The organism is Mesorhizobium sp. WSM4308 (assembly GCF_002294905.1).
In the GTDB taxonomy this organism is placed as follows: Bacteria; Pseudomonadota; Alphaproteobacteria; order Rhizobiales; family Rhizobiaceae; genus Mesorhizobium.
Window position 1 is genome coordinate 168844 of sequence record NZ_NSFW01000002.1, and the last position, 230686, is coordinate 399529.

Genomic DNA, 230686 nt, shown 5'->3' on the forward strand with positions numbered 1-230686 from the left:
GCGTGCCGATCATGTCGGAGCCGAGCATGCGGTCGAAACGCGCCCGCTCGACATTGAGGATCTTGCCGCGCAGGGGAAGGATGGCCTGGTTCTGGCGCGAACGGCCGCCCTTGGCCGAGCCGCCGGCCGAGTCACCCTCGACGATGAAGATTTCGGATTTCGCCGGATCGCGCTCCTGGCAGTCGGCCAGTTTGCCGGGCAAGGAGGTAACGCCGAGCGAGCTCTTGCGGGTGATGTCGCGCGCCTTGCGCGCGGCTTCGCGCGCCGCCGCGGCCTGGATCACCTTGTCGATGACCACCTTGCCTTCGGTCGGGTGCTCTTCCAGCCAGGTGCCGAGCGCCTCGTTGACCAGCCCCTCGACCACCGGGCGGACCTCGGAGGAAACCAGCTTGTCCTTGGTCTGCGACGAGAATTTCGGATCGGGAACCTTGACCGACAGCACCGCCGTCAGCCCTTCGCGGCAATCGTCGCCGATCAGCGAGACCTTTTCCTTCTTGGTCAGGCCCGAGGAATCGCCATAACCGGTGATCTGGCGCGTCAGCGCGCCACGGAAACCGGCCAGATGGGTGCCGCCATCGCGCTGAGGGATGTTGTTGGTGAAGGCCAGCACGTTCTCGTGGTAGCTGTCGTTCCACCACATCGCCACTTCGACGGTAATGCCGTCGCGCTCGGCCTTGATGGCGATCGGCTTCTCGATCAGCGGCTTCTTGACCCGGTCGAGATATTTGACGAACTCCTCGAGACCGCCATCATAGTGCAGTTCATGCCGCACGACGTCGGCGTGGCGGGCGTCGGTCAGTATGATGCGCACGCCCGAATTGAGGAAGGCAAGCTCGCGCAGGCGGTGCTCCAGCGTGCCGAAGTCGAACTCGACCATGGTGAAGGTTTCGGCCGACGGGAAGAAGGTGATCGAGCTGCCGCTGCGGCCCTCATAGGTGCCGGGCTGCCTGTCCTGCTCGTAGCTGCCCGTGGCCTTCAACGGCGCATCGGCATTGCCGTGCGTGAAGCTCATTTCGAAGATCTGGCCGTTGCGGCGGATCTTGAGCTTCAGCCATGCCGAAAGGGCGTTGACCACCGAGACGCCGACGCCATGCAGGCCGCCCGACACCTTGTAGGAATTCTGGTCGAATTTGCCGCCGGCATGCAACTGCGTCATGATCACTTCGGCCGCGGAAATGCCTTCGCCGGTGTGGATATCGGTCGGAATGCCGCGGCCATTGTCTATGACCGTTACCGAACCATCGGGGTTGAGCGTCACGGTGACGAGGTCGGCGTGCCCTGCCAGGGCCTCGTCGATGGCGTTATCGACCACCTCGTAGACCATGTGATGCAGGCCGGAACCGTCGTCGGTGTCGCCGATATACATGCCCGGGCGTTTGCGGACTGCGTCCAAGCCCTTCAAAACCTTGATGGAATCGGCGCCGTATTCGGCTTCGGCGCCGTTGGTGTTCTCGATCTGGTCGCTCATGAAAACCTATTGTCTAGATGCCGCTTGTACAGCGCGAAAAATCGGCCCCGAATCGCGCGTCTGATATAGCGTAGATATAGGCGCTAAAGGCGGTTTTTCCAAGGTTTGCGGGCATTTCCGGGCCGAATCCCGGGCTGGCAGCCGGCTATTTTTTCCGGGCGTTCAATTTGGCGAGAAGGCCGCGCAAATATTTGATCGTGGGTTTGTCTCTTGGAGCCAGCCGACCCGTGCGGTCGAGCTCCAGCGTCAGGTTCAGCGCCTTGGTCAGCACAGCCTTCGGATCCTTCGCCACATACGCATAGTTGATGCAGGCCTGTACCAGATCAAATTGCCAGATCGCATTGTTCGGATCGGACTGGGCCAGTTTCTGGCGGATGCCGAGGCTGGCCTCGAAGGCCTTCTCGGAGCCCTCGAAGTGGCGCTGCTTGGTCTCCAGCATGCCGATTTCCGAGAGCGTGATCGACAGGTCGCGTTGCCAGTCGGAATTGCCTGGATCGAGCTTGGTCAGCCGGTCGACAATGGCAAGACTATCCTGGTAGTTTTGCAATGCGCCGCCGACATTGCCCTGGGCATCAAGCACACCGGCAACTTTTTCCAGGCAGACCGACAGGTCGCGCTGCCAGTCGGTGTTGCCAGGGTCATCAGCGGCAAGTTCGCGCGCCACGGCCAGCGCTTGCTGATAGGAAGCCAGCGCGGCCGGCCAGTTCTCCTGGTCGTTGAGCGCGTTGCCGATCTTGGCGTAACTGATCGACAGGTCGCGCTTCAAGTCGGTGTCGTTAGGGTCACGGCGCACCAGTTCCTCGGCGATCGCCTGGCTCTTGCTGTAGGCCACGAGCGCACCGGCGGCGTCGCCGCGCTCGCGCAGTACATCCCCGATCCTCTCGTGGCTGACGGAAACCGCACGCTGGCGCTCAGGGTCATCGGGTTTGTTCTCAGCCAGCACAAGCCGAATTCTCAGGCTCTCTTCAAAGGCCGTCTGGGCGCCGTCCAACTGCCCGGCGGTCCGGGCAAGGTCGCCGATTTCATCATAGGTTATGGTCAGGTCGCGCAGCACGTAGGCGCTGTTCGGCTCGGCATCGGCCAATTGCTGCTTGATCGACAGGCTTTCCTGGTAGGCCTTGGCCGCCGCACCCACATCGCCCTGCGTTGCCAGCACGTTGCCGATCTTGTCATTGGCCATGGCAAGATCCCCGAGCCAGCCTTTCTCGTCCGGCACGCTTGCGGTCAGGTCCTGCAGCATGTCCCGTGCCGCTTCATAGTGCTCCAGAGAGGTTGGCAGGTCGCCTTGCACCATCTTCATGTTGGCGAGCTTGATGTGGCTGATGGCGAGATCGCGCTTGACGCTGGGGTCGGTTTCCTGACGCGACCGCTGTTCGAGGTTGGCCAACAGTGCGGTAAAGGCGCGGCCGGCGGCCTCGACATTGCCCACCGTCGCATAGAGAATTCCGAGTTCCTCCAGCGTGCGGCTCTGGCGATCGGCCTGTTCCAGGTTGAGCGAGGTCTGCCCGGCCTCGCCATAGAGCGCCAGCACCGATTCATAGTCACCGATGGCCGTGGCGTAGTCGAGGTCGGCGCGCGCCGCACCACCGGATAGGAAGCGCGTCGCGGCCTCCGACAGGGTGCGGCCGACGAAATTGACCTTCAGCGCCTGGCGCGAAACATTGTCGGTGTCGGCGGCCTTGGCGAGAAGAGCGCGGGCACCATCGAAGGCGCCGAGCGAAAGCTGTTCCTCGGCCTGCCGGCGCAATTCCGCCACCTGCGGATCGTCGGAGGCGAGCGTCTTCATTTCGCCGCGCACCTTGACGAAGGCGTCGGCGGCCTCGCGCAGCCGGGCGTTCAGGCTGTCGGCGGAGAGATGGCTGGCGTCGGAACTGATCAGCGCGCCATAAAGCGGCGCCAGCGGCATATCGGTGTCGCTGGCGATCTGTTCGACCTCGCCGCGCATTTCCGGGGTCACGTCGGCCATGGCGAGCAGCAGCCGTTCGCGCTCCGGCAGCTGTTCCTTGGCCGCAGCGGCAAAGAACAATTTCGGCAGACCGCTTTCGACATAGGGCAACTGCTTGCCGCGCGACAGGTCATAGACCTCCTGCTGCACCAGCGTCAGCACCGAGCGGATCTCCAATCCATCCGTGCCGAGATATTTGGTCAGCGCGGTCGTGAAGGGCGAGTTCTGGCCAGCGCCGTCGGCGGCGGTCTCGCCAGGCGCGGCCGAGAAGGCGAACAGGATGTTTTCGGCACGCCCGACGCGGCCGAGGCCCGGCTTGACCTTGTCGGCGACATCCTTCGTCAGCGAAGTCGCGCCACGCCCTTCGCCGCTCCTTGCCGAGAAGGGATCGCTGCGGCAGGCGTCGAGCACGATCAGCCCGACCTTGGCGGTCGCGGCGACGGCATCGCGCACCTCCTCCAGCGGCAGACTGGTCTTGTTCAGTTGATCGAGCGAAGACGCGTCGGCATCGACCGGCAGCAGCCGGTTGTCGCCTGAGGTTTCGACGCCATGGCCGGAGAAATAGACCAGTGCGACATCGGCGCCCTTGGCATCCTGGCGAAAGTCGTCGAGCGCGCGCCGCATGCGTCGAAGGTCGCGGTTGGTTTCCAGGGTGACCTCGAAGCCGAGCTTCTTAAGCGCGGCTTCCATAGCCTCGCCGTCATGGATGGGATTGGCCAGCGGCCGCACCAGCCGATAGTCGTCCTCTGCCATGACCAGCGCCACGCGCCGTTCCGCCACCGCGGTGGCGGTGGTCGCAATCGTCAGCAGCAAGGCAAACAGCAAGCGCAAGTCGAACCGCCCCCGGCTCAGTCACTTGCCGACCATTCCACCTCTTTACGGCGCGGGCAAGCCGGCGCGTTTGGCCAAACACCGGCCCTTTCAGGCAGCGCGCAGCGGCTTCAGCGCTTCGCTCCAGCGCAACAGCTCGTCCAGCATGGTCCTGGCGCCGCCGGTCACCTGTTCGCTGGCGCTGAAGGCGCCGTTCTCGTCGAGCAGCTTCTGATACATCGGCAGCGCGACGCCTTCCGGGATCGGCATGATCCCCACCGACGTCAAAAGGGGCTTCAGCGCCTGCGCAGCGCGCAGGCCGCCGGACACGCCGCCATAGCTGAAAATGGCGGCCGGCTTGTACTTCCATTCGCGCAGCAAGTAGTCGATCGCGTTGACGATCGCGGGCGCTGCGAAATAATTATACTCCGGCGCCACGAACACGAAGGCGTCCGCGGCGTCGATCGCCTTCGACCAGGCCTTGGTGTGGTCGTTCTGATAATTGCCAAGCCTTGGATGGTGCGGCTCGTCCAGCACCGGCAGGTGGAACGCGGCGATGTCGGTCAGCACCGGCTCGAATTTCCCGTGCTGGCGCGCGAATGTCTCCAGCCACTCGGCAAAAATCGGGCCGGCGCGGCCGGGCCGCGTGCTGCCGATGATGATGCTCAACTGGTGCTTCAAGGCGGGCTCCTTTGTCAGGCGGTATCTGTTGGTGACTGTCACTACGGCAGAGCGTGCCGGCGGACAAGGCGGGATGCCGGAGCGGGCGGTCACGATCGGATGAACGGAGCGTTTGCCGGGCGCCGCGAATTGCCTGCCGTCCGGTCACATGGACGTCGGGATCGCCAACCACTACATTGATGTGAGCAGCGGAGCACTTCATGGACATTCAGCCCGCCCCCTTCGTTCCTCCTGCGCCGAAGCCGCGCACCTCGCCGCCTTCGACGCTGAAGATGATCCGCATCGTCTATCGCAATCCGCTCGAACTCTGGGGCGAGCCGACCTACAACGAGCCGTGGATTTCCGCCAATGGCGTCGGTGGCCATCTGATCGTCGCCAACGATCCCGGCCTCATCCGCCATGTGCTGGTCGACAACGCCAAGAACTACAAGATGGCGACGGTGCGCCAGAAGATCCTGCGGCCAATCCTGCGCGATGGCCTGCTGACCGCCGAGGGCGAAGTGTGGAAACGGTCGCGCAAGGCGATGGCGCCGGTGTTCACGCCGCGCCATATCTTCGGCTTTGCCCAGCCCATGCTGAAACGCACCAAGGAGTTCGTCACCCGCTACGAGGCGGGCGGCACATCCGACATCGCCCACGACATGACATTGCTCACCTATGATATCCTGGCCGAGACGCTGTTTTCCGGCGAGATCGCGGGCGAGCCGGGCAGTTTCGCCAACGAGATCGACCGGCTGTTCGAGACCATGGGCCGTGTCGATCCGCTCGATCTGTTGCGCGCCCCCGACTGGCTGCCGCGTCTGACCCGCATTCGCGGCCGCAAGACCATGGCCTATTTCCGCAAGATCGTGACCGATACGGTCAAGATGCGCGAGGAGAAATTCAGGCGCGATCCCGACGCGGTGCCGCAGGATTTCCTGACGCTGTTGCTCAAGGCCGAAGGTCCCGACGGGCTGACGCGCTCGGAGGTCGAGGACAACATCATCACCTTCATCGGCGCCGGTCATGAGACCACCGCGCGGGCGTTGGGCTGGACGCTTTACTGCCTCGCCGAATCGCCATGGGAACGCAATCGGGTCGAGCAGGAGATCGATGAGGTGCTGGCGCGCGAACCCGATCCGACGAAGTGGCTCGACGCCATGCCGTTGACCCGCGCCGCCTTCGACGAGGCGCTCCGGCTCTATCCGCCGGCGCCCTCGATCAACCGCGAGCCGATCGAGCCGGAGATGTGGAAGGACCTTTATATCCCCAAGCACGCGGCCGTGCTGGTCATGCCCTGGGTCGTCCACCGCCACAGGAAGCTGTGGGACAGGCCCGATGCCTTCCTGCCCGAGCGCTTCCACCCGGGCAACCGTGAAAAGATCGATCGCTTCCAGTATCTGCCCTTCGGTGCGGGGCCGCGCGTCTGCATCGGTGCCAGCTTCGCCATGCAGGAGGCGATCATCGCGCTCGCCATCCTCTTGTCGCGCTTCCGCTTCGACACCACTGCCGAGACCAGGCCTTGGCCGGTGCAGAAGCTGACGACCCAACCGCAAGGTGGGCTACCTATGCAGGTCACGCCGCGCTAGGCGTGCCTTTCAGGCGGTTGCGGTGAATCAAGCCGCGGGCTTGCGCTGCTGGAACTGGCCGGCGGCGCGGAAGCGCCAGAGGTAGCTGGGCAGGATCGTCCCGATCGATTGCGGCTGGATGCCGAGCCCGGCGAGTGTCCTGTTGGCCTTGGCGGCGGCTTCCGAGACGATGTTGTGCTCGCGCAGCTGCATCACCTGGTCCTTGGTCAGCATCGGATTGGGCAACAGGCCGAGGATCGAGGCCTGGATGTTGGCCACCCACCACGGCACCGGCACCAGCAGGCGCTTGCGCTCGATCACGGTCAGCAGCTCTTCCATGCACTCCTTGAAGGTAAGCACGTTGGGGCCGCCGAGTTCGTAGATCTGGCCGCGATTGATCTTGCCGTCGACCGAGCGCGCCACCGCTTCGGCGACGTCGCCGACATAGACCGGCTGGAACTTGGTCTGGCCGCCGCCGATCAGTGGCAGCACCGGCGAATAGCGCGCCATGCTGGCAAAGCGGTTAAAGAAGCTGTCTTCCGGTCCGAAATTGATCGACGGCCGGAAGATCACGGCGTCGTTGATCGTCTCGAGCACGGCCTTCTCGCCAAGTGCCTTGGTGCGTGCGTAATCCGATTCGGAGTCCGCATCTGCGCCAAGCGCTGAAATATGGGTCAGCCCGGCACCGACCGAACGCGCCGCCTCGGCGACCGCGCGGGAGCCGAATTCGTGCACAGCGGGGAATTTCTGCCGGCCGGTCTCATGCAGGATGGCGACGAGATTGACGACATGGTCGGCTCCTTGCACGGCGCGGTCGACTGACCAGCGCACGCGCACATTGGCCTGCACCGGCTGGATCTGACCGACATTGCCGAGCGGCTGCAAATGGCCGGCAAGATCGGGCCGCCGGCAAGCAACCCGGATTCGATAGCCGCGCTTGGCCAGCGCGCGCACGACATGGCGGCCGACAAAGCCAGACCCGCCAAAGACGACGACGAGCTTTGGGGTCTGCAGGATTTCGGTCATGGCTGGCTCCGGCGCACTTTCCAGATGGCTTGGCTGAAGCCGTTTCATAGTCGGTTTTGCGCCAAAGGCAAAGGGTGACGCGTCGTCGCGTCACCCCTCTTGAAAGCTTGTCAGAGTGCCTTGCCGATGCGGGCCTCGACCGAGTGGCGTTTGCCGCCGCGAATGGCGAGGAACAACAGGATCGCGGCCTACAAAGGGGACTTTTCGGCACCCGAAAACCCCTGGCCCATGGTCACCCAGTGGAACCAGACGGTGACCAGCAATACGAAACGCAGAAAACCCCGCCGAAGCGGGGCTTTCCGGATGACATCCATGCGAAGCCAGGGGCCGACGGAGCGGCCTGACCTGAGACGGTATCAGGAGGGCGTGAAGCAAGTACGCCCACCCCAGCCCTGAACATCCGACATAGTGCCACCGACCTTCTTGCAGGCCGCGATGAAATCGGCGCTGCAATTGGCAAATTTGGCGTGGCCGTTCTTGCAATAATGGTCCTCGGTGGCGCCACCGCTCGGGGCGGTGATGACGCCGGGAGTGGACGGCTTGGCCGGAGCAGCCTTCAACGTGGCCGCCTGGGTTGCGCCCATGAACGAACCGAGAAGAAGGACGGCGGTGAGCATCGTGATCTTGGTGTTGGTCATGACAATTTTCCTTTGATGTCGGTTGAGGTTCCGAGGTGCGAAGGACTTCCCTCCGCATGAAGCAGGCTTTTGCTTTCGTTTGCTGTTTCCCTCGGTGTGGATCGGGCAAGCTCGCCTTGCCCTGGACAAAGCTGGGTGGTCGCAACGGGCAAAAAGGTTCAGCGGCGCGCAAAAAAATCGCACCGCCGCGCGCGCCGCGCCGACAGCCTTCAGGTAACTGTCTGAAATGATGGATTATTCAGGCCGAATAGCGCTCGGCGAATTCGGAAATCCGCTGCACCACCGCCTTGGGCGCGGTGATGCCGCGCGCCTGCGCCTTCTCGGCGGTTTCAGCCCGGGCGCGGCCCGGAACATGCACGCCGAAGCGGCGGCGCAGGCGGTCGAGCTGGTCCTTCATGCGCTGTTCGAAATCCGGATCGAGCAGCTTGGGCTCGACGGCCAGCACGAACAGGCCGGTTCCGGGGCTATCCGGGCCGCCTGTGAACCACGGCGCGTCGAGCGACCAGTTGGCGCCCGACAGGCCGGCAGCCAGCACTTCGACCATCAGCGCGATGTTGGCGCCGCGCTGGCCGCCAAAGGCAAGCATGGCGCCCTTCATGGCCGCCGCCGGGTCGGTGGTCGGGTTGCCGCTGGCGTCCAGCGCCCAGCCTTCGGGGATTTTCTTGCCGTCTTCGGCCGCCTTGCGGATGTTGACGAAGGCAGTGGCGCTCGACGACTGGTCGATGACCAGCGGCGCGCCGTCGGCGGCGGGCGCGGCAAACGACATCGGGTTGGTGCAATAGACCGGCTTGACCGAGCCCGAGCCGGCAAGAACCGCCGGGCCGTTGGTCGCGGCGAAGGACACCAGCCCCTGCGCAGCCAGCCTGCCGGTAAAGTAGCCGAGCGCGCCGCACGTATAGGCGTTCTTCTGCGAGAAGATGGCGACGCCGAACAGCTTTGCCGCCTTGGCAAGATCGTCGATCGTCCGGTCGAAGCCGGTATGCGCCAGTCCGCCGCGTGCATCGGAGAGATAGACGGCCAGCGCCGGCCTTGTGATCACCGGATCGGCATTGCCGTCGATGCGCCCGGCCTCCAGCGCTTCGAGATAATCGATGAAATGCGACAGGCCGACGGTCGAAAGCCCTTCCGCCTCGGCGGCGATGATCGAGGCGGTGAGCGACTGCGCCGCCTCCTCATTGGCGCCGGCGCCGAGTGCCGCCATCCGGCACAGTCCTCTTGCCTGGTCGAGACTGAGTTGCATAGTAGCTGCCTCTAAGGGAGTAGTGGGTAGGGAGTAGTGAATAGGGCATGAAGCGAGCCGCTTCTACTCACTATTCGCTACTCGCTCCTCACTAACCGACCTTGACCGGAATCCGCGCCTCGATCCGGCTGAGGGCAAGGACAAGAATGCCGGTGATCGCCATATAGATCAACGCCAGCAGCAGCAAGGGTTCATAAGTAAGGTAGGTGTCCTGCCGCACCTTGCCGGCGACGGCGAAGATATCGATCACGCTGATTGTCGCCACCAGCGGCGTCGACTTCAACTGCAGCACGGTCTCGCCGGTCAGCGTCGGCAGCGCCCGGTAGAAGGCCTGCGGCAGCCAGATGCGCCGGAGGATCTTCCAGCGGCTCATGCCGAAGGCGCGGGCGGCTTCCAGCTGCCCCTTGGGCACGCCGGCAAAGGCGCCGCGCATCACTTCGCCCTCGTAACCGGCGAAGGACAGCGTGAGAGCCAGAACGCCGTACGGCCATGCCTGCCTCAGATAGGGCCATATCCAGGAGTCGCGGATCCATGGATATTGCGGGAACAGCGAGCCCAGCCCGTAATAGAGCAGCCACAGCTGCAGAAGCAGCGGCGTGCCGCGGATGATGGTGCAGAAGACTTTCGCCGGCGCCGCGACCCAGATTGGGCCGGCGGCCTGTGCCAGCCCGACCGGCACTGCGATCAGGAAGCCGAGCGCGCAGGTGACGGCCAGGATCCACAGGGCCCGCCAGATGCCCATCAGGCCCATTTCCCAATATTGCGGCAGCCAGTTCCAGCGCATGAAATAGGCGGCCGACAGCACCAGCCCCAGCGCGATCAGGATGAGGACGATGCGATGCGGCTGCAGCCAGAGCGAGGCGCGCGCCGCCGTGTTGATGATGGCCGCTTCGCCCGCCATCAGCGTGCCTCCTTGACCGAAGGCATGCCCCGCCGCGCCCATTTCTCGGCGCGGCCAAGCAGGAAGTTCGAAAACAGCGTCACCGCGAGATAGAGAACGCCGGCGGCGAGATAGAATATCAGATAAGCCTTGGTGACGCCTGCCGCCTGCCGTGTCGCCAGCGTCAACTCGAAGAAGCCGACGACGGCCAGCAGCGCGGTGTCCTTCGTCGCGATCAGCCACAGATTGGCGAGACCTGGAATGGCAAAGGGCAGCATCGCCGGCAGCGTGATGCGCCGCAAGAGAAGGCCGGGAGACATGCCGAAGGCGCGGGCGGCTTCGATCTGGCCTTGCGGGATGGCCAGGATCGCGCCGCGCATGACCTCCGTCGAATAGGCGCCCTGGCAGAAGCCGAGCACGGCTATGCCTGCCACCAGCCCGCTAATATCGACACGCTGGTAACCGATAGCGGTCAGCACCTGGTTAATCAGGTCGGTGCCGGCATAGTAGAGCAGCAGGATCAGCACCAGTTCCGGCACGGCGCGCACCACGGTGGTGTAGACCGCGAGCAGGTCGCGCACGACAGGTCCGCCATAGAGTTTGCCATAGGCGCCGCAGATACCGATGAGCAGGCCGACGATCGTGGCGCCGACGGCAATCTCGAGCGAATGCAACAGCCCGAGCATGAGTGTGCCGCCCCAGCCGATGGGCGCGGGCGAGAGAAGTTCGATGATACCGGCCGCCGAGGCCGGAAGAAACGCGTCGATCAGCTTTGCCCCCGGATTGCTGGCTCTTTCCGCCGACGCCAGCGGCCGGCATGCGTGGGAAGGATAGGCGGGAGGGCACGACTATGGCGTCATGCCCTCCGGCTCATGCGCGGGGCGTCAGTTCGACTGCGTCGAGCCGCCGTAAATGTCGAAATCGAAATATTTCTTCGAGATCTCGTCATACTTGCCGTTGGAGCGGATCGCCTTGATGCCGGCGTTGATCTTTTCCTTCAGGTCGGTGTCTTCCTTGCGCACGCCGGCGCCGACGCCCGGCCCGAGCACCTCGTCGTCCGGAGCCACCATGCCCTTGAGGTCGCAGCAGGCTTTGCCCTGGTCGGACTTCAGGAATTCGCCAAGCGCGATGGAATCGGCCTGCACCGCATCGAGGCGGCCGGCGGCGAGATCCTGGTTGGCTTCGTCCTGGGTCTGGTATTCCTTGATTTCAGAGGCGGTCGCGCCGAAATGCTTCTTGGCGTAGACGGCGTGCACGGTCGACACCTGGACGCCGACCACCTTGCCCTTCAGGTCGTCAGGCGTGGCGCCGAACTTCTGGTCCTTCGGTCCGATGATCGCCGTCGGCGTGTTGTAGTACTTGTCCGAGAAGTCGATCGTCTTCTTGCGCTCGTCGGTGATCGACATCGACGAGACGATGAGGTCGATCTTCTTGGTGGTCAGCGCCGGGATGATGCCGTCCCAGGCGACAGGCGTGATGACGCAGTCGAGTTTCTCCTCGGCGCACACGGCATCGATGAAGTCGATCTCCCAGCCGACCCATTTGCCCGAAGCATCCGGTGAGGTGAAGGGCGGATAGGGCTCGGCGGCGACGCCGATCTTGACCGGATCGGCCTTGGCCACACCCATGGCGGCGACGCCGAGCAGCAGCGCCGCGGCGAATGTCTTCAGAACAGTCTTCATTTCAAACTCCCAGTTTGTTGTTGGTTCCCGGTTTTCGTCCGTCCCGGCCTGTCCCTAGCCGATGTTGCGGATGAACTGCTTGAGCCTTTCGGATTTCGGCGCGCCGAAGATCTGCTCCGGCGGCCCTTCTTCCTCGACCACCCCGTTGTAGAGATAGACGACATGGGTCGCGACCTCGCGGGCGAATTTCATCTCATGGGTGACCAGCACCATGGTGCGGCCTTCGCGCGCCAGATCGCCGATAACCTTCAGCACCTCGCCGACCAGTTCGGGGTCGAGCGCCGAGGTCGGCTCGTCGAACAGCATGACGCGCGGATTGATGGCGAGCGCGCGGGCGATCGCGGCGCGCTGCTGCTGCCCGCCAGAAAGATAGGCCGGATAGACGTCGCGCTTTTCGGCAAGTCCGACGCGCGCCAGCAGTTTTTCGGCCTGGGCGATCGCCTCGTCGCGCTTGACGCCGAGCACGTGCACGGGAACCTCGATGACGTTTTCGATCAGCGTCATGTGGCTCCACAGGTTGAAGTTCTGGAACACCATGCCGAGCTTGGAGCGGATGCGCTCAATCTGCTTGCGGTCGGCCGGAACGGTGTGGCCATGGCTGTCCGCCTTGAGCTTGATCTGCTCGCCGTTGACGCGGATGATGCCGCTGGTCGGATTTTCCAGGCAGTTGATGCAGCGCAGCAGCGTCGATTTGCCCGAACCCGAGCCGCCGATGATGGCGATCACCTCGCCGTCGCGCGCCGAGAGCGACACGCCCTTCAGCACATGCAACTGGCCGAATTTCTTGTGCAGGTTTTCGACATGGATGGCTTCGGCGGCGCCACTCTGCGCCTTGCCGGATGAGACTGCGGCAGCTTCCACAGCGCTCACCGGCTGACCTCTGCATCGTCGTCGGCAGTTCGTCGAACGTCTATCTGGCTAATCAACATATACGCTGTACTGCCCCGCTCCAGACTTCAGCATGGACCCAACGGCGCGAGCCCGTCAATCCCGCTCATTACGGCACTTGCGAGCTTGTTGTGCAAGTGTATAAATAGCCCTCCATGAAATTTTCTCGGTTTTTTTCAGCAAAAAAAGGGCTTCGATGAGCGCTTTCGGATCACAATCCATGGCAGCGCCGCTGCGACGCGTGCTGATGCGGTCGGCGGCCAACGCGATGCGCGACGCCGACAGGGCTGCCTGGCACTATGGCCCAGGATTCAATCCGGCGAAAGCAGCATCGCAGCACGCGGCGCTTGCCGAACTGGTGGCGGCCTCCGGCGCTGAAATCGAATGGATCGAGGACCAGGCCGATGGACTTTCGGACTCGGTGTTCACGCACGACCCATCGCTGATGACCGACCGCGGCGCACTGATTCTGTCCATGGGCAAGCCGTTGCGCGCCCGGGAGCCCTCGCTGCACGAGGAGACCTACAGAAGGCTGGGCATTCCGATCCTTGGCCGCGTCGAGGCCCCAGGCCAGGTCGAAGGCGGTGACTGTGTCTGGCTCGATGCGCGCACGCTGGTGATTGGACGCGGTGTCCGTTCCAACCAGGAAGGCATCCAGCAGATCTCCAACCTGCTGACGCCGCTGGGCGTTTCCGTCTACGGCTTTGACCTTCCGTTGTGGCAGGGCGAAGAGGCCTGCCTGCATCTGATGTCTGTGATCAGCCCGCTGGCCGACGACCTCGCTTTGGTCTATTCACCGCTTTTGCCGGCCCCTTTCTATCAGATGCTGAAGGCGCGCGGCATCCGTCTGGTCGAAGGCGATGCAGAAGAGTTCGCGGCTTCCAACGGCCTCAGCCTGAACGTGCTGCCGACCAACCCGCTCAAGGTCATTGCCGTCGCGGGCTTTCCAAAGACCAAAGCCGCGATGGAAGCCGCCGGCTGCACGGTCGAGATCTTCGAGGCCGACGCGCTCTGCATCGCCTGCGAAGGCGGGCCGACATGCCTGACGCGGCCAATCCTGCGCCAATGAATACGCCATCCCGCCGCAGGTTCCGTCGCGAGGGCGAGGAGCGGCGGCGGCAGGATCTGATCGAGGCAACTCTGGACAGCGTGGCGGAACATGGCCTGCAGGGCGCCACCTTGCGCACCATCGCATTGCGCGCCGGCGTCACCGCCGGCCTGATCCGGCACTATTTCCCCGGCAAGGAAGAACTGCTGCAGGAAGCCTATGCCGCCCTCATGGGCCGCATGACCGAGCAGGCGAAAGCGGCGTTGGTCATGGAAGATGCCTCGCCGCGCCAGCGCCTTGCCGCTTTCGTCACCGCCAACCTCAACGTGCCGATCATCGACGCGCGGGTGTTTTCACTCTGGGCAACCTTCATCGGCCGCGCCGGTGCGGACCCAAGCCTGGCTCGCGCCCACCGCGAGGGCTACCTCGGCTTTCGCAACGAGGTGGAAGCCGTTGTGGCCGAGGTGCTCGCCGCCGAACGGCGCGAGCCGGACGCAAGCCAGTTGCGCCACCATGCCATCGCGATCAATGCCATCATCGACGGGCTCTGGATGGAAGGCTGCCTGGCCGGCGACATGTTCTCGCCCGGCGAATTGGCGGCGATCGGCATCAAGACTGTAGAGGCCGAACTGGGCCTCGCGCCGGAAAGGGAAGACAATCAATGACAACACTCGGCGAAGCCCTGATCACGCTGCTCGAAGCGCATGGCGTCGATACCGTCTTCGGCATTCCGGGCGTCCACACGGTCGAGCTCTACCGTGGCCTGGCGCGCTCGAAGATTCGCCATGTCACGCCGCGCCATGAACAGGGCGCCGGCTTCATGGCCGACGGCTATGCCCGCGCCAGCGGCAGGCCAGGCGTCGCCTTCGTCATCACCGGGCCGGGGCTGACCAACACCATCACCGCCATGGGCCAGGCGCGCGCCGATTCGGTGCCGATGCTGGTCATATCGGGCGTCAACGCAATGCCGACGCTGGGCAAGGGGCTGGGCTTCCTGCATGAGCTGCCGGACCAGCGCGGCATGATGGAAAAGGTGGCGTTGCTGTCGCGGCGTGTCATCGGGGCCAGCGAATTGCCTGACGCGCTGGCACAGGCCTTCGCGCTGTTTTCATCCTCGCGGCCGGGCCCGGTGCATATCGAGATCCCGACCGATGTCATGGTCGAGCCGGCCGACGATATCGCGGCACTGTTGAGCAACGCGGCGCCTCCGGCGCCGGATGGCGCGGCCATTGCCAGGGCTGCCAAACTCATCGCCGCCGCGCGCCGGCCGCTGATCCTGGCCGGCGGCGGCGCCAAGCGAGCCGAGACGGCGCTGCGGCGCCTGGCCGAGACACTGCGCGCGCCGGTCGTCGAGACCACCAACGCGCGTGGCCTGCTGCACCGCCACCCGCTCTGCGTGCCGGCAAGCCCAAGCCTGAAAGCGGTTCGCTCCCTGATGGCCGAGGCCGATCTGGTGATTGCCGCCGGCACCGAATTCGGCCCGACCGACTATGACGGCTATGGCGACGGCGGCTTTGTGCTGCCTTCCAACCTGATTCGCATCGACATCGGCGCCGACCAGCTCGCACGCCGCCCGGTGACGGTCGGCATCCAGGCCGACTGCGCCGAGGCGATCGAAGCCTTGCTTGCCGCGATCGGTTCCGCTCACCCTGCCGCGCCGGACGGCGAGGTGCGCGCCGCCGCCGCACGGAGGGCGGCATCCGCCGAGCTGAGCCCGGCCTATTTGGCGCAGGTGCATGCCGTGGAAATGATCCGCGATGCCTTGCCGTGGGCCATCATCGTTGGCGATTCGACGCAGCCGGTCTACGCCGCCAACCTCTGCTATGATCACGACCGGCCAGGCGGCTGGTTCAACGCCGCCACCGGCTTCGGCGCGCTTGGCTACGGCCCGCCGGCGGCGATCGGCGCCGCACTTGCCGTGCCCGACGCGCCGGTTGTCTGCCTGACCGGCGATGGCGGCTTCCAGTTCACCTTGCCCGAACTTGGCGCGGCGCTCGATGCAAAGGCGCCGGTCATATTCGTGGTCTGGAACAACAGGGGCTATCGCGAGATCGAGACCTCGATGCTCGATGTCGGCGTCGAGCCCGTCGGGGTCTCGCCGGCGCCGCCGGATTTCTGCAAGCTGGCCGAAGCCTATGGCATCGGCGCCGAACGACTCGCCAATATCGGCGCCTTGCCGCAGGCCTTGAAGCGCGCCCGGGCAACCGGATTGCCTTGCGTCATCGAAATCACCGTCGATTGAAGGCTTCAGCCCAGCGTTGATTTTCTCGTCTGCATCGGACCATTCGTCGGCTCGCCTGTTGTACCGCAACGGCCGCATGACTGATGCCATTGCCATAATATGCGTTGTGACGCATGCAAAGACGCGACGGCTGCCATGTCGAGATATCAATTGAGTGATCGCCCGAAAGGCGCGACGCTTCGCGTCGGGGCGGCACAACAAGCGACACAATCATAAAAATACGACAGGAGCGGTCCAGGATGACGGAAACACTTCAAGGCAGGCATATCGTTGTGACCGGTGGGACCGGCGCGCTCGGCGGTGCGGTGGTTGGCCGGCTGCTGGAACAGGGCGCTATCTGCCACGTGCCGAACGCGCACGCCGCAGCACCCCAGCAATTTCCTTTCACCGCCCACGACAACGTCAAGCTGGCGCACAATGTCGACCTGTCGGACTCCGCCAAGGTCGAAGCCTTCTATGCCCAGGTTCCTGCCTTGTGGGGATCGATCCATCTCGCCGGCGGCTTCACGATGGCGCCGGTGGAAAAGATCGAATCGGCATCCTTTGCCGAGATGATGGACACCAACGCCCGCACCACCTTCCTGTGCAGCCGCGCGGCGATCCGCTCGATGCTGGCATCGGGCACATCAGGCCGCATCGTCAATGTCTCCGCGCGCGCCGGGCTCGATCCCAGGCGCGGCGCCGGCATGGTCGCCTACACCGCCAGCAAGGCGGCGGTCGCGGCCATGACTGTGGCGATGGCCGAAGAACTCAAGGCCAAGGGCATCCTGGTCAATGCCGTGGCGCCGTCGACGCTCGACACGCCGGCAAACCGCGCCGACATGCCGGATGCCGATTTCAGCAAATGGGTCAGCCTCGAGGCGGCGGCCGAAGCCATCGCCTATCTCGCCTCGCCGGCCAACCAGGCGATGAGCGGAACGCTGGTGCCGCTCTACGGCCGGGCCTGAGCGGCGAGCGTCGAAGTCGGGCACGCGGCATCCGATCCATCGGCGTTGCGATAGCTGTAGATGCGCAACGGCGATGAAGCTTTCGTCGGGCACTCCCGCAACCATGCCGGCGGCCGGCCTTCAATCAGGCCCGCCGCGAATGGATAGGCGGCTTCCAGTCCCGGCAATGGCGGGCCTCGCCCGGCGCAAATCGCCACATGCGTTGCCTTGGAGGCATCGAGTATCGCGCGTGGGTCGGCGGTCGCCGGATCCAGAAAACGATAGCTGCGCTCGATGCCCTTGGCCGATGGATGGTTGGGGATCGTCACCACCTTGGGACCTTCGGCAAGGGCGACGAAACGCGAGCCGATCAGCGGTGGAGAAAGAACGATTGCGCCGGACGGCCAACCCTGTTCCGGTTCAAAAGGGCTGGAATAGCAGCCGTCGGCAAGTTCCGCGGCGGGAACCGCCGCGTGTGCCGGTTTTACCGACAAATGGTACAGCACCATTGCTCCGGACAAAACGAGACCGGGCAGGATCAGTGCGTATCCGTGCGATGCCGCCGGCACCGGAGATTTCAGATAGCGACCCAAGCCCGCATTCGGCAGGAGGCTCGCCAGGGCGAAGATGAGGCCGATGCCGGAAAAGATCGGAAGGTAGCGGTAGTAGCGGACATAGCCGATCGCAAGCGCCAGCGAGACCAGCGCGAACAGCGCCAATATGACGAGAGGCCGGCTTCGGCCTTCCGGCCTGGCGCAGATCACGGCTGGCGCAAGCGCGCCGATAAACAGCAGCGCCATGCTGAGAAAACCTGTCGACAGGACGACATCGGGGCGCCGAAACAGGCTCAATTCCTGGAGAATTCTGTTGATCATATTGTCGCGGACATAGGCGTCGATCGAAGCATAGGGGCTGGCCAGGCATTGCGGGAACAACACCGCCAGCACCGCAGCGCTGGCCGCCGCGAACACCAGTAGAATTGCCGAGCGCATCGGCCACCCTCCACGCCGGCCGGCAAGCAAAGGCACGACGGCGAATGAAAGCCCGGCCGCGACCAGTGCCGTGACATGCGGCGTCGAATAGGTGTCGCATCTGACCGCGGTATAGGCAGAGGGTGGCACGATCGCCGCGAACAGGGCGATTGCGCCGACGGTCAAGGCAAGCCCGAAACCGACGATCCTGCTTTCACCGCCCTCGCGGTCGAAGATCCAGTCGAAGGCATAGACCGCCATCACCAGCGCGTAGAACGGCGCGAATTCGGCGCTGACGGCGATTGCCAGGGCGGTCAGCAGCCCGTTGACGAAGGCCGAAAAGCGGTTCTGCGACATCATCAAAACCAGCGCCGCCAGCAGAAGCAGGATTTGCAGATTGTGATAGTCGATCCGTCCCGGGGCGAATTCGAAAAAGCTGCGCGCGGCAAAGATCAAGGCCAACGGCAATGCCACGGCCGGGTAGGCAAAGCCGATGGCTGTCACCAGCCTATTGTAGAAATAGAGCGCGGGCGCCAGCAGCAGCAGCGGGACGGCAAAGCTTGCCAGCGTCAGAGCCGGCTCGAAGCCGGCAAACGGCGCGAACAGGCGCGCGAAGGCGGCGTAGGGCAGGTCCACGATCCACGGCCAGTGTGAGACATAAGGCTCTGGCTGGACGATACCGGGCAGCGTGCGGTCGAAGATGTTGCCCGTTTCAAGCAAAGTGCGGATTTCGTGCAGCTTGAGGAGATCGTCCGCGTCATTGTTGAGCTGGAAGCCCAGGCACCACAGAGCGGTCGTCAGGATCGCCATTGCGCAAAAGCAGAACAGGACAGGCATGCTGGTGTAAAGGCGCAGCAACCCCGAAGGCTGCGCAGCGGCACGAATGGCGCCAGTGCTCATGGAAGTGTTCCGTTGGACCACCGGCAAATACGCGATGAAGTTTATGTTCCCGTAAAGAAAAGACCCGCCGGATCGCTCCGGCGGGTCTTTTTGTAAGGCCGCACGCGAGGCGTGCTGGCTATGGCTGACGCCTTAGTTGCCCTGCTTCTTCAGCGCGGCACCCAGGATGTCGCCCAGCGAAGCGCCGGAGTCGGTCGAGCCGTACTGGGCGACCGCTTCCTTCTCTTCGGCGATTTCCAGCGCCTTGATCGAGACCTGCAGCTTGCGGGTCTTCTTGTCGAAGGCGATGACGCGGGCATCGACCTTCTGGCCGACGGTGAAGCGCTCGGGGCGCTGCTCGTCGCGGTCACGGCTGAGGTCCGAGCGCTTGATGAAGGTCTCGATGCCGCTGTCGACCAGCCGCACTTCGAGACCGCCATCCTTGACGCCGATGACTTCACAGGTGACCACGGCGTTCTTGCGCAGTTCGCCCGAAGTCGCCGCTTCGCCGACCGTGTCGCGGGCCAGCTGCTTGATGCCGAGCGAGATGCGCTCCTTGTCGATGTCGACGTCGAGCACCTGCGCCTTGACCATGTCGCCGCGATTGTACTCTTCGATGACTTGCTCGCCCGGACGAGTCCAGTCGAGGTCGGAGAGGTGCACCATGCCGTCCACGTCGCCTTCCAGGCCGATGAACAGGCCGAACTCGGTCTTGTTCTTGACCTCGCCCTCGACCTGGCTGCCGACCGGATGGCTGCGTGCGAAGGCTTCCCACGGATTCTCCAGCGTCTGCTTGAGGCCGAGCGAGATGCGGCGCTTGGCCGGATCGACCTCGAGCACCACCACGTCGACTTCCTGGGTCGTCGACAGGATCTTGCCGGGATGCACGTTCTTCTTGGTCCACGACATTTCCGAAACGTGGATGAGGCCCTCGATGCCCGGCTCCAGCTCGACGAACGCGCCGTAGTCGGTGATGTTGGTGACGGTGCCCTTGATCTTCTTGCCGATCGGGAACTTGGTGCCGATCTCGGACCACGGGTCGCTCTCGAGCTGCTTCATGCCGAGCGAGATACGGTGGGTTTCCTGGTTGATGCGGATGATCTGCACCTTGACCGTCTGACCGATGTTGAGGATTTCGGTCGGATGGTTGACGCGGCGCCAGGCCATGTCGGTGACATGCAGCAGGCCGTCGATGCCGCCGAGGTCGACGAACGCACCGTAATCGGTGATGTTCTTGACGACGCCTTCGACAACCTGGCCTTCTTCGAGGTTCTGCACGATTTCCGAACGCTGTTCGGCGCGGCTCTCCTCGAGCACGGTGCGGCGCGACACCACGATGTTGCCGCGGCGGCGATCCATCTTGAGGATCTCGAATGGCTGCGGGTTGTGCATCAGCGGGGAGACGTCGCGGATCGGGCGGATATCGACCTGGCTGCGCGGCAGGAAGGCCACGGCGCCGTCGAGGTCGACGGTGAAGCCGCCCTTGACCTGGTTGAAGATGACGCCTTCGACGCGCTCACCCTTGGTGAACTTCTCTTCGAGACGGACCCAGCTCTCTTCACGGCGGGCCTTTTCACGCGAAAGCATCGCTTCGCCAAGCGCGTTCTCGATGCGCTCGACATAGACTTCGACGGTGTCACCGACCTTGAGGGTGGTGTCCTTGCCCTTGACGCCGAATTCCTTCAGCGGCACGCGGCCTTCGACCTTGAGGCCGACGTCGATGATGGCCATGTCCTTTTCGATGGCGGTGATCGTGCCCTTGACGACCTGACCTTCGCCGGAGTGGCCGGTGGTGAATGATTCTTCGAGCAGGCTCGCGAAATCATCGCGAGTGGGATTTGCAACTGACATTGTTTCTCCTGGAGTGCCCCGCATCTTTGAGCGGGACGGGGCGCCGTGGGTTAGCGTTGCGTTGGCCTGCCGGCGTTCCGGGCTTAAAAAAGCCCTGGGCCGCATTTTAAGCGGCAATTCCGGCGCATGAAGAATGCTGGCAGGCTGGTTCGTGCCCGATATGGGTATTTTCTGCGCTTCCGGCAACGGAAACGCGGGAGAAAACCCGGATCAGGCCTTGTTTCTCCTGGCCAGCGCGTCGTCAACGATCGCCATGGCCGCGAGAAACGCGGCTTCTATAGCCATTTCGCTGGTATCAAGCAAGTGCGCGTCGGCGGCAGGCTTCAGCGGCGAGTCGGCACGGCCCATGTCGCGCTCGTCGCGGCGCACGATGTCGGCGAGGATTTCGGCGAAATTGGCGGTGCCGCCGATGCTTTCGATCTCGGCCAGCCGACGCTTGGCCCGCACCTCGGCGCTTGCCGTCACATAGAGTTTGATGTCGGCGTCGGGGCAGACGACCGTGCCGATGTCGCGCCCGTCCAGCACCGCGCCCGGCGGCGTCCTGGCGAAGGCACGCTGCTTTTCCACGAGAATGCGCCGCACGGTCGGATACACCGCAACTTTCGAGGCGGCCTCGCCGATGGCATGCGCCGACAGCACCGCCCGGTCGAGCTTGGCCATATCGACCTGGCGGGCCGCGGTTTCCGCCGCCGAGACATTGTCGAGCGGCAATGCGTGCTGGATGAGCGCGTAGGCAACGGCACGATAGGTGAGGCCGGTGTCGAGCAGGTTCAGCCGGTAATGGTCGGCGAGACGGCGGGCGAGGGTGCCTTTTCCGGCGCCGGCGGGGCCGTCTATGGCGATGGTAAAGGGCAATTCGCTACCTCGAAGACTCAATGCTCGTAAGTGCTAGGGTCGAAACTGGAAACCCGCATCTTTCAGCTTCAGAGCCTCATTTCCAGCGTAAAAGCCACTATGCAGATGATTTAGATTTTTCCGGACTAGGCGTAGCAGTGAGTCGCCTATCTTGTTGAACGTCGCATGCTTCTCTACCAATTGCCCAAGATCGTCGACGTAGCGCGCTTGAAAATAAAATCGACCCTGAAAAATTGAACTGCCTTCGATCCGGCACGGGTTGTACTGCACGACTGGTGAGCGGCCGAGGTCAGGATCATACGTGTCATTATGTTTGTTGTGATCCCAAACAATTTCCCCGCTAAGTGCCTTGGGGACGAGATGAAAACGCTCGACCTTGTGGTCTGGATGAATTCGTTCAAGTCTCTCCTTCATCAAAAGCTCCGGGGCCGACGAATGGCTGTTGAGCACCGCGAACGAACCCTTTGAAAGGACGATGGACTCAAGATCAGTTTGGTCTTTGACCGACAACCAGAAATTGACCTGCCTGCCCATCATTGTAGCGATTCCTACGCTGCGCTCTCAGAGGCGAAATTGCATGTCGTCGACGCAGGGAATCAGCTGATCTCCGCGCCCAGCCCCGTCATCAGCCCCATGAACTCCGGAAAGCTCGTCGCGATCATCGCCTGGTCGTCGATGGTGACAGGCTTTTCCGTTGCCAGCCCCATCACCAGAAAACTCATGGCGATGCGGTGGTCGAGATGCGTCTTCACGGTCGTATCCAGGCCGTTGGGATGGCCGCCCAGCCCCTTGCCACCCGGCTTGCCGCGAACAGCAAGGGAAGCCTCGCCTTCGGTGCAGTCGACGCCGTTGAGCTTCAGCCCGTTGGCGACGGCCGACAGCCGGTCGGACTCCTTCACCCGCAATTCTTCCAACCCCTGCATCAGCGTTTCGCCCTCGGCGAAGCTGGCGGCGACGGCCAGCACCGGGTACTCGTCGATCATCGACGGTGCCCGCTCGGGCGGAACGGTGACGCCCTTTAGCTCGGAATAACGCACGCGCAGATCGGCGACATCCTCGCCGCCGGCATTGCGCGGGTTCAAGATGTCGATCTTGCCGCCCATTTCCTGCAGCGTCAGCAGCAAGCCGGTGCGGGTCGGGTTCATCAGCACGTTTTCGATCACGATGTCCGAACCCGGCACGATCAGCGCGGCGACGAGCGGGAAGCCGGCAGAGGACGGGTCGCCGGGCACGGCGATCGTCTGGCCGGTCAGTCTGCCCTGACCCTCGATGAAGATGTGGCGCACGCCGCGCTCGTCGGTCTCGACCGAAAGATTGGCGCCGAAGCCTTTGAGCATCTTTTCGGTGTGGTCACGCGTCATCACCGGCTCGATGACGGTGGTGATGCCGGGCGTGTTGAGGCCGGCAAGCAGCACCGCCGACTTCACCTGTGCCGAGGCCATCGGCACGCGGTAGGTGACCGGGGCGGCGTGCTTGGGGCCATGCAGCGTGATCGGCATGCGGTCGCCGGGCGTCGCCTTCAGCACCTGCACGCCCATCTGGCGCAGCGGCTCCAGCACGCGGCCCATCGGCCGGCCCGACAGCGAGGCGTCGCCGATGAAGGTGGTTTCCATGTCATAGGTGCCGACGAGGCCCATGGTGAGCCGCGAGCCGGTGCCGGCATTGCCGAAGTCGAGCGGGCCTTCCGGCTGCAGCAGCGCACCGTTGCCGGTGCCGCGGATCACCCATTCGGCGCCGCGCTTCTCGATATGCGCGCCCATCGCTTTCATGGCCGCGCCCGTGCGCATCACGTCCTCGCCCTCGAGCAGGCCGGTGATGCGGGTTTCGCCGGAGGCGAGGCCGCCGAACATGAAGGAGCGATGCGAGATCGACTTGTCGCCCGGCACGCGCGCGGTGCCGGAAAGGGCTTGAGATTTGCGGGCGGTGGCCGGCTTGGCAGCGGCGGCGTGAGACATGGAATTTCCCTGGACGGAATGCCGGCGGGCCGGCGCTTTTCATTTGTTGCGGCGGTCTCGTATCACGGCGAGGCGAAATGGTCATCCCCATGGTCGTCACTTGCCGCGAGGCCTTTCAGGACTTGGTTTTGTGACGCCGGCTTTTGGCTTTGACAGCGCCGCAAACAGTGGTTAAGGGGACCACTCTTTTATTGACGAGGCTTGCCGTGGCAAAAACCGAACTTGGCACAAAGCGTATCGATCCTGAGACGGGTCGAAAATTCTACGACCTGAATAAGGACCCGATCGTCTCGCCCTACACCGGCAAGACCTATCCGCGTTCCTATTTCGAGGAAGGCAAGATCGCCGCCCTCGAGGAGGAAGAGGAAGTGGCCGAGAAGGAAGTGGACGCCGAGGACGAAGAGGGCGTTGAAGTCGTCTCGCTCGAAGAGGCCGACGACGACGCCAAGGGCGACGATCTGCCCGATCTCGGCGATGACGAGGACGTCGACCTCGGCGACGACGAGGATGATACTTTCCTTGCCGACGAAGAGGAAGAAGACGACGACGTTGCCGACATGATCGGCGTCGGCGACGACGACGACGAGGTCTGACAGGCCTAGACGTAAGCGTTTGCAAGCTTTCTCGGCCTGTGAACAAAAAGCCGCTCTTCAAGGCTTGATATCTGAGAAAGGCGGGGTTAGAAGCCGCCTGCACTAACGGCGCGGTGTTCCAACCCGCGCTGATCTCTTCGCCGGAAACGGCGCCGGCTGACTGCCGGGAGTGGGGCCATAGCTCAGTTGGGAGAGCGCTTGAATGGCATTCAAGAGGTCGTCGGTTCGATTCCGATTGGCTCCACCAAACAGTCTCCCAATGTTTTCAGGTTATTTGCCGTTTTTGTATCCGAGCCCGCCATTCGGAAACCTGCCGTGGCACGGCCAGGAGCATTTCGACCCGGAGCCAAGTTTGCGAGGGAGACTGACAGGAAAAAGCGGGAAAGCCGCGGCCGAGCCTCAAGTTTCGCCAGCACCGCAAGCCTTTAGGACTACTCTTGGTAGGGAAGCTTCACTTCGTCGTGCAAACCTCCGGCAAGCAAGCGTCGTCTACGGTCGGGATCGTTCGACAGACCTTGGGAGCGGCGCAAGCAGATGACGGCCAAATGGCTTTGGCGCTTGACGGGCGCTGGCCACTCCATCACTTCGCCCGTAGGCGGCGTCATGCTCACAGTAGGTTGCGGCCGGCCTGTCGGTCATCATCGGCCCGATGAGACGCTACCGTCTCGACGGATGGGCTGATGAGCAGTATCCGGTTTTGTGTCGGCGCTTTTCGTCGGGCGCTTGTAGAAAAGCCCAAATGCCAGCAGGAAATATCCAACCTGCAGCATCATCAGTGTGAGGACGGTCCAAGCGAGCGCTTTGCCGACAGATCCAGTTTCTATGCCGGCCCAGATCGCCACTACGGCCGACGTGGCGAACATCCCCACCAAGAATTGCGGAAAATACATGGCTGCCCGCCCCCCGTTGTTGATAGCCCGCCGCTCCATTCGCGAAGCGGCGGGGCCCCCCATCTGCCCCCCGATTGCTGGGTGAGAGATGTCGCCGGCATTGCCGACTGTGCAATGACGGTGCCAGACACGGTGACCCATTAAGGGACACCTATGCCGACGATGCAAGGCCGGATAGCTGATTCATATTACCTGTGGCTAATATGACACCTAGGAGTCGGAAGGACCGCCAAACAGTGTTCTCCAATTCGCCAGGGCCTGACGCCAGTGAGCAGCCGAGGATCAGGCGCCGATTCGATCGAACGAAGAGAATTTCCAATTTCAACGGCGGATTTGGAATAAACTAACTCTACAGAGTTTATAGAATAAGCAAAGTGCGGGCGATCTGTTTTCCTGGACAGGACTCCGCCATGCCCGCCTCTCTGCGTCCGCTCCCAACCCCGCCAGGCACACCCCGCCATCGCCGCCGGCTCGCGGGAGGCAGGTCATGACCCGCGACATTCCGGACCGCATCAAGGTTCTCTGGTTCCTGCCGACGCATGGCGACAGCCGTTATCTCGGCACCGCGGAGGGCGGCCGGTCGGTCGATCTGCCCTATCTGACGCAAGTGGCGAAGGCCGCCGACACGCTGGGTTACTACGGCGTGCTGCTGCCGACCGGCCGGTCGTGCGAGGATTCCTGGGTGATCGCCTCGGCGCTGGTGCCGCTGACCGAGCGGCTGCGTTTCCTGGTCGCCGTGCGGCCGGGCTTGCAGTCGCCGACGCTCGCCGCGCGCATGACGGCGACGCTCGACCGCATCTCCAATGGCCGCCTGCTGATCAATGTCGTAACGGGCGGCGATCCGCTTGAGAACAAGGGCGACGGCATTTTCCTGTCGCATGCCGAGCGCTACGAGGTGACGCAGGAATTCCTGCGGATCTACAAGCGCGTGCTGAGCGGTGAGACGGTCGAGCACCAGGGCAAGCATTTCCACATCGAGGACGGCAGGCTGCTGTTCCCGCCGGTGCAGACGCCCTATCCGCCGCTCTATTTCGGCGGCTCGTCCGATGCCGGGTCGACGGTTGCGGCGCAGGAGATCGACAAATATCTGACCTGGGGCGAACCGCCCGCCGATGTCGAGCGCAAGCTGGACGCCGTGCGAGAACTGGCCGAGAAGGCCGGCCGCAAGCTTTCCTTCGGCATTCGCCTGCATGTCATCGCGCGGGAAACCACCGAGGAGGCCTGGGCCGCCGCCGACCGGCTGATCAGCCGCCTCGACGACGCGACGATCGCTTCGGCCCAGACAGTCTTTGCCCGCATGGATTCGGTCGGCCAGGCGCGGATGAGCGCGCTGCATGGCGGCGACCGCGCCAAGCTCGAGATCGCGCCCAATCTGTGGGCCGGTGTCGGCCTGGTGCGCGGCGGCGCGGGGACAGCCCTGGTCGGCGACCCCGACACCATCGCCGAGCGCATCGACGAATATCGCCGCCTCGGCATCGACACCTTCATCCTGTCCGGCTACCCGCATCTGGAGGAAGCCTATCGTTTTGGCGAACTGGTGCTGCCGAAATTGCCGACTGATCATCCGGTCAAAGCCGCCGGCTCATCCGTCAACACCGGCCCGTTCGGCGAGACCATCGCCAGCGACCACCGGCCGAAGTCGCTCGCCAGCGCCTCGTGAACGCGCTGCCTCCGGCCCGCCGACTGCGCGTCGCCATCATCGGCGGCGGCTTTTCCGGCGCGGCGTTGGCCTGGCATCTTGCGCGGGCGCATCGGCCGGAGCGCCTGTCGATCTCGGTGATCGAGCCACGCCCAGCGCTCGGCGGCGGTCTGGCCTATTCCAGCGAAGAGCCGGCGCACCGGGTCAATGTGCCGGCCGTCAGAATGAGCATGGCTCCCGACGACCCGCAGCATTTTGCCCGCTGGTTGGCCGGCTCCGGCGAACTCGAACGTGACGCGGACGCGATCTGGAAGAATGACGACGCCTATCCGCGCCGGCGTGTGTTCGGCCGCTATGTCGCCGAGCACCTCGCGCCCTGTCTGGCTTCAGGCGCGGTCCGTCATGTCGGCGGTCTCGCCACCGGCGTGACACGCAAAGCCAATGGCGCGGGCTGGACCGTGCAAACCTCCGCCGGACCTGTCATCGCCGACATTGCGGTCCTCGCCGCGACGCATCCTGCCCCCGCAATCCCGGCAGCGCTTGCTTGCCTGGCCGAAGCGCCGGGTTTTGTCGCCGATCCCTACGCAGCGTCGGCACTTGCCAGGATCGAGCCGGACGCTTCCGTGCTGATCGTCGGCTCCGGGCTGACCTCGGCCGACATGGTCGCGGAGCTCGATCGCCGCGGCCATCGCGGCCGTATCCTGGCGCTGTCGCGCCGCGGACTGCGCTCGCGCGGCCATCCTGATGTCCGGGGCGAACCTTTCGGCGATTTCGCATCGGCGCCGGCCACATCGGCGCTCGGTCTGCTTCGCGACATTCGCGCGACGCTGGCGGCGGCGCGCCAGGCCAATGTCAACTGGCAGTCCGTCTTCGACCAGCTGCGCCTGCAGGGGCCGGTTCTGTGGGCCGCCCTTGCTCCATCGGAACGGGCAAGGTTGGTCCGCCAACTGCGTGTGTTCTGGGACGTGCATCGCTTCAGGATCGCCCCCCAAATTGCTTCCGTCCTTGACCGCCGCCAGGCTGCCGGCACGTTCGACACCATTGCCGCCAGGCTTGTCGCGTCGAACGACGAGGGCGAGAGCCTCGCGGTCAGTTTTCAGCGGCGCGGCCAGACACGGATAGAGACGGCGCGCTTCGATGCCGTCATCAACACGACAGGGCCTGCCCATGGGCAGGCGCTTCAGCTCAATCCGGCGCTGCGCTCCCTGGCCGAGACCGGGTTGATCAGGGTCGACGCCTACGGACTCGGCATCGAGACAAATCTCGACAGCCTCGCCATCGGCTGGGATGGCGAGGCGGTCGCCGGGCTCTTCGTCGCCGGTCCGCTGGCGCGGGGCACCTTTGGTGAACTCATGGGCCTGCCGGAGGTCGCCCGCCATGCCCAGATGGTCGCGGCCGAGATCGCAAGGCTGGTCGACAGGTTTCCGTCCGTCGAGGCGGTTGGCGCCAATGCCAGCGACGTTGCGGCCGCCCGCTGACAGGCCGAAGCCGGCCTGGCCGGCCAAAATTGGTATTTCCGTCCCAAGCGGCCGCCAAAAACGGAAAATCCTACTTTGTATATATAATCAGTAGACATAATAAATATCGGCGAGATCCGGCCACGCCGGACCGATCAACGACACGGCCTGAAGGGGAGACAGTTCATGGCACACACAGCAACCGACGCGGTCAAATTCGCCTATTGGGTGCCGAATGTTTCGGGCGGCCTGGTGATTTCCAATATCGAGCAGCGCACCAACCATTCGGCCGAATACAACCGCAAGCTGGCGCAGATTGCCGAGAAGGCCGGCTTCGACTATGCGCTGAGCCAGATCCGTTTCACCGCCGGCTACGGCGCCGACGAACAGCATGAATCGGTTGCCTTCAGCCATGATCTGCTTGCCGCCACCACGACGCTGAAGGTGATCGCCGCGATCCTGCCCGGGCCGTGGAATCCGGCGCTGGCTGCCAAGCAACTCGCCACCATCAGCTACTTGACCAATGGCCGCGTCGCCATCAACCTCGTCTCCGGCTGGTTCCGAGGCGAGTTCCACGCCATCGGCGAGCATTGGCTCGACCATGACGAGCGCTACCGCCGTTCGGAAGAATTCATCCGCGCCTTGCGTGGAATATGGACGCAGGACAGCTTCACCTTCCGCGGCGATTTCTACCGCTTCAACGAATATTCACTGAAGCCGAAGCCGCCGCAGCCTTTGCCGGAAATCTTCCAGGGCGGCTCGTCGCGAGCCGCGCGCGACATGGCCTCGCGTGTCTCGGACTGGTACTTCACCAACGGCAACACGCCGACCGAAATCGCCAGGCAGGTGGATGACATCAGGGCCAAGGCGAAGGCCAACAACCATTCGGTCAAGGTTGGCGTCAACGCCTTCGCCATCGTCCGCGAGACGGAGGACGAGGCCGAGGCGGTGCTCGCCGAAATCATCGCCAAGGCCAACCCCGAAGCGGTCAACGCCTTCGGCCACGAGGTCAAGAATGCCGGCAAGGCCTCGCCGGAAGGCGAGGGCAACTGGGCAAAATCCTCCTTCGACGATCTGGTCCAGTACAATGACGGCTTCCGTTCGAACCTGATCGGCACGCCAAGGCAGGTCGCCGAGCGCATCGTCGATCTCAAGCGCGCCGGCGCCGATCTCATCCTGCTCGGCTTCCTGCACTTCCAGGAAGAGGTCGAGTATTTCGGCAAGCATGTCATCCCCCTCGTCCGCGAACTGGAAAATGCCGAGCAGGCTGCATCGCTGGCAGCGGAATAACCCTTTTCAAAAAGCAGGCCGGTCAGTCCGGCCTGCACACCAATGAAAGTTCCCAAGCGCGCTCGATCGATCGGGAGGCGATGAGGATTCGTGCGCCTGTGAAGCAATCGAGGACGATTGGAATGCCCTTGGCCAGTTACGCCCTTGGAATGATGGACGCGTCGGTCTATGCGCCGGAAGTCTTTGCGCGCGGCCTGCCGTTAACGCCCCAGTCGTCCGTCGTCGGCGTCGTGCCGGCAGGGTCGATCGCGGATGCCGCCGCTCCGTTGCTCGTCCTGCAGGGCATCGGCCTGTCGTTCGGCGGCGTAGTCGCGCTGGCCGATATCGAGCTGTCGGTGCGCCCCGGCGAGATCCGCGCCATCATCGGCCCCAACGGCGCCGGCAAGAGCTCGCTGATCAACGTCATCAGCGGCGTCTACCGGCCGGATAGAGGCCATGTCCTGCTCGATGGCATCCGCTATGATCAGGTGCCGACACAGCGGCTGGCGCATCTCGGTGTTGCCAGGACGTTTCAGAACCTTGCTCTGTTCAAGGGCCTCAGCGTCCTCGACAATGTCGCCTCCGGCCTCGCCTACAAGGTCCGCTCCAATTTTGCCGGGCAGGTGCTCGGCATCGGCCGCTCGCCTGGCGAGCAGCGCGACTCCCTGAGCCGCGCCGACCACATCCTCGAATTCCTCGATCTCACCGCGGTCCGCGATCGTCTCGCCGGCACGCTGCCTTACGGGCTGCAGAAGCGGATGGAACTGGCCCGCGCCTTGGTCGCTGAGCCGCGCCTGCTTCTGCTCGACGAACCGATGGCCGGCATGACCGCCGGCGAGAAAAGCGAGATGGCAAGTTTCGTGCGCGCCGCGCGCGACCGCTTCGCCACCACGGTCGTGCTGATCGAGCATGATGTCGGCGTCGTCATGGGCCTGTCCGACCGCATCGCCGTTCTCGACTACGGCCGCAAGATCGCCGACGCCACGCCCGACGAGGTCAGGAACGACCAGCGCGTCATCGATGCCTATCTCGGCGTCGCCTCTGACAATGAGGACGGGGCAGGCATATGACCGCCGGTTTCGACTACCAGTTCTTCATCGAAGTGCTCGTCGGCGGCCTGCTCTCCGGCGTCATGTACTCGCTGGTGGCGATCGGCTTCGTGCTGATCTACAAGACATCAGGCGTGCTCAATTTCGCGCAAGGCGCGCTGCTGTTGTTCGCGGCACTGACCTTCGTCAGCCTGGTTGAGCGCGGTGTTCCCTTCGCCTTGGCGCTGGCGGCCACCTTCGCCATCATGGTGGCCATCGGCGTCGCCATCGAGCGCACCGTGCTGCGGCCGCTCACCAACAAGCCGCCGATCATGCTGTTCATGGCGACGCTCGGCCTGTCCTACATCATCGAGGGTGCCGCCCAGCTGATCTGGGGCACGCAGGTCCACGGCCTCGACCTCGGCATCGAGGATGTGCCGCTGGAAGTCGGTGGCGTGCTGATCAGCCAGTTCGACATCTTCGCCGCGGTGGTCGCCGCCGGCATGGTTCTGCTGCTGTCGCTGTTCTTCCGCTATACCCGCATCGGCCTCTCCTTCCGCGCCGTCGCCGACGACCAGTTCGCCGCCCTGGCGGTCGGCCTCAGGCTGCCGCTGATCTGGGCAACCGTCTGGGCCGCCGCCGGCCTGGTCGCGCTGGTTGCGGGGTTGCTCTGGGGCGCCCGCCTCGGCGTGCAGTTCTCCCTGTCTCTGGTGGTGCTCAAGGCGCTGCCGGTGCTGGTGCTTGGCGGCTTCGATTCGATTCTCGGCGCCATCGTCGGCGGCCTCTTGATCGGCGCCAGCGAGAAGCTCGCCGAGGTCTATATCGGCGACTATTTCGGCGGCGGCATCGAGAGCTGGTTCGCCTATGTCGTGGCGCTCGCCTTCCTGCTGATCCGTCCCTCGGGCCTGTTTGGCCAGAAGCTCGTGGAAAGGGTCTGAGCCATGGCCGTGATCACAAGCGATCTCACCTCCGCGCCGGTGCTGCCGAAATGGATCGCGCCCGTCCTGCTGCTCGCCTTCGCCTATGGCGTCGTGCCGCTGATCGGCTCGAGCTATCTGTTCGAGGCCATCCTGCTGCCGTTCCTGGCGCTCGGCCTTGCCGGCGTCGGGCTGAACATCCTCACCGGCTATGCCGGCCAGGTTTCGCTGGGCAGCGCCGCCTTCATGGCGGCGGGCGCCTTCGCCGCCTATAATTTCAACCTGAGGGTCGAAGGCCTGCCGCTGATCGGCAGCATTGTCCTCGCCGGTATCGTCGCCGCCGCGATCGGCATCGTCTTCGGCCTGCCAAGCCTGCGGCTGAAAGGCTTCTACCTCGCGGTCTCGACGCTCGCCGCGCAGTTCTTCGTGCAATGGGCGCTGACCAAGTTCAGCTGGTTCTCCAACGACTCGGCGTCCGGTGTCATCGACGCGCCGCGGCTGTCTATCGGCGGCGTTGCGTTGGATGGCGCCGTCGGCCGCTATCTCTTCGCGCTGACCATCGTCAGCATACTCACCTTCCTCGCCCACCGTCTGGTCACATCGCAGACCGGGCGCAACTTCATCGCCATCCGCGACAATGAAACCGCCGCCCGCATCATCGGCATCCCGGTGCTGAAGACCAAGCTGCTGGCCTTCGCCATCTCGTCCTTCATCATCGGCGTTGCCGGCGTCATCTGGGCCTTCGCCTATCTGCGGACCGTCGAGCCGGACGGCTTCGATCTCGACCGCTCGTTCCAGATCCTGTTCATCATCATCATAGGCGGCCTGGCCTCGATCCGTGGCGCCTTCTTCGGCGCCGCCCTGATCGTCGTCTTTCCGCTTGGCTTGTCGCGTCTCGGCGGCTTCCTGCTCGGCGATGTCTTCGACTCGGGCGTCCTCGACATGAGCCAGCGCATCGTGCTCGGCGCTCTCATCATCCTGTTTCTGATCCTCGAACCGGACGGGCTGGTGGCCCTGTGGGACAGGGTCCGAAGACGGCTCCTGCTCGCCTGGCAGTCGACATGAGCCTGCGGGGCAACCCGCATCGAACTGAATCGGAAAATGAACCAGAGGCCGAACCAAGACGGCCCATACCGGGAGTATCTCGACCATGACTTTCCTCAGCACAATCAAGGCGGCGGCGCTGTCCGCGGCGATGATCGTGTCGGTGGCCTTGCCATCGGCCCACGCCGACGAACAATACTTTCCGCTGCAGAGCTATCGCGTCGGTCCCTACGCGGCCGGCGGCACCGGCTTCTTCGGCGGCTTCATCGATTATCTCAACCTCATCAACATCCGCGACGGCGGCGTCAACGGCGTCAAGCTGACCTGGGACGAATGCGAAACCCAGTACGAGGTCGAGCGCGGCGTCGAATGCTATGAGCGGCAGAAGAGCCATGCCGGCGCCGCCGCCTGGAATCCGCTTTCGGTCGGCATCGCCTATGCCATGATCGACCGCATCACGGCCGACAAGGTGCCGCTGATCACCGTCAACCACGGCCGCACCGATTCCACCGACGGCCGCGTTTTCCCTTACGTCTTCCCGCTACTGCTCAACCCCTATAGCGAGACGTCCGGAATCGTGAACTACATCGCCGCAAAGGAAGGCGGCATCGACAAGCTCAAGGGCAAGAAGATCGCCGTGCTCTATCACGGCTCGCCTTACGGCAAGGAAACCATCCCGATCTACGAACTGCTGGCGCAGAAATACGGCTTCACCGTCCAGCAGATCGAAGTGCCGCATCCCGGCAACGAGCAGCAGTCGCAGTGGCTGACCATCCGCCGCGCCAAGCCCGACTTTGTCGTGCTGCGCGGCTGGGGCGTGATGAACCCGGTGGCGCTGAAGACGGCGGTCAAGGTCGGCTATCCCGTCGACCACATCGTCGGCAATGTCTGGTCGAATTCGGAAGAGGACGTCATCCCGGCCGGCGATGCCGCCAAGGGTTACACCGCCATCACCACCCAGGCCTCCGGCAACACCTATCCGGTGGTGCAGGAGATCGTGAAGACGGTCTACGGCGCCGGCAAGGGCAATCTGGAAGACAAGTCGCGCATCGGCTCGGTCTACCACAATCTCGGCATCGTCAACGGCATCCTCAATGTCGAGGCGATCCGCGTCGCGCAGGAGAAGTTCGGCCACCGCACGCTGACCGGCGACGAAGTCCGTTGGGGCTTCGAACATCTCAAGCTCGACCCGGCCAAGGTCGAGGCGCTCGGCGCCAAGGACCTGTTCCACTCGATCAACGTCAGCTGGGACAATCACGAGGGCGAGGGCTACGTGACCTTCCAGCAGTGGGACGGCCAGAAGTGGAACGTCGTCTCCGACTGGATCGCGCCGGACTGGGCGCTGCTGCGGCCAATCATCGAGAAGTCGGCCGAGGCCTATGCCGCCGAGAAGGGCATCAAGCTGCGCACCGCCGATGATGCCAACGCCTTGACCACCAACTGATCAGCCACTGCCGGGCGCCACGGACAGCTTCCGCGGCGCCCGCTCCTTACGGTTTTCGAACCGCGGAAGAAGAGCCCCATGCCGGACAATGACGTCATCCTTGCGGTCGACACGATCCATGCCACCTATAACCACGCCATCACGGCGCTGCATGGCGTCAGTTTCGAGATCAGGCGCGGCGAAATCCTGGCGCTGCTCGGCGCCAACGGCGCCGGCAAGACCACCACGCTGAAGGCCGTTTCCAACCTGCTGCCGGCCGAGCGTGGACAGGTCAACGCCGGCACCGTCCGCTATGACGGCGCCGATGTCTCACGCCGCAAGCCGGGCGGCCTGGTGCGCGATGGCCTGGTTCCGGTGCTGGAAGGCCGCCACTGCTTCAAGAGCCTCACCGTCGAAGAAAACCTGGTCGCCGGCGGCATCGGCCGCAGCGGCCGCCGTAGCGAGATCAGCGCGGATCTTGAGCGGATCTATTCCTATTTTCCCCGGCTGAAGGAAAAGCGCCGGACATTATCCGGCCTGACCTCGGGCGGCGAACAGCAGATGACCGCGATCGGCCGGGCGCTGATGTCGCGGCCGCGCCTGTTGGTCCTCGACGAACCGTCGATGGGGCTCGCCCCGCTCATCGTCCAGGACATCTTTCAGACGCTGAGGAAACTGAACCGCGAGAGCGGCCTGTCGATCCTGGTCGCCGAGCAGAACTCCGCTGTCGCGCTGCGCTATGCCGACCACGCCACGGTGCTCGAAAACGGCGTCTCCGTTCTCGCCGGCGCGGCCGCCGATCTTCGCCAGCGCGAGGATGTCCGCGCCTTCTATCTCGGCCAACAACCATCGCCGGCTGCGAAGCCAACCCATCTCCATGCCGTTGCCTGAAACGAAATCTCAAGGAGCAGCAATATGACCGTCTCTACCGTCAAGACAGACCACGCCTCCGCCGCCGTGCCGCCGGTCGCAAGGCCGTCGGCGCCGGCCCACATCATCCGGGATGACGCCGAAGCGATCGCGGTCGCCCGCGCCCTCGCGGCCGAATTCGTCAAGGACTCCTCCCGGCGCGACCGCGAACGGATCTGGCCGGTTGCCGAACTCGACGCATTCTCGCAGAGCGGCCTGTGGTCGATCAACGTACCCAAGGCATTCGGCGGACCGGAGGTGTCTTATGCGACGCTGGCCAAGGTGATCGAGATCATCTCGGCTGCGGATTCCTCGATCGGCCAGATCGCCCAGAACCATCTCGGCGTCGTCGCTGCGATCCGCACCGTTTCCGACGCGGACCAGCAGAAGCTGCTGTTCGCCGAGGTGCTGAAAGGCACGCGGTTCGGCAACGCCTTTTCCGAGTTCGGTTCCAAGCGCGCCGCCGATTTCGAGACCCGTTTCACCGATGCGGGCGACCATGTCGTCGTCAACGGCCGCAAATTCTATTCGTCCGGCGCGTTGCTTGCCCATCTGGTGCCGATCGTGGCGCTCGATGACGAGGGCCGCGCCTGGTATGCGATTGCCGACCGGGCAGCGCCAGGCCTAACCGTCATCGACGACTGGTCGAGCTTCGGCCAGCGCACGACCTTGTCCGGCACCGTCATCATCGACAACGTCAAGGTGCCGAAGACTTTTCTGGTGCCCGGCTACAAGGGCTACGACAGACCGACCGCCGACGGCGCCATCTTCCAGATCATCCAGGTGGCGGTCGACACCGGCATCGCCCAGGCGGCCATCGACGAAACGGTTCACTTCGTCAGGACCAGAAGCCGCGCCTGGATCGACAGCGGCGTCGACAATGCCTGGGACGACCCCTACACCATCCAGGCGGTCGGCGACCTGACATTGCGCCTGCACGCAGCGCAGGCACTGCTCGAAAAAGCGGGCCTGGCGATCGACAAGGCGGTGGCCGAGCCGACCGCCGAAACGGTGGCGCATGCGCAGATCGTCACGGCGGAAGCAAAAATCCTGTCGACCGAGATCGCCATTGCCGCCACCAACAAGCTGTTCGAACTGGCCGGCACCCGCTCGACGCTGGCCGAGCACAATCTCGACAGGCATTGGCGCAATGCCCGCACCCACACGCTGCACGATCCGGTACGCTGGAAGTATTCGATCCTCGGCAAATATTTCCTCAATGGCGAAAACCCGCCGCTGCACGCCTGGAGCTGATTTCCGTCGGCGGGCTAGGTGGCCCGCCATTTCAAACTTCGACATCCGAGAGGCCCACTGCCATGTCAAACCCCACAGTCGTCGGTTTTTCCGGCAACATCACCCGGCCGTCAAAGACGCGCTCCTTCGTCGAATTGGTCACCAGGGACATCGCCGCGCGCCATGGCCTGTCGGCTGTCACCTACGATATCGAGGATCTCGGTCCATCGCTCGGCACCGCACGGTGGGCGCGCGACCTCGACAGCCAGGCGCAGCCGATCCTGGCGCAGATCCTCGCCGCTGATGCGCTGGTGGTCGGTTCGCCGACCTACAAGGGCAGCTATACCGGCCTGTTCAAGCACTTCTTCGACCTGATCGACCCGGCAGCACTCCGCGGAAAGCCCGTCCTGTTGACAGCGACCGGTGGCGGCGAGCGCCATGCCCTGATCGTCGAGCATCAGCTGCGGCCGCTGTTCGGTTTCTTCGAGGCCTTTGCCTTGCCGACGGCCGTCTATGCCACCGACAAGGATTTCACCGACGGCGTCCTGCGCTCCGAGGCGATCCTGAAGCGCGCGGCGCAGGCGGTGGATGAGGTCGGCTTCGTGCTGGCCAATCGCTCGACAGGCAGGGTCGCCGCCGAATAGCGGCCCGACAGCGGATTTCACCGATTGAAATCGGCACCGGTGGTGCCGTCGCTTACGTGCAATTTACGACCGCCCGCTACAAAGTTCCTGTCTGATTCGCCTGGGACAGGAACACCATGAGCAAAGCCCTCACGACCTTCGCACTCGTCGCCGTGCTGGCCGCCCTGCTCATGGCGCTGAGCCTGGCGGTGGCCCGTCACGGCTATCCCTATGGCGCGATCGGCGTCAGGCGGCTCGACGGCATCGCCGATGCCGGAACCTTCATTCCGCTCGCCGCCGTCTTCTTCTTCAGCGCGCTGTTGATGATGATCCTGCCGATCCGCGCCGCCAGCATCGTCCTTACCCATGCGGCCGACGCGATCTTCTGGACGGTGATCGTGCTGTTTGCCACCATCGTCGGCGGCCTTCTCGCCCGATGGGCCTTCGGCCAGGGCAGCGCTCTCCTGGCCTTGCTGAACTGGCGGTTCCTGTTTGCCGTCGCCATCGTCGGCTGTCACTTCGTCATGAACGAACTGCGCCGCAACGTGCTGTTGCGCAGCCTGTTCTTCGTGGTCTTCGCCGCCGCGACGCTCGCCTGCTTGTTCTGGTCGTTCACCCTCTAGAAAGAGCGGAATATTCGTCAGCCTCCACCCTCTGTTGCCGGGTGGCGGAACGCCGCACCGCATACCTTTTCGTCGTGCGTCCCTCATGCCTCGACGGGCGCGAGAATGAGACCTGTCGCGTGCTCGTCTCGTCCGGATGAATTGCGCAAATTTACAATCCGCGCTGCCGCCGTTCCCATAGTTTGGCTCCATCGAAAAAGAACAAGGAGCTGCGAGAATGAACCGCCGCGAATTTGCCAAAAGCCTCATCGCGGCAGCCCTTCTCGGCGGTCTCGCCGATCGCAGCGCCTTCTCACAGGAGAACACGACAATGGCCAAGCCGACCCCGTTCAAGATTGCCGTTTCCGATGACCAGCTCGCCGATCTCACGACGCGCCTGAGCCACACCCGCTGGCCGGATGAGCCCGCCGGAGCGGGATGGATGACTGGCACAAATCTCGATTACATGAAGAAGCTGACCGACTACTGGCTCCATGACTATGATTGGCGAAAGGCCGAAGCGGGCCTGAACGCATTGCCGAATTACAAGGTCGATATCGAGGGCATCGACCTGCATTTCGTCCATCAGCCGTCGAGAAAGAAGGGCGCGACGGCAATCCTTCTGCTGCATGGCTGGCCGGACAGTTTTTACCGCTATCACAAGGTCGTGGATGCCCTGGCGGAGGAGTTTCACGTCGTCGTGCCGTCCATTCCGGGGACCGGCTTCTCCGGCAGAACGGCTCTGCCCGCCGACAAGGTGGCCGACATTTTTGCAAACCTCATGAATGACGTCCTGGGTTACGACAGCTTCATCGTGGCTGGCGGTGACCTGGGGTCGGTAATCGCCATGTCGCTGGCGCAGCGCCACCCGGACAAGCTTATCGGCTCCCACCTGAGCGATGTGGGCTACCCGGACCAGACCACGGATTTTGGCGCCCTCGGCGGGCCGGAGCAAGGTTACGCCGGCGCGATCCAGCAATGGTTCTTCATGCATGGCGCCTTTAATCTGGTCCAGGCGACGAAGCCGCAAAGCCTCGCCTTCGCCATGAACGATTCGCCCGTCGGACTTGCCGCATGGATCATGAGCTTCATGGCCGGGATGGGGGTCGGCGATGAGGCCGACGCCAGATTTGGTCGCGACGAGCTTTTGACCAACATCATGATCTACTGGCTGACGGAAACGGCGGCCTCGTCCTTCCGCATTTACAATCAGAACGCGATGCAGCAGCCGACCATCAAGGGAAACAACACGGGGGTGCCGGTGGCGGTGGCGACCGAAGTGCCGATCCCGGGCGGCGTTCGCTTGCCGCGCGAATGGGCGGACCGCCAGACCTCGGGAAATGTCGCGCAATTTCACGATATGGAGAAAGCGGGCCATTTCGCCGCGTGGGAAGATCCCGCATTCTATGTCGAAGACATCAAGCAATTCGCCGCGCTCGTCACGAAATAGCGCCGTGAATCCGCCGGGCGAAACCTTCGCCCGGCGTCAGATCTTGTGAACCGCATCGAGGTTTGAGGGCAGAGAACCCATGATCCTCTTTATGGATTTGATCATGTGCGGTTGATCCGTATAGCCAAGATCGAAAGCCACGGCTGTGGCACTATGGCCGGCTTTCAAACGCCGAACCGCTTCCTGGGCGCGGCGGATCAACTGGAAATCCTTCTGCGTAATGCCGGTGGTGTTTTTGAAATGCTGTTGCACGGAGCGTTTGGAGGCGGCCTTGGGCTTCTCGGTAAAGGCCCTCGCCACGACGTCGTCGGACGCAAGCAGCCCCGCGGCGATCATCTCGTCGACAAGGGCTTCGGCGTTCAGGAAAGTCGGTAACGGCAGTTCCACGCCATCCAACAGAAATTCGTCTTCTTCTACATCCAGAAAACGGACCGCCGCGCCGGTTCGCACCTCCATGTCGCGCGCAAGATAGACATGGGCGGCAAATGAGATGACAACCGAGTGCTCACCCTCGACATATGGCACGTCGACCGGCTCGGTTGCCTGGCCGCTCAAGAACACCACGGAAATCCCGTCCGGCGCGACGCTGCAGATCAGATCCCACGAACCGTCCGGTGTGGCTCTGTAAATCCCGTCGCTTAAACACACAGTTTGCCAGACAGTGTCGATCCAGGGATGGGGGGATGACCGGCTCGTATGCTTTTGGACCATGATCGGCAATTGCTCCGGCAAAACTGCGAATTCGATTCATGAATGGAGATCATACAGTCGAACCCTTGCGCGATGCTGGCTATGGGGGGTGGGCGTTCTACGGATCGCGTCTGGAAAACTGTCGGGTCAGGGCCGGCCGGCGACTGCGTCTATCGTTTGCCAGAAAGCGTCTTCTCGACGTATCGAGCGAAGTCCTCGACATCTTCCGCCGGAGGCTCCTGGCCGGTGAAGCTGCGCAGATAGGAGGCGACGTGCGCGAGACGGGTGCTCATCGGCTCATTGAGCTCAAGCGAGTAATAGCCGATCTGCATGAAATAGAGGACGCGAGCGCGCACGAAGGCGTCCTCGTCCTCATAGCCATGACGCTTGAACATGTCGCGTATGGCATTGACGCGCTCCTCGTCAGCCTCGTCGAGCGCGCGCCTGATGGTGGGTGAGCGCCGGGCCCAGGCCCTGATCGCGAAGTCCAGCCGGGGATCGAACAGCCTTTCGTCCACCCAGCATTCGAAAATGCTCATCACGCCGCGGATGACGGTCGCGGAAGGCCGCGAGGCGCGCTCGACGATGAACCTTGTGTTGGTCTGCCGCCAATAGTCCAGCAGCTGGTCGAGCAGATCCTGGCGGCTTTTGAAATACCAGTAGAAGCTGGATCGCGAGACATCGAGCTGCTGGCCAAGTGTCAGCACGCGGACGCGTTCGACACCATCCGAGATCAGTGTCTCAAGCGCCAACTTCAGCCAGTCTTCACGCGTGGCCTTGATGTTGCCGGTGGCGCCGGCGCGCTGGATCGTCGTTTCGAGTGCTGCCATCTGTACGACGCATGACACGCCGCATCAGCCAAATCAAGGCTATGGACATAGGTGTGCAGGGCAACTCGCCTGGTCGGAAACAACGCTCCGCGGATACCAGCCGGGCTGGCTGCAACGGCTGGCCCGGGGATTTTTGTCGCGGCTGTTCGACCAGTGCGTGCTTTCCCGCAGGGCATTTGTCTGGCAAATACCAGTTCACACAGATGCCGCCGCGCGGCCAACCAGCAGGAAAGACCAGATATGGCACAGTTTCGAAAGAACCTCATCGATGGCGAATGGGTCGGCGATGCCGGCTCCCGCAACATCAACCCTTCGGACACCGGCGACGTCGTCGGCGAATATGCCTCGGCTGGGGTCGACCAGGCCAAGCAGGCAATCGCGGCGGCCAAGGCGGCGTTTCCTTCATGGTCCCGCTCCGGTCCATTGGCCCGCCATGCGGTGCTGAAAAAGGCATCCGACGAGATCATGGCGCGCAAGGACGAGATCGGCCGCAATCTGGCGCGTGAGGAAGGCAAGACGCTGGCCGAAGGCATTGGCGAGACCATCCGCGCCGCCCAGATATTCGATTTCTTTGCCGGCGAAACATTGCGCCTGACCGGAGAGATGGTGCCGAGCGTGCGGCCGGGCGTCGGCGTCGAGATCACCCGCGAGGCTGTCGGCGTGGTCGGCATCATCACGCCGTGGAATTTCCCCATCGCCATCCCCGCCTGGAAGATCGCGCCGGCACTCGCCCATGGCAACACCATCGTCTTCAAGCCGGCCGAGCTGGTTCCGGAGAGCGCCTGGTCCATCGTCGATATCCTGCACCGCGCCGGCCTGCCCAAGGGTGTGCTCAACCTCGTGATGGGCAAGGGCTCGGTGGTCGGCCAGGCGATGCTCGATAGCCCCGATGTCAACGCCATCACCTTCACCGGTTCGGTCGGCACGGGAAAACGCGTCGCCGCGGCAAGTGTCGAGCATATGCGCAAGTTCCAGCTCGAAATGGGCGGCAAGAACCCGCTGGTCGTGCTCGACGACGCCGATCTCGCGGTCGCCGTTGATTGCGCGCTCAACGGCGCCTTCTTCTCGACCGGCCAGCGCTGCACCGCCTCGTCCAGGCTGATCGTGACCGAAGGTATCCATGACCGTTTCGTCGATGCGCTGAAGGAGCGGATGGGCAAGCTGGTGATCGGTGATGCGCTCGATGCGCAGACCCAGATTGGCCCGGTCGTCGACGCGACCCAGCTGAAGCAGGACGAGGATTATATCGCCATCGGCGTCAGGGAGGGCGCCACGCTCGCCTTCGGCGGCGAACGGCTCGACCGCAAGACGCCCGGCTTCTACCTCAGCCCGGCCCTGCTGACCGAAGCCACCAATGGCATGCGCAGCTCGCGCGAGGAGATTTTCGGCCCAGTCGCCAGCGTCATCCGCGTCAAGGATTTTGACGAGGCGCTTGCCGTCGCCAACGACACGCCTTTCGGGCTCACCTCGGGCATCTGCACCACGAGCCTGAAACATGCCACCCACTTCAAGCGCAATTCGGAGGCCGGCATGGTGATGGTCAACCTGCCGACGGCGGGCGTCGATTTCCATGTTCCCTTCGGCGGCCGCAAGGGCTCGAGCTACGGCCCGCGCGAACAGGGCCGCTATGCCATGGAGTTCTACACCACGGTAAAGACCGCCTATACATTCGCGGGCTGATCGGGCGCCGGCCTGTCGGGCCGGCGACCTTCACCACGGAACCGGCATGAGGCGATGACATTGCAGGACCTGACCTGGCTCAACCCGCCGCCGCATCACGCCATCGACGGCGATGCGGTGCGCGTGCGCACCGGCAAGGAGACCGATTTCTGGCGCGAGACCTTCTACGGTTTCTGGCGCGACAACGGCCATTTCCTGCATCGGCCGGTCGAGGGCGATTTCACCGCCGAAGTCACCGTCAAGGGCGACTACAAGGTGCTCTATGACCAGGCCGGACTGATGGTCCGGCTCGGCCAAACGCATTGGATCAAGGCCGGCATCGAATACACCGACGGCCTTGCCTATTTCTCCGTCGTCGTCACCAACGACACATCGGACTGGTCGCTGGTCGCCATTCATGCCGGTCCGAACGGCGTCAGCATCCGTCTGACCCGCCACGGCGAGGCGATCCGCGTCCAGTATCTCGACACTTCGGACGGTCGCTGGAAGCCGGTGCGGCTCGCCTATTTTCCGATCTCGAAGACGGTCGATGTCGGCATGATGTGCTGTTCGCCGCAGCGCGAGGGTTTCGAGGTCACATTCTCCGGATTTTCGGTCGGCCCGCCGATTTCCCGGGAACTCCACGGCTGACGTTCGGGCGGGAACTGGGACATTGCAGGCGCGACGGTGTCTGGGCTAAGCCTTGCCGATGGGCATGTCGCGTTGGCGGGCAAAACTCAAAAAGGCGGTGCGGTCCTGGGCGCTGAGATCTCTCGGCGTTCCGTCCGTGCTGTGGTCGCAAGGCATCGCTTGCTTCTGCGACTTCGCCGGACCCGAGTGGTATCGCAACGCGCCGACCGAATCGACGCAGAGCGAGGCCTTTTTCCGCGACCACTACAGTGGCGCGCACGGCATCGTCTGGGTGCGGCTGAGCACATTGGCCAGGGAGCGGCGAAACTGCGACCTCGATACGTTCACCCGGGTCGTCTTGCCGACCATCAAGGCTCCCTTCATCCTGCTGACGACAGACGGCGATGCCTCGGTGCCGTCGGACCTGGCGAAGGACACCGTCGAGCGGCTTCTCGCCAACCCCTATCTGGTGTCCTGGTACAGCCAGAACTGCGATGGCGTTCATCCCCGGATCAATCCGTTCCCGATCGGGCTGGACCTCCATACGCCACGCTCCCTTGCGACGCCTGCCGGACTGGTGCGGCAACTGCAAACCCTGCGCGGCCGGCAAGGCAATGCGGATCGTCGTCAGCCCAGGATATTCTGTGATTTCAGCGTCAGCAGCGGCTCGAGCGAGCGTCGGGAATTGCTTGATGTCCTGGACGGATGCCCGCATGTCGACTTCCTGAAAAGACGCGTTTCGCAGCGCGGCATCTGGCAGCTGTATTCGCAATATCCGCTCGTGCTTTCGACCACGGGAAACGGCCTCGACTGCCACCGCACATGGGAGCTGCTATATCTCGGGTGCATCGTGGTGACCAAGACCTCGCCGCTCGATCCTCTCTACGAAGGCTTGCCGGTCATCATTGTCGAGGATTGGCACGAGGTCAGGGATCCAGAAGCGCCACAGCGTTGGATCGGCAAGGCCGCGCATCTGACGGACCGGGAATATTTGTGGCGGCGCCTGCGGCCGCAGGCCTATCTGGAATCCCTCAGGCAGCAACTTCGGCAGGCTGCCGCTTCACCAGGGGACGTGTAGGATCTCCAGCTTCGGCAGGCCGACCGGCCGGATGCCGAGATCGTTGGCGAGTACCCCAAAGGCTTCGGTCTCGATCAGGTCGCGGTAGGGAATTTCAGGGAAGCGAAGGCCGCCGCGATGCAGAGCGGCATCGACCAGAAGCATGGTCCCGCCGACCGCATCGAGGCCAATGATGTCGAGATGCCTGACATCGCTCAGGTGATATCGATATGGTGTCTCCCTGGGAGGCTGGTGCAGACCGCCGCGTATCTCGCGGTAATAGCGATAATCCCTGGTCTGCCGTCGGATAACGAAACTGTTGAGGTCGAAGCTGCTGCCGCCGGCGATCTTCACGCAGTTGGGCACAGCGATGCGATGCCGCGTGGCGATCAGCCGGTTCAGCATATCGCCGGGAAAGCGCCAGACGTCGATATCGATCCACAGCGCCCAGTCGTCGTCTTCCTTCAGCCCGTGGTCGATGAGGTAATTTCGCACCTTGGCAATCGCGCCGCGCCTCACGCGTCGCATCCTCGGCTTGGCCCGTTTTGCCCTGTCCAGCCTGGTGCCGACATGTCGTTGCAGCAGCACGATATCGCGATATTTGCCGGCCAGTCCCGCCGTCGCGGCCTGCAGCCGTTCCCAGCTGCCATCCAGGCTGTCGCCTTCGCAGAAGACCAGCTTGAGCCTGTCCTTGGGGTAGTCGAGCCCGTCCAGCGCATCGAGAAAGGGTTGGATGAGGTCGGCGGCGTCGCGAAGCGGCACCAGAACGGCGATGTTCTGGCCCGAAGGCGGCGGCGCCGCCAGAACCGCCTTGTCGACGCCGGCTTTGGCCTCGGCCTCATCCAGATACGCGCCGCGCGTCAGCTGGTACCGGAGCCGATAGGCTTGATTGCGCAGCCTGGTCGTCCATCTCGGTGGCGGCTCCGGGATCCACCATGTGCCGGCCCAGTGATGGATCGAAAGTGCCGCAGTATCGTCGCCGGCCTCACGCTCCATGCTCCCCGCGGACGTCACCGGCGTGAACAGGCCGGAAGGGTGAATGGCCAAGGCTTCCTGATCGCCGTAGCTGCGCTGGGCGGAGGTCAAAAGGCAGGGACCGGTCGCGTCGAGCACGTCCTTGGCGCCGGCGAGCCCGGGCATCATGGCCAGGACATGCATCCAGAACGGATGCCTGGGCGGGCTGGCGATTGTTCCGTTGAACAGAAGATAGGGCAGGCCCCGGAAATCCGCCTGGACGGCCGCATGCGACGCCGGCTCCTTGCACAGCACGACACGGGTCTCATCCATGATCGGATCGAAGGCCGCGACGCATTCGCAGTCGATGTCGGCATAGACCCCGCCAAAATGATGCAGCAGCATGTAGCGGGCCGCATCCGAGCGCTGCACGCCCCTCGTGTAGCCGCAGAACATCGACAGGAAATCAGGGTAGTGCTCGGCCACGAATTCGAGCAGCATCCGGTCGCTCCAGAACATCACCGTCCAGTGCGGATTGTGCCGCTTCCAGCTGTCTGCATATGCCTGGAAGCGCGCGGGAATGGCGTCGCTCTTCCAGGTCTGGTGCAGGATTGCCGGAATCATCCAGCAGCGCCGTTTGGTCCAAGCCCGTCACGAACGGCATCGCGGATCGCTTGCGGGCCGAACCTTGCCCATACCGCCTGATGCGCCCGAAGGCGTTGCCGCGCCCTGCGTTCGGGATCGAGACAGAGCCCGATGGCCATCTCGGCAAGCGTTTCGTCGGATTGAGACAGCAACACCTCGTCATTTTCGACCAGATCCAGGCCTTCGGCCGCGATCGGCGTGGCGATCACCGGCACGCCCGCGGCCATTGCTTCCAGGATCTTGATGCGTGTGCCGCCACCCGCCGTCAGCGGGACGATGGTGAGATGCGCGCTGGACAACAGCGGCGCGACATCCGCGGGATCTTCGATGAGCTCCACACCAGGCAAGCTGGCCAATGCCTGCACTTCCGGTCGCGGGGTGCGTCCCGCCAGGACGAGCCTGGCATCCGGCAGGGCGTTTCGGATACGGGGCAATATGACACTGGCCAGCCGCTGGGCGGCATCGATGTTTGGCGGGTAGGCGAGATGGCCGATGAACACGATCACCGGAAAGCCGTTGTCAGTCGGCGGCTCGGCGGGCAGGCGCGCGCGACTGTCCCCGGGCTGCGGAATTCCGTTCGGAACAACGTCGATCGGGATCTTGTGCCGGGAAAGCGTCATCAGCTTCTGGCGATCGAGGTTCGAGCAGACCCATACCCTGTCGACAAGGGACAGTGCTTTTCTCTCGAGGAACCGGACGCCGAATGCTGCCGCGCTTCGCTTGGCACTAAGACGCCTGATCTGTCCGGCCAGGTCGGACTCGACATTGTGCATGTCGAGAATGAGCTGCTCCGCCAGCGGCCGCAGCGGCCGCAGCAGCTTGAACAGGCCGACCCCCTCGACAATGATGGTGTCAGGGCGGAATTCACGGACGAGTGCCTCAAGCCGGGTCAGCGCGGAACGCGGTATGCGATTCTCCGCCCTTGAGCGCCACCAACCGATCGAGGCCGTGCGAGGCTCCCCCTCGATCGACAGGGCCTCGACCCGGATCAATGGATCAGGCGCATTCCTTGCCTTGTTCGGCTTCACTGAAACCAGGCACACCGGTCCGAACCTGGCGGCCGCTTCGGCGTTGCGATAGTTTCTCAGATCCGCGCCTGAAGCCGGCGGAAAGCCCGGGTCGTGCGACACGACCAGCGTACGCTTCTGGGTCGCCCGCCCGGGCTGGCAGACAGCTGGTTGCGCGCCTGTGCCGTTCAATGCTGACGCCTGGGGCTTTGTGCCAGGCAGGGGGTCCAATTCGGATGGCATTCAGAACGATTCCGTGACTACAGGCATCAGCGCCACCTTGTTTAGCTGAACAAGGCTTTCGTCAAGCACTGGATATTTTGAGTCCGCCGCGCCCCCGAGTCCTCGGCGCGCGGCCAGGCTCATCGCCTCGACCAGGCCAGCCAGCGCGCCGCCAGACGCCTGCGCAAGGAGGTGAACCGGGTTCGCCTGTAGGCATCGCCCGCCATCTTGATGCCTTGTGCCTGCGTCGGGAAGGGATGGATGACGTCGGCCAGGGCTTGCAATCCCATGCCGGACCTTATGGCAAGCGTCACCGCATTGATCATCTCGCCGGCATGGGCCGCGACGACCGTCGCCCCCAGGATGCGGTCGGATCCCTCCCGGGCATGGATCTTGACGAACCCTTCCTCCTCGCCGTCCATCACGGCGCGGGCGACGTCATGCATCAGCACCGTATAGGTCTTGACCGGAATGCCGTTCTGCCGCGCCTCGATTGGATAGAGCCCGACATGGGCGATCTCCGGATCGGTATAGGTGCACCAGGGAACGACGAGGTCACTGAGCCTTTCGCGCCCGCGAAACAGGGCATTGCGCACGACAATACGTGCCGTTGCCTCGGCGGTATGGGTGAACTTGTACTCCAGGCACACATCGCCCGCCGCGTAGATGTGCGGATTGGTCGTCCTGAGGTGATCGTCCACCTTGATGCCGCTGGCGTCATACACCACCCCGGCCTCTTCCAGCCCGAGATCCCTGACATTGGGCGAACGGCCGACGCCGGTGATGATCTCGTCGACGGAGATCGTTGTCGTGTCGCCGTCCCGCAAAAGGTCGGCGTGCTTCTTGCCGCCTTCCTTGCGCACCGCCACCACCTCGGTGTTCAGGCGTACCTCCACCCCCTCGCGCGCCAGCGCGTCCGATAGGATCTGCGCGGCGTCGCGTTCCTCGCCGGGCAGGAACATCGGATCGCTCTGCGCCAGGATGACCTTCGCGCCGAGCAGGCAGAAGGCCTGCGCCGTCTCGCAGCCAAGCGGCCCGCCGCCGATGACCAGGAGCCGCTCGGGACGTCGCGTGAGGTTGAACATGCTCTCATTGTCGAGATAGCCGGCCTCGGCAAGTCCGGGGATCGCCGGCCCGCTGGGACGCGCGCCGGTCGCGACCAGGGCCTTCTTGAAATGCAGCGTCTTGCCGGCGACCAACACCGTATCGGGTCCGCCAAAGCGCGCTTCGCCGAAATAGAGGTCGATGCCTTCGGCTGTGATGGCAGCGGCCGAATCGGCACGGCTGAGCCGCTGCCGGATCTGCCGCATCCGCATCATGGCCCGTTCGAAGTCGACCGGAAGACGCGCCGGCGTGTCGCCGCCGAAATTCTCGGCATCGCGCATGTCGGCATAGAGCCGGGCCGTACGGATGATCGACTTCGACGGGATGCCGCCGACATTGATGCAGGCGCCGCCGATCAGCCCGCGCTCGATCAGCGCAACTTTCGCGCCAAGGCTTGCGGCGTCGCGCGCCGCGGTCAGCCCGGCTGGTCCGGCGCCGATGACGACGAGATTGTAGGGGCCGTCGGGCGTAGGGTTCTTCCAGTGAGGCGGATGCGCGCCTCGGACCAGGTCGACGTCGTTGCGGTCGACAGGGAAGGTGGCCGCCCTTGTCTGTTCACGCGCCATCGTAGACTCCCGATGCGGAGCCTGCCGGCTGTGCCAGCCAGCCGCCGGTGAAACCCGCTTTGTCCAGGCCGCGGCGGATGTGCCGATTGGAGCGCATCAGCTCCCAGATCAGGCGCGAGCGGTGGTTCTCGATCATCATCACCACAATGCCCTGGTCCAGCCCGTAATGGCCTTCCGACACCCAGCCGTTGCCGCCGAATTTTCGCCGGTTGGCCAAGGTCGGATTGAAGCCGCTCGGCAGGCGGAAATTGTCGATCACTTGCGGATAGCGCTCGCCGAGATGACGCATGGCTGCCAGGCAGATGTCAGGCGCGAAAGGCAGCGACGCTGGATAGGACCATGGCGCGATCGTCCCGTCATCCGGCCCGAACGGTGCACCGCGCGCGGCATAACCCGAAAACCGGTGCCTCCGTCGCTCCACACTGGCGCGGAAGCCGCCCGGCCCGTCTCCGGCCGAAAGGCCCCAAAGGTTCTCGCCATAGCCGTCGAAGCCATAGGGGTTGTGGCGGGCATAGTCGCGGTGGAGATAGGTCGAGCGGCGGCTGTTTTCGAAATAGTCCGAGTTCTTCTCGCGCATGAAAGCGTCGCGGATGCCGGCGAAATCGATCCAGGCATGCGAGAATTGATGCATGAACAGCGGACCGCCATAGAGCACGTCATGGCCGTAGATGTTTTCCCACTGGTAGGTTGCCGTCCAGGCTTCGTAACTGTCGTCCGAAGTCGGGCTGTCCGGCGAGGCCATCGACAGCACATAGAGGATGGTCGCCTCGTTATAGCCTTCCCAGCCATAGTGGAGAAAACCGCTCTTCGGCTTCCAGCCTTGCCGCAAGGTCGGGCTGCTGCCTTGCGCCCAGCGCCAGTCGACGCGCCGGTAGAGTGCTTCGGCCAGTCGCCGGATTTCGGCCTCCTTCTCATTCCCGCCGGAGAAATAGGCGCCGGCCACCAATATGCCGGCCATCAGCAAGGCGGTGTCCACCATCGACAGCTCGCAGCGCCAGACGCGCAGCCCGGTGCGCATGTCGAGGAAGTGGTAGTAGAAACCCTTGTGGCCGGTGACGCCATCACCACCGTTTTGCCGGCTGGCCGAGAAGAAACGCAGCGCCGCAAGCGTGAGCTCCACCGCCGCCGAGCGCGTCATCCAGCCGCGTTCGACGCCGATCGGATAGCAGGAGAGGGCGAAACCGACGACCGCGATGCTGGCCGGCGAATTCGGCCGCGATGTATCGGCGACCAGCCCGTTGTCGGGGTTCACATTCTCCAGGAAATAGCCGAAGGCCGCGCGCTGGTAGCGGTCCAGAAGTTCGTCATCGGACAGCGCTGCGGGCTCTGCTTCAGGCAAGCGATGCAATCTCCAGCCCGATGGCCGTGGGCCCTGTCGATCTCCCGGCGTCGGCACGGCGGCCATCGGTCATCGCCAAACTGTCTCGTCGTGTCATGGCTTTCCCTCAAACCCTGTTCTGTCGCCAATACAGACGTCAGCGACTATAAGCCTGTCCAGTTCCGATCGTTGCCTCGTCACGCGGATTTGTAGTTGCACCGGCCAATGTGGGGATGTTCCGGCCCGGATCAATACGTGGCGCGGCCACCGGAAACGTCGAAGACGGCGGCGGTCGTGAACGAGCATTCTTCCGAGGCGATCCAGCAGATCAGCGCCGCCACTTCCTCGACCTCGCCAAAGCGCGCCATCGGAATCTTGGACAGCATGAAGTCGATGTGCTCCTGTTTCATCTGCTTGAAGATCGCTGTGCGCACAGCCGCCGGCGTCACGCAATTCACCGTCACCTTGGTCTTGGCCAGTTCCTTGCCGAGCGACTTGGTCAGCCCGATCACGGCGGCTTTGGACGTGCTGTAGGCGGAAGCGTTGGGATTGCCTTCCTTGCCAGCGATCGAGGCGATGTTGACGATGCGGCCATAATTGCGTTCCAGCATGTGCGGCACCAGCGCCTTGTTGCAGTAGAAGACGCCGTTGATGTTGATGTCGATGACCTTCTGCCAATCCTCGGTCGAATAGGCCCAGGTTGTCATGTTCGGCCCGGTGATGGCCGCGCTGGTCACCAGAATGTCGACGCCGCCAAGCGCTTCGATCGTCCTTGCGGCGGCGCCTTCGACGCCGGCGGCATCGGCGACGTCAATGGCGACACCATGCAGGCCAGGGATGAGAGTTTTCGCCTGTTCGATCTGGGCCGGATCACGGTCCCAGACGCAGACGCGCCCGCCTTCCTCGACGATCCGTTGCGCGACCGCCAGGCCGATGCCCGAGGCTCCGCCGGTGATGACGGCTGCCCGGCCAGCGAAGCGTCCCGCGAAGTTCGGCATCTGGTCTTTCTCCCAATCGGTGGCGAATGTGAAGTCAACGGCAACCAAATTCAAGGCGGGATCGGGCTCGCCGAACGGGATATTGGTAGGCCAGCAGGGGTGCTATCGGTGCTGAAAGAACTGCAAAAACAGCTCCCGCTCGGTGGTGATGTCGAGCTTTTCATAGATGCGCCGGCGGTGGTTCTTGACGGTCCCGACGGTGATGCCGAGACGCTCGGCGATGTTGGCTGTCGGATGGCCGGCGAGGACCAGCTGCACCAGTTCCCGCTCGCGCAGCGAAAGTTCCGGCCACAGGCTTTCATTGACTTCGAGGGCACGCAGCCCTGGGGCTCCACTGGCGGTGTTCCTGTGCTCGGATCTGGCCACGGGCATCACCATGGAAAACATCCAGATCACCGGCGGAGCACTGTGGTAGCGTTCTCGTTGCTGATCCAGGCGGCTGTCGCGGGACGGACCACCGGCTGCTCTCTCGCCGTCCGCTAGAGTAATTCCAGGAAAAGTGTGAACGGTTTTCCGTCCGGAATAGCGTCAAAACAAAGAGTTAGAGCGGTTCGCGGTTTCCGTGAAACGGTGAACTGCTCTGATGTAAGACAAGGTGACCGGATTTGCCATTGAGCATGCGGTGCGATAGGTTATATTGCACTGCACAATGGAGATGCCGTTTATTGCACGCCCCTCTTTGCGGATATGCCGGCTGGCCTGCCGCCTGCCGGATTTGCTGGTCTTGGGCCGCGCCGACCGGACTCTGAGATGAAAATTCCAAAGTCCCTGCTGGTCGATCCCGAGAAGAACTCGGTCTACGGCGCTTTTGCCGTTGCCGTTTCGATCTGGGCGTTCTCCTATTCCGTCATTTTCGGCCAGGTGCTGATCCTGGCCTACTATGCCGTCTGGCTTCCGCTCATCCTGGTCGACTACCGGCGCTTCCTGCGCCAACTCTCCAGCGCCTGGCTGCCGCTGCTGTTCGCGGCCTATATCTGTTTTTCCATCTTCTGGTCGCAGGCGCCCGGCGTCACCGCCAGAACGGCGGTCCAGTATCTCTCCCACATCGCCTGCGCCTACGTCGCGGCGCGTACCGTCAGCGTGCGCACCCTGACCCTCGGCGCCCTGGTCGGGATTTTCTTCGTCATGCTCTATTCGCTCAAGGTCGGGGCCTATTCCGAGGACGTCCTTGACGGCACCTACAATTTCGTCGGCGCTTTTGCCTCCAAGAACCAGATCGGCTTCGTCGGCTCGCTCGGCATCTATTTCTCCGTGGTGTTCCTCGCTTTCCTGCGGCGTGGCCGGCTGAGTTTCATCCTGACCGTGCCTGTCGTGCTGTTGTCGGCCTACCTGCTGGTCATTTCGCATTCCGCCACGTCGATGGCCTCGATACCGGCGGTCCTGGCGCTGATCGCGCTTCTTGCCATGACCAAGCTTTTGTCACGACGCTATCGTCGGGTGATCTTCCTGGTCGGCGCCGGCCTGATCGTGGTGGTGGCCGTTGTAGCCCTCAATCTCGGGCTCATGGACTTCGTGCTTGGCCTCTTCGGCAAGGATTCGACGCTCACCGGGCGGACCTATCTGTGGGAGCAGGGCTGGAACGCCGCGCAGCGCTCGCCGATCCTCGGCGTCGGCTATGCCGCCTATTGGGTGCAGGGCTTTGCCGAGGCCGAGCGGCTGTGGAATGAATTCTACATCACCACCCGCACCGGCTTCCACTTCCACAACACCTATGTCGAGGCGCTTGTCGAACTCGGCTTTACCGGTGCGGTGATGATCTCGCTGATCATGCTGCGAACGCTCTACGGCCATGTCTCGACGGTGATTTTCAAGGCATGGCAGGCCGAATCGGTGGTGCTGTTCGGCGTGATGGTGTTGCTGCTCATCCGCTCCTTTGTCGAGGTCGAGGTCCTCAACCCCTACATTATGGGCTCCTTCCTGATGTATTTCAGCTACTTCAAGCTGGCACGGCTGCCGGTCACCCGCACGCGCTGGTCGCCGGCCTTCGAGCCGGCGGATGCGGCGGCAAGGGGCGAGCCGGCCTGGCCCCGGCATGTCGGCCGTCCGGCTGCAGCCGATCCATCATGAGCCCATCCACGTTGCCCAAAGACGCATAGCGCCTTGCGGCAACGAGACATTCCCGTCCTTCGAGGCGGCGCGCTCTGGAGCAATTCCAGGAAAAGTGTGAGCGGTTTTTCCGGGAAAAGAGCGTGGCGGTTTCCCTTGGGAATTGCGTCGGAACAAAGAGATGGAACGGCTCGCCGTTTCCGTGAAACGGTGAAACGCCCTATCATTTCGCGGCCTGGATCGCTCATCATGGCAAAACCTCCACCAGACGGGCCTGGTGGAGGTTTGGAACTCGTTGTGCGATGGATCGGAGCGGCTGGATCGCGCCGAAGTCCGCGACCTATTGGCTGGCCAGCGGTGCCAGCTTGACCTTGATCACGTCGCCGGGCAGCACCGGTGTTTCTTCTTTCGCCGCGATTTCGCTGGTCTTGCCGTCGACATTGCGCACCAGCGAATAAAGCAGGGTAGGCTGCTGGCCATTGGTGATGGCGGCCGTCGTCGCGGGATCGCTGGCCTGGGCTATCAGGCCTTTCTGCATGTTCACCTTCAGCGCGGCCTCGTTCAGGTCGGCTTCGGTCTGCTGCCGGTCGGCGGCGAGGCTCGAGCTCAACGTGTTCTGGGCATCGATGGCATCCTGCGTCGCCTTGCTGATCGACTGCTTGGCGGTGAGAATGGCCGTCTCGTAGTCGAGGATCTTGCCCTGCAGGTCGGTGACGGACTGCTGCGAATCCAGCAGTCGCGCATTGGCGACCAGTCCCTTCTGCGCCAGCGGACCGATGCTGGTGAGCTGCTGCTGCGCCAGGTCGACCTGCTTCTGCTGGTTGACGATCTTCTTCTGCAGTGATTCGATTTCGGACTGAAGGACACTCTTGAGATCGTCGAGCGCCTCGAGCTTCAGCTTCAGCGCCTTCTGATCTGCGGTCAGGATCGTCATTTCGTCGGCGACGATGGTCGGCAGCCGCGGATCGCCCTCGACCTCTTTGGGCGCTTCGAAACTTGCCTTGCCGGCCAGATCGGCATCGATGCGGGCGCGCCTGACGAGCAGCCGGACGCGCTGGTCGTCGGAGATATCGAAATTGCCCTTGGCGGTGACCAGGTCCTTGCCGAGCTGGGGACCGTAATCGGCGCTGCGCCTGATGCCGCCGGCGACGCTGATCGCTTTCAGCACCGTCAGTTCGGGCACAAAAGGAAACTGGCCGGGATTCTGCACTTCGCCCGAAATATAGAAGGGCCGGAACTGCGCCATCTCGACCGAGGCCTCGGGCTTGTCCGACAGAGCGAGCTTGTGCTGCAGTGCCTCGCCGATTGCCGCCGCGACCTCCGCCGTGGTCTTGCCGGCCGCCGGCAACTCGCCGACGAAAGGCACCGACAGCGTGCCGGCCGGGCCGATCGTGTATTCGCCGTTCACCGCCGACCAGTCACGGAACGTGCCTTCGACGGTCTGCCATTCGGCTATACGGATGTTGAGTTTGTCCTGCGAGCCGAGCTGGTATTCGCCTGAGATGGCGACCTGGGGAAGAAAAGCGAGCGACATCGCAAGGCAGGTGGCCATAAGCCGAGAGCGGCCGGAAAAGCGGCCGCTGCCAAAAGCTTCGAACATGTCTTTTTTCAACTGAACGTTCCGATCCGTTTTAGCCCCATCGCCCGATGAGCTTGCCGCCGGATGCCTGGTCCCGGCGTCCGGTCAGTAGGAGCCGCGTGACATCCAGACGGCCGGCACGGTCTTGATGATGATGCGCACGTCGCCGAACAGCGACCAGTTCTCGACATAGTGGCGGTCGAAGGCGACGCGGCTGTCGTAGGAGACGTCGTTGCGGCCGCTGACCTGCCACAGGCCGGTCAGGCCGGGCCGCGACTTCAGATAGTAGACCGCGGCGCTGCCGTAGATTTCCAGCTCGTCGCGCACCACCGGGCGAGGCCCGACAAGGCTCATATCGCCCTGCAGGATGTTGATGATCTGCGGCAATTCGTCGAGGCTGAGCTTCCGCAACACCGCGCCGACACGGGTGACGCGCGGATCGTTCTTCAGCTTGCGGGTCGCTATCCATTCCGCATTGGCCTCCGGATTGGTGGCGAGATAGGCGGCCAGCACCTTGTCACCGTCCGGAACCATGGTGCGGAATTTCAGGCACGGAAAAATCCGTCCGCCGCGCCCGATTCGCCGATGGCCGTAGAAAATCGATCCACCGTCGGAAAATTTGACCAGCAGCGCTACCATGATGAACAGCGGGCTGAGCGCGATCAGACCAACCAGTGAACCGACAATATCGAAGCTGCGCTTGATGAGGCCGCCGATAGGCGGCGGAAAATCGGTGTCAGCCTGCGAAAAGCCCGCCGTGGCCGACTTGGCAATATCCCTCATGCGGAAACTCCATGCGTTGAACGAATGGTTCACCACACGATACCAAAAAAATGTTGCAGCGCAACACACAATTTCCCGGGCCACTGAAATAGTCACGTCATGAATTGACTAAATAATAAGCTAGCGATGCACATTTTTCAGGATGTTTAGCACAATTGTGACAATAAATGGGCAAGCGTAAAAAAATGCAGCCCTTTTCGCGGCGAATCTGGGGCAAGGCGTTCTCGCAGGCCCGGAATGGTACATATTAGAGCTTTAGGAAGGCGCAAAGTTCCCGACTATTAACATAAAATACTACATAATATTGGGAATTGTACTGAAACGGGTCGGCGGCTGCAGGTTGAGTGAATTGCGGTGGTGTGCGTTGCAGCATGCCAGAGTCGATCGCGCAAGCTCAATCAAAAATATGTGCGGTTGCCCTTGCCGCCTTCTGCTCGCCTTAATAGAATTGCAAATTATACCTGTCAGAGTGGCGACAGGTTGAAAGGCCGGAAGCAACCGGCCGATAGCGGGCACCTCTACAAGCCCGCATGACAAGGGACGGCGCTCGGGTGGGGCTATCGTTTGATATAACCCGGGCCGGTTTATGGGCTGTTGGGTATGTCGCTTCCAAAATTCATCGTTGGGATGATTTTCGCTCTTGCAATCGTCGTCGCCTGGTCATGGCTTGGCGGCGCTTCGCTGGGCATGACGCTGATGCGCGTCATCATCTGTGCCGGTATCATCCAGGCCGGCTATTTCGTCCTCGTCTATGCCATGATCGCCAGGAGTGCGCCGACGCAAGCCGACAGGCTGCGCGAAGCTGAGAGAAAGCTGAGTGCGCCCGACGTGACCGAAGGCGAGAAGCTGGGCAACGCCCGGCGCAGCCTACATTAGCTCCTGCAAAGGTATCCGCGGCCTCAGGCCACATCGGCGGGTTCGGTTTCCGATTGTTCCCCCGACAGCATCCTCGACAGCCGGCTCGCCGGCTTGGCCTTCAGCCGCTGATACTGGCCGACCTCCACGATACGGCCGTCTTCCATCGCCACCACCCAGTCGGCGAAGGCGATCATCGATGGCCGGTGCGCGATGGTCAGGATGGTCATCGCGCCGCGCAAGCCGTCGATCGACCGGGCGATCAGCGACTGGTTCTGCCAGTCGAGCGCGCTGGTCGCCTCATCGAGGATGAGCAGCGACGGCTTGCGCAGCAGCGCACGCGCCAGCGCAATGCGTTGGCGCTCGCCGCCGGAGAGCCGCACGCCGCGGTCGCCGACCACCGTCTTGAGCTGCAGGTCGAGCCGTTCGACGAAGTCACCGGCATGAGCGGCGCGCAGCGCGATCCACAGATCGTCGTCGCTGGCCTGCGGCGCGGCAAGGCGCAGGTTCGCCGCGATCGTGTCATGCAGCAGGAACACGTCCTGCGGCACATAGGCCACCTGATCACGCCAGCGCCGGCGATTGCCGGCATCGATGTCGACGCCGTCGACCAGGATCTTGCCGGCGGTCGGCTCGAGCAGGCCGAGCAGCATGTCGGCGATCGTGCTCTTGCCCGATCCCGAGGGGCCGATCAGGGCGGTGACTTTTCCGGCAGGGAGACCGAAGGTGATGTCGCTCACCACTGCCTTGCCGGAGCCGTCGTCGTAGCCGAAGGAGACGCCGCGAATGTTCAGCCCGGTATCGAGCGACAGCTTGCCGGCATCCCCGGATTCGGCATGGCCGGGTTCGCGCTCGGCGTCGAAACGGGCCTGCAGGCTGCGCATGGCCGTATAGGCAGGCAGGTTGATCAGCACCTGCTGGGCCTGCGTCTGCATGTCCATGAAGCGCGGCGCGATGCGCATGAAGACGAGAAGCAGAACGACAATCTCGGCCAGCGACAGGTTGAAGCGGACCAGCGCCACATAGATGAACAGGCTGAGGCCTACCACGCTCGCCACCTGGAACACCGCGGTGCCGATCGAGCTGTTGCGCACATAGTCGATATTGTCGGCCTTCATCTTTTCCAACGTCGACCGCAACTGCGCGAAATAGCTGGCCTCGACATTCAGGCTCTTGGCCACCTTGATGCCGCCGAGGAACTCCGAGACCGTGCGGTACTGATCCTGGCGATTGCTGGTCAGGACACGCCCGAAAGCGGTGGCGCGCGCGCGAAACGGCTGCAGCGCCATGAACATCACGATGCCGATGACGATCGCAAACGCCGTCATCACCGGCGAGATGAACATCGAGATCACGAGATAGCCCACCAAAAGCACCGCGATCTGCACCAGCATCAAAAGCGAGAAGGCGGCGCCCTGGACGCGATCGATGTCGCCGGTCAGGGCATGGTCGAGATCGGAGCTTCGCATGCGCGAGAACACGCCCCAGCGCGCCTTGCCGATGCTCTCGAACAGGTTCATGCGCAAACGGTTGACGAAATCGAAGAGAAGCCTGGCCATGTAGACCGACTTGAAGCGGTTGAATGCTGCCTGCACGGCAACGAGCCCGACCAGCGCGCACAGCACCGTCGTCAGTTGCAGCGTTCCCTCGGGCACCAGCCAGCGCACGAAATCATTGTTCGGCAAGCGGACCGCGAAATCCTGGTCGGCGCGCCCGACCAGGTGCAGCAGCGGCACAAGCAGCAGGATCGAAATGCCTTCCGTCAGGCTGCCGAGGATCAGGAACAGCAGTGCCGTCCAGGTCCGCCGCCCGCCGATCTGGGCGATGACGGCGCCGAACGCGGCGACATCGCGAAACAGCGACAGGCGAAGGATCGAAGATTTCGACATGATTGCGCTCACCGCCGCCGACGGCCGGCCGCCAGCTCTCCGGTCGTGAGGTCCGGGGCCGCCAGATCCCCGGCCGCCAGGTCGCCTTCGATCAGCGCCACGGCCTCGCCAATCCTGTCGAGGCCGGTCGGAACTTCCAGCCGGAACACGCCGATATGGTTAGCGATTGCTGAACATTGGCGAAGATGCAGCGCCGCGAAATCGCCAGGGAGCGCCGCGCGGCCGAACCGCGTCACATAGGAGAACTTGATGATCGCCGGCAGGGCGGCAATGCCGGGCAAGGGCGTGATCGCGGCCTTCGCACCGCGCTCGAGGACATAGATCCTGGTCGCCGGCACCATGCCGCCGGAGAAGGCGCCATGCAGGCGGTGCTGCATCTTCTCGATCGCCGGATGCACTTGCGGCCGCACCTCCGCCTGGCCAAGCGAGATCGCGGCCGCGGCGTCCGCGGCAAGCTTGATCTGGGGAAAGCCCGGAACGATCATCGGCGCGTCCGGCCTGGCGAGATCGAGCGCCACGACATCGTCGGTAAGCAGATGATGACCGGCCCGGATCATGGCGCTTGCCGTGGTCGATTTGCCGGCACCCTTGTCGCCCATGAAGATGGCTCCCCTGCCGGCCACCGCGATGGCGCTGGCATGCAGGACGAGCAGGCTGCGCTGGTGCAGCAGCAGCGCCATCACCGGCCCAAGCAATGGAAAGGCAAGCAGGGCGTCATCCACGCCGGGTGCCGGCTCGATGTCGATGCGGCTGGCATCGCTGATCAGGAAGGCGCCGACGGCATGCCAAGCCAGATATTGCCGGTCCGGCTCAAAGCGGAAGATCGTCGCGGCCTCGGACGAAGGCTTCGGCATGTCGATCGTGCCGATGGCGATCAGTATATCCGCCGCAGCCGGCTCCGCCGGCTCCAGCTCGGGCAGCGCCACGTCGGACGCCACGGTCAGGCCGTAAGCCCGGTAGTAGCGACGCTCCCTCGTGGTCCGGCCATGGGGGGGATCGCCGACATATGTGGCGAGCGGCTGGTTGCGCGGCATCATGCGGGGCTCCCGCCGTGCTGGACCTGCCGCAGCCACAACGACAGCGAGGCCGAACGCCAGACATACTGGACATCCAGCGGCGCTGCCTGATCGGGCTGGCGCAGCAGCCGCGCATAGGCGGCGCTCACCTGCGGCAGGTTGACATAGGGCGCGATACGGCCGGCATCCGAAACCAGCAGCTGTTGCAGGAGGTCGCGGTGGTTGCGCACCATGCCGTTGACGAGATTGGCGGTGAAATCGATCTTGTCGCGCCGCCACTGCACCGCTGCCGGCAGGATGCCCTCCATCGCCCGGCGCAACACGTAGCGGCCAAAGCCGTGGTTGAGTTTCTCCTCGCCCGGCAGCGCCAGGCAGAATTCGACCAGCGGCTTGTCCCAGAACGGATAGCGCGGCTCGACGCCGAAATTGGCAGCGGCCTTGTCGAGCACTTCGAAAGAGTGCGGCACATAGCCGTTGGACAGGATCCAGCGATGGCTGAGCGCGTCGCTGGCCTGGACGCCGGGCGGCATGTAGCCGGCCCGATGGAAGCGGTCGATCAGTTCGGTCCGCCTGGCCAGGTCCGGATTGATCAGGTCGCGCCAGCTGCGGCCGCGCTGCATTTGCGTGGGCTTGCGTATCCTGTTCAGGGCACGGTTCGCCAGCTGTCTCGCCTTGGCGATGCGCCAGGCCGGTCCGTAAAGGGTCAGGAACTGGAAATAAAGGCCGAGCGTGCTGTCGCCATAGGTGTTGGAGGCGCTGCGAACCTCGCGCCAAAGGTCCAGCCACCTTCCGCCATTGGCAAGCTCGTGCAGATGGCCATGTCCCTGTGAGACGACCTCGTCGCCGCCATGGCCGTCGAGCAGCACCTTGACGCCTTTCGCGGCAGCCGTCCGGTAGATGCCTCGGGTCAGCGTCAGGCCCGGCGCCAGGAAGGTGCCCTCCTGTTCCTCCAGCACCCGTTCGAACTCGGCGAAGGGCGCATAATTGCCGACGGGGATCAATGTCGGATCGGTCTTCTGCTGATCGAGCACCGCATCGATGAAGACCCGTTCGTCCATCGACGAGCCCTTCTCGAAAACCAGCGAAAAGGTCGGCAGCCTGGGTTTCCGCTCGGCGGCGTTCTGCAGGCCGGCGACACAGGCGATCGAGGAGGAATCGAGGCCGCCGCTCAGCATCGCGCCGACCGACGGGCTTCCGCGCATGCGATTGCGCACCGATTGCGAAAACAGATGCGCGAATTCCTCCGCCGCATCCGACCGCGGCGGTCGTGCCGACGGCTCGATCTGCCAGTATCGGCGCAGCACCACTTGTTGCGCGGTGACCGTCAGGCTGTGACGCGCCGGCAGGCTGAAGATATCGCTGTAGGGGGTGGATTGCGGGTCGTCGGGAAGCCCGGCCAGGAATCCCGAAATCCGATGCTCGCTGATGCGCGCGCCGACCCCGTCAAGCCCAAGCATAGGCCCGATCTCGGAGGCAAAGGCAAAACGCCGGTCCGCCGCGTGGTAGTAGAATGGCTTGACCCCGAAATGGTCGCGCGCGCAGAACAGCAGCTGCCGCTCGGCGTCCCAGATGGCAAAGGCGAAATCGCCCTGCAGATGCACGGGGCAGGCTTCGCCCCAGCGCAGATAGGCCCGCATCAGCAATACGGCGTCCGCAACCGACCTGTCGCGTATGCCAAGCCTCGCCATCAGCTCGTCGCGATTGTCCAGCCGGCAATCGGCGGTGATGGCGAGCTTGCCGCCGGCCATCGTCAGCGGGCCGGGGCCGGCTTCATCCGTGGTGTTGAGCCAGGCGTGGCCAAGGGCGACGGCGCTGTCCAGCCACCATGAATTTCCGTCGGGACCGCGATGGCGCATGCGGGCCAGCATCCGCTGGATATCGGTCGCCGCGTCCGCCGGCGCGTGTCCCCGGACCGCTTCAGCGTGTCCCCGGACCGCTTCAGCGTGCCCTCGGACCGCTACCGCGTGTCCCTGTCGCAGCAGGATTCCGGCCACGCCGCTCATCGGCTGCCGTGGTCGACCAGATGCGCGAAACCATCGACGGAGCCGCCAAGCACGACATGGTTGTCGCTGACCAGCCAGGCATGCGCCTTCAACTGCTCGCCCGTGCCGCGTTCGATGCCGATGCGGATGTTGGAGGCATTGCCCTGGCGCGCGAGAATGTATTGGCCCGAAAGCGCCTGGGTAAGGCAGGTGGCGCGCGGCACGAACCGTGCGGCCGCGGCAACCCCCCAGGCGACGAGCCGCAGTTCGCCCATGCTGGCGCACTGGCGCGCGTCGAGCCGGGTCACCATGCCGCGAACACGGTTGTAGGAAAACAAGGTCAGCCCCAGCCGGACGGTCGCGACCACCAGCAGGCAGTGACAGAGGAAAAGCGCTTCCGAGCCGCTCAGGGACAGGATCCTGGCCAATCCCCGGCCGGGCCGGCGTTTGGCAGGCCTCGGTCTTTGGTCCATCGCAGGTCTCTGCCGCGAGATCATGGCCTTCTGCGGAGCCTGCCTAGACAAGTGCCTCATTGTGCAGCCTCGCAAGTCCGTTTTCGGCGAAGCCCTTAAGCAAGGCGTCGACGTCAGCCTTGCAGCGCTCGGCGTCGACATTGTAGCGCGCAAGCACGGCGCCGCGGATATCGGCGATCGACTTCGGCTCCTGGATCTGCTCCCAGATGAACGCACCGACGCTGTTGAGGCTGTAATAGATATTGGATTTCAGGTTGAGAAGCGCCAGGCCATCGCGGAATTCACAGGCCACCGCATCCCCGGTGGCACTTACGCAATCGTGCTCGGATGGGTTCCAGTTCATGCCAAAACCTCGTTAGCAACACACGGTCTACGCGTCGTCATTTCAAAAAGCGGAAAGTCGGGGATCTTCATCCCCGGCTCCATTTGCGGTCTTCAATCCTGGAGGCCCAACGTCACTCCTCCAGAACCAAGCTAGTCTCAGGAGAACGTCAGATCGCCAATCGGGGTGTGCGCCGGAAACGACGCGTCGATTGCCGTGCTGCCGCCACCGCCCTGGGTAATGGTTTCGATCGAACCATGGACCGTCAGGCTTGGCGTTTCGTACTCATGCTTTTCAACATTCTGTTCCATTTTACTCTCCACTGAGGACTGGAAACGGCCTGTCGAGTGCCGTCAGCACTTTCATGCTGCGATGCAATAGCTGCATAGCAACATTTATGAGTCAAGCCTGATTTACTTCTGGTTAATCAATTACGGGTTGCGGACGTCACCATGCGTGTGCGGAATGCTCAAGATTCCGCCTTTGTCGAGGTGAAGTTCGATGCAGTCTGCCTTCAGCACGGGCGATTCTTTAAGCAATTGAATTTGCTTGCATAAAAAGTTCATGGCGATGATGCTTTTTTAGGCTTGTCTAAAATAATGGATTCTTGTTAGCCAGCTGGGTGTCGATGATCAGCTGCAGCGCCACGATTGCGTCGGAATTTCAGCCGAATGTTGCGCCGCATCGAGGAAGCGCGGCAAACGCTCTGGTTGCAAAATTTCGCACTGCGAAAGGAAAGACTTTACGGCGTCCAGGTTTTTGAGGATGCTTTGTTTCGCACTTGCAGCATAAACGCCGTGCAAACCGCATTTTGGAGACCATGCGCTCAATGGCCTTGCCGGAAAGTTCCTATGAACGACTGCGCGCCGCCGACTGTGCCGACGAGATTGCCTATGTGCAGGCCTGCCTGCGGTTGTATTTCTCAGGCGCGGCGGCTCTGGCCGGCAATGTGTCGACGCCGAGCCTTTCCGCCGCCGCCGTCGCCGATATCGCCAGGCTGAACAAGGTCGCCACCTTCATTTTGAAAGCGCTGTCGCGCGCCCCGGCCACCGAAAGGCCCGCCGAACTTTTCCAATGGCTCGACACCTATCGCCGGCGGACGGTGTCGATGAACGCCGCCTGTCTCATGGATTCGATGGCGATCCATCGGGCGCTGCGCGACAGGCAGATCGATTTCGTCTTTCTCAAAGGTCCCTTCCAGCAGCATCTGCTCTATGACGACCATTTCATGAAGCCTTCGGGCGATGTCGACATCCTGGTTTCCCCGTCCGGATTCACGAAAGCACGCAATGCGCTGCGCTCGATCGGCTATGAGGTCTCAGGCAAGTCACGCTCCCTCTGGTGGGTCCGCTTCCTTGGCGAGCAGCACATGATCCGTGGCAACGGGCCGTCCACGGTCGACCTTCATTACCGCCTCCAGCAGCCCGGCTCGCCCAGTCCGCGCGATGCCGACGGTTTCCTGCGGCGCAAGCGGCTGGTCGAGATCACCGGCACCGAAGTGCCGTTCACGTCGGCCGCCGACACGTTGATGCTGTCCTGCATCAGCGTCGCCAAGGCACTGTTCAACCGCGAACCCTGTGCCGGCTATGTCTGCGATATCAGGGCCAGCGCCAACCGTCTTGGCGAGGCCGATCAGCAGCGTGTGCTGGATGCAGCGGTGAGCCAGGGGCTGGACGACACGTTGCTGCTCGGCCTGCGCGCCGCCGATGTGCTGCTGGGCGCCACCGGCACGCTTCTGTCGGAGCGGGCCAAGCCGGTCTTGTCGCGCATCGGCAACGAGGACCTGCTCAACATGGTCATCGCGCCATGGCTGTCATCCTTGCGGTGGCCGCAGCGGCGAACGGTGTTGTGGGAATTGTGCGGCAGGGCTCCCGTCCGCTACCTGGCCGAAGCCGGCTGGGCAGCGTCGGCGGATATCAGCCGCCGCATCTTCGAGCGGCCGGCCAGCCCGTGATGGCGGTGGTGTTGCAATACGTACAGGGCGAGGGCAAATCGGAACCTGTGCAAGAGGCTAACCCATGTCGATGACGAAATCAGAGGTCTGCGTGATCATCGCGGCCAAAAACGCGGCACGCACGATCGCGGTCGCCATCGCGTCCGCATTGCGCGAACCCGAGGTGGCGGAGGTCGTTGTCGTCGACGACGGCTCTACCGACAATACGGCCGAGGTCGCCCGCGCCGCCGACGACGGCAGCGGCCGGCTCAAGGTCATGCGCCTTGAGGTCAATCGTGGCCCCTCCTTCGCGCGCAATGCCGCGATCGCCGGTTCGAAAGCGCCGTTCATCAGTATTCTGGATGCCGACGACTTCTTCCTCGGGGGCCGGTTCCGCAATCTGTTTGCCGCCGCCGACTGGGATTTCGCGGCCGACAACATCATGCTCATCAGGGATGATGCGACTGATGACGCGACCAAGATCGTCGCTCCGGATTTTGCCGCCGATCCGGAATTCCTCGACTTCGAGCGCTTCGTCGACGGCAACATCTCCAGGCGCCGCGTGCAAAGAGGCGAGCTTGGCTTCTTGAAGCCGGTGATCAGCCGCGCCTTCCTCGATCGGCACCGATTGCGCTACGACGAAAGCCTGCGGCTGGGCGAGGACTACGAACTCTACGCCCGCGCGGTCGCCCACGGCGCGCGGTTCAAGGTCATCCGTTCCTGCGGCTACGGTGCCATCGTACGTGCTGATTCGCTCAGCGGCCGTCACAAGACGCAGGATCTGAAGCGGCTGGCCGATGCCGATCTGGCGCTGTTGGCGATAGACAGCCTGCCGGAAGGCTCCAAGGCGGTGCTGCGGCGGCACGAGCGGCATGTGCGCGACAAATACCGGCTGCGCAATTTCCTTGACGTGAAGGCCGAGCGCGGGCTGGCCTCGGCCGCGGCCTACGCCTTTGCAAGTCAATCCAACCTGGTCCCCATCGTCCAGGGCGTGGCCTCCGACAAGCTGGAGGCGCTGTTTCGGCGCGTTGGCCTTGTGTCCAGGCAAAAGCGCGTGCCGCCGTTGCGTTTCCTGATGGCCGGGACCAGTGCAGGCAAGGAGCGGTAAGGGGCGCCCGCGTCACCCCTCAAACAGCATTCGCATTGTGCAAACCATTTCCAGTGGATTTAAGAGTTTACGAATTGGGTGGTTGCCTCACGGCTCCGACGATGGCAGTCTATGTTGCGGTGCAGCAAATCGAACGACCAACCGAACTGGCCCCCGATCGGATTGGTCCGACGTCTCTCCCGTCAAAGGAGTTGGACGATGCGGTACGAGCTTTTCAGCCCTGCTTGCGGGGATCGGCCAGTGGTCGGCAGTAAGCCGGCGATGACAGGAATTTAAGCCCATGGCCTCGATATTTGGCTTCAGATCAAGGGATCCTGCCCGCGACCGGCAGGCCGACATCGCCCGCCTCGACCGGCTGGCGAAACTGTTCGAGCAGATCTCCGCCGAGATCGCAGCCGAGAAAACGGGCCTGGAGAGCCGCTACCGCAAGACGGCGACCAACGCGGCCTTTCTCGTCGAAGCCATGGAAAACGGCTCCGCTTCCGAGAAGCGCTCATCCGAAGTCAGCGCGCTGACGCAATCGATCCTGAATTGCGAGCGCCGCATCGCGGCACTGTCGCGCCAGCACAGTTTGATGAAGGAACTGCGTCATTCGCTCGATATGGTCTTCGACGCGGGTGGGGAGTCCAATTCGGCCGCCACGGCGGATTTCGCCAGGCCCGCGGGCGCGAGCCGGGCGTGAGACTACTTCAAAGGCATGATGCAAGCTTCAAAGCTATGATGCAGGACAGGAGAGGGATTTCTGGGGGCTCGAAAAGGAGGCCAAGGTTGGCCCGTTTGGAAGCGGTTCAAACGTCGACTTTGGGTTGGGGACGCACAGCACAAAGGTGAGTTTGGTATGAATTTAGATCCGAAAACCACGTCCACGACAGCAATTGCCGCAACCTCCGTCGCGCATGAGATCCGGCAAGGCGACCTGCGGCGGTTGGGCTTGATCGGCGGATTGCTGCTGGCTGCTCTCGGCAGCCTCTTTGCGACTCCATCCCATGCGCAGGATATCCAGTCCGCTCCCTCTTTCGTCGATGATTTCAAGAGCTTCGACAAGTCTCGCTGGTATGTCTCCGACGGCTGGAGCAACGGCAGCCACCAGAATTGCACTTGGTCGAAGGGGCTGGTCGAGCTTTCAGACGGTGTGCTGTCGCTCGGCTTCGGAAAACAGAAGCTGAAGGATCGCGAGTTCGCCTGCGGCGAGATCCAGACCAAGCAGCGCTTTGGTTATGGCACCTATGAGGCGCGGCTGAAGACCGACACCGGTTCCGGCCTCAACGCGGCCTTCTTCACCTATATCGGCCCGTCGGACAAGCAGCCCTGGGACGAGATCGACTTCGAGATCCTGACCAAGGACACCTCCAAGGTGCAGGTCAACGCCTATATCGACGGTAAGGGCAAGAACGAGAAGCTGGTCGAGGTGCCGGGCGGCACCGACAAGGCCTTCAACGACTACGCCTTCGTCTGGGAGAAGGACAGTTTGCGCTGGTACGTCAACGGCCAGCTGGTGAACACCATCACCGACCCGGCGAAGCTGCCCAGCCACGCGCAGAAGATCTTCTTCAGCCTTTGGGGCAGCGACACCATGAAGGGTTGGATGGGCGCCTTCGCGGATCCGGGCCGCAAGCTTTCGCTGCAGGTCGAACGCGTTGCCTTCACCGCGCTCGGCGAGCCATGCCAGTTTCCGGAATCGCTCGTATGCAGCGTAAAAGAGTTGGGAAAGACGAATTGAACCGGCCGGACCGAGAACGGGTCGCGGCCATGGATGGGAATGAAACCGAATGAACTTGACGGTGTTTGGAATTGGCTATGTCGGCCTCGTGCAGGCGGCGGTGCTTGCCGAGGTTGGCCACCAGGTGGTTTGCGTCGACATCGACGAAAGCAAGGTGGAGCGCCTCAACCAGGGCTTCGTCCCGATCTTCGAGCCAGGCCTCGAAAGCATCGTCAGGGAGAATCATGCCGCCGGCCGCATCAAATTCACCACCGATGCCGCCGCCGCCGTCCGGCACGGTGAAATCCAGATGATCGCGGTCGGCACGCCGCCCGGCGAGGACGGCTCGGCCGACCTCAAATACGTGCTGGCGGTCGCCGAGACCATCGGCCGCGAGATGGATAGCGCCAAGATCGTCGTCGGCAAGTCGACCGTGCCGGTCGGTACCTGCGAAAAGGTGAAAGCCAGGATCGCCGAGACGCTGAAGAAGAGAGGGCGTGAGGATCTTGCCTTCGACGTCGCCTCCAATCCCGAATTCCTCAAGGAAGGCTCGGCCGTCGCCGATTGCATGAAGCCCGACCGTATCATCGTCGGCACCTCGAGCGAGGAGACCGAGGTGGTGATGCGTGAGCTTTACGCGCCCTTCAACCGCAACCACGAAAAGATGATCGTGATGGACGTGCGCAGCGCCGAATTCACGAAATACGCCGCCAACTGCATGCTGGCCACCAAGATCAGCTTCATGAACGAGATGGCCAATCTGGCCGAGCAGCTCGGCGCCGACATCGAGGAGGTGCGCAAGGGCATCGGCAGCGATCCGCGCATCGGCTACCACTTCATTTATCCGGGTCTCGGCTATGGCGGCTCGTGCTTTCCCAAGGACGTCCGCGCCCTGATCAAGACCGCCGAGGGCGTCAAGTTCGACGCCAAGCTGCTGCGCGCCGTCGAGGAACGCAACAATGACCAGAAATCCGTGCTGTTCGACAAGGTGAACCGCTATTTCAAGGGCAGTCTCAAGGGCAAGACCTTTGCGCTGTGGGGCCTGGCCTTCAAGCCCAACACCGACGACATGCGCGAGGCGCCGGCACGCGTCCTGATGGAAGCGCTGTGGAAGGCCGGCGCGACCGTACAGGCTTATGATCCGGAGGCGATGCAGGAATGCCAGGCCATTTACGGCCTGCGCGACGACCTGCTGCTGTGCGGCACCAAGGAAGCGGCCTTGCGCGGCGCCGATGCGCTGCTCATCGCCACCGAATGGAAGAGCTTTCGCGCCCCGTCCTTCGACGCGTTGAAGGACGCGCTGACCACGCCGGTCATCTTCGACGGCCGCAATCTCTATGACCCCAAGGTCGTGGCGCGCCACGGCATCGAATATCACTCGATCGGCAGAATGGCGGCATGAGAGCGACCGCGGGAAGCAAGCGGAATTTGGCATACGCGCCCGGCGCGGAAAGGAGTTGCGGCTGATGGTGCTGGACGTAAAGCCAGAGCAAATCACCAAGGATCATTTCGATCTCATCGCGATCGGTTCCGGTTTCGGTTCGACCTTCTTCCTGCACGAATTCGCCATGCGGCGTAAGGCGCGCATCCTGATCCTGGAATGGGGTCGGCACAACACGCATGAATGGCAGCTCGCCCAGAACGCCAACACCGACATCGACGACGAGTCGACATACAAGACCAACTCCGACAAGCCGTGGAATTACACGATCGGACTGGGTGGCGGGACCAACTGCTGGTTCGCCCAGACGCCGAGGTTCCATCCCAATGACTTCAGGCTGAAAAGCACCTATGGCGTCGGCAATGACTGGCCGATCAGCTATGACGACGTCGAGCCATTCTACTGCGATGCCGAAGAGATCATGTCGATCTCCGGCGATCCCGACATGGCGGCGATGCTGCCGCGCTCGAAACCGTTTCCGCAGCCGCCGCATCGCATGTCGACGCCGGACAAGATGATGAAGGTGGCCCAGCCCGGCCAGCATTTCGTCATGCCGACCGCTCGCGCCCGGGTCCCGACCGCGCAGCGCACCTCGTGCTGTGCCAATCTGCGCTGCTGGCTGTGCCCGGTCGACGCGAAATTCACCGCCAACAATGGCCTGATGCATGTCTTCGAGCATCCCGACGTTTCGGTCTGCCTCGGTGCGGAAGTGCGCAGGCTCGATCAGGTCGGCGGCGCGGTCCGTTCGGTCACCTTCGTTCATGACGGCAAGGAGTATCAGGTCAGCGGCGACCTTTTCATTCTCGGCGCCAACGCCATCCAGAGCGCGGCGATCATGCTGCGCTCCGGCCTGGGAGACGAATTCGTCGGGCGCGGCCTGCATGAATCCTATGGCTGGAATTTCGAGGTCTATCTCGACGGCGTCGACAATTTCGACGGCAGCACCATCACCACCGGCCTGAATTTTGGCCTCTATGACGGTCCGCACCGGTCCGAGCATGCGGCGGCACTGGTCTATTTCGAAAACCGCTGGCAGCACGGGATGCGCGCCGAGCAGGGGCGGTTGCGCCAGACGCTGCCGCTGGTCGTGGTCACCGAAAACCTGCTCGATCACGAGAATTTCGTCACCCTCGACAAGGACGACAATGCCTTCGTCTCCTTCAAGGCACCGTCGGACTATGCGGTCAAGGGCATGGCCCGGGCGCTGGACAAATTGCCGGCGCTGCTTGCCCCGCTGCCGGTCGAGCGGCTCTTCGACCGCGGCATCCGGCCAACGGAATCGCATGTCCAGGGTACGCTGAGGATGGGTACCGGCCCGGCTGATTCGGTGATCGACAGCAACATGATCCATCACCGGTTGAGAAACCTGGTTGTCGTCGGAACCAGCACCTATCCGAGCTGCTCCTGCGCCAACCCAAGCCTGACCGCGGCGGCTTTGTCCCTGCGGGCGGCGAGCCGGATCGCGTGAGAGGAGCGGCCCGATGATCGAAGTCACACGGCGTTCCGCACTGGCCATCCTGGCGGGTGGCGTTGCCTCGACGGGCGTTGCCTACGCCGCCGTCTCCTCGTTTTCGGACGAGGATCTGGTTCGCGTCACGCTCGAAAAATATCTCGGCAGGCTGAATATGCGCATCGAGCACCTGCAGCAGTTCGTGCTGGAGTTCCGCAACCGCAATCCCTGGATCTTTCCGAGCGAGAAATTGAGCGACGCAGTCACTCTGGCCGAGGAGCTCAAACTGGGCGCCGTCCGCCGTCTGCTGCCCCATGAAAAGCGGGAAGATCTGGTACATTTCGACCGCTGGGTCATCGCCGAATTCCATATGCTGACGGACTACGCCTGGCGCAGTTCGCCTGACGATCCGATCCGGTTCACCGGATGGCACTCATGTACCAATCCGTTCGCGACGCTTGACCCGCCAAAGAGCGCGTGAGGCGCTTTCGACACGGCGAAAAGACAGGAGCCACGACCATGAAAGTTCTTTTTGCAGGCGGCAACGGCTACCCGCCGGAGTTCAGCGGCGGCGTTCAGTCGAGCACGCATCATCTGGCCGAACAGCTGATCGAGCACGGTCATGAGGCCGCGGTGCTTGCCGCCCTCTTCGGCGACGGCGTCTTCGGCTTGAAGGCGCGTGCCAAGATGAAGCTGTTGCGCCAGCCTGCGGTCGTCGACAGTTTTCCCGGCTACCCGGTGATCCGGGCGTGGTTTCCCTGGCAAGCAGCGGGTTTTGCCGTCAAGAAACTGAGGCCGGACGTGGCGGTGGTTCAGTGCCACAAATCGGTGCCCCTCGGCAAAGCGCTGAAGGCCGAGGGCGTGCCGCTGGTCGTCTATCTCAGAAATGTCGAGTTCCACGAGTTGGGCGGCGATTTGCGCGAACTGGGTTCCGCGCTCTACATCGCCAATTCGGAGTTCACCGCGCGCACCTACAAGCGGGAATTCGGCATCGAGGCGACAGTGATCCCGCCGACCATCAACCCGACGCAGTACAGCACGCCGACCACGGGCCAATTCGTCACGCTGATCAACCCCTATGAGGAAAAGGGCTTCGAACTGGCGGTCCGCATCGCCGGCGCCTGCCCGGAAATCCCGTTCCTGTTCGTCGAAAGCTGGAAGCTGGACGACGACCACCGCGCGCGCATCGAGGAGACGATCGCGCCGCTCGGCAACGTCACGCTGGAGAGCCGCACCAACGACATGAAGACGGTCTATGGCCGCACCAGGATCCTCCTTGCGCCCTCGAAATGGGAGGAGGCCTGGGGCCGAGTCGCGTCCGAGGCCCATTGCAGCGGCATCCCGGTCGTCGGTTCGCGGCGCGGTGGCCTGCCCGAAGCCATCGGCCCCGGCGGCACGGTACTCGACTACGATGCTCCGCTCATCGACTGGGTCGCGGCTGTCAGGCAGCTGTGGAACGATAACAAGGAATATGAACGGGTTTCAAACGTGGCGCGCGGCTTCGCGGCGCGTCCGGAGCTCGATCCGGACCGCCAGTTCGTCACCTTCTTCTCTATCCTGGATAGGGCGGTTCAGCAGCGGGCGCGCCAGGCGGCGTAGCCGGCGCTCAGAAAGCCAGCCGATCAGGCCGGGCGCTTGACCCGGCTTTTCAGCGTCTCGTAGCCGCGGGCGCCGAGCAGGGCGCGGGCCAGGGCCTTGGCGGCGCCCTTGCGGCCTTGCTGCGAGTTGATCTGCCGCAGCCTTGCCGGCAGATTGCGCGCGGCTTGGCCGAGCGCCGGCAGCGACAGCGCATCGGGGAAGCTCACCATATGGGTTTCGACGCACAGCACCGGCTTGCCCGACAGCTCCGTGATCTTCAGCGCCTGCGCATGCTCGCTTTCGATGAACAGGATAGCGTTGGATTTGCGGTAGAAATCAGCCTTGAAACTGCCATGCGCGCCGAGCCGCTGGCGCTCCGCCTTGCTCGGCAGGTCGAGCATGATCAGTTGGTCGTACACGATCCCATTCTTGGCCAGCCACGCCTCGGTCAGCGCACGGTATTTCTCCAGCCGGCTGGTGACCAGCCAGCCGATCCGGTGGGTCGGGGCATGAAGCGGGCGCGCTTCGCTGAGGAATTTCTCATAGGCCGGACCATCGTCGTTTTCCGCCTCGGTCGGATCGAGGCACAATACGCCGTCAATGTCGACGCAGCATTGCGCCAGGAATTTGTGATGCATGAAATTCCACTGGAACATGCGCGGATGCGGCACGACTTCGAAGACGACGTCGGTTTCCCGATGCTTCGGCTCCAGGCCGAATACCGCGGCATAGATGAAATCACCCTCTATGCCGGCAGCCTCGATACGGGCACGGGCATCGCGCATGGCGTTGCCGCCGGCGATGCTGTCGTCGATCACCAGCACCTTGCGCATGTCCGAGACCTTGCGGTCGAGCGCGGCGCGCCGCTTGGTGATGCCGGACGTATAGACCCGGCCGTCCAGGAAGGAATCCAGATCGGTCATCGGAATGTTCGCCGCAAGGCTGACCAGCGTCGCCGCCAGCACGCCGCTTCTGGGCACGCCGACCACCAGGTCGATGTCGCGCGGCAGCCGGTGAAGGTTGCCGACAATCGTGTCGTTCATGTCGGAGATCGATCGGTAGTGCATGCATCAGACCTGATGTTCGTGTGGATATTGGGTAGCTGGCAAAGGCGCCGAAATTATTGCGCCTCGCGCGGCGTTGCCGCCGGCTGTCGTGCCGGCAGCATCTTCAGGGCCTCGCGCAAGGCCTCGCGGCCGGATGCGAAGGCCAGCGCGACGACAATGGTGATGAGGTAGGCAAGCATGGCGCCGCTGGCCAGGGCGACGACATGCTGCTGCGGCAGCATCGGCTTGATCAGCCAGACCGCCGCCAGTGCCAGATGCGCGCCGAGCACGAATGGCGTTGCCGCGCGCAGCACATGGCTGGCCCGCAGCGGTCCGCTCTTGCCGACATAGAGCCACAGGAACGGCGTGCGCAGATATTCGCTGACCGCATAGGCTATCGCCACGCCGAGCGCGCCATAGGGCAGGCCGAGCGCGAAGGCGAGCACCGAGGTCACGGCGGTGATGATGCCCCAGCGCATGAAGTCGCCGGAGCGGCCCTGGCTGACGAAAAGCCAGCCCGCCGGGTTGTTGAGCGGCTGCAGCAGCCCGGCAAAGCCGAGCGCCAGGAAGATCGAGGCGCTTGCGCGCCACTGTTCGCCGAGCACGAAGGGGATCAGCACATCCGACATTGCGGTGGCGAAGGCGACGCCGGGCAGCGCCACCAAAAGGATCAGCGGCATGACGCGCAGATAGGCGCTGCGGTAGCGGTCCGGCTCGTCTTTCAGCCTGGACAGCGCCGGCACCATGACCTTCGACAGCGGATTGGTGATCTGGCTGAGCGGGAACAGAAGCAGCTTGTAGGCGCGGTCGTAGAGGCCGAGTTGCTGCTCGCCCCAGTATTTGCCGATCAGCACATTGTCGAGGTTGCGGGCGAAGAAATTGGCGAAGTTGAAGCCGGTGATGCCGGCGCCGAAATTGATCAACTCGCCGATGCCGGCGACCTTGCGCGGCAGGCCTGGCCGCCAGCGCGAGCTTGCCCAGTAGCACAGCGTCGGCAGCACCGCGCCGGTCAGCGTGCCGGCAAACAGCGCCCAGTAGGAGCGGTCGATGAAGGTCCAGGCGATCGACACCACCAGCCCGGCAACCGCGCTGGCGACGTCGATGACCGCCAGGCGCCCGAACTGCATGCGTCGTGTCAAAAGCGCCAGATGCTGGGCGCCGAGCCCATAGGCCATGATCTGCAGCCCGAACGCGGCGACCAGCCCGGCCACGCGCGGCTCACCGTAGAAGGCGGCGACCAGCGGTGCCGCACCCGCGAGCACGCAGGCCAGGATGGCACTGACCGCGACATTGATCCAGAAGAGGTAGTTCACCTCCTCATGGCGGATGCCCGATTTCTGGATCGTCGCCTGGGTCAGGCCGAAATCCTGGAACAGCGCGATGAAGGCCAGCACCGGCGCGCACATCGCCACGACGCCGAAATCCTGCGGCGACAAGAGCCGCGACAGCACGATGACGGATATGATCTGCGTCGCGACCCGCACCGATTGCGACATGGCGGTCACCACCGCGCCGCGCCCGACCGATTTACGCAGCGAGCCTTCCGGCGGATCGAATGGGTTGGCTTCCAAATTCAGGATTCCTGATTTTTTGCGCGGATTTCCGAACCCTGAAAATCCACGACCGCCGCCATCCCCAAACTACGGCAATAATTTTGCAGTGCAACAGAAAATGTCCATTGCCGCGCCAAAAATGTTGCGATGCAGCAAGAGCTGTACTAGCATCCTTGTGGGTGGGGTCAAACAGCGGTCGAGTTTTCATGCTGCATGTCTTGTACCTGGTGCACGATGTTTCCGATCCGGCGGTTCGCCGACGGATCACAATGCTCAGGACAGGCGGTGCCCGGGTCACTCTGGCGGGCTTTCGCCGCACCGCGACCCAGATCGCCGACATCGAAGGATTGCAGCCGGTCGACCTCGGCGCGACGCGCGACGGCCGATTCGCCCAGCGCCTGGCGGCGGTGGCGAAAGCGGCGGTTTCGATAGGCTCGAAGCTGAAGGGCGCGCCGCGGCCCGATCTCATCATCGCGCGTAATCTGGAAATGTTGGCGCTGGCGCGCCGCGCCAGGTCGGCCTTCGGCGCCACGGTGCCGATTGTCTATGAATGCCTCGACATCCACCGCCTGGTGCTTCGCGACGACATCTTCGGCAAGGCGCTGCGCGCCACCGAGCGCCATCTGGCGCGCGACGTGAAGCTGCTGGTGACCAGTTCGCCCGCCTTCATCGCCAATTATTTCAAGCCCTTCCGCCAGGTCGCCGCACCCGTCGAGCTGATCGAGAACAAATATTTCGAGGCAGCGGCGATCCTGCCCGGCGCGCGTGAAACGGTCGAAGCGCCCGCCACCCCGCCATGGCGGATCGGCTGGTTCGGAGCGCTGCGCTGCCGCCGCTCGCTCAAGCTTCTGGCTGATTTCACCCGCCGCATGGATGGACGTTTCGAAATCGTGCTGCGCGGCCGTCCGGCGCTTTCCGAATTCCCCGATTTCCACGCCTTCGTCGATGCCGAACCTTATCTGTCGTTTCGTGGACCCTACCGCAATCCAGAGGACATGGCGGCGATCTACCAGGACGTGCATTTCTCCTGGGCGATCGATTTCTTCGAGGAGGGACAGAATTCGGAATGGCTGCTGCCCAACCGCCTCTATGAAGGCTGCCGCTTCGGGGCGGTGCCGATCTCGATGGGCCATACGGAAACCGGACGGTTCCTCAGCCAGCAGGACATCGGCATCCTGCTGCCCCAGGCGACGCCCGAGGCGCTCGAAACCGCACTCGGCACGATGGAGGAGCAGCGCTTCGGCAGACTGAAGGCGCGCGTGCTTGCCCGCAATCCGAGGACGTGGAGCTACGATCGCAGCGACTGCAGCGCGCTGGTCGAAAAGCTGCGCCGCCTGACCACCGTGCGCGAGTCCCTCGCGACCGAAGCCCTGGCATAGGATGGACATCGCCCGATGACGCAAGCGCTTCCCTCCAGCCTGATCGTGATCCCTTGCCTGAACGAGGCAGCCCATATCAGCGCCCTGCTCGGCCAGCTTTGCCCGGCTGCGGCAAGGCTTGGCGCCCGGATCGTCGTTGCCGATGGCGGCAGCACCGACGGCACGCTGGCCATTGTCGAGCAGATCGCCGCGAAGGACCCGCGCGTTGTCCTGCTTCACAACAGGCGGCGCATCCAGAGCGCGGCGATCAATCTCGCCGTCGGCACTTTTGGCGAAGGCGCGGAATATCTCATCCGCATCGACGCGCATGGCGGCTATCCCGACGATTACTGCGACCGGCTGCTGGAGGAAGCGCTGGCCACATCAGCCGATTCGGTCGTGGTTTCGATGCTGACCAGCGGCAGCGGCGCCGTGCAGAAATCGGTTGCGGCGGCGCAGAATTCGAAACTCGGCACCGGTGGTTCCAAGCATCGTCACCTCTCGGCCGGAGAATGGGTCGACCACGGCCATCACGCGCTGATGCGGATATCGGCCTTCGGCGCTGTCGGCGGCTATGACGAGAGCTTCAGCCACAATGAGGATGCCGAGCTCGACTACCGGCTGCGGCAGGCCGGCTACAGGATCTGGATGAGCGGCAAGACGCAGATGGTCTACTATCCGCGCGCCTCGCTCAAAGGCCTCTATTTCCAGTATCTCGGCTATGGCCGCGGCCGCGCCAAGAATGTGTTGAAGCACCGCGTCATCCCGAAGGTCCGGCAGATGGTGCCACTGGCGGTCTTCCCGGTGGTTCTTCTGGCGGCCTTCTCCTTCGTGCACTGGATCGCGGCTGTGCCGCTGCTGATCTGGGCTTCGGTCTGCCTCGGCTATGGCCTGGTGACGGCCATTCGCCAGCGCAATGCCGACATCGCACTGGCCGGCGTTTCGGCCATGGTCATGCATTTCGGCTGGTCCGTCGGCTTCTGGCTGCAGCTTCTCGGCCTCGGCGCGCGACGCGGGGTGGCGTGATGGTGGCTCAGGCCAAGAACCGCAGCATCGACATCGGCGTGTGCACGTTCCGCCGGCCGGAGCTGGCCGACACGCTGCGTTCGCTTGCCGCCATGGAGATGCCCGAGGGCTTCGACATCGGCGTCATTGTCGCCGACAATGACGACACGCCGAGCGCGCAGGCATTGGTGACGGCGCTGTCGCAGGAATTGGCGCTGCCGGTCCGCTACCGGCATGCCCCGGCGCGCAACATCTCGGTCGCCCGCAATGCTTGCCTCGAAGCCAGCGAGGCGGATTTCCTCGCCTTCATCGACGACGATGAGACTGCCTCCGCCCGTTGGCTGGCCGAGTTGGTGGCGACGGCCGAGGACAGTGGTGCAACAGCCGTGCTCGGTCCGGTGCGGGCGCTCTACCGTCCGGATGCACCCGAATGGATGCGCCGGGGCGATTTCCATTCGACCTTGCCGGTCTGGGTGCGCGGCGAGATCCGCACCGGCTACACCTGCAACGTCCTGCTGCGCATGCGGTCGGACAGCCTGCGCGGCCGTCGCTTCAGCCTGGCGCGCGGCCAGACCGGCGGCGAGGACACCGAACTCTTCGATCAGATGGTCAAGGTCGGTGGCCGCATCGCCTTCGCTCGAGAGGCCTGGGTGGACGAGGTGGTGCCGCGCTCAAGGGCCGCGTTCGATTGGCTCGGCCGCCGCCGTTTTCGCGTCGGCCAGACGCATGGTCACCTCTTGGGCAGCAATGCGCGCGGCATCGGGCTGATCAAGCATGTCGGCCTTGCCGCCGCAAAGGCAGCCTTTTGTTTCGCCGCGGCCCTTCCCGTGGTCGCCAGCCCGGTGCGCAGGAACCGCAGCGTGCTGCGCGGCATCATGCATGTCGGCGTCGTCAGCGGCCTTGTCGGCGTCCGCGAACTCCGGCTCTACGGCCAATCGTCATCCCCGGAAGGAGGCAAGCGTGCAGCCTGACGTTTCCTTCGCTCCGGATGTTTCCTTTGTCATCGCCGCCTACAATGCAGAGGCGACGCTCGACCGCGCGATTGCCAGCGCCATGGCGCAGAAGGGTGTCAGCGTCGAGATCATCGTCGTCGACGACCAGTCGCGCGATGCCACGCTCGATGTGGCGCGGGCCTATCCGCAAGACATTGTGCGCGTCGTCGCGCTTGCCAGGAATCGCGGTCCCGGCGGCGCCCGAAATGCCGGACTCGACGTCGCCCGCGGCAGGTGGGTCGCGGTGCTCGATTCCGACGATGCCGTCTTCCCTGGCCGTATCGCCGCCATGATCGGCCGTGCCGAAAAAGCGGATGCCCAGATCGCCGTCGACAATCTCCAGGTCATCCGCGAGGACGGCGTCGTCGAGGATGCGATGTTCCCAAGGCGTTATCTGGAAGGCCTGCGCGAGATTTCGCTGGCCACCTACATCGCCGGCAACGTCGTCTTCGAATCGAAGTTCAACCTCGGCTACCTCAAGCCGATCTTCCAGCGCCGGTTCCTGGACGAAAACCGGCTTCGCTATGACGAGAAACTGAGGATCGGCGAAGACTACATCCTGTTTGCCGAGGCGCTCGCCAAGGGCGGCAGATGCGTGGTCGAGCCGGAGATCGGCTACGCCTACCATATTCGCAGTGGCTCCATCTCGCGTGTGCTCGAGCTTCACCATGTAGAAGCGATGCGCAAGGCGGATGCCGTATTCGCTCAAACCCATCGGATGGACGAGGCGGCCCAGGCGGCCTTTGCCCGGCGCGGCCGCAGCCTGCGCAAGGCAGCCTCCTTCCTGGCGATGGTCCAGCACATCAAGGCGCGGTCCCCGCTCAAAGCGATCCGGACGGCGCTCAGCGACCCGGCGGCGGTCAGGCATATGGGCATGCCGATCGCCGTGCGGTTGCGACGAGTAGCGGCACAATTTGCCGTGGGGGCGGGGAGGTGAAGATGCAGGCACATGGAGGGATTTTTCGTGGCCTGTGAATGGACTGAAGTCGATCTCCTCAGAAGGAATTTGCGATGAAGAAAATCAGGAAGGCCGTGATACCGGTGGCGGGGCTTGGAACACGGTTCCTGCCGGCGACCAAGTCGATGCCGAAGGAAATGCTTCCGGTGGTCGACAGGCCTGTCGTGCAATATGCGGTGGACGAGGCCTTCGAAGCCGGCATCGAGCACATCGTGTTCGTGACCGGCCGCAACAAGGCGGTCATCGAAGACTATTTCGACCTGCATCCGGAATTGATCGGAACCCTGGAGCAGACCGGCAAGAAGACCCAGCTGGAGGCGCTCGAAAGCATGCTGCCAGTGGCCGGCGCCACCTCCTTCATCCGCCAGCAGTCGCCGCAAGGTCTCGGTCACGCCGTCTGGTGCGCCCGCGAGGTCATCGGCAACGAGCCCTTCGCCCTGCTTTTGCCGGACATGGTCTCCTTCGGCGGGCGCGGTTGTCTTGCCGAAACCGTCGACCTCTATGAGCGCACCGGCGGCAATGTCATCGCCGTCGAACGCTGCGATCCGAGTGAGACCAACAAATACGGCATTGTCGGCCGCGGTGCCGAAATCGGCGGCGGCTTCGAAGTCACAGCGATGGTCGAAAAGCCGGCCCCGGCCAACGCGCCGTCAAATTTCTACATCAACGGCCGCTATATCCTGCAGCCCGAGATCTTCGCGCTGCTGGGCAATCAGCAGCGTGGCGCCGGCAACGAGATCCAGCTGACGGACGCCATGGTCCGCCTGTCGAAGGACCAGCCGTTCTTTGCCCAGCCTTTCCTGGGACGCATGTTCGACTGCGGGTCCAAGGAAGGCTTCATCCAGGCCAACATCGCTTTTGCGCTGGCGCGCAACGACATGAAGGGCCCGGTTTTCGAGATGCTTCAGGAGTTCGTCCGGTCGCATGAACGCCAGGAAGAAGCCGCATAATGCCCATCTTTCGGGAGTATTGCCGGATGGCTGGCGGCGAGGGGCCGACAGGCCCCGTCGTCTGGCATGAAGCTTGCGTTGCTTCTTGGCAATGCTCCCGACCGTTGGGGCGCCTGCAAGCCCAAGCATGATCCCGGAAAGTGGCTCCCGGTTTCCGCAAAGGTCATGCTTAAACTTAGACAGGTCATGATTCCCGAAGGTTTCGGAAAAGATCATGCCCAAACAAAGAGATAGAGCCTCAACCCGATTATCGGGAACGCAGCGGGCTCTGGGATTGGACCGACGATGAATTATGCCAACTTTCCTCTCGACAAGAGGATGCCATTGCCGAATTCGGACGCAGGAAACGGCGAAGACTTCATCGATATCGAGCGGCTGCTTGGCATGGCTGCGCGGCAGGCCAAGGTGGTTGCCGTGTGCGCCGTCATCGGTCTTTTCCTGGGCATGCTCTATCTGCAGACAACCCCGCCCAAATATGTGTCGGTCTCGAGCGTGCTGATCGACGAGGGCCTGAACAAGATCGTCGACGACATTTCAGCGGCGTCGACGACCATGCAGACCGATTCCGCCATTCTGAGCCAGATCGAGATACTGACCTCGACGCGGCTTGCCGCGGTGGTCGTCGACAAGCTCAAGCTCGACCAGAACGATGCGTTTATGAACCCGCCGCAGTCGGCGCTTGCCCAGGGCGTCGGCCTGATCCGCGGCCTTATCCAGTATGTCCGCCCCAGCCCGCCTATCCCGGGCATGGGTGACATCAGCAAGCTCGATCCTGCCACCCGCAATGCGCTGATCGCCACGTCAAGCCGCGACTATGCGATCCTCAAGCTGCAGAACGAGATCCAGGCGGATCGCGTCGGACGAAGCTACGTCATCGCGCTTGGCTATCAGGCGACCGATCCGGGCTTGGCGAAAGCGATCACCAAAGCCTATGCCGACGCCTACCTGGCCGATCAGCTCGATGCCAGCTTCGACGCCACCGAGCGCGCGGCGGTCTGGCTGCAGGGCCGCCTGACGGAACTGCGCGAGAGCTCGCAGCAGGCGTCGCTGGCGGTCGAAAAATTCAGGGCCGAACACGGCCTGTCCGCCAACAGCGATGGCCAGCTGTTGAGCGACAAGCAGCTTGCCGACCTCAACGCCCAGCTCATCGTGGCGCAGGCCGACACGGCGCGCGCCAGCGCCCGCTACCAGCAGTACAAGTCGATCGTCGACAGCGGCTCGGACAACGCTTTCAAGGATGCCGCCATTTCGAGCGATCAGCCGAGCAGCTCGGTCATTTCGGCGCTCAAGACCCGCTACCTCACCGTCTCCAAGCGTCAGCAGGATGTCGAGGCGAATTTCGGTCCTCAACATCCGCAGGCTGTGGCGCTTGCCAAGGAAAAGGCCGACATATCGGCGCAGATTTTCGGCGAGCTGAAGCAGCTCACGGAAAGTTATCGCAACGAGTATGAGGTGGCGCTGGCGCGCGAGACCGCGCTCAGGGCCAATGTTGCCGCCGCTCAGGGCAAGAGCTCCGTCGACAACCAGTCGCAGGTGCAGTTGCGCGACCTCGACCAGAAGGCGACGGCGCTCACCACGCTCTATCAGACGTTCCTCGGCCGCTACGAGGAAGCCGCGCAGCAGCAATCTTTCCCGGTCGGCAAGATCCGCATCATCTCGGATGCCTCGACGCCGCTCTCCGCCTCGAGCCCGCGCACCATCATCGTGCTCGGACTGTCTCTCGTGCTCGGCGTGCTGATGGGCGCCGGCTTCGGCGGCCTCAACGAGTTCAACGAGCGGTTCTTCCGGACCGGCGAGGAGGTCCGCGACCGCGTCGGCCTCAAATTCCTCGGCTATCTGCCGACCATCGGCAGCAGGCCCGCCAAGGACGACAAGCCGGCCGAGGCTCAGCCGGATGCCAAGGCAGCGAGGTCGCCGGCGGCCATCGAAAGGCGCGCGCGCATGCGGGTGAGCATCGACGCGCCGGCATCGATGTTCTCCGAAACGCTGCGCAGCGCCAAGATCGCCTTCGATGTCGTGATGGAAGGACAGGGCAGCCGCGTCGTCGGCGTCATCTCGGTGCTTCCCGGCGAAGGCAAGTCGACGGTCGCGGCCAATCTTGCCGGACTGCTGGCCGCCAATGGCGCCAGGACGCTGCTCATCGACGGTGACTTGCGCAATCCGGGGTTGAGCCGCAGCCTCGGCATGGAAGCCGAGCAGGGCCTGATGGAAGCGGTGATGAATGGCCAGACCTGGCAGTCGGTCGGCAAGATCGACCGGCAGACGAAACTCGCCATCATCCCGGCCGTGCTGCGCGGCCACTTCTCGCACACCAGCGAGCTGTTGTCCTCGGCTGGCATGCGGCGCTTCATCGAGAACGCCAAGGAGACGTTCGAATACATCGTCGTCGATCTGCCGCCGCTCGGGCCGGTGGTCGACGCCAAGGCTTTCGCGCCGTTGGTCGACGGCTTCGTGCTGGTCACCGAATGGGGCCGCACGCCGCGCGCCATGGTCAGGTCGATGCTGGAATCCGAACCCTATGTCGCCAACAAGATCGTCGGCGCGGTGCTGAACAAGGTCGACCTGAAGAAGCTCGCCAAATACGGATCGTTCGGCGCGTCGGAAAAATTCTTCGACAAATATTCGAGCTACTATCTCGACAAGTCCGAAGTGCGCAGCAAGGCGACGGTATAGAGCATTCCAGGAAAGCCGTTTCACGCTTTCCTGGAGCGGCTCCAAAATGAATATCTCAAGCGGCTACCTGGATTTCCGTCTTGACGGAATTGGCGATGAAGCACTGTTCATGCGCCAAGTGGTGCAACTCCGCTTGCGTTGCGGCATGTGGCAGCTGGAAATCGCCGCGATGTAGGCCTCCTCCGGATCGACATTGGCCTCGACGGAATAAGGAAGCGGAACGATATGCGGCGACGCCGACGCCGGCACGACCTGGCCGCCGTCAAAGCGCCAAATGTGCGCGCGGCTGTAACGTCAGTGAAGACCGCTCCTTCGCGCTCCCAATGTACTGGTTCTTCCGGTCGACGCCCGCCTCACGCCGGCATGGACGAACACCATTTCCTCAAACGGACGATCGCGGCTACGCTGCCTTGAGCCGATAACGGAAGACGGTGTGGTCGAGCAGCAGCCTTATGCGCGGTTCGGCTTCCGTCGCCACCAGCCAGCTTGCCGCGATCATGGTCGCGCCGACCACTGCCATCGACAGGAGATAAGGCATCCCTGCACGGACCATCGCCCCGAGCATCGCCGCGCCGACGACGTCGTGGATCAGGTAGAGCGGATAGGTCATCAGGCCGATCCGGCGCCAGCCGCTCCAGCTGAGGTCGAGCCGCAGCGACCACGCCATCAGCGCGATGGCGACGAGGAAGATCAGGATCGGCGGCGCATAGGGCATCACGGCATTGACCTTGATGCTGTGGACGTCGACTGAACTGGCGATCTGCAGCACGCCCCCGCCGAGGAACAGCAGGCAGAAGCCAAGGCGAGGCGCCGTCAGCGCCTTGAACCGGATCAGCCACAGCAGCACGCCGACGGCGAAGAAGCAGCCGTGATGCACCAAAGTGAGCTGGAGCAGCCGCGTCTCGGCGAAGTCGGCCCAGCCGAGCGGATAATAGAGGCACCAGAACAGCGTGCTGACCAGGCCGATGACGATGGCGACCGCCTCCATCAGATCGAAACGGCCAAGCCGCAGCAGGATCCAGACGATGGCGTAGAAGGCGATCTCGATGCCGAGTGTCCAGTAGACGCTGTCCACCCAGGGACCATAGGGCACGAACAGCCCGGTGCGAACCAGCCTGACCACCGCGTCGGTCGGCCAGCTCAGGCCGATGGCAAGAAGCAGTACGGCGGTGACCGGCGCGCAGATCCAGACCGCCGGCGCCAGCCGCTTCACCCTGGCCTCGAAGAACCGCAGCGGCGTCGACTTCTCGGCGCTGAAGGCGATGACGAAACCGCTGATGACGAAGAAGATCTCGACGCCGACCCATCCGGATCCGACCCAGGCGCCTATGTCAGGCTGCGCCGGCACGCCGCCCGTGGCCTGTGCCGAGATGCCATCGGGATAGGCCCACACCCAGAAGCCATAGTGGTAGACCATGACCAGAACGGCTGCGAGAAACCGCAGGATGTCGACGCCGCCAAAGGTAATTTTTTGCTGAGCCATACCGCACCGTCGGATGGCCCCCCAGGAGACACTGTAGGGTGGCTTGCTGCATTGCACAATAAGAGATTGGTGCTGAAGGGCAATCGCGTCAGGTTTCGGCTTCGCCGAGGCACCCTCCCACTCCGGGGGAGAGAACGGCGCGAGTTCGCCGGCCTTGGCGCGTGTCCGAACCGGATAGATAGGTAACAGAATGGACCGGTAGCATGGGTGACAGTTCTCTTGTCCGCCGGAGGACCGGCGATGGCCTAAAGCGCGTCGCGTCTGAACGGGTTCATACGACGCGCTTTAGGTCTTTGTTTTCATGCATGTCGTTCTCCCAAAACCGGGGCCACTTTTGGGCGGCATGCATTATGCGATTGGCTGCCCCTAAACCCCGATCCCCCGCGCCTTTATCGCCGCGGTGATCTCGTCGAGGATGGCCGGGTCGTCGATCGTCGCCGGCATCGTCCATTCTTCCTTGTCGGCGATCTTCTGCATGGTGCCGCGCAGGATCTTTCCGGACCGCGTCTTGGGCAGGCGCTTGATCGTCACCACGGTCTTGAAGGCGGCGACCGGCCCGATCCGCTCGCGCACCAGCGCCACGACCTCCTTCTCGATGGCGCCGCCGTCGCGCGCGACACCGGCGTTCAGCACCACGAAACCGAGCGGAACTTGCCCCTTCATCGCATCGGCAATGCCGACGACGGCGCATTCGGCGACATCGGGATGGGCGGCCAGCACCTCTTCCATGGCGCCGGTCGACAGCCGGTGGCCGGCGACATTGATGATGTCGTCGGTGCGCGCCATCACGTAGAGATAGCCGTCCTCGTCGATCATGCCGGCATCCGCGGTCTTGTAGTAGCCGGGAAACTCATCGAGATAGGCCTGGCGGAAGCGGGCGTCGGCGTTCCACAGCGTCGGCAGGCAGCCGGCCGGCAACGGCAGCTTGACCACGACATTGCCGAGCGTCCCGCGCGGCACCTCGTGGCCGGCATCGTCGAGCACGCGGATGTCATAGCCGGGCATCGGCACGCCGGGCGAACCGTATTTCACCGGCAGCAGGCCGAGCCCCGCCGGGTTGATGGTCATCGGCGAGCCGGTCTCGGTCTGCCACCAATGGTCGACCACTGGCAGGTTCAGCTTCTGCTCCGCCCATTTGATGGTTTCGGGGTCGGCGCGCTCGCCGGCGAGGAACAGCGTGCGGAATTTCGACAGATCGTATCTGGCAACGAACTCACCCCGCGGATCCTGGCCCTTGATCGCCCGGAACGCCGTGGGCGCGGTGAACAGCGCGACCACCCCATGGTCCGAGATGACCCGCCAGTAGGTGCCGGCATCCGGCGTCCCGATCGGCTTGCCTTCGAACAGGACGCTGGTGCTGCCATGCAGCAGCGGTCCGTAGACGATGTAGGAATGGCCGACGACCCAGCCGACATCGGACGCCGCCCAGAACACTTCGCCCGGTTTGACGCCGAACTCGTTTTCCATCGTCCATTTCAGCGCGACCATGTGGCCGCCATTGTCGCGCACGATCCCCTTGGGCTGGCCGGTCGTGCCTGACGTGTAGATGATGTAGAGCGGGTCGGTGGCCAGCACCGGCACGCAGTCGACATTGGCGCCGGCCGCCCGCTCACGGGCGACGGCGTCGGCATAGTCGATGTCGAAATGCTCCTTCAGATCGCAGCGCAACTGGTCGCGCTGCAGGATCAGGCAGGCATCCGGCTTGTGGTGGGACATCTCGATCGCCTTGTCGAGCAGCGGCTTGTAGGCGACGACCCGGCCCGGCTCCAGGCCGCAGGAGGCCGAGATGATCAGCTTCGGCTTGGCATCGTCGATGCGGGTGGCCAGTTCATGCGAGGCAAAGCCGCCGAACACGACCGAATGCACGGCGCCGATGCGGGCGCAGGCAAGCATGGCGATGGCCGCCTCCGCCACCATCGGCATGTAGATGATGACGCGGTCGCCCTTGCCGATGCCCCGGTTCTTCAGCACCGAGGTCAGCGCCACCACTTCGCGCTTGAGTTCGGCGTAGGTGAATTTTTTCACCGTTCCGGTGATGGCGCTGTCATAGATCAGTGCGATCTGGTCGGCGCGTCCGCCGGCGACATGCCGGTCGATGGCGTTGTAGCAGGTGTTGCAGGTCGCGCCGGTAAACCAGCGGCCATAGACGCCGGCGGTGGCGTCGAACACCTTGTCCCAGGGCGAATACCAGTCGATGGCGCCGGCCGCGTCCGCCCAGAATTGTTCCGGGTCGCGTTTCCAGCCGTCATAGACCTCATGATAGCGTGAAGCCATCCGTAACCTCCCCAGGAACCATTTGACGTCTTTGCCAACAGCCTATGCTGTTTTTTCCGGCGCTGTCTCCCCTGATTTTCGTATGAACCGGTCCCGGCTTGGATCGTGAAGTGAGGTCTTCTCGGGGGACGGGATCTCAGCGATGCGCCATCCGGCGTCGATCATGGCAAAACCGGAGTTTGCGCTGGCGATCGGCGCGGTGCTGGCGATCTCAACCGCCTTGGCCGGAGATGCCGCGGCCCATCATCGGCTTTTCGCCCGATGGCTCTATTTCGCCTTCGAGCAGTACGGCCAGCGCCTTCCGGCAAACCGGCGGTGATTGTCGTGCTGGGACTTTGAAGGGCGCGACCGCCGCTTCATCGCCGTGACCGGGCAGCCTTGCTGAGAGGCCAGCCGATAGCCGCCTAACAAACGCTATTCATGGGACGAAATGGTCTACCGCACTAGATCGGCAGGGCCACAAGCATGAGGCCCACGCCACCGAAGATCAAAATGGCCGCCGCTAGCGCTTTCCGATGACGTTCGAAAGTCGTCGGCGCCCGCTCCCAGTTGTAACGCATACGCTATCTCCCCAAAAATCCCGGGAGTCCTTACCTTACTTTGGGGAAGAAAGGCAACGGCCCGGCGAGTCAACGCACTTACCGGAGGATTCATGGTGACGACTATTTCTGGGGTGATTTCCGCTGAGAGCAGGTGATAGCGCTTAGATCGCCATTCCCAACGGAAGCGCTATGGCTCTTCCAGGGAAAATCGCCGCGCACTCGAATTGCTACATGCCCCAACGCAGCGCCGCCGTATGGACAGGCGCGTCCCACCAGCCGGTCATCTCTTCGTCGAGCATGGTGAGCGTGATCGAGCAGCCGGCCATGTCGAGCGAGGTGACATAGCTGCCGACCAGCGAGCGGATTACCGTCACGCCATGCGTCTCGAAGATCTTTCGCGCGCTGTTGTACATCAGATAGAGCTCCATCAGCGGCGTGCCGCCGAAGCCGTTGACGAACAGCAGCGCCGGTCCTTTCGCTTTGTCGCCGAGATCGCCGAGGATCGCTGTGCAGATCTCCCCGGCGATCGCGTCGGCGCTCTTTAAGGCGTCGCGCCGGCGGCCAGGCTCGCCATGGATGCCGACGCCGAATTCCATCTCGCCGTCGCCGATGTCGAAGGTCGGCTTGCCGGCGGCTGGCACGGTGCCGCTGGTCAGCGCCACGCCCATCGAGCGGGTCGCGGCGTTGACGCGCTCGCCCAACGTCTTCAGCACCGGCAGTGCCAGGCCGTGCTCGGCCGCCGCGCCGACGATCTTTTCCACCACCAGCGTACCCGCCACGCCGCGCCGGCCGGTCGTGTAGGACGAATTCTCGACGGCGACATCGTCATTGGTCACCACCTGCTGGACGCCATCGGACATTTCGGCAGCCATGTCGAAATTCATCACATCGCCCTCGTAGTTCTTGACGATGAACAGGCAGCCGGCGCCGGTGTCGACGGCCTGCGCCGCCGCCAGCATCTGGTCCGGCGTCGGGGAGGTGAACACCTGGCCGGGGCAGGCGGCGTCCAGCATGCCATGGCCGACAAAGCCGCCATGCAGTGGCTCGTGGCCCGAGCCGCCGCCGGAGATCAGCGCCACCTTGCCCGGCCGCAACGTCCTGCGGCGGACGAATTTGTGCTCCTCGCCAAGCACGAGGATATCGGCGTGGGCGGCCACGAAACCGTCGAGGCTCTCCGTCAGCACCGTGTCCACCGCATTCATAAATTTCTTCATGGCGTCCTCCCAAACAGCCCGGCAAGAATGGTCAGCTGCCACCCTTGCCGGCGATGCTGGTGATCTTCTGGATGAATTCATTGATCGCCCGATCGAGCGCCGCATTCTGCTTGTCGTCGCCGAAATCCGGCACGACGAGCGACACATGCCGCGTCTTGCGCATGCCCGCGGCGATCGACATTTTTCCCGGATGCGCCTGATGGTAGGCGGCAAGAAACTGATCCCGCTCGGCTGGACTGAAATGGCAGACGGAAAAAATAGCCGGCAAATGCTTCGACGGAATCGGCACCGTATAGGCAGGGCTTGAAATCTGCGTCACGAAGCTGCGGTGCTTGCCAAGCGCGTCGGCCAGGCGCTGGCGCATGCCGGACGGTCGCTGGTCGATGACCTGCGACAGGATCGTCTTGTAGGCGCGGATCGCCTCTTCGGAGCCGGGTTCGGGTTTGATGTCAACCATGCCGGCCGCGCCTAGACCGGGACATCGGATATGGCCGCCTTGGCCATAGCGAGTTGCGCCGGTGCAACGGACAGATCGCGCAAACCAGCCTTCAGCAGCGAAGGGATCGACGCGGGATCGCCGCCGGCATCGCCGCACAGGCTGACTGGAATGCCGTTTTCCCGTCCGAAGGCCGTGACCGAGCCGATCAACCGCAGCACAGCGGGATGACGGACCGAATTGAGATGGGCCACAGCAGCGTTATCCCGCGCGGCCGCCATCACATATTGCGTCAAGTCGTTGGAGCCGATCGAGAAGAAGGCGACGCCTGCGAATGCTTCCGGCGCGATGGCCACCGACGGCACCTCGACCATGATGCCCAGCGGCGGCATCCTGTGGGCGACGCCACGCGCGGCAAGGGCTGCCTGCTCTTCGGCGAACAGGGCGGCTGCGCGCTCATACTCATCGGCCATGGCGATCATCGGAAACATCACCTTGAGAGTGCCGTGTGGCGCGGCGCGCAGCAATGCCCTGATCTGTACGCGAAAAATATCGAGCCGCGCCAGCGACAGCCTGATGCCGCGCAGGCCAAGGAATGGATTGCCTTCCTCGACGGTGAAGCCCGGTACCGGCTTGTCGCCGCCGGCGTCGACAGTACGGATCGTCACTGGTTTTTTCCCAGCCCATTCCAGCACCTTGCGATAGGCGCGATATTGCGTCTCCTCATCCGGCAAATTCTTGCCGAACAGGAACTCAGTTCGCATCAGCCCGACACCGTCGCAGGTCGCGATGTCGATGCCGTCGACATCGGACGGATCGGCGATGTTGACCTGCACCCGCACCGCCGTGCCGGCCTTGGTCACCGCCGGCTGCGCCAGAAAACGCCGGGCCACGCCCTGGCGGGCGACGAAGGAAGCGGATGACTGCCGGAACGCGCCGATCTCCGCCGGCGAGGGCGCCAGCACGAGGCTGCCATGCTCGGCGTCGAGCAGTGCCATGCCGGCAAGATCGGCAAGCGGTTCGCGCAGCCCCACCACCATCGGCACGCCACGCGAGCGCGCCAGCATGGCGACATGGCTGGCGGTGCTGCCCGCCTTCAGCGCAATGCCGCCGCCATGGCTCCAGTCGGTTTCGAGGAAGCGCGTCGGCGCGATGTCCTCGCCGCAGAGGATGGCACCGGTAGGCGCTGTGCTGTCGACGTCCTCGGTCAAGGCACGCAGCACCTGGTCCCTGATATCGCGCAAATCCGTGGCGCGGGCGCGGAAATAGTCCTGGTCCGAGGCCTCGTAACCGGCGATCTCGGCATCAAGCGCCTCTCGCCATGCCGCGTCGGCGGTCTGTCCGGAAGCGATCGACGCGAAGGCCGGCCCGCTCAAGGCGTTGTCTTCCAGCATGGCAATGTGGAATTCGAGTATGCCGGCGGCGTCGCTGTCGGCGGTCTCCGCCATGGCGGCAAGCCGGCTCACTGCCGTGCCGATCGCGGCTTGCAGCGACGTCTTCTCTTCCGTAGCGGTGGCTTTGCCTGCGTAGACGGCCGGCGACCGATCGAGGTCGAACAGCGGCCCCTCGGCATAGCCGGCCGAGGCCGGAACGCCCTCAATCCGCATGGCCCGCATTCCCTGCGGGCCGGCGAAGAAGCGCGCCAGCCTCACGCCGAGCGGACATGACCGGCGTCCTCGTCGAAGTCGCGCTGCACCAGCTCGATCAGTGCGCGCACCGCATCATCGGCGCCGTTGCCCCTGGCCCTGATGTGCAGCACCGTGCCCTTCGGCGCCTTGGCTGCCATCACCTTGACGATGCTCTTGGCGTCGAACCACGGCCCGTTGGCGGCCAGCGCGATTTCCACGTCGGCGGCAAAGGTCTTGGCCAGCTTGGTGAACTTCACCGACGGGCGCGCGTGCAGCCCCACATCGTGGGTGATCAGGACGGTCGCTTCGGCGGCTGCGGACATTTTTCAGAAATCCCGTTTACTCACGACGGCGACAATTCGTGCGCCGTCGCCACCACTTCCTTCAGTGAGGCGCCGCCGGAGGATTCGGTCGCGGCCATCACCGCGCCCTCGACGATCGGCGCGTTGCACACGATGATCTTCTGCGCACGCGGCTCGCCGATCATCTCCACCGCCATTTCCGAGTTGGTCTCGGCGCCGCCGAGATCGACAAGGATGGCGACACCGGCTTCCGACCAGGCCTTGTCGATGGCGCCCATGATCGCCTCGACATTGGTGCCGAGCCCGCCATGGCCGTTTCCGCCGCACCATGCAAGCGGCACTTCGTCGCCCACCATCTGGCGTACCATGTCGGCCGTGCCCTCCGCGACCAGCGGCGAATGCGACACGATCACGATCCCGACATTGCTCATGCACTTTCCCCGATCGCTTGCCCCACCGAGCGCACCAGCAGCGCGGTTGAGCGCGCGCCGGCATCCATATGGCCGATCGAGCGCTCGCCAAGGAACGAGGCGCGACCGCGCAGCGCCTTCATCGGCACCGTCGCTTCGGCGGCGGCGTCGGCGATGTCGGCGATCTCAGCCGCCGTCTTGTCCCCGGCCAAGGCGTCATGCACCGGCTGCAGCACATCGAGCATGGTTTTTTGTCCGATCTGCGACTTGCCGCGAGCGGCCACGGCTTCGACAGCCTTGCCGAAGGCAGCGGCCAGGTTTTTGCGATCGGGGTCCGCCGCGATCTCCTTGCCCAAGGCCATGAACAGCGTGCCGAACAAGGGACCCGAAGCGCCGCCCACCGTCATCACCAGCTTGGTTCCGATCGCTTTCAGGGCGTCAGGCAACGGCTTGGCGGCGAACGCATCGGCCTCGGCTCGCACGGCCTCGAAGCCGCGCTTCATGTTCAGCCCATGGTCGCCGTCGCCGATCGCCTGGTCGAGCGCCGTCAATTCCTCGGCGTGAGCGGCAATCGTATCGGCGGCCACCGCGATCAGCCTGGCAAGGTGCAACGCCGCCATATCGCCCAAAATCCCGGTTTCCACTTTGCCGGCAGTAGCGAAAGAACGGTCATTCGACAACTGGTGCATGCGTCAGGCTGCGACGAGCAGCGTGGCGGCGGCCGAAAACACCTCGGCCACCGCATGGGCACCGGGGTCCACCACGCCTTGCAATTTGGTGCCGACATAGGCCGACCGTCCGGCCTTCGCCTTCTCCATGGCGGCCGTGGCCTCGGCACCACGCCTCGCCGCTGTTGCTGCCTCCTCCAGACCATCGGCATCAAGTGCCTTCAGCGCGGGCTCCAGCGCATCGACCATGGTGCGATCACCCGGTCTGGCGCCGCCGTAGAAGATCATCCGCTCAAGTCCGGCAAGCAGCGCCTTGGACAAACTGTCCCCGCCGCCGAGGGCCTGCGCCGCCGCCGTGAAGAAGATCGACAGCAGCACCCCGCTGGAACCACCCATCGACGCGCTCAATATGTCGCCTATCGCGCCAAGCGTCGCAGCGGGGTTGGCAAGCGGCAGCGTGTCGAGCCGATCGAGGACGCTGCGCGCGCCGGTCGCCACCGTCGAGCCGGTGTCGCCGTCGCCCGCCTTGGCGTCGAGCCCGTTCAATGACGCCTCGAGCGAGATCAGTCTTTCGCAGACCGTGACGATCAGGCGCCTGGTGCCAGCATGCTGGCTGGCCTTGTGCGCAGCGCTTTGTCCGGCTGCTTTCGCCATCGGCACGATGACAGGCGCCGCGACCGGCTTGGCCGGCATCCAGGCATGCGGACCGACCGGCGCCAGCAGGGCGGCTTCACGCGCCGTATCGAGCCGGATCAGCGACAGCGAGAAGCCGTTCATGTTGAGCGCCGTCATCAGCGGCCCCGGGCCGATCGTCAGCTTGACCGTCTTGGCCAGTGGCGAGGCCAGCACCGCATTGGCAATCAGCGACATTTCGAGCGGAGGCACCGCGCCGAGATTGTTGATCAGCAAGGCATGGCTCGCCTTCGGGTCGAGCCCAGCAGCGAGGCGCTCCGCCATGATCGCGACCAGCCTGTCGACGCTTTGCAAGGCAATCCGCTCGACGCCCGGCTCGCCATGAATGCCCAGGCCAAGTTCGCCGTCGTCCGCGCCAAACCTGTCTTCATGCGGCTGGCCGGGGATGGAACAGGAGGACAGCGACATTCCGAGCGATACGATATCCTTTGCCGCCGCCCGCGCCGCTGCCGCGATCTCGGAAAGATCATGGCCGGCCTCCGACAGATGGCCTGAAATCTTGTGCACGAACAGCGTGCCGGCGACGCCGCGCGGCTGGTTGATGTCAGGCAAGGCTATGTCGTCGGCAACAATCACCATCTCGACGCGAAAGCCCTCGGCGCGCGCCTTCTCCGCCGCCAGGCCGAAATTGAGCCGGTCGCCGGTATAGTTCTTGACGATCAGCAGGCAGCCGGCCGGGCCGGTGACCGCGCGGATCCCCGCCAGCACCGCCTCGACGCTCGGCGAGGCGAAGATCTCGCCGGAGACCGCCGCCGTCAGCATGCCCTTGCCGACAAAGCCTGCATGCGAAGGCTCATGCCCGGCGCCGCCGCCGGAGACGACGCTGACCTTCGACTTGTCCCAGTCGGCGCGCAGCACGACCTTGATCTCGGGATAGCCGTCGAGGCGCGCGAGATCGCCCGAGCCGATGGTGCGCAACAGGCCGTCCAGCGCCTCGGTGACGATCGTTTCCCTGCGGTTGAAAAAGTGCTTCATCGAATTCGTCCCGTATTCGCGATCGTCAATCGGAGGAGGCATTGTCCCTTTGGTGGGGAAACACCGAAACCATTCACATCAATCTTTGTCCATCGGCGCCGAAATAGAGTGGCGAGCGGTAGCGGATCACCACCTTGTCGCCTTGCGACAGATCGGTGTCCGGGTCGGTCAGCGTCACCAGCTTCTTCGGCCCGACCGTCACATGCAGATGGTTCTGGTCGCCGAGATGCTCGACCCAGTCGACGACGCCATCGGCATGGCCGTTCATCGCTTTCTCGATCGTCAGATGTTCGGTGCGCGCGCCGATCGTCCTGGTGCCGGCCGGCGCGCCGCCATCGGGCAGCAGGCCGGTCGGCAGAAGATTGATCGCCGGTTGGCCGAGCCTTGCCGCGACATGCAGGTTTGCCGGCTCCGAATAGATGGTTCGCGGCGAGCCGATCTGCACCAGCACGCCGTCGGCGAGGATGCCGATACGGTCGGCCATGGTCATCGCCTCGATCTGGTCATGGGTGACATAAAGCATGGTCGCGCCGAGTTCGGACTGGATGCGCTTCAGCTCCAGCCGCAGATCTGCCCGCAGCTTGGCGTCGAGCGACGACAGCGGCTCGTCCATCAGATAGATCGCCGGTTTGCGCACCAAGGCGCGGCCGATGGCGACGCGCTGCATTTCGCCGCCCGACAGCTTGGTCGAGCGGTTGGCGAGCTTGTGATGGATGCGCACCATCTTCGCCACGTCCTCGACCCGCCGACGGATCTGGTCCTCCGGGATCTTCCGCGCCGGCGAGCGCAGCGGGAAGGCGAGATTGTCGTAGACCGACAGATGTGGATAGAGCGAGTACTGCTGGAACACGAAGGCCGTGTCGCGCTCGGCCGGCGACAGCGTCGTCGCATTATGGCCGCCGATTTCGATCGTGCCGGCATCCGGCCGTTCCAGCCCGGCGATCAGCCGCAGCGTCGTCGTCTTGCCGGCCCCGGTCGGCCCGAGCAGCACGACGAATTCGCCGTCCGCTATGTGCAGGTCGAGACCGTTGACGGCGACATGCTCGCCAAAGCTCTTGGTCACGTTCTTAATGTGCACGTCAGCCATGCTGCGCTCTCCCCTGAGAGGCGGTGTCGTGGACCGCTGTTCTCACCGCGCGGCCCGATCCCTTGTCGAACAGCGACAGCCGGGCGCTGTTCAGGGCCAGGCCGACATGATCGCCGGCATTGAGCCGGATTTCGGCCGGCACCCGCGCCTTGATGATGCCGTCGGCCGTTTCCACCGCGACGATCTGCGTGGTGCCGAGATATTCGGTGCCGTAGATGGCGCCGCGCAGCTTGGAAGTGTCGTCGAAACGGATATGTTCGGGCCGGATGCCGAGCGCCATGTCGGCCGGCGCGATATCCTCGCGCACCTCCGGCACCGCGACCTTCGCGCCCTGGACGACGATTTCCTTCGCGCCTTTGGCGAGCCCGCCGCCGAAGCCCAGAAAATTCATCGGCGGCGAGCCGATGAAGTCGGCGACGAACATGGTCGCCGGGCGGTCGTAGATTTCGCGCGGTGTGCCGAACTGCTCGATGACGCCGTGGTTCATCACAGCGATCTTGTCGGCCATCGACATCGCCTCCATCTGGTCATGCGTGACATAGACGGTGGTGGCGTGGATGCGGTTGTGCAGTTCGCGCAGTTCATGGACCATGAGGTCGCGGAATTCGGTGTCCAAGGTGCCGAGCGGCTCGTCCATCAAAAAACATTTCGGCCGCCGCACGATGGCGCGCCCAAGCGCCACGCGCTGGCGGTCGCCGCCGGCAAGGCCGGAGACCGACTTGTTGAGCAGATGGTCGATGCGCAGGAGTTTTGCCGTCTCTTCGACGCGCGCGCGGATTTCGGCCGACGGCATGCCCTGCGCCAGCAGTGGAAAGCCGATGTTCTTGCGCACATTCATATGCGGATAGAGCGCGAACAGTTGGAAGACGAAAGCGATGTCGCGCTCGCGTGCCCGCAGCATGGTGACGTCCTCGCCGCCGAGCAGGATCTGGCCGCCGGTCGGCAGTTCGAGCCCGGCGATCATGCGCAGTGTCGTCGTCTTGCCGCAGCCCGACGGCCCGAGCATGACGAAGAACTCGCCATCCTCGACGAGGAAGTTGGAATCCTGCACGGCGACGAAATCGCCGAAGGCCTTTCTCAGGTGCTGAACACGGATCTCGGCCATGATTATTCCGGGAACTTCGAGACGATGATGAACATCACGGTGCCGGCGAGCATGGTGATGAAGGAATAGGTGTAGAGCGACAGCGCGAAAGGCTGGAACAGCATCAGGAAACCGATGGCGATCAGTGCGGTCGCGATGTTTTCCATCAGGCCGCGCCGCGCCCAGGCCGGCCAGCGCGATTTGCGTTTGACGGGATTGGTCATGCTCATTTGCGTACCGCGCCGAAGGTGATGCCGCGCAGCAATTGCTTGCGAAGCAGGATAGTGAAAACCAGGATCGGCACCAGGAAGATCGTCGTGCCGGCCGCCACAGCCGGCCAGTCCTGGCCGCCTTCGCCGATGATGGTCGGGATGAAGGGCGGCGCGGTCTGGGCCGTGCCCGAGGTCAAGAGTGCCGCGAAGGCATATTCGTTCCAGGCGAAGATCAGGCAGAAGATCGCGGTCGCGGCAATGCCGGTGGTCGCCTGCGGCAGCACGGTGCGCCAGAAGGCCTGCAGCCGCGTGTAGCCGTCGATCATCGCCGCTTCCTCATATTCGCGCGGGATCTCGTCGATGAAGCCTTTCAAGAGCCACACCGCCAGCGACACGTTGACCGCCGTGTAGAGCAGGATCATGCCGAGCGCGGTGTCCGACAGGCCGAGCTCGCGGTACATCAGGTAGATCGGAATGGCGACCGCGATCGGTGGCATGAAGCGGGTCGACAGGATGAAGAACAGAAGGTCGTCGGCGAGCGGAACCTTGAAGCGCGAGAAACCATAGGCCGACAGCGTGCCGAGAAAGACCGCGCAGAAGGTCGAGCCGAAGGCGATGATCAGCGAGTTGAGGAAGCGCGGCAGGAAGTTGGACGGGCCGGCGATCACCATGTTGCGCTTGCGCACGGTCTCGTCGCAGAAGCCGGTCGCCGGCCCCAGCGAGTTGATGTATTCCGGCGTCTGCCGCGTCCGCGTCGTGAACAGGTTGCAATAGCCTTCGATGCTCGGCTGGAACACGATTTTTGGCGGATAGGCGATCGAATCCGGCGGCGTCTTGAAGCTGGTGGCGAAGATCCACAACAGCGGCACGATCGAGATCAGCGCGTAGGCGATGATGATCGCGCCGGCGATGCGCTTCGAATTCGCTGACGGTGCGACGACCGAATGGGCAGTGGTCAGGCTCATCTCTGCTTCACCTTGTTGAGCGCCTTGACGTAGATGTTGGCCAGCCCGAACACCGCCACGAACAGGATGATGGCGAAGGCCGAGGAATAGCCGGTGCGCCAGCTCTCGAAAGCCTGCCGCTTCAGCGTGATCGAGGCGACCTCGGTGGTCGAGCCCGGCCCGCCGCCGGTCAGCAGGTTGACCATGTCGAACATCTTGAAGTTCTCGATGCCGCGAAACAGCACCGCCAGCATGATGAAGGGCAGCGCCATCGGCAGCGTGATCGACCAGAATTGCCGCCAGTTGGACGCGCGGTCGACCTCGGCCGCCTCATAGATGTATTCGGGGATGGAGCGCAGCCCGGCGAGGCAGATAAGCATCACGTAGGGCGTCCACATCCAGGTATCGACGATGATGATCGACCATGGCGCCAGCGACACGTTGGAAAGCATCTGGATGCTTGTCGGCGGGATGCCGCTGACGAACGAGATGACATAGGAGAACAGGCCGATCTGCGGCTCGTAGAGGAAGCGCCAGAAATTGCCGACCACCGCCGGCGACAGCATCATCGGCACCAGGATCAGCGTCGTCCAGAAGGCGTGGCCGCGGAATTTCCGGTCGATCAGCCAGGCCAGGGTGAAGCCGATCAGCGTCTGCAACAGGATGGTCCAGAACACGAAATGCGCCGTCGTCTGCATGGCGATCCAGATGTCCTGGTCGCCGAGGATGCGCTGATAGTTGGCAAAGCCGAGATTCTTCACCACTTCGTTCGGCCGGTTGGCCCGGAAGTTGGTGAAGGACAGGTAGATCGCCCAGAACAGCGGGAAGATGTTGATGGCCAGCAGCAACAGGATCGTCGGCGAAATGAACAGCCAGGCGAGGCCCTTGTCGCTGATGCCCCGGACCTTGCGAGCCAACGGTTCCGGGGTCGCCCGGGCAACGTTCTCCGCGGTCCGATTGAGCATGGTCAGTCCTGCTTCGGTCACTTGGTTCGTCTCTGTGATGGAATTTATCTGAACTGCGTCCCGTGCCAAGGGTGGCACGGGACGCGTCGGTCTGGCTCGGGAGGAGCCGGTTACATCTTGCCCCGGTTACATCTTGCCATCGTCCTGGAACACCTGGGTCCAGTCCTTGACCAGGCCGTCGAGTGCATCCTTGGCCGAACCCTGGCCGGCGACGACATAGTCATGGAAGCGCTTCTGCGAGGCCTGCAGCAAAGGCGCGTAGCTCGGCTCGGCCCAGAAGTCCTTCACGATGGCCATCGAGTCGAGGAAGGTCTGCGCATAGGGCTGGCTGGCCGGGAATTTCGGGTCCTTCACCACGGCGTTCAGGCAGGAATAGCCGCCGAGCGACCACCACTTCGCCTGCACGTCCTTGTTGGCGAACCACTTGATGTATTTCAGCGCCGATTCCTGCTTATCGGAATAGGACACCACCGAAATGCCCTGGCCGCCGAGCTGGGCGAACTGGTCGCCGTCGGGTCCCTTCGGGTTGACGAAGTAACCGATCTTGTCGCCGCCGACATTCTCGTCCTTCTGCAGGCCGGGCCAGGTAAAGGCGAAGTTCATGTGCATCGCCACCTGTCCGGATTTGAAGGCATCGACGCCTTCGCCCATATAGCTGTTGGAGGCGCCGGGCGGCGTGCAGCAATCATAGAGCGCCTTGTAGAATTCCAGCCCCTTCACCGATTTCTCGGAATTGACGAAGCCTTCCATCTCGTAGGGCTTCTTCGGGTTCTCATACTGGAAGCCGTAGCTGTAGAGCACGTCCATGGCGCCCATGGTGATGCCTTCCGAGCCGCGCTCGGTGTAGATCGAGGCGCCATAGACCGTCTTGCCGTCGATCTGCCGCTTCTGGAAGAATTCGGCGATCTGTTTCAGCTGGTCGAAAGTGGCCGGCGGGCCGAGGTCCCAGCCATACTTTTCCTTGAATTCCTTCTGCAACTCGGGCTTGGAGAACCAGTCCTTGCGATAGGTCCAGCCGACGACGTCGCCCATGGCCGGCAGCGCCCAGTAGTTCGGCGTGTTTTTCGGCCATTCCGAATAGCCGACGACGGTCGCCGGCACGAAGTCGTCCATGCTGATCTTCTCCTTGTCGAAGAAGTCGTTCAGCTTGACGTAGTGGCCGTTCTCGGCCGCGCCGCCGATCCACTGGCTGTCGCCGATGATCAGGTCGCACAATTTGCCGTGCGAGTTCAGTTCGTTGAGGAAGCGGTCGGCATAGTTGGTCCACGGCACGAACTCGAATTTCATGCCGATGCCGGTTTCCTTGGTAAAATCCTTGGACAGTTCGACGAGTGCGTTGGCCGGGTCCCACGCGGCCCAGCAAAGCGTCAGGTCTTCAGCGTGTGCGGCGTTTGAGACGGCTGTCGACGCTGCAATCGCCGAGGCCAGTCCCAACGCCAGTTTCAAGCTCGATTTCATGCCTTCCTCCCATTTGCGAAACGCGCCCGGATGACGGTTTCAAGAGCCTCAACCTCTCTCCTCAGAGGCCTAAACATGGCGGCGCCGGAGCGCGGCAGATGTTTAGTAATTTGTTTAGTGATGCAATTTTTACTAAACAACGCAAGCGAATTCGTTGCTGCGTCGCAACATGACGAAACGGATGATTGAAATTGTTGGGAAATGGTCGCCGGATGTTTCTCCGGCAGCGGCTCAGCCGGCCTCGCTGATGGCGTTCGTCTGTGGCGTCACCGGCCGGACCGGCGGCGCGGGCGGCAGCAAGGCGCGTATGTCGGCGAAGGGAAATGTAGGCTCGAAGCGAAAAGCCTCGGCCAGAGAACCGGGGAAGGCGTTGCATTGGCCGGCGCGAAATTCATTCTGGATGCGCGCCCGGTCGACATATTGCTCCGGCCGCTGTGACCGGTGCATGCGGATCGCCTGTATCTTGATATCCCGGTAGGCGGAAATATCGACATAGTGCGTCGGCGAGAACCCGGTGCCGCCCATCGTATCGGCATGCAGCACCGGAACCGCGAACGAGGCCGCGATGCGCACGCCGTCCGACAGCGCGCGGTGGTCGGCGTGATAGTCGTTGGACGCGTGCGTGATCACCAGCTCAGGCCCGGTCTCGCGGATCAGCGTTTTCAGCGCGCCGATGAGCGCGGCATCGGCCACCAGCTCGCCGTCGGGAAAGTCGAGGAAGCGCGGCGCCGCTCCAAGCAGTGCCGCGGCAGTCGTTGCTTCCGCACGACGGACACGAGCGAGAAACGTGGCATCACTCTTGCCGCCCTTGGCCCCATCCGTGGCCACGGCAAAAGTCAGTTCTGCGCCTTGCGCCGCGTAGGCGGCCAGAGTACCGAACATGAAGATCTCGATGTCGTCCGGATGCGCACCGAGCGCCAAAATTTTCAAGCTGCTCTCTCCCGGAAATGGAAAAACGTGCCGAACGGAATCCTGCTCGCTCTGCTCGCCTATGCAAGCTATTCGGGCAGCGATGCCGTTATCAAGAGCCTGGGCGGACAGTTCACCGTCTTCGAGATCGGCTTCTTCGCCACTTTGTTTGCCGGCTTTTTCCTGTTCTTCACCCGCCCGGCGGGCGAGCACTGGCGCGATTTCTGGCGCATGAAGCGGCCATGGGCGGTGCAGGCGCGCGCCTGGGCCGGCATCGCCTCCGGCGTGCTCAGCGTCTATGCCTTCACCCACATTCCGCTTGCCGAAGTCTACGCGCTGATCTTCCTGGCGCCCTTGCTTGTCACCATCCTGTCCACCGTCATCCTGAAGGAAAAGGTCGGCCCCTGGCGATGGCTGGCGGTGGTGGCCGGCTTTGCCGGGGTGATGCTGGTGGTGCGGCAGGGTTTTCGCGAATTGAACCTCGGCCACCTGGCCGCCTTCGTGAACGCCTTCCTCGCAGCGGCCAGTGTCATCCTGCTGCGTTCGCTCGCCCAGCAGGAAAAGCGCACCTCGATGCTCGGCGTGCTTGTCGGCTATGGTCTGCTGTTCAACGGTGCGGGCGCTGCGGCCACCTCCTTCACCTTGCCGAATGCCATGCAGCTCGTCTGGCTGGCGATGGCCGGCGCCTTCACCGCGGGTGGGCAATTCATGCAGCTGCTCGCCGCGAAATACGCTCCCGCCAACCGGATCGCGCCGACGCATTATTCGCAGATCGTCTGGGCGGTGATCCTCGGCGCGCTGTTCTTCCAGGAATACCCGGACTGGCTGTCGCTGGTGGGCCTTGTGGTCGTCGGCGGGGCGGGCCTGCTGACCATGGTGCGCGAGGAGGTGCGGCTGGGCACCGTGCGCTGGAACCCGTTTGCGCGCACCCGGCTTTGAGCCGACGCCGGTTGCACGGTGACCGTGACCGCTGATATGCGGACGCGATGACGACAAGATCCCTGCCGGAGCTTCCGGTATCCGCCGTGCTGCCGGCGCTGGGCGCGGCGCTGGCCGAACGCAACAGCGCCGTGCTGGTGGCGCCGCCCGGCGCCGGCAAGACGACGCTGGTGCCGCTGGCGCTGCTCGATGCGCCATGGCTGGGGACAGGCAAGATCGTCCTGCTCGAACCGCGCCGGCTCGCCGCCCGCGCCGCCGCGCGTCGCATGGCGCAATTGCTGGATGAGGAGCCCGGCGCGACAGTCGGCTATGCCATGCGCATGGAAAACCGCACCTCGGCCAAGACCAGGATACTGGTCGTCACCGAGGGCGTTCTGGCGCGCATGATCCTCGACGATCCCGAACTGCCCGGCGTCTCGGCGGTCCTCTTCGACGAATTCCACGAGCGCTCGCTCGACGGCGATTTCGGCCTGGCGCTGGCGCTCGACGTGCAGGGTGCGCTGCGGCCGGATCTGCGGCTGCTGGTGATGTCGGCGACACTGGATGGCGCGCGCGTGGCAAAACTCCTGTCGGGCGCGCCGGTGATCGAAAGCGAGGGCCGCGCCTTCCCCGTCGACATAGGCTACGACGAACGGCCGGCCGGCGTCCCGATCGAGGATGCGATGGCCAAGGGGATCCGCGCCGCCCTTGCCGACGAGAGCGGCAGCGTGCTTGCCTTCCTGCCCGGCCAGCGCGAGATCGAGCGCACCGCCGAACGGCTGGCCGGCAAAATCGGCGCCGACACCGACATCGTCCCGCTCTATGGCCAGCTCGACGGCAAGGCGCAGGACGCCGCGATCAAGCCGGCACCGCCGGGCCGCCGCAAGGTGGTGCTGGCGACGTCGATTGCCGAGACCTCCATCACCATCGACGGCGTGCGTGTCGTCATCGATTCCGGCCTGTCGCGGCTGCCGCGCTATGAGCCGGCGAGCGGCCTGACGCGGCTGGAGACGGTGCGCGTCAGCAAGGCATCCGCCGACCAGCGCGCCGGCCGCGCCGGGCGCACGCAGGCCGGCGTCGCCATCCGGCTCTGGCGCGCCGAACAGACGGCGGCACTTCCCGCCTTCACGCCGCCGGAAATCCTCGAAGCCGACCTTTCGGGCCTGTTGCTCGACTGTGCCGCCTTCGGCGTCGCCGACCCGACCGGTCTCGCCTTCCTCGATCCGCCGCCGGCGCCGGCGCTCAACGAGGCAAGGGTGCTGCTGCGCGCGCTCCATGCCATCGACGATGCGGGGCGTTTGACGGAAGCGGGCGCTTCGATGCGCAAGCTCGCTCTGCCGGTGCGGCTGGCGCATATGGTTGCCGAGGCCGCCAAGAGCGGCCATGCGGGCGAGGCGGCCATGCTGGCCGTCCTGCTCACCGAACGCGGCCTTGGCGGCGACGGCGCCGATCTGGAGCGGCGGCTGATGCGCTTTCGCGGGGAAAGATCGCCCCGCGCCACCGCCGCGCGCCAGCTCGCCGAACGGCTGGCCAAACAGGCCGGCGGCGCGAAGAACGGTGAACCCGTTTCCGCCGGCGCGCTCCTCGTGAACGCCTGGCCGGACCGCGTCGCCAAGGCGCGTGGCGAGCGCGGCCGCTTCGTGCTGGCCAATGGCTCCGGCGCCATGCTCGATGCCGCCGACCCGCTGGCCGGCGAGCCGTTTCTGGTCGTCGCCGACCTGCAGGGCAAGGCGCAGAATGCCCGCATCGCGGCTGCCGCGGCAATAAGCGAGGACGACATCCGCGCCACGCTGGCCGACCGGATCGAAACACGTCGGCGGACCAGCTTCGATCGCGAGCGCCGCGCCGTGCGTGTGCGTGAAACCGTTCGCCTTGGCGCCATCACGCTCGCCGAACGGATGCTGCCGGCTCCTTCAGGCGCCGATGCCGACCGCGCCATTATAGATGCGCTGCGCGAGCACGGCCTGTCGCTGCTCGGGTGGAGCAGGGAGGCCGAGACGCTGCGCCAGCGGCTGTCCTGGCTGCATCGTGGCCTCGGCGCACCCTGGCCCGACATGTCGGATGAAGCGCTGATCGAACGCCTCGACGACTGGCTGCTGCCCTTCCTGTCGGGGGCGGCGTCCCTGGCCGCCATCGATCCCGGAGTTGTCTCGGCCGCCCTGGCCTCGCTCGTGCCGCACGAGCTGCAGCGCAAGGTCGATGCACTGGCGCCGACGCATTTCGATGCGCCGTCCGGCAGTCATGTGCCGATCCGCTATGACGGCGAATGGCCGGTTCTGGCGGTGCGCGTGCAGGAGCTGTTCGGCCTCGACCGCCACCCCTCGATTGCCAACGGCACCGTGCCGCTGACACTCGAGTTGCTGTCGCCGGCGCACCGGCCGATCCAGACGACACGCGACCTGCCCGGCTTCTGGCGCGGCTCCTGGGCCGATGTGCGCGCCGACATGCGCGGGCGCTATCCCAAGCATGTCTGGCCGGAAAATCCGCTGCTTGCCGCCGCTACAGCCCGTGCCAAGCCACGCGGGAGCTAGCGCTCCAGCTTTCCCGGCTGTAATCCATGGCCATGATCAACATCCTGAACGCGCCCGATTTTCAGCAAAGCCAGCGGCTGCGCCTCAACACGCTGATCCGGCTGCGCTGGCTGGCCATCGTCGGCCAGAGCGTGGCGGTGCTTGTCGTCGCCTATGGGTTGAAATTCCCGCTGCCGGTCAGCCTGTGCTTCGCGCTGATCGCCTGTTCGGCCTGGATGAACCTGTTCCTGGCCTTCCGCTTTCCGGCGGCGCACCGGCTCACCCCCTTTGCCGCCTTCGGCATCCTGATCTTCGACAGCCTGCAGCTTGCCGGGCTGCTCTATATGACCGGCGGCCTGACCAATCCGTTCTCGCTGCTGATGACCGTGCCTGTCGTCATTTCGGCGACGTCGCTGCCGCTACGCCTCACCGCCATCCTCGGCGGGCTGGTGATGCTGGCGGCGACCTTGCTGGTGTTCTTCCATCTGCCGTTGCCCTGGTATGAAGGCGCGCCGCTGGCCATGCCTTTCATCTATGTCGCCGGCATGTGGATGGCGGTGCTGTCCTCGATCGCCTTCACCGCCATGTATGCCTTCCGGGTGGCCGCCGAAGCGCGGCTTTTGGCCAATGCGCTTGCCGCCACCGAGCTGGTGCTGCAGCGCGAACAGCACCTTTCGGCGCTCGACGGCCTGGCGGCGGCGGCCGCGCATGAGCTCGGCACGCCGCTCGCCACCATCACGCTCGTCGCCAAGGAGATGGAAAAGGCGCTCGGCAGCGACCCGAAATACGGGGAAGACGTGAAGCTGCTGCGCTCGCAAAGCGAACGCTGCCGCGAAATCCTCAAGCGCCTGACCAGCCTTTCGTCGGAGGGTGAGGCGCATCTTTCCCGTTTGCCGCTGACCTCGCTGGTCGAGGAGGTCACCGCGCCGCATCGCGACTTCGGCATCTCGATCAAGCTTCGCCCGGGCGAACGCACCGGTCCGGAGCCGGTCGGGCGCCGCAATCCGGGCGTCATCTACGGCCTCGGCAATCTGGTCGAGAACGCCGTCGATTTCGCCCGCAAGAGCGTCACCGTGCGCTGGAGCTGGGACGAGGCGACCGTCACCTTCTCGATCATCGATGACGGGCCTGGTTTCCCACCCGAAATCATCGACCGCATCGGCGAGCCCTATATGTCGACGCGCCAGGGCACCGAGGCCGGCGGCGGCCTGGGACTCGGCCTGTTCATCGCCAAGACTCTGCTCGAACGCTCGGGCGCCACGCTCGATTTCCGCAATTCGAGCGGCCTGGGCGAGGGCGCCGTGGTGCAGATTTCGTGGCCCAGATCGGTCTTCCTGAACCCGGAAACGGCCCCGGCCACCATGTTTGACACTGCGTGAATTGGACAATAGCGGCGCAAAACTATATCTGCGTAAAATTAAGGCAGCAGGAATTCTTACGACGATGACAGGCGATGAAAATATTGGCGCAATGGTTGAAGGCGAGGACACCTCGCTTCTGATCGTCGATGACGACAAGCCGTTCCTCACGCGTCTCGCCCGGGCCATGGAAACCAGGGGTTTTGTGGTTGAGACCGCCGAGAGCGTCGAGGAGGCCGTGGGCAAGGCCCGCGCCAATCCGCCGGCCTACGCCGTGGTCGACATGCGGCTCGGCGACGGCAACGGTCTCGATGTCGTCGCCGCCATCCGCGAGAAGCGCGAGGATTCCCGCACCATCATCCTGACCGGCTACGGCAACATAGCCACCGCGGTGACCGCGGTGAAGCTTGGCGCCGTCGATTATCTGTCGAAGCCTGCCGATGCCGACGACATCTTCGCCGCCCTCACCCGCACCTCGGGCGAGCGCGCCGCACCGCCGGAAAACCCGATGTCGGCCGACCGCGTGCGTTGGGAGCATATCCAGCGCGTCTACGAAATGTGCGAGCGCAACGTTTCCGAAACAGCGCGCCGGCTCAACATGCACCGCCGCACGCTGCAGCGCATACTGGCCAAGCGCGCCCCGCGTTAGGATCCAGGACACGCAAGGCAATTGCCTTGGGCCGATTTCGAGTTCGCGGTGGAGGCCGTCAATTCTCAAAGTCAGCGCCGCCCCTCATCGCCCTGCCGGGCACTTCTCCCCGTATAGTGACGGGGAGAAGGGGGCTGGCCGCGATGCCGGCGCCCTTCTTGCGACGTTGGCGATTGGCGAAATCGGCGATGACAGCGCCCCTCTCCCCGTCACTATACGGGGAGAGGATGCCGGCAGGCAGGTGAGGGGCGGCACCGGCGTTTGGATAGTGAAGCCTGCTGATCAGGCGGCTTAACGGAGGCGACATGCAGGATTTGAAGCAGCGGCCGGTTTCCGTCTTCCGCGAATTCCTCGACAGCGAGGCGGCTGGCGGCATCATCCTGATGGTGGCGGCGGCACTCGCCTTGATCGTCGCCAACTCACCGCTCGCCGAAACCTATTTCTCCGTTCTCCATGCCTATCTCGGCCCGCTCAGCATCTCGCACTGGGTCAATGACGGGCTGATGGCGGTGTTCTTCCTGCTCGTCGGGCTGGAGATCAAGCGCGAGATGCTGGACGGCCAGCTGTCGACCTGGCCACGCCGCGTCCTGCCCGGCATCGCGGCGGCCGGCGGCATGGTGGTTCCGGCGCTGGTCTATGTCTTGATCAACCGCAACAATCCGGCGGCACTCTCCGGCTGGGCGATCCCGACCGCCACCGACATCGCCTTCGCGCTTGGCGTATTGTCGCTGCTCGGCAGCCGCGTGCCAGCTTCGCTGAAGGTCTTCCTGACCGCGCTCGCCATCATCGACGACCTCGGCGCCGTCATCATCATCGCCATCTTCTATACGAGCGGCCTGTCGCTCATCTATCTCGGCGCCGCCTTCGCCGTCATTGCGGTGCTTGTCGTGCTCAACCGCATGCGGGTGATGACGCTGGTGCCCTATCTCGTGCTCGGCGCAATCCTGTGGGTATTGGTGCTGAGATCGGGCGTCCACGCCACGCTTGCCGGCGTTGCGCTGGCGCTGACCATTCCGCTTGAGCGCTCCGCCGGGATCGGCCACGATCTCGACCATTCGCCGCTGCACCGGCTCGAGCACGGCCTGCACAAAATCGTCCCCTTTTTCGTCATCCCGATCTTCGGCTTCGCCAATGCCGGCGTTTCGCTCGCCGGCCTGAGTTTTGGCGCGCTGATCGAGCCGCTGACGCTGGGCGTCGCCGCCGGCCTGGTGGCCGGCAAGCTGGTCGGCGTGTTCGGCTCCTCGGCACTCGCCATAAGGCTCGGCCTGGCCGACCTGCCGGCCCATGCCGGCTGGTCGCATATGATCGGCATCTCGCTGCTCTGCGGCATCGGCTTCACCATGAGCCTGTTCATCGGCCTGCTCGCCTTTGCCGGCGACGTGGCCCTGCAGGATGCGGTCAAGGTCGGCATCCTCGCCGGCTCCTTCGTCGCCGCCATCTTCGGCGCGGCCGTGCTGCTGATGGCGCCGGCCGCGGGTGGGGCGGAAGACGGTGAGGAGTAGCGGCGCGGTTCGCGGTTCGGCGAACTATTCGCTCTCCCCTTCCAGCGCCGGCACCGTGACGCCGGCCAGTTCCGCCGCCAGCAGCCGCGCAGCACCGGCGCGCGCGATGCGCAGCATCAGCGCCTTGCGCGTTGCCGCCGCCATGCGGTGCTCCGGCGCCTCGCGCAGGATCTCGGCGCCATAGCCGTCGGATAGGATGAAGCCGCACTCTTCGGGAAAGATCTCCGAGGGCACGCCGGGATGGGTGGCGAAGAAGAAGCGGTCGGAATGCAGCCGGTAGTCGGGCCATTTGCGGTCGACCCGGAAATCCTCGATCGAGGATTTGATCTCGATGATCCAGATGTCGCCCTGGCGGGTCAGCGCCACGAGGTCGGCGCGGCGGCCGGTGGCCAGCGACAGTTCAGGCAGCACATGCGCGCCCATCGCCATGAGCAGCCGCTGCACGCCGCGCCGCACCAGCATGGCGCGTTCGGACTGGCGACCGTCGATGAGGGGGTTGATTGCGATGGGGGAAATGATCGGCATGGCAGGCACCATGCCAGATTTTGTTCACGGTTTGAACCCTTTTGTGATAGGCGATTATATGGTTGACAGACCCAGAGTGAAATAGGTATTTTGTCCTAGGCGGGGCGGCAGCTTATTTTTTGAGTATCAGGCATTCTGACGCTGGGATACCACCAGCCATATCGATCTTCTTGTTGATCAGACCGGGAGGAAGAGTGCTCTCAACAACAAACCCGAGCTGCTTGCATGCAGTTACACATCGCGCCACGGCGGGGTCGATATTACCTCCGCCTAGGGAAGTAGGGGCAGTCGTTTGCCCGCATGATGCGCGTGCGCCGTCTGCTTCCCGACGCATCTCAAAGGATTGAACGCTATCCATCGCACCGCATCCGGCGCTGCCTAACGCCACAGCGGCGATCGCAAGGCGAGTTGGTTTGTTCATGGTGCTTGCCCCGTGCGGCGTTACGTTACCCGCTACCCCAGCCGTAGGGGAAGGCTACAGGTCGACTGCCGCTATTCCTTCGGCTTCTTCTTCGGTCGGTCGTCGAGATGCATCCACCAATCTGGTCGGGCGTCTTCTTCTGGTCGGCTCGTGATAGGCGATATTATACGCGGGCAGACCTACAACCGATGCAGGCCCGTAGGGGGTGGTGGTAGGGAAGTCGAATCTGTCTAGCAGACCGATGCAGACCCCTGCGGCTGGGAATCAGTTCGATTCGCGCTGACGTACGCGTTGTTTTTCGAGGAACCGCTTGGCGTGTTCCCCCCACTCCGCTGCCGTGGTTTTGTGCTCTTGAACGTATGTGTCGAAAGCCTTGCGCAGAGCGTCCAGGTCCAAAGCCCAAAACTGCTTGTCTTTTTCGTCGTTCAACATTGTGTCACCAGGCCCATTGGGCTGACGGTATGCCCTTCAAGTCAAGCCTTCAAGAACCGATCCTGACTTCTTTTGGGTGTATCGGCCTTAAATATTCATCCCGTGGAAGTGCGGAACAGGTTCTGCTCTCTGAAGTTGGCAGTCCATGGGCAGGACTTCAGTCTTAATTGAGATGAAGCTAATATAGATATAGCTTAGGCAGTGCGGAGACGATCCCAAAAGCCTGACCCGCAACGACCCGGCACGACCCCATGTCCCCCCGACTGCGAGCGTGCCGGGTCGTTCCTGCGGGGCGTGGCAATCGGCGCATCCAAGGCGCGATCGCTCGCGCAACATTGGTCTGTCGATCATGCAATCGCGATATGCCGGCCGATTAGGTGGCGAACCCCAGCCCTGGGGACCTTCCGTGATCGCGCAATATCCGGGTGGGGGCAGTCTGGTATTCATCTCTGTGGAGCCCTATGTCGTGGCGATCAACTTGCGTTCTTCACTAGAGAGCGGCAAGACTAAAGTCTTGCGGGCCGGTGTACAAAGGTCTGAGGGGACCTTTTAGGTTCCGCAAATGTCCATTGGACGTTCCATTACTTTAGATAGTCGGCATATAAGGGTTGGCGTAAGGAATATGCCTGGCGGAATGGCCGGCGCAGTTTGGCTTTGGTCTATAGGGGGCTGCACCGGCCATTGCGGGTTTGGGCTTTGGGTGATTGTCCCCGCGCTGATTAACCTATATGTATATTAGCAATCGCGCAAATAAGACTGAAGTCCCTGGTTCCACCGGACCTGGCCGGACGTCCTCATGATCTTGATTTTCGCCAGCCGGCCTTCCGGGCTTCTTGCTCCGAACAGAACCAGCGTTCGCCCTTCCACAGGCTGATCCGGGTCTCGTTGTAATATTGCTGTCCCGGAACGTGATAGATGCGCTCGCCCGTATTGTAGCTGATGTTTCCCTTGATGTTGCAGCCCACCAGAGGCGGCCCGGCCTTGACTGCGATCAGGCTGGCCAGGATGGCGATCGCCGCGGCAATCAATGTCCACCAGATGGTGTTGCGCGAGGGACGCCAATGCCGGCGACGCCTGGCGCGCCTTCGCCAGCGGTCGGAACGATTGTCGTAGCGAGACTTGTCCGCTCCCCCTCCCGAGAGGAGAATGCCGCCGCTCTGGCGATGAGTCTATAAGCATTGTCTAACGTAATGGCGCGCCGTCCCGGCCGGCAGAGGGCGAACAACGGCGCCCAATGCGGTGGATGACGGAAAGCCATCTCTCTCGCTCTGCCCAAAATCCCTTGCTGGGGGTCTGCTATGGTCTCGCCGGGACGGGTTTGTCGCCAGGCGCCACGGCCCCTGCCATGTCATCCAGGATCGGGCAATCCGGCCGCTCGTCGCCATGGCAGGCGTGGATCAGTTTCTGCAGGGTCGAGCGCATCGACTGGAGCTCGCGCACCTTCTCCTCGATGGCCGTGACATGGGCGGCGGCGATCTCGCGCACGTCGGCGCTGGCGCGGCCGCGATCCTGGTAAAGCGCCATCAGCTGGCGGCAATCGTCGATGGAAAAGCCGAGGTTGCGCGCGCGGCGCAGGAAGGTCAGCCGATGGATGTCGTCACCGGAATAATCGCGGTAACCGTTGGCGGCGCGCGCCGGCGCGATCAGGCCGATCTCCTCATAGTAGCGGATGGTCTTGGCCGGCAGGCCTGAACGATGGGCGGCGTCGCCGACATTCATGGCGTTGTCCTCGATCTTGCCGGGCCTGCGAGTCAGGCCCATTGAATTTCCTTCACAATCCGGTGAAGGCTGTTGCCGAAATGCCATACTGATACGCTTACCAGCACGTAAGTCCCAGCATATAGGCATCGTGCGCTTGGCAAGCAAAGCAAATGCCAGCATGAATGAAGGCAAGAAAGCGGCCGACTCGTGCCGCTGAAGTTTGGGCAGGGCACCGGATCATCTCATGCGCATGAAGTCGCTTGCAATAATTGCCGCATTGGCGCTGTCCACGGCCATCGCCGGCTGCAGCACCATAGGCGGACAGATCTTCTCCAACGACTACGGCGCAGTGACCGATGCTGGCTACCAACTGCCGCGCGTCCCGATCGAAAAGGTGCCGAGGCAGTATCGCCGGCAGGAAGTGAACTACGACACCAAGGAAAAGCCGGGCACCATCATAGTCGATACGCAGAACAAGTACCTCTACTTCGTCGAGGGTGACGGCCTGGCGATCCGCTACGGCATCGGCGTTGGTCGCGAAGGCTTCGAGTGGCACGGCACCGCCCATATCGCGCTGAAGCGCGAATGGCCGACCTGGACGCCGCCCCGCGAAATGATCAGGCGCCAGCCGGAACTGGCGAAGTTCGCCAATGGCATGGAGCCGGGCCTGAAGAACCCGCTTGGCGCGCGCGCCATGTATCTCTTCAACAAGGGCGGCGACATGGGCTACCGCCTGCACGGCAGCCCGGAATGGAATTCGATCGGCAAGGCGATGTCGTCCGGCTGCATCAGGCTGATGAACCAGGACATCATCGATCTCTATGACCGCGCCTCGGTCGGCGCCAAGGTCATCGTGATGTAAGGACCATGATCCCTCGCGGGATCACGGTCAAACGAGAAGACAAGTTCATACGCGGACCGTCTAGGCAACAACGGACGTCCCAAACAGAAAACCGGGCAATTCGGCCCGGTTTTTTGTTTTTTACGACTGAAGTCGTGCTGGCAACGGGGACGATCAGGCGACCTGTTCGACCTGCTGCACTTCCGGCACGAAATGCCGAAGCAGGTTCTGGATGCCGTGCTTCAGCGTCGCCGTCGATGACGGACAGCCGGCGCAGGCACCCTTCATGTGCAGGAACACCGTGCCGTTCTCGAAGCCGCGGAAGGTGATGTCGCCGCCATCCTGGGCCACCGCCGGGCGCACCCTGGTGTCGAGCAGTTCCTTGATTGTAATGACCAGTTCCTCGTCCGCCTTGTCGTAGAACTCGCCGGTCTGGCTGGTCTCCGCGGCCGGGCCGCTTTTCGCCATGACAGGGGCACCCGACATGAAATGCTCCATGATGGCGCCGAGGATCGCCGGCTTCAGGTGCTGCCAGTCGGGACCGTCCTTGGTCACCGTGATGAAATCGTAACCGAAGAAGACGCCGGTGACGCCGGGGATTTCGAACAGCCGGCCGGCCAGGGGCGAGGCCGTTGCCGCACTGTCCGCATCGCGGAAATCGGCGGTACCTTCCACCAGCACTTCCTTGCCGGGCAGGAATTTCAGCGTCGCCGGATTGGGCGTCGATTCGGTCTGGATGAACATGGCCGTCTCCGTGCCCGCTACGGGCAGATAGTTTGGAATAGTTCTAAATAGGCTTTATCGGCTGGACATTCAAGCGAAACGCATCGCCCGAACGACTGGCTTGCGGAATGTTTTTGCTGGCTGGGGGACAGAATCCCGGGCGGGCGTCAGGCGAGGCTGTCGATCTCCTCGTCCGACAGATTCTGCGGCACCACCGTGACCGGAATGGGGAAGGCGGCGCCCTTGCCGGCCACGGCACCGACCAGCGGCCCGGGACCTTCCTTGCCGGCGCCGGCCGCCAGCACCAGGATGGCGATGTCCTGGTCCTCCTCGATCAGTTTGTGGATCTCTTCCGTCGGCTTGCCTTCACGCACCACCATCTCCGGCTCGATGCCGAGCTTCTGGCGTACCTTGTTGGCGTAGCCATCGAGAGCCGCCCGCGCCGTGGCGTTCGCCTCCTCGCGCATGATCTTCTCGACGCCCAGCCAATGCTGGAAATCGTCCGGCACGATGACATAGAGCAGCACCAGCGTGCCGCTGGTGCTCTGCGCCCGCTTCGAGGCGTAGGCGACGGCGCGCTCGCACTCGGGCGTATCGTCGATGATCGTCAGGAATTTCCTGCGATGACCGGCTTCGCGGCTGAGGCGTTTGGAGACCATGTCTATCTACCTAGTGTCGTGATTTCGAAGTTCGCCTGCTTTCGATATCGCGCTCCGAGCGAACTTCGAAATCAAAAACGACACTGGAAATCAATAGTTTGCTCGTGTCACTGATTTTGAAATTCGCATTGCCCTTGATATCCAACTCTGGCGAATTTCAAAATCGGTGACGCGAGTGCGTTTTCGGCCGCAATCTGCCACCGCCGCCGACCGGCGGCAAGCCGCCGACCTTAGGCCAGTATGTCTTGCGCCGGAATGGTGCGCTGCACTGACGATGCGGATCAGTTCTGAAGCAGCCCGATGATGTCGCGCACCGTCGTCATCGTCGCCTCGGCGAGCACGCCGGCGCGTTCGCCGCCGTCCCTGAGCACCGCGTCGACATAGGCGCGGTCGCCTTCGATGCGGCGCATCTCGCCGGCGATCGGCGCCAGCTTCTCAACCGCAAGGTCGGCCAGTGCCGGCTTGAACACGGAAAACTGCTGGCCGCCGAATTCCTTCAGCACGTCGGCCTTCGACATCTCGGCCAGCCCGGCATAGATGCCGACCAGGTTTTCCGCTTCCGGCCGGCTTTCCAGCCCGTCGACTTCGCTCGGCAAAGCCTCGGGATCGGTCTTGGCCTTGCGGATCTTCTTCGAGATGGTGTCGGCATCGTCGGTCAGGTTGATGCGTGACAGGTCCGACGGGTCCGACTTCGACATCTTCTTCGAACCGTCGCGCAGGCTCATGATGCGCGCCGCCGGGCCGCCGATCACCGGTTCGGTGATCGGGAAGAAGCCGTTCACCGTCTCCTCGCCGACCTGCATCTCGACGCCGACGCCAAGCCGGGCGATGCGGTCGGAAAAATCATTGTTGAATTTCTGGGCGATGTCGCGGGTCAGCTCCAGATGCTGCTTCTGGTCCTCGCCCACCGGCACATGCGTGGCGCGGTAGAGCAGGATGTCGGCAGCCATCAGCGAGGGATAGGCGAGCAGGCCCAGCGAAGCATTTTCGCGGTCCTTGCCGGCCTTGTCCTTGAACTGCGTCATCTTGTTCATCCAGCCGATGCGCGCGACGCAATTGAAGATCCAGGCAAGCTCGGCATGCTGCATCACCCGCGACTGGTTGAAGACGATGTGCTTCTTCGGGTCGATGCCGGAGGCAAGGAAGGCGGCGGTGATCGAGCGCGTCTGGTCGGCAAGGTCGTCATAAACGAGTTGCGCGGTCAGCGAATGCAGGTCGACGACGCAGTAGATGCAATCGGAGGTGTCCTGCAGGGCGACGAATTTCTTGATGGCGCCGAGATAGTTGCCGAGATGCAGGTTGCCGGTCGGCTGGACGCCGGAAAAGACGAGTGGCTTGAAGGCGGACATGGGTTCCTCATGGCTTGTGGAGGGCCGTATAAGCATGATTCCAAAAAGTTGCAGACTTTTTGGAGCCAATCACGCGGCTGGAAACCGCGCGCGGCGAAAGTCTTGCGACGGCGCGCTTATGGACGACGGGTGAAAAACCGGCAAGAGGTATCAGCGGGCTGGGCGGAACTTTGCCAGCAGCCGCGTGCCTTTTGCAACAATGCTTCGCCACCCCAACGGGGTCACCACTATGTCGGCAACGCCGATGCCGCTGCGTTCCGCGGGTCTTTGCAATCTGGTGAGATGAAGTTCCAGAATCGTATGATCGTGCCTTCGTAGCGCCGTTTCAAACGTCGCTTGTGCGTTCCAGAGATTGCCTTCCTGGCGCACGTTGCAAAGGCTTGCCACAGCCGGCTGTCCGTTTGCGGACAATTTGAGCTCGGTCAGCGCCTCGCGTAGGGGGTGCCGGATGTCCAGGCGAATCCGCGCCTTGCCGGCATATTTGAACGGCACAAGCAGCTTTGGGCGCGGATTGCAGCCGACCCACAATACCCAGTCGCCGCCCGCTTCGAGTGGAAACCAGTCGAGCGCTTTTGGCGAGTTGTCCTGCTTGATGACCTCGCGCTGTCTGAGCTTGCGCAGATCCGGGCGGACGACGCCCTTGGCCATCGCATTCTGACTCGAAACCTGACCATTTTCATAGCGCTCGTAGTCCGGATGAACGACGATCATGTAAGCGCCGGCGGCCTTCGCCTTGGCCAGTTCGGACGCCAGATAGGCGTCATATCCCGGCCGGGCTATTCGCCGGACCATTCGCTCCTGCTCGTCCGAAGTGTGGCTCGTATAACTCAGGTAGCGGTGGCCGGCCGCGAACTTGTGGACAGTGACCCGCTGTGTCGAGACAAAATTCATCCCGGACCTTGCCGCCCGCAAAAGGAAATCCGCGTCAACGGGCGCTGTGATCTCTTTGGCATGGCGCCATTTCCCAATTCGATCGGTGACGTCGCGTCGGTGACCGAAACTGGAAGGCGGGAAGAAGTGCCTGAGAGCGGTGTCCGATTCGTCGAAAATGCCGGTCACCCACCGAAAATTGCTTGCCCTGGGGCCATGAAAGATCGCGCCGCTCACGACAAAGTCCGGCTGCGGGTTGTGCCCGAAAAGATCTGCCAGTGCCTGGAGATGGTCCGGAGCCCAGATATCGTCATGACCGAGATAGGCAATGTATTGCCCGCGCGACATCTCTATGCCCGCATTGTTGGGGAAGGCTTGGCTGCCGCCGCGCTCGGGCAGGTTCAGCCAGCGGATTTGCGGAGACGCGAGCGCCCGAACCACATCGGCCGTATCGTCAGTGCAGCAATCGCCTACCACCAACAGCTCGAAGTCCCGACAGGTCTGGCGCAGCACCGATTGTATCGACGGAAGAATATGTCTGCCGCGATTGTAGGTGGCCATGATGACGGAAAACGTGGTCATGTTTATCCGAATTTGTAAGGGATGCCTGGATGATCGTAGGGGATTCGTGATTTGTCCGGATGTTTAGGATCGTAGACGGTTGTCGGCATGTTGATGAATGTCGCGATGCTCTTGCCCCGATTCTGAATCCCGTGAACGACACAGGGCGGAATCGTCAGCAGGATCTTGTTCGCCGCACCGACGTCGAGGACCTCCAGTTTTTGGTATGTCGGGCTATCCTCGCGCAGATCGTAGAGTACGACCCTGAGGTCGCCATTTGTATAGGCGAGCCGGTCGAACTGTCGTTTGTGATAGACCCACGCCCTGATCGATCCCGCCTCGGCCGATACCAGATAGACATGTGGCGGCGGACTTATGGGCTCCAGCAGTGCCGACATGAGGACCGTAAGCTCGCCACGCTTGTCGCCCCTTGTAACCAGCCGCTGCATCCGCACGCCCGCTATCGGATTTTCAATGGAAATGTCTTCCAGAAGCGGAACGTCGTCTCCCCAAGGCTGATCATCAACAAAATCTTCGAGTGATAGCCTGTCCATCGAGCCCTCCAAGTTTAGTGGCAACGCAATCTAGGCTTGTCCTGCTGTCAGTCGGCGCCAAAGGCAATACACGAAGAGGCGATGGCGCCTCAGCACTCGCATATCCACAGGGTTCAAGGCGGTCGCACGGCATCCGCGGCGGCAGTATCAAGAGTCCGGTGATCGTCAGCCGACAGGCGGCGATCCCTTACGCCCGATATTTCTCCGGATCATGCCGAAATCAGCGCCGCCGGTGGCAAAGGCGGTGACGAAGTAGAGCAACGCCCCGCCGGCCACCAACGCCAGCAGCGTCGTCGCCTTGACGACCAGCGGCGAGCCGGGACCGAGCCTGGCGGCCAGCCAGTGCTCGGCGAAATACAGCGCCACCGCCATCACCGCCGCCGACAGCACCAGTCGGGGAATGCGCTTCAGGAGCGGCACGTCGCGGCCCCAATGGCCGCGCCGGATCAAGACCGCAAGCAGCATCAACGCGTTGACCCAGCCGGCCACGGCCGAGGCCACCGCAATGCCGGGTGCGCCCATCCTGGGAAACAGCGTCAGCGCGGTGGCGACGTTCACCGCCACCGAGATGGCGGCGAAGATCATCGGTGTGCGCGTGTCCTCGCGGGCGAAATAACCCGGGGTGAAGGCCTTGATCAGCACGAAGGCCGGCAGGCCAAGGCCGAAGATCGCCAGGATCGCCGCCACGGTCGGCGTCGAATGGTTGGCGGCGAACGCGCCGCGCTCATAGACCAGCCGCACGATCGGCTCCGACATCACCCAGAGCGCCGCCGCCGCCGGCAGCGTCATGAACAGGGTGAATTCGACGGAGCGGTTCTGCAGATTGGCCGCCTCGATGAGATTGCCCGATTTCAGCGCCCGCGACAGTTCCGGCAACAGCACGATCGCCACCGCCACGCCGACGACACCGAGCGGCAGCTGGTAGACGCGGTCGGCATAGGCGAGCGAGGACACCGCACTGTCCTGCGCCGACGCGATCGCCGTGCCGATCAGCTGGTTGATCTGGGTGATGCCGCCGGTGATCGCCGCCGGCAGGGCCAGGATCAGCAGGCGCTTGACGTTCGGGGTCATCTTCGGCCGGCGGAAGCCGATCGAGATGCCGGCATTGCGCACCGCCACCCAGACGATGGCGAGCTGCACGAGCCCCGCAGCCAGCACGCCCCAGGACAGGCTGAAGCCTACGGCATGCGCGTCCAGCCCGCGGTACCAGGCATAGCCAAGCACGCTGATCAGGATGATGTTGAGGAAGGCGGGCGCGATCGCCGCCGCGAAATAGCGGCGCAGCGAATTCAGCATGCCGGCCATCATGGCCGCCAGCGACATGCAGATGAGATAGGGGAACATGATCGTCGCCAGCAGGACGGTCGTCTCGAACTTGCCCGGCGTGTCGGCAAAGCCAGGCGCCACCAGGTAGCGCACGAGCAGCGGCATCGCCAGTTCCATGGCGATGGTCAGCGCCAGCAGTGCCGAGAACAGCACGCCGAACACTTCCTCGGAAAAACGTTTGGCGCCGTCGGTGCCGTGCGTCTCGATCTCCTTGGCAAACAGCGGTACGAAGGCGGCGTTGAAGGCGCCTTCCGCGAACAGCCGGCGAAAGGTGTTGGGGAATTGGAACGCCGCGTTGAAGGCGTCGGCCACTGGTCCGGTGCCGAGCGCTGCCGCCATCAGCATCTCGCGGCCGAAACCGAGCGCGCGGCTCATCAGCGTGCCGGAAGCGACGGTAGCGAATTTCTTGACGAGGCTCATGCGTTCGAAGACTGCCTTAGAGCGGTTTTCCCGGAAAAAGCGCGTCGCGCTTTGCCTTGGGAATTGCGTTGGAACAAAAAGCTGGAGCGGTTCGCCGTTTCCATGAAACGGTGAACAGCCCTGGAGCGTGGGAGAAGGTGGGGATGGCAGTCACTCGGCGGCCGCCTTGGCCTTGCCGCCGCGTTCGGGCGAGATGCCTTCGAGCGTTGTCGTCAGCCGGTTGCGGATGGTGGCGATGCGGGTCGGGCTGTCGATCTTCTGGCCGGTGAGGTCCGTGACATAGAAGGTGTCGATGACCTTTTCGCCGAACGTGGTGATGTGTGCCGATGCGATGTCGAGCGACAGGTCGGACAGCGTGCCGGTGATCTCCGACAGCAGGCCCGGGCGGTCGAGCCCCTCGACCTCGATGACCGAAAACCGGTTCGAAAGCGTATTGCGGATTTCGGCGCGTGGCGGGATCTTGAACACCTTGGCGCCGCGCTTTGGCTTGGTGCGCTTCTCGATCATCTCCGGCAGCCAGCTCTTGCCCGACAGCACGTCCTCGATCAGCCGGCCGACACGCTCGGCGCGCCGGCGTTCGTCCTCGTCACGGTCGAATTCCCTCGAAATCAGGATGGTGTCGAGCGCGCGGCCGTCGGCGGTGGTGAAGATCTGCGCGTCGACGATATTGCCGCCGGCGCCGACGCATGCCCCGGCAATGACCGAGAGGAGACGGGGATGGTCCTGCGCCAGCACGGTGATTTCGGTCACCGCCTCGAACTGGTGGGTCTTGACCATGGTGGCGAGCTTCTTGCCGGCGGCGTCGGCCTCGCGGACGAATTCGGCGTGGCGCAGCTGATCCGGCAGGTCGACGGTCAGCAGGTAGTTCTCGTAATGCAGCCCGACATAGCGCTTGCGGTCCTTGCCGGACCAGTCGGCGAGCGCCTCGGCCAGGCGTTCGCGCGCCGCCGCCGTGCGCTTGGCGCGCGACACTTCCGAAAAACCGCCGGTCAGCAGCAGTTCTGTCTCGTAATAGAGCGTGCGCAGCAACTGGCCCTTCCAGCCGTTCCACACACCCGGCCCGACACCCCTGATGTCGCAGACGGTGAGGACCAACAGCAGCTTCAGCCGCTCGACCGACTGCACGATCGAGGCGAAATCCTCGATGGTCTTGCGGTCGTTGAGGTCGCGGGTCTGCGCCGTCATCGACATGACGAGGTGGTTCTCGACCAGCCAGGCGACGGTTTCCGTGTCCGCCACCGACATCCCCATATGCGGGCAGATGCGCCGTGCGATGCGGGCGCCGGCCTCGGAATGATCTTCCGGCCTGCCCTTGGCGATGTCGTGCAGCAAGACGGCGACATAAAGCGCCTCGCGGCTCTTCTTGAGGCCGGGCATCAGCGAATGCGACAGCGGATGTACCTTTTCGCCATCGCCGCGCTCGATCTCGGCCAGCACGCCGATGCAGCGGATCAGGTGCTCGTCGACGGTGTAGTGGTGGTACATTGAGAACTGCATCATGGCGACGATCTTGCCGAAATCGGGGATCAGCCTGCCGAGCAGCCCGGCCTCGTTCATGCGCCGCAGATTGAGTTCGGCATTGCGGTCCGAGGTCAATATGTCGAGGAACAGCCGGTTGGCCTCTTCGTCGCGCCGCAGCGATTTGTTGACCAGGCCGAGCGAGCGGGTGAGCAGTTTCAGCGCATCGGGATGGAATTCCAGCCCGTGCTTGTCGGCGAACCAGAACAGCCTGAGCAGGTTGACCGGATCGCGCTCGAACACCTGGTCGTCGGCGATGTTGATGCGGTGGTTGTCGACAATGAAATCGGAAGTGCCGGCAAGCTTGCGCTTGCGGCGCTGGAAGGTGAGGAAGATGCGGTTGAAGCCGGGAACGTGCTTGGCTTGTTCCTCCTCGAGCGCCGCGCAGAAGATGCGGGTCAGGTCGCCGACATCCTTGGCGACGAGGAAATAGTGCTTCATGAAGCGCTCGACCGCCGACAGGCCGGGATGGGTGGTGTAGCCGAGCCGCTCGGCGATCTCGCGCTGGATGTCGAAATGCAGCCGCTCCTCGGCCTTGCCTGTGAGGAAATGCATGTGGCAGCGCACCGCCCACAGGAAGTCCTCGGCCTTCTGGAACTCGCGGTACTCGGCCTCGGTGAAGACGCCCTTTTCGACCAGTTCCTCGCCGGTGCGCACGCGGTAGAAATACTTGCCGATCCAGAACAGCGTCTGCAGGTCGCGCAGGCCGCCCTTGCCATCCTTGACGTTGGGTTCGACCAGATAGCGGCTTTCGCCGGCCTTGGCATGGCGATCGTCACGTTCGGCAAGTTTGGCCTGGACATATTCGGGGCCGGTCGTGCGCACCACCTCGTGGTCGAAGCGCACCATCAGCTCGTCATAGAGCTTGCGTTCGCCCCACAGGAAGCGCGCTTCGAGGATCGAGGTGCGGATGGTGATGTCGGTGCGCGACAGCCGCAGGCACTCATCGATGTTGCGGGTGGCGTGGCCGACCTTCAAGCCGAGATCCCACAGCATGTAGAGCATGTATTCGACGGTCTGCTCGCCCCATGGCGTCTGCTTGTAGGGCAAGAGGAACAGAAGATCGATGTCGGATCCCGGCGCCAGCGTGCCGCGGCCATAGCCGCCGACCGCCACGACGGCCATGCGTTCGGCCGACGAACGGTTCTTCACGCGGTACACATGCGTCGCGGCGAAATCGTAAAGCGCCCGGATCAGCTCATCCATCAGATGCGACAATCGCTCGGCGCAGGCATTGCCGCCGCCATCCTGCTTCAGCATGGCCTCGGCAATCCTTCGGCCTTCGGCGAGCCGGGCCTTGAGAAGCTGCAGCACGCCGGCGCGGGCGGCGGGTCCCGAACCATCACCCGCCGTGGCCGTCGTCAGCGCGGTCATCTCGCGGCGCAAGGCTTCGCCGTCGATCAGTTCGTCGAGCTTCAAGGAGATTTTCGCCATAGGTATCAGTCGGCCTTGCCATTTGGGCGGCGTCTATAGCGTGTTTTCGCGGCGCTGGGTATGGGGCCTGCTGGTGGCCCGGCAAGCGACCTAGTCCGATGCCTCGACCGGATCGAGGGGAACGACGATCCGTTGCCGGAATCTGCAGAAATCGGCGATCCACCGTGCGGTTCGCCCGGCCTCTCTGCTGATTCTCACGGCCATCGGCTTCCTCTGCCTTGCCATAAGCCCGCTCGCGGTCCGCGCGGCATCGCGTTCCTGGTCAAGCAGGCTCGCCAGCCTTCCGTCGACGAATTGATCCTGTGCGCAGAGCGCCGGAACAAGTTGGTAGATGGTCTTGCCGGCCGACATGATGGGGTTGAAGATGAGATCATCGACAGCAATGTTGGCCTGCGCCGTTGCCTGCAGAAAATCGCGTGCCGTTCGCCGCGAGAGCAGATAACCGCCCGCCCCCGGATGGCCCTTGCGGAGACGGAACATGGAAAAACCATGCCCGGCAGGGGTCCTTCTCCTCTGGATCACGGTTCTGGAGAAGAACGTCTCGAGCTTCACGACATCGGCGTCCGCCGGCACCCAACTCGTATCGCCCAGCAACGCCCCGGCCTTACTGGAGAAGACCATGTCGTCCTCGAACACGGCGCCGTATGGGGCCCCGTCCTGTGCAATGATCGTCCAGCAGGCTCGATGACTGTGCAGGCAGGCGATTTCACTGCCGGAGAGCGGCCGGGTGGCGTGTATTGCGTGCTGCGGCTGCAGCATCAGGTCGGGATGTTGCTTGCCATCGATCCCCGCGACCCGCTCGAACCCAATGCCGATGCGAGCGAATTCCCTCGACATGTGAGCAAGCCGCTCGGGAGATCGATCGAGGTTGATGACCAGACGCTTCATTTTCACGAGTTATTTTTTCGAAACCCTTGCTTCCACGGAACCGGCGCGAACCGCCAATCACCGCGGGAGCCTTCTAGCACGGGTGACGCTACGGTTTGTTGATCTTTTCCGGCGTGGATATCATGCCGCAAGGGGAGAGCCAACAGAGAGCCAAGCTCTCAAGGCCAGCCTGATTTCTCGGGAGATTGCGCCCGATGTCGGGAACGCCGGATTGAAGACGAGATCATCGGCTACGCGCAGGCCGGTGCGGTGGCGTCGAGGACGTCGCGTGCCATTTGCCTCGACATGATGCAGCCGCCGGTAACGGGGCGAGCGGCCAATGCCGGGCTGGAAACGAAAAAATCGGAACAGCCCTTGACCTTCCAGTTACTGGAAGCACTACCTCCGCAATCAGGCAGAGGCATAGAGGCATTTTGGAATGACGCACCCAGACCATGACCATCGCGGCGATCACCACGCACATGGCCCGCACGGCAGCTGTTGCGCGCCGAACGGTGCCGATGCGCCAGCCGTTCTGCGCGATCCGGTCTGCGGCATGACCGTGGATCCAGCCGCCGGCAAGCCGACATCGGAGCATGGCGGCCGCCTCTATCATTTCTGCAGCGAGCGCTGCCGTTCGAAATTCCAGGCCGAGCCGGAACAATACCTCACGGCCACCGACCCCTTCTGTGGCATGAGCGTCGACCGTGCCACAGCCAGGCACTTCGTGCGCCATGAAGGCCAGGGCTTCTATTTCTGTTCCGCCGGCTGCAAGGCGAAATTCGAGGCGGCACCGCAGACCTATCTCGGCGACAGGCCGGCACCGCCGCCCGCGCCCAAGGGCACGCAGTATACCTGCCCGATGCATCCCCAAATCGTCCGCGACAAGCCCGGCTCCTGCCCGATCTGCGGCATGGCGCTTGAGCCGATGGGCGTGCCATCGGGCGATGAGGGGCCAAATCCCGAACTGGTCGATTTCACCAGGCGGTTCTGGGTCAGCGCGCTCCTGTCGATCCCGCTTCTGATCGTCGCGATGGCGCCGATGATTGGTGTGTCGTTCGAAAGCTGGGTCGATGATCGCACAAAGGTCTGGATAGAATTGCTCCTGGCAAGCCCGGTGGTGCTCTGGGCCGCTTTTCCCTTCTTCCACCGTGGCTGGGAGTCTGTCCTCAACCGCAGCCCCAACATGTGGACGCTGATTTCGCTGGGCGTCGGCGCGGCCTACCTCTACAGCGTCGTCGCCACCCTGTTTCCCGACATCTTCCCGCATCAGTTCCGCGGCCATGGCGGGGCTGTGCCGGTCTATTTCGAGGCCGCCGCCGTCATTGTCGCGCTGGTTTTCCTCGGCCAGGTGCTGGAACTGCGTGCCCGCGAAAAGACCGGCTCGGCAATCCGCGCCTTGCTCGATCTGGCGCCGAAGACCGCGCGGCGTATGGCCGAAGACGGTTCCGAGACCGATGTGCCGCTGGACAGCGTCAAGGCTGGCGATCGCCTGCGCATCCGGCCCGGTGATGCGGTGCCGGTCGACGGCACGGTGCTCGAAGGCCGCTCCTCCATCGACGAATCGATGATCACGGGCGAGCCGCTGCCGGTCGAAAAGGCCGAGGGCGATGCTCTCACCGGCGGCACGCTCAACAGGCAGGGTTCGCTGATCATGCGCGCCGAACGGATCGGCGCCGAGACCACGCTGGCGCGCATTGTCGAACTCGTCGCCAAGGCACAGCGCTCGCGCGCGCCGATCCAGGGATTGGCCGACCGCGTTTCCTTCTACTTTGTCCCGGCCGTCGTCCTTGTCGCCGTCGTGGCCTTCATCGCCTGGGCCGTCTTCGGTCCGGAGCCCAGCCTGATCTTCGCCATCGTCTCGGCGGTCTCGGTGCTGATCATCGCCTGTCCCTGTGCGCTTGGCCTCGCCACGCCGATGTCGATCATGACCGCCACCGGGCGCGGCGCGCATGCCGGCGTGCTGATCAAGGAAGCCGCCGCGCTCGAACGCTTCGCCTCCGTCGACACGCTGATCGTCGACAAGACCGGCACGCTGACCGAGGGCAGGCCGAAACTGACGGATGTCATCGCGGCAGACGGCTTTTCCGAAGACGATTTGCTGGGGCACGCCGCGAGCCTGGAGAAGGGCTCGGAACATCCGCTGGCCGAGGCCATCGTCGAGGGCGCCGCGGCGCGCGGAGCGACCGTCACCGACGCCGGCGATTTCGAGGCGGTTACCGGCAAGGGTGTTTCCGGCACGGTGTCGGGCAAGGCCATGGCGCTCGGCAATGCCGCGATGATGGGCGATCTCGGCGTCGATGTCTCTTTCCTTGCGTCCAGCGCAGAAGCGCTGCAGGGCGGCGGCAAGACGGCGATGTTCGTCGCTGTCGGCGGCAGGCTGGCCGGCATCGTCGCCGTCGCCGATCCCATCAAGGCGACCACCGCCGAGGCGATCAAGGCGCTGCATGACAGCGGCCTCAGGATCATCATGGCGACCGGCGACAATGAGCGCACGGCCAACGCAATCGCCAAAAGCCTCGGCATCGACGAGGTTCGCGCCGGCCTGTTGCCGGAACAGAAGGCAGCCCTGGTCGAGGAACTGCGCGGCAGGGGCGCCGGTGTCGCCATGGCTGGCGACGGCGTCAACGATGCGCCGGCCTTGGCCAGCGCCGATGTCGGCATCGCCATGGGCACCGGCGCCGATGTCGCTGTAGAAAGCGCCGGCATCACTTTGGTCAAGGGCGACCTCAACGGCATCGTCCGCGCCCGCACCTTGGCCCAGGCGACGATCGGCAACATCCGCCAGAACCTGTTCTTCGCCTTTCTCTACAATGTGCTTGGCGTGCCGGTCGCCGCGGGCGTGCTCTATCCGCTCACCGGCATGCTCTTGTCGCCGATGCTGGCGGCGGCGGCGATGAGCCTGTCCTCCGTCTCGGTCATTGCCAACGCATTGCGGCTGCGGACGTTGAAACTCTGATGCAAACCCCCAAATACGAAACCCCCAGATACCGAACCAAAGCAACAGGAGACCATGAATGACCTTGGCCAAGAAACTCGTGCTTTTGCTGATGGCGGCCGGAATGCTGCTCGCCGTCTTCCTCGAAAGCGTTCCGGCGCGGAGCGAAGAGATGAAACACGACATGGCTGGCATGTCGATGGGCGCGACCGGCCCTTCGACCGAAGGCTACAAGACGGCGATGGACAAGATGCATGCCGACATGATGGCGTCGCAATACACCGGCAATGCCGATGTCGATTTCGTCCGCGGCATGATCCCGCACCACCAGGGCGCCATCGACATGGCCAAGGTCGAGCTCGCCAACGGCAAGGACCCGGAAATCCGCAAGCTCGCCGAAGGCGTCATCGCCGCGCAGGAAGCCGAGATCAAGCAGATGCAGGACTGGCTCGCCGCGCATCCGGTCAAGTGAGCCTTTCGCGACGGTGAGATTTGGGCGAGAAACGCCTCTGGATTTTCTCGCCCGCCCTGTGATGCGATTTAGCCTCGAACGGAGCCTGCCATGCCATCGACCATCAGAACCACCACGTTGCCCTCTGGCGAAGCCGTTCAGGTGCTCGGCCAGGGCACGTGGAAGATGGGTGAGGATTCGCGCCGCCGTGCCGATGAGGTCGACGCTCTCAAACTCGGCCTCGACCTTGGCCTCACGCTGATCGACACCGCCGAAATGTATGCCAGCGGCGGCGCCGAGGAAGTGGTGGCGCAAGCCATTGCCGGGCGCCGCGCCGAGGTCTTCGTGGTCTCGAAGGTTCTGCCGTCGAACGCTTCGCGCGCGGGCGTGCAACGCGCCTGCGAGAACAGCCTCAAGCGCCTGCGCACCGACCGCATCGATCTCTACCTCCTGCATTGGCCGGGCAGTGTGCCTTTGGCCGAGACGGTCGAGGCCTTCGAGGCCTTGAAGAAGGCCGGCAAGATCCGCCATTGGGGCGTCAGCAATTTCGACACGGAGGACATGGAGGACTTGGCCGGCTTGCCCGATGGCGGCAACGTCCAGACCAACCAGGTGCTTTACAATCTGGTCCGGCGCGGCCCCGAATTCGATCTGGCGCCCTGGAGCCGCAGGCGCGGCATTCCCCTGATGGCCTATTCGCCGGTCGAGCAGGGCGCGCTGGCGCGCAATGCCAGGCTCGATGCCGTCGCCGCCCGCCGCAATGCGACCGCGGCACAAATCGCCCTGGCCTGGGTGATGCATCAGGAGGGCGTCATCGCTATTCCGAAGGCCAGCAGCCAGGAGCACGTCCGCCAGAATTTCGCGGCGCTCGACATCAAGCTTACGGGCGAGGATCTCGCCGACCTCGACCGCGCCTTTCCGCCGCCAACACGCAGGCGCGGCCTGGAGATGATCTGACTACTTCCCCGCCAGTCCCTTCAGCCGGTAAAGCGCTTCCAGCGCTTCCCTTGGGGTCATCTCGTCCGGATTGATCTCGCCGAGGGCGGCGCCGAGCGCGTCGCTCTTCACCGGCTTCGGCGCCTCCCGCTTCACCGCCACGGAAAACAGCGGCAGGTCGTCGACCAGCCGGTTGGTCTTGCCGGAAACCTCGCCTTCCTCCAGTTGGTGCAGCACCTGCTTGGCCCGGTCGACCACCGCTTCCGGCAGGCCGGCGAGCCGTGCCACCTGGACGCCGTAGGAGCGGTCGGCGGCACCCTTGCCGACCTCGTGCAGGAAGACGACGTCGCCTTCCCATTCCTTGACCCGCATGGTGACGTTGTGGAGCCGCGCCAGCTTGCCGGCCAGCGAGGTCATTTCGTGGAAATGGGTGGCGAAGATCGCCCGGCAGCGGTTCTTCTCATGCAGATATTCCACTGCCGCCCATGCGATCGACAGGCCGTCGAAGGTGGCGGTGCCGCGGCCGATCTCGTCGAGGATCACCAGCGCTCGTTCGCCGGCCTGGTTGAGGATCGCCGCCGTCTCGACCATCTCGACCATGAAGGTCGAGCGGCCGCGCGCCAGATCGTCCGAAGCGCCGACGCGCGAGAACAGCCGGTCGACGACGCCAATATGGGCCGATGCCGCCGGCACGAAGGAGCCGGTCTGGGCCAAGATGGCGATCAGCGCGTTTTGCCGCAGAAACGTCGATTTACCGCCCATGTTGGGGCCGGTCAGCAGCCAGATCGCGCCGTTCTTGCCGTTCCCTTCCGGCGACAGGTCGCAATCATTGGCGACGAACGGTCCCTCGCCCGAACGGCGCAAGGCCTGCTCGACCACCGGATGACGGCCACCTGATATCTCGAAGGCAAGGCTCGAATCCACCACCGGCCGGCACCAGGCTTCGCTTTCCGAAAGCAACGCAAGTGCCGCCGAGACATCGATCGCTGCCAGCGCATCGGCGCCGGCACGGATCTTTTCCGCCTCGCCGACGGCTTGCGCCGTCAGCGCATCGAACGCTGCCAGCTCGATGCTGAGCGCCCGGTCTGCGGCGTTGGCGATCTTGGTCTCGAGTTCGGCAAGCTCCGTCGTGGTGAAGCGCATGGCATTGGCCATGGTCTGGCGGTGGATGAAGCGCGCTTTGGCGCCATCGCTGCCGGTCATGACCGCGTGGTGATTGGCGGTCACCTCGATGTAGTAACCCAGCACGTTGTTGTGCCGGATTTTCAGCGAACGGATGCCGGTCTCCTCGATCAGCGAGCGCTCCAGCCCGGCGATCACTTTTCGCGATTCGTCGCGCAGCGCCCGCATCTCGTCGAGTTCCGGGTGATAGCCGCCGCGCAGGAAGCCGCCGTCGCGTTTGAGCAGCGGCAATTCCTCGCCGAGCGCCTGGGTCAGATGCTGGGCAAGCGCCTGCGGCAGCGCCTGGATGGCGGCCATCGCCTCCGCCAGTTCCTGGGGCAGGGCGGTCGCGGCGAAGATTTCGACGATGGCGCCGGCCGCCTCGAAACCGGCGCGCAGTGCGCCGAGGTCGCGCGGGCCGCCGCGGTTGAGCGCCAGCCGCGACAGCGCGCGCGGCATGTCGGCGACGCTTTTCAGGCTCGTCCGCACCGCCTGGCACAACCGCGTTTCGGAGCGGAAGAACGACACCGAATCCAGGCGCGCGCCGATCGCCGCCGGGTCGGTCAGCGGCGCCATCAGCCGGTCGGCGAGCAGCCTTGCGCCGCCGCCGGTCACCGTGCGGTCGATCGCCTTGAACAGCGAGCCCTCGCGACTGCCCGACAGCGTGCGTAAGAGCTCGAGATTGCCGCGCGTCGCCGGATCGATGAACAGGGTCGAGCCCTGCTCCTCGCGCTCGGGCCGCGACAAAGGCGGGCGCTCGGCTTTCTGCGTCTTCTCGACATAGGCGATGGCGCCGGAGATCGCCGACAGTTCGGCGCGCGAAAACGTACCAAAGCTGTCCGGCGTCGCCACCTCGAAGAAGCGGGCGATGCGCCCGGTGGCCGAGGCCGAATCAAACAGCGATGGCGGCTGCGGGTTGGCGATGCGGCCAAGCACGTCGAACACCGGCCTCAGCTCGGGATCATGGAACACCGGCTCGGCGACGATCAGCTCGCGCGGATCGACGCGGAAGACGTCGGCCAGCAGCCGGTCGGCGGTGGTCTCGGCAACGCGGAAGGCGCCGGTCGAGATGTCGATCCAGGCAATTGCGAAGGCATGGTCGCTGCCGCCCTTCACCCGCCCCAGCGCCATCAGGAAGCTCGATTCCGACGGCGCCAGCAATTTGTCCTCGGTGATGGTGCCCGGCGTCACCAGCCGCACCACGTCGCGGCGCACCACCGATTTGGAGCCGCGCTTCTTCGCTTCGGCCGGATCTTCGATCTGCTCGCAGACGGCGACGCGGAATCCCTGGCCGATCAGCTTCTGCAGATAGTCGTCGGCAGCATGCACCGGCACGCCGCACATCGGGATATCGTGGCCCTGGTGCTTGCCGCGCTTGGTCAGGACGATGCCCAGCGCCCGGCTCGCCTTTTCGGCGTCGTCGAAGAACAGTTCGTAGAAATCGCCCATGCGGTAGAACAAGAGCGAATCCGGGTTCGCCGCCTTGATCTCGATGAACTGCTCCATCATCGGCGTGACGGCGGCCGTGCCGGGCTGGGGCGGCGTCATCACCTCGGGGGCGTCGGGCTCATTGGCTATGTGCATGTTCATGGCGCGGCACGCTAGCAGATGTGGTGGCCGGGTTTAATGCCGGGGCTTCGAAAAGCAGGGGAAGACCGAGGCGATGGTTTGCAGGCAATTGCCCGTCGGCCTGCGATTCCCGCGCGCTGGCGGTTTACACGCGGCGGCGCGTGGTCTTAATTCGGACCGAAACAAAGCACCCGCTTCAAGGAGGTGCTGTACCGGCGAGGAAATCGAAAAGCATCATGGCCAGGAAAACCGAGAACAACGGTCCGTCCGTCAGCGCGCAGGAAGCGCTCGAATTTCACGCGATGGGCCGGCCCGGCAAGCTGGAGATCGTCGCCACCAAGCCGATGACGACGCAGCGCGATCTGAGCCTCGCCTATTCGCCGGGCGTCGCCGTGCCGGTACGCGCCATCGCCGAGGACCCCAGCCGCGCCTTCGACTACACGACGCGCGGCAACATGGTGGCCGTCATCTCCAACGGCACCGCCATCCTTGGCCTCGGCAATCTCGGCGCGCTGGCCTCCAAGCCGGTGATGGAAGGCAAGGCGGTGCTGTTCAAGCGCTTCGCCGATGTCGATTCCATCGATCTCGAGGTCGACACCGAGGATGCCGACGAGTTCATCAACTGCGTGCGCTTCCTCGGACCCTCCTTCGGCGGCATCAACCTGGAAGACATCAAGGCGCCGGAATGCTTCATCATCGAGCAGCGCCTGCGCGAACTGATGGACATCCCGGTCTTCCACGACGACCAGCACGGCACCGCCATCATCTCGTCCGCCGGGCTGATCAACGCGCTGGAGATCACCGGCCGCGACATGAAGACCACGAAGATGGTCTGCAACGGTGCGGGTGCCGCCGGCATCGCCTGCATCGAGCTGATGAAAGCGATGGGCTTCGCGCCCGAAAACATCATCCTGTGCGACACCAAGGGCGTGGTCTTCCAGGGCCGCACCGAAGGCATGAACCAGTGGAAATCGGCGCATGCGGTCAAGACCGAGGCACGCAGCCTTGCCGAGGCGCTCGACGGCGCCGACGTCTTCCTCGGCCTCTCGGCCAAGGGGGCGCTGACCACCGCCATGGTGCAGTCGATGGGCAAGAACCCGATCATCTTCGCCATGGCCAACCCCGACCCGGAAATCACCCCGGAGGAAGTGGCCGAGATCCGCACCGACGCCATCATGGCGACGGGCCGTTCGGACTATCCGAACCAGGTCAACAACGTGCTCGGCTTCCCCTACATCTTCCGCGGCGCGCTGGATGTGCGGGCCACCACCATCAATGACGACATGAAGATCGCCGCGGCCCGCGCGCTCGCTGAGTTGGCGCGCCAGGACGTGCCCGACGACGTCGCCGCCGCCTATCAGGGCAACCGGCCGAGATTCGGCCCCAACTACATCATTCCGGTGCCGTTCGACCCGCGGCTGATCTCGGCCATTCCGCTAGCGGTGGCCAAGGCGGCGATGGAGTCGGGCGTCGCCCGCAAGCCGATCCTCGATCTCGACCGCTATGCGCAGGAACTGTCGGCTCGCCGCGACCCGATCGCCTCTACCCTGCAGCGCATCTACGACCGCGTGCGCCGCCAGCCCAAGCGCATCGTCTTCGCCGAGGGCGAGGAGGAGCAGGTGATGCGCGCCGCCGTCTCCTATGTGAACCAGCGCCTCGGCACCGCCATCCTGCTTGGCCGCGACGATGTCATCAAGGAAAACGCCAAGCACGCCGGCATCGACCTCAACAAGCAAGGCATCGAGATCATCAATGCAAGGCTGTCGCGTCGCAACGGCATCTACACCGACTATCTCTACGAGCGCATGCAGCGCAAAGGTTTCCTGTTCCGCGATTGCCAGCGGCTGATCAACAACGACCGCAACCATTTCGCCGCCTGTATGGTGGCGCTGGGCGACGCCGACGGCATCGTCACCGGCGTCACCCGTAACTATTCCACCGCGCTCGACGACATCCGCCGCGTCATCGACGCCAAGCCCGGCCACCGCGTCATCGGCGTCTCGATCGTGCTGGCGCGAGGTAAAACCGTCCTCGTTGCCGACACCGCCGTGCACGACATGCCCAATGCCGAGCAGATCGCCGACATCGCCGAGGAGGCGGCAGGCTTCGCCCGCCGCATGGGCTATGAGCCGAGGCTCGCCATGCTCGCCTATTCCACCTTCGGCCACCCGCAAGGAGAGCGGTCCGAGCGTGTCCAGGAGGCCGTGCGCATCCTCGACAAGCGCCGCGTCGATTTCGAATATGACGGCGAAATGGCCGCCGATGTCGCGCTGAATGCCCGGGCGATGGCGCAATACCCGTTCATCCGCCTCACCGGCCCGGCCAATGTGCTGATCATGCCGGCCTTCCACTCGGCCTCGATCTCCACCAAGATGTTGCAGGAACTCGGCGGCTCGACAGTGATCGGCCCGCTGCTGGTCGGCCTGAACAAACCGGTGCAGATCGTCTCGCTGAATGCCAAGGATTCGGACATCGTCAACATGGCCGCGATCGCGGCCTATACGGCGGGGACTTGAGGGGCGGTCCGCGTGGAAGGCGGAAGCTAACGATCTGGCTCTTCGAACCCGGCGGCTCGAAACGCCGCCGGCTCCCCATAACAGATTGATAAGATTCAGCTGATATAGGGAAGCTCTTGCCGACATGCCGTAACGGCATCCACGGCGCGCTCAGACCGCTAAATGGGGGTGCGGCCATGAAGCATGACGGAGTTTCCGTATCCACGGTCGGCCCAGTGGTCCACCACGACGAGCGGCTGGACGCCTTGCTCAGCATTACCGGCCGCATGGACGGTTATCTCTATCGCTGCCGCAACGACGCGTCCTACACTATGCTCTATATCAGCGACGGCATCTTCACCGTCAGCGGTTATCGGCCGAGCGATTTCATCCACAATGCGGTGCGCGACTACGTCTCGGCCATCCACCCGGATGACCTCCCGTCGGTCTATGCCGCCGTCGACGCCGCGCTCGAGGCGCGCCGCAATTGGAACGTCGACTATCGCATTGTGCCGAGGGCCGGCGAACCGCTCTGGGTCCGCGAGATCGGCGGCGGTGTCTGGGACAAAGCCGGCGAACTCGAATTTCTGGAGGGCTTCGTCGTCGACATCAGCGACCGCAAGGTCGTCGAGGACCTGAACGCCCAGTTGGTCCTGGATCTGAAGATCGCCAACGAGGAACTCTCGGCGCAAAAGCGCGAGATCGAGGTGGCGAAGCAGCAGAGCGACCATTCGGCCAACCACGATGCCTTGACCGACCTGCCCAACCGGCGTGCCTTCCACAACGAGATCAGATCGGTCGTCACCCGCTGCGCCGCCACCGGCGAGGCGGCCGGGTTGCTGTTCATCGATCTCGACCGGTTCAAGGAAGTCAATGACACGCTTGGCCACGAGGCCGGCGATGCGCTGCTGCAGCGCGTGTCGAGCCAGCTTCGCTCGATCCTGCGCAGCGCCGATTTCGTCGCCCGGCTCGGCGGCGACGAGTTCGCCTTCCTTTTCTCGGCCGACACCGAGCTGGCACGGCAGAAGGCCGTGCGCGTCGCCGAACGCATCCTGGAAAGGTTGCGGATCAAGGTTCCCACGCCCAATGGCGCCATCCAGGTCGGCTGCACCGTCGGCGTGGCCATGTATCCGGCGGAAGCTGGCGACTCCGAAGCGCTGATCGCGCTCGCCGACCGGCTGATGTACATCGGCAAGAAGAGCGGCCGAAATCGGCTGGTCACCGCCAGCGAAATGGCGCCGCAACAGCCGTCGTCCAGGCCTCGCCTTCGCAAGACGGCCTAGCTATCGCCAAGAACTGTGCCGACTCCAAAATCCAAGGGATGACCGCGCCGGCTTCAGTCCGGCGCGAACGCCCGTGCCGCTTCGACGACGTCCTCGATCTGGTCCTGCCGCAGCAGGTCGATCGGAATGCGGCCGTCGAGTTGTGCTGCCGGGCGCGTCAGCCACAGCCAGGCGAGCCTCGCATTGCCGATCAGCGACTGCACGTCGCTTATGCCCGCGACCGGCCTGCCGTCGACGAATTGCGCCAGCGGGAAAACGTGCTTGCGGCCGCCCTTGCGCAAGGCGATGACATCGCCGCGCCTTTGCCAGCGGTGCAGGGTCGAGCGGGCGATGCGCAGGTTCTCTTCCAGATAGGTCGAGCCGGCGACACGGCCGGCCCAGTCCTCGATCAGCATCGATTCCAGGTCGTCGGACCGTGGCGGCGGGGCAAGCCTTTCATCGTCCGGCAAAGCCGTCGGCATATCGGCGGCGCCGGCCTCGCTGCGGCGCGCGGCTTCCGCCGCCAGAGCGCGCACAAATTTCGAGGCAAGGCCGGGAAGGTCGGCATGGATGGCGTCGATGGCGCGCTGGTGCTTCGGCGACAGCAAGGTGACGGCGGATGCTATGCTGCCGGCGATCTTGCCGACCGAGACCACGGTGGACTGGTTTATGGCCTCGTCATAATGGGCAAGCGCGCGTTCGACGTCCTCCGCGACCATCTCCGCGAAGTCGTCCTGTCCAAGACCGGTTGTCTGAAATCTGCTCATGCACATGTCTTCCGGCCGCGCGCTCCTCCCTCAGCCGAGGCCGATTGCTGAATTTCTACTGCGGAAAACGGAAATCATGGCGGCGACGGGTCACGCCGCCCGACAGCTTGCTGTCTTGCATCTTTTCAACATCCCATCTGACTGCGGGCGCCCCGAAATGTCAGTCACGGGACGCTCTCGATTTCGTCTAGGAGCGGTATGTGACAACTGCGCGACGGTGAGAAGCGGCTGCTACAGCAACCCAGCCAGTTCCGCCTCGCGGCGCAGGTTCTGCCTCGGCCTTGGGCCGATCTGCTGGATCACAAGACCGGCCGCCAGTGAGCCAAGGTCGCCGCAGGTCTTGAGGTCGCGGCCTTGCGTATAGCCGTGCAGGAAACCGGCGGCATAGAGGTCGCCGGCGCCCGTCGTGTCGACCAGTTCCCGGATCGCCGTCGCCTGGATCACCACGGTCTCGTCGCCGCGCACGATGACCGAGCCTTTTTCCGACCGCGTGACGGCGGCTATTCCGCAGTCCTTGCGGATCTTGGCCAGCGCCTCGTCGAAGGACGATGTCTGGTAGAGCGACTTGATCTCGTGACTGTTGGCAAAGACGATGTCGACCGTGCCCGACCGCATCAGCTCGAGGAATTCGTCGCGGTAGCGGTCGACGCAGAACGAATCCGACAGCGTCATGGAGACTTCGCGGCCTGCGGCGTGCGCCAGCCGGGCCGTCTGCCGGATCGCCTCCTTGGCGCGCGGCGGGTCCCACAGATAGCCTTCGAAATAGGTGACCTTGGCCGCAGAGGCCTTGTCGGCCTCGACATCCTCAGGCCCAAGCTCGACGCAGGCGCCGAGATAGGTGTTCATCGAGCGTTCGCCGTCGGGTGTGACGAAGATCATCGAGCGTGCCGTCGGCGGCTCGCCCTGGAGCGGCTTGGTGTCGAAGGCGACGCCCTGCGCGCGGATGTCGTGCGCGTAGATTCCGCCCAGCGCATCGTTGGAGACCTTGCCAAAGAAGGCGGCGCGTCCGCCGAAGGAGGCAACACCGGCCGCCGTGTTGCCGGCGCTGCCGCCGGAGGCTTCGATCGCCGGACCCATCCGGCTGTACAGCAGTTCGGCGCGGTGGGTGTCGATGAGGTTCATCGCGCCCTTGATGATGCCGTTGGTTTCGAGGAATGCCTCCTCGCACTGGGCGATGATGTCGACAATGGCATTGCCGATGCAAAGCACGTCATAATCCGGCATCAATGTCTCCGCCAAAAACCCGAGCCGGCTTCTTGCCACGCTGGCCGGGCGCGGGTTTAGCGATTCGCGGCGGCTTTGCCTAGGGTGTGTTGCTATTGAGGTGCTGCCGGCCTGACCTGCATTGCAACGAACCCTGGAGCGCGGCACGCCAGGCGCTACGACAATTCGACCGTGGACGAAGCATTTCGTCTGGCCGTCGCTTACAAGCTGGCTCTGCCGATCAGCCATCAAAGGCAAGCCAGTCCCCATGTCTGCAAAGAACGATACGACAATCGACCTAGCCTTGCTCGGCGTGCTGGCTGTGCTGTGGGGCGCCTCCTACACCTTCATCAAGATCGGCGTCGAGACCATCCCGCCCGTCACCTTCATCGCCGCGCGCACCTTGATCGCCGGCGGCATCCTGTTCGCCATCATCCGCTGGCGCGGACTTGCCATGCCACGCGACACAGCCACCTGGCGCCGCTTCGCCTTCCAGGCCTGCCTCAACAGCGTCATACCGTTCACGCTGATCGCCGCGGCCGAGCGCTCGGTCGATGCCGGCCTCGCCACCATTCTCAACGCCACCTCGCCGATCTTCACCTTCCTGCTCACCGCTCTGATCACCCGCCATGAGCCGGTCACGGTGCGCAAGTTGATCGGTGTCGGCGCCGGCATAGCCGGAATATGCCTCATCGTCGGCACCGAGGCGTTGGGTGGCATCGGCCACGAGCTGTGGGCGCAGGTCGCCATCGTCGCGGCAACGATCTGCTATGCCGGCGCCGCCATTTTCGGCCGTGGCTTCAAGGGCCTCGATCCGATGCTGCCGGCGGCAGGCTCGATGCTGTGCGGCGCGGTCATGCTGGTGCCGCTCAGCCTGGTGGTCGACCAGCCCTGGACGCTCTCGCCATCGACGGCGTCGATCCTGGCTCTGCTCGGCCTGTCGGTGTTTTCGACCGCGCTTGCCTTCGTCATCTATTTCCGCCTCATCCACACGCTGGGTTCGGTCGGCACCACGTCACAGGCCTATCTGCGCGTGCCGATCGGCGTCGGCATCGGCGCCGTCTTCCTCGGCGAAAGCCTGGGGCCGACGGCATGGCTGGGCATGGCTTTTGTCGTGGCCGGCGTCGCGGCCATGACCATCCCGGTTGGAAAGCCGGCGTTCGCCCGATAGCGATATGCTTGTGCTCGCGGCCCGCGCTGCCTATCTCGGAAGCGTCCCGCCTGTCGGCGGTGTCCGCTGACCCGGGGGTTGAAGCACGGTGATTTTCGACGCTGCCCGCATCGCGGTCCTCGAGCTGCTCTCGCCGCCGTTTCGTGCCGTGTTCATCAAGACGCTCGGCCTGACCGTGCTGGCGCTGGTCGCCTTGTGGTTTGGCCTGACCAGTCTTGTCGAGTGGCTGGCTTTGCCATGGCTCCAGACATTGCTGCCGGGCATGCCGTCCTGGGTCGGGTGGCTTGGCGGCATCATCGCGGCCATCGCCCTTGCCTTCGGCATGGCCTTGCTCGTCGCCCCGGTCACGGCGGTGATCGCCGGCCTGTTCCTCGACGATGTCGCCGAAGTGGTCGAGCGCACCGACTATCCCCGCGACCCGGTCGGGCGCGCCATGCCGGCATGGCGCTCTCTGGTGCTGGCGATAGAGTTCCTCGGCGTCGTCATCCTGGGCAACATCGTGGCGCTGATGCTCCTGCTGGTGCCCGGTATCAACATCGCCATCTTCTTCATCGTCAACGGCTATCTGCTCGGCCGCGAATTCTTCGAATTCGCCGCGATGCGCTTTCGCCCTGAGGACGAAGCCAGGGCCTTGCGCCGGCAGTATGCCGGCACGGTGTTTCTCGCCGGGCTGGTCATAGCGGCCTTCCTTGCCGTGCCGCTGCTCAATTTGCTGACGCCGCTCTTCGCCGCCGCCATGATGGTGCATCTGCACAAGGCGGTCTCGGCACGGGAAAGCCGCCGCTGACCGCGGTCGCCATATATGACGGCCGCCGTTTAATCGGCGGATTTGCCGAACAGCGCCTGCAATTTGCCGAACGGCATGGCGGCGCGGGTGAAGCCGAACGTGCCGTCCTGCTGGATTTCGCGCGTCGCCGTCTCCAGCATGCCATAGGCGAAATTGGTCAGCCAGGGCCCGAGCGAAATGCGCTTCACGCCAGCCTTTGAGAGATCGGCGATGGTGAAGCCAGGTTTCGCCATGACGTTGACCGGCTTGCTGACCGCCGAACACAACGTTTTCACCATCTCGACATCGCCGATCCCAGGCGCATAGAGCACATCGGCGCCGGCCTTCTCGAAGGCCTGCAGCCGCTTGATGGTGTCGTCGAGATCGGGCTTGCCCCACAGAAAATTCTCGGCCCGCGCGGTGAAGACGAAATCGCGTTTCAAGGCCCGAGCCGCCTCCACCGCCGCCGCGACGCGCTCGACCGCGTGGGAGAAATCATAGATCGGCCTGTCGGGATCGCCGGTGTGGTCCTCGATCGAGCAGCCGGCAAGGCCGGCCGCTTCCGCCGCGAAGATGGTTTCGGCGGCCCGCTCGGCACTGTCGCCCTTGCCTTTCTCGAGATCGGCCGAGACCGGCAGGTCGGTCGCCGCCGTCACCTCGCGGCAGTGATGGATCATCTGCTCGAAGGTCACCGCGCCGTCCGGCAGGCCGCGCGAAAAGGCAAAGCCGGCGCTGGTCGTCGCCAGCGCCTTGAAGCCGAAGGATCCGAGCAGCTTGGTCGTGCCCGGATCCCAGGGATTGGGCATGACGAAGGTCGAGGCATGCAGGTCGCGAAAGATCTTGCCCTTGTCCATGAATGCTCCCCATCAGAAGTGTCGGGGCGGATGCTATCGCGCCGTCTTCGGCCGGGCAAATAAATGCGCTTGGTTCAGAAGCGTTTCTCGTTCTCAGCTGCCAATTTCTCGAATGCGTCGGAATCCTTGACGTAGCGCGATGTCTTCTTGTCCCAATGATAGGTGACGGAAATGTCGTGCGACGACGCTTCGGGCGGCGCGTCATCGCAGCTTTCATCGCTTGGCACGGTGCTGTCGGTGACCGTCGCCTGGACGGCGGCATAGGGCTGGCCGTCGGCGATGGTCTGGAAGGCCACATCCTGCTTGCGGCTGTAGGCGCAGAGCCTTTCGTCGAACGTGTAGATCATGTCGATCAGCTCGAATTTGTCGTCGCGGACCATGATCAGCGGGGTGATCACATAGCCCTGGCTCGAATTGAAATGCGTGCTCATGGTGATGAGCATGTCGTCGCCGGCGCCGATCGAAAGCTTGTTCGGCTCGCGAAAATAGGTGCTGCGGTCGACCGCGACATTGGCCGCATCGAGCAGTTTCGGCGTGGCCGTGACGTCGTAGAGTGCAAGCACCGCATAGCCCTCTGCGCTGTCGGGAGAATCGCCAAGGTCGAACAGCATGGCCAGCCGGTCCTTGCCGCCGGCCTTGACGGGAAGCACGGCGGCGTTGGGGAAGCTGGATGTCTCGGGCGGCGAACCGCCGCTATCCGGTCCCTCGATGTGGCGCATCTCGATCGGCAATCCGCCCTTGTAGAAACCGTCTCCGTCCGCGGCGAGGCTCGGGATGACCATTCTGGCCAGGTCGAGATAGGTAACATCGCGGCGGCCAGGCAGCGGGCTGCCCAGATCCGGGAAGCTGACGGTTTGAGCGCCGGCCACAGTCCAAAAGAACGGCAGCATCATTACGGCGAGGATCAAGCGGAAAAAGTTCGTTGGCATGAGCGCCCCCCAAGATCAGGCCACTCACGCTAGCACGGGTTCCAGCATCGCGCAGCCGTGCTGGACCCGGATCAGTGGATCGGCACAAGACCAGCCAGTTCGCGCATGTCGTCGAACAGGATGCCGCCGGCCTCGATCAGGCCGTCGCGGTCGGAATAGGGATCGCCATGATAGGAAAACACCCGCATGCCGGCGGCGATGCCGGCCTGCGTGCCGGCGACGCTGTCCTCGATGACGATGCAGTCGGCCGGCGCGAAGCCCAAGGACTTGGCCGCATGCAGGAACAGGTCGGGGAACGGCTTGCCGCGCCCGACCATGGTCGAGGAAAACATCGCATGTTCGAACAGCGGCAACAGCCCGGTCTGGCCCAGCGTGATGTGCATCTTCGAAATCCGGGCCGAGGTGGCGACGCAATAGGGGATGCCGGCCGCGCGGACCGCCTCGATGAACTCCCGCACGTAGGGGATCGCTTCGACGCCATGGGAGAACAGGTCCGGCAGGCCAGCATTCCAGCGATCGACGAAATCGGCGCCGAGACGAACCTCGGTCCGCTCTTCGATCTCCTTCTGCACCGAGGCCATGCTGCGGCCGGAGAAATTCCTGCGGCAATATTCGAAGCTTGTCGGATAGCCGGCGGCCGCCAACCATTCGGCGAGGCGTCGATTGGCGAGATTCTCCGTGTCGACGAGAATGCCGTCGCAGTCGAAGATGACCAGCTTTGGTATTTGCATCAGGCGGTGCCGGTCGATCCGAACCCGCCCGAACCACGCGCCGTGCCGCCGGCCAGCGAACGTTCTTCGACGGCCACCTGCGTCACCGCGGCGAAAACGATCTGGGCGACGCGCATGCCGCGCGTCACGGCAAAATCCTCGTCGCCGAGATTGATCAAAAGCACCTTCACCTCGCCGCGATAGTCGCTGTCGACCGTGCCGGGTGAATTGAGGACGGTGAGGCCATGCTTGAAAGCGAGGCCGGAGCGCGGCCGCACCTGGCCTTCCATGCCTTCGGGGATTTCCAGGATCAGCCCGGTCGGCACCAAAGCGCGTTTCCCAGGCAGGATCAGCAGTGGCCGGTCGTCGGGTACCGCCGCGCGAAGATCCATGCCGGCCGCGCCGGCGCTTTCGTAGGCGGGGAGGGGAAGTCCTTCAGCATGCGGCAATCTGACGAAGCCGACGGTCGGACCGATGACGGAGGAGTTTTGGAGGGCTGCGCGCATAAAATCGATCCTATCGGCGCGATTGCCGATTCGGTCAATTCGCCCGCGCCGCTATCAACGGCTTTCTTTCAGGCATCACTATGGCCTGAGCACGCTTTAGCGCACTTCCATTGGAACAACCGTCGTCTCCTTGATCTCCTCCATGACGAAGGAGGCGGACACATCGGACAGCGCCACCTTGGCGATCAGCCGCTGGTAGAGCCGGTCGTAAGCCTTCACGTCGGCAACGCGGGCACGCAGGACATAGTCGAGGTCGCCGGACATGCGATAGACGCCGGTGATCTCGGGAAGGCTGGTCACCGCCGCCCGAAACTTTTGCAACCAGTCGGGATCATGGTTGGAGGTACGGACCAGGATGAACACCGAAAGGCCAAGCCCGAGCTTGTCGGCATCGACCAGCGCCACGCGGCCGGTGATGACGCCATCCTCCTCCAGCCGCTTGACGCGCCGCCAACAGGCATTGCGCGACAACGCCACCCGTTCAGACAGCTGGTCGACCGACAGCGTGCCGTCGCGTTGCAATTCGGTAAGCAGTTTTCGGTCTATTTCATCGATATCCAGCGCCATGTTGGGATATTTGTCCCGCAGAGTGACAAAATACAAGGACATTTTGAGACCGATGAACCGGCGAAGCGTGTCAGGATACTCATATCTGAACGCAAGCGCTGAAGGGGACCTCAATGTCGGTTGCAAGGATCTTCACTTCCCATCCCGCCAAGGTCGGCGAAACCTATTTCGGCCATATGGCCTTTGCCGCCTGGTTCTCCTCGCGCCTGCTGCTGGCGGCCGGCGCCGCCCTCGTTCACGCTTTCTTGCCATTTCTCTTCGAGACTACCGCCAGCCGAATCGTCCGCGAGCTTTACGACCGGACGCACAACAGAGGCACACACGCGACCAAGGAGCCGGCGGCTCTCATGGATCGCGCCTAGAGGACGACAGAAGCGATGTGCCGGTGGGCGGCCTATCTCGGTGAAGCGGTCTTTCTTGAAGACATTCTCACGGCGCCCTGCCACTCGCTGATCGCCCAGAGCCATTGCGCCCAGGAAGCCAAGTCGCCGACCAATGGCGACGGTTTCGGCCTCGCCTGGTATGGCGACCGGCCGGAGCCCGGCCTCTACCGCGACATCCTGCCGGCCTGGTCCGATCCCAATCTGAAGAGCCTGTGCCGGCAGATCAGATCCGGCCTATTCCTCGCCCATGTGCGGGCCTCGACCGGCGGCGCCACCAGCCGCATGAACTGCCATCCCTTCATCTCCGGTTCCTGGTCGTTCATGCACAATGGCCAGATCGGCGGCTTCGAGAAAATCCGCCGCGCGCTGGAGAATTCGCTGTCCGACGCCGTCTTCGACCAGCGCGAAGGCACCACCGATTCCGAATTGTTCTTTCTCCTGATGATCGACGAGGGCTTGGCCGGCGACCCGCAAGGCGCGGTCTCGCGCGCCACTGCCCGCGTGCTCGAAGCCTCGCGCCGGGCCGGCCTCGAACCTGCACTGAAACTCACCGCCGCCTTCTCGGACGGGCAGGCGCTGCACGCGGTGCGCTATGCCACCGACGCCCATGCGCCGACGCTCTACACCTCCTCCTTGCGCAAAGGCGGCGGCCGCTGCATCGTCTCCGAACCTTTCGATCGCGAGGGCGGTGACTGGCAGGCGATCCCGCCGTCGAGTTTCGTCACCATGACTGGGGACGGGATCAGCATTCGGCCCTTTGCCCCGACGGCGGCGAAGTTGGCCTTGGTCGGGTAAATCCTTCTCTAAGTCGGAACCGCCGCAGGACAGGGGGCGCCGTAGAGCGCAGACCCCAACGGACGGTCGGCGCAATTTCGATCAAACACCACTAGGCCGCGAATGCTCAACTCTGCTTGAAGCCGCGCCGCTCTCCGCCATCTTGATCTGATGAGCGCGGCCAAGCCGGAGCATTCGCCATGGACATCGTCTTCTCCTCAACCGTCGAACTCGCCACCGCCATCGCCCGTCGCAAAATCTCCGCCGTCGAAGCCCTCGATGCCCATCTGGCGCAGATCGACCGGCACAATGAAGGCGTCAACGCCGTCATCTCGCTCGACCGGGAGGGCGCGTACGAACGCGCCGGGAAGGCCGACGCGGCACTTGCGCGCGGGGCCACACCCGGGCCGTTGCATGGCGTTCCCTTCACGCTGAAGGACATGCACGAAACCATCGGCATGAAAACCACGGTGGGCTTCCCGCCCTTCGCCGACTATGTCGCCAGCCACGACAGCCCGGTCGTTGCGAGACTGAAGGCGGCCGGCGGCGTGCTGATGGCCAAGACCAATGTCGCCACCATGCTGTCGGACTGGCAGTCGAACAATCCGCTGTTCGGGCGCACGAGCAATCCATGGAACCTTGAGCGCACGGCGGGCGGCTCAAGCGGCGGCGCAGCGGCGGCGGTGGCGGCCGGCATGACGCCGTTCGATGTCGGCACCGACATGCAGGATTCCATCCGGCTTCCGGCCGCCTTCTGTGGCGTGTACGGCCTGAAGCCGACCGAACACCGCGTCTCGCTGGCCGGCGCCTTCCCAAATCCTGGCAATGCGGCGCGCAGCGTGCGGCTGATGTCTTGCCTCGGCCCGCTGGCGCGCAGCGTGGATGATCTGTCGCTGATTCACCGAATCATCGCCGGGTCGGACGGGCGTGACACCGATCTGGCGCCGGTGCCGGCCGAGATCACGCCGAAGCTCAGCCTGAAGACCGTGCGCATTGCCTTCGCTCCGTCCTTGCCCGGCTTCCCGGTGGCCAGCGCTATCGGCGCCGCGGCCGAAAATCTCGCAAGGCAGCTGCAATCGGCGGGGGCGATCGTGGAACAGGCGAAGCTGCCCGAGCTCGATCTGCACGACGATCTCGCGCAGGGCGGCGCGCTGATCGGCATGATGATGGAGGCCGCGCAGCCCGAGCCGCCGGAGCGGCCGACGTCGGTCTCGCGCTGGTTCGAGGCGCTTGCCCGCCGCGACAAATCCATTCTCGCCTGGGACCGGTTCTTGGACGACTGGGACGCGCTGCTCTGCCCGGTCGCGATGACCACGGCCTTTCCGCATTGCGAGCCGGGCACGCCGATCAAGGTCGACGGCAAGGATCAAGACTACTGGATGCTGCCGGCCTATGGCGCCGTCTTCAACTACAGCGGCCATCCTGCACTTTCGATGCCGTGCGGAAAAGATCGCGACGGCCTGCCGATCGGCCTGCAATTGGTCGGCAAACGCTGGTCGGAGGCGCGGCTGCTTGGTGTCGCGGCGGCCATTGAGCCGCTTACCGGTGGCTTTCGCCGCCCGCCGGCTTATTGAGCAAAGCGCGACAGCCCATAGGGTGCCAGCAGCGGGTCGCGCTCGCCGTCGAGGATTTCCCGGGTCGCAAACAGGCCGACGGCCGGCGCCAGCGTGATGCCCGAATGCATCACCGCGACATAGAGCCCGTCCATGCCCTCGGCTCGGCCGATGATCGGGAAGCCGTCGATCGGATGGGGACGGTAGCCGATGGTGTGGAAATCGAGCTCCAGCCCTTCGGCGCCGCGCAATGCCGCCTTCGTCACCGCGAACAGGTCGCGCGCCGTCGCTTCGGGGTTTTGGCCGGGATCGCCGCCGGCGAAATCAGAGCCGGCGATGATGCGGCCCTCTGCCGTCTGGCGCATATGCAGTCTCTCGACATGCACCAGACCGTTGAGCAGCTTCTTGTATGGCCGCGAATGGACGATCAGGCCAGGTGGCGTTTCGATCGGCAGCTTGATGCCGGCCGTCGCGGCAATGTCGGGCGAGCCGACGCCAGCGGCGATCACCACTTCGTCGGCGGCAATCAGCCCATGCGATGTGTCCACGCCGGTCGTCCTGCCGTTGGTCTGGGCCAGCGCCGAGACCGTGCTGGCAATGACCCGCGCGCCATGCCGTCCGGCATCCGCCAGCAAGGCCCTGGCCGTCGCGACCGGCTCGGCCACGCCTTCCTCCGCGACATGAACAGCGAATTCAGGAGGCTCGACCAGGTTGGGTTCGATTTGCGTCGCCCGCTCGCGGCCAACGCGTTCAATGCCGTAGCCCCATGAAGAATGTTCGGCCGCGTAGGCTTCGAGCCGGTCGTCCGGCAAGTCCCAGCACAGCCCGCCACACCAGGCGAGCGGCAGCCCAGGCAGTTCGTTCGCCAGTCGCCTCCACTCGGCCATGGCGCGGGTGCGCAGCCGGAAATAGATTTCGGGGTTACCCCAGCTGGCGTTGATCCAGGCAAAGGAATTGGGCGTTGCGACGCCACCCGCGCCGCTTTCGGAAACGACCGTGACCTGCGCGCCTGCCCTGGTCAGATGCCAGGCGATCGAGGCGCCGATAATGCCGGCGCCGATGACGATCACTTGTTTCGCCGCAGCCATGTTCGCTCCTTTACCTGTTGTCCGCCGAGGACGCTCTTGCAGTGCCATCCCATTCGTCACTTGCCAACATAGGACACAGCAAAAATATGCGCTTGACATCAATACGTACGTACGTATTATTTCACCATGGCTAGACAATCACTCCGCGAAAAACTTCTCGACGCCGGTTTCCGGACCATCTGGAATTCAGGCTATGCCGCCGCCGGCGTGCGAGACATCGTTGCTGCCGCCGACGCCCGGCCGGGATCCTTCACCAATCATTTCGCCTCCAAGGAGGCGTTCGCCGGCGAAGTGCTGGATCGCTACTTCACCTATGTCAGTGGGCTGGTCGAGGCTGCGCTGGCGCAGGACGGCACGCCGCCCATAGGCAGGCTGAGCCGCTACCTCGACGTCATCACCTCGAAGCTCGAGGCGCATGACTGGGCGCACGGCTGCATGATCGGCAATCTCAGCCTCGAGACAGCCATGCACAGCGAGCCGTTGCGCTTGCAACTCGTCGCCATCTTCGAGCGCTGGCGCCAGCCATTCGCCGTCTGCATCGCAGAAGGCCAGGCGGCCGGCGACATCGCCAAGACCTTCGAGGCCGAGGACCTCGCCGACTTCCTGCTGTCGTCCTGGCAGGGCGCCATGCTGCGCATGAAGGTCGAGCGCAGCCCCGAACCGCTCGAGCGGTTCAAGAAAGTCATCTTCAGCACAGTGTTTGCAAAGGAGCCGACCCCATGAGTTCGAAAGCCAACCCGCCTCAGCCCGTCGCCACCGCGCCGAAACGCTTGCAGATTCCCGTACTCGATTCGACCATGTCCTATGTCGAGGCGGGAGCGTCCGGCCCGACCGTGCTGTTCCTGCACGGCAACCCGACCTCGTCCCATATCTGGCGCAACATCATCCCGCATGTCGCGCCGTTCGGCCGCTGCATCGCGCCCGACCTGATCGGCTATGGCCAGTCCGGCAAGCCCGATATCGACTATCGCTTCTTCGACCAGGTCCGCTATCTCGATGCCTTCCTCGACGCCCTCGACATCAGCGATGTGGTGCTGGTCGCGCAGGATTGGGGCACGGCACTTGCCTTCCATCTCGCGGCAAGGCGGCCGCAGCGCATCCTCGGCCTTGCCTTCATGGAATTCATCCGGCCCTTCGAGCGCTGGGAGGATTTTCACCAGCGCCCGCAAGCCCGCGAAATGTTCAAGGCGCTCCGCACGCCCGGCGTCGGCGAAAAGCTGGTTCTGGAGGACAATGTCTTCGTCGAGAAAGTGCTGCCGGCCTCGGTGCTGCGCACGATGAGCGACGAGGAAATGGCCGCCTATCGGGCGCCGTTCCCGACGCCGCAATCGCGCAGGCCGGTGTTGCGCCTGCCCCGGGAAATGCCCATCGAAGGCCAGCCCGCCGACGTCGCCGCCATCAGCGCGCACGACCATCGCGCGCTGCGGCTGTCCACCTATCCGAAACTGCTGTTCGCGGGTGATCCGGGCGCGCTGATCGGGCCGCAGGCCGCGCGCGAATTCGCGGCCGGTTTGAAGAACTGCGGTTTCATCAATCTCGGGCCTGGTGCGCACTATCTTCAGGAGGATCATGCCGACGCGATTGGCGGCGCTATCGCCAGCTGGCTTCCGGAGGTGGTTTTGGCGAACCGGATGGGCGAGCTGGCCTGAGGCAAGCCATGGCATCCGGCGGCGTCCGCGCCGCCGGACCGGTCGACAGCCCGGCACTACGCTGCTAGAAGCCCGGCCTGTCACACGGAAATCCCAGAGAATGCCCGAAACAATACCAGAGGAAGTGGCGCGCCGCCGCACCTTCGCGATCATCGCGCACCCAGACGCCGGCAAGACGACGCTCACCGAAAAGCTGCTGCTGTTCGGCGGCGCCATCCAGCTTGCCGGCGAGGTCAAGGCCAAGAAGGACAAGATCCAGACGCGCTCCGACTGGATGAAGATCGAGCGCGAGCGCGGCATTTCGGTCGTCACCTCGGTGATGACCTTCGAGTATGAAGACAACGTCTTCAACCTGCTCGATACGCCCGGCCACGAGGATTTCGCCGACGACACCTACCGCACGCTGTCGGCGGTCGACTCGGCCGTCATGGTCATCGACGCCGCCAAGGGCATCGAGCCGCGTACGCTGAAACTGTTCGAAGTCTGCCGGCTGCGCGACATCCCGATCATCACCTTCGTCAACAAGATGGACCGCGAAAGCCGCGATCCGTTCGAGATTCTGGACGAGATCGAGCAGAAGCTGGCGCTGGATACCGCACCCATCACCTGGCCGATCGGCCGCGGCAGGACGTTTTCCGGCACCTATCACCTGGCGTTGAACGCGGTGCGCAAGGGCGACGACGAGAGGGAACGCACACCAGTGAACGGTCCCGATTCCAACCGCGTCGCCGGGCTGCTGCCGGAAAACGAGCGCGAGGCCTTCATCGAGGAACTGGAGCTCGCGCGCGAAGCCTGCCGGCCGCTCGACATCGACGCCTTTCGCGAGGGCCATCTGACGCCGGTCTATTTCGGCTCGGCGCTGCGCAATTATGGCGTGCGCGACCTGATCGAGGCGCTCGGCGCCTTCGGGCCTCCGCCGCGCGCGCAGGAGGCCGACACCCGCAAGGTCGAGGCGACCGAGGACAAGATGACCTCCTTCGTCTTCAAGATCCAGGCCAACATGGATCCCAACCACCGCGACCGTATCGCTTTCGTGCGCGTCTGCTCGGGCAAGCTCGAGCGCGGCATGAAAGCCAAGCTGGTGCGAACGGGCAAGCCGATGAGCCTGTCGGCGCCGCAGTTCTTCTTCGCCCGCACCCGCGTCACGGCGGATGAAGCCTTTGCCGGCGACGTCGTCGGCATTCCCAACCATGGCACGCTGCGCATCGGCGACACGCTGACCGAGGGCGAGGAGATTCTTTTCAGGGGCGTGCCGAACTTCGCCCCGGAAATCCTGCGCCGCGTGCGCCTCGGCGACGCCATGAAGGCCAAGAAACTCAAGGAAGCGCTGCACCAGATGGCCGAGGAAGGCGTCGTGCAGCTGTTCTCGCCCGAGGATGGCTCACCGGCCATCGTCGGCGTCGTCGGCGCCCTGCAGCTCGATGTGCTGAAGGAGCGGCTGAACTTCGAATACACGCTGCCGGTCGAATTCGAAATGTCGCGCTTTTCCGTCTGCCGCTGGATCTCGGCCGACGACAAGGCCGAGACGCTTCGCTTCATCGAGGCGCATCGCGGCGACATCGCCAGGGACCTCGACAACGACCCGGTATTTCTGGCCCAGCACGCTTTCTCGCTGAACTACGAAGCCGAGCGCTGGAAAGCGATCCGCTTCGCCACGATCAAGGACTATCAGGTCCGCGACAAGGCGGCTTGAGCGCCAGTTTCCCTTCTCCCCCTTGGGCAGAAGGGAAGATCACGGCTCTCACCCTTTCGCCGCCTCTTCCAGCTTGGCGATGTCGATCTTGCCCATCTGCATCATCGCATCCATCACCCGGCCGGCCTTGGCCCGGTCCGCATCCCCGAGCAGGCGCGGCAGCTGTTCCGGCACGACCTGCCAGGAAACGCCGAACTTGTCCTTCAGCCAGCTGCATTGCGATGGTTCGCCGCCGCCTTCGATGAGCCTGTCCCAGAAATAATCCACCTCTTCCTGTGTCTTGCAGTCGATCGACTGTGACATCGCTTCGTTGAACTTGAATTGCGGTCCGCCGTTCAGCGCCTGGAACTGCACGCCGTCGAGCTCGAACGTGGTCACCAGCACTTTGCCTTCATCGGCGTGGCCTTCGGGCCAACGCATCACGCTCAGAACCTTCGAATTCTTGAAGATGGAGACGTAGAAATTCATCGCCTCTTCGGCCTGGTCGTCGAACCACAGGCAGGTGGTGATCTTTTGCATGTCGTGCTCCTCGGTTGCTTTTGCTGTTACGATGAAACGGTTGACTCCGAGAATGGTGCCATCTCCGTACCGTCCGCCCAAGGACGGTCCTGCGCGACGCGATCCGACAGCCGCATGTAATTTCTTTCGGGAGCTCGCGTTTTTCGGGAGACTCTGGCGCATTGCAAAAATGTGGCCAGACCATACTTGCGCGTCTATAAAGCCAGCGATCCGAATTCAGCTCCGCCGCGTCATTCCCGGGCTGCGGCCAGCCACCAAGGAAAAAACATGCCTGCCTATCGCTCCCGCACCACCACCCATGGCCGCAACATGGCCGGCGCCCGCGGCCTGTGGCGCGCCACCGGCATGAAGGATTCGGATTTCGGCAAGCCGATTATCGCGGTGGTCAATTCCTTCACCCAGTTCGTGCCGGGCCATGTGCATTTGAAGGACCTCGGCCAACTGGTGGCACGCGAGATCGAGAAGGCTGGCGGCGTCGCCAAGGAATTCAACACCATCGCCGTGGATGACGGCATCGCCATGGGCCATGACGGCATGCTCTATTCGCTGCCGTCGCGCGAGCTGATCGCCGACTCCGTCGAATACATGGTCAACGCCCACTGCGCCGACGCCATGGTCTGCATCTCCAATTGCGACAAGATCACCCCCGGCATGCTGATGGCCTCGCTGCGCCTCAACATTCCGACCGTCTTCGTCTCCGGCGGGCCGATGGAAGCCGGCAAGGTGGTGCTGGCCGGCAAGACCCAGGCGCTCGACCTGGTCGACGCCATGGTCGCGGCCGCCGACGACAAAATCTCCGACGAGGACGTCAAGGTCATCGAGCGCTCGGCCTGTCCGACCTGCGGCTCCTGCTCGGGCATGTTCACCGCCAATTCGATGAACTGCCTGACCGAGGCGCTCGGCCTGTCGCTGCCGGGCAACGGCTCGACGCTGGCCACGCATGCCGACCGCAAGCGGCTGTTCGTCGAGGCCGGCCATCTCGTCGTCGATCTGGCCCAGCGCTATTACGAGCAGGATGACGAAACGGCACTGCCGCGCACCATTGCCTCGAAAGGCGCCTTCGAAAACGCCATGACGCTCGACATCGCCATGGGCGGCTCGACCAACACCGTGCTGCACATCCTGGCCGCCGCCCATGAGGGCGAGGTCGACTTCACGATGGAGGATATCGACCGGCTGTCGCGGCGGGTTCCGGTGCTCTGCAAGGTGGCGCCGGCCAAGTCCGACGTCCACATGGAAGACGTTCATCGCGCCGGCGGCATCATGGCCATCCTCGGCCAGCTCGATAATGCCGGGCTGATCAACCGCGACCTGCCGACCGTGCACACATCAAGCCTCGGCGAGGCGCTCGACCATTGGGATATTTCCCGCACCTCCAGCCAGAATGTCCGCGACTTCTTCCTCGCCGCCCCCGGCGGCGTGCCGACCCAGGTCGCCTTCAGCCAGTACCGCCGCTGGGAGGAGCTCGATCTCGATCGTGAAAAGGGTGTCATCCGTTCGGCGGAAACGCCATTCTCGAAAGATGGCGGTCTTGCCGTGCTGAAAGGCAATCTGGCGCTCGACGGCTGCATCGTGAAGACGGCCGGCGTCGACGAGTCGATCCTGAAGTTCACCGGCCCGGCGCGGGTGTTCGAAAGCCAGGATGCTTCGGTCAAGGCCATCCTGTCCAACGAGATCAAGGCCGGCGATGTCGTCGTCATCCGCTATGAGGGCCCGCGTGGCGGCCCCGGCATGCAGGAGATGCTCTACCCGACCAGCTATCTGAAGTCGAAGGGCCTCGGCAAGGCCTGCGCGCTGGTCACCGACGGCCGCTTCTCCGGCGGCACGTCGGGCCTGTCGATCGGTCATGCCTCGCCGGAAGCCGCCGAAGGCGGCACGATCGGACTGGTGCAGGAAGGCGACACGATCGAGATCGACATCCCCAACCGCACCATCCGCCTCGCTGTCAGCGACGCCGAACTTGAAGCGCGCCGGGCGGCGATGGAAGCCAAGGGCGCCCTGGCCTGGAAGCCGGAGGAAAAGCGTAAGCGCAAGGTGACGACTGCGCTGCGCGCCTACGCCGCCTTCGCCACCAGCGCCGACAAGGGCGCCGTGCGGAAAGTGCCGGAGTGACCTGCCGAGGCTAGTGGTACTGGCCGTACCAAGGCCATTCCGCATTGGGAAGATAGGGCCAATCCGCTCGGGTTGGCAGCGATCGCTTTGCGTCCTCCGCCTGTGATGGTGTCAAGAAGATGCCGAAGAGATCGTTTCCGCCGTTAAGCGCATAGAACCGCACGTCCGAACTAGCGAGTTGGTCGTTGATGATTTTGAAGAATACGTAAGTGGCGGTGCCCCAGCTTTTGCGCTCGCTATCTGGAACATCTGGGGCATATATCACGAATTCTTGGGCTGCTGCGCGCACTACATATCGGGTCGCGTGCGCGTCGATGCTCTCCTCGATCGCGATCGGGTTTTTCAGATACTGTCGAAGCTCTGGCAAAACCTGATAGTAGGCCTTAGCTATTCCTTGCTCAGCCAGGTTCTCTGCGTCGAGTAAGTGCGCCTTGTCGTAGTCGATAGCCAGGGCCGGAGATTGCACGGCAAAGGTGCCGAACAAAACGCACCGTAGAAAGGACGCGAGTCGAGCACAGCGCATAACCGAACTCCGCTACGGCATCAGCTGATATTCATAAAGCTTCTGGTAAAGCCCGCCCTGCGTGAGCAGGGCACGATGCGGCCCGCTCTCGACCACCTTGCCGCCTTCCAGCACGACGATCGTGTCGGCCTGGTGCACGGTCGACAGGCGGTGCGCGATGACGATCGTCGTGCGGCCTTCGGTCAGCTGCTGCAGCGCGTCGCGGAACAGCGCTTCGGATTCGGCGTCCAGCGCGCTGGTCGCCTCGTCCAGCAGCAGGATTTCGGCGTTGCGCAGCATGGCACGCGCGATCGAGATGCGTTGGCGCTGGCCGCCCGACAAGAGGCCGCCATTCTCACCGACTTCTGTCTCGTAGCCCTTGGCCTGCGCCATGATAAAGTCATGCGCGTTGGCGGCTTTGGCCGCGGCAATCACCTCTTCATCGGTCGCGTCCTGCCGCCCGAGCCGGATGTTGTGCATGATGGTGCCGGCAAACAGGAACGTGTCCTGGCTGACATAGGCGATCTTTTCCCGCAGCGAGGCGAGGGTGGCATGCGAAATGTCCTGGCCATCGAGCAGCACCTTGCCGTTCTTCGGGTCATACATGCGCATGATCAGGTTCAGGATCGTCGACTTGCCGCCGCCGGAGGGCCCGACCAGCGCCGTCATCTTTCCCGGCTCAAGGGTGAGGTCGAACCGGTCGAGCACTGGCGGCCCATTCTGGTAGGCGAAGCTGACGGCGTCGAACCGGATCTCGCCCGGTCCGGCCCGAAGCGGCTTTGCATCGGGCTTCTCGGCCAGTGTCAGCGGCTCGTCGGCGAGCTGGAACATCATGCGCACGCCGACAATGCCGCTTTCCAGTGAGATGCGCACGCGCGCCAGGCGCTTTGCCGGTTCATAGGCGAGCAGCAGCGCCGCGATGAACGCCATGATGTTGCCGGGCATCTGGCCGCCCTGCAGAACCAGGAGGCCGCTGACCATGACGGCGCCGGCGATCGCCAGCCCGGCCAGCGTCTCCATCACCGGGCTGGTCACCGCTTCCAGCGCGGCAATGTTGTTGGCCCGATCCTCGACGTCTGCCACCGCCTTGTACATGCGCTTGCGCATCAAGCTTTCGAGGTTGAAGGATTTGACCACGCGCACGCCGATAGCGGTTTCTTGCATCACCTGAACGATCTGGCCAACCGAGCGGAACTCCATGGCGGCGAACTTGCGCACACGCTTCAGGATGCGGTTGACGCCATAGATGGCCACAGGCCCGGCGACGAAGCAGATCAGCGACAGCACCGGCTGCTGCCAGACCATGACACCAACCAAGGCAAGCAGGGTCACCAGATCGCGCACATAGGAGGTGACGATCAGGTCGAGCACGTTGCGTGCCGCCTGGGCATTGTTGGTCATGCGGGTGATCAGGTCGGATGACGAGGTCGAATGGTAGAATTCGATGCCTTGCGCCAGGATGCGGTCGTAGATCTTGCGCTGCCGGTCGGCGATGATGGCATTGCCGACCCGGCTCATGAAATAGGCCTGGACGAAATTGGCGAGGCCCTTGAGGATGAAGATCCCGGCGACCGCCGCGGCAATCATGTTGACGCGGTCGACCCGCTTGTCGATCACGAATTCATTGGTGATTTCGCGCAGGATCCAGGCGCTGGCGGCGGTCATGCCGGCCACCACCAGCATCGAAAGAATGGCCGCGCCATATCCGAACATATGCTCCCGGAACGATTCCTTGACCAGCCTTGCGACGAGGCGCTGGTTTTCCGTCGAGCGGAAGAAACGAAACAAAGGCTGATCCTTGGTGGCGCAATGACGAAGGCGGCTTATAGAGGGAGTTGTCGCCGGATGGAACCATTGGCGGCTTCTGGAAAGAAACCGCTGCGTCATGCTGTCTTTTGCGACACGATGGCAAAGTGATTCTTCAGGCGAGATGACGACAGATGGATTTCGACCTTATCGTTCGTGGCGGCACGCTGCCGGATGGCAGGATTGCCGATATCGGCATCAGCGGCGAGACGATCGCCGCGATCGAGCCCAAATTGCAGGGTTCCGCCCGGGCCGAGGTCGATGGTCGCGGGAATCTGGTCTCGCCCCCCTTTGTCGATCCGCATTTCCATATGGATGCCACGCTGTCCTACGGCATTCCGCGCATCAACGCCTCGGGCACGCTCTTGGAAGGCATTGCGCTATGGGGTGAGTTGAAGCCGCTTTTGAGGCATGAGGCGGTGCGCGACCGGGCGCTCGCCTATTGCGACTGGGCGGTGTCGATGGGCCTGCTCGCCATCCGCACCCATGTCGACGTCTGCGACGACAGGCTGCTGGCGGTCGAGGCCCTGCTCGACGTCAAGAAAACGATCGCGCCCTACATCGACCTGCAACTCGTGGCCTTTCCGCAGGACGGTTTCTACCGCTCGCCGAAGGCGCGTGAAAACACCATCCGTGCGCTGGACATGGGCGTCGACATCGTCGGCGGCATTCCGCATTTCGAACGCAGCATGGCAGACGGCACGCGCTCGGTGACAGAACTGTGCGAGATCGCGGCCAAACGTGGCCTGATGGTCGACCTGCATTGCGACGAGACCGACGACCCACTGTCGCGCCACATCGAGCAACTGGCTTATGAAACGCAGCGCCTTGGCCTGCAGGGCAAGGTGGCCGGCTCGCACCTCACCTCCATGCATTCGATGGACAATTACTATGTCTCGAAGCTTCTGCCGCTGATCGCCGAGGCCGGCGTTTCAGCTATCCCCAATCCGCTGATCAACATCATGCTTCAGGGCCGCCACGACACATTTCCAAAGCGCCGCGGCCTGACCCGGGTCAAGGAGATGCAGGCGCTCGGCATCCGTGTCGGCTGGGGTCAGGATTGCGTGCTCGATCCCTGGTACTCGCTGGGCACCGCCGACATGCTCGACGTCGCCTTCATGGGCCTGCACGTCGCGCAGATGTCGAGCCCGGCCGACATGGCGCGCTGCTTCGACATGGTCACCAACGTCAACGCCGCCATCATGGGTCTGGACCATCTCGGTCTCGCCGTCGGCAAGCGCGCCAGCCTCGTCGTCCTCGACGCCGGCAATCCGATCGAGGCCCTGCGCCTGCGCGCCGAGCGCATCTGCGTCATCGCCAGGGGCAAGGTGGTGTCGCAACGGACGCGGCAGGATACAAGGCTTTCCATCCCGGGCAGGCCGGCACTGGTCAACCGCAGGCACAAAGCCACGTAGGCCCAGCCGATTCCCGGTCCTGGTCTGGCGATTTCCCGGATTCCTCTCGTCAAAGCCGCCGCTTCCGTCTACGACGCGACTTGAGCGAGGGAGGAATCGGGATCGGCATGACGCAACCCGTTGCGCAGAATTCCACGATCAGGAACGTGCTTCTGGCCGGCATTCTGCTGATGCTGGCCGGCGACTTCCTGTTTGCGCTGAACGATGCGATGGGCAAGTGGCTGGTCGCCAGCTTCTCCGTCGGCCAGGTGGTTCTGATCCGGTCCATCGGCGCCTTCTTCGTTCTCGGGCCGATGATCGCGCATCAGGGCACCGCCAGGCTGTTTCGCATGGAACGCCCTGAACTGCAGATCTTGCGTGTCGTCATGACCACGCTCGACACCGCACTCTTCTATGCCGCGGTCGTCTATTTGCCGCTTGCCGACGTCATGAGTTTCTACATGGCGGGGCCGATCTATGTCGCGGCGCTCTCGCACCTGCTGCTCGGCGAAAAGGTCGGCTGGCGCCGTTGGGTGGCGATCCTGCTCGGCTTCTGCGGCGTGGTGATCATGCTGAAGCCCTCCTCGGCCGCGTTCTCGTTGTCGTCGAGCTTCGCGCTTGCCGGCAGCATCGCCTTTGCCTTCGCCATCATCCTCAACCGGCGGCTGCGCGGCACCAGCGACACCAATCTGGTGACATGGCAGACGATAGGCACGCTGCTGGTCGGCGGCGTGCTGACCATTGGCGCCTGGCAAACTCCCTCGGCGCTCGATTTCGGCGCCATGCTGCTGCTCGGCATCGTTTCCTGCAGCGCCCATCTGATGATCACGCGGGCGCTCAAGCTGGCACCGGCCTCGACGCTGGCGCCGCTGCACTACACGCTGCTCCTGTGGGCGGTGGTGTTCGGGCTGGTGTTCTTCGGCGACGTCCCCGGTCCGCGCATCCTGATCGGCTCCGGCATCGTCGTGCTGGCGGGCCTGTTCATTTTCCATCGCCAGAAGGTGGTCGACACCACTGTGCCGCCCGAAAACGTGCCGAAGGGCGTGAATTAAGGCAGTTCCAGGAAAGTGTAAGAAGGCTTTCCGTCCGCGATTGCGTCGAAACAAAGCATACGGCGCGTCACAGGCTGCCGTTTCGAAGCTCCGCATCCAGCGGCGGAAGGCTATCATGCGGAATTGTTGGAGTTTCCGGTCAGAAAATCCGATATTTACATCGATACTTTGCGGTGTACGTTGTCGTTCGGGCGCAATACGGGATTGATTCTTGCCTGGGAGAGGCAGGATCGACATCTCAAGAAAACTGCGGCAGAGGGGTGATGATGGGAAGTTTTTCCATATGGCATTGGCTGATCGTTTTGATCCTGATCGGCTTGCCGCTGGTGTTTGTTCTAAGAGCAGCGCCAGCCGGTGCCAACCGGTTCGGAGAAATGCCGCCTTCGATGAATTTCGGTGAAGCCGTTTCAAGCTTCTTTCGAAATTATGTGAATTTTTCCGGCAGGGCCAGCCGCTCGGAGTTCTGGTATTCCTATCTCTTCATTTTCATTGTCGGCGTCGTTCTTGTCATAGTCGATGCCATTGTGAAGAATGAAATCATCTCATCGATCTGGAATCTTGCCATCCTTCTGCCGACCCTTGCCATGACCGCTCGCCGGCTGCATGACATCAACAGAAGCGGTTGGCATCAACTCCTTGCGGGATTGTTCCCTATCGGCACCATCGCGCTGATCATTTGGTATTGCAAAAAGTCAGACGACACGGTGACTTTGACCGAAATAGAGAGGGTTTTCAGGTAGACTGGAGCCCCTGCCATATGGATTTGCCTTAACCCATACGCACAGCCGCCAGGTGCCTTGAAAACTCCGGCGTCTCCATCAACGCCTTGCAGCGGGCGAAGCGGCCGTCGGCATAGGCGCGGAAATCGTCGACGGGATTTTCGTTGGCAAGCTGGATCAGCCCCCACAGCGTCCAGAGCAGATCGCACATCGCCTTGTAGATGACGACGCGGCCGCGTTCCGCCGGCCTCGCCTCGCCGCCGAAATAGGCGCGCATCAGCTCTTCGTCCTGGTTCGCATCGAACTTGCCTTCCACACTGAGGTCGCCGAGATCCCAGAGCGGGTCGTTCATCCCCGAATATTCCCAGTCGACGATCCACATCCGCTCGCCCGTATCGAGGAAGTTCTCGCACAGCGGATCGCAATGGCAGGCGACGAGCGGAAGCGGATGAGCGGCAAGCGCCGAGCGCACGCTGCCGGCCTCGCGCACCACCTCGTTATAGCCGGCAGGCAGGGTGACGTCCTTGGTCGACAGCACCTTGAGATAGTCGTCGATCATCGCGAAAAGTTCGAAGCGGAAGGGGAACACCGCACCGGACGCGTGCAGCTTGCGGAAGGCTTCGCCGGCCCGGGCGGGACTGCCCGGTCTCTCCCTGAATTTTTCCGGCGACATGGTCTGCGCGCCCGCGATGAAGCGCGTCACCATCACGCCGGTATCGGCGTCGGCATGCAGGACCTCCGGGCTAACCCCCGCCTTTGCCGCTTCGCGCGCGGCCACCGCTTCGTTGGCGCGGTTGATGTATTCCTCGGTGCCCTTGCCCGGAATGCGCAGGCAGAGATCGCCGGCCCTGAAGACGAGATTGGTAAGGCCGCCGAGCCGCTCCAGCGGGCCGGTATAGCCGGCCAGCATGGGAATGGCGGCCAGCCTTGCCCGCGCCTCGTCTGTCATCATGCCCGCGCCCCCACGCCGTTATTTCTCACCGCAACGGTTCCACAATTTTCGCCGTTTGGCTATCATCCCCCGTGAGACCCATGGATTGGTGGACAGGACAAAAGTGGCGGACAGCAGACATCAAGGCGCGCTTGGCGCGGCCTACGCAGCCAAGCGCCCTGAAGAGGTGGCCGCACTCTATGACCGCTGGTCACAGACCTATGACGCCGACATGTCGGCCGCCGGTTATCGTCATCCGACGATCTGCCTTGCCCTGCTGGCCCGCCATTTGCCGCGCGGCGCGGCGCCGCTGCTCGATGCCGGCGCGGGCACCGGGCTCATCGGCGAATGGCTCGATATTGCCGGCTATCCTGAAGTCGAGGCGTTGGACATCTCGCAAGGCATGCTTGACCAGGCCGCCCGCAAGGGCGTGTATTCCGGGCTGCATTGCCTGGCGCTCGGCGGCACGCTGCCCTTTGCCGACGATGCCTATGCCGGGATCGTCTCGGCCGGTGTCTTCACTTCAGGCCATGTCGGCGTCGAAGGGCTGGATGAGCTGATCCGCATCTGCCGGTCCGGCGGGGTGATCGTGCTGACGGTCAAGAACACGCTGTGGGATCAGGGTTTTGCCGCACGCATCGCCGAGCTGGAGGCGCAAGGCGCCGTCACCCGCGTCGAGGAAACGCGCCCTTACGTCTCGATGCCGGGCGAGGCCGACACCGTGCCCAGCCGCGGCCTTGCCTTGCGGGTGAACTAGAGTAATTCCAGGAAAAGTGTAAGCGGTTTTCCCGGGAAAAGCGCATAGCCCTTCCCTTGGGAATTGCGTCAATACAAAGAGTTAGAGCGATTCGTCGTTTCCATGAAACGGTGAAACGCTCTAGGCCTTTACCCTCTCCGCTGTCGGGTCGAACATCGGCTCGAGATGGATTCTGGCCGGCGTCCGCTCCATTGCGACGACCAGCTCGTAGTCGCCGGCGGCGAGGAAATCGTCGCTCACCCCGTCGCCGTTGCGCACATAGCCGTAGCCGATGTTCTTGCCCAGCGTGTAGCCATAGCCGCCGCTGGTCAGATAGCCCACCGGCTCGCCATTGCGCAGGATGGTCTCTCGGCCGAGCAGCACGATCTCCGGATTGTCGACCGTGAAACCGGCAAAGCGCTTCTTCAACGGCGCGCCGACAACCTTCTCCAGCGCGCGCCGGCCGACGAAATCGGTGTTCTTCCTGAGCTTGACCGCCCAGCCGAGGCCGGCTTCCTGCGGCGTCTCGTTGGGTGTGATGTCGGAACCCCAGGCGCGGTAGCCCTTTTCCAGCCGCAGCGATTCCAGCGCCCGGTAGCCGACCGGGCGGATGCAATGCGTCTTGCCGGCCGCCATCAGCGCGTCGAAGACTTCGCCTGTCGCCGCGATCGGCACATGCAGTTCCCAGCCGAGTTCGCCGACATAGGTGACACGCAGCGCCCGAATCGTGTGGCCGGCAATGGCGATCTCGCGCACATGGCCGAACGGGAACGAAGCATTCGACACATCGGCATCGGTCACCGCGGCGAGCACGTCGCGCGCCCGCGGTCCCATCAGCGACAGTGTGCCGAAATCCTCGGAGACATCGGTCAATTCCGCATCGTGACTCTCGCCTATATGGTCGCTGATCCACGAGGCATCATGCGTGCGGAAGCCGGTGCCTGTGACGATGTAGAATTTCTCCTCGGCCAGCCGCGCCACGGTCAGGTCGGCCTCGATGCCGCCGCGCGTGTTGAGAAGCTGCGTGTAGGTCAGCCTTCCGACCGGTTTGCTGACGTCGTTGGCGCAAATCCAGTCGAGCGCCTTGGCCGCGTCGGGTCCGCTCAATTCGTATTTGGCGAAGGACGACTGGTCGAAGATGGCGACCTTCTCGCGTACATGCCGGTGCTCGTCGCCGACCGCTGAAAACCAGTTCTGCCGGCCCATTGAATAGATGTCCCGCGGCTCGACGCCCTCCGGTGCGAACCAGTTCGGCCGCTCCCAGCCGAGCTTCGAGCCGAACACGGCGCGCTGCTGCTTCAGCCTGTCGTAAAGCGGCGAGACGATGCGCGGCCGGCCGCTGGCATACTCCTCGTGCGGGAAGCCGATCGTGTAATGCTTGCCATAGGCTTCCAGCGTCCGCTCGCGCACCCATTGCCGGTCGCGGTGCAGGTTGGAGAAGCGCCTGATGTCGACCACCCACAGGTCGAGCGGCGCCTCGCCGTCCACCACCCATTGCGCCAGCACCCAGCCGGCGCCGCCGCCAGAGGCGATGCCGAAGGCGTTGAAGCCGGCGCCGACGAACATGTTGGCGCATTCTGGTGCCGTGCCGAGGATGAAATTGCCGTCCGGCGTGAAGCTTTCCGGCCCGTTGATCATCTGCTTGACGCCGACGGTTTCCAGCGCCGGCACACGCGCGATCGCCTGTGTCATATGCTGCTCGAAATGGTCGTAGTCGTCGTCGAACAGCCGGAACTCCCAGTCGTTGGGCACGTCGCCGCCGGGGAGATCGGTCGCCCAGGACTGCGGGTTCGGCTCATAGCCGCCCATCACCAGTCCGCCGACCTCCTCCTTGAAATAGGTGCGCCGGTCGGGGTCGCGCAGCGTCGGCGCGTCGGTCGCCAGGCCATCGATCTTCTCGGTGATGATGTATTGGTGCTTCACCGGCTGCAGCGGCACGTTGATGCCGGCCATGGCGCCGACCTGCCGCGCCCATTGTCCGGCGCAGTTCACCACCTTGTCGCAGGCGATGTCGCCTTGATCGGTCTTCACCGCCGTGATGCGGCCGCCCTCCATCTCGAAGCCGGTGACCCGGACATTCTCATAGAGCTTGGCGCCATGCATCCGCGCGCCCTTGGCCAGCGACTGCGTGATGTCGGAGGGGCTGGCCTGTCCGTCTGTCGGCAGCCAGGAGGCGCCGACGAGATCGCCGGTTTCCATCAGCGGCCACATCGCCTTGACCTCGGCCGGGGACAAAAGATGCATGTCCATGCCGAAGCTCTTCGCCGTGGTCGCCAGCCTTTTGTACTCGGTCCAGCGGTCGGCATTGGTGGCGAGCCGCAGGCAGCCGGTCATCTTCCAGCCGGTGGCAAGGCCGGTTTCGGCCTCCAGCCCCTTGTAGAGGTCGACCGAATATTTGAGCACGCGGGTGATCGAGGCGGACGAGCGCAATTGCCCGACCAGGCCGGCGGCGTGCCAGGTCGAGCCCGAGGTCAACTTGCCCTGTTCGAGCAGCACGACGTCGGCCTTGTGGTCGCGCGCCAGATGATAGGCCGTCGAGCAGCCGATGATGCCGCCGCCGATGACGACGATGGCGGCCTGGCTGGGCATGGTCATGATTTCAGGATCCCGTATTTTGTCCGGTAGTTTTCCAGCGCCGCGTCGAGCCGCACCAAATTTTCCTCGGTGTAGGCGACGTAGTCGATGCCGGGCGCGTCGAGATAGAGTTCCGAAACCATGCTCCACATCGCCTCGCGCAACAGCGAGGCGCATTGCATGGCGGCGTGCGAGCGGCGGATCGCCTCGTCCGGCTCCTTCATGAAATAGGCGGTCAGGAAGGCGAAGGATTCCGCGTCGCTCATGCCGGCGTTCGAGGCGACGCCGGCGAGGTCGAACATTGCCGTGTTGAAGCCGGCATATTCGAAATCGATCAGCCACAGCCTGTTGCCGTCGTCGAGAATATTAGCCGGCAATAGATCATTGTGACCGAAGACGATCGGCAGCAATTTCTGCGCCCGCTCCAGTTCGTCGGCCAGCGTCAGCAGACGCGGCAAGTCGTTGCGCTTGCGGCTGTTGCCCTCCTCGAGCGTGCGCGCATAGTCGCGGATGACGTGGAACACCCAGAACATGAAGCCGGCGCCGGAGACATGGTTCGGCATCTCGCGATGGAAGGATCGCAGCAGGGCCGCCACGCGCCCGAGATTGGCGCGCACGTCTTCGGCGAGGTAGGTCCTGGCGCCGAGAAACTGCGTCACCAGGATGCCAGGTTCGGAATAGCGCACGGCCGGCGCGAAGCCGGCGGCATGGGCCGCCCGCGCGGTCATCACCTCGCGCTCGCGGAAGACATGGTGGAAGGGGTAGTCCTGGCCGAAGCGCACGACATGTTTGCCGGCAGCGTCACTGACCACATAATTGGCGTTGCTCAGGCCGCCGGGCAGGGGGGCGATCTCGATGGCGCCGGTCCAGCACGGCAGGGCGCGGATGCGATCTTCGGCAATCACGGGATCATCCCTGGTTTGCTGGGCTTCGACAAGGCGCCATGGACAGCGCGACGAGAGCGGGGAGAAACGCAAATAATCTCGTCGGTGCGGGACGCCAGGATCGGTATCCCGCACCGCACCGACGAGCCCCTTGGCCAGGATTCTGATCCCGGCATCCGCCCCCGCGGATCTGAAAATTCCTTACCCCAGACGCGTTCAAGACCGCCTGGCCAGTGAGTTGCGGCTCTGCCATCGCCCTCCCGTTGCAGCTCCGAACCCTGCTGATGCGTTAGATTTCACGCCAGGGTTGCCCGGTTGTCAATAAAAAGATGTGACTTTTTTTGGGTGTTTTGCCCGAAACCAAGGAGCGATATCTTTAAAACTGCTTGAATTACCTTAAAACCGGTCAAAAAGGCGAAGTCCGGGAAACCCAATGGTCCATTCCAAACGCCACGGCGAGATCCTGCGGCTGCTGCAGGAAGAAGGAACCGTCACCATCGCCAGCCTGGCGGATCGGCTGGGTGTTTCGCTGGAAACCGTGCGGCGCGACGTCAAGCCACTCACCAGCGACGGCTCGGTGCTGAAGATGCATGGCGCCGTCGGCCTGCCGTCCATGGTCGGCGAGGCGCCGTTCGAACGGCGCATGCGCGAGAATGCCGATGCCAAGCGCATCATTGCCCGCATGGTCGCCGCCACCATCCGCGACGGGGAATCGGTCATGCTCGACACCGGCACCACCACCTCGTTCCTGGCCCGGGAACTGCTCGGCCACCGGCGCCTGACGGTCGTCACCAATTCGTCCGACATCGCCCGCACGCTGGCCACCATCAACGGCAACAAGGTCTATATGGCCGGCGGCGAATTGCGCAGCGATTCAGGTGCCGCGTTCGGCACTTCGGCCATCGACTTCGTCAGCCGCTTCTCGGTCAGCCATGCCATCATATCCACCGGCGCCGTCGATGCGGTGACGGGCGTCATGGACTATGATTTGGAAGAGGCCGAATTCGCCCGCATGGTGCTGTCGCGTGGCCAGCGCTCACTCGTCATCACCGACCACACCAAGTTCGGCCGCCAGGGCCTGGTCCAGGTCTGCGGCTTCGACGGCTTTTCCGAACTCGCCACCGACCGTTCGCCGCCGCACGATATCACCACTGCGCTGGTGCAGGCCGGCGCGCGGCTCAGCATTGCCGGCGGCGAAGCCGGATTCTAACTGAACACCAGCGATTGGTGGGCGCACACGCCCGCGAAGGTGCCACCCGATACCGCAAAGGCGATGTTGTGCATCGCGCGTGCGGCGTCTCCGGCGGCATAGACGCCGGGAATTGTCGTCTGCTGCCGGTCGTCGACGGATATTACCGGGCCGAGCAAGCCTTCCGTGAAACCGCAGCCGAGCTGCTCGGCCAGCGGGCTCGCCATCGTGTTGCGCGGCGCGGCGAACATCGCCCTGACGCCAGCTTTTCGGCCGCCCTCGAGATGGACGATCAGGCCGCCGGAGCCGTCTTCCCTGAGTTCGCTGACGATCGCAAGGCGCGAAAACTCATCCTGAAGCACGCGCCGCTCGGCTTGCCGTCGAGGATCTCGATGCGCCCACCATGCAACTGCATGATTTCCTGCACCAGGTTGAGCCCGAGCCCGGCGCCGTGATCCTGCGGGCGCAACCGGTAGAAGGGCTCGAAGATGCGTTCGCGCTCGGCTGGCGGCACGCCGTCGCCTTCGTCCCGCACCTCGATGACGGCCGGAGCGGTGACACTGACGGTGATCTTGCCCGTGCGCCCGCCATGCTCGATGGCGTTCTGGACGATGTTGGTCACGGCGCGCTCGATCGCGGTGCGATCGCCGGTGGCGAAAACCGCTTCCCGTTGCGGCTCGAACGACATCTCGTATCCGGCCGAAAACGCCATCGGTGCGAGGTCGACGATAACGCCGCGCGCGATCGCCACGAGATCGACTTTCTCGAACGGCGAGGTCTGCCGGTCGAGGCGTTGCAGGTCGAGCAACTGGTCGGTCAGCGTCGAAAGCCGCGCTGCGTCCTGCAGCAGCCGGGCCCGCTCCGGTGTCGCCGGCAGCGAGGCCAGGCGCGTTTTGAGGATGGCGACCGGCGTTCGGAGTTCATGGGCGGCGTCGGTCAGGAAGCGCTTGTGGCGCTCGTAGCCCTTGTCCAGGCGTGCAAGGGCGGCGTTCACCGCCTTGACCAGCGGCGTGACTTCCTTTGGCACATCCTTCAGTGGCAGTTGCACGCCGCGCTGGTCGATGTCGATGCGTTCGGCTTCGGCGGCGGCATGGCCAAGGCCCGACAGCGCGCCGCGCACCACCCATGGCGTCGCGAACAGCGTGGCCAGCGCCATCAGGCCGGCGAGCGGCAATATGCCTTGTAGGAAGAATTGCGGCGCTTGTCCGAGCAGGCGCAGCAGCGAAAGCCCGCCCTTGGTGCCGGTGAAGATCTGGAGGTCGCCCGCGGCCGTTTCGGTCCAGCGGATCTTCGCATCCGGCGGCGCGCTCTCGCCGATGGAATGGTCGATACGCGCGTCGCTGATGGTGTCCAGCAGTCCGGCGAAAGGCTGGAAGATGGCCGGCACCGTGCCTTCCTGCAGCCGCTGCCCCTGTCTGTCGCGGATGATGAACCAGAGGTCGGGGACTTCGAATCGCAGCTTCGTCAAGTCCGAGGTTTCGCGCAGCACAAGCTTGCCGCCAGCGTCACGCGCGACCGCATCCGCCAGCACGTCCATCGTGCCGTCCTCATAGTCGTGCGGAATGAGGCCGGTGGCGAGCAACGCGCCGAGAATGCCGACGATGATCAGCGTCAGCATCGCGCATTGCAGCAAGGCGATGCGCAGCACCAGGCTCCATTTGAGCGAACGCGGGCGTCTGAGGCTCATCGATCGAGGCTCACGTCGTTTCGCGCAGCAGATAGCCGACGCCGCGAATGCCGTTGATCGTCACCCCGGCATCGGCGTCGGCGAGCTTGCGGCGCAGGCGCGAGACATGGGTGTCGAGCGCATTGGACTGGATCTCGTCGTCGAGGCCGAACACCGCTTCCATCAGCGCCTCGCGCTGCACCATACGGCCGGTGCGCCGCATCAGCGCCTCCAGCACCAGGAGTTCGCGGCGCGGCAGGCTGAGCGGCTCGCCGCGGATCGCAGCCTCGCGGTGTCCGACATCGAGCACCAGATGGCCGGCGCGGATGAATTGCGACTGCATCGGCGCCGGCCGCCTGAGCAAGGCGCGCAAGCGGGCCAGCAATTCCTCGAAGGCGAACGGCTTTGCCAGATAGTCGTCCGCGCCCATGTCCAGCCCATCGACCTTGTCGGACGTGTCGCCCTTGGCCGTCAGCACCAGCACGGGCGTGGTGTTCGCCGCCGAGCGCAATCTCGGCACCAGCGACAGCCCGTCGCCGTCAGGCAACTGGCGGTCGAGCAGGATGGCGTCGTAGCTGTCGACGGCAACGAAGCCTTCCGCCTCAAGCAATGTACCGGCGTGATCGACCACCATGTCGTGGCGCTTCAGCGCGGCACGCAGCGCCGAGACCATCTCGGACTCGTCTTCGACCAGCAAGATACGCATCCACACTCCCCGGCGACGAGCACACCGCATCGGGCGCTACCGCGCCAACATTGCGTGGACATGGCAAAGCCGAACGGCCGGCGGCCGGCAAGCTCTTTCTTTGCGTCCAGGCTATTGCGCAATGTCTATGCAATCCAGCCACGGCAAACAGCGCCGGTCGGCAGGAACCGCCCATGCCGGCGTCAAGGCGTCGGGCCCGACGATGCAACAGGTTCGGGTCCGACGCCGAAACGAAATCAAGCGGCCGCGCCGAATTGGTTGGCGTGCCGTTGTTCCGGATTGAGGTTGGTTATGCCTGCACATGATGCCCTGTCTTTTCTCATGGCGTGGACCGTGGCGCCGTTCAGGGTCGGCTCCGTCACACCGTCCAGTTCCAGCCTGGCGGCCTTGATGACGCGCGACATCGGTCCCGAGACCGGCCCCGTGCTGGAACTCGGTCCCGGAACCGGCCCGTTCACGCGGGCGCTGCTGTCCCGCGGGGTGCAGCAAGAGGATCTGACGCTGATCGAATCCGATCCGGATTTTGCGGCACTTCTCATGCGGCGCTTTCCCACCGCCCGCATTTTCGAGATGGATGCCGCCGGCCTGCGCCATCTGTCGCTGTTTCCCGGGCCGGTGGTTGGCGCCGCCGTCAGCGGACTGCCCTTCCGCTTGATTTCGCCACGCAAGACGCTTGCCATTCTCGAAGGTGTTTTCGCAAACCTTCGCCCGGGTGGGGCGCTCTACCAGTTCACGCTCGGCCGGCGCTGCCCGTTCGACCAGTCGCTGCTCGACCGGCTCGATCTCGAAGTCACGCGGGTCGGCCACACCTTTCGCAATTTCCCGCCGGCGACGGTCTATCGCGTCGCCAGGATCAAGACGCTTGGAACCTATGACTGGCGCTTTGCATGACCGGTCCGTTGTCGGCCATTCTCGGCTTCGGCCTGTTCGGCGTCTTCTGCCTCGCCTTCACCGAGAAGATCCTGCCGATACCGCCGTCCCATGTGCTGCTGCTGTTCCTCGGCATGACGGCGGCGCCGAATGGCGCGGCGCTGCTGGTCCTGCTGGCGGTGACGACGCTAGCCTCCTTCGCCGGCTGCCTTGTCTGGTATGCGGTTGGCCGCCGGATCGGATTTGACCGTGCCGACCACCTGATCGAACAGATCGGCAGATATGTCTTCCTGCGCCCGGCAACCTACCGCAAGCTTGGCCAGGCCTATCGCCGCAATCATGTCCGGGTGTCGCTGTTGGCGCAGTTCATCCCGACGGTGCGCAACTATCTGCCGATCGCGGCCGGCGCGCTTTGTCTGCCGGCGCTGCCCTTCGCGATGGCGACGCTGCTCGGCGCCACCATCTGGAATGCGGGCTTCCTCCTGACCGGCTACCTCTTGCGCGGCAGCGGCCAGGATTCCTTCACGGTGGGCTTGCGCATCATCGTCATTGTCGTGGTGCTGGAGACGGCCTTCATGCTTGCATTGCGCTATGGCCCCGCATGGCGGCGGCGCATCAGGCTGGCGCTCGGCTGAGCACCAGTCTCCAGCCATGGGATAAGTTCCGCCGTCGGCTTTCCTTCGCTCGGCCGCCGGTGTTTAGTCCGGCCATGGCCTTCACCATCCGCCAGCTGCAGTTCTTCATCGCCGTCGCCGAACAAGGCACGGTGTCGGGCGCCGCACAGAACCTCTCCATCTCGCAATCGTCCGTCACCGAAGCGATCAAGGAACTCGAAAGCGATCTTGGCGTCGAACTGTTCGAACGCCATCCGCGCGGCCTCAACATCACGCATAAGGGCCACCAGTTCCTGCGCCATGCGACCAAGATCCTGGCCGACGTGTCCGACGCCCGCCGCTCTTTTTCCGGCGAACAGGCCGTGGCTGGAGGGCGGCTGCAGCTTGGCGTCACCTCGCTGGTCGCCGGCTATGTGCTATCGGATCTGCTTTCCCGCTATCGCCGCGCCTATCCGGGCGTCGAGGTCTCGGCCATCGAGGACAATGGCGACTACCTCGAACATCTCCTGATCGGCGGCAAGCTCGATATCGCCGTCATGGTGACCTCCAATCTGCGCGACCGCACGGCGCTGCAATCGGAAATCCTCGAGGTCTCGACCTACCGCCTGTGGCTGCCGCTCGGCCATTCCCTCGTCGGCGCCGACATCATCAGCATTGGCGATATCGCCGGCGAGCCTCTGATCATGCTCACCGTCGACGAGATCGAGGAAAACACGGGAAAACTGCTGGCGGCGATCGGCGCCAAGCCGCATGTCGCCTTCCGCACCCGTTCGGTGGAAGCGGTGCGCAGCCTGGTCGCTACCGGTGCCGGCGTGGCGCTGCTGCCCGACCTCGTCTACCGGCCATGGTCACTGGAAGGCGACCGCATCGAATCGCGCGATATTTCGGGCTCCTTGCCAGTGGTGCAGGTCGGCATGGTCTGGCGCCGCGGTTCCAGCTTGCCGCAGGCGGCGCGCGACTTCATCGGCCTTGCCCAGTCTCAGCGGACGGTCCGGCGCTAGTGGCCTACTCCAGCCTGACGTGGCCAGTCCTACGCTTGCGCCTTGTGACGGAAACCGCCTCCGCCTTGAACGGTGCGAGCGGAGCAACCTCGAAGCGACCGGCACCGGCAAGCCTGACGGCGCGGCGGAACGTCGGACACTCCATCGGCCGGGTGGCCGGACATTTAGCGGCGTGACGCAAAGCCTCTCGGATCGCCGTCAGGCGTTGGATGATTTGGTCCAGTTCGTTCGCCTTGGCATCCAGGCGCCCTCGATCCATTTTCGGCAGGCCGTCGGGCGTTAGTATCGAGGAAATCTCGTCCAGTGCGAATCCACCGGCGCGTCCGAGCGCGATCAAGGCGAGTCGGTCCAGGACGGCAGGGTCGAACAGGCGGCGCTTGCCGCGACGGCCGATCGAGGCGACGAGGCCCCTCTCCTCGTAGTAGCGAAGGGTGGAGGCGGGCACGCCGGTGCGGCGCGACACTTCGGCAATGTCCATATCTTTCATGCTTGACCTCAAGTCGGCTTGAACTCGTAGAGTGCTCGCGACGATCAGCGAGAGCAACACGAAAGCGAGGTCCGTTATGCCGCAATCCGTGCCGCCAAACACACGCCAAGCCGCGCTCTGGAACGATGTCAGCGGAAAGACCTGGGTCGAGATGCAGCCGATCCTCGACGAGATACTGGCGCCGTTCGAGCGGCTGGTGGTCGATGCCGGCTATCCCGGGGAAGGGGGCAATGTCCTGGACATCGGCTGCGGTGCCGGCGCCACGACTCTGGCGATGGCGCGCCACGTGGGCAACGACGGAAAGTGTGTGGGGCTCGACATCTCGCAGCCGCTTGTCGCCCTGGCGACGGAGCGCACGAAGGTGGGAGGGGTAGCAAACGCAAGTTTTGAAGTGGGCGATGCCCAGGCATATGCGTTCGAACCGGGGTACTTCGACGCTGTTATCTCGCGCTTCGGTGTCATGTTCTTCGATGATCCCGTGGCCGCGTTCACCAACATAAGAAAGGCCGCGAGGCGCGGCGGCAAACTCGCCTTTGTTGCCTGGCGCAGTCCGCTCGAGAATGATTTCATGACGACCGCCGTGCGAGCGGCTGCGCCCTTCTTGCCGCCCGCACCCACGCCGGACCCCGATGCGCCGGGTCAGTTTGCCTTTGCCGACGGCGCCAAGGTGAGGCGGATCCTTGAAGCGGGCGGCTGGGCTTCAATCGCAGTCGAACAGGCAGACGTCCCGTGTCGGATCGCCCAACGCGATCTGATGACGTTCGTCACCCGGCTAGGGCCGGTCGGCGCCGCGCTGCGTGAGGTTGACCGGGCGACGGCCGAAAAAATCACCACGGTGTTGCCGGCTGCGTTCGCGCCTTTCGTTGAGGACGGTGAGGCTCGCTTTAACGCCGCCTGCTGGCTGGTGACGGCGCTTGCTTGAAGCGGCGGCCGTCTATCGGAAAAACCGATATCGTCTTTCTGATAAATGAATTTGCGAAACCGGGATTTTCCAAGCACTTTCGGTGTCAGGGACCAAAGCCGCCAGCAGAGCGACATCAAGTCCACAGGACGAACTGATATGTTTTTCAGTCCGCGCGTGATCTGGCGAAAACCGGAGCGGTTTCGGGGGCATGCGCCAAAATGGGAGATCGATGATGAATTCATTTCTGAAGTCGTGCACGGCGCTGACGGTCGCGCTGACCTTCTCCGGTCAGGCCATCGCCCAGGTAAAGGAACTCGGCAAAGGCGAGGGCCAGGTCAACATCGTTGCCTGGCCGGGCTACATCGAGCGCGGCGAGACCGACAAGGGCTATGACTGGGTCACCGCCTTCGAGAAGGAGAGCGGCTGCAAGGTCAACGTCAAGACCGCCAACACGTCGGATGAGATGGTCTCGCTGATGAACGAGGGCGGCTTCGACCTCGTCACGGCTTCGGGTGATGCCTCGCTGCGCCTCGTCGCCGGCAAGCGCGTGCAGCCGATCAACACCGATCTGATCCCGAGCTGGAAGACGGTCGACGACCGGCTGAAGGACGCGCCCTGGTTCACCGTCGACAAGGTGCATTACGGCGTTCCTTACCAGTGGGGACCGAACATCCTGATGTACAACACCGAGGTGTTCAAGGAAGCGCCCAAGAGCTGGAACGTCGTCTTCGAGGAAATGAAGCTGCCGGACGGCAAGTCCAACAAGGGCCGCGTCCAAGCCTATGACGGGCCGATCCACATCGCCGACGCCGCCAACTATCTGATGTTCCACAAGCCGGAACTCGGCATCAAGGATCCCTACGAACTGAACGAGGACCAGTACAAGGCAGCCCTCGAACTGCTGCGCGTCCAGCGCACGCTGGTCGGCCGTTACTGGCATGACGCCGCCATCCAGGTTGACGATTTCCAGAATGAAGGTGTCGTCGCCTCCGGTTCATGGCCGTATCAGGTCAACACGCTGGTCGCCGCCAAGAAGCCGGTTGCCTCGACCGTGCCGGAAGAAGGCGTCACCGGCTGGGCCGACACCACCATGATGGAAGCCGACGCGGCTCACCCGAACTGCGCCTATATGTGGCTCGAACATTCGCTGTCGCCGAAAGTGCAGGGCGATGTCTCGGCCTGGTTCGGATCGCTCCCCGTGGTTCCTGCCGCCTGCAAGGGCAACGAGCTCTTGACCGACGAAGGCTGCAAGACCAACGGCTACGACAATTTCGACAAGATCAAGTTCTGGAAGACGCCGGTCTCGAAATGCGCCACCCAGAACGACCAGTGCGTGCCTTACTACCGCTGGGTGTCGGACTATATCGGCGTTATCGGCGGACGGTGATTTCGCTTACCCTCCCCCTTGTGGGGAGGGTCGACGCGCAGCGTCGGCGTGGGGGCTGCCCGAAACGTCGGCGCCGTCACCCCTACCCGCGGCTTCGCCGCGACCTCCCCCATCGAGGGGGAGGTGGACTGTCGCTCCGGTCCTAATCGGGCGGCAAGAGCCATTTCGACCAAAGACAAACCGGCAACAGACTGAGAGCCCATGACATCAGCCGTCTCCTTTCAGAAAGTCTCGCGCCATTTCGGCAGTGTGCGCGCCGTCGATGCTGTCGATCTCGACATTGTACCGGGCGAGTTCTTCGCCATGCTCGGTCCCTCCGGTTCCGGCAAGACGACATGCCTGCGCCTGATCGCCGGCTTCGAGCAGCCGACTTCGGGTTCGATCTCGATCTTCGGCGAGCGCGCCGAGGGCGTGCCGCCCTATCGCCGCAACGTCAACACGGTGTTCCAGGACTACGCGCTGTTCCCGCATCTCAATGTGCTCGATAACGTTGCCTACGGGCTGATGGTCAAGGGCGTCGGCAAGGCCGGACGGCACAAGGCGGCCGAGGAAGCCCTGTCGCTGGTGCGGCTGCCAGGCTACGGCGCCCGCCGCCCCGGGCAGCTTTCCGGCGGCCAGCGCCAGCGCGTCGCGCTCGCCCGCGCTCTGGTCAACCAGCCCAAGGTACTGCTGCTCGACGAGCCGCTCGGCGCGCTTGACCTGAAGCTGCGCGAGAACATGCAGGAGGAGCTGAAATCGCTGCAGAAGGCGCTCGGCATCACCTTCGTCTTCGTCACCCACGACCAGGGCGAGGCGCTGTCGATGGCCGACCGCGTCGCCGTCTTCAACGACGGCAGGATCATGCAGATCGGCACGCCGGAGGATATTTATCAGCGGCCGAGAACCCGCTTCGTCGCCGATTTCGTCGGCTCCTCCAACGTGCTGCCGCCGGATTTCGTCCAGCGTTATTCCGGTCAGCACTGCTGGGGCAGTCTCCGCCCCGAATCCATTCGCGTCAGCCGCGCCGCAAGCGGCGAAGGTGTCGCCGCCCGCCTCGTCTCGACCAACTATCTCGGCGCTACCACCAGGCTGGCTCTCGATGCCGACGGACTGAAGCTGCACGCCGTGGTCCCGGCTGGCACGGCGCTGCCTGCCGAGGGCGAAGCGGTGGTGCTCACCTTCAATCGCGAGCACCTGCATCTGATGGATGAGCCGGCATGAGCGTCGACGTCACCATGCCGCGCGCCACGGCCCCCGCCATCCTGCCCGGCAGCGGCGGCATGCGCGGCGCGCTGTCGGACCTGTTCTGGCGCCGGCCGCAACTGCTTCTGCTGCTCATGCTTTTGCCGCCGGTGCTGTGGCTCGGCATCGTCTATATCGGCTCGCTCTTCGCGCTGCTGGCACAGAGCTTCTTCTCCATCGACGAGTTTTCCGGCCTCATCAACCGCCAGTTCACGCTGAAGACCTATGGCGACCTGCTGCAGGCCGCCAATCTCGACATCATCCTGCGCACCGTCACCATGGCGGCCTTGGTCACGCTGGCCTCGGCCATCGTCGCCTTTCCGATCGCCTACTATGCCGCGCGCTATGCCCGTGGCCGCTGGAAGGCGCTGTTCTATCTCGGCGTCATGCTGCCGCTGTGGTCGAGCTACCTGGTCAAGATCTATGCCTGGAAGCTGATCCTGGCCAAGGAAGGCATCCTCACCTGGCTCTTCGCCAAGCTGCATTTGCTGTGGCTGCTCGATGCCTGGCTGGCGTTGCCGGTCGTCGGCGGCAACTCGCTGTCGGTGTCGTTCACCGGCACCTTCATCGTCTTCGTCTATGTCTGGCTGCCCTTCATGATCCTGCCCGTGCAGGCGGCGCTCGAGCGCGTGCCGGGCAATCTGGTCGAAGCCTCCTCCGATCTCGGCGCTTCGCCCGGCCAGACCTTCCGCAACGTGCTGTTTCCGCTGGCGCTGCCCGGCATTGTCGCCGGCTCGATCTTCACCTTCTCGCTGACATTGGGCGATTACATCATCCCTCAGATTATTGGCACCTCGCGCCTGTTCATCGGCCAGGCCGTCTATTCGCAGCAAGGCACCGCCGGCAACATCCCGCTTGCAGCCGCCTTCACCGTGGTGCCCATCGTCATCATGGGTTTCTACCTCTGGGGCGCCAAGCGCATGGGGGCTTTCGATGCGCTCTGACCGTGGTCAATCGGCTCCGCTCGGCTTGAGGATCGCTGCCGCCTGCGGCCTGCTCTTCCTGCATTTGCCGATCCTGCTGATCTTCGTCTACGCCTTCACCACCGAGGAGAAGAGTTTCGTCTGGCCGCCGCCGGGGCTGACCACGCAGTGGTTCGCCGTCACATGGAACCGGCCTGACGTGTGGGAAGCGCTGTCGCTGTCGGTGCGCGTCGCCACCATCTCGACGGCGATCGCGCTGGTGCTCGGCACGCTGTGCGCCGCCGCAGTGTCACGGACGAGATTCTTCGGCCGCGAAACCATCTCGCTGCTGGTCATCCTGCCGATCGCGCTGCCCGGCATCATCACCGGCATCGCGCTCCGCTCGGCCTTTTCGCTCGCCGACATTCCTTTCTCGTTCTGGACGATCGTGCTCGGCCACGCCACTTTCTGCGTGGTCGTCGTCTACAACAATGCGGTCGCCCGTTTCCGCCGCACATCCGGTTCGATGATCGAGGCCTCGATGGATCTCGGCGCCGACGGTTTTCAGACCTTCCGCCATGTCGTGCTGCCCAACATCGCCACCGCGCTGCTTGCAGGCGGCATGCTGGCCTTCGCTTTGTCTTTCGACGAAGTCATCGTCACCACCTTCACCGCCGGCCAGCAGCAGACCGTGCCGATCTGGATGCTGGAGGAGCTGATCCGCCCGCGCCAGCGCCCGGTCACCAATGTCGTGGCCATGGTCGTCGTGCTGGTGACGCTGCTGCCCATCCTGTTTGCCTATTACCTCACCCGCGACGGCGACCAGATCGCCGGTTCGGGCAAATAACGTCAGTTCGTAAGGGAGAGACGCCCATGGACACCCAGATGCTGATCGGCTCGAAATTCGAGAACGGCGCCGAGACCGAGGAGCCGATCCTCAATCCGAAGACCGGGGCGACCATTCTCAACCTGCCCGAGGCCAGCCAAGCACAGATCGAGGCGGCGGTGGCGGCCGCCGAACAAGCGTTCGTCCTGTGGTCGCGCACCACGCCGGCGCAGCGCTCTGGTTATCTCCTCAAGATCGCCGACCGCATCGAGGCCGAGGCCAAGGACTTCGCCGCTCTCGAGGCGCTGAACTGCGGCAAGCCGATCAATTCCGTGCTCAATGACGAGATTCCGGCCATCGTCGACTGCTACCGCTTCTTCGCCGGCGCGGTCCGTACGATGCCGGGCGTCGTCGCCGGCGAATATCTCCCCGGCCACACCTCGATGGTGCGGCGCGACCCGATCGGCATCGTCGCCTCGATCGCGCCCTGGAACTACCCGCTGATGATGATGGCCTGGAAGCTGGCGCCGGCGATCGGCGGCGGCAACACCGTCGTCTTCAAGCCGTCGGAGCAGACGCCGCTGACGACGCTGAAGCTGGCCAGGATCCTGGCCGAAATCCTCCCTGAAGGCGTGGTCAATGTCGTGCTCGGCCGCGGCGACAGCGTCGGCAACGCGCTGATCAACCATCCCAAGGTCAACATGATCTCGATCACCGGCGACGTCGCCACCGGCAAGAAGGTGCTGCAGGCCGCCGCCAAATCGGTCAAGCGCACGCATCTCGAACTCGGCGGCAAGGCCCCGGTCATCGTCTTCGACGACGCCGACCTTGGCGCGGTGGTCAACGGCCTGCGCGCCTTCGGCTACTACAATGCCGGCCAGGACTGCACCGCCGCCTGCCGCATCTATGCCGGCAAGAAGGTCTACGACAAGCTCGTCGCCGACCTCTCTTCCGCCGTCTCGACCATCAGGTACAACCAGCCGGACGACACCGAAAACGAGATCGGCCCGCTGATCTCGCGCCGCCAGCGCGACCGCGTGTCGAGCTTCGTCGAACGCGCCTCCGAGCTGAAGCACATCGAGATCACCACCGGCGGCAAGCCGGGCGAGGGCACCGGCTTCTACTATCAGCCGACCGTCGTCGCCGGCGCCTTGCAGGAGGACGAAATCGTGCGCCGCGAAGTGTTCGGCCCGGTCGTCTCGGTCACCCGTTTCACGGAAGTCGACGAGGCGGTGAACTGGGCCAATGACAGCGACTACGGCCTGGCGTCATCGGTTTGGACCAAGGACGTCTCGCGCGCCATGGCGACGGCGGCCCGCCTGCAGTATGGCTGCACATGGATCAACACCCATTTCATGCTGACCAACGAGATGCCGCATGGCGGGTTGAAGCAGTCCGGCTACGGCAAGGACATGTCGCTCTATGCACTGGAAGACTATACCGCCGTGCGGCACGTGATGGTGGCGCACGCGTAGCGCCGAGACGGATGAGGGTGTTCCAGCTTGGCGCCAAGTCACCCCTCAGCCGGATTGCCAGCCGAATTGCGAAGGGCAATTCGGGGCAATCCGACCTCTCCCACAAGGGGAACAGGTAGCGGTGCTACTCGACGATACGATAGATGTTCCACAGGCTGGTGCCTGACACGACATAGGGCTCCATTTCCTTACCCCATTTGGCGTGTGCGTCGATCTTGCTGATCTTGGCGAACATCGCCTCCAACTGGGCCAGGCTTTCGACCTGATGGTGCGACTCGACCGTCGCTTCGCGTGCGCCGATCGATCCGGTCATGATCTGGAACTTCAGCTCGGCGAGGCCGACCTGCGAGCCGATCTCGCGTTCCCATTTCTTCAACAGGTCGAGTACGGTCTGTTTATGCCCGAACTTCGCGTCGATCTGCCATCTAGCGCTGAACATGCTGGTTCCTCCCAAGGTTGAGTTGGCGGCTGTTTGCCTATTCGTCCCAGGCCTGCACGACGGTCTGCCTTGCGATTTGCCCGTTCTTCAGCTCCAGCATCGCGGCGGCGAACACCTTTGTGCCGTCCGGATAGGCGCAGGCCTGGGTGAAGGCCAGGCTGTTGCCGTCGGCGATCGTGGTGTCGACCTTGTGGGTCATCGCCCGGCTGCAGATGTCGTCCCAGAAGGTGGTGATCGCCGCGCGCCCGCGGATCTCGCGCGGCTTGCTCGGCGGGTTGTTACGGTCGATCACCCGCACCAACGCGTCGTCGGCATAGAAGCCAGACAGCATCTTGCCATCGCGGCTCTCGATCGCCTTCTTGATCGCCGCGCCATCCACGACTTGAGTCTTGGTCAGCATCTTATCCTCCATATGCCCGTCTTCACGCGGGCGGTTGATATTCAGTAGGGGGCTGCCCGGCGCTCGCCGCCAGGCAGGGGTTCTCACTGCGACTTCGCCTTGACGGCCGCGAAGACGTCGTCGGTCTGCTTCTTGAAAGTGGCGAGATCGACCTGGCTTCCATTGAGCATCGTCGACCAATGGCGCACGATCGCCGCCATCGCGATCGTCTCCTTGATCTCCTCGTCGCTCGCGCCGTTGAGCTTGGCGGCCTCGGTATGGAAATAGATGCAGTACTGGCAGGGTATCTGCGCGGCCACCGCAAGACCTATCAGTTCCTTGGTCTTGCCATCGAGCGCGGTCTTGGGGTTGAGCTGCACGCCCTTGATTTCGGCCCAGGCGCCGGCGACCGCCACGTCAGGCAGTGTCTTGAACATGTCCGGCACCGAGCCGAGCGTCGCCTGGATGTCCTTGTAGGCGGCTGTCGCCGATGCATCCTCGGCCTTTGCGGGAGTGATCGTGAACAGCGCGCCAATGCCTGCCGCGATCACAAATGATCTGACGTTCAGTTTTGACTCGAGCATTTCATCCTCCGTTCGCAGTGCCTTCCCGGCGATATCCGCCTGGCCTGCATGGGGGGAATTGATAGCGCTTGGATCGGCGTGCCCGCTTCGCCCGAAAGCGCCATGGCTGTCATGGCCCGTCCGGGCCAGCGTGCCTGGCGGAGAATGCCGCCGCCGCCGCACGCGATGGCAGGTCGAGCTTGAGCAGAATGTTGGCGACGTGACGCTTGACCGTGTGCTCGCTCAGCCTGAGCTCGCCAGCGATCGCCGCATTGCTTTTGCCATCGGCGATCAGGTTCACCACCTCGCTTTCCCGTGCCGTCAACACGGCGGGTTCAGCCGGCTTGGATTTCGAGCGGCAGGCCGGTTCCAGATGCTGCTCCGACGTCGCATGCATCACCGGCAATGGCTCGTCGAGTTCGCCGAGGCTGACACGGCCGGCGTCGACGAAATGCAGGCCGGATCCCACCGCCAGGTCGGCAACCAGCCGGGAGGCCAGAATCTCGCCACGCCCGGCATGGTTCGCCAATTGCATGGTCACGCGTGCCGTCAGTCCGACCGGCGGGCCGCGCGCTTCGATCTCGCCGACATGGACCCCTTGCGCACTCGCCACGCCGATCTGCTGCGCCGCCTCGCGCAACGCCGCCGCGCAGCGTATGGCGCGCGCCGGCCCGTCGAAGCGCGAAATCATCAATTCACCATGCGTACCCGTCGCGCGTCCGCCATGACGCCCGACCAGCAGCCGCCAGCTCTCCTGAAAGCGCTGACTGCGCTCGTGCCACATGCGATCGCCAAGCTTGGCCGTGTCGTAGATGCGCGTCACCAGCAATGCGGCAAGCACGCGCTCGGTGTCGGCCACCGCCGGCTGGCCGGTCAGAAATTCCTCGATCAGGTCGGCGACGCGGTCGACGTTGCCGGTCCAGACCGGATGGTCGCGCCCGGCGATCTCGACCAGCCGCGCATTCGGGATATTCTTTGCCAGGAAGCGGCTGGCCTCGGGATCGACGCGAACATCGTTGCGGCGATGGATCAGCAGCGTCGGCGCGCTGATCGCGCCGAGGATGTCCCGCACGTCGATCCCGGCATTCATGCGGGCAAGTGCTGCCGCTGCGGTCGGGCTTGCCGACAAGCGCTCGAAGCGCGCCCACCACCGGGCGAAATGCGGGTCGTCGAGCCGGCCCGGCGCGAAGCTGGGCAAGGTGACACCCGTGCCCCATGACGTTTCCGTCGTCTCGATGAAGGCGCCGAGGCGTTCGGGCGACATCACCCATTTGTGGAAATGCGCATAGCCGCCATAGAGCGCCAGCGCCCGCGTCCGTTCCGGATAGGTGGCGGCGAATAGCATCGCCATTGGTGCGCCTTCCGAGGCGCCAAGTAGCGCCGCGCGGCCGCTGCCGGTTGCGTCCATCACCGCGCGCACATCGTCCATGCGGGTTTCGAGGCTGGGCAAGTGATGGACATCGACACGGTCGGAAAGACCGGTGCCGCGCTTGTCGAACAGGATCAGCCGCGAGAATGCCGAAAGCCGCCTCAGGAGCCTTGTATAGCCCTCGTCTTCCCAATGCAGGTCGAGATTGGAAATGAAGCCCGGAACGAAGACAAGATCAAGCGAGCCCTGGCCGACCACCTGATAGGCGATCCGCGCCTCGCCACTGAGGGCATATCGGGTCTCGATCGGCCTCACGAGTTTCTTCCGCCCGGCCTGACGAATTCTGATCGGCAACCATAGCAGAGCCTCGTCGGTAGCGGCAGCTCAAACTTTGGTGGAAATGAATATAAGCTCGCGCAGCCGGCTTGCGGCTACTTTTGCGACGCGGCGGCGTCGGCCGGGAAGGGCTTGAGCCCGAGCTTGCGATCGGCCTCGGCTGGCGTGATCGGCCGCTTGATCCTGGCCGATGCCGCCACGACGAGTTCGTCGAAGCCTTCGCCGCTGTCCAGCAGTTCGAAGAACTGCCGCCGCATCCTCGATTCCCAGAATTTGTTGATGTGCTCGGCGACGCCGGCAACACCTTCCTCGCGCGACTTGGAATGGAAGAAGGCCGCGATCTGGTTGGCCATCCGCACCAGCTTTTCACTGGTGCTCGTGATGTGGTCTTCGTCATGCGACATGCTGGGCAACTCCCAAAACCACCCGATCGGGGTGGGTGAAAACATCGAAATCCTCGCCGCGCACCAGCGCCACCAGCGTCATGCCGGCCTCATCGGCCGTACGGATGGCAAGCGCGGTCGGCGCCGAGACGGCGATGATGAAGGCCGAGCCGACCGCCGCCGTCTTCTGCACCATTTCGACCGACACGCGCGACGTCACCACAACGGCGCCCGAGGCGCCGTCGATGCCGGCTTTGGCCAACGCGCCTGCGAGCTTGTCCAGCGCATTGTGGCGGCCGACATCCTCGCGCGCCATGACGACGCCCTTGCCAGGAATATAGAAGCCGGCGGCATGTACGGCTCCGGTTTCCTGATGCAGCGGCTGCACCTTCGACAAAAGCTTGACGGAGCGGACGATGTCGTCGGCATCAAGCGTAAGTTTTGACGCACCAACAGCGTCGACGGAGCGCATCGCTTCCTCGATCGATTCAATGCCGCACAGCCCGCAGCCAACCGGCCCGGCAAGCCTGCGCCGCCGCGCCTCGAAGCGTGTATTGGCCTGATCCTTGAGCCGGATCTGGATATCGATGCCGGCGCCATGATCCTCGACTTCGATCGCCTCGATCTCTTGCGGGTCGGCAATGATGCCTTCCGTCAGCGAGAAGCCGAGCGCGAAATCCTCGAAGTCGGCAGGGCTCGCCATCATCACCGCATGCGTGGTTCCGGCAAAGGAAAACGCCACCGGCGTCTCCTCCGGCACCATGCGGTTGGCAACAGTCGTACTGCTGGCGCGGTGCGCCAGGCGCGATATCTCGGTCGTGGCTTTGCGGCGCGCGGCCACGGCTACTCCGCCGCCTGCAGCGAGGCGATGCGGCGGCTGTTCCTGGCCTGCTCGTCATACTCGCGTTGCCAATCCGACGGGCCGTTCGAGGCGCCGACCTGCACCGCCGTCACCTTGTACTCCGGACAGTTGGTCGCCCAGTCCGAGAAGTCGGTGGTGATGACGTTGGCCTGCGTGTCCGGATGGTGGAAGGTGGTGTAGACCACGCCAGGCGACACACGGTCCGTGATCAGCGACCGCAGCGTCGTCTCGCCGGAGCGGCTGGTCAGCCGCACCCAGTCGCCATCGCGCAGGCCGCGGTTCTCGGCATCGTGCGGATGGATCTCCAGCCGGTCTTCCGAGTGCCACATGACGTTGTCGGTGCGCCGCGTCTGCGCGCCGACATTGTACTGGCTGAGGATGCGGCCAGTGGTCAAAAGCAGCGGGAAGCGCGGCCCGGTCCTCTCGTCCGTCGCCACATATTCGGTGCGGATGAACTTGCCCTTGCCGCGCACGAAGCCGTCTATGTGCATGATCGGCGTTCCGAGCGGGGCCTTCTCGTTGCACGGCCATTGCACCGATCCGACCCGGTCGAGCAGCTCGAAGGAGACATTGGCGAAGCTCGGCGTCGTCTGGGCGATCTCGTCCATGATCTGCGAGGGATGCGTGTAGTTCCAGTCGAGCCCGATCGCGCGGGCAAGCTCCTGCGTCGCCTCCCAGTCGGCATAGCGCGCCTTCGGTTCCAGCACCTTGCGCACCATGTTGATGCGCCGCTCGGCATTGGTGAAGGTGCCGTCCTTTTCCAGGAAGGTCGAGCCCGGCAGGAAGACATGCGCGTAATTCGCCGTCTCGTTGAGGAAGAGATCGTGCACGACCACGCACTCCATGGCCGCGAGACCGCCCGCGACATGCTTGGTGTCGGGATCGGACTGCAAGATGTCCTCGCCCTGGATGTAGATGCCCTTGAAGGAGCCGTCGACGGCGGCGTCCAGCATGTTGGGAATGCGCAGGCCGGGTTCGTCGTCCAGCTTCACGCCCCAAAGGCTTTCATAGATATCGCGCACGGCTTCGCCGGAGATGTGGCGATAGCCGGGCAGTTCGTGCGGGAAGGAGCCCATGTCGCACGAGCCCTGCACATTGTTCTGGCCACGCAGCGGATTCACGCCGACGCCCGGGCGGCCGATATTGCCGGTGGCCATGGCGAGGTTGGCGATCGCCATCACCGTGGTCGAGCCCTGGCTGTGCTCGGTGACGCCGAGGCCGTAATAGATCGCGCCATTGCCGCCCTTGGCGTAGAGCCGCGCGGCACCCCGGATCAGTTCCGGGTCGACTCCGGAAAGCTTGCCGACGATTTCAGGGCTGTTCTCCGGCAAGGCGACGAAGGAGGCCCAGTCCTGGAACTCCGTCCAGTCGCAGCGTTCGCGGATGAAGGCTTCGTCGAAAAGCCCTTCGGTAACGATGACATGCGCCAGTGACGTCAGCACCGCCACGTTGGTGCCGGGCTTCAGCGGCAGGTGATAGTCGGCCTCGATATGCGCCGACTTGACCATCTCGGTGCGGCGCGGATCGAGCACGATCAGCTTGGCGCCCTGGCGCAGCCGCTTCTTGAGACGCGAGGCGAACACCGGATGGGCGGAAACCGGATTGGCGCCGATGATGACGGCGACGTCGGTGAATTCGACCGAGTCGAAATCCTGCGTGCCGGCCGAGGTGCCGTAGGTCTGGCCGAGCCCGTAGCCGGTCGGCGAATGGCAGACGCGGGCGCAGGTGTCGACATTGTTGTTGCGGAAACCCTGCCGCACCAGCTTCTGCACGAGATAGGTCTCCTCGTTCGTGCAGCGCGAGGAGGTGATGCCGCCGATCGAGGTGCGGCCGTATTGATACTGGATCCGGCGGAATTCCTTGGCGGTGTGGGCGATCGCCTCTTCCCAGCTCACTTCGCGCCACGGATCGGAGATCTTCTCGCGGATCATCGGCGACAGGATGCGGTCCTTGTGGGTGGCGTAGCCATAGGCGAAGCGGCCCTTGACGCAGCTGTGGCCATGGTTCGCCTTGCCGTCCTTGTAGGGCATCATGCGGATGACTTCGTCGTCCTTCACCTCGGCCTTGAACGAGCAGCCGACGCCGCAATAGGCGCAGGTGGTAACGGCCGAGCGTTCCGGCATGCCCTTCTCGAGCACCGTCTTCTCGCGCAGCGCGTCGGTCGGGCAGGCCTGCACGCAGGCTCCGCATGACACGCATTCGGAAGCGATGAAATCCTCATGCATGCCGGCGACCATGCGCGATTCGAAACCGCGGCCCTCGATGGTCAGCGCGAAGGTGCCCTGCACCTCTTCGCACGCCCGCACGCAACGCGAACAGACGATGCACTGCGCCGGATCATAGGTGAAATAAGGATTGGATTCATCGCGAGCGATGTAGTCGACCGCCAGCGAGCCATGGCCGGGCGCCACGCCGTCTTCCTGCTTGACGTGGTTGCGGCCCTCGATGCCGTAGCGGTTCTCGGTCAGACCGACCGACTTAGCCACCGTGTCGAATTCGCTGGCGCCGGTGCCGGCCTTCTCGTTCCAGCCGGTCGGATGGTCGGAGACGTAAAGCTCCATGACGCCGCGGCGGATGGCGTCTAGCCGGTCGGACTGCGTGCGCACCACCATGCCTTCGCCGACCGGCGTCGTGCAGGACGCCGGCGTGCCGCCGCGCCCTTCGATCTCGACCAGGCAGACACGGCACGAGCCGAATGAGTCCAGCATGTCGGTGGCACAGAGCTTCGGGATCTCGACGCCGCCTTCCATAGCGGCGCGCATGATCGAGGTGCCTTCCGGCACCGTGATGCTGCGGCCGTCGACGCTCAGCGTGACCTGCTTTTGCGCCCGCGATTCCGGGGTTCCGTAGTCGATCTCTTCGACGAGCGATGGGAAGTCGGCCTTGATGTTCATCTGCCAGCTCCTACTCAGCAGCCACGCGCGCCGGCGCGGGCTTGAAATCTTCGGGGAAATGCGTGATCGAACTCATCACCGGGTAAGGCGTGAAGCCGCCCAGCGCGCACAGCGAACCGAACTTCATCGTGTTGCAGAGGTCGGTGACCAAAGCGAGATTCTTTTCCGGCTCGATCCCGGCGGCAAGCCTGTCAATGGTCTCGATGCCGCGCGTCGAGCCGATGCGGCAGGGCGTGCACTTGCCGCAGCTTTCGATGGCGCAGAACTCCATCGCGAAGCGCGCCTGCTTCAGCATGTCGGCCGTGTCGTCGAACACGGTGATGCCGGCATGGCCGATCAGCCCGTCGCGCTTGGCGAATTCCTCGTAGTCGAACGGCGTGTCGAACAGGGCGCGCGGGAAATAAGCGCCGAGCGGGCCGCCGACCTGTACTGCCTTCACCGGACGGCCAGTGGCCGTGCCGCCGCCGATGTCATCGACGATCTCGCCGAGCGTAAGGCCGAAGGCGGTCTCGAACAGGCCGCCATTCCTGACATTGCCGGCGATCTGGATCGGGATGGTGCCGCGCGAGCGGCCCATGCCGAAATCCTTGTAGAAGGCCGCGCCCTTGTCCATGATGATCGGCACCGAGGCCAGGCTGATGACGTTGTTGATCACCGTCGGCTTGCCGAACAGGCCTTGGATGGCCGGCAGCGGCGGCTTGGCGCGCACCACGCCGCGCTTGCCTTCGAGGCTGTTCAACAGCGAGGTTTCCTCGCCGCAGACATAGGCGCCGGCGCCGACGCGGATTTCCATGTCGAAGGCGTTGGGCGAACCCAGTACGTTGACGCCGAGCACGCCGGCCTTGCGGGCGATTTCGACGGCCTTGTTCATTGTCGCCACCGCATGCGGATATTCCGAGCGGATATAGACGAAGCCCTTGGTCGCTCCGGTGGCGATGCCGGCGATCGTCATGCCCTCGATCAGCACGAAGGGGTCACCCTCCATGATCATGCGGTCGGCGAAAGTCGCGCTGTCGCCCTCATCGGCGTTGCAGACGATGTATTTGCGCTCGGATGTCGTATCCAGCACCGTCTTCCACTTGATGCCGGTCGGGAAGCCGGCGCCGCCACGGCCACGCAGGCCTGAGTCGGTAACCTGCTTGACAATGTCGGCCGGCGCCATGGCCACGGCGTTCTGCAAACCCTTGAGCCCACCAAGCGATTTGTAGGCGTCGAGCGACAGCGGATCGTTGATGCCGCAGCGGGCAAAGGTCAGCCGGGTCTGCTTGGCCAGGAACGGGATCTTGTCGGGCGCGCCGAGCCAGCGCTTGTGGTGGCCACCGGTGAGGAAGCCGCTGTCGAACAGGCTCCTGACGTCGGAAGGCTTGACCGGTCCGTAGGCGACGCGGCCGTTGGCGGTCGCCACTTCGACCATCGGCTCGAGGAAATAAGCGCCGCGCGAGCCGTTGCGGACGATCTTGGCCTCGATGCCACGCTCGGCGAGTTCCGCGCGAACAGCCATGGCGACCTTCTCGGCGCCGAGCGCCAACGCGCCGGAATCGCCGGGAATGTAGATGCGGGGGATCATGAGCGCACCTCTGCAAGGATCTCGTCGATCTTCTCGCTGTCGAGCCGCCCGATCACCTCGCCGTCGAGCATCGCGGACGGCGAACAGGCGCAAAGCCCGAGGCAATAGACCGGCTCGAGTGTAACCGATCCGTCGCTTGTGGTCTCGTGGAAACCGATGCCCAGCAACTGTTTGATCTTGGCGGCGACGGAATCCGAGCCCATCGACTGGCAGGCTTCCGCCTGGCACAGCTTGAGGACATGCCGCCCGGCCGGCCGGGCACGGAAATCATGGTAGAAGGTGACGACGCCGTGCACCTCGGCCCTGGAGAGATTGAGCCCATCGGCGATAACAGGCAGGGCCGCCTGCGGCACATGGCCGAATTCTTCCTGGATCTCGTGCAGGATCGGCAGCAATGGGCCTTCGAGGCCCTTCATGTCTTCGATAATCGCCGCCGTGCGCGATGCGATCTCGGTACTTGCAGGCTGCATCGTCATGCAGCGCCCTCCCTGGTCGGTGCGCTCTAGCGCTAAGTCGTTACAAAAACAGAGGAAACCAGCGAAATCAATAAAGCTGATCCGTCGCTTGATAGAAATCTTCTATCAAGCACGCTCAGCCGCCATTCTCTACCCTAGTGATGGGCGCGGAAATCGTCTGCCAGCGCCATTGCCTCGTCCAGCAGCGCCTGCACCAGCGGCGTGTGCGGCTCACGCGGCGCGGCCACCAGGCCGACCGTGTGGCTGGCGTCGGGCTCGACGATCGGAATGGCCCGGATCGGCTCTGAAAAGCCGAATGTTTCCGCAAGGTTGAGCGGCATGACCGACGACCATTTGCCGGTGTGGATGTGCGAGAACAGCACGATCATCGAATTGGATTCAAGCGTCGGCCGTACCTCCACGCCGGCCTCGGCCAGATGCTGGTCGATGATGCGGCGGTTCTGCATGTCCGGCGTCAGCAGGCACAGCGGCAACCGGCTGATCTCGGCCCATGTCACTTTGTCGCGGTCAAAATAGGGGTTTCCGACCGCCGTGATCAGCTGATAGCGCTCGTCATACAGCGGCACGCTGGTTACCCGCCCGAGCGGCTCATTGTCGAGATAGGTGATACCGGCGTCGATGTCGAAATTGCCGAGCAGCGACAAGACTTCGATCGAGGTGCGCGACAGCACCGAAAAGGTGACGCCCGGGTGCTTTTCGCGAAACGGCGTCGTCAGCCGCGCCACCATGGCGAGTGCGGTCGGGATGGCGGCAATGCGGATGCGTCCGGAAAGGCCGTGGCGCGCCGCGCGCATCTCCTCGCGCATGCTCCTTGAATCACCGACGATGCGGCGCGCCCAGACCAGCACCTGCTTGCCTTCCGGCGTCAGCCCCTGGAACCGCGACCCGCGATTGACCAGCATGACGCCGAGTTGCCCCTCCAATTGCTTGATGCCGGCCGACAAGGTCGGCTGGGTGACCCCACAGGCCTCCGCCGCCCGGCCGAAATGCTCTTCCTTGGCCAATGCGATGAAGAATTCGAGTTTGTCGATCATGCCATCCTTCCGGTCTTCATGCGCAGGCTCGGGGAAATTCGCCTTTGCCGCAAGCGCCATGCGTAATCGTTCCGCATCCACATCTTTCAGCCGGCTTACTGTTTCCTGCGGCGTCGTGCAGCGCTATGTCAATGAAACGGTCGTGAACCGGGCGCGATGGGAGACTGACATGCTGGGCTGGTTCCGCAAGCTGCTGCCGCGCGAAGATCGTTTCTTCGAGCTGTTCGAGCGGCATTCCCGCACGGTGGTCGGCGGTGCGGAAGCGCTGCAGCAACTGCTTCAGGGCAAGGACATCGATCGCTGGTGCCAGAAGATCGTCGATCTCGAGGACGAGGCCGATCATATCACCGCGGAGGTCCTGCTTGCCGTGCGGCGCTCTTTCATAACGCCTTTCGATCGCGGCGACATCAAGGATCTGATCCAGTCGATGGATGACGCCATCGACATGATGCACAAGACCGTCAAGACGGTGAGGCTGTTCGAGAAGCGGGAGTTCGATCCGCTGATGCAGGAAATGGGCGCCGTCATCGTCGCCGCCGCCCGGCTGGTCGCCGAAGCAATCCCGTTGCTTGCCAAGGTCGGCGCCAACAGCGCACGCCTCAACGCTATTGCCGAGGAGGTAATGCGCGCCGAAGGCCGGGCCGACGATTTGCATGAGCAGGGCCTGAAGGATCTGTTCAGGCGCCATGGCCGCGATGACGCGATGGCCTATCTGATCGGCAGCGAGATCTATGGCCAGCTGGAGAAGGTGGTCGACCGTTTCGAGGACGTCGCCAACGAGATCAGCGGCATCGTCATCGAGAACGTCTAGACGATGGATGCCGCGATCGCCTTCCCCCTGCTGGCCGGCCTCGTCGCCGTCGCGCTGTTCTTCGATTTTCTCAATGGCCTGCACGATGCGGCCAATTCCATCGCCACCATCGTCTCCACACGCGTGCTCAGGCCGCACTATGCCGTGCTGTGGGCGGCCTTCTTCAACTTCATCGCCTTCATCTTCTTCGGCCTTCATGTCGCCGAGACTGTCGGGAAAGGCATCGTCGACGTCAGCATCGTCACGCCGGGGGTGATCTTCTCGGCCCTCGTTGGCGCCATCGTCTGGAACATCGTCACCTGGATCGCCGGCATTCCCTCGAGCAGTTCGCACGCGCTGATCGGTGGGCTGGTCGGTGCCGGCGTTGCGAAGGGGGGCATCGGCGCCATCGTCTGGTCTGGGCTTGGCAAGACGGTCGCCGCGATCGTGCTCTCGCCGGCGACTGGTTTTATCCTGGCGCTCGTCCTGGTCCTGGTGGTTTCGTGGCTGTTCGTACGCCAGACGCCGTTCGCCGTCGACAGCACCTTTCGCGTCCTGCAGTTCTTCTCCGCTTCGCTCTATTCGCTCGGCCATGGCGGCAACGATGCGCAGAAGACCATGGGCATCATCGCCGTGCTGCTCTATTCGCAAGGCATGCTCGGCGAGAAATTCTACGTGCCGCTCTGGGTCGTCCTGACCTGCCAGTCGGCGCTGGCGCTTGGCACCCTATTGGGCGGCTGGCGGATCGTCCACACAATGGGTTCGAAGATTACCCGGCTCAATCCGATGCAGGGCTTCTGCGCTGAAACCGGCGGCGCCATAACGCTGTTCGCCGCCACCTGGCTCGGCGTTCCCGTATCGACCACGCATACGATTACTGGCGCCATCATCGGCGTCGGCGCCGCCCGCCGTGTCTCGGCGGTGCGCTGGGGCATCGCCGGCAACATCGTCATTGCCTGGATCGTCACCTTGCCGGCGACGGCGGCCATTTCGGCTTTTACTTATTTCGTCACAAGCCTGGCAGGCTGACGCGGAGCGCCGAAGCCTATTTGTCGACGAGGTTCAGGATGTTGCCGTCCGGGTCCTTGAACCAGGCGACCTTCATGTCCTGGCCGACATGGATGTCGCCCTTGATCGTCAGGCCGGGCATTTCGTAATGCTCGAAGACAACGCCTTTCGATTTCAATGATTTGACGACAGTCTCGATCCGATCGCCCACCGTCCACGTCACCGCCGTCGCCTTGTTGGTACCTGCGAATTGGGAATGGTAGACATTGATGAGCGTGTCGCCGCTTTTGTAGACGACAAGCTCGCCGCCCATGTCGTCGACCTGCTTGAGGCCCAGCGTGCCTTCATAGAAGGCCTTTGCCTTTGCCAGGTCCCTGACGGCCAGATTGGCCGTTGCGTTGCTGTTTTCGAGCATGACCGTCTCCTTCCTGGATTGTCGTGTCCTCGCTCAGGCAAACGAAATAGGGCACGCGGCCCGTTTGGCCATCGGCAATCGGCCGGAAGCGTCATCCGGCAAGAATCCGACAGCATCGGTCGTTTTCCGTGGCACGCCGGGCAAGCCTTTGCGTCACGGCTTGGTTCTCGCTGGAAACTGCACTATCTGGATTGCCAAACGCCGAGGAAAGATCATGTCCGTCACCAAGGAAATCGTCATCGAGCGCCTGAAGACGGTCAACGGGCCGGACTTCACCGGCAACATCGTCGATCTCGGCATGGTTTCCGAGATTTTCATCGCCGATTCGAAAGTCTTCTTCTCGATCACCGTTCCCGCCGCCAGGGCGCAGGAAATGGAACCGCTGCGTGCCGCCGCGGAGCGCGTGGTCAAGGCAATTCCAGGGGTTGCCGGCGCCGTGGTGGCGCTGACTGCAGAGAAAAAAGGCGGCGGCATGGAGGCGCCGGTGCCAGCGCGCCCCGCGGCCCGACCGGCACCACCCGCCGCTCCGCGCCCCGCGCCGCATGCTCCCGCGTCGCACATTTCGGGCAAGCGCGGCGTGCCCGGCATCGAGGCGATCATCGCGGTTGCTTCCGGCAAAGGCGGCGTCGGCAAATCGACCACCGCAGTCAATCTGGCGCTTGGCCTTGCCGCCAACGGCTTGCGGGTCGGCGTGCTCGATGCCGACATCTACGGCCCGTCCATGCCGAAGCTGCTCAACATTCATGGCCGGCCGCAGACGGTTGACGGCAAGATCCTGAAGCCGATGGAGAATTACGGCCTCAAGGTGATGTCGATGGGCTTCCTCGTCGATGAGGAGACGCCGATGATCTGGCGCGGGCCGATGGTGATGTCGGCGCTGACGCAGATGCTGCGCGAGGTCGAATGGGGCCGGCTCGACGTGCTTGTCGTCGACATGCCGCCTGGAACCGGCGACGCGCAGCTGACCATGGCGCAGCAGGTGCCGCTGGCCGGAGCCGTCATCGTCTCGACGCCGCAGGACCTGGCGCTGATCGATGCCCGCAAGGGGCTGAACATGTTCAAGAAGGTCGACGTACCGCTGCTCGGCATCGTCGAGAACATGAGCTATTTCATCGCGCCCGATACCGGCAAGCGGTATGACATTTTCGGCCATGGCGGCGCGCGCCGCGAGGCCGAACGCCTCGGCGTCACCTTCCTCGGCGAGGTGCCGCTGGAAATGGGCATCCGCGAAAGCTCGGATGCCGGGGCGCCAGTGGTTGTCTCGAAGCCCGATGGCGCCGAAGCGAAAACCTATCGCGACATCGCCGCCAAGGTCTGGGACAGGGTCAATGAAGAACGCGGCGCGGCCGAAGCGGCGGTGCCGAGCATCGTCTTCGAGTGACCTCTTTTTGGTTTTGACGCAAATCCCAAGGGAAAGCCCTACGCGCTTTTTCCAGGAAAACCGTTTCACACTTTTCCTGGCATTGCTCTGGCGGGAGGGTCAGCCGCCGACCTTCTCGCCAAAACTCGAAAAGAACTGCCCGGCCAGTTTCTTCGACGTCGATTCGATCAGCCGGCTGCCGAGCTGGGCAATCTTGCCGCCGACATCGGCCTTGGCCGTGTATTTGAGCACCGTGGCATCCGGCCCATCCTCGTTCAGCGTCACGTCGGCGCCGCCCTTGGCGAAGCCGGCAATGCCGCCCTTGCCTTCGCCCTGGATGGTGTAGGAATGCGGCGGCTTGAGATTTTTCAGCGTCACTTCGCCGTTGAAGGTCGCCTTGATAGGCCCGATCTTCAGCACCACCGTCGCGGCCATCTCGGTCGGCGACTTCATGTCGAGGCTCTGGCAGCCGGGAATGGTCGCCTTCAAAACCTCGGGATCGTTCAGCGCTTCCCAGACTTTTTGCAGGGGTGCGGCAATGCGTTCCTCGCCTTCGATCACCAAAGCCATCAAGAACCTCCCGGAAACAATGGTTCGAAGCCCTAGCGCAGAGGCGCTGTTGTGTCTATCGCACCAAAGTGCGGGTTGGGAACGCGCGTGCCCCTTGCTTGCATTGACGCGTTGTCATATCGATTTGTCATACAAATACGGAGACCGTGATGGCCGGCGCCCCCACCAAGAAGAAAAAATTCCGCTCGCAGGAGTGGTTCGACAACCCCGACAACCCCGGCATGACGGCGCTCTATCTCGAGCGCTACCTGAATTATGGGCTGACGCGTGCCGAACTGATGTCGGGCAAGCCGCTGATCGGCATCGCCCAGACCGGCTCGGATCTGTCGCCGTGCAACCGCCACCATATCGAGCTCGCCAAGCGCGTGCGCGAAGGCATTGTCTCGATGGGCGGCATTCCCTTCGAATTCCCGTGCCATCCGATCCAGGAGACCGGCAAGCGCCCGACCGCGGCCCTTGACCGCAACCTTGCCTATCTCAGCCTCGTCGAGGTGCTCTACGGCTACCCGCTCGACGGCGTCGTGCTGACCATCGGTTGCGACAAGACGACGCCGGCGCTGCTGATGGCAGCGGCCACCGTCAACATCCCGGCCATCGCGCTGTCGGTCGGTCCTATGCTCAACGGCTGGCACAAGGGCAAGCGCACCGGCTCCGGCACCATCGTCTGGGAATCGCGCCAGCGCCTGTCGGCCGGCGAGATCGACTATGATGAGTTCATGGATATCGTTGCCTCCTCGGCGCCCTCGACCGGCTACTGCAACACGATGGGCACCGCCACCACGATGAATTCGCTGGCCGAGGCGCTCGGCATGCAATTGCCGGGTTCAGCCGCTATTCCCGCCCCCTATCGCGAGCGCGGCCAGATTTCCTATGAGACGGGAAAACGCATTGTCGAGATGGTGCATGAGGATTTGAAGCCGTCCGACATCATGACGAGAGAGGCTTTCGAGAACGCCATTGTCGTCAATTCGGCCATTGGCGGCTCGACCAACGCGCCTATCCATCTCAACGCCATCGCCCGCCACCTCGGCGTCAAACTCGACAATGACGACTGGCAGACGGTCGGCCTCAATGTACCGCTGCTGGTTAATTTGCAGCCGACGGGCGAATATCTGGGCGAGGATTACCATCATGCCGGCGGCGTGCCGGCGGTCATCGCCGAACTGATGAAGGGCGGGCTGTTGCCGCACCCCGGCGCGCGCACGGTCAACGGCAAGTCGATCGGTGAGAATAGCGAGGGCGTCGCCAACGAAAACACCGACGTCATCCGCAGCGTCGACAAGCCGCTGAAGGTCAATGCCGGCTTCATCAACCTCAGCGGCAATCTGTTCGATTCGGCGATCATGAAGACCAGCGGCATCTCGCCGGAATTCCGCGAGCGCTACCTCTCCAATCCGAAGGACCCGGAAGCCTTCGAAGGCAACGCCATGGTCTTTGACGGGCCGGAGGATTACCACGCCCGCATCGACGATCCGGCGCAAGGCATCGACGAGCACACGATCCTGTTCATGCGCGGCGCCGGCCCGGTCGGCTATCCCGGCGGTGCCGAGGTCGTCAACATGCAGCCGCCGGCATACCTCATCAAGAAGGGCATTCATGCGCTGGCCTGTATCGGCGACGGTCGCCAGTCGGGCACGTCGGGCTCGCCGTCGATCCTTAACGCCTCGCCGGAAGCCGCCATTGGCGGCGGGCTGGCGCTGCTCAAGACAGGCGACCGTGTCCGCATCGACCTGAACAAGGGCACCGCCAACATTCTGGTCAGCGACGAAGAGATCGCCAAGCGGCGCGCGGCGCTGCAGGGCAATGGCGGCTACCACTATCCGCAGCACCAGACGCCATGGCAGGAAATCCAGCGCGGCATGGTCGACCAGTTCGACCAGGGCATGGTGCTGAAGCCGGCGGTGAAATACCAGGATGTCGCTCACACCAGGGGCGTGCCCAGGGACAACCACTGAGCACATCGCGGTGCTCATGCGGCGGCTTGATCCCAGGTCAAGCCGTCGCTGATGGCTTGAGGCTGGATTGTCTTAGCCCCTCACTGGAAAATGGCTGATGATTGCTTGCCGGATGCCGTGCTGAGACCGGATATCGATGCCGTCTTCCAGCACATTTCAAGCATTTGTCTTACTGCTCCTCCGGCGGCTTGATGTGCCGAAGGCTCCAAAGCAGGGCAAAATCATAGATGATCTTGAGGACGCCGCAGATGATCAAAGGCCATGCCTCGTAGCCGGCTTCGAAGAGCGCGCCGGCAATGGCTGGGCTTGCGGCCGCCGCGAGGCTTCTCGGAACTGAGGTCACGCTTGCGGCCGCCGGCCGTTCCGGTGGTGTGACGACTGCCATCACGTAGGAGGATCGCGTCGGGACATCCATTTGGGAGAGCGCGGCGCGTATCAGCAGCAGCGCGAGCGCCAGCTGGAGATTTGGCACGATCGCCGCCAGGATCAGGCAAACGCTCGAAGGGGCATGCGTGAACACCATGGTGTTGATGAGGCCGAAGCGCTCGGACAGTCGCGCCGCCGCCGGCAGTGAGAACGCGGAAAGTAGTCCAGTGCAGAAGAAGAACAATCCCGCGGCCGAAAGCGATAGCCCGAACTTGTTGAACAGCCAGAGAGCGACAAGCGACTGCACGGCAAATCCTCCGGCAAAAGCGTCGATGCTGAACAAGGCCGCCATCTTGTAGACGATACCGCGCGACTGCCCGAGTGCTGCCGCCGGCTTGCCTTCCATCTTCTTCGTTTCGACGGGAACGCGCAGATAGAGCACGCCGCCCGCGACGCCGAGAAGCGCGTAAAATACGAACATCGCCCTGAGGGCCGTGAGGCGCGTCACTCCGAAATCGCTCAGAAGATCGGGGCTGGCCGAAGCGAGTGCACCTGCCGCTGCAGCGAGCGCCCCGATAAGGCCGTAGCGCGCAAACATCCTCGTGCGGTTCTTGTCCGACACCAAACCTGCAAGAACCGCATGTTCGAGCGGTACAAAAATGCTGACGCTGCCCGCGGACGGATTGATCGTTCCAACGAAGGCGACGAGCATAACAACAGCCGTCGTGCTGGAAGAGGCGAATAAGAGGCCGGTCGCGGTCATCAAGGCCGCCGCTCCGATCAACAATCGACGTAGATTGGTTCGGACACCAAGAAACCCGATACCAAGAGTGATCAAGGCTGATCCGAGGAGGGCTAGCGTGGCGACCACTCCGATCTCGAATGCGCCAAGCCCGAGCATCGCCAGGTAGACCGGCAACAGCACGGCCACGAATCCGTCCCCGAAGTCGCGGAGCGCGCGTGCGGCATAAAGGTAGATCGTCGGCGGCCGCTCCCCGGTTTTGCTCTGCTCGTTGGTTTCGCGAAGACCTGTGACCACTAATAACTCCCCGCTGGTCAGGCGATCCCTTCAGGAACAAAGAATATCGCCTGTCATCGCTGTCCACCGAGCAGCGGCCCGGCCAGTCGAGGGACCCCGGCTGGCGCATAACGCTCGGTCAAAAGGCCGATATGCAGCAAGGCCCCTCAACTCTCTTCCTGATATCGACTTGGTCCAACGCACATGACGTTCTCCGGGTTCTTGCCCCCCGATGGCGATAGGTCGTGAACTCCGCCTCATTCCGACCCACGAGCAGAGTTTCAACTCGCAGGCTTCCGGGGCGGCCTCCTTAAGCCGCAGTCGGCTTCGTTGCTGGCGGCCAGCTATGCGTCTCTGATTTGCGCCGTGAGGCCCAGGCGTAGAGCGCGTCGTAGATGACAAAGCCGTGCTTCAGCACCTCATGGTCATCGGGCGTCACGTCTCGCAAACCCATGGAAATAGCCAGCAGTCCAGCCGATTGTGGGGTGAGGTCATGTCGATCAGTGTCGGCGCCGCGCACGATCGCGGAGATCGTAACGATCGCAGCATCGCGATCGAGGCCGTATTTCGAAACGAAGGTGTCGAAGCTGCAGCCTTCGCCAACATGCGTGAATTCGACGTCTGGCACATCGTAGGGTGTTGCCCCGGTCTCCTTGGCAACCCGCATCACTTCGGCGGGTGGTACGAACAGAAATTCCGGTTCCTTGTCTATGAAGCGGGCAATCAGCCAGGGGCAGGCAATGCGGTCGATAACCGGACGTTCGCGGGTGACCCATTTCATGACTTTATCTCCCTTCGGTGAGTGTGAGCGGGACCGTTGGCGCGCCTATGGCGTGCCAAGCGGCGATGCCGCCGGAGAGCGTCAGTGCATTGAAGCCGCGACGGCGAAGTTCGGCGACGGCATCGCCGCTGACCTGAAAGCCATAGACGCAGTAGACGACGATCGGTTTGTCCTTGGGTAGCTCGCCGGCCCAATCGGCGATCGTCTCTGGAGCGCGGATCAACGCGCCTGGCAGCATGTCGCTGCGTTTCGCCAGATCTTCGGCGAGGCAGACGTCAAGCACGACGATATCCTCATGGCGCTCGATATAGCCGCGCAAATTCTCCGGGGCGACTACATGATCGTTTGCAGCGGCATTGGTCGCGCCGCCTTGCTTCCTGGCCACACGCCCGTAGCGCTCGCCGACTCGCCCCCAATGGATGTTCTTCATGAAGGCGTCGACATAGGCGCCCGCCCTGGCGCCGAAATCGAGATGATAGGCATGCTCGTACATGTCGAGCGCCAGGATTGGCATACCGCCAGCCAGACAGTTGGTGTGATCCGCAGCCCATTGGATCGTCAGCCGGCCATGGCGCTCGGACCAGGTGAGCAGCGTCCAGCCCGAGCCGCCGGCTTGAGCCTTGGCGCAAGCCGTGAACTGGGTGCGCCAGGCAGCAACGCTGCCAAAGTCGCGCTCCAAGGTGGCGGCCAGATCGCCTGCCGCATCTCCCGAACCGCCAAGGCCGTCGAAATAGATCTCATGCAGGATCGCCGAGTTGGCCGCGACCAACTCCTCCCGTTTCAACCCGTTGATGTCGAATACCGGCGCCGCTCCCCAATCGAGCCCATCGAGGCGACGCTCGATTGCGTTCAGACGCCGGACCGCGCCGCCGTAATTGTTTTCGTAGTGACTTGCCAATAGCCGTTCAGAAAGCCCGTCAAGACGGGGCGGCTTGAAAGGCAACGGCATGATCTGGTGCTGCATCATATCCTCGCTCGGCGGTGCGCAACGTCAGTGAGGAGGCGAACGCTACGCCCGAATCTAAAATGATACAAGTGTTGCTTTTTCGATATCTGATGATACGGTATCCCTATGAATGAAGGCGGAATATCAGCGGAGCAGCGTTGGCTGCTCCTGATCCACCAGCTGCCCAGCAAGCCGGCTTATTTCAGGGTCAAGATCTGGCGGCGACTGCAAGGTATTGGGGCGGTGGCCGTAAAGAGCACGGTCTACGCGCTGCCCTCGAATGCCGAGACGCAAGAGGATTTCGAATGGCTTCTGAAAGAGATCGTCGAGGGCGGCGGCGAGGCCATGGTCTGCGAAGCGCGCCTTGTAGATGGTCTGTCGGATCCTCAGGCACGGGGGCTGTTCGATACTGCGAGAGATGCCGACTACGAGGAGATTGCCAGGGATACCAGATCGCTTGCCGCGAAGCTCGAAACGGCCATCACGCTGGAGGAACGGGCCGAGGCACGGACGCAGATTGGCCGCCTGCGCAAAAGGCTCAAGGATGTCGTCACCATCGATTTCTTCGGCGCCAATAGTCGCCTGCCGGTGGAGGGCCTGATTGCGGGAGTGGAGGCCCAACTGACGGAGGACAAGAAAATGACCGAAGGGCCGGCCAACACCGATGCAGGGACGCTTGCCGATCTCAAGGGGCGGACCTGGGTCACGCGCGAAGGTGTCTACGTCGATCGCATAGCCTGCAGTTGGCTGATCAGTCGATTTATCGATCCAGCGGCTGTGATCCGTTTCGTGTCGGGCAAAGGTTACGTCCCGAACCCGGGGGAGCTGCGTTTCGACATGTTCGAAGGCGAGTTCACGCACGAGGGTGATCGTTGCAGCTTCGAAGTGTTACTGGCTCGCGCGGGTCTCACCGATCCCGCCCTGCAGGCGATCGGGGAGATCGTCCACGATATCGATCTGAAGGATGCCAAGTTCGCACGCGAAGAGGCAACAGGCATTGCCAGTCTGATCGCGGGGATCGCCATGGCCAATCAGGACGATGAGCAACGCGTCGCCCAGGGCGCTCCCGTCTTCGACAATCTCTATCAATATTTCCGCAACAAGCGCGGGTAACAAACGGGGACGAGCCGATGAACAAGGCCGAGAGCATCAAGGCGACGCCGGCGGGACCTTCCGGAACGCCGGCTCATGGCATTCCGTTCGGCGAAGCCGTCCGCGTTTGGGCGCGGGTCGCGGCACTGAGCTTTGGCGGGCCGGCGGGGCAGATTGCAGTGATGCACCGTATCCTCGTCGAGGAGAAACGCTGGATCGGCGAGACGCGGTTCCTGCATGCGCTGAACTACTGCATGCTGCTGCCAGGCCCCGAGGCTCAGCAACTCGCGATCTATATCGGCTGGCTGCTGCACAAGACCAAAGGCGGGCTCGTCGCTGGTATCCTGTTCGTGCTGCCGGGCGTCGTCGCCATCATGGCACTGAGCTGGATCTATGCCATCTTCGGCAATGTCGGCGCGGTCCAGGCTCTGTTCTTCGGATTGAAAGCCGCCGTGCTGGCCATCGTGCTTGAGGCTGTGGTGCGGATCGGCAAGCGGGCCCTCAGGAACAACGTCATGGTAGCGCTGGCCGCCGCCGCCTTTGTCGCGATCTTCTTCTTCCGCCTGCCATTCCCGCTGATCATCCTCACAGCCGCAGTGATTGGGTATATCGGCGGTCGGGCCGGATTGGCGCCGTTCATGGCCGGCAACGGGCATGGCAAGGTCGGCGGCAAGCAGGTTGCCGATGCCGATACAGCTCTGGGCGAAGACACACCGGCTCATGCGAGGCCGACCCTTGGCTGGTCGCTCAAAATCGCCGCCGTGTTTCTGGTGCTATGGTTCACGCCCGTCCTCGGCCTGTTGGCCTTGTTCGGGCCCGGGAATGTCTTTACCGACATAGCCATCTTCTTTTCGAAAATGGCAGTGGTGACCTTCGGTGGCGCCTATGCGGTGCTCGCCTATGTCGCGCAGCAGGCCGTAACGACCTATGGCTGGCTCAAGCCTGGCGAGATGCTCGATGGTCTCGGCATGGCCGAGACCACGCCTGGCCCGTTGATCATGGTCACGCAGTTCGTCGGTTTCATGGGTGCGTTTCGCGCGCCTGGCACGCTTCATCCGCTCGTTGCCGGGACCCTGGGTGGGCTGTTGACGACATGGGTCACCTTTACGCCGTGCTTTCTCTGGATCTTTCTCGGCGCCCCCTACATCGAGAACTTGCGAAGCAACAAGGCTTTGTCCGCCGCGCTCGCGACGATCACCGCTGCTGTCGTCGGGGTGATCCTGAACCTGGCGGTGTGGTTTGGGCTCCACGTGCTGTTTCGCGAGCTGCATGAAAGGCAAGGATTCGGCATGAACGTCGACGTGCCGGTGCTGAGTTCAATCAACATCCCCTCGCTGGTCCTGACGATTGGCGCATTGCTGGCCGTATTCCGCTTCAAGGTTGGCATGCTGCCGGCGTTGGCAGTCTGCTCGGTGCTCGGGGTGCTCTATGGCTTCGCCACCGGCGCGATATAGGCGGAGCGATCTCAACTGCGCCGTAAGTTTGGCTCGTGCCGTTCGCTGACTTTGTATTCCTTTGGCCAACCACCTAAGTGGTTGGAAACGGATTGGATGATCATGGCGGCACGGCGCTCTTCCCTCGGCTTTCTCGGCATGTTCGGCCGCTCGGGCGACCTGAGGCAGCTCGACGCGGCATTGCGCGGCGCCGACCTGCATCCCGCCCTCGTGCCGGAGGGCGTGAAGCTCACCATCGTCAATCTGATGAAGGATCGCTGGCCCGACGAGCCGCCGCCACAGGCCTATCCGGACGTGGCGCGGCTGTTCAGCTATTGCATCGCCGGTCCGGAAACCTTCGAAAGCGCGCATGGCTTGCAGCAGCGGCAGGACGTCGAACGCCGGATCGAGGCCGCGGTGGAAGCCGGCGACAGTTTCGACGCCCAGATCGTGCTGATGGCCCTGCACGCCAAGCTGATCAATGCAGAGGTCGTCGAGCGCTACGGGCTGGGCGCCGACTAGCCTAGAGCAATTCCAGGAAAAGTGTGAGCGGTTTTCCGTCCGGAATTGCGTCAAAACAAAGAGTTAGAGCGGTTCGCCGTTTCCATGAAACGGTGAAACGCTCTAGGGCATTGATGTTCAGGCGGTGATGCCGGTCAGCAAACCGGCTATCCACCCATATTGGCGCGCGGCAGCTTGATCATGTCGCCGAAGCGGGCGCGCAGTTTGTCGTCGAGCAGTTTTGCGACGTGGCGCGGGAAACGCTCGGCCAGGATGCGCTTCTTCTCGATGATCGCGCGCTGCAATATGTCGGGACGGCCCTTCTCGTTCCATTCCTTCGGCGAAAACCGGTCGCCGACGGCCGGGTAGAAATACTCCGTCTGCATCAGCCGCAGCGTCTGCTCGTTGCCGAGATAGTGGCCCGGCCCATTCAGGCAGACTTCGGCGATGGTATCGATCGACAGCGCTTCGTCGGTCACCTCGATGCCGCGCACGCAGCGCAGGCAATGGCCGAGCATGTCATTGTCGATGATCAGGCTTTCCAGGCAGAAGCCGAGCAACGAGGCATGCATGCCGGCAGATTCATAGACGAGGTTGAGCCCGGCAAGGCCGGCCATCACGTCGGTGATGCCCTTTTCGTAGCCGGACTGAATGTCGGGCAGTTTCGAATCTGTCATGCCGGCGGCCGAACCGCCCGGCAGGTCGTAGAACTGCGCCATCTGCGCGCAGGCCGCGGTCAGCACCGCCTGTTCGGCCGAGCCGCCCGACATGGCGCCGGTCCGCAGGTCCGACACGAACGGCCAGGTGCCGAAGATTGCCGGATGCCCCGGTTTGATGGTGTTGACATAGACCAGGCCGGCCAGCACTTCGGCCACGGCCTGCACCACGGCACCGGCAATCGCCGCCGGAGCGGTTGCACCGGCCTGGCCGGCCGACAAAAGCAGGATCGGGATGCCGCCTTCGACGCAGGCCTCGAGCACGCCGCAGGCGTCCTCGGCGAATTTCATCGGCGGCACGACAAAGCAGTTGGAGTTCGACACGAACGGCCGGGCGCGGAAATTCTCCTCGCCGCCGGCAATGGCATAGAGCATTTCCAGCGCCGGCTGCACGTTCTCGCGCACCGTGAACGAGGTGCCGACATGCTTGGACGTACCCGTCACGCAGGCATAGAGCGTGTTGAAGTCCATTTCGAGCGGATCGGGAATGTCGCGCGGCACCATCGGCCGCTGGAAGAAATGGATGTTGTCGAGCCCGTCGACGATGCGGGCGGCGTCATAGATGTCCTGCAGCAGCGATTCGCGGTATTCGCGCTTCTCGACATCGACCAGATGCACGGCGGCGCCGGCCGTGCCGTAGTGCACGCGCTTGCCCTGGATCACCATGTCGTGTTTCGGATCCTGGCCGTGCAAGGTGAAATTGCGTGCCGCTTTTTTGATGGTATCGAGCACCAGAGCGCGCGGGAAACGGATACGGCCGTCATCGCCATAGGTGGCGCCGGCCTTGGTCAGCGCCTCGATGCAAGAGGGGATGGCATTGGCGAAACCGACCGTCTCCAGCAGCGTCAGCACCGCCTCGTGGATGCGCTCCTGGTCGTTGCAGCGCAACGGTCCGTAGCTGCCGCCCTCGAGGCCGGCGCGCACCGGCCTGATGTCGTCGGCGAGCGGCGCTGCCCGCATCGCGCGGCGCGCTTCGCGTCCACCGGAGCGGCGCGAGCGCTGATCCGCCGCCGCTTCCTGCTTTTCAAGAACCACTGACATGGAGGCACTCCACCTTTTCTCGGAAACAGGGCGGCGGTTGGTCCACCATCGGCTGCTTCTTCCCCTTTGTGCCACGACTATGCCGCCGGCATTGGCCCAGACCATGAGCCAGCTGGTCTGGTTGCATATGCCAGCGCTAAAGGAAACGGGGCCGCGATTGGGCGGCCCCGGTCAAAGGATCGGATACGTGGATCAGGCGGCGGCGGGCCTGCGTCCGGCGGCCGTGGCCAGTTCCCGGATGCCTGGCTCGATGTGCTGCAGCGCAATCGAGGAAATGCCCAACCGCATGAAACGCGAAGGCTTTTCGGTGCGGTCGAAGAAGCGGTCTCCCGGCTCGATGATGACGCTGCGCGAGGCCGCGGCCTCGGCCAAACCGCGGGAATCGGTGCCGCGCGGGCCTTCGAGCCAGAGTGACGTGCCGCCGGCCGAGTCGGTCGAGCGCCATTCCGGCAGGAAAGCGGAAATCGCATGGACCAGACGCTTGCGCCGCTCGTCGAAGGCGCTGGACAGACGCCGCACCAACGCCTCGTGATGGCCGAGCGACAGGAAGAGCGCCACGGCACGCTGGTTGTTGGCCGGCGGATGGCGCAGCATGAAGCGGCGCAGTGCCCTCAGCTCCGAGATTAGTCCAGCAGAGGCCACGATATAGCCGAGCCGCAGGCCCGGAGCCAGCGTCTTGGACATCGAGCCGACATAGACGACGCGGCCCGACCGATCGAGGCTCTTCAGCGCCTGCTGTGGCGCCTCGTCGAGAAGCTGGCTGTCGTAGCCGTCCTCGATGATGATCTGGTTGTGCCGGTTGGCGCGCGCCAGAAGGTCCTGCCGCCGCTCGGCCGACAACGGCACCATGGTCGGGCAATGATGGCTGGGCGTGACGAAGACGAAGCCGGAATCGTTGGGGATAGAAGAAGTTACGATGCCGGATTGGTCGACCGGCACCGGCTGGATGTCGGCGCCTGCAAGCCGGAAGATCGAGCGTGCGTCGGGGTAGCCGGGGTCTTCCATCGCCACCTTCGAACCCTTGGTCATCAGCAGCGAAGCCAGCATGTAGAGCGCGTTCTGGGCGCCGAGCGTGACGATGATCTCGTCGGGATTGGCGAAGATGCCGCGCCTGGGCAAGAGCCGCGCCTGGATCTGCTCGATCAGCAGCGGATCGTCGCGATCGACCATGTCCGACGCCCAGTTGCGGATTTCGAGCACGGCCAGCGCCATGCGGTTGCACTCGCGCCATTCGGCGGTCGGGAACAGCGCCGGGTCGAACTGGCCGTAGACGAAGGGATAGGACGACTTGATCCAGTTCTCGTGCTTGGCCGGCGGCGGCATATCGCTGGCGGCGATCTGCCGGCGTGCCTTCCAGTCGATCTCATTGGCCTGGTCGGGCGCCTTCTGGTGCGGCTTGGCCGGTGTTGCCAGCACGTCGGGATTGACGAAATGGCCGCGCCGCTCGCGCGCCACCAGGAACCCCTGGTCGACGAGCTGCTGGAAGGCCAGCACCACTGTCCCGCGTGCGACGCCCAGCTTCTCGGCCAGGATGCGGCAGGAGGGAAGCGGCATCGAGGCGGCGATCTGACGGTCGAGAATGGCGGCCACGATGGCCTGGCGGATCTGCGCCTGCAGGGTTTGGCCGGATTCGGCCGAAATCCGGAACAGGCCGGACCATATGGCCGTGTCGTTGCGCTGTGGCATGGGAAATCTTCCTCGGATGGCCAGCCATTTTCATTTGGCTGGACCAGTCGAGTGTATGGGTGGCACAAGGGGTTGCGCCAATCAATTTTTCTGATCTTTGGGATTTATGCCAGTGATCCTTCAGCCGAAATGGAGCCCTGTGGCCGCCCGGATCGACACATTGTGTCATCGCATCGTGATGCGATGCGGCATCGCCGCGTATTGACCGCACGGAATTCGGCTCAATAGGTTTGTCGCGACGACACGCGCCGGAAACATCCGGTCTGATAAAGTACGTCGAAAAACGCCAGGAGCTCCCCGCCATTGGATAAGTCAGCCTTCCAGAAACAGCTCGCCGCCTTGCGCGATCATCGCACCGCGGCGCCTGCCAGCATGCGCCAGGCCTTCGCCGACGATCCACAACGTTTCCAGACATTCTCAGCTACCGACGGTGACCTTTTGCTCGACTGGTCGAAATGCGCCGTCGATGCCGTCACCATGGACTTGCTGGAGAAGCTCGCCGCTGCTGCCGATCTCGAGGGCCGCCGCGCCGCCATGTTCGCCGGCAAGAAGATCAACATCACCGAGGACCGTGCCGTGCTGCACACGGCGCTGCGCAATCTCAGCGGCAAGGGCGTCACGGTCGACGGCCAGGACGTCAAGGCCGACGTCATTTCCGTGCTCGACGCGATGGGCGCCTTCGCCGATGCCATCCGCTCCGGCAAGGCGCTAGGCGCCACCGGCAAGAAGATCACCGACATCGTCAACATCGGCATTGGCGGCTCCGACCTCGGCCCGGCCATGGCGACGCTGGCGCTGGCGCCATATCATGACGGGCCGCGCGCGCACTATGTCTCCAACATCGACGGCGCCCATATCCATGACACGCTGAAGGGCCTGAAGGCCGAAACCACGCTGTTCATCGTCGCCTCCAAGACCTTCACCACGGTCGAGACGATGACCAACGCGCAGACGGCACGCGACTGGGTGCAGAAGGCGCTCGGCAAGCAGGCGGTCGGCAAGCATTTCGCCGCTGTTTCGACGGCGCTCGACCTGGTGGCCAAGTTCGGCATCGAGCAGGACCGCGTCTTCGGCTTTTGGGACTGGGTCGGCGGCCGCTATTCGGTCTGGGGCGCGATCGGCCTGCCCGTCATGATCGCCGTCGGTCCGCGGAATTTCCGCGCCTTCCTCGATGGCGCGCACGAGATGGACGAGCATTTCCGCACCGCCCCGCTCGCCGGGAACCTGCCGGCGCTTCTGGGGCTGGTCGGCTGGTGGCATCGCGTGATCTGCGGCTATCCGGCCCGCGCGGTCATTCCCTATGACCAGCGCCTGTCCCGGCTGCCGGCCTATCTGCAGCAGCTCGATATGGAATCGAACGGCAAGGGCGTCACCCTTGAAGGCACACCGGTGCCGACGCCGACCGGGCCGTTGGTCTGGGGCGAGCCGGGCACCAATGGCCAGCACGCCTTCTTCCAGCTCCTGCACCAGGGCACCGACTTCATCCCGGTCGAGTTCCTTGCCGCGGCCGTCGGCCATGAGCCGGAGCTGAAGCACCAGCATGATCTGCTGCTCGCCAATTGCCTGGCGCAGTCGGAAGCGCTGATGAAGGGCCGCACGCTGGACGAGGCGCGCGCGCAGATGCTGGCCAAGGGCATGAAGCCCGCAGACGTCGACAAGATAGCGCCGCACCGTGTCTTCTCCGGCAACCGGCCTTCGGTGACCATCCTCTATCGCAAGCTCGACCCGCGCACCTTCGGCCGGCTGATCGCGCTCTACGAGCACCGCGTCTTCGTCGAGGGCACGCTGTTCAATATCAATTCCTTCGACCAGTGGGGCGTCGAGCTCGGCAAGGAGCTGGCGACCGGCCTGCTGCCTGTCGTGGAAGGCAAGGAAAGCGCCGCAAACCGGGACGCCTCGACCAGGGGCCTTGTGGAACGCATCCACCAATTGCGCGGTTCGGAGTGACTGATTTGGCAGACATCAAGGGTATATTGTTCGACAAGGACGGGACACTTGTCGACTTCAACGCGACCTGGCTCGGCGTCGCCGATTTCATGGCCATGGATGCCGCCGATGGCGACCGCTGGAAGGCCGACAGGCTGCTTGCGGCCGCCGGCTTCGATTTCGCCAACAGGCGCTTCAAGCCCGATTCGATCTTTGCCTCGGGCACCAACATGGATGTCGTCGAGCTGTGGTTCCCGCGTCTGTCCGACGAAGACCAGATGCTGGCCGTCGCGCGCTTCAACGAGATCACCTCGGTGCAGGGTTCGACGATGGCGGTGGCGCTGCCGGGCATCGTCGATACCTTGGCGGTGCTGCACAAAAGATCCTACCGGCTTGGCGTCGCCACCAACGATTCCACCAGCGGCGCGGAAAAGACCTTGGTCACGCTGGGTGTCGCCCAACTGTTCGACGCCGCCTATGGCTATGACGCGGTGGCCAATCCCAAACCCGCGCCCGACACCATCCAGGCCTTTTGCGACCTCACCGGCCTGAAGTCGGCGGAGATCGCCATGGTCGGCGACAACCGCCACGATCTCGAAATGGCGCGCGCCGGCGGCTGCGGCCTGGCGGTGGGCGTGCTGTCCGGCACCGGCACGCGCGAATCGCTGGCCGGCATTGCCGACGTCGTCCTCGATTCTGTAGCCGACCTGCCGGACTTCCTGTCGACGCGGGTCAAGGAGACGGTTTGATCGCTCCCGCCAGCGCAGGCGCGGTCTCGAAACGAAAGACGCCGCTCGGTTTCAGCGCGGCGTCTTTTGCGTCGCCGAAATCCGGCACCTGATATTCGGCGAGCAGTCGCAGCCGGGACAGCGGCAGGTCATGGCGACGGGGATCGCCGACCAGCACCTCGATACCGGCTTCCAGGCAGCGATCGAGGAACGGGGTAACCCGCAGAGCGACCTCGTGGCCGTAGAACACGTCGCCGGCAAGCACGAGGTCGACAGCCGGCGGCGGACCCGTGGTGATATCCTGGTAGACGATCCTGATCTCGACGCCGTTGGCTTCCGCGTTGAGGCCGATGGCGGCAACGCCGTTGCGGTCGATCTCGGCGGCGATCACCTCGCTTGCGCCGGCCGTGGCGGCGGCAATGCCGACAATGCCCGAACCCGCGCCAAGGTCCAGCACGCGACGGCCCGCCACGGTCATCGGATTGTCGAGGATGTGGCGCGCCAGCACCGCGCCGCCGGCCCATGCATAGGCCCAGTAGGGCGGTTGGGGCTCTGGCGCGTCGTTGGCGTCAGCATCGACGAGCCGTCTCAACCCGCTGCCGGGGTGGGCGGTGTAGAGCCGGATTTCGACAAGCCCGGGCACCGGCACAAGGCGCATGTTCGCCTTGATGAATTCCGCCGGGTCCAGGCGCGGGCGGCGGCTTGGCAAATCCTTGCCCGGTCCCCCCTCGTCGCCGGAGGGACGGCCCCTCACTAAAGCGCGCTGCGCTTCAGCACTTTGTTTTGATGCATGTCGTTCTCCCAAAACCGAGGTCACTGTTGGACGATGTGCGTCAGGCGCGCAGTGCCCGCCGCAGGATCTTGCCGACCGGCGTCTTCGGCAATTCGGCCCTGAACTCGATATATTTGGGCCGCTTGTAGCCGGTCAGGTTCTCGCGGCAAAAAGCGGTGATGGCTTCCACGGTCAGGGCCGGATCCTTCTTGACGATGAACAGCTTCGGCACTTCGCCCGAATGCTCGTCCGGTACGCCGATCGCCGCGACTTCGAGCACGCCTGGGTGCATGGCCACGACCTCTTCGAGTTCGTTCGGATAGACGTTGAAGCCCGAGACCAGGATCATATCCTTTTTGCGGTCGACGATCTTGGTGTAGCCGCGCTCGTCCATGAAGCCCATGTCGCCGGACTTGAAGTAGCCGTCCTTGGTCATCACCTTGGCGGTTTCGTCAGGCCGGTTCCAGTAGCCCGCCATCACCTGCGGTCCCCTGATGCAGATCTCGCCGACCTCGCCGAGCGGCAAATTGTTGCCGTCATCGTCGCGAATGGCGATTTCCGTCGACGGCAGCGGCAGGCCGATCGTGCCGGTGAAGTCGCCGGAACTGAACTTGTTGGCCGTCGCCACCGGCGAGGTTTCCGAGAGGCCGTAGCCTTCAGTGACAGGGCAGCCGGTCAACGCCTTCCAGCGTTCGGCGACGCCCTTCTGCACCGCCATGCCGCCGCCCAGCGTCAGCACGAGCGGCTTGAAGTCGAGTTTGCGGAAGTCCTCATTGTTGAGCAGCGCGTTGAACAGCGTGTTGAGGCCGGGAAAGATGTGGACCGGATACTTCTGGAGTTCCTTGACGAAGCCCGGAATATCGCGCGGATTGGGAATGAGCACGTTGCGAGCGCCTTGCTGCATGCCCATCAGCGCGTTCACCGTCAGCGCGAAGATATGATAGAGCGGCAGCGCGCAGATGAAGTTCGGGTGCGCGGGCTTCGGCTTGATCGTATAGGCGTCTTCCATCCACTGCGCATTCTGCACGACATTGGAAAGCACATTGCGGTGCAGCAGCGTGGCGCCTTTCGACACGCCCGTGGTGCCGCCCGTATACTGCAGGAAGGCGACATCGTCGGCCGCAACCTTGGCCGGCTTGAAGCCAAGGCCGGCGCCGGCCTTCATCGCCGCGTTGAACTTGACATGCCCGGGCAGCGACCATGCCGGCACCATCTTCTTCACGCGGCGCACGACGAAGTTGACGATCGAGCCCTTGAGGCCGCCAAGCATGTCGCCCATGGCCGCCACCACGACATGCTTGACCGCGGTCCTGGCGGTTACCGCCTGCAAGGTGTTGGCGAAGTTTTCCAAGATGACGATGGCTTGCGCGCCGGAATCCTTGAGCTGGTGCTCCAGCTCGCGCGGCGTGTAAAGCGGATTGATGTTTACCACGACATAGCCGGCGCGCAGGATGCCCATCATCGCCACCGGATATTGCAGAACGTTAGGCATCATGATGGCGACGCGCGCACCCTTTTGCAGCCCCTTCGATTGCAGATAGGCACCGAAGGCCGCCGACAACTGCTCGACATCGGCATAGCTGATGGATTTGTCCATGCAGGTGAAGGCCGGCTGGGCGGAAAACTGCTTGCAGGCGGCGACCAGGAAATCGCCTATCGAACTGTAGGGCAACGCACCGATCTCGGCCGCCACGTTCTTCGGATAGCTCTTGAGCCACGGCTTTTCTGGCAGGCCGGCGGCAAGTTCCGTGAGCGCCTTCGGCAACCGCTTGGCGGCAGCCGTCGCCGGTTTCGATGGCGGCGCTGCGTTTGCTGGCGATGCGGCCTTTGTTACCCCAGCCTTTGCGGGAGAAGCCTTTGCTGGAGTCTTCGTCGGCGAAGTTTTCGTCGCTGAGGTCTTTGCCGGGGCGGCTTTTGCCGCCGGCTTCGCAACGGCCTTGGCGGTGGCCGCCTGTGCCGTCTTGGCAGGCTTTGCGCCTGTGCTGGCGGTCGAGGCCTTGGCACCGGCTTTACCTTGGCCGGCGGCGGCTGGTTTCGAGGCTGCCTTTGCCGACGCCTTCACCGGCGCCTTTGATGCTTTTGCCACCCGTTCCTCCTCGACAATTCCTGTTCGCCCGTTTCGGTCGCCTATGCCGCGCCCGCCTCCGAATTGACAGAGACGTCCTCCGTGCCGCCAGCATATCCATCTATGTATTGCCTCTATCGGCGGCGGTGCAAGTCTTGCCCTAGCGGCAAGGCGCCGAAAGATTTGCCGTCGAAAATCTTTCCCGCTGGCGACCCTGGAACCGGTATCTTTCCGCATCGATGACCGGATGAGGGCGGACGCGGCGTCCATGTCGCCATATGTCAGATCAATAAAAAAATGCGGTCGTTAATAATCTCGTGAGTGGAAAAAACTGCTAATTTTTTCTGCCATTTAGCAAAACGGCGGATTTTTTTCCTGCTTCCCGAGGGGTAAGCAAACGGGGTGTTCCAAAGCCGGAAAAACGGTGCTTATATGCGCGCTTCGCGAGCCTGCTAGAGGGGCTTGGAAGAACATCAGGGAGTGCTCAATGAAAAAGAAACTCGCTTTTGCGGCCGCTTTGCTGGCCGCAAGCGTTCTCAGCGGCATGGCCAATGCAAAGACGCTCGTCTATTGCTCGGAAGCGTCGCCTGCCAATTTTGATCCGGGTACCACGACCGGCGGCAACGACTTCGATGCCTCGTCGCGTACCGTCTATTCGCGTCTGGTCGAATTCAAGCATGGCGGCACCGAAGTCGAGCCCGGCCTTGCCGACAAGTGGGAGATTTCCGACGACGGCCTGGTCTACACTTTCCACCTGCATCCGGGCGTCAAGTTCCAGACCACCGACTATTTCAAGCCGACGCGTGACCTCAACGCCGACGACGTCGTTTTCTCCTTTGATCGCCAGTTCAACAAGGCGAACCCCTGGAACGGCGACAAGTATCTGCCGAACCTGACCTGGGACTATTACACCGGCATGGACATGCCGAAATACGTCGCCAAGTGGGAAAAGGTCGACGACCTGACCGTCAAGCTGACGCTGACCGAGCCGAATGCGCCGATGCTGGCCAACCTTGGCATGGACTTCGCCTCGATCGTGTCGAAGGAATATGCCGACCAGCTGGAGAAGTCCGGCAAGATGGCCGATTTCTCGACCAAGCCGATCGGCACAGGTCCGTTCCAGTTCGTCGACTACCAGCTGGATTCGGTCATCCGCTACGCGGCCCACCCGGATTATTTCAAGGGCAAGGAAAAGATCGACGATCTCGTCTTCGCCATTACGCCCGACGCCACCGCCCGCACCCAGAAGGTGCTCGCCGGGGAATGCGACATCGCGCCCTATCCGAACCCGGCCGACATCGCCACCATCAAGGCCAACAAGGACGTGACCCTGATGGATCAGGCCGGCCTGAACATCGGCTATATGAGCTACAACACCACCATCCCGCCGCTCGACAAGCCTGAGGTGCGCCATGCGCTCAACCAGGCGATCGATCGGGAATCGCTGATCAAGTCGCTGTTCCAGGATGCCGGCGCCACGCCTGCCGAAAACCTGATCCCGCCGACCATGTGGTCGTGGAACAAGGATGTGAAGACCGACGCCTACAATCCGGAAGCGGCCAAGAAGGTGCTGGCCGACGCCGGCCTGAAGGAAATCCAGCTCTGGGCATCCGACCGCGTTCGCCCGTACAACCCGAACTTCCAGCGCGCTGCCGAACTGATCCAGGCCGACTGGGCCAAGGTCGGCGTCAAGGCGGAGATCGTCAACTACGAGTGGACCAAGTATCGCTCGGAAGGCAAGAAGAAGGACCGTCCAGGCGCCTTCCAGATCGGCTGGACCGGCGACAATGGCGATCCGGACAACTTCTTCGCCACCCTGTTCGCCTGCTCCGCCATCGGCGTGTCGAACTACTCGAGCTGGTGCGACAAGGACTTCGAGGATCTGATCCAGAAGGCCAAGAAGACCAGCGACCAGGCCGAGCGCACCAAGCTCTACGAGCAGGCGCAGGTGATCTTCGCCAAGGAAGCGCCCGCCTTCCTGCTGGTCCATAGCCAAGTCTATGCGGTCGTGCGCAACAATGTCAGCGGTTTCAAGATGGATCCGCTCGGCATTCACCGCTTCGACGGCGTTGACAAGGCCGAATAAGACTATAGAGCGGGGCGGCGCAATGAAGCGCCGCCCCCCTACATCATGCTAAAATATATCCTCCACCGAATTGCACTTTTGATCCCGACGCTTGTCGGCATCACCATCTGCGCCTTCGCCTTCGTCAGGCTGCTGCCCGGCGATCCTATTCTTGCCATGGCCGGTGAACACGGCGTGGCGCCGGCGCGTTATGAAGAGCTCAAGGAGCAGTTCGGCTACAATCTGCCGATCTGGCAGCAATACACACGCTATGTCGGTGAGGTCGTGACCGGCGATTTCGGCGTCTCGATTTCGTCCAAGCGCCCGGTGCTCGAAGAGTTCAAGACGCTCTTCCCGGCGACGCTGGAACTGTCGTTCTTTGCCATGATCTTCGCCATGGTACTGGGCATTCCGGCCGGCATCTTCGCGGCGGTCAAGCGCGGCTCCTGGTTCGATCAGTCGCTGATGGGCACCGCGCTCGTCGGCTATTCCATGCCGATCTTCTGGTGGGGCCTGCTGCTGATCATCTTCTTCTCCGGTTACCTCGGCTGGACGCCGGTTAACGGCCGCATCGACCTGCAGTACTTCTTCAAGCCGATCACCGGCTTCATGACCATCGACACCTTGCTCTACGGCAAATGGGCTGCATTTCGCTCGGTATTGCGCCATCTGGTGCTGCCGACGATTGTGCTCGGCACCATTCCGCTGGCTGTGATAGCACGCCAGACGCGCTCCGCCATGCTCGAGGTGCTGGGCGAGGACTATGTGCGGACAGCCCGAGCCAAAGGGCTTTCGTCGGCCCGGGTCATCGGCGTGCATGCCCTGCGCAACGCACTCATCCCGGTGGTCACCACCATCGGCCTGCAGGTTAGTACGCTGCTCGCCGGTGCCATCCTTACCGAAACGATCTTCTCGTGGCCCGGCATCGGCAGGTGGATGGTCGAATCCATATCCAAGCGCGATTATGTCGTCGTGCAGTCTGGCCTGCTCTTGATCGCGCTTATCGTCATGGCGGTGAATCTGATCGTCGACGTGCTCTATGCCGTTATCAACCCACGCATAAGGGCGGCGTGATGAGCCAGTCGACAGAAATCGCCCCGATGGCCGCCGGCAACCCGGATCGCCTCACCGGTCTCAGGACCTTCTGGTTTTATTTCTCGGTGAACCGGGGCGCCGTTATAGGCCTGTTCGTCTTCATCCTTTTGGTGCTGGCGGCGCTCTTTGCGCCGCTGCTGGCTCCCTACGCGCCAGACATCCAGGACAAGACCGCATTCTTGCGGCCGCCTGCATGGCAGGCAGGCGGCAGCTCGCAATATCTGCTCGGCACCGATCCGGTCGGGCGCGACATCCTTTCACGCCTGCTCTACGGCGCGCGCTTCTCGCTGCTGATCGGCGCGGTCGTGGTCTCGCTGGCGCTCATCGGCGGCATCACGCTTGGCCTGCTGGCCGGTTATTTCCGCGGCTGGGTCGACGTGGCGATCATGCGCGTCATGGACCTTATCCTGGCCTTCCCGTCGCTGTTGCTGGCGCTGGTTATGGTCACCATCCTCGGTCCCGGCCTGTTCAATGCGATGCTGGCCATCGCGCTCGTGCTGCAGCCGCATTTCGCGCGGCTGGTGCGCGCCGCGGTGATGGCCGAGAAGAGCCGCGAATATGTCGTGGCGGCGAAGGTCGCCGGCGCCGGGCATCTCAGGCTGATGCTTCGCACCATCCTGCCCAATTGCCTGGGACCGCTGATCGTCCAGGGCACCTTGTCTTTTTCCAACGCCATCCTGGAAGCGGCCGCCCTCGGCTTCCTCGGCCTCGGTGCCCAGCCACCGACGCCCGAATGGGGCACGATGCTCGCCTCGGCGCGTGAATTCATCCTGCGCGCCTGGTGGGTGGTGACCTTCCCAGGCCTGGCGATCCTGATCACCGTGCTTGCCATCAATCTGATCGGCGACGGTCTGCGCGATGCGCTCGATCCGAAATTGAGGAGGTCGTGATGGCGCTGCTGGACATCCAGAACCTCGTCGTCGAATTCCAGACCGCATCAGGTATGTTCCGGGCGGTCGATGGCGTTTCCTTGCATGTCGACGAGCGCGAAGTGCTGGCGATCGTCGGCGAATCCGGTTCCGGCAAGTCGGTCTCGATGCTGGCGGTGATGGGCCTTTTGCCGTGGACCGCGAAGGTCACGGCCGACCGCATGAGCTTCAATGGCCGCGATCTTCTGAAGCTGAGCCCTGCCGAGCGGCGCAAGATCGTCGGCAAGGACATGTCGATGATCTTCCAGGAGCCGATGGCCAGCCTCAATCCCTGCTTCACCGTCGGCTTCCAGATCGAGGAGGTGCTGCGTTTCCATATGGGCATGGACGGTGCGCAGCGCCGGGAGCGCGCCATCGAACTCCTCACCCAGGTCGGCATTGCCGAGCCGGCGGAACGGCTGAACTCGTTCCCGCACCAGATGTCGGGCGGCCAATGCCAGCGCGTCATGATCGCCATTGCCATCGCCTGCAATCCGAAGCTTTTGATTGCCGACGAGCCGACTACCGCGCTCGACGTCACCATCCAGAAGCAGATCCTCGATCTCCTGGTCTCTCTGCAGGCCAAATACGGCATGGGCCTGATCATGATCACCCACAATATGGGCGTGGTGGCCGAGACCGCCGACCGCGTCATCGTCCAGTACAAGGGCCGCAAGATGGAAGAGGCCGACGTGCTGTCGCTGTTTGAGCAGCCGAAGAGCAATTACACCCGCGCGCTTTTGTCGGCGCTGCCGGAGAACGCGGTGGGCGACCGGCTGCCGACCGTCTCCGACATGCTGTTCGAGCCGGCGCCCTCGGGAGCCGCCGCATGAGCGTCAAGGTCGTCGAAGGCAAGAATATCGTGCGCGACTACCATGTCGGCGGCGGGCTGTTTCGCGCGCAGCGCACCGTGCATGCGGTTAAGGGTGTCTCGTTCAGCGTCGACAAGGGCAAGACGCTGGCCATCGTCGGTGAAAGCGGCTGTGGCAAGTCGACGCTCGCCCGCATCATCACGCTGATCGATCCGGCGACTTCGGGGGAGCTGTTCATCGACGGCAACAAGGTCGACATCGCCAGGAGCGGATTGACCAAGGAGATGCGCCGCAAGGTGCAGATCGTCTTCCAGAACCCGTACGGCTCGCTCAACCCGCGCCAGAAGATCGGCGACGTGCTGGGGGAACCGCTGCTCATCAACACCAACAAGCCGGCCGAGGAACGGCGCGACCTCGCCATGAAGATGCTGAAGAAGGTCGGCCTTGGCCCCGAACACTACAACCGCTACCCGCATATGTTCTCAGGCGGCCAGCGCCAGCGCATCGCCATCGCCCGCGCACTGATGCTCAATCCGAGCCTGCTGGTGCTGGACGAGCCGGTCTCGGCGCTCGACCTTTCGGTGCAGGCGCAGGTGCTCAACCTGCTCGCCGACCTGCAGGACGAGTTCCAGCTGACTTATGTCTTCATCAGCCATGATTTGTCGGTCGTGCGCTACATCGCCGACGACGTGATGGTGATGTATTTCGGCGAAGCGGTCGAATACGGCCCGCGCGACGAGGTCTTCGCCGACCCCAAGCACAGCTACACCAAGACGCTGTTCGCCGCGACGCCGCGCGCCGACGTGGCGAGCATCAAGGCCAGGTTGGCGAAGAAGAAGGCCGCCTGAACCTCGGATATCGTCATCCTATGGTCTGCGCCGCGTCGCTTCGCTCCTGCTTCGCCATAGGATGACGACGTCGAGGAACCGCAACCGACTCCCATGCAAGGGTCGGACCAAAGGTCCAGGCTCAAGACAGCCTGGCGATAATCGCGCGCAGCGCCTCGCCGAATTTGTGCACTTCCTCGACCGTGTTGTAATGCACCAGCGAGGCGCGGATGGCGCCGCAGTCCATCGACAAATTGAGGCGCTTCATCAGTCGCGGCGCGTACATGTGCCCGTCGCGGATGCCGATCTGCATCTCGGCCATCTCCTCGACGATCCGTTGCGGTGAGAGCTTGCCGATGTTGAAGCAGAAGGTCGGCACACGCTCATTGATGCGGGCCTCGTCGGCGACGCCATAGATCGTCGCGCCGCAGCCCTTCAGCACGGCAAGCATCTCGCGCGCCAAAAGCAGTTCGTAGTCGCGGATGGCGCCCATGCCGGCGACGATGTTTTCTCGCCGCGAGCGGTTGTTGGAGGGGGCCAGGTTGCGGCCGATCAGTTCCAGATACTGCACGGCCGCATCCATGCCCGAGACGTTCTCGTAGATGAAGGTGCCGGCCTCGACCTTGTAGGGCGGCTCGTCGGGGATGAAGTCCTCGCGAAAAGTCGGCAGCCGCTTGAGCGTATCGAAGCGGCCCCAGAGAAAACCCATATGCGGCGAGAAATTCTTGTAGCCGGAGCAGACGAGATAGTCGCAATCCCAGGCCTGCACGTCGATCAGCCCGTGCGGACCGTAGTGCACGCAGTCGAGGAACACTTCGGCGCCGGCCGCATGCGCGATCCTGGCGACCGAGGCGACGTCGACGATCGAGCCGATCGAGTGCGCGGTGACCGTGCAGGCGACGAGGCGGGTTCGGTCGGAAACCAGCGGCTTGAGATCGTCGACATGCAGATTGCCGTCCTCGCGCATGCGCCACCATTTGAACTTGGCGCCGGCGGATTCCAGTGCCAGCCAGGTGGCGATGTTGGCGTCATGGTCCATGTCGGTGATGACGATCTCGTCGCGTTCCCCAAGCATCTGGCCGATGCCGAGGCTGACGAGGCGGATGAACGAGGTGGCGTTCATGCCGAAGCAGATTTCCGCCGGGCTATAGGCGTTGATCAGCAGCGCCACGCTTGTCCTTGCATCCGCGACCGACTGGTCGACGGTGACGCTGCGGCCATAGCGGCCGCCGCGCTGTACATTGTGCGAAACCAGATGGTTGGTCACCGCGTCGAGCACGCTCTGCGGGATCTGCGCGCCGGCGGCATTGTCCATGAAGATGAAATCGCCGGCCCGCTGCAGGGCGGGAAACATGGCGCGGATGGTGTCGACGGGGAACGCTGCGGCGTTCGCGTTGTCGGTTTGGTGCTTGTTCACGGGCAGGCTCCTGCGAAGAATTTGGCGGGTGGAGAACGGTTGGCGAGGTCAGCGCGCCTTCTCGGTCTTGAAGCGGTCTTCAAGCAGGCTGACGAGGCGCACCATCGGCCAGAGGAAGATGAGATAGACCAGTGCAGCGCCGATCAGCGGCGAGGGATTGGCGTAAAGCGACTGCGCGTTGGTCGCTTCCTTCAGGAGTTCCGGCAGCGCCACGGTGGAGGCGAGCGAGGTGTCCTTGAACATCGAGACGCAATTGCTGGTCATCGGCGGGATGACGACGCGGATCGCCTGCGGCAGCACCACCTTGCGCAAGGTCAAGAGGAACGGCAGGCCGAGCGCCTGCGACGCCTCGAACTGGCCTTTCGGAATGCTTTCTATGCCGGAGCGGAACACTTCCGCCGAATAGGCCGACATGATGAAGGCGAAGGCCGTCACCGCGGACGCCCAGGACGACAGGCGGATGCCGAGGAAGGGCAGGGCATAGTAGATCAGGATCAGCACCACCAGCACCGGCAGCGCGCGAAAAATGTCGGTGTAGGCGACTGCCAGCCAGCGCAGCGGCTTCGGCGCATAGAGCCGCACCAGGCTGATCAGCAGGCCGATGGGGATGCCGATGCCGATGCTCAAAATGCCAAGCAGCAGCGTGTTCAGGAAGCCGCGCAGCAGCGCAGGCAGGCTGGCCATGATGACGTCGGGATTGAAGAAGGTGTCGATCAGCGACATGGGAGCGTTCCCGAACCCCAGAGCAAGGGGTGCTCAAAGTTGAAACCAATCGACCTCGCCCATGGCGAGACGGTCCGCGCGGCAGTGCGAAAGCGTGAAATGAATCGTGCCGGCCTGGAAAGCCGGCACGATTTCAGTGCATCTCCGCTCAGGCCTTCGGCAGCGGCATTTCCTTGACGGTCGAGGAATCGGCCGGCGCGTCGCTGCCGAACCACTTCTTGTGGATCGCGGCCAGCGTGCCGTCCTTCTTCATCGCGGTCAGCGCGTCGTTGAGCTTGCCGAGCAGCGGGTGGTCCTTGGTCATCATCAGCCCGTACTGTTCACCGGTCTTGATGCGCTGCTTGACCTTCAGATCCTTCATCTTGGTGAAGGAGTATTCCATGCCCGGAATGTCGCTGACGGCGGCGTCGACGCGGCCGGCGCTGAGGTCGAGCAGCAGGTTCTGCTGCGTGTCATAGCCCTTCACATCGCTAAAGCCGTCGGCTTCCTGATGAGCCTTGACCCAGGTCTCGCCGGTCGAGCCGGAGAGCACGCCGACGATCTTGCCCTTGAGGTCGGCTTCGGTGTTAACAGCGCTGTCGGTCTTCGTCGCAATGCCCATGTCGGAATCATAGTAGGGCTGGGTGAAAGACTGCGACTTCAGCCGCTCGGCCGTGATGGTGATCGACGAGATGGCGACATCGATGCGCTTCGACGTGGTGGCCGCGAACAGGGCCTGGAAGCCGAGATCGGCGATATCGGTGGTCATGCCGATGCGCTTGGCGGCTTCGTTGACGATGTCGACTTCAAAGCCCTCGAAGGTGCCGCTCTCGTTCTTGTACTCGAAGGGCGGATTGGTCGGATAGGCGCCGACATTGAGCACATCGGCGGCGTAAGCCGTGGCGGGGCCGGCGGCGATGCCGATGGCGGCGGCAAGCAGGATGAGATTGCGACGTGTCAGGTTCATTTGGTGTTCCCTCTGGGGTATCCCCTCTGGTTGTTGATCGGGCGGGCTCGCCCCGCACGGTTTCTTGCCGTCCCACCTCCCAGCGGGGCGTCAATTCATGGCAGCGACCTGCGCGCGTGGTTGGCGATGGTCTCTGTACGCGGATCGCGGATCTGGCAGCGCACGCCGTCGAAAGCACAGCGCGCGCTGGATGATGACTGGGGCAGCATGAACGACAAGGACTGAACCCCCCGAAGCACCACGATGGACTGGCCGGCAACCCCTGCGGCACGGCCGCCGTCATCGATCTTGAATGCTTATCCAAAGTGGGACGCATTTCAAGGCGAAAGTTTTAAGCTTAAAAAGCTTGGCTTGCGTGTTGCTCCGGCGATACGCCTTTTTGTCTGGCCGCGCCTGTCTATGCCAATTCGTCGCGCGCGGCGGCAGCGTTGGCCGCGGCGCCGGCGCCCAGAAACATCGTGTCGCTGGCCAGCACGAAGAAACTCGCGCCGATGGCTGCCCACCGGCTGACGGCCTGCGGGCTGGCGCAAAATATGCCTGATGTCTTTCCGCGTGCGACCGTCGCGCCGATGATCGTCCGGATCGCCGCATTGAGCTTGTCGGCGCCTTGCGGTCCGATCGCGTCGATCGACACCGAAAGATCGCCCGGGCCGACGAAGATCACGTCGACGCCGTCGGTGGCCGCGATCGCATCGACGTTGGCGAGCCCCGCCGCTGTCTCGACCTGAACCGCGACGACGGTTCTGTCGTTGGCGCCGGCAAGATATTCGGGAATGCGATAACCATAGCCGGCGGCTCGGCCAGGCCCGACGCCACGCTCGCCCAGCGGCGGATAGCGCGAGGCTTTCACTGCTGCTTCGGCCTGCGCGGCGGTCGAGACGCGCGGCACCAGCACGCCTTGCGCGCCGCTGTCCAGCGCCGCCTGGATGGCTTCCGGCGCATGGCCGGGAACGCGTACCATCGCCGGCACGCGGCGAACGTCGGCCGCGCGCACCATGGTCTCGATCATGTCGCGCGAGATCTGCGCATGCTCCCAGTCGATGCAGAGGAAGTCGAGGCCCGACAGCGCCATCACTTCGACCGCGACCGGATGGGGAATGGCGGCAAACGAACCGACGAGGTTTGCCTTGCCGATGCATTTCTGACGGAATTCGCTCATGCCGATCCCCTTTGTCGTCTGGCCCAAACTCATATCCGCAATCGGCGGCGAGGCGAAGCTATTTCAGGCTTGAAATATTTTACCGCGAGCCTAGCGTGTGGTCTCCCGCCGCGAGTTTCAGAGATGATCAAAGCGCATCCCCTGCAAGGCCCGAACAAACTGAAGCTCGGGGTCTTTTCGACCAACGCCGATGGCGGGCTCGCCATATCAGATGTGCCGGAACGCTGGACGGCAAGCTGGCAGGACAATCTGACGGCAGCGCAAATTGCCGACCGCGCCGGGCTGGAATTCATGCTGCCGATCGCGCGCTGGCGCGGCTTTGGCGGCCGCAACAAGGTGCGCGAATGGTCGTTCGAAACCTTCACCTGGGCGGCTGCTCTGGCGGTGGCCACCGACCAGATCGGCCTGTTCATGACCGTGCACGTGCCGTTGGTGCATCCGCTCTATGCCGCCAAGGCGCTGGCGACGGTCGACCACATCAGCCAGGGCCGCGCCGGCCTCAACATCGTCTGCGGCTGGAACCCGAAGGAATTCGGCATGTTCGGCACGCCGCTGGTCGAGAAAGGTTACGACCAGGCCGCCGAGTGGATCGAGATTCTTGAGAAGCTCTATGCGTCGGCCGAGCCGCTCGACTATGAAGGCAGCTACTATCAGCTGAAGGAAGCGGTGAGCCGGCCGGCCAGTGTGCAGCTTCCGCGCCCGGTGACCATGAATGCCGCTTTCGGCGGGCCGGGCCGCGACTTCGCCGCCGCCCGGTGCGATTATCTGTTCACGACCTTTTCCGAGATGAGCGATGCCGGCAAGCATGTCGCCGATATCGGCGAGCGCGCCGACAAGGCCGGCCGCGATGTCGGCGTCTACACCGTGGCGCATGTCGTCTGCCGCCCGACCATGGAGGAGGCGCAGGCCTATTACATGCGTTACGCGGTCGATCTGGCCGACCATGACGCGGTCGACGCCCATATGGCTGGCAAGAAGGAATTCTCGCAGTCGCACGACCCGCACGCCTATGACCGGTATCGTCAACGCTTCGCCGGTGGCGCCGGCACCTATCCGCTGATCGGAACGCCGGAAACGATCGCCGCCGAAATGGCCGCCATATCAGGGCATGGCTATCAGGGCATCGCGCTCTCCTTCGTCAACTACACGCAGGAGCTGCCCTATTTCTGCGACCACGTGCTGCCGATTTTGAGAAAGGCGGGCCTGCGGGTAACTTAGTCCGGACGAACGAGTTCGTCCGGTATCACAGCGGTGGCCTGGATCTCCACCTTGGCGCGGTCCTCGACCAGCGCCATCACCTGCATGGCGGCCATCGCCGGGAAATGCCGGCCGATGACCTCGCGATAGGCTTCGCCGAGCCCCCTGAGATTGGCGAGATACTCGGCCTTGTCGGTGAAATACCAGGTCATCGAGGTGATGTGCCGGGGCTCGGCACCGGCCTCGGCCAGCACAGCGACGATGTTTTGCAGCGTCTGCCGCACCTGGCCGACAAAGTCGTCGGTTTCGAACTGGCACTGACCGTTCCAGCCGACCTGTCCGCCGACGAAGACGAGCCGCCCACGCGCCGCGACGCCATTGGCGTAGCCCACCGGTTTGGCCCAGCCTTCCGGCTGCAGAATCTCATGCATTTGAAGCCTCCCGGTATTCCTGAAAACCAAGTCTCAAAATCGAATGCCCGTCAATTTTCCCGCCGTCAGGCCGCGCCCATCACTTGCCGCGCCCATCACTTGCCGCGCGATGACCACTTTCTGCACGTCGGAGGCACCCTCATAGATGCGCAGCGCGCGGATCTCGCGATACAGGCTTTCGACGATGTGGCCTTTGCGCACGCCGTCGCCGCCATGCAGTTGCACCGCTTTGTCGATCACCTCCTGCGCCTTGTCGGTGGCGAACAGTTTTGCCATCGCCGCCTCGCGTGTCACCCGCGCCGCGCCCATGTCCTTGGTCCAGGCGGCGCGGTAGACCAGAAGCGCCGCCGCATCGACGTCGAGGGCCATGTCGGCGATGTGACCCTGCACCATCTGCAAATCGGCCATCGGTGCGCCGAACAGTTTGCGCTCGGCCACTCTGCTGATGCTTTCTTCGAGCGCCCGGCGGGCAAAGCCGAGCGCTGCCGCACCGACGGTCGAGCGGAACACGTCGAGCACCGACATGGCGATGCGGAAGCCGTCACCTGGCTTGCCGATCAGGGCCGAGATGGGGACACGGACCCGATCGAAGGAAAGCCGCGCCAGCGGATGCGGCGCGATCACTTCGAGGCGCTCTGCGATGCCGAGGCCCGCAATGTCGCCAGGCACGATAAACGCGGAAAGCCCCTTGGCGCCCGGCGCCTCGCCGGTGCGCGCAAAGACGATGTAGAGATCGGCGATGCCGCCATTGGAGATCCAGGTCTTTTCGCCGGTGAGCACATAGCTGTCGCCGTCGCGGGTCGCTGTCATTTCGGTGTTGGCGACATCCGAGCCGGAGCGCGGCTCCGACAGGGCGAAGGCCGAGATCGCCTTGCCGGCCCGCGTCTTCGCCAGCCATTGCTGCTGGTCGGCCGTGCCGAACAGGCTGAGCGCGCCGGTGCCCAGCCCTTGCATCGCGAAGGCGAAATCGGCGAGCCCGTCATGGCGGGCAAGCGTCTCGCGCGTGATGCACAAAGTGCGGACATCGAGCGGGCCGGGATTGTCGGTGTCGAGCGCGGTCGGCTTCAGCCAACCGTCGCGGCCGAGTTTTTGCACCAGCTCGCGGCAGGCGGCATCGACGTCGTGGTGATCGACGGGGAGATGTTTTGCGCACCATGCTTCCAGGCTCTCGGCGAGTTCGCGATGGCGGTTCTCGAAAAAGGGCCAGTTGAGGAAGGAACGGTCAGGCATGTTGGCCTCCGCAGTACATGGAGCGTTGCGCTCTATGACGCCCCCCTCTGTCCTGCCGGACATCTCCCCCACAAGGGGGGAGATCGGCTGTCATCTCGGCTTTCACTAAACTTCTACGTTGCAAGAAGCGAGCTGTCGCGGAAGCTGCCGATCTCCCCCCAAGTGGGGGAGATGTCTGGGAGGACAGAGGGGGGCGCTGCCCCGCCGGCAAGTCCTTCTTGAGCGACGAAAACATCTCAATTCCCCTCGAACACCGGCTTTTCCTTGGCCACGAACGCCTTGTAGGCGCGTTCGAAATCGCGCGTCTGCATGCAGATCGCTTGTGCCTGCGCTTCCGCCTCGATCGCCTGGTCGAGACCCATTGACCATTCCTGATTGAGCTGTGTCTTGGTGATGCCGTGGGCGAAGGTCGGGCCGGAGACGATGCGCGCCGCCATGTCGAGTGCATCGGCCTCCAGCGAGGCCGCATCGACCAGCCTGTTGTAAAACCCCCAGCGCTCGCCCTCGGCGGCCGTCATGGTGCGGCCGGTATAGAGCAGTTCGGCGGCGCGGCCCTGGCCGATGATGCGCGGCAGGATCGCGCAGGCGCCCATGTCGCAGCCGGCAAGGCCGACGCGGGTGAACAGGAACGCGGTCTTGGCCTCCGGCGTGGCGATGCGGATGTCGGAGCTCATGGCGATGATGGCGCCGGCGCCGACCGCCACGCCGTCGACGGCGGCGATGATCGGCTTGCCGCAGTTCAGCATCGCCTTGACGAAATCGCCGGTCATGCGGGTGAAGGCGAGGAGCTGCTTCATGTCCATCTTGACCAGCGGGCCGATAATGTCGTGGACATCGCCGCCGGAGCAGAAATTGCCGCCATTGGAGAGGAACACCACGGCGTCGACATCGTCGGCATAGACGAGGTCGCGGAAGGTGTCGCGCAGTTCGGCATAGCTGTCGAAGGTCAGCGGGTTCTTGCGCTCCGGCCGGTCGAGCCGGATCTTGGCGATCCTGCCTTCGACCTCCCACAGGAAATGCTTCGGCTTCAGCCCGGCCATCCCGGTCATTCGCGTCCCTCCCAGTTGCTGCGGAACGAGGTCAGCATGCCGGTCAGCCGGCGCGCATCCTCCTCGCTGACCTTGCCCAGCAATTCGCCGATCCAGCCCTCATGGGCGGCGGCGATGGTGGCAAAGGATTTGGTGCCTTCCTCGGTCAGCCGCACCATGGAGGTGCGGCGGTCGCCATTGCGGCGGGCCCGAGCGACCAGTCCTTCGGAAACCAGCCGGTCGACAATGCCGGTGACATTGCCGTTGGAGACCAGCAGGAAGCGCGACAGGTCGCTCATCAGCATGCCTTCAGGCACGCGATAGAGGGCCGCCATCACGTCGAAGCGCGGCAGGGTCGTATCGAATTCTTTCTTCAGGCGCTCGCGCAGTTCGGCCTCGATCGTGCGCGAGGCGCGCAGCAGCCTGATCCACAGACGCAATCGATCCTTGCCGGGTCCCGACGGTGCGGGCAGGGGGCCGGCTACCATGTTTCGCCTCCTGAGATGGAAATTGCCTGTCCGGTGATCGATGACGCTGCCTCGCCGCACAGCCACAGCACGGCGGCGGCGACTTCCTGCGGCTGGATGAAGCGGCCTTGCGGGTTGGTCGAGGCAAGGCTCGCCCGCGCCTCGCCAGCCGAGCGGCCGGTCTTTTCAACGATGCGCTGGATGGATTCTTCCAGCATGTCGGTCTCGACGAAGCCGGGGCACACAGCGTTGACGGTGACGCCGGATTTCGCAGTCTCCGCCGCCAGCGCCCGCATCAGCCCGACGACGCCATGCTTGGCCGCCACGTAAGGTGCCACGTAAGCGTAGCCTTTCAGCCCTGCCGTTGAGGCAATGAAGATGATCCGTCCTGTCTTGCGCGCGGCCATCCCGGCCAGCGCCGGCTTCACCGTCAGGAAGGCGCCGGTCAAGTTGACGTCGAGCGTCTTCTGCCAGTCGGCGAGCGTGGTCTTGTGCGCTGGTGTGCTGCCGGCCATGCCGGCATTGGCGATGACGACGTCGAACGGCCCGCGCTCGGCTTGCGCCGTCTGATAGAGCGAGGCTATCGACACCTCATTGGTGACATCGGCGGCGATGCCGAAGATACGCTCGCTTTCGCCGGCCACTTTGGCAAGCTCGGCGTCGCGCCGGCCGCAGATGGTCACGTCGATGCCGGCACCAGCCAACGCCAGCGCGATGGCCCGGCCGACACCGGAGCCACCGCCAGTGACCAGCGCATGCTTGCCGGAGATCCCTGGTGCCGCCGTCATACTTTCAGCCCCGCGGCGGCATCGCGCTCGGCCAGCCGGTAGATCTGGTCGCGTCCGGGCAGATAGGGATCCGGCCATTTCACGCCGCGGTCACCGAGCGTCACCGCCGCGTGCAGCGTCCAGTACGGGTCGGCAAGATGCGGCCGTGCCAGCGCCACCAGGTCGGCGCGGCCGGCCATCAGGATCGAGTTGACATGGTCCGGCTCGTAGATGTTGCCGACCGCCATCGTCGCCATGCCGACCTCGTTGCGGATGCGGTCCGAGAACGGTGTCTGGAACATGCGGCCGTAAACGGGTTTTGCCGCCGTTGAGGTCTGGCCGGCGGACACGTCGCAGATGTCGACACCGGCCTCATGCAGCAGCCGCGCGATCTCGACTGCGTCGGCGGGTGTGACGCCTTCGATGCCGACCCAGTCATTGGCTGAAATGCGCACCGAGATCGGCTTCTCCGCCGGCCAAGCGGCGCGCACGGCGTGGAAGATTTCCAGGGGATAGCGCATGCGATTTTCCAGCGCGCCGCCATAGGCGTCGGTGCGCCGGTTGGTGACCGGGGTGATGAAGGACGACAAGAGATAGCCGTGCGCGGCATGGATCTCCAGCATGTCGAAGCCGCAGCGGTCGGCCATCTCGGCCGAGGCCACGAACTCGTCGCGCACCTTGTCCATGTCGGCGCGGTCCATCGCCTTCGGCACCTGGTTCTCAGGCGACCATGCGACAGCCGATGCCGCCATGACAGGCCAGTTGCCCGAGGCCAGCGGCACGTCGGTGCCTTCCCAGCCGACACAGGTTGAGCCCTTGGCGCCGGAATGGCCGATCTGGGCGCAGATCTTGGCCTCGGTCTCTGTGTGGACGAAGTCCAGCAGCCGCTTCCAGGCCACCTCGTGCTCGGGCGCGTAGAAGCCGGGACAACCGGGCGTGATACGGCCTTCCGGGCTGACGCAGGTCATCTCGATATAGACGAGTCCGGCGCCGCCCTTGGCGCGCTCGGCATAATGGGTGAAATGCCAGTCGGTCGGGCAGCCGTCGACGGCCTTGTACTGCGCCATCGGTGAGACGACGACGCGGTTCTGCAGCTTCATGTCGCGCAGCTTGAACGGCGCGAACATCGGCGCCCGGCGCAGCCTGTTGCCGCCGGCACCCGCCTGGCGCTGGAACCATTCTTCGGCACCCCCCAGCCATTCGGCATCGCGCAGCCGCAAATTCTCGTGGCTGATGCGCTGCGAGCGGGTCAGCAGCGAATAGTTGAACTGCACCGGATCGAGGCCAAGATAGCGCTCGACCTCCTCGAACCATTCGAGCGAATTGCGCGCCGCCGATTGCAGCTTAAGCACCTCGGTTCGCCGTGCGTCCTCATATTTGCGGAACGCGGCATCGAGATCCGGCTCGGTTTCCACATACTCGGCCAGCGCGACCGCGCTTTCCAGCGCCAGCTTGGTGCCGGAGCCGATCGAGAAATGCGCCGATGCCGCCGCGTCGCCCATCAGCGCCAGGTTCTTGTACGACCAGCGTTCGCACAGCACGCGCGGGAAATTGATCCAGGCCGAACCCCTGATGTGGTTGGCATTGGTCATCAACGCGTGGCCACCGAGATGCCTGGCGAAGATGCGCTCGCACACCGCGATCGATTCCTGCTGCGTCATCGCACCGAAGCCGAAGGCAGCCCAGGTCTGCTCGCTGCATTCGACGATGAAGGTCGCGGTCTCACTGTCGAACTGGTAGGCATGGGCCCACACCCAGCCATGCTCGGTCTTCTCGAAGATGAAGGTGAAGGCGTCGTCGAATTTCTGGTTGGTGCCGAGCCAGACGAACTTGCATTTGCGGGTGTCGATGTCCGGCTTGAAGATGTCGACGAAGGTGTTGCGCGCCCTGGAATTCAGCCCGTCCGCGGCGACGACTAGATCATGAGACTCCATGTAAGGCTTGGGATCGGCGATATCGGTCTCGAACATCAGCTTGACGCCGAGCTCGCGGGCGCGACGCTGCAAAAGGATCAGCAACCGCTTGCGGCCGATGCCGCAGAAACCGTGACCTGACGAGACCGTGCGCACGCCGTCATGAATGACGGCAATGTCGTCCCAATAGGCAAAATGCTTCTTGATCCAGACGGCGCTGACCGGATCGTTCTTGGCGAGGTTCTCAAGCGTTTCGGCCGACAGCACGACGCCCCAGCCGAACGTGTCGTCGGCGCGGTTGCGCTCGAACACCGTCACATCGTGCGCGGCGTCCCTGAGCTTCATCGATATGGCAAAGTAGAGGCCGGCTGGACCGCCGCCGAGAACCGCAACCTTCATCTGTGCGATCTCCTCTTCGCTTGCTGCATGGTGAGTATCGCGCCGGCGGCAAAATATTTCAAGCTTAAAGTTTTATGTCGAAATCATTGTGCCGATACCGGGCAGCGCGCTTGCGTGTCGCCCCGCAAGCGCGCGCCAAGGGTCACTTTTCCGGGTTCTTCGGGCTCCACAGCACCGTCTCGGCACCCTTCTCATAGGCCATGCCGTCGGGGTAGCTGATCGCTTCCAGCTGCAATCCCCAGGGCGCCTGGAAATAGAGAATGGTCTGGCCGGCGGCGGGCCCTTGCTTGACCGGCAGGGGCCCCATGCGTGTCTTGACGCCCTTGCCATCGAGATAGGCTTTGGCGGCGGCAACGTCGTCGACATAGAGGGCGATATGGAAGCCGCCAATGTCGCTGTTCTTCGGCGTCAGATCCTTCTGGTCGGGCGCGGTGTATTTGAACAGCTCGATGTTCGAGCCATAGCCGCAACGCACCATGGTGACCTGCTCGATGACGGCCTTGGGATCGACGCCCAGAAGGTCCTGCATGAAGGTGCCCTTGTCATCGGCGAACGGGCCGAACGACATTGCCTTCTTGCAGCCGACCACCTCGGTGAAGAAGTCGACCGCCTGCTTCATGTCGGGGACGGTGATGCCGGTGTGATCGTGGCCGCGCATGCCGGGGATCGAATCGGCCGAGGCCATGCCGGCGCCGCCAAGGACAGCGGCGGCAAGCGTTGCATTTCGAAGTATCGTCTTCATGTCAGTCCTCTCCATTGGCGGGACCTGGGTCTTTGCGGTCGCATGTCCGAACCCCGCTTTTCGGCATGCGTATGCATTCATGTCGGGGCCTTGGCGGCGGCAGGAATGTCCAGCCAGCCGGCGTCGATTTCGGGCAGCGGAATGGCTCCGATGAGGTCGCGCGTGTAGGCCTGCCTGGGATTGTCGAACAAGGCGTCGGTGGCGCTGGCCTCGACGATCACGCCTTCGCGCATGACGATGACTTGCCGGCACAGCCGCCGGATGACCGACAGGTCGTGGCTGATGAAGGCGACGGTCAGGCCCATATCGGCTGCGAGCTTCTCCAGCAGGGTCAGGATCTGCGCCTGCGTCGACACGTCGAGGCCGGAGACGATCTCGTCGGCCAGCACGAATTTCGGCGACAGCGCCAGAGCGCGCGCAATGCCAACGCGCTGGCGCTGGCCGCCAGACAGTTCGTGGCGGTAACGGCCGGCAAAGCTCTGCGGCAGGCCGACCCGCTGCAGCGCCTCGGCGACGCGCGCCTTCAGATTGTCGCCAAGCCCGTTCTGCTTGAGCGGCGCGGCGATGATGCTGGCGATGGTGCGGCGCGGATTGAGCGACGACATCGGATCCTGGAAGATCATCTGCAGATTGCGGCGCAACGGCCGCAACTCCGCTTCCGGCAGATGCGTGATGTCGCGGCCGTCGAAGCTGATGCTGCCGGCGCTGGGCTCCAGCAGGCGCACCAGGGCACGACCGAGTGTCGACTTGCCGGAACCGGATTCGCCGACGATGCCGGTCACCGATCCCTTCGGCAAGTCAAAGTCGAGCCCTTTCAGGATTTCAGCCAACGGCGCACCGCCGATCAGCGGCTTGCGCGTCATGTCGGGCAAGGCGACCTTCAGCCCGCGTACGGAAAACAGCGGCTCAGCCATGCGGCCCCCTCCATGCCAGGTCTGCTGCTGCGATCTCGGCGGCAAGCCCAGCCAGCACCGCTTCGTCCACGGGTTTCAGCGAGGCGAAAGGGTCGGTATAGCGCGGCGTCGCCGCCATCAGCGCCCGCGTATAGGCGTGCTGGGGGGCGGCGAAGAGCGCTGCCGTATCGGCTTCCTCCACCACCTTGCCGGCATAGAGCACCGAGACCTTCTGGCTGATCTTGGCGACGACGCCGAGATCGTGGGTGACGAACAGGATCGCGGTGCCGTGCTCGCGCTGCAACGCGGCGATCAGGCGCAGGATCTGCTTCTGCACGGTGACGTCGAGCGCCGTCGTCGGCTCGTCGGCGACGATCAGCCGGGGTTCGGCGGCGAAGGCGGCCGCGATCAGCACGCGCTGGCGCATGCCGCCGGACAGCTCGTGCGGATAGCTTTTCAGCACGCGCTCGGGATCGCGGATCTGCACCTCGTCCAGCAACTGCCGGGTGCGCCGATCGGCCTTCTCGCCGCTCCAGCCGAGAATGCGCACCAGCCGGTCGGTCATCTGCGGACCGATGCGGCGCGACGGGTTGAGCGCGGTCAGCGGATCCTGCGGGATCAGCGCCGTGCGTGCGCCGATCAGCGTGCGCCGTACCTTGGGCTGAAGCCTGCCGAGGTCTTCGCCCTCGAGCAGCATGTCGCCTTCGACGAGCCGCACGCTCAACGGCAACACGCCGAGCACCGCCTTGCCGATCATCGTCTTGCCGGCGCCGCTCTCGCCGACCAGTGCGCGCACCTCGCCGGGTTGCACGGCAAGCGACACCGAGCGCAGCACGCGCTGGCCGTTCGGCAGCACGGCGCTGAGATTGGCGATGTCGAGACAGGCGCTCATCGCAGCACCGGGTCGAAACGGGCCTTCAGCGCTTCGCCGAACTGGCTGAACGACAGCACGGTGAGGATCAGCGTGATCAGCGGAAACACCAGCACCCACCAGGCCTGATGGATCGACAGCCGGCCCTCGGCGATGATGCTGCCCCAGGTCGGATCGTCGGTCGAGATCGACAGATTGACGAAGGACAGGATCGCCTCGACGATGACGGCGATGCCCATCTCCAGCGACAAAAGCGCCACGATCGACGGCACCACATTGGGCAGCACTTCGCGCAGCATGATGCCGATGCGGCCATAGCCGGCGATGCGGGCATTCTCGACATAGTCCATGCGCGACTGGCCCATCGCCTCGGCGCGGATCACCCGGCAGAAGCGCGTCCAGTCGATGATGGCGATCGCCAGGATGACGGAGCTGAGGCCGGTGCCGAGCACAGCGACCAAGAGGATGGCGAACAGCACCGGCGGAAACGCCATCCAGATATCGACGACGCGCGAAATGATGCGGTCGGCCCAGCCGCCGAAATAGCCTGCGATCAGCCCGAGCGTCGAGCCGACGAGGCAGGCGGCGATGGCCGCCGCGAAAGCGACGATGAAGGCGATACGGCCGCCGAAGATCAGCCGGGACAACAGATCGCGGCCGAGGCTGTCGGTGCCCAGCCAATAGCCGGGCTCGGCGCCATCAAGCCAGAAGGGCGGCAGCCGCTCCAGCATCAGATCCTGCGCCAGTGGATCCTGCGGCGCCACCAGCGGCGCGAAGATCGCCGCCAGCAGAGCCAGCAGCAGCCAGCCGCCGGCGAGCCACAGCCTGGGGCTCGGTCCGCGTCTTGATGTGCGGGCCTCATCCATGGCGCAGCCTCGGGTTGAGCAGGGCATACATCATGTCGACCACGAGATTGATCAGCACGAACAGCAGCGCGAAGACCAGCACGATGCCCTGGATCAGCGGCAGGTCGCGGTTGATGACGGCATCGATCGCCATGTTGCCGAGGCCTTCATAGGAAAACAGCCGCTCGACGATGACGGTGCCGCCGATCAGGAAGGTGAACTGCACGCCGACCAGGGTCAGCGTCGGCAGGGCGGCGTTCTTCAGCGCCTCTCGCAGGATGACCTGCGTCTCGGAAAAACCCTTGACCCGCGCCAGCACGACATAGTCGAGGTCGAGCACTTCCTTCAGCGACTGTTTCAGCAGTTGCGAGATGATCGCCGCCAGCGGCAGCGCCAGCGCCACCGCCGGCATCAGCATGTGCTTCAACAGGTCCCAGGTCAGGTCGAAGCGCAGCCGCAGCAGGCTCTCGAAGAAATAGAACTGGGTGGCGAAGGGCAGGTCGAGCTGCGGCGACACACGGCCGGAAATGTCGAAGATCGGCACCAGCACGCCGAACAACAGGATCAGCACCAGGCCCCACAGGAAATCGGGAATGGAAAGTGCCGCCCCGCTGGCGATGTCGATGCCTGCCTCCACCGCCGTGCCGCGTTCTCTGGCGCCGAGGACCGCCGTCGTACCGCCGATCGCCACCGCCATGATCAGCGCGACGATGGCCAGTTCCAGCGTCGCCGGCAGCCGGTTGAAGACGAGGCCGAGCACGTCCTGCCGCAGCGAAATCGAGGTGCCGAAATCGCCCCGGACAACGCCGGACAACCAGATGAAGAATTGCTGCACGATGGTCTTGTCGAGCCCGTAGAGCGCGCGCAGGCGGGCGATGTCGTCATCCGTCGCGCCGGGCGGCAGCATCATGGCGATCGGATCGCCGGGCGCGACGCGGATCACGACGAAAACGACGATGGCCACGCCGAACAGCGTGATCAGCATCGTCAGAAGACGGATCAGGAATCTTTGCAGGAGCATGCTGGCTGAAGCCCGGCCTGTCTCAGTGATCGGTTAAGCGAAACGCCCTCTCATCCGGCCGCTTGGCGGCCACCTGCTCCCCGAGGGGAGAAGGTGGCCCGAAGGGCCAGATGAGGGGGCCTGCGTAAGTTGCACGCTGTCTTGGAACAGCGTGCCTTGTCGTCAGTCTCAGGCCGGGGTCATCAGTGCCGGCAGCAACGCGCCGGAGACATGCTGCACCACCTTGACGCCCTTGGCATGCACGATCGGCTGCGCATACTGCATAAGCGGCAGCACATAGGCCTGCTCGGCGATGTATTTGTCGACCGCCTTCCAGCCGGCGATGCGCTTGGCCTCGTCCTTCTCGCCCCACAGCGGGTTGATCATGTCGATCAGGTCCTGGCTGTCCCACACCGAGTGCGGGCTCGGCCCGTACATGGCAAAGCCGGTCGAGGTCGTCGGGTCGCCGATGGCGTTGCCCCAATTGTAGAAGGCCGCCGGCGCCAGCTTGTCGGCGGCGCGCAGTTCGTAGTGCTTGGCGATCTCGTAGACTTCGATCGTCGCTTCGATGCCGACCTTGCGCCACATGCCGACGATCGCCTGGATCATCTCATAATCCTTGGGCTTGAAGCCCTTGGTCGTCTGGATGGTGAGCTTGACCGGCTTTTCCGGCGAATAGCCGGAGGCTGCAAGCAACTCCTTGGCCTTTTCCGGATTGTGCTCGACCTTGATCGACGCATCGTAGGCCGTGTATTCCGGCGTCTCCAGCGTGGCGATCGGCTGGCCGTAGCCGCGCAGCAGCCGCTTGACCAGAAGCTCCTTGTCCACCGCCATCACGGCTGCTTGGCGCACGTTCTTGTCCAGCATCGCCTCGATGTCGTTGAAGAAGATCATGCCGATGTCGGAAACATTCTTGATCGAGCCGGCAAGTCCGTCCTTGGCGATCAGGCGGTCATATTCCTCGTAGGGGATTTCGAGCGTCACCTGCGAGGAGCCGGATTCGATCTCGGCGACGCGGCTCGCCGCGTCGGTGACGAACTTGATCGTCACATTCTCGAAAGCCGGCTTGCCGCCCCAATAGTTCGGATTGGCCTTCAGCCGCAGGAAGGCGTTGCGCTCGAACTTTTCCACCATGTAGGGGCCGGTGCCGATCGGCGCTTTCTCGAAGCCTTCGGCGCCGACCTTCTCGTAATAGGCCTTCGGCAGGATGTAGCCGGTCAGGAACGACATCCATTTGAAATAGACCGGGTCGAACTGCACCACGTCGCCCGTGATCTTGTTGCCGTCGATCTTGAAGTTGCTGACATTCTTCCAGACGAACTGGATCGGGTTGCCGGTCTTCTCGTCGCCCGCGCGCTGCAGCGACCAGACAACGTCCTCGGGCGTGAAGGGTGAGCCGTCATGCCATTTCACGCCCTCGCGCACCGTCATCATCACCTTGGTGCGGTCGTCGTTCCAGCCCCATTCCGTGAGCAGGCCAGGGGCGAAGGACAGGTCGGGCTTCTGCGGGATAAACTGGTCGAACACCGACTGGTAGAGGCCCTGGATCGTCGGGTTGACGGCCGAGGGCCCAGTGGTCGGATCCCAGGACGGCAGGTTGACATTGTATGCGATGGTCAGTTCGCCGGCCGCCGCCTTGGCTATTTTCGGCAGGCCAACCGCGGCCATGCCGAGTGCCGCGGCACTGTATTCCAGCAATTCGCGTCTGTTGATTTTCATGGTCGTTCCCCTTGTTGGTTATTGTCTTTGCGCGGCGCTATCCGTTCATTGGTTCAGGCTTCGTGGGCAGCAGCGCCTTGCCCCTCGTCACCTCGATAAAATCGTCGGAGCCTACCTCCCGCCAAGCTGTTGCGCGAGCATGAAACCCGAGGCCGCACCGGTCCCGGCACCCGGCCATGTCGCGGCTCCCGTCAGATGCAGATTGCCGACCGGCGTGTTCCAGCCGGCATAGCCGCGCGCCGGGCGGAACAAGAAGTTCTGCGCCAGATGGTGGCTGCCGCAAACCTGGTCGCCACCGACCAGGTTCGGGTTCTCGCGCTCGAGGTCGATGGGCGAGAACACGGACCGGCCGAGGATTTTGGCGCGCAGGCCGGGCGCATAAGTCTCGATGATGTCGAGCACGCGATCGCCATAGGCGTCCTTGACCTGATCCCAATGCGCGGGCGCAATCTTGCCGGCAGCATCGCCTGTTATCTCTGCAGGCAGCATGCGCACCTGCACCCACAGCACATGCTTGCCCCGCGGCGCGCGTGAGGGATCGATCGCGGTCGGCTGGCCGACGACCAGCACCGGTTCGTCCGGCAGCATGCCGGCCATTGCCTGCTGATAGGTGCGCGACATGGCGTCGAGCGAGGGCGACAGATGCACATAGGCGAACTGCCGTAACTCAGACCCGGCGCGCCAGTCCGGCAGGTCGTCCAGCGCCAGGTGGATCATCATCGTACCCGGCGCATACCGAAATTTTCTCATCGCCGTGTCGAAGCCGGCATTGCCGGACCCCCCCGGCAGCAGCGTGCCGGTCAGCGCCTTTGGCGCGACGCCGGCGATGACGGCCTTGGTGGCTGTATGGGTCTCACCGGAAACAAGCCGCACCCCGGTCGCCTTGCCGGCGGAAACGGTGATCTCGGCCACTTCCGCGCCGGTGACGATCTTGCCGCCGGCGGACGTCACCATGCCGGCCAGCGCCCGGATGATGGTGTCGGCGCCGCCCTTGCCCAGCACCATGCCGAAGCTCTGGTTGGCCATCGATTCCAGATAGGGGAACACCGCACCGCCGGCGATGTCGGGGGCGAAGTCGAGATGCATGCCCCAGGTGGCGAGCGTCGCCCGCACATAAGGCGACTCGAAAGTCTCCTCCAGCCACGCGCGGGGTGACGACAGCAACAGCCTTCCCGTGTCGAGCGCGCCGGATATGCCCTTCTTGCGCCACAGCTTCCACGCTGAGCCGGCCAGCGCGCGGGCGCTCATCGGCGAGCCCAGCAGCCGGAACAGATGTTCGGCCTCGGCCGAGAAGGCGGCAACAAGCCCGCGCCATGTCGCGGCATCGGCGGTGGAGAAAGCGGCCATGCGCGTGGCGGTCTTTTCCAGATCGTTGCTGACGCCGAACCAGCGTCCGTTCGGAAAGGCGCTGGCGAAACAGTCGGCGACCGGAGCGAATTCCAGGCCCTGCGCTTTCAATTCATTTGCATATTTCCGGTGGAAGGCAGAGCCGGCAAACAGGCTCAGATTCATCGCGCCGAAATCATGGCGGAAGCCGGGAAGGGTGAATTCGCGGGTCTGGACGGCGCCGCCGATTGTTGCGCTGCGCTCGAAAATCCCGGTTTTCCAGCCTTTGAGCGCCAGATGCGCGGCGCATGCCAGACTGTTGTGGCCCGCCCCGACAAAGATCGCGTCGAACTCGCTCACGCCCCGTTCCCATTTCCTTTATGCTTAAAGATAATTGCAGATGCATATGTTTTCGTCTAGTAGGATATTAAGGGCCGAGACGAGCCTCGATCATCACCACAAAAGAGGGAACACAAACATGGATACGCAAAAACTCCTCGGCGAAGTCGCCGGCCGGCTGCTTTCAGGGGCCATCAAGGTGGTCGACCTGTCGGCGCAGCTCGGACCGGACACGCCGCTGATCAAGCTGCCGCCGGAACTCGCCGTCGACACGCCCAAGGTCGAGATCCATTCGATTTCCCGCTATGACAAGAACGGCCCTTGGTGGGCGTGGAACTGGCTGAAGCTCGGCGAGCATTCCGGCACGCATTTCGATGCGCCGCAGCATTGGATCACCGGCAAGGACTATCCGGACGGCGCCACCGATACCATTCCGGCGCAGAACTTTGTCGGCCCGGTCAATGTCATCGACTGCTCCAAGGAAGCCGCCGCCGACCACGATTTCCTGCTCACCGTCGACCACATCAAGGCGTGGGAAGCCAAGCACGGCGCCATCAACGCCGGCGAGTGGGTGGTGATGCGCACCGACTGGTACAAGCGCAACGGTTCGGAAGCCGAGTTCCTCAACGCCAACGAGACCGGCCCGCATACGCCCGGCCCGACGGCCGAAGCCATCCAGTATCTGATAGCCAAGGACATCAAGGGCTGGGGCTCGGAGACGATCGGAACCGACGCCGGCAAGGCGGGCGGCATGGAGCCGCCATTCCCGGCGCACACGCTGATGCACAAGGCCAACCGCTACGGCCTCGCCAGCCTGTGCAACCTCGACCAGCTGCCGCCGAAGGGCGCCATCCTGATCGCGGCGCCGCTCAAGATCGAGCACGGCACTGGCAGCCCGATCCGCGCGCTGGCGCTGGTCTCGGGGCAATAGGCGAGGTGGCGGTCTTCGGGAGAAGATCATGGTCGAGGGCAAAACTTCGATGACGAAGTGGGGAAGACCGTCTTGTGACGTCAGCGTTCTACGGCGCCCCCCTCTGTCCAGAGGGGGGCGCGAAGGAACGCGGCTTAGCCCGATTGGCCTCCCGTCATCCAAGGGTACTCCCCAATGAAAGCGCCCGATCACATCATCGTCGGCAGCGGCATCAACGCGCTGGTCTGCGCGGCGATGCTTGGCGGCAAGGGCGCCAAGGTGCTCGTCCTCGAACGCAACGACCGCATCGGCGGCTGCATGCGCACCGAGGAGATCACCGCGCCCGGCTTCATACACGATGTGATGGCGACGACCTTCGTGCTGTTCATCACCTCGCCGGCCTTTGCGGCATTGGGCGGCGACCTCGCCCGGCACGGGCTGGAGTTCTGCCACACGGCCACGCCGACCGGCGTGCTGCGGCCGGACGGCAGCCACGCGGTGCTCAGCACCGACCGCGCCGCCAACGTCGCCGCACTCAATGCGATCGCGGCGGGTGATGGCGACCGCCACGCCGACGATGTCGGTGGCATCGAACGCAATGCCGGCCTGCTGTTCGGCCTGCTCGGCGGCAGCCTGTGGTCCTATCCGACGGCCAAGCTTTTGGCCGGCGATGCCTGGCGGCGCGGCCCGCGCGGCCTTGCCGCCTTTCTCGGCGACGCTCTGGCGCCGGCACGCGGCTGGCTGGAAAGCACCTACCAGTCCGAAACCATCCGCGCGCTTTGGGCGCCCTGGGTGCTGCATGCCGGGCTCGGGCCGGAAGATGCCTTCTCCGGCCAGATCGCCAAGGTGATCGCCTTCGCGCTCGAAGCCGCGGGCGCCCCGATCGTCAAGGGCGGGGCAAGGAACCTGCTGTCGGCCTTCGAGGCATTGATCATCGAGCGCGGCGGCGTCATCTCCACCGAAGCGGACGTCGCCTCCATCATCCTGGCTGGTGGTCGCGCCACCGGTGTGCGGCTGGCCTCGGGCGAAACGGTCCATGCGAAGAAGAGCATCATCTGCTCGGTGACGCCGACGCAGCTTTATGGCCGGCTGCTAGGCAGCGAGGCGCCCAAAGCCGACATCGAGGCAACGCGGAAATACCGCTACGGCAAAGGCAACTTCCAGATCCACTACGCCCTCGACAAGCCGCCGGCATGGCGCGGCGGAGGACTGGACAAGGTGGCGTTGTTGCATCTGACGCCGGGCCTGGATGGCGTGTCGAAAGCCTGCAACGAGGCGGTGCGCGGCATGCTGCCGGAAGTGCCGACCATCTGCGTCGGCCAGCCGCACGCGCTCGACCCGTCGCGCTGTCCGCAAGGCAAGGCGATCCTCTGGCTGCAACTGCCAGAGGCGCCGCGCCACATCAAAGGCGATGCCGCCGGTAAGCTGGAGGCCCCGGCTGATGGGCAATGGACCGACGCATTGCGCGAGGCCTATGCCGACCGCGCTGGAGCGATCCTCGCCAGCCACATCGATGGCTTCAAGGACAGCGTGATTGCGCGCCGAGCCTATTCGCCGACCGACCTTGAAGCGATGAACATCAATCTGGTCGGCGGCGATCCCTATGGCGGATCCTCGACCATCGACCAGTCATTCCTGTGGCGGCCGTTCAAGACCAGCCGCAACCACCAGACCGGCATAAAGGGGCTTTATCATATCGGCGCCTCGACCCACCCGGGCGCGGGTCTCGGCGGCGGTTCCGGCTTTCTCCTGGCGAGGAGGCTGTGATGGAACAGAAGGTGGCGGAAAAGCGCCAGCGCATTTCGACGCTCGGGCAGATCGGCCTGCAGCAATTCGCGCCCTATCTGATGAACCGCATCATGGGCCGCTACAACGCCACCTTGC

General features: G+C 63.8%; 206 protein-coding genes, 1 tRNA gene and 4 pseudogenes (2 of these 211 running past the window's edge). 92 read left to right on the plus strand and 119 right to left on the minus strand.

Annotated features, from left to right (window positions below; translation table 11 throughout):
* From gyrB to CK227_RS03700, 3 genes are all read right to left on the minus strand, one after another.
* Positions 1-1468, minus strand: the 5' portion of a protein-coding gene (gyrB, locus tag CK227_RS03690) for a DNA topoisomerase (ATP-hydrolyzing) subunit B (protein ID WP_095771602.1). The gene continues 1004 nt to the left of window position 1, outside the view; only the first 1468 of its 2472 coding nucleotides appear in the window; its start codon is at positions 1466-1468; the stop codon falls past the left edge of the window.
* A 145-nt stretch (positions 1469-1613) separates the two neighbouring features.
* Positions 1614-4244 (minus strand): caspase family protein, encoded by a 2631-nt coding sequence (locus CK227_RS03695; RefSeq protein ID WP_245318067.1) that lies wholly within the window; start codon positions 4242-4244, stop codon positions 1614-1616.
* 90 nt (positions 4245-4334) lie between these two features.
* The gene (locus tag CK227_RS03700) at positions 4335-4904 is read right to left on the minus strand and encodes an NADPH-dependent FMN reductase (RefSeq protein WP_095771936.1); all 570 of its coding nucleotides are present in this window, start codon (positions 4902-4904) and stop codon (positions 4335-4337) included.
* Positions 4905-5104: 200 nt separating this feature from the next.
* Here CK227_RS03700 and CK227_RS03705 point away from each other — a divergent pair, with 200 nt between their 5' ends.
* The gene (locus CK227_RS03705; RefSeq protein ID WP_095771603.1) at positions 5105-6472 is read left to right on the plus strand and encodes a cytochrome P450; all 1368 of its coding nucleotides are present in this window, start codon (positions 5105-5107) and stop codon (positions 6470-6472) included.
* Between the two features lie 27 nt (positions 6473-6499).
* On the opposite strand, the gene CK227_RS03710 is transcribed toward CK227_RS03705, so the two are convergent.
* The 8 genes and pseudogenes from CK227_RS03710 to CK227_RS03745 all read right to left on the minus strand — a co-directional run bounded on the left by CK227_RS03710 (position 6500) and on the right by CK227_RS03745 (position 12787).
* Complete coding sequence (locus tag CK227_RS03710; RefSeq protein ID WP_095771937.1) at positions 6500-7477, minus strand: complex I NDUFA9 subunit family protein; 978 nt, start codon at positions 7475-7477, stop codon at positions 6500-6502.
* Positions 7478-7587: 110 nt separating this feature from the next.
* Positions 7588-7746, minus strand: a pseudogene (locus CK227_RS37145) (DoxX family protein); the annotation flags it as partial.
* An 87-nt stretch (positions 7747-7833) separates the two neighbouring features.
* Entirely contained in the window at positions 7834-8115 is a 282-nt protein-coding gene (locus tag CK227_RS03720) for a hypothetical protein (RefSeq protein ID WP_095771604.1), read from the minus strand.
* Positions 8116-8353: 238 nt separating this feature from the next.
* Positions 8354-9355: an Ldh family oxidoreductase gene (locus tag CK227_RS03725; RefSeq protein WP_095771605.1), complete on the minus strand. Its 1002-nt coding sequence runs from the start codon at positions 9353-9355 to the stop codon at positions 8354-8356.
* 91 nt (positions 9356-9446) lie between these two features.
* On the minus strand, positions 9447-10256 hold the full coding sequence (locus CK227_RS03730; protein WP_095771938.1) for an ABC transporter permease: 810 nt from the start codon (positions 10254-10256) through the stop codon (positions 9447-9449).
* A complete protein-coding gene (locus tag CK227_RS03735) occupies positions 10256-10921 on the minus strand; it encodes an ABC transporter permease (RefSeq protein WP_019862781.1) in 666 nt (221 codons plus the stop codon). Before CK227_RS03735 ends, CK227_RS03730 begins: the two co-directional genes overlap by 1 nt.
* Positions 10922-11119: 198 nt before the next feature.
* Entirely contained in the window at positions 11120-11917 is a 798-nt protein-coding gene (locus CK227_RS03740; RefSeq protein ID WP_019862782.1) for a transporter substrate-binding domain-containing protein, read from the minus strand.
* Positions 11918-11971: 54 nt separating this feature from the next.
* A complete protein-coding gene (locus tag CK227_RS03745; protein ID WP_095771606.1) occupies positions 11972-12787 on the minus strand; it encodes an ABC transporter ATP-binding protein in 816 nt (271 codons plus the stop codon).
* Positions 12788-13001: 214 nt separating this feature from the next.
* On the opposite strand from CK227_RS03745, the gene CK227_RS03750 reads away from it, so the two are divergent.
* From CK227_RS03750 to CK227_RS03765, 4 genes are all read left to right on the plus strand, one after another.
* Entirely contained in the window at positions 13002-13874 is an 873-nt protein-coding gene (locus CK227_RS03750; RefSeq protein WP_095771607.1) for a dimethylarginine dimethylaminohydrolase family protein, read from the plus strand.
* Positions 13871-14518, plus strand: coding sequence for a TetR family transcriptional regulator C-terminal domain-containing protein (locus CK227_RS03755; RefSeq protein ID WP_179296375.1), 648 nt, complete (start codon positions 13871-13873; stop codon positions 14516-14518). The genes CK227_RS03750 and CK227_RS03755 overlap by 4 nt, the downstream gene beginning before the upstream one ends.
* Positions 14515-16095, plus strand: a complete 1581-nt coding sequence (locus CK227_RS03760; RefSeq protein ID WP_095771608.1) for a 5-guanidino-2-oxopentanoate decarboxylase — start codon at positions 14515-14517, stop codon at positions 16093-16095. The genes CK227_RS03755 and CK227_RS03760 overlap by 4 nt, the downstream gene beginning before the upstream one ends.
* 239 nt (positions 16096-16334) lie before the next feature.
* Entirely contained in the window at positions 16335-17042 is a 708-nt protein-coding gene (locus CK227_RS03765; RefSeq protein WP_095771609.1) for an SDR family NAD(P)-dependent oxidoreductase, read from the plus strand.
* On the opposite strand, the gene CK227_RS03770 is transcribed toward CK227_RS03765, so the two are convergent.
* The 5 genes from CK227_RS03770 to aroA form a co-directional block, all read right to left on the minus strand.
* Positions 17027-18892, minus strand: coding sequence for a hypothetical protein (locus tag CK227_RS03770; RefSeq protein ID WP_095771610.1), 1866 nt, complete (start codon positions 18890-18892; stop codon positions 17027-17029). The two genes, CK227_RS03765 and CK227_RS03770, sit on opposite strands and share 16 nt — an antisense overlap.
* A 132-nt stretch (positions 18893-19024) precedes the next feature.
* Positions 19025-20722 carry a 30S ribosomal protein S1 gene (rpsA, locus tag CK227_RS03775; protein ID WP_095771611.1) on the minus strand — a complete coding sequence of 566 codons (1698 nt, stop codon included), beginning with the start codon at positions 20720-20722 and terminating at the stop codon, positions 19025-19027.
* A gap of 210 nt (positions 20723-20932) precedes the next feature.
* Complete coding sequence (gene cmk, locus CK227_RS03780; RefSeq protein WP_095771612.1) at positions 20933-21577, minus strand: (d)CMP kinase; 645 nt, start codon at positions 21575-21577, stop codon at positions 20933-20935.
* Between the two features lie 33 nt (positions 21578-21610).
* Positions 21611-22114 carry a hypothetical protein gene (locus tag CK227_RS03785; protein WP_095771613.1) on the minus strand — a complete coding sequence of 168 codons (504 nt, stop codon included), beginning with the start codon at positions 22112-22114 and terminating at the stop codon, positions 21611-21613.
* Positions 22115-22173: 59 nt separating this feature from the next.
* Entirely contained in the window at positions 22174-23532 is a 1359-nt protein-coding gene (gene aroA / locus CK227_RS03790; RefSeq protein ID WP_095771614.1) for a 3-phosphoshikimate 1-carboxyvinyltransferase, read from the minus strand.
* Between the two features lie 206 nt (positions 23533-23738).
* On the opposite strand from aroA, the gene CK227_RS03795 reads away from it, so the two are divergent.
* Positions 23739-24125: a TIGR02300 family protein gene (locus tag CK227_RS03795; RefSeq protein ID WP_095771615.1), complete on the plus strand. Its 387-nt coding sequence runs from the start codon at positions 23739-23741 to the stop codon at positions 24123-24125.
* 171 nt (positions 24126-24296) lie between these two features.
* Positions 24297-24372, plus strand: a tRNA-Ala gene (locus tag CK227_RS03800).
* Positions 24373-24763: 391 nt separating this feature from the next.
* On the opposite strand, the gene CK227_RS03805 is transcribed toward CK227_RS03800, so the two are convergent.
* Complete coding sequence (locus CK227_RS03805; protein ID WP_179296376.1) at positions 24764-25015, minus strand: hypothetical protein; 252 nt, start codon at positions 25013-25015, stop codon at positions 24764-24766.
* Positions 25016-25502: 487 nt separating this feature from the next.
* Here CK227_RS03805 and ssuD point away from each other — a divergent pair, with 487 nt between their 5' ends.
* The 12 genes from ssuD to CK227_RS03865 all read left to right on the plus strand — a co-directional run bounded on the left by ssuD (position 25503) and on the right by CK227_RS03865 (position 38609).
* Positions 25503-26675, plus strand: coding sequence for an FMNH2-dependent alkanesulfonate monooxygenase (gene ssuD, locus CK227_RS03810; protein WP_095771617.1), 1173 nt, complete (start codon positions 25503-25505; stop codon positions 26673-26675).
* Positions 26672-28132 (plus strand): FAD/NAD(P)-binding protein, encoded by a 1461-nt coding sequence (locus CK227_RS03815; RefSeq protein WP_095771618.1) that lies wholly within the window; start codon positions 26672-26674, stop codon positions 28130-28132. Before ssuD ends, CK227_RS03815 begins: the two co-directional genes overlap by 4 nt.
* A gap of 165 nt (positions 28133-28297) precedes the next feature.
* Complete coding sequence (sfnG, locus tag CK227_RS03820) at positions 28298-29401, plus strand: dimethylsulfone monooxygenase SfnG (RefSeq protein WP_095771619.1); 1104 nt, start codon at positions 28298-28300, stop codon at positions 29399-29401.
* A gap of 122 nt (positions 29402-29523) precedes the next feature.
* A complete protein-coding gene (locus CK227_RS03825) occupies positions 29524-30450 on the plus strand; it encodes an ABC transporter ATP-binding protein (RefSeq protein WP_095771620.1) in 927 nt (308 codons plus the stop codon).
* Positions 30447-31346, plus strand: coding sequence for a branched-chain amino acid ABC transporter permease (locus CK227_RS03830; RefSeq protein WP_095771621.1), 900 nt, complete (start codon positions 30447-30449; stop codon positions 31344-31346). The genes CK227_RS03825 and CK227_RS03830 overlap by 4 nt, the downstream gene beginning before the upstream one ends.
* A 3-nt stretch (positions 31347-31349) precedes the next feature.
* The gene (locus tag CK227_RS03835) at positions 31350-32390 is read left to right on the plus strand and encodes a branched-chain amino acid ABC transporter permease (RefSeq protein WP_095771622.1); all 1041 of its coding nucleotides are present in this window, start codon (positions 31350-31352) and stop codon (positions 32388-32390) included.
* Positions 32391-32475: 85 nt separating this feature from the next.
* The gene (locus tag CK227_RS03840; protein WP_095771623.1) at positions 32476-33813 is read left to right on the plus strand and encodes an ABC transporter substrate-binding protein; all 1338 of its coding nucleotides are present in this window, start codon (positions 32476-32478) and stop codon (positions 33811-33813) included.
* 78 nt (positions 33814-33891) lie between these two features.
* A complete protein-coding gene (locus tag CK227_RS03845) occupies positions 33892-34683 on the plus strand; it encodes an ABC transporter ATP-binding protein (protein ID WP_095771624.1) in 792 nt (263 codons plus the stop codon).
* Between the two features lie 24 nt (positions 34684-34707).
* Positions 34708-35955, plus strand: a complete 1248-nt coding sequence (locus tag CK227_RS03850; RefSeq protein ID WP_095771625.1) for an SfnB family sulfur acquisition oxidoreductase — start codon at positions 34708-34710, stop codon at positions 35953-35955.
* Positions 35956-36017: 62 nt separating this feature from the next.
* Entirely contained in the window at positions 36018-36578 is a 561-nt protein-coding gene (gene msuE / locus CK227_RS03855; RefSeq protein WP_095771626.1) for an FMN reductase, read from the plus strand.
* A gap of 116 nt (positions 36579-36694) precedes the next feature.
* Positions 36695-37180, plus strand: a complete 486-nt coding sequence (locus CK227_RS03860) for a hypothetical protein (RefSeq protein WP_095771627.1) — start codon at positions 36695-36697, stop codon at positions 37178-37180.
* A gap of 217 nt (positions 37181-37397) precedes the next feature.
* Positions 37398-38609, plus strand: a complete 1212-nt coding sequence (locus tag CK227_RS03865; protein ID WP_095771628.1) for an epoxide hydrolase family protein — start codon at positions 37398-37400, stop codon at positions 38607-38609.
* Positions 38610-38645: 36 nt separating this feature from the next.
* Here the strand turns inward: CK227_RS03865 and CK227_RS03870 are convergent, their stop codons facing one another.
* Positions 38646-39320 carry a helix-turn-helix domain-containing protein gene (locus tag CK227_RS03870; RefSeq protein ID WP_095771629.1) on the minus strand — a complete coding sequence of 225 codons (675 nt, stop codon included), beginning with the start codon at positions 39318-39320 and terminating at the stop codon, positions 38646-38648.
* Between the two features lie 149 nt (positions 39321-39469).
* Positions 39470-40129, minus strand: coding sequence for a TetR/AcrR family transcriptional regulator (locus tag CK227_RS03875; RefSeq protein ID WP_179296377.1), 660 nt, complete (start codon positions 40127-40129; stop codon positions 39470-39472).
* Positions 40130-40369: 240 nt separating this feature from the next.
* Here CK227_RS03875 and CK227_RS03880 point away from each other — a divergent pair, with 240 nt between their 5' ends.
* Genes CK227_RS03880 through CK227_RS03890 form a run of 3 tightly spaced genes read left to right on the plus strand, consistent with a single transcriptional unit; the run spans position 40370 to position 43496 of the window.
* A complete protein-coding gene (locus CK227_RS03880) occupies positions 40370-41809 on the plus strand; it encodes an aldehyde dehydrogenase family protein (RefSeq protein WP_095771631.1) in 1440 nt (479 codons plus the stop codon).
* A 54-nt stretch (positions 41810-41863) separates the two neighbouring features.
* Entirely contained in the window at positions 41864-42439 is a 576-nt protein-coding gene (locus CK227_RS03885; RefSeq protein ID WP_095771632.1) for a DUF1349 domain-containing protein, read from the plus strand.
* Positions 42440-42497: 58 nt separating this feature from the next.
* Positions 42498-43496, plus strand: coding sequence for a hypothetical protein (locus tag CK227_RS03890; protein WP_179296378.1), 999 nt, complete (start codon positions 42498-42500; stop codon positions 43494-43496).
* On the opposite strand, the gene CK227_RS03895 is transcribed toward CK227_RS03890, so the two are convergent.
* From CK227_RS03895 to CK227_RS03920, 6 genes and pseudogenes are all read right to left on the minus strand, one after another.
* The gene (locus tag CK227_RS03895) at positions 43479-45053 is read right to left on the minus strand and encodes a glycosyltransferase (RefSeq protein ID WP_095771633.1); all 1575 of its coding nucleotides are present in this window, start codon (positions 45051-45053) and stop codon (positions 43479-43481) included. The genes CK227_RS03890 and CK227_RS03895 overlap by 18 nt on opposite strands.
* A complete protein-coding gene (locus tag CK227_RS03900; protein ID WP_095771634.1) occupies positions 45050-46273 on the minus strand; it encodes a glycosyltransferase family 4 protein in 1224 nt (407 codons plus the stop codon). The genes CK227_RS03895 and CK227_RS03900 overlap by 4 nt, the downstream gene beginning before the upstream one ends.
* A gap of 170 nt (positions 46274-46443) precedes the next feature.
* Positions 46444-47973: a mercuric reductase gene (locus CK227_RS03905; RefSeq protein ID WP_095771635.1), complete on the minus strand. Its 1530-nt coding sequence runs from the start codon at positions 47971-47973 to the stop codon at positions 46444-46446.
* Entirely contained in the window at positions 47963-49312 is a 1350-nt protein-coding gene (locus tag CK227_RS03910) for a glucoamylase family protein (protein WP_095771636.1), read from the minus strand. Before CK227_RS03910 ends, CK227_RS03905 begins: the two co-directional genes overlap by 11 nt.
* Before the next feature lie 227 nt (positions 49313-49539).
* Positions 49540-50289, minus strand: a complete 750-nt coding sequence (locus CK227_RS03915) for an SDR family NAD(P)-dependent oxidoreductase (RefSeq protein WP_095771941.1) — start codon at positions 50287-50289, stop codon at positions 49540-49542.
* Between the two features lie 102 nt (positions 50290-50391).
* Positions 50392-50610 (minus strand): annotated as a pseudogene (locus CK227_RS03920) (helix-turn-helix transcriptional regulator); the annotation flags it as partial.
* 7 nt (positions 50611-50617) lie between these two features.
* Between CK227_RS03920 and CK227_RS37970 the strand changes: the two are divergent.
* Both CK227_RS37970 and CK227_RS03925 read left to right on the plus strand, forming a co-directional pair.
* Positions 50618-50704 (plus strand): annotated as a pseudogene (locus tag CK227_RS37970) (3-oxoacyl-ACP reductase); the annotation flags it as partial.
* Positions 50705-51039: 335 nt separating this feature from the next.
* The gene (locus CK227_RS03925; RefSeq protein WP_095771637.1) at positions 51040-52356 is read left to right on the plus strand and encodes an O-antigen ligase; all 1317 of its coding nucleotides are present in this window, start codon (positions 51040-51042) and stop codon (positions 52354-52356) included.
* A 319-nt stretch (positions 52357-52675) separates the two neighbouring features.
* Here the strand turns inward: CK227_RS03925 and CK227_RS03930 are convergent, their stop codons facing one another.
* The gene (locus CK227_RS03930; protein ID WP_179295820.1) at positions 52676-53935 is read right to left on the minus strand and encodes a polysaccharide biosynthesis/export family protein; all 1260 of its coding nucleotides are present in this window, start codon (positions 53933-53935) and stop codon (positions 52676-52678) included.
* Positions 53936-54019: 84 nt separating this feature from the next.
* Positions 54020-54697 carry a sugar transferase gene (locus tag CK227_RS03935; protein ID WP_095771942.1) on the minus strand — a complete coding sequence of 226 codons (678 nt, stop codon included), beginning with the start codon at positions 54695-54697 and terminating at the stop codon, positions 54020-54022.
* A 600-nt stretch (positions 54698-55297) separates the two neighbouring features.
* On the opposite strand from CK227_RS03935, the gene CK227_RS03940 reads away from it, so the two are divergent.
* The gene (locus tag CK227_RS03940) at positions 55298-55573 is read left to right on the plus strand and encodes an exopolysaccharide production repressor exox (protein ID WP_095771639.1); all 276 of its coding nucleotides are present in this window, start codon (positions 55298-55300) and stop codon (positions 55571-55573) included.
* A 23-nt stretch (positions 55574-55596) separates the two neighbouring features.
* Here CK227_RS03940 and CK227_RS03945 read toward each other — a convergent pair whose 3' ends face one another.
* From CK227_RS03945 to CK227_RS03970, 6 genes are all read right to left on the minus strand, one after another.
* On the minus strand, positions 55597-57441 hold the full coding sequence (locus CK227_RS03945; RefSeq protein ID WP_095771640.1) for an ABC transporter ATP-binding protein: 1845 nt from the start codon (positions 57439-57441) through the stop codon (positions 55597-55599).
* An 8-nt stretch (positions 57442-57449) separates the two neighbouring features.
* Positions 57450-58478, minus strand: coding sequence for a serine kinase (locus CK227_RS03950; protein WP_095771641.1), 1029 nt, complete (start codon positions 58476-58478; stop codon positions 57450-57452).
* Positions 58475-60460 carry a lasso peptide isopeptide bond-forming cyclase gene (locus CK227_RS03955; protein ID WP_095771642.1) on the minus strand — a complete coding sequence of 662 codons (1986 nt, stop codon included), beginning with the start codon at positions 60458-60460 and terminating at the stop codon, positions 58475-58477. The genes CK227_RS03950 and CK227_RS03955 overlap by 4 nt, the downstream gene beginning before the upstream one ends.
* On the minus strand, positions 60457-60912 hold the full coding sequence (locus tag CK227_RS03960) for a lasso peptide biosynthesis B2 protein (RefSeq protein ID WP_245318068.1): 456 nt from the start codon (positions 60910-60912) through the stop codon (positions 60457-60459). The genes CK227_RS03955 and CK227_RS03960 overlap by 4 nt, the downstream gene beginning before the upstream one ends.
* Before the next feature lie 43 nt (positions 60913-60955).
* Positions 60956-61255 carry a PqqD family protein gene (locus tag CK227_RS03965; RefSeq protein ID WP_095771644.1) on the minus strand — a complete coding sequence of 100 codons (300 nt, stop codon included), beginning with the start codon at positions 61253-61255 and terminating at the stop codon, positions 60956-60958.
* 137 nt (positions 61256-61392) lie between these two features.
* Complete coding sequence (locus CK227_RS03970; protein WP_010913078.1) at positions 61393-61545, minus strand: lasso peptide; 153 nt, start codon at positions 61543-61545, stop codon at positions 61393-61395.
* A gap of 518 nt (positions 61546-62063) precedes the next feature.
* Between CK227_RS03970 and CK227_RS03975 the strand changes: the two genes are divergently transcribed.
* The 8 genes from CK227_RS03975 to CK227_RS04010 all read left to right on the plus strand — a co-directional run bounded on the left by CK227_RS03975 (position 62064) and on the right by CK227_RS04010 (position 70464).
* On the plus strand, positions 62064-63188 hold the full coding sequence (locus tag CK227_RS03975; protein WP_095771645.1) for a nucleotidyltransferase family protein: 1125 nt from the start codon (positions 62064-62066) through the stop codon (positions 63186-63188).
* Positions 63189-63252: 64 nt separating this feature from the next.
* Positions 63253-64275 carry a glycosyltransferase gene (locus tag CK227_RS03980; protein ID WP_095771646.1) on the plus strand — a complete coding sequence of 341 codons (1023 nt, stop codon included), beginning with the start codon at positions 63253-63255 and terminating at the stop codon, positions 64273-64275.
* Positions 64276-64555: 280 nt separating this feature from the next.
* The gene (locus tag CK227_RS03985) at positions 64556-64957 is read left to right on the plus strand and encodes a hypothetical protein (RefSeq protein ID WP_095771647.1); all 402 of its coding nucleotides are present in this window, start codon (positions 64556-64558) and stop codon (positions 64955-64957) included.
* Between the two features lie 156 nt (positions 64958-65113).
* Complete coding sequence (locus tag CK227_RS03990; protein ID WP_095771648.1) at positions 65114-65995, plus strand: family 16 glycosylhydrolase; 882 nt, start codon at positions 65114-65116, stop codon at positions 65993-65995.
* A 49-nt stretch (positions 65996-66044) separates the two neighbouring features.
* Positions 66045-67376 (plus strand): UDP-glucose/GDP-mannose dehydrogenase family protein, encoded by a 1332-nt coding sequence (locus tag CK227_RS03995; RefSeq protein ID WP_095771649.1) that lies wholly within the window; start codon positions 66045-66047, stop codon positions 67374-67376.
* Between the two features lie 64 nt (positions 67377-67440).
* Positions 67441-68883 (plus strand): GMC family oxidoreductase, encoded by a 1443-nt coding sequence (locus CK227_RS04000; RefSeq protein ID WP_095771943.1) that lies wholly within the window; start codon positions 67441-67443, stop codon positions 68881-68883.
* 13 nt (positions 68884-68896) lie between these two features.
* The gene (locus tag CK227_RS04005) at positions 68897-69346 is read left to right on the plus strand and encodes a hypothetical protein (RefSeq protein WP_095771650.1); all 450 of its coding nucleotides are present in this window, start codon (positions 68897-68899) and stop codon (positions 69344-69346) included.
* 38 nt (positions 69347-69384) lie between these two features.
* Entirely contained in the window at positions 69385-70464 is a 1080-nt protein-coding gene (locus tag CK227_RS04010) for a glycosyltransferase (RefSeq protein ID WP_095771651.1), read from the plus strand.
* Positions 70465-70487: 23 nt separating this feature from the next.
* Here the strand turns inward: CK227_RS04010 and CK227_RS04015 are convergent, their stop codons facing one another.
* Together CK227_RS04015 and CK227_RS04020 are read right to left on the minus strand one after the other, a co-directional pair.
* Positions 70488-71510, minus strand: coding sequence for a phosphoribosyltransferase family protein (locus CK227_RS04015; RefSeq protein ID WP_095771652.1), 1023 nt, complete (start codon positions 71508-71510; stop codon positions 70488-70490).
* Positions 71511-71563: 53 nt separating this feature from the next.
* Positions 71564-73060 carry a lipopolysaccharide biosynthesis protein gene (locus CK227_RS04020; protein ID WP_095771653.1) on the minus strand — a complete coding sequence of 499 codons (1497 nt, stop codon included), beginning with the start codon at positions 73058-73060 and terminating at the stop codon, positions 71564-71566.
* A gap of 188 nt (positions 73061-73248) precedes the next feature.
* Between CK227_RS04020 and CK227_RS04025 the strand changes: the two genes are divergently transcribed.
* The 6 genes from CK227_RS04025 (at position 73249) to CK227_RS04050 (ending at position 80978) form a co-directional block, all read left to right on the plus strand.
* Positions 73249-74421, plus strand: a complete 1173-nt coding sequence (locus tag CK227_RS04025) for a glycosyl transferase family 1 (protein ID WP_095771654.1) — start codon at positions 73249-73251, stop codon at positions 74419-74421.
* 15 nt (positions 74422-74436) lie between these two features.
* Positions 74437-75426 carry a glycosyltransferase family 2 protein gene (locus tag CK227_RS04030; protein ID WP_095771655.1) on the plus strand — a complete coding sequence of 330 codons (990 nt, stop codon included), beginning with the start codon at positions 74437-74439 and terminating at the stop codon, positions 75424-75426.
* Positions 75426-76376, plus strand: a complete 951-nt coding sequence (locus CK227_RS04035; RefSeq protein WP_095771656.1) for a glycosyltransferase family 2 protein — start codon at positions 75426-75428, stop codon at positions 76374-76376. The genes CK227_RS04030 and CK227_RS04035 overlap by 1 nt, the downstream gene beginning before the upstream one ends.
* Complete coding sequence (locus CK227_RS04040; RefSeq protein ID WP_095771657.1) at positions 76366-77334, plus strand: glycosyltransferase family 2 protein; 969 nt, start codon at positions 76366-76368, stop codon at positions 77332-77334. Before CK227_RS04035 ends, CK227_RS04040 begins: the two co-directional genes overlap by 11 nt.
* A gap of 74 nt (positions 77335-77408) precedes the next feature.
* Positions 77409-78305 (plus strand): UTP--glucose-1-phosphate uridylyltransferase, encoded by an 897-nt coding sequence (locus tag CK227_RS04045; protein ID WP_019862855.1) that lies wholly within the window; start codon positions 77409-77411, stop codon positions 78303-78305.
* Positions 78306-78590: 285 nt separating this feature from the next.
* The gene (locus CK227_RS04050) at positions 78591-80978 is read left to right on the plus strand and encodes a polysaccharide biosynthesis tyrosine autokinase (RefSeq protein WP_095771658.1); all 2388 of its coding nucleotides are present in this window, start codon (positions 78591-78593) and stop codon (positions 80976-80978) included.
* A gap of 55 nt (positions 80979-81033) precedes the next feature.
* Here the strand turns inward: CK227_RS04050 and CK227_RS37150 are convergent.
* The 3 genes and pseudogenes from CK227_RS37150 to CK227_RS04065 all read right to left on the minus strand — a co-directional run.
* A pseudogene (locus CK227_RS37150) lies at positions 81034-81307 on the minus strand (OsmC family peroxiredoxin); the annotation flags it as partial.
* A 71-nt stretch (positions 81308-81378) separates the two neighbouring features.
* The gene (locus CK227_RS04060; protein ID WP_095771659.1) at positions 81379-82461 is read right to left on the minus strand and encodes an acyltransferase; all 1083 of its coding nucleotides are present in this window, start codon (positions 82459-82461) and stop codon (positions 81379-81381) included.
* A 366-nt stretch (positions 82462-82827) separates the two neighbouring features.
* Positions 82828-84735 carry a propionyl-CoA synthetase gene (locus CK227_RS04065; protein WP_095771660.1) on the minus strand — a complete coding sequence of 636 codons (1908 nt, stop codon included), beginning with the start codon at positions 84733-84735 and terminating at the stop codon, positions 82828-82830.
* 142 nt (positions 84736-84877) lie between these two features.
* Here CK227_RS04065 and CK227_RS36615 point away from each other — a divergent pair, with 142 nt between their 5' ends.
* Positions 84878-85054 carry a hypothetical protein gene (locus tag CK227_RS36615; protein WP_179296379.1) on the plus strand — a complete coding sequence of 59 codons (177 nt, stop codon included), beginning with the start codon at positions 84878-84880 and terminating at the stop codon, positions 85052-85054.
* 450 nt (positions 85055-85504) lie between these two features.
* Here the strand turns inward: CK227_RS36615 and dhaK are convergent, their stop codons facing one another.
* The 14 genes from dhaK to CK227_RS04135 form a co-directional block, all read right to left on the minus strand.
* Positions 85505-86491, minus strand: a complete 987-nt coding sequence (dhaK, locus tag CK227_RS04070; RefSeq protein WP_095771661.1) for a dihydroxyacetone kinase subunit DhaK — start codon at positions 86489-86491, stop codon at positions 85505-85507.
* Between the two features lie 31 nt (positions 86492-86522).
* Entirely contained in the window at positions 86523-86948 is a 426-nt protein-coding gene (locus tag CK227_RS04075) for a hypothetical protein (protein ID WP_019862863.1), read from the minus strand.
* Between the two features lie 11 nt (positions 86949-86959).
* Positions 86960-88534 (minus strand): phosphoenolpyruvate--protein phosphotransferase, encoded by a 1575-nt coding sequence (ptsP, locus tag CK227_RS04080; RefSeq protein WP_179296380.1) that lies wholly within the window; start codon positions 88532-88534, stop codon positions 86960-86962.
* Positions 88535-88575: 41 nt separating this feature from the next.
* Positions 88576-88878 carry an HPr family phosphocarrier protein gene (locus CK227_RS04085; protein WP_095771662.1) on the minus strand — a complete coding sequence of 101 codons (303 nt, stop codon included), beginning with the start codon at positions 88876-88878 and terminating at the stop codon, positions 88576-88578.
* A gap of 20 nt (positions 88879-88898) precedes the next feature.
* Positions 88899-89288: a dihydroxyacetone kinase phosphoryl donor subunit DhaM gene (gene dhaM, locus CK227_RS04090; protein WP_010913108.1), complete on the minus strand. Its 390-nt coding sequence runs from the start codon at positions 89286-89288 to the stop codon at positions 88899-88901.
* Positions 89285-89887, minus strand: coding sequence for a dihydroxyacetone kinase subunit DhaL (dhaL, locus tag CK227_RS04095; RefSeq protein WP_095771945.1), 603 nt, complete (start codon positions 89885-89887; stop codon positions 89285-89287). The genes dhaM and dhaL overlap by 4 nt, the downstream gene beginning before the upstream one ends.
* Positions 89888-89959: 72 nt before the next feature.
* Positions 89960-91603, minus strand: a complete 1644-nt coding sequence (locus CK227_RS04100) for a dihydroxyacetone kinase subunit DhaK (RefSeq protein ID WP_095771663.1) — start codon at positions 91601-91603, stop codon at positions 89960-89962.
* A gap of 73 nt (positions 91604-91676) precedes the next feature.
* Positions 91677-92690: an ABC transporter ATP-binding protein gene (locus CK227_RS04105; protein ID WP_095771664.1), complete on the minus strand. Its 1014-nt coding sequence runs from the start codon at positions 92688-92690 to the stop codon at positions 91677-91679.
* Complete coding sequence (locus CK227_RS04110; RefSeq protein WP_095771665.1) at positions 92683-93795, minus strand: ABC transporter ATP-binding protein; 1113 nt, start codon at positions 93793-93795, stop codon at positions 92683-92685. Before CK227_RS04110 ends, CK227_RS04105 begins: the two co-directional genes overlap by 8 nt.
* Before the next feature lie 2 nt (positions 93796-93797).
* Positions 93798-94004, minus strand: coding sequence for a hypothetical protein (locus CK227_RS04115; protein ID WP_095771666.1), 207 nt, complete (start codon positions 94002-94004; stop codon positions 93798-93800).
* Positions 94001-94951: a carbohydrate ABC transporter permease gene (locus CK227_RS04120; RefSeq protein ID WP_010913114.1), complete on the minus strand. Its 951-nt coding sequence runs from the start codon at positions 94949-94951 to the stop codon at positions 94001-94003. Before CK227_RS04120 ends, CK227_RS04115 begins: the two co-directional genes overlap by 4 nt.
* Entirely contained in the window at positions 94948-95895 is a 948-nt protein-coding gene (locus CK227_RS04125) for a sugar ABC transporter permease (RefSeq protein WP_095771946.1), read from the minus strand. The genes CK227_RS04120 and CK227_RS04125 overlap by 4 nt, the downstream gene beginning before the upstream one ends.
* A gap of 126 nt (positions 95896-96021) precedes the next feature.
* Entirely contained in the window at positions 96022-97353 is a 1332-nt protein-coding gene (locus CK227_RS04130) for an ABC transporter substrate-binding protein (protein ID WP_095771667.1), read from the minus strand.
* A 231-nt stretch (positions 97354-97584) separates the two neighbouring features.
* On the minus strand, positions 97585-98283 hold the full coding sequence (locus tag CK227_RS04135) for a PIG-L deacetylase family protein (RefSeq protein WP_095771668.1): 699 nt from the start codon (positions 98281-98283) through the stop codon (positions 97585-97587).
* A gap of 27 nt (positions 98284-98310) precedes the next feature.
* Here CK227_RS04135 and CK227_RS04140 point away from each other — a divergent pair, with 27 nt between their 5' ends.
* The 5 genes from CK227_RS04140 to nhaA all read left to right on the plus strand — a co-directional run bounded on the left by CK227_RS04140 (position 98311) and on the right by nhaA (position 105199).
* Entirely contained in the window at positions 98311-99201 is an 891-nt protein-coding gene (locus tag CK227_RS04140; protein WP_095771669.1) for a DMT family transporter, read from the plus strand.
* 47 nt (positions 99202-99248) lie between these two features.
* Complete coding sequence (gene hrpB / locus CK227_RS04145) at positions 99249-101711, plus strand: ATP-dependent helicase HrpB (protein WP_095771670.1); 2463 nt, start codon at positions 99249-99251, stop codon at positions 101709-101711.
* Positions 101712-101737: 26 nt separating this feature from the next.
* A complete protein-coding gene (locus tag CK227_RS04150; protein ID WP_095771671.1) occupies positions 101738-103069 on the plus strand; it encodes an ActS/PrrB/RegB family redox-sensitive histidine kinase in 1332 nt (443 codons plus the stop codon).
* 64 nt (positions 103070-103133) lie between these two features.
* Complete coding sequence (locus tag CK227_RS04155) at positions 103134-103697, plus strand: ActR/PrrA/RegA family redox response regulator transcription factor (protein ID WP_010913121.1); 564 nt, start codon at positions 103134-103136, stop codon at positions 103695-103697.
* Between the two features lie 305 nt (positions 103698-104002).
* Complete coding sequence (gene nhaA / locus CK227_RS04165; RefSeq protein WP_095771673.1) at positions 104003-105199, plus strand: Na+/H+ antiporter NhaA; 1197 nt, start codon at positions 104003-104005, stop codon at positions 105197-105199.
* Between the two features lie 24 nt (positions 105200-105223).
* Here nhaA and CK227_RS04170 read toward each other — a convergent pair whose 3' ends face one another.
* From CK227_RS04170 to cueR, 4 genes are all read right to left on the minus strand, one after another.
* Positions 105224-105724 (minus strand): MmcB family DNA repair protein, encoded by a 501-nt coding sequence (locus CK227_RS04170; protein WP_179296381.1) that lies wholly within the window; start codon positions 105722-105724, stop codon positions 105224-105226.
* A gap of 685 nt (positions 105725-106409) precedes the next feature.
* Entirely contained in the window at positions 106410-106577 is a 168-nt protein-coding gene (locus CK227_RS36620) for a hypothetical protein (protein ID WP_019862884.1), read from the minus strand.
* Positions 106578-107371: 794 nt separating this feature from the next.
* Positions 107372-107590 (minus strand): hypothetical protein, encoded by a 219-nt coding sequence (locus CK227_RS04175; RefSeq protein WP_245318082.1) that lies wholly within the window; start codon positions 107588-107590, stop codon positions 107372-107374.
* Positions 107591-107873: 283 nt separating this feature from the next.
* The gene (cueR, locus tag CK227_RS04180) at positions 107874-108296 is read right to left on the minus strand and encodes a Cu(I)-responsive transcriptional regulator (protein WP_095771947.1); all 423 of its coding nucleotides are present in this window, start codon (positions 108294-108296) and stop codon (positions 107874-107876) included.
* 226 nt (positions 108297-108522) lie between these two features.
* On the opposite strand from cueR, the gene CK227_RS04185 reads away from it, so the two are divergent.
* Positions 108523-109140, plus strand: a complete 618-nt coding sequence (locus CK227_RS04185; protein ID WP_095771676.1) for a L,D-transpeptidase — start codon at positions 108523-108525, stop codon at positions 109138-109140.
* 153 nt (positions 109141-109293) lie between these two features.
* Here the strand turns inward: CK227_RS04185 and CK227_RS04190 are convergent, their stop codons facing one another.
* From CK227_RS04190 to CK227_RS04225, 8 genes are all read right to left on the minus strand, one after another.
* Complete coding sequence (locus CK227_RS04190) at positions 109294-109863, minus strand: NifU family protein (protein ID WP_095771677.1); 570 nt, start codon at positions 109861-109863, stop codon at positions 109294-109296.
* A gap of 146 nt (positions 109864-110009) precedes the next feature.
* Positions 110010-110501, minus strand: a complete 492-nt coding sequence (locus CK227_RS04195; protein ID WP_010913128.1) for a universal stress protein — start codon at positions 110499-110501, stop codon at positions 110010-110012.
* Between the two features lie 281 nt (positions 110502-110782).
* A complete protein-coding gene (trpS, locus tag CK227_RS04200; protein WP_095771678.1) occupies positions 110783-111850 on the minus strand; it encodes a tryptophan--tRNA ligase in 1068 nt (355 codons plus the stop codon).
* Positions 111851-112000: 150 nt separating this feature from the next.
* Positions 112001-113302 carry a glycosyltransferase gene (locus CK227_RS04205; protein WP_095771679.1) on the minus strand — a complete coding sequence of 434 codons (1302 nt, stop codon included), beginning with the start codon at positions 113300-113302 and terminating at the stop codon, positions 112001-112003.
* A gap of 2 nt (positions 113303-113304) precedes the next feature.
* On the minus strand, positions 113305-113835 hold the full coding sequence (locus CK227_RS04210) for a dTDP-4-dehydrorhamnose 3,5-epimerase family protein (RefSeq protein WP_095771680.1): 531 nt from the start codon (positions 113833-113835) through the stop codon (positions 113305-113307).
* Positions 113836-114000: 165 nt separating this feature from the next.
* Positions 114001-115581, minus strand: a complete 1581-nt coding sequence (murJ, locus tag CK227_RS04215; protein ID WP_095771681.1) for a murein biosynthesis integral membrane protein MurJ — start codon at positions 115579-115581, stop codon at positions 114001-114003.
* Positions 115582-115731: 150 nt separating this feature from the next.
* Positions 115732-118533, minus strand: coding sequence for a [protein-PII] uridylyltransferase (locus CK227_RS04220; protein WP_095771682.1), 2802 nt, complete (start codon positions 118531-118533; stop codon positions 115732-115734).
* Between the two features lie 90 nt (positions 118534-118623).
* Positions 118624-119421 (minus strand): glycosyltransferase family 25 protein, encoded by a 798-nt coding sequence (locus CK227_RS04225; protein WP_095771683.1) that lies wholly within the window; start codon positions 119419-119421, stop codon positions 118624-118626.
* 418 nt (positions 119422-119839) lie between these two features.
* Here CK227_RS04225 and CK227_RS04230 point away from each other — a divergent pair, with 418 nt between their 5' ends.
* From CK227_RS04230 to CK227_RS04240, 3 genes are all read left to right on the plus strand, one after another.
* The gene (locus tag CK227_RS04230; RefSeq protein ID WP_095771684.1) at positions 119840-122359 is read left to right on the plus strand and encodes a heavy metal translocating P-type ATPase; all 2520 of its coding nucleotides are present in this window, start codon (positions 119840-119842) and stop codon (positions 122357-122359) included.
* Positions 122360-122417: 58 nt separating this feature from the next.
* Complete coding sequence (locus CK227_RS04235; protein ID WP_095771685.1) at positions 122418-122810, plus strand: DUF305 domain-containing protein; 393 nt, start codon at positions 122418-122420, stop codon at positions 122808-122810.
* Positions 122811-122900: 90 nt separating this feature from the next.
* Entirely contained in the window at positions 122901-123746 is an 846-nt protein-coding gene (locus CK227_RS04240; protein ID WP_095771686.1) for an aldo/keto reductase, read from the plus strand.
* On the opposite strand, the gene mutS is transcribed toward CK227_RS04240, so the two are convergent.
* Complete coding sequence (mutS, locus tag CK227_RS04245) at positions 123747-126476, minus strand: DNA mismatch repair protein MutS (protein WP_095771687.1); 2730 nt, start codon at positions 126474-126476, stop codon at positions 123747-123749.
* 215 nt (positions 126477-126691) lie between these two features.
* Between mutS and CK227_RS04250 the strand changes: the two genes are divergently transcribed.
* Positions 126692-128971: an NADP-dependent malic enzyme gene (locus CK227_RS04250; protein ID WP_095771688.1), complete on the plus strand. Its 2280-nt coding sequence runs from the start codon at positions 126692-126694 to the stop codon at positions 128969-128971.
* 176 nt (positions 128972-129147) lie between these two features.
* A complete protein-coding gene (locus CK227_RS04255) occupies positions 129148-130233 on the plus strand; it encodes a sensor domain-containing diguanylate cyclase (RefSeq protein ID WP_095771689.1) in 1086 nt (361 codons plus the stop codon).
* A gap of 53 nt (positions 130234-130286) precedes the next feature.
* Here CK227_RS04255 and CK227_RS04260 read toward each other — a convergent pair whose 3' ends face one another.
* Together CK227_RS04260 and CK227_RS04265 are read right to left on the minus strand one after the other, a co-directional pair.
* A complete protein-coding gene (locus CK227_RS04260; protein WP_095771690.1) occupies positions 130287-130979 on the minus strand; it encodes an antitoxin Xre/MbcA/ParS toxin-binding domain-containing protein in 693 nt (230 codons plus the stop codon).
* Between the two features lie 231 nt (positions 130980-131210).
* Entirely contained in the window at positions 131211-132203 is a 993-nt protein-coding gene (locus CK227_RS04265; RefSeq protein WP_095771691.1) for an adenosine kinase, read from the minus strand.
* Positions 132204-132450: 247 nt separating this feature from the next.
* Between CK227_RS04265 and CK227_RS04270 the strand changes: the two genes are divergently transcribed.
* Complete coding sequence (locus tag CK227_RS04270; protein WP_095771692.1) at positions 132451-133353, plus strand: EamA family transporter; 903 nt, start codon at positions 132451-132453, stop codon at positions 133351-133353.
* A gap of 88 nt (positions 133354-133441) precedes the next feature.
* Positions 133442-134140: a sulfate transporter family protein gene (locus CK227_RS04275; RefSeq protein ID WP_095771693.1), complete on the plus strand. Its 699-nt coding sequence runs from the start codon at positions 133442-133444 to the stop codon at positions 134138-134140.
* A gap of 29 nt (positions 134141-134169) precedes the next feature.
* Here CK227_RS04275 and CK227_RS04280 read toward each other — a convergent pair whose 3' ends face one another.
* From CK227_RS04280 to CK227_RS04300, 5 genes are all read right to left on the minus strand, one after another.
* Positions 134170-134973, minus strand: a complete 804-nt coding sequence (locus CK227_RS04280) for an oxaloacetate decarboxylase (protein ID WP_095771694.1) — start codon at positions 134971-134973, stop codon at positions 134170-134172.
* Between the two features lie 74 nt (positions 134974-135047).
* The gene (locus tag CK227_RS04285; RefSeq protein WP_095771695.1) at positions 135048-135902 is read right to left on the minus strand and encodes a hypothetical protein; all 855 of its coding nucleotides are present in this window, start codon (positions 135900-135902) and stop codon (positions 135048-135050) included.
* Positions 135903-135973: 71 nt separating this feature from the next.
* Positions 135974-136633, minus strand: coding sequence for an HAD family phosphatase (locus tag CK227_RS04290; RefSeq protein ID WP_179296382.1), 660 nt, complete (start codon positions 136631-136633; stop codon positions 135974-135976).
* A complete protein-coding gene (gene dut, locus CK227_RS04295) occupies positions 136633-137118 on the minus strand; it encodes a dUTP diphosphatase (RefSeq protein ID WP_095771697.1) in 486 nt (161 codons plus the stop codon). Before dut ends, CK227_RS04290 begins: the two co-directional genes overlap by 1 nt.
* 96 nt (positions 137119-137214) lie before the next feature.
* The gene (locus CK227_RS04300; protein WP_095771948.1) at positions 137215-137685 is read right to left on the minus strand and encodes an Lrp/AsnC family transcriptional regulator; all 471 of its coding nucleotides are present in this window, start codon (positions 137683-137685) and stop codon (positions 137215-137217) included.
* Positions 137686-137798: 113 nt separating this feature from the next.
* Between CK227_RS04300 and CK227_RS04305 the strand changes: the two genes are divergently transcribed.
* The 3 genes from CK227_RS04305 to CK227_RS04315 all read left to right on the plus strand — a co-directional run bounded on the left by CK227_RS04305 (position 137799) and on the right by CK227_RS04315 (position 140416).
* Positions 137799-138047 carry a DUF6356 family protein gene (locus CK227_RS04305; protein ID WP_095771698.1) on the plus strand — a complete coding sequence of 83 codons (249 nt, stop codon included), beginning with the start codon at positions 137799-137801 and terminating at the stop codon, positions 138045-138047.
* 15 nt (positions 138048-138062) lie between these two features.
* Positions 138063-138863, plus strand: a complete 801-nt coding sequence (locus tag CK227_RS04310) for a class II glutamine amidotransferase (RefSeq protein ID WP_095771699.1) — start codon at positions 138063-138065, stop codon at positions 138861-138863.
* Between the two features lie 179 nt (positions 138864-139042).
* On the plus strand, positions 139043-140416 hold the full coding sequence (locus CK227_RS04315; RefSeq protein ID WP_095771700.1) for an amidase: 1374 nt from the start codon (positions 139043-139045) through the stop codon (positions 140414-140416).
* Here the strand turns inward: CK227_RS04315 and CK227_RS04320 are convergent.
* Positions 140410-141483, minus strand: a complete 1074-nt coding sequence (locus CK227_RS04320) for an FAD-binding oxidoreductase (RefSeq protein ID WP_095771701.1) — start codon at positions 141481-141483, stop codon at positions 140410-140412. The genes CK227_RS04315 and CK227_RS04320 overlap by 7 nt on opposite strands.
* Before the next feature lie 126 nt (positions 141484-141609).
* Between CK227_RS04320 and CK227_RS04325 the strand changes: the two genes are divergently transcribed.
* The 3 genes from CK227_RS04325 (at position 141610) to CK227_RS04335 (ending at position 144825) form a co-directional block, all read left to right on the plus strand.
* A complete protein-coding gene (locus tag CK227_RS04325; protein ID WP_095771702.1) occupies positions 141610-142206 on the plus strand; it encodes a TetR/AcrR family transcriptional regulator in 597 nt (198 codons plus the stop codon).
* Positions 142203-143132, plus strand: coding sequence for a haloalkane dehalogenase (locus CK227_RS04330; protein ID WP_095771703.1), 930 nt, complete (start codon positions 142203-142205; stop codon positions 143130-143132). Before CK227_RS04325 ends, CK227_RS04330 begins: the two co-directional genes overlap by 4 nt.
* A 100-nt stretch (positions 143133-143232) precedes the next feature.
* Positions 143233-144825 carry a peptide chain release factor 3 gene (locus CK227_RS04335; protein ID WP_095771704.1) on the plus strand — a complete coding sequence of 531 codons (1593 nt, stop codon included), beginning with the start codon at positions 143233-143235 and terminating at the stop codon, positions 144823-144825.
* A gap of 48 nt (positions 144826-144873) precedes the next feature.
* Here the strand turns inward: CK227_RS04335 and CK227_RS04340 are convergent, their stop codons facing one another.
* On the minus strand, positions 144874-145344 hold the full coding sequence (locus tag CK227_RS04340; protein WP_095771705.1) for a VOC family protein: 471 nt from the start codon (positions 145342-145344) through the stop codon (positions 144874-144876).
* A gap of 267 nt (positions 145345-145611) precedes the next feature.
* On the opposite strand from CK227_RS04340, the gene ilvD reads away from it, so the two are divergent.
* Entirely contained in the window at positions 145612-147456 is a 1845-nt protein-coding gene (gene ilvD / locus CK227_RS04345) for a dihydroxy-acid dehydratase (protein ID WP_095771706.1), read from the plus strand.
* A gap of 10 nt (positions 147457-147466) precedes the next feature.
* Here the strand turns inward: ilvD and CK227_RS04350 are convergent, their stop codons facing one another.
* Both CK227_RS04350 and CK227_RS04355 read right to left on the minus strand, forming a co-directional pair.
* The gene (locus CK227_RS04350) at positions 147467-147940 is read right to left on the minus strand and encodes a hypothetical protein (RefSeq protein ID WP_095771707.1); all 474 of its coding nucleotides are present in this window, start codon (positions 147938-147940) and stop codon (positions 147467-147469) included.
* A gap of 51 nt (positions 147941-147991) precedes the next feature.
* Positions 147992-149746, minus strand: a complete 1755-nt coding sequence (locus CK227_RS04355; RefSeq protein WP_095771708.1) for an ABC transporter ATP-binding protein — start codon at positions 149744-149746, stop codon at positions 147992-147994.
* A gap of 152 nt (positions 149747-149898) precedes the next feature.
* On the opposite strand from CK227_RS04355, the gene CK227_RS04360 reads away from it, so the two are divergent.
* The 3 genes from CK227_RS04360 to CK227_RS04370 all read left to right on the plus strand — a co-directional run bounded on the left by CK227_RS04360 (position 149899) and on the right by CK227_RS04370 (position 152950).
* Positions 149899-151179, plus strand: a complete 1281-nt coding sequence (locus CK227_RS04360) for an amidohydrolase family protein (protein ID WP_095771709.1) — start codon at positions 149899-149901, stop codon at positions 151177-151179.
* 107 nt (positions 151180-151286) lie between these two features.
* The gene (locus CK227_RS04365) at positions 151287-152210 is read left to right on the plus strand and encodes a DMT family transporter (RefSeq protein ID WP_095771710.1); all 924 of its coding nucleotides are present in this window, start codon (positions 151287-151289) and stop codon (positions 152208-152210) included.
* Between the two features lie 266 nt (positions 152211-152476).
* Positions 152477-152950, plus strand: a complete 474-nt coding sequence (locus CK227_RS04370; protein ID WP_095771949.1) for a DUF805 domain-containing protein — start codon at positions 152477-152479, stop codon at positions 152948-152950.
* Positions 152951-152978: 28 nt separating this feature from the next.
* Here CK227_RS04370 and CK227_RS04375 read toward each other — a convergent pair whose 3' ends face one another.
* Positions 152979-153881, minus strand: coding sequence for a phosphotransferase family protein (locus tag CK227_RS04375; RefSeq protein ID WP_095771711.1), 903 nt, complete (start codon positions 153879-153881; stop codon positions 152979-152981).
* 103 nt (positions 153882-153984) lie between these two features.
* Between CK227_RS04375 and CK227_RS04380 the strand changes: the two genes are divergently transcribed.
* Positions 153985-154617: a class I SAM-dependent methyltransferase gene (locus tag CK227_RS04380; RefSeq protein ID WP_179296383.1), complete on the plus strand. Its 633-nt coding sequence runs from the start codon at positions 153985-153987 to the stop codon at positions 154615-154617.
* A 120-nt stretch (positions 154618-154737) separates the two neighbouring features.
* Here the strand turns inward: CK227_RS04380 and CK227_RS04385 are convergent, their stop codons facing one another.
* Positions 154738-157191 carry an FAD-dependent oxidoreductase gene (locus CK227_RS04385; RefSeq protein ID WP_095771713.1) on the minus strand — a complete coding sequence of 818 codons (2454 nt, stop codon included), beginning with the start codon at positions 157189-157191 and terminating at the stop codon, positions 154738-154740.
* Positions 157188-158075, minus strand: coding sequence for a phosphotransferase family protein (locus CK227_RS04390; RefSeq protein ID WP_095771714.1), 888 nt, complete (start codon positions 158073-158075; stop codon positions 157188-157190). The genes CK227_RS04385 and CK227_RS04390 overlap by 4 nt, the downstream gene beginning before the upstream one ends.
* Positions 158076-158487: 412 nt before the next feature.
* Here CK227_RS04390 and CK227_RS04395 point away from each other — a divergent pair, with 412 nt between their 5' ends.
* Complete coding sequence (locus tag CK227_RS04395; protein ID WP_095771715.1) at positions 158488-159264, plus strand: DeoR/GlpR family DNA-binding transcription regulator; 777 nt, start codon at positions 158488-158490, stop codon at positions 159262-159264.
* On the opposite strand, the gene CK227_RS04400 is transcribed toward CK227_RS04395, so the two are convergent.
* Genes CK227_RS04400 through CK227_RS04410 form a run of 3 tightly spaced genes read right to left on the minus strand, consistent with a single transcriptional unit; the run spans position 159261 to position 161615 of the window.
* Positions 159261-159605 carry a hypothetical protein gene (locus CK227_RS04400; RefSeq protein WP_245318070.1) on the minus strand — a complete coding sequence of 115 codons (345 nt, stop codon included), beginning with the start codon at positions 159603-159605 and terminating at the stop codon, positions 159261-159263. The two genes, CK227_RS04395 and CK227_RS04400, sit on opposite strands and share 4 nt — an antisense overlap.
* Entirely contained in the window at positions 159536-160930 is a 1395-nt protein-coding gene (locus CK227_RS04405) for a HAMP domain-containing sensor histidine kinase (RefSeq protein ID WP_095771716.1), read from the minus strand. Before CK227_RS04405 ends, CK227_RS04400 begins: the two co-directional genes overlap by 70 nt.
* A gap of 10 nt (positions 160931-160940) precedes the next feature.
* Complete coding sequence (locus CK227_RS04410; protein ID WP_095771717.1) at positions 160941-161615, minus strand: response regulator transcription factor; 675 nt, start codon at positions 161613-161615, stop codon at positions 160941-160943.
* A gap of 291 nt (positions 161616-161906) precedes the next feature.
* On the opposite strand from CK227_RS04410, the gene CK227_RS04415 reads away from it, so the two are divergent.
* From CK227_RS04415 to CK227_RS04425, 3 genes are all read left to right on the plus strand, one after another.
* Positions 161907-162506 carry a methyltransferase domain-containing protein gene (locus CK227_RS04415; RefSeq protein WP_095771718.1) on the plus strand — a complete coding sequence of 200 codons (600 nt, stop codon included), beginning with the start codon at positions 161907-161909 and terminating at the stop codon, positions 162504-162506.
* Complete coding sequence (locus CK227_RS04420; protein ID WP_095771719.1) at positions 162503-163120, plus strand: DedA family protein; 618 nt, start codon at positions 162503-162505, stop codon at positions 163118-163120. The genes CK227_RS04415 and CK227_RS04420 overlap by 4 nt, the downstream gene beginning before the upstream one ends.
* A 74-nt stretch (positions 163121-163194) precedes the next feature.
* A complete protein-coding gene (locus tag CK227_RS04425; protein ID WP_095771720.1) occupies positions 163195-164100 on the plus strand; it encodes a LysR family transcriptional regulator in 906 nt (301 codons plus the stop codon).
* A 4-nt stretch (positions 164101-164104) separates the two neighbouring features.
* On the opposite strand, the gene CK227_RS04430 is transcribed toward CK227_RS04425, so the two are convergent.
* A complete protein-coding gene (locus CK227_RS04430) occupies positions 164105-164587 on the minus strand; it encodes a helix-turn-helix domain-containing protein (protein ID WP_095771950.1) in 483 nt (160 codons plus the stop codon).
* 76 nt (positions 164588-164663) lie between these two features.
* On the opposite strand from CK227_RS04430, the gene CK227_RS04435 reads away from it, so the two are divergent.
* From CK227_RS04435 to CK227_RS04460, 6 genes are all read left to right on the plus strand, one after another.
* Positions 164664-165509, plus strand: a complete 846-nt coding sequence (locus tag CK227_RS04435) for a class I SAM-dependent methyltransferase (protein WP_095771721.1) — start codon at positions 164664-164666, stop codon at positions 165507-165509.
* Positions 165510-165723: 214 nt separating this feature from the next.
* The gene (locus tag CK227_RS04440) at positions 165724-166878 is read left to right on the plus strand and encodes an ABC transporter substrate-binding protein (RefSeq protein WP_032933996.1); all 1155 of its coding nucleotides are present in this window, start codon (positions 165724-165726) and stop codon (positions 166876-166878) included.
* A 201-nt stretch (positions 166879-167079) separates the two neighbouring features.
* A complete protein-coding gene (locus CK227_RS04445; RefSeq protein ID WP_095771722.1) occupies positions 167080-168078 on the plus strand; it encodes an ABC transporter ATP-binding protein in 999 nt (332 codons plus the stop codon).
* 14 nt (positions 168079-168092) lie between these two features.
* A complete protein-coding gene (locus CK227_RS04450; protein ID WP_179295831.1) occupies positions 168093-169043 on the plus strand; it encodes an ABC transporter permease in 951 nt (316 codons plus the stop codon).
* The gene (locus tag CK227_RS04455; RefSeq protein WP_095771724.1) at positions 169033-169848 is read left to right on the plus strand and encodes an ABC transporter permease; all 816 of its coding nucleotides are present in this window, start codon (positions 169033-169035) and stop codon (positions 169846-169848) included. Before CK227_RS04450 ends, CK227_RS04455 begins: the two co-directional genes overlap by 11 nt.
* Positions 169849-169874: 26 nt before the next feature.
* Entirely contained in the window at positions 169875-171302 is a 1428-nt protein-coding gene (locus CK227_RS04460) for a gamma-aminobutyraldehyde dehydrogenase (RefSeq protein WP_095771725.1), read from the plus strand.
* Positions 171303-171426: 124 nt separating this feature from the next.
* Here the strand turns inward: CK227_RS04460 and CK227_RS04465 are convergent, their stop codons facing one another.
* From CK227_RS04465 to CK227_RS04510, 10 genes are all read right to left on the minus strand, one after another.
* The gene (locus CK227_RS04465; protein ID WP_010913185.1) at positions 171427-171741 is read right to left on the minus strand and encodes a hypothetical protein; all 315 of its coding nucleotides are present in this window, start codon (positions 171739-171741) and stop codon (positions 171427-171429) included.
* Positions 171742-171778: 37 nt separating this feature from the next.
* On the minus strand, positions 171779-172141 hold the full coding sequence (locus CK227_RS04470) for a nuclear transport factor 2 family protein (RefSeq protein WP_095771951.1): 363 nt from the start codon (positions 172139-172141) through the stop codon (positions 171779-171781).
* A gap of 83 nt (positions 172142-172224) precedes the next feature.
* Positions 172225-172704, minus strand: a complete 480-nt coding sequence (locus CK227_RS04475) for a carboxymuconolactone decarboxylase family protein (protein ID WP_095771726.1) — start codon at positions 172702-172704, stop codon at positions 172225-172227.
* A gap of 109 nt (positions 172705-172813) precedes the next feature.
* Positions 172814-174367 carry an alpha/beta fold hydrolase gene (locus tag CK227_RS04480; protein ID WP_095771727.1) on the minus strand — a complete coding sequence of 518 codons (1554 nt, stop codon included), beginning with the start codon at positions 174365-174367 and terminating at the stop codon, positions 172814-172816.
* A gap of 116 nt (positions 174368-174483) precedes the next feature.
* Complete coding sequence (locus CK227_RS04485; RefSeq protein ID WP_095771728.1) at positions 174484-174792, minus strand: formate dehydrogenase subunit delta; 309 nt, start codon at positions 174790-174792, stop codon at positions 174484-174486.
* Complete coding sequence (gene fdhD, locus CK227_RS04490; RefSeq protein WP_095771729.1) at positions 174782-175612, minus strand: formate dehydrogenase accessory sulfurtransferase FdhD; 831 nt, start codon at positions 175610-175612, stop codon at positions 174782-174784. Before fdhD ends, CK227_RS04485 begins: the two co-directional genes overlap by 11 nt.
* 2 nt (positions 175613-175614) lie before the next feature.
* Positions 175615-178527 (minus strand): formate dehydrogenase subunit alpha, encoded by a 2913-nt coding sequence (fdhF, locus tag CK227_RS04495; RefSeq protein ID WP_095771730.1) that lies wholly within the window; start codon positions 178525-178527, stop codon positions 175615-175617.
* A 10-nt stretch (positions 178528-178537) separates the two neighbouring features.
* Positions 178538-180094, minus strand: coding sequence for an NADH-quinone oxidoreductase subunit NuoF (locus CK227_RS04500; protein WP_095771731.1), 1557 nt, complete (start codon positions 180092-180094; stop codon positions 178538-178540).
* A complete protein-coding gene (locus tag CK227_RS04505) occupies positions 180091-180570 on the minus strand; it encodes a formate dehydrogenase subunit gamma (RefSeq protein WP_095771732.1) in 480 nt (159 codons plus the stop codon). The genes CK227_RS04500 and CK227_RS04505 overlap by 4 nt, the downstream gene beginning before the upstream one ends.
* 134 nt (positions 180571-180704) lie before the next feature.
* Positions 180705-181604 carry a LysR family transcriptional regulator gene (locus CK227_RS04510; protein WP_095771952.1) on the minus strand — a complete coding sequence of 300 codons (900 nt, stop codon included), beginning with the start codon at positions 181602-181604 and terminating at the stop codon, positions 180705-180707.
* 169 nt (positions 181605-181773) lie between these two features.
* Here CK227_RS04510 and CK227_RS04515 point away from each other — a divergent pair, with 169 nt between their 5' ends.
* Both CK227_RS04515 and CK227_RS04520 read left to right on the plus strand, forming a co-directional pair.
* A complete protein-coding gene (locus tag CK227_RS04515; protein ID WP_095771953.1) occupies positions 181774-182415 on the plus strand; it encodes a DUF47 domain-containing protein in 642 nt (213 codons plus the stop codon).
* 3 nt (positions 182416-182418) lie between these two features.
* Entirely contained in the window at positions 182419-183423 is a 1005-nt protein-coding gene (locus tag CK227_RS04520; RefSeq protein ID WP_095771733.1) for an inorganic phosphate transporter, read from the plus strand.
* Between the two features lie 16 nt (positions 183424-183439).
* Here CK227_RS04520 and CK227_RS04525 read toward each other — a convergent pair whose 3' ends face one another.
* A complete protein-coding gene (locus CK227_RS04525) occupies positions 183440-183817 on the minus strand; it encodes a VOC family protein (RefSeq protein WP_095771734.1) in 378 nt (125 codons plus the stop codon).
* A 211-nt stretch (positions 183818-184028) separates the two neighbouring features.
* On the opposite strand from CK227_RS04525, the gene CK227_RS04530 reads away from it, so the two are divergent.
* Positions 184029-185198, plus strand: coding sequence for an Mrp/NBP35 family ATP-binding protein (locus tag CK227_RS04530; RefSeq protein WP_245318083.1), 1170 nt, complete (start codon positions 184029-184031; stop codon positions 185196-185198).
* A 99-nt stretch (positions 185199-185297) separates the two neighbouring features.
* Here the strand turns inward: CK227_RS04530 and CK227_RS04535 are convergent, their stop codons facing one another.
* Complete coding sequence (locus CK227_RS04535; RefSeq protein WP_095771735.1) at positions 185298-185747, minus strand: carbon monoxide dehydrogenase subunit G; 450 nt, start codon at positions 185745-185747, stop codon at positions 185298-185300.
* 149 nt (positions 185748-185896) lie between these two features.
* Here CK227_RS04535 and CK227_RS04540 point away from each other — a divergent pair, with 149 nt between their 5' ends.
* Positions 185897-187702 (plus strand): IlvD/Edd family dehydratase, encoded by a 1806-nt coding sequence (locus CK227_RS04540; RefSeq protein ID WP_095771736.1) that lies wholly within the window; start codon positions 185897-185899, stop codon positions 187700-187702.
* Between the two features lie 169 nt (positions 187703-187871).
* Here the strand turns inward: CK227_RS04540 and CK227_RS04545 are convergent, their stop codons facing one another.
* The 3 genes from CK227_RS04545 to CK227_RS04555 form a co-directional block, all read right to left on the minus strand.
* Positions 187872-189047 carry an MFS transporter gene (locus tag CK227_RS04545; protein WP_245318084.1) on the minus strand — a complete coding sequence of 392 codons (1176 nt, stop codon included), beginning with the start codon at positions 189045-189047 and terminating at the stop codon, positions 187872-187874.
* A gap of 349 nt (positions 189048-189396) precedes the next feature.
* Positions 189397-189867: a chromate resistance protein ChrB domain-containing protein gene (locus CK227_RS04550; protein ID WP_095771737.1), complete on the minus strand. Its 471-nt coding sequence runs from the start codon at positions 189865-189867 to the stop codon at positions 189397-189399.
* 4 nt (positions 189868-189871) lie between these two features.
* Positions 189872-190831 (minus strand): Fe-Mn family superoxide dismutase, encoded by a 960-nt coding sequence (locus CK227_RS04555; RefSeq protein WP_095771956.1) that lies wholly within the window; start codon positions 190829-190831, stop codon positions 189872-189874.
* Positions 190832-190939: 108 nt separating this feature from the next.
* Here CK227_RS04555 and CK227_RS04560 point away from each other — a divergent pair, with 108 nt between their 5' ends.
* From CK227_RS04560 to CK227_RS04570, 3 genes are all read left to right on the plus strand, one after another.
* Positions 190940-191926, plus strand: coding sequence for a chromate resistance protein ChrB domain-containing protein (locus tag CK227_RS04560; RefSeq protein ID WP_179296384.1), 987 nt, complete (start codon positions 190940-190942; stop codon positions 191924-191926).
* A 17-nt stretch (positions 191927-191943) separates the two neighbouring features.
* Entirely contained in the window at positions 191944-193359 is a 1416-nt protein-coding gene (chrA, locus tag CK227_RS04565) for a chromate efflux transporter (RefSeq protein WP_095771738.1), read from the plus strand.
* A 102-nt stretch (positions 193360-193461) separates the two neighbouring features.
* A complete protein-coding gene (locus CK227_RS04570) occupies positions 193462-193860 on the plus strand; it encodes a hypothetical protein (protein ID WP_095771958.1) in 399 nt (132 codons plus the stop codon).
* A gap of 146 nt (positions 193861-194006) precedes the next feature.
* Here the strand turns inward: CK227_RS04570 and CK227_RS04575 are convergent, their stop codons facing one another.
* Both CK227_RS04575 and CK227_RS04580 read right to left on the minus strand, forming a co-directional pair.
* Positions 194007-195596, minus strand: a complete 1590-nt coding sequence (locus tag CK227_RS04575) for a trimethylamine methyltransferase family protein (protein ID WP_095771739.1) — start codon at positions 195594-195596, stop codon at positions 194007-194009.
* Positions 195597-195788: 192 nt separating this feature from the next.
* A complete protein-coding gene (locus CK227_RS04580) occupies positions 195789-197282 on the minus strand; it encodes a PLP-dependent aminotransferase family protein (RefSeq protein WP_010913204.1) in 1494 nt (497 codons plus the stop codon).
* Between the two features lie 303 nt (positions 197283-197585).
* On the opposite strand from CK227_RS04580, the gene pgi reads away from it, so the two are divergent.
* A complete protein-coding gene (gene pgi, locus CK227_RS04585) occupies positions 197586-199229 on the plus strand; it encodes a glucose-6-phosphate isomerase (protein ID WP_095771740.1) in 1644 nt (547 codons plus the stop codon).
* Positions 199230-199234: 5 nt separating this feature from the next.
* Positions 199235-199957 carry an HAD family hydrolase gene (locus CK227_RS04590; RefSeq protein ID WP_095771741.1) on the plus strand — a complete coding sequence of 241 codons (723 nt, stop codon included), beginning with the start codon at positions 199235-199237 and terminating at the stop codon, positions 199955-199957.
* Here the strand turns inward: CK227_RS04590 and CK227_RS04595 are convergent.
* Positions 199941-200594, minus strand: coding sequence for a methyltransferase (locus CK227_RS04595; protein ID WP_095771959.1), 654 nt, complete (start codon positions 200592-200594; stop codon positions 199941-199943). The genes CK227_RS04590 and CK227_RS04595 overlap by 17 nt on opposite strands.
* 175 nt (positions 200595-200769) lie before the next feature.
* On the minus strand, positions 200770-202794 hold the full coding sequence (locus CK227_RS04600) for a long-chain fatty acid--CoA ligase (RefSeq protein ID WP_095771742.1): 2025 nt from the start codon (positions 202792-202794) through the stop codon (positions 200770-200772).
* Positions 202795-203260: 466 nt separating this feature from the next.
* Here CK227_RS04600 and CK227_RS04605 point away from each other — a divergent pair, with 466 nt between their 5' ends.
* From CK227_RS04605 to CK227_RS04625, 5 genes are read left to right on the plus strand one after another with little or no spacing between them, the layout of a single operon-like run.
* Positions 203261-204859: an ABC transporter substrate-binding protein gene (locus CK227_RS04605; RefSeq protein WP_038651939.1), complete on the plus strand. Its 1599-nt coding sequence runs from the start codon at positions 203261-203263 to the stop codon at positions 204857-204859.
* A gap of 45 nt (positions 204860-204904) precedes the next feature.
* Positions 204905-205912 carry an ABC transporter permease subunit gene (locus CK227_RS04610; protein ID WP_095771743.1) on the plus strand — a complete coding sequence of 336 codons (1008 nt, stop codon included), beginning with the start codon at positions 204905-204907 and terminating at the stop codon, positions 205910-205912.
* Between the two features lie 26 nt (positions 205913-205938).
* Positions 205939-206823 (plus strand): ABC transporter permease subunit, encoded by an 885-nt coding sequence (locus CK227_RS04615; RefSeq protein ID WP_245318085.1) that lies wholly within the window; start codon positions 205939-205941, stop codon positions 206821-206823.
* Positions 206823-207674, plus strand: coding sequence for an ABC transporter ATP-binding protein (locus CK227_RS04620; RefSeq protein ID WP_095771745.1), 852 nt, complete (start codon positions 206823-206825; stop codon positions 207672-207674). Before CK227_RS04615 ends, CK227_RS04620 begins: the two co-directional genes overlap by 1 nt.
* On the plus strand, positions 207671-208501 hold the full coding sequence (locus CK227_RS04625) for a dipeptide ABC transporter ATP-binding protein (protein WP_095771746.1): 831 nt from the start codon (positions 207671-207673) through the stop codon (positions 208499-208501). The genes CK227_RS04620 and CK227_RS04625 overlap by 4 nt, the downstream gene beginning before the upstream one ends.
* Before the next feature lie 121 nt (positions 208502-208622).
* Here CK227_RS04625 and CK227_RS04630 read toward each other — a convergent pair whose 3' ends face one another.
* The 4 genes from CK227_RS04630 to CK227_RS04645 all read right to left on the minus strand — a co-directional run bounded on the left by CK227_RS04630 (position 208623) and on the right by CK227_RS04645 (position 212725).
* Positions 208623-209897: a cysteine desulfurase-like protein gene (locus tag CK227_RS04630; protein ID WP_095771747.1), complete on the minus strand. Its 1275-nt coding sequence runs from the start codon at positions 209895-209897 to the stop codon at positions 208623-208625.
* A 48-nt stretch (positions 209898-209945) separates the two neighbouring features.
* Positions 209946-210620, minus strand: a complete 675-nt coding sequence (locus tag CK227_RS04635) for an amino acid ABC transporter permease (protein WP_095771748.1) — start codon at positions 210618-210620, stop codon at positions 209946-209948.
* A gap of 148 nt (positions 210621-210768) precedes the next feature.
* Positions 210769-211566 carry an ABC transporter substrate-binding protein gene (locus CK227_RS04640; protein ID WP_019862988.1) on the minus strand — a complete coding sequence of 266 codons (798 nt, stop codon included), beginning with the start codon at positions 211564-211566 and terminating at the stop codon, positions 210769-210771.
* A 397-nt stretch (positions 211567-211963) separates the two neighbouring features.
* Positions 211964-212725, minus strand: a complete 762-nt coding sequence (locus CK227_RS04645) for an HpcH/HpaI aldolase/citrate lyase family protein (protein ID WP_095771960.1) — start codon at positions 212723-212725, stop codon at positions 211964-211966.
* Between the two features lie 123 nt (positions 212726-212848).
* Here CK227_RS04645 and CK227_RS04650 point away from each other — a divergent pair, with 123 nt between their 5' ends.
* The gene (locus CK227_RS04650) at positions 212849-213943 is read left to right on the plus strand and encodes an LLM class flavin-dependent oxidoreductase (RefSeq protein ID WP_095771749.1); all 1095 of its coding nucleotides are present in this window, start codon (positions 212849-212851) and stop codon (positions 213941-213943) included.
* On the opposite strand, the gene CK227_RS04655 is transcribed toward CK227_RS04650, so the two are convergent.
* The 13 genes from CK227_RS04655 to CK227_RS04720 all read right to left on the minus strand — a co-directional run bounded on the left by CK227_RS04655 (position 213940) and on the right by CK227_RS04720 (position 227913).
* A complete protein-coding gene (locus CK227_RS04655; protein ID WP_095771750.1) occupies positions 213940-214353 on the minus strand; it encodes a RidA family protein in 414 nt (137 codons plus the stop codon). The genes CK227_RS04650 and CK227_RS04655 overlap by 4 nt on opposite strands.
* A 33-nt stretch (positions 214354-214386) precedes the next feature.
* On the minus strand, positions 214387-215583 hold the full coding sequence (locus CK227_RS04660) for an acyl-CoA dehydrogenase family protein (protein WP_095771751.1): 1197 nt from the start codon (positions 215581-215583) through the stop codon (positions 214387-214389).
* 236 nt (positions 215584-215819) lie between these two features.
* The gene (locus CK227_RS04670) at positions 215820-216632 is read right to left on the minus strand and encodes an enoyl-CoA hydratase family protein (RefSeq protein ID WP_095771753.1); all 813 of its coding nucleotides are present in this window, start codon (positions 216630-216632) and stop codon (positions 215820-215822) included.
* Entirely contained in the window at positions 216629-217099 is a 471-nt protein-coding gene (locus CK227_RS04675; RefSeq protein WP_010913223.1) for a MarR family transcriptional regulator, read from the minus strand. Before CK227_RS04675 ends, CK227_RS04670 begins: the two co-directional genes overlap by 4 nt.
* Positions 217093-217866: an SDR family NAD(P)-dependent oxidoreductase gene (locus tag CK227_RS04680; protein ID WP_095771754.1), complete on the minus strand. Its 774-nt coding sequence runs from the start codon at positions 217864-217866 to the stop codon at positions 217093-217095. Before CK227_RS04680 ends, CK227_RS04675 begins: the two co-directional genes overlap by 7 nt.
* On the minus strand, positions 217863-220157 hold the full coding sequence (locus CK227_RS04685) for a bifunctional salicylyl-CoA 5-hydroxylase/oxidoreductase (protein ID WP_095771755.1): 2295 nt from the start codon (positions 220155-220157) through the stop codon (positions 217863-217865). Before CK227_RS04685 ends, CK227_RS04680 begins: the two co-directional genes overlap by 4 nt.
* Positions 220158-220299: 142 nt before the next feature.
* Positions 220300-220899 carry a VOC family protein gene (locus CK227_RS04690; protein ID WP_095771756.1) on the minus strand — a complete coding sequence of 200 codons (600 nt, stop codon included), beginning with the start codon at positions 220897-220899 and terminating at the stop codon, positions 220300-220302.
* A gap of 77 nt (positions 220900-220976) precedes the next feature.
* Complete coding sequence (locus tag CK227_RS04695; protein ID WP_095771757.1) at positions 220977-221813, minus strand: ATP-binding cassette domain-containing protein; 837 nt, start codon at positions 221811-221813, stop codon at positions 220977-220979.
* The gene (locus CK227_RS04700) at positions 221806-222684 is read right to left on the minus strand and encodes an ABC transporter ATP-binding protein (protein ID WP_095771758.1); all 879 of its coding nucleotides are present in this window, start codon (positions 222682-222684) and stop codon (positions 221806-221808) included. Before CK227_RS04700 ends, CK227_RS04695 begins: the two co-directional genes overlap by 8 nt.
* Complete coding sequence (locus CK227_RS04705) at positions 222681-223529, minus strand: ABC transporter permease (RefSeq protein ID WP_095771759.1); 849 nt, start codon at positions 223527-223529, stop codon at positions 222681-222683. The genes CK227_RS04700 and CK227_RS04705 overlap by 4 nt, the downstream gene beginning before the upstream one ends.
* Positions 223522-224529 carry an ABC transporter permease gene (locus CK227_RS04710; RefSeq protein ID WP_095771760.1) on the minus strand — a complete coding sequence of 336 codons (1008 nt, stop codon included), beginning with the start codon at positions 224527-224529 and terminating at the stop codon, positions 223522-223524. The genes CK227_RS04705 and CK227_RS04710 overlap by 8 nt, the downstream gene beginning before the upstream one ends.
* 168 nt (positions 224530-224697) lie before the next feature.
* Positions 224698-226227: an ABC transporter substrate-binding protein gene (locus CK227_RS04715; RefSeq protein WP_095771761.1), complete on the minus strand. Its 1530-nt coding sequence runs from the start codon at positions 226225-226227 to the stop codon at positions 224698-224700.
* A 111-nt stretch (positions 226228-226338) separates the two neighbouring features.
* On the minus strand, positions 226339-227913 hold the full coding sequence (locus CK227_RS04720; RefSeq protein WP_095771762.1) for an NAD(P)/FAD-dependent oxidoreductase: 1575 nt from the start codon (positions 227911-227913) through the stop codon (positions 226339-226341).
* 118 nt (positions 227914-228031) lie between these two features.
* Between CK227_RS04720 and CK227_RS04725 the strand changes: the two genes are divergently transcribed.
* The 3 genes from CK227_RS04725 to CK227_RS04735 all read left to right on the plus strand — a co-directional run.
* Complete coding sequence (locus CK227_RS04725) at positions 228032-228823, plus strand: cyclase family protein (protein ID WP_095771763.1); 792 nt, start codon at positions 228032-228034, stop codon at positions 228821-228823.
* Between the two features lie 174 nt (positions 228824-228997).
* Positions 228998-230569: an NAD(P)/FAD-dependent oxidoreductase gene (locus CK227_RS04730; protein WP_095771764.1), complete on the plus strand. Its 1572-nt coding sequence runs from the start codon at positions 228998-229000 to the stop codon at positions 230567-230569.
* Positions 230569-230686, plus strand: partial view of a MarR family transcriptional regulator gene (locus CK227_RS04735; RefSeq protein WP_095771765.1) — the 5' portion only. 365 nt of this gene lie beyond the right edge of the window; 118 of the gene's 483 nt are visible here — the first part of the coding sequence; the start codon lies at positions 230569-230571; its stop codon lies beyond the right edge, outside the window. The genes CK227_RS04730 and CK227_RS04735 overlap by 1 nt, the downstream gene beginning before the upstream one ends.

Bases quoted from the DNA above. Each gene is read 5' to 3' on its own strand.
- CK227_RS04115 (WP_095771666.1), bottom strand. From the start codon at position 94,004: ATGAGCATGACCAATCCCGTCAAACGCAAATCGCGCTGGCCGGCCTGG.
- CK227_RS04035 (WP_095771656.1), top strand. From the start codon at position 75,426: ATGGTGGCTCAGGCCAAGAACCGCAGCATCGACATCGGCGTGTGCACG.
- CK227_RS04340 (WP_095771705.1), bottom strand. From the start codon at position 145,344: ATGCAAAAGATCACCACCTGCCTGTGGTTCGACGACCAGGCCGAAGAG.
- CK227_RS04190 (WP_095771677.1), bottom strand. From the start codon at position 109,863: ATGTTCATCCAGACCGAATCGACGCCCAATCCGGCGACGCTGAAATTC.
- msuE (WP_095771626.1), top strand. From the start codon at position 36,018: ATGTCAAACCCCACAGTCGTCGGTTTTTCCGGCAACATCACCCGGCCG.
- CK227_RS04300 (WP_095771948.1), bottom strand. From the start codon at position 137,685: ATGGCGCTGGATATCGATGAAATAGACCGAAAACTGCTTACCGAATTG.
- CK227_RS04220 (WP_095771682.1), bottom strand. From the start codon at position 118,533: ATGGCGAAAATCTCCTTGAAGCTCGACGAACTGATCGACGGCGAAGCC.
- CK227_RS04230 (WP_095771684.1), top strand. From the start codon at position 119,840: ATGACGCACCCAGACCATGACCATCGCGGCGATCACCACGCACATGGC.
- CK227_RS03755 (WP_179296375.1), top strand. From the start codon at position 13,871: ATGAATACGCCATCCCGCCGCAGGTTCCGTCGCGAGGGCGAGGAGCGG.
- CK227_RS04375 (WP_095771711.1), bottom strand. From the start codon at position 153,881: ATGATGACAGACGAGGCGCGGGCAAGGCTGGCCGCCATTCCCATGCTG.
- CK227_RS04265 (WP_095771691.1), bottom strand. From the start codon at position 132,203: ATGCCGGATTATGACGTGCTTTGCATCGGCAATGCCATTGTCGACATC.
- CK227_RS03830 (WP_095771621.1), top strand. From the start codon at position 30,447: ATGACCGCCGGTTTCGACTACCAGTTCTTCATCGAAGTGCTCGTCGGC.
- CK227_RS04550 (WP_095771737.1), bottom strand. From the start codon at position 189,867: ATGAAATGGGTCACCCGCGAACGTCCGGTTATCGACCGCATTGCCTGC.
- CK227_RS04065 (WP_095771660.1), bottom strand. From the start codon at position 84,735: ATGGCTTCACGCTATCATGAGGTCTATGACGGCTGGAAACGCGACCCG.
- CK227_RS04110 (WP_095771665.1), bottom strand. From the start codon at position 93,795: ATGGCCGAGATCCGTGTTCAGCACCTGAGAAAGGCCTTCGGCGATTTC.
- CK227_RS03945 (WP_095771640.1), bottom strand. From the start codon at position 57,441: ATGTCGAAATCTTCGATCCTTCGCCTGTCGCTGTTTCGCGATGTCGCC.
- CK227_RS04725 (WP_095771763.1), top strand. From the start codon at position 228,032: ATGGATACGCAAAAACTCCTCGGCGAAGTCGCCGGCCGGCTGCTTTCA.
- CK227_RS04410 (WP_095771717.1), bottom strand. From the start codon at position 161,615: ATGCGTATCTTGCTGGTCGAAGACGAGTCCGAGATGGTCTCGGCGCTG.
- CK227_RS04430 (WP_095771950.1), bottom strand. From the start codon at position 164,587: ATGAAAGATATGGACATTGCCGAAGTGTCGCGCCGCACCGGCGTGCCC.
- CK227_RS03895 (WP_095771633.1), bottom strand. From the start codon at position 45,053: ATGATTCCGGCAATCCTGCACCAGACCTGGAAGAGCGACGCCATTCCC.
- CK227_RS04170 (WP_179296381.1), bottom strand. From the start codon at position 105,724: ATGCCGATCATTTCCCCCATCGCAATCAACCCCCTCATCGACGGTCGC.
- CK227_RS04710 (WP_095771760.1), bottom strand. From the start codon at position 224,529: ATGCTCCTGCAAAGATTCCTGATCCGTCTTCTGACGATGCTGATCACG.
- CK227_RS03730 (WP_095771938.1), bottom strand. From the start codon at position 10,256: ATGGCGGGCGAAGCGGCCATCATCAACACGGCGGCGCGCGCCTCGCTC.
- CK227_RS04280 (WP_095771694.1), bottom strand. From the start codon at position 134,973: ATGGACAAGGGCAAGATCTTTCGCGACCTGCATGCCTCGACCTTCGTC.
- CK227_RS03725 (WP_095771605.1), bottom strand. From the start codon at position 9,355: ATGCAACTCAGTCTCGACCAGGCAAGAGGACTGTGCCGGATGGCGGCA.
- nhaA (WP_095771673.1), top strand. From the start codon at position 104,003: ATGCAGGATTTGAAGCAGCGGCCGGTTTCCGTCTTCCGCGAATTCCTC.
- CK227_RS04645 (WP_095771960.1), bottom strand. From the start codon at position 212,725: ATGAGCGAATTCCGTCAGAAATGCATCGGCAAGGCAAACCTCGTCGGT.
- CK227_RS04235 (WP_095771685.1), top strand. From the start codon at position 122,418: ATGACCTTGGCCAAGAAACTCGTGCTTTTGCTGATGGCGGCCGGAATG.
- CK227_RS04555 (WP_095771956.1), bottom strand. From the start codon at position 190,831: ATGCAGCACCAGATCATGCCGTTGCCTTTCAAGCCGCCCCGTCTTGAC.
- CK227_RS04730 (WP_095771764.1), top strand. From the start codon at position 228,998: ATGAAAGCGCCCGATCACATCATCGTCGGCAGCGGCATCAACGCGCTG.
- murJ (WP_095771681.1), bottom strand. From the start codon at position 115,581: ATGAGCCTCGTCAAGAAATTCGCTACCGTCGCTTCCGGCACGCTGATG.
- CK227_RS04705 (WP_095771759.1), bottom strand. From the start codon at position 223,529: ATGGATGAGGCCCGCACATCAAGACGCGGACCGAGCCCCAGGCTGTGG.
- CK227_RS03740 (WP_019862782.1), bottom strand. From the start codon at position 11,917: ATGAAGACTGTTCTGAAGACATTCGCCGCGGCGCTGCTGCTCGGCGTC.
- CK227_RS04320 (WP_095771701.1), bottom strand. From the start codon at position 141,483: ATGGCTGCGGCGAAACAAGTGATCGTCATCGGCGCCGGCATTATCGGC.
- CK227_RS03950 (WP_095771641.1), bottom strand. From the start codon at position 58,478: ATGATGCCGCGCAACCAGCCGCTCGCCACATATGTCGGCGATCCCCCC.
- CK227_RS04475 (WP_095771726.1), bottom strand. From the start codon at position 172,704: ATGCTCGAGTCAAAACTGAACGTCAGATCATTTGTGATCGCGGCAGGC.
- CK227_RS04695 (WP_095771757.1), bottom strand. From the start codon at position 221,813: ATGGCTGAGCCGCTGTTTTCCGTACGCGGGCTGAAGGTCGCCTTGCCC.
- CK227_RS04085 (WP_095771662.1), bottom strand. From the start codon at position 88,878: ATGTCCGCAGCCGCCGAAGCGACCGTCCTGATCACCCACGATGTGGGG.
- CK227_RS03870 (WP_095771629.1), bottom strand. From the start codon at position 39,320: ATGGTCCAAAAGCATACGAGCCGGTCATCCCCCCATCCCTGGATCGAC.
- CK227_RS04520 (WP_095771733.1), top strand. From the start codon at position 182,419: ATGGATGCCGCGATCGCCTTCCCCCTGCTGGCCGGCCTCGTCGCCGTC.
- CK227_RS03905 (WP_095771635.1), bottom strand. From the start codon at position 47,973: ATGGCGCGTGAACAGACAAGGGCGGCCACCTTCCCTGTCGACCGCAAC.
- CK227_RS04225 (WP_095771683.1), bottom strand. From the start codon at position 119,421: ATGAAGCGTCTGGTCATCAACCTCGATCGATCTCCCGAGCGGCTTGCT.
- CK227_RS03835 (WP_095771622.1), top strand. From the start codon at position 31,350: ATGGCCGTGATCACAAGCGATCTCACCTCCGCGCCGGTGCTGCCGAAA.
- CK227_RS04395 (WP_095771715.1), top strand. From the start codon at position 158,488: ATGGTCCATTCCAAACGCCACGGCGAGATCCTGCGGCTGCTGCAGGAA.
- CK227_RS36615 (WP_179296379.1), top strand. From the start codon at position 84,878: ATGCGCCATCCGGCGTCGATCATGGCAAAACCGGAGTTTGCGCTGGCG.
- CK227_RS04450 (WP_179295831.1), top strand. From the start codon at position 168,093: ATGCCGCGCGCCACGGCCCCCGCCATCCTGCCCGGCAGCGGCGGCATG.
- CK227_RS04660 (WP_095771751.1), bottom strand. From the start codon at position 215,583: ATGCCTGACCGTTCCTTCCTCAACTGGCCCTTTTTCGAGAACCGCCAT.
- CK227_RS04605 (WP_038651939.1), top strand. From the start codon at position 203,261: ATGAAAAAGAAACTCGCTTTTGCGGCCGCTTTGCTGGCCGCAAGCGTT.
- CK227_RS03880 (WP_095771631.1), top strand. From the start codon at position 40,370: ATGGCACAGTTTCGAAAGAACCTCATCGATGGCGAATGGGTCGGCGAT.
- CK227_RS04240 (WP_095771686.1), top strand. From the start codon at position 122,901: ATGCCATCGACCATCAGAACCACCACGTTGCCCTCTGGCGAAGCCGTT.
- CK227_RS04515 (WP_095771953.1), top strand. From the start codon at position 181,774: ATGCTGGGCTGGTTCCGCAAGCTGCTGCCGCGCGAAGATCGTTTCTTC.
- CK227_RS04255 (WP_095771689.1), top strand. From the start codon at position 129,148: ATGAAGCATGACGGAGTTTCCGTATCCACGGTCGGCCCAGTGGTCCAC.
- CK227_RS04125 (WP_095771946.1), bottom strand. From the start codon at position 95,895: ATGCTCAATCGGACCGCGGAGAACGTTGCCCGGGCGACCCCGGAACCG.
- CK227_RS04615 (WP_245318085.1), top strand. From the start codon at position 205,939: ATGGCCGCCGGCAACCCGGATCGCCTCACCGGTCTCAGGACCTTCTGG.
- CK227_RS04595 (WP_095771959.1), bottom strand. From the start codon at position 200,594: ATGCGCCTTGTGCCGGTGCCCGGGCTTGTCGAAATCCGGCTCTACACC.
- CK227_RS04525 (WP_095771734.1), bottom strand. From the start codon at position 183,817: ATGCTCGAAAACAGCAACGCAACGGCCAATCTGGCCGTCAGGGACCTG.
- CK227_RS04015 (WP_095771652.1), bottom strand. From the start codon at position 71,510: ATGCACTACCGATCGATCTCCGACATGAACGACACGATTGTCGGCAAC.
- CK227_RS03990 (WP_095771648.1), top strand. From the start codon at position 65,114: ATGAATTTAGATCCGAAAACCACGTCCACGACAGCAATTGCCGCAACC.
- CK227_RS04680 (WP_095771754.1), bottom strand. From the start codon at position 217,866: ATGACGGCGGCACCAGGGATCTCCGGCAAGCATGCGCTGGTCACTGGC.
- CK227_RS04310 (WP_095771699.1), top strand. From the start codon at position 138,063: ATGTGCCGGTGGGCGGCCTATCTCGGTGAAGCGGTCTTTCTTGAAGAC.
- CK227_RS03710 (WP_095771937.1), bottom strand. From the start codon at position 7,477: ATGACCGAAATCCTGCAGACCCCAAAGCTCGTCGTCGTCTTTGGCGGG.
- CK227_RS04415 (WP_095771718.1), top strand. From the start codon at position 161,907: ATGCCTGCACATGATGCCCTGTCTTTTCTCATGGCGTGGACCGTGGCG.
- CK227_RS04505 (WP_095771732.1), bottom strand. From the start codon at position 180,570: ATGACGATGCAGCCTGCAAGTACCGAGATCGCATCGCGCACGGCGGCG.
- CK227_RS03930 (WP_179295820.1), bottom strand. From the start codon at position 53,935: ATGTTCGAAGCTTTTGGCAGCGGCCGCTTTTCCGGCCGCTCTCGGCTT.
- CK227_RS03750 (WP_095771607.1), top strand. From the start codon at position 13,002: ATGAGCGCTTTCGGATCACAATCCATGGCAGCGCCGCTGCGACGCGTG.
- CK227_RS04560 (WP_179296384.1), top strand. From the start codon at position 190,940: ATGAATGAAGGCGGAATATCAGCGGAGCAGCGTTGGCTGCTCCTGATC.
- CK227_RS03735 (WP_019862781.1), bottom strand. From the start codon at position 10,921: ATGCTCGGGCTGTTGCATTCGCTCGAGATTGCCGTCGGCGCCACGATC.
- CK227_RS04640 (WP_019862988.1), bottom strand. From the start codon at position 211,566: ATGAACCTGACACGTCGCAATCTCATCCTGCTTGCCGCCGCCATCGGC.
- dut (WP_095771697.1), bottom strand. From the start codon at position 137,118: ATGCGCGCAGCCCTCCAAAACTCCTCCGTCATCGGTCCGACCGTCGGC.
- hrpB (WP_095771670.1), top strand. From the start codon at position 99,249: ATGACGACAAGATCCCTGCCGGAGCTTCCGGTATCCGCCGTGCTGCCG.
- CK227_RS03865 (WP_095771628.1), top strand. From the start codon at position 37,398: ATGAACCGCCGCGAATTTGCCAAAAGCCTCATCGCGGCAGCCCTTCTC.
- CK227_RS03850 (WP_095771625.1), top strand. From the start codon at position 34,708: ATGACCGTCTCTACCGTCAAGACAGACCACGCCTCCGCCGCCGTGCCG.
- CK227_RS04575 (WP_095771739.1), bottom strand. From the start codon at position 195,596: ATGTCAGTGGTTCTTGAAAAGCAGGAAGCGGCGGCGGATCAGCGCTCG.
- CK227_RS04425 (WP_095771720.1), top strand. From the start codon at position 163,195: ATGGCCTTCACCATCCGCCAGCTGCAGTTCTTCATCGCCGTCGCCGAA.
- CK227_RS03875 (WP_179296377.1), bottom strand. From the start codon at position 40,129: ATGGCAGCACTCGAAACGACGATCCAGCGCGCCGGCGCCACCGGCAAC.
- CK227_RS04330 (WP_095771703.1), top strand. From the start codon at position 142,203: ATGAGTTCGAAAGCCAACCCGCCTCAGCCCGTCGCCACCGCGCCGAAA.
- CK227_RS04625 (WP_095771746.1), top strand. From the start codon at position 207,671: ATGAGCGTCAAGGTCGTCGAAGGCAAGAATATCGTGCGCGACTACCAT.
- CK227_RS04130 (WP_095771667.1), bottom strand. From the start codon at position 97,353: ATGAAATCGAGCTTGAAACTGGCGTTGGGACTGGCCTCGGCGATTGCA.
- CK227_RS04455 (WP_095771724.1), top strand. From the start codon at position 169,033: ATGCGCTCTGACCGTGGTCAATCGGCTCCGCTCGGCTTGAGGATCGCT.
- CK227_RS03890 (WP_179296378.1), top strand. From the start codon at position 42,498: ATGGGCATGTCGCGTTGGCGGGCAAAACTCAAAAAGGCGGTGCGGTCC.
- CK227_RS04060 (WP_095771659.1), bottom strand. From the start codon at position 82,461: ATGGCTCAGCAAAAAATTACCTTTGGCGGCGTCGACATCCTGCGGTTT.
- CK227_RS04290 (WP_179296382.1), bottom strand. From the start codon at position 136,633: ATGCAAATACCAAAGCTGGTCATCTTCGACTGCGACGGCATTCTCGTC.
- CK227_RS03925 (WP_095771637.1), top strand. From the start codon at position 51,040: ATGAAAATTCCAAAGTCCCTGCTGGTCGATCCCGAGAAGAACTCGGTC.
- CK227_RS04510 (WP_095771952.1), bottom strand. From the start codon at position 181,604: ATGATCGACAAACTCGAATTCTTCATCGCATTGGCCAAGGAAGAGCAT.
- CK227_RS03825 (WP_095771620.1), top strand. From the start codon at position 29,524: ATGCCCTTGGCCAGTTACGCCCTTGGAATGATGGACGCGTCGGTCTAT.
- CK227_RS03765 (WP_095771609.1), top strand. From the start codon at position 16,335: ATGACGGAAACACTTCAAGGCAGGCATATCGTTGTGACCGGTGGGACC.
- ssuD (WP_095771617.1), top strand. From the start codon at position 25,503: ATGACCCGCGACATTCCGGACCGCATCAAGGTTCTCTGGTTCCTGCCG.
- CK227_RS04440 (WP_032933996.1), top strand. From the start codon at position 165,724: ATGAATTCATTTCTGAAGTCGTGCACGGCGCTGACGGTCGCGCTGACC.
- CK227_RS04445 (WP_095771722.1), top strand. From the start codon at position 167,080: ATGACATCAGCCGTCTCCTTTCAGAAAGTCTCGCGCCATTTCGGCAGT.
- CK227_RS04500 (WP_095771731.1), bottom strand. From the start codon at position 180,094: ATGATCCCCCGCATCTACATTCCCGGCGATTCCGGCGCGTTGGCGCTC.
- CK227_RS04580 (WP_010913204.1), bottom strand. From the start codon at position 197,282: ATGCCACAGCGCAACGACACGGCCATATGGTCCGGCCTGTTCCGGATT.
- trpS (WP_095771678.1), bottom strand. From the start codon at position 111,850: ATGTCCGCCTTCAAGCCACTCGTCTTTTCCGGCGTCCAGCCGACCGGC.
- CK227_RS04270 (WP_095771692.1), top strand. From the start codon at position 132,451: ATGTCTGCAAAGAACGATACGACAATCGACCTAGCCTTGCTCGGCGTG.
- dhaM (WP_010913108.1), bottom strand. From the start codon at position 89,288: ATGAGCAATGTCGGGATCGTGATCGTGTCGCATTCGCCGCTGGTCGCG.
- CK227_RS03960 (WP_245318068.1), bottom strand. From the start codon at position 60,912: ATGGACCAAAGACCGAGGCCTGCCAAACGCCGGCCCGGCCGGGGATTG.
- CK227_RS04620 (WP_095771745.1), top strand. From the start codon at position 206,823: ATGGCGCTGCTGGACATCCAGAACCTCGTCGTCGAATTCCAGACCGCA.
- CK227_RS04155 (WP_010913121.1), top strand. From the start codon at position 103,134: ATGACAGGCGATGAAAATATTGGCGCAATGGTTGAAGGCGAGGACACC.
- CK227_RS04285 (WP_095771695.1), bottom strand. From the start codon at position 135,902: ATGCCAACGAACTTTTTCCGCTTGATCCTCGCCGTAATGATGCTGCCG.
- CK227_RS04670 (WP_095771753.1), bottom strand. From the start codon at position 216,632: ATGACCGGGATGGCCGGGCTGAAGCCGAAGCATTTCCTGTGGGAGGTC.
- CK227_RS04250 (WP_095771688.1), top strand. From the start codon at position 126,692: ATGGCCAGGAAAACCGAGAACAACGGTCCGTCCGTCAGCGCGCAGGAA.
- CK227_RS03760 (WP_095771608.1), top strand. From the start codon at position 14,515: ATGACAACACTCGGCGAAGCCCTGATCACGCTGCTCGAAGCGCATGGC.
- CK227_RS04210 (WP_095771680.1), bottom strand. From the start codon at position 113,835: ATGGACAGGCTATCACTCGAAGATTTTGTTGATGATCAGCCTTGGGGA.
- dhaL (WP_095771945.1), bottom strand. From the start codon at position 89,887: ATGGCGGCGTTGCACCTTGCCAGGCTGATCGCGGTGGCCGCCGATACG.
- chrA (WP_095771738.1), top strand. From the start codon at position 191,944: ATGAACAAGGCCGAGAGCATCAAGGCGACGCCGGCGGGACCTTCCGGA.
- CK227_RS04655 (WP_095771750.1), bottom strand. From the start codon at position 214,353: ATGCATGAGATTCTGCAGCCGGAAGGCTGGGCCAAACCGGTGGGCTAC.
- CK227_RS04205 (WP_095771679.1), bottom strand. From the start codon at position 113,302: ATGACCACGTTTTCCGTCATCATGGCCACCTACAATCGCGGCAGACAT.
- ilvD (WP_095771706.1), top strand. From the start codon at position 145,612: ATGCCTGCCTATCGCTCCCGCACCACCACCCATGGCCGCAACATGGCC.
- CK227_RS03770 (WP_095771610.1), bottom strand. From the start codon at position 18,892: ATGAGCACTGGCGCCATTCGTGCCGCTGCGCAGCCTTCGGGGTTGCTG.
- CK227_RS04150 (WP_095771671.1), top strand. From the start codon at position 101,738: ATGGCCATGATCAACATCCTGAACGCGCCCGATTTTCAGCAAAGCCAG.
- CK227_RS04460 (WP_095771725.1), top strand. From the start codon at position 169,875: ATGGACACCCAGATGCTGATCGGCTCGAAATTCGAGAACGGCGCCGAG.
- CK227_RS04635 (WP_095771748.1), bottom strand. From the start codon at position 210,620: ATGTCGCTGATCGACACCTTCTTCAATCCCGACGTCATCATGGCCAGC.
- CK227_RS04315 (WP_095771700.1), top strand. From the start codon at position 139,043: ATGGACATCGTCTTCTCCTCAACCGTCGAACTCGCCACCGCCATCGCC.
- CK227_RS04570 (WP_095771958.1), top strand. From the start codon at position 193,462: ATGGCGGCACGGCGCTCTTCCCTCGGCTTTCTCGGCATGTTCGGCCGC.
- CK227_RS04465 (WP_010913185.1), bottom strand. From the start codon at position 171,741: ATGTTCAGCGCTAGATGGCAGATCGACGCGAAGTTCGGGCATAAACAG.
- dhaK (WP_095771661.1), bottom strand. From the start codon at position 86,491: ATGAAGAAATTTATGAATGCGGTGGACACGGTGCTGACGGAGAGCCTC.
- CK227_RS04030 (WP_095771655.1), top strand. From the start codon at position 74,437: ATGACGCAAGCGCTTCCCTCCAGCCTGATCGTGATCCCTTGCCTGAAC.
- CK227_RS03935 (WP_095771942.1), bottom strand. From the start codon at position 54,697: ATGAGGGATATTGCCAAGTCGGCCACGGCGGGCTTTTCGCAGGCTGAC.
- CK227_RS04195 (WP_010913128.1), bottom strand. From the start codon at position 110,501: ATGGTCTCCAAACGCCTCAGCCGCGAAGCCGGTCATCGCAGGAAATTC.
- CK227_RS04325 (WP_095771702.1), top strand. From the start codon at position 141,610: ATGGCTAGACAATCACTCCGCGAAAAACTTCTCGACGCCGGTTTCCGG.
- CK227_RS03860 (WP_095771627.1), top strand. From the start codon at position 36,695: ATGAGCAAAGCCCTCACGACCTTCGCACTCGTCGCCGTGCTGGCCGCC.
- CK227_RS04700 (WP_095771758.1), bottom strand. From the start codon at position 222,684: ATGAGCGCCTGTCTCGACATCGCCAATCTCAGCGCCGTGCTGCCGAAC.
- CK227_RS04100 (WP_095771663.1), bottom strand. From the start codon at position 91,603: ATGAAGCACTTTTTCAACCGCAGGGAAACGATCGTCACCGAGGCGCTG.
- CK227_RS04610 (WP_095771743.1), top strand. From the start codon at position 204,905: ATGCTAAAATATATCCTCCACCGAATTGCACTTTTGATCCCGACGCTT.
- CK227_RS04360 (WP_095771709.1), top strand. From the start codon at position 149,899: ATGGATTTCGACCTTATCGTTCGTGGCGGCACGCTGCCGGATGGCAGG.
- CK227_RS03785 (WP_095771613.1), bottom strand. From the start codon at position 22,114: ATGATGGGCAGGCAGGTCAATTTCTGGTTGTCGGTCAAAGACCAAACT.
- CK227_RS04075 (WP_019862863.1), bottom strand. From the start codon at position 86,948: ATGGTTGACATCAAACCCGAACCCGGCTCCGAAGAGGCGATCCGCGCC.
- sfnG (WP_095771619.1), top strand. From the start codon at position 28,298: ATGGCACACACAGCAACCGACGCGGTCAAATTCGCCTATTGGGTGCCG.
- CK227_RS04025 (WP_095771654.1), top strand. From the start codon at position 73,249: ATGCTGCATGTCTTGTACCTGGTGCACGATGTTTCCGATCCGGCGGTT.
- CK227_RS03980 (WP_095771646.1), top strand. From the start codon at position 63,253: ATGTCGATGACGAAATCAGAGGTCTGCGTGATCATCGCGGCCAAAAAC.
- CK227_RS04535 (WP_095771735.1), bottom strand. From the start codon at position 185,747: ATGGCTTTGGTGATCGAAGGCGAGGAACGCATTGCCGCACCCCTGCAA.
- CK227_RS04470 (WP_095771951.1), bottom strand. From the start codon at position 172,141: ATGCTGACCAAGACTCAAGTCGTGGATGGCGCGGCGATCAAGAAGGCG.
- CK227_RS04405 (WP_095771716.1), bottom strand. From the start codon at position 160,930: ATGAGCCTCAGACGCCCGCGTTCGCTCAAATGGAGCCTGGTGCTGCGC.
- CK227_RS04365 (WP_095771710.1), top strand. From the start codon at position 151,287: ATGACGCAACCCGTTGCGCAGAATTCCACGATCAGGAACGTGCTTCTG.
- CK227_RS03970 (WP_010913078.1), bottom strand. From the start codon at position 61,545: ATGGAACAGAATGTTGAAAAGCATGAGTACGAAACGCCAAGCCTGACG.
- CK227_RS03975 (WP_095771645.1), top strand. From the start codon at position 62,064: ATGGCCTTGCCGGAAAGTTCCTATGAACGACTGCGCGCCGCCGACTGT.
- CK227_RS03705 (WP_095771603.1), top strand. From the start codon at position 5,105: ATGGACATTCAGCCCGCCCCCTTCGTTCCTCCTGCGCCGAAGCCGCGC.
- CK227_RS03965 (WP_095771644.1), bottom strand. From the start codon at position 61,255: ATGAACTGGAACCCATCCGAGCACGATTGCGTAAGTGCCACCGGGGAT.
- CK227_RS04105 (WP_095771664.1), bottom strand. From the start codon at position 92,690: ATGGCTGACGTGCACATTAAGAACGTGACCAAGAGCTTTGGCGAGCAT.
- CK227_RS03720 (WP_095771604.1), bottom strand. From the start codon at position 8,115: ATGACCAACACCAAGATCACGATGCTCACCGCCGTCCTTCTTCTCGGT.
- CK227_RS04120 (WP_010913114.1), bottom strand. From the start codon at position 94,951: ATGAGCCTGACCACTGCCCATTCGGTCGTCGCACCGTCAGCGAATTCG.
- CK227_RS04305 (WP_095771698.1), top strand. From the start codon at position 137,799: ATGTCGGTTGCAAGGATCTTCACTTCCCATCCCGCCAAGGTCGGCGAA.
- CK227_RS03885 (WP_095771632.1), top strand. From the start codon at position 41,864: ATGACATTGCAGGACCTGACCTGGCTCAACCCGCCGCCGCATCACGCC.
- CK227_RS04045 (WP_019862855.1), top strand. From the start codon at position 77,409: ATGAAGAAAATCAGGAAGGCCGTGATACCGGTGGCGGGGCTTGGAACA.
- CK227_RS04435 (WP_095771721.1), top strand. From the start codon at position 164,664: ATGCCGCAATCCGTGCCGCCAAACACACGCCAAGCCGCGCTCTGGAAC.
- CK227_RS04050 (WP_095771658.1), top strand. From the start codon at position 78,591: ATGAATTATGCCAACTTTCCTCTCGACAAGAGGATGCCATTGCCGAAT.
- CK227_RS04690 (WP_095771756.1), bottom strand. From the start codon at position 220,899: ATGAAGACGATACTTCGAAATGCAACGCTTGCCGCCGCTGTCCTTGGC.
- mutS (WP_095771687.1), bottom strand. From the start codon at position 126,476: ATGAACATGCACATAGCCAATGAGCCCGACGCCCCCGAGGTGATGACG.
- fdhF (WP_095771730.1), bottom strand. From the start codon at position 178,527: ATGAACATCAAGGCCGACTTCCCATCGCTCGTCGAAGAGATCGACTAC.
- CK227_RS03995 (WP_095771649.1), top strand. From the start codon at position 66,045: ATGAACTTGACGGTGTTTGGAATTGGCTATGTCGGCCTCGTGCAGGCG.
- CK227_RS04385 (WP_095771713.1), bottom strand. From the start codon at position 157,191: ATGACCATGCCCAGCCAGGCCGCCATCGTCGTCATCGGCGGCGGCATC.
- aroA (WP_095771614.1), bottom strand. From the start codon at position 23,532: ATGTCTCACGCCGCCGCTGCCAAGCCGGCCACCGCCCGCAAATCTCAA.
- CK227_RS04485 (WP_095771728.1), bottom strand. From the start codon at position 174,792: ATGTCGCATGACGAAGACCACATCACGAGCACCAGTGAAAAGCTGGTG.
- CK227_RS03940 (WP_095771639.1), top strand. From the start codon at position 55,298: ATGTCGCTTCCAAAATTCATCGTTGGGATGATTTTCGCTCTTGCAATC.
- CK227_RS04370 (WP_095771949.1), top strand. From the start codon at position 152,477: ATGGGAAGTTTTTCCATATGGCATTGGCTGATCGTTTTGATCCTGATC.
- CK227_RS04185 (WP_095771676.1), top strand. From the start codon at position 108,523: ATGCGCATGAAGTCGCTTGCAATAATTGCCGCATTGGCGCTGTCCACG.
- CK227_RS03840 (WP_095771623.1), top strand. From the start codon at position 32,476: ATGACTTTCCTCAGCACAATCAAGGCGGCGGCGCTGTCCGCGGCGATG.
- CK227_RS04260 (WP_095771690.1), bottom strand. From the start codon at position 130,979: ATGAGCAGATTTCAGACAACCGGTCTTGGACAGGACGACTTCGCGGAG.
- CK227_RS04420 (WP_095771719.1), top strand. From the start codon at position 162,503: ATGACCGGTCCGTTGTCGGCCATTCTCGGCTTCGGCCTGTTCGGCGTC.
- CK227_RS04650 (WP_095771749.1), top strand. From the start codon at position 212,849: ATGATCAAAGCGCATCCCCTGCAAGGCCCGAACAAACTGAAGCTCGGG.
- CK227_RS04675 (WP_010913223.1), bottom strand. From the start codon at position 217,099: ATGGTAGCCGGCCCCCTGCCCGCACCGTCGGGACCCGGCAAGGATCGA.
- CK227_RS04715 (WP_095771761.1), bottom strand. From the start codon at position 226,227: ATGAAAATCAACAGACGCGAATTGCTGGAATACAGTGCCGCGGCACTC.
- CK227_RS36620 (WP_019862884.1), bottom strand. From the start codon at position 106,577: ATGTTGAACGACGAAAAAGACAAGCAGTTTTGGGCTTTGGACCTGGAC.
- ptsP (WP_179296380.1), bottom strand. From the start codon at position 88,534: ATGCGGATTGAGGGCGTTCCGGCCTCGGCCGGCTATGCCGAGGGGCCG.
- rpsA (WP_095771611.1), bottom strand. From the start codon at position 20,722: ATGTCAGTTGCAAATCCCACTCGCGATGATTTCGCGAGCCTGCTCGAA.
- CK227_RS03955 (WP_095771642.1), bottom strand. From the start codon at position 60,460: ATGAGCGGCGTGGCCGGAATCCTGCTGCGACAGGGACACGCGGTAGCG.
- CK227_RS04005 (WP_095771650.1), top strand. From the start codon at position 68,897: ATGATCGAAGTCACACGGCGTTCCGCACTGGCCATCCTGGCGGGTGGC.
- cueR (WP_095771947.1), bottom strand. From the start codon at position 108,296: ATGAATGTCGGCGACGCCGCCCATCGTTCAGGCCTGCCGGCCAAGACC.
- CK227_RS03915 (WP_095771941.1), bottom strand. From the start codon at position 50,289: ATGCCGAACTTCGCGGGACGCTTCGCTGGCCGGGCAGCCGTCATCACC.
- CK227_RS03985 (WP_095771647.1), top strand. From the start codon at position 64,556: ATGGCCTCGATATTTGGCTTCAGATCAAGGGATCCTGCCCGCGACCGG.
- CK227_RS04685 (WP_095771755.1), bottom strand. From the start codon at position 220,157: ATGAAGGTTGCGGTTCTCGGCGGCGGTCCAGCCGGCCTCTACTTTGCC.
- CK227_RS03805 (WP_179296376.1), bottom strand. From the start codon at position 25,015: ATGTATTTTCCGCAATTCTTGGTGGGGATGTTCGCCACGTCGGCCGTA.
- CK227_RS04540 (WP_095771736.1), top strand. From the start codon at position 185,897: ATGGCCGGCGCCCCCACCAAGAAGAAAAAATTCCGCTCGCAGGAGTGG.
- CK227_RS04335 (WP_095771704.1), top strand. From the start codon at position 143,233: ATGCCCGAAACAATACCAGAGGAAGTGGCGCGCCGCCGCACCTTCGCG.
- CK227_RS04000 (WP_095771943.1), top strand. From the start codon at position 67,441: ATGGTGCTGGACGTAAAGCCAGAGCAAATCACCAAGGATCATTTCGAT.
- CK227_RS03845 (WP_095771624.1), top strand. From the start codon at position 33,892: ATGCCGGACAATGACGTCATCCTTGCGGTCGACACGATCCATGCCACC.
- CK227_RS04010 (WP_095771651.1), top strand. From the start codon at position 69,385: ATGAAAGTTCTTTTTGCAGGCGGCAACGGCTACCCGCCGGAGTTCAGC.